The organism is Streptomyces sp. NBC_01669, assembly GCF_026339735.1.
In the GTDB taxonomy this organism is placed as follows: Bacteria; Actinomycetota; Actinomycetes; order Streptomycetales; family Streptomycetaceae; genus Streptomyces; species Streptomyces yanii.
On the sequence record NZ_JAPEQG010000001.1, the window covers coordinates 7,625,001 to 7,850,653 of the forward strand.

Here is a 225,653-nt window from a genome sequence, read left to right on the forward strand (position 1 = left end):
GCGCCGATTGACTAAGGGTTCCTGGGTCAAGCTGATCTGCCCAGGGTAAGTCGGGACCTAAGGCGAGGCCGACAGGCGTAGTCGATGGACAACCGGTTGATATTCCGGTACCCGCTTTGAAACGCCCAATACTGAATCAGGCGATGCTAAGTCCGTGAAGCCGGCCCGATCTCTTCGGAGTTGAGGGTAGTGGTGGAGCCGACGAACCAGACTTGTACTAGGTAAGCGATGGGGTGACGCAGGAAGGTAGTCCAGCCCGGGCGGTGGTAGTCCCGGGGTAAGGGTGTAGGGCGTGTGATAGGCAAATCCGTCACACATTGAGCCTGAGACCTGATGCCGAGCCGATTGTGGTGAAGTGGATGATCCTATGCTGTCGAGAAAAGCCTCTAGCGAGTTTCATGGCGGCCCGTACCCTAAACCGACTCAGGTGGTCAGGTAGAGAATACCGAGGCGTTCGGGTGAACTATGGTTAAGGAACTCGGCAAAATGCCCCCGTAACTTCGGGAGAAGGGGGCCATCACTGGTGATCCGATTTACTCGGTGAGCTGGGGGTGGCCGCAGAGACCAGCGAGAAGCGACTGTTTACTAAAAACACAGGTCCGTGCGAAGCCGTAAGGCGATGTATACGGACTGACGCCTGCCCGGTGCTGGAACGTTAAGGGGACCGGTTAGCTGACTTTCGGGTCGGCGAAGCTGAGAACTTAAGCGCCAGTAAACGGCGGTGGTAACTATAACCATCCTAAGGTAGCGAAATTCCTTGTCGGGTAAGTTCCGACCTGCACGAATGGCGTAACGACTTCTCGACTGTCTCAACCATAGGCCCGGTGAAATTGCACTACGAGTAAAGATGCTCGTTTCGCGCAGCAGGACGGAAAGACCCCGGGACCTTTACTACAGTTTGATATTGGTGTTCGGTTCGGCTTGTGTAGGATAGGTGGGAGACTTTGAAGCAGCCACGCCAGTGGTTGTGGAGTCGCCGTTGAAATACCACTCTGGTCGTGCTGGATGTCTAACCTGGGTCCGTGATCCGGATCAGGGACAGTGTCTGATGGGTAGTTTAACTGGGGCGGTTGCCTCCTAAAGAGTAACGGAGGCGCCCAAAGGTTCCCTCAGCCTGGTTGGCAATCAGGTGTTGAGTGTAAGTGCACAAGGGAGCTTGACTGTGAGACCGACGGGTCGAGCAGGGACGAAAGTCGGGACTAGTGATCCGGCAGTGGCTTGTGGAAGCGCTGTCGCTCAACGGATAAAAGGTACCCCGGGGATAACAGGCTGATCTTCCCCAAGAGTCCATATCGACGGGATGGTTTGGCACCTCGATGTCGGCTCGTCGCATCCTGGGGCTGGAGTCGGTCCCAAGGGTTGGGCTGTTCGCCCATTAAAGCGGTACGCGAGCTGGGTTTAGAACGTCGTGAGACAGTTCGGTCCCTATCCGCTGCGCGCGTAGGAATATTGAGAAGGGCTGTCCCTAGTACGAGAGGACCGGGACGGACGAACCTCTGGTGTGCCAGTTGTCCTGCCAAGGGCATGGCTGGTTGGCTACGTTCGGAAAGGATAACCGCTGAAAGCATCTAAGCGGGAAGCCTGCTTCGAGATGAGTATTCCCACCCCCTTTGAGGGGTTAAGGCTCCCAGTAGACGACTGGGTTGATAGGCCAGATGTGGAAGCCCGGCAACGGGTGGAGCTGACTGGTACTAATAGGCCGAGGGCTTGTCCTCAGTTGCTCGCGTCCACTGTGTTAGTTCTGAAATAACGAACGGCCGTGTTGTTGCCCGGTGTTGGTTAATTTCATAGTGTTTCGGTGGTCATTGCGTTAGGGAAACGCCCGGTTACATTCCGAACCCGGAAGCTAAGCCTTTCAGCGCCGATGGTACTGCAGGGGGGACCCTGTGGGAGAGTAGGACGCCGCCGAACAATTTTCCGGGAAAGCCCCGCACCTCTGGTGCGGGGCTTTTCTGCGTTCACGATGCCCCTTTGTCACCCCCGTGCATGTGCCGGCGAAGGCTGAGGGTAGGGTCAGGGGCATCATCGGCACGTTCACAGGAGGCCCCCGGGTGGAGGTCCAGGAGACTCGGGTTCAGACGGACCGGGTCCTCACCATCCCCAACATCCTCAGCATGGCGCGCCTTGTCGGGGTACCGCTCTTCCTGTGGCTGATTCTTCGCCCGGAGTTCGGCGGGCCCAAGAGTGATGGCTGGGCGCTGCTCGTGCTGATGCTCAGCGGCATCAGCGACTACCTCGACGGTAAACTCGCCCGCCGATGGAACCAGATCAGCAGCCTCGGGCGGCTCCTGGACCCGGCCGCTGATCGCCTCTACATCCTTTCGACCCTTGTCGGACTGACCTGGCGGGAGATCCTTCCACTCTGGCTCACGGCGGCACTCCTGGCCCGTGAACTGATGCTTCTCGTGATGGTCGGAATCCTGCGACGCCACGGCTATCCACCACCCCAGGTGAACTTCCTGGGGAAGGCGGCTACGTTCAACCTGATGTACGCCTTCCCCTTGTTGCTGCTCAGCGATGCAAGTGGTTGGCTTGGATCGCTCGCCGCTGTTTTCGGATGGGCGTTCGCAGGATGGGGTACAACGCTCTATTGGTGGGCAGGGATCCTCTACGTGGTTCAGGTCCGCCGACTCGTCAAGGCGGATGCAGTAGCCGATTGAGCTCGTTTGATGCGGTGCCGCGCAGTGTGGCCGGTCCGCGGCTGAACTCTGAGATGTTGCCCTGACGGGCGAAGTCGGCTAAACCGTCGTCTCTTCAAGGAGGACGTTTCCGACATGAAGGCCGTCGTGATGGCTGGTGGTGAAGGCACACGCCTTCGCCCCATGACTTCCAGCATGCCCAAGCCGCTCCTGCCCGTCGCCAATCGGCCGATCATGGAGCATGTGCTGAGGCTGCTGAAACGGCATGGGCTCAATGAGACCGTCGTGACCGTCCAGTTTCTCGCCTCCCTCGTCAAGAACTATTTCGGCGACGGCGAAGAGCTCGGGATGGAGCTCACCTATGCCAACGAGGAAAAACCTCTCGGGACAGCCGGCAGCGTAAAGAACGCCGAGGAAGCGCTCAAGGACGACACCTTCCTCGTCATTTCCGGTGATGCGCTCACGGACTTCGACCTCACCGACCTCATCGCCTTCCACAAGGAAAAGGGCGGACTGGTCACCGTGTGCCTGACCCGAGTTCCGAATCCACTGGAATTCGGAATCACGATTGTCGACGAGGCGGGCCAGGTCGAGCGATTCCTGGAGAAGCCCACCTGGGGCCAGGTCTTCTCGGACACCGTCAACACGGGCATCTATGTCATGGAACCCGAGGTCTTCGACTATGTCCAAGCCGACGTCTCGGTGGACTGGTCCGGTGATGTCTTCCCGCAGCTCATGAAGGAAGGCAAGCCCATCTACGGCTATGTCGCCGAAGGCTACTGGGAGGACGTGGGCACGCATGAGAGCTATGTGAAGGCTCAGGCCGACGTCCTGGAGCGCAAGGTCGACGTCGAGATCGACGGCTTCGAGATCTCGCCCGGTGTGTGGGTTGCGGAAGGCGCCGACGTCCATCCTGACGCGGTGCTCCGCGGACCCGTCTACATCGGGGACTACGCGAAGGTCGAGGCCGGTGTCGAGATTCGCGAGCACACGGTCGTCGGTTCGAACGTCGTCGTCAAGACCGGGGCGTTCCTGCACAGGGCCGTGATCCACGACAACGTCTACATCGGCCAGCACTGCAATCTGCGCGGCTGCGTGATCGGTAAGAACACCGACATCATGCGGGCTGCCCGCATCGAGGACGGTGCGGTCATCGGGGACGAGTGCCTGGTCGGTGAGGAATCGATCATTCAGGGCAATGTCCGGGTCTACCCGTTCAAGACCATCGAGGCCGGCGCCTTCGTCAACACCTCGGTGATCTGGGAGTCGCGGGGCCAGGCACATCTCTTCGGCGCCCGAGGTGTCTCAGGAATCCTGAACGTGGAGATCACGCCGGAGCTCGCCGTCCGGCTCGCCGGTGCGTACGCCACCACCCTCAAGAAGGGTTCGACCGTCACCACAGCCCGTGACCACTCCCGTGGCGCCCGTGCGCTGAAGAGGGCCGTGATCTCGGCGTTGCAGGCCAGCGCCATCGACGTACGGGACCTGGAGAACGTGCCGCTTCCGGTCGCGCGTCAGCAGACCGCTCGGGGCAGCGCGGGCGGGATCATGATCCGTACGTCGCCCGGGGTGCCTGATTCGGTGGACATCATGTTCATCGACGAGCGGGGGGCAGACCTCTCCCAGGCGGGGCAGCGGAAGCTGGACCGGGTCTACGCCCGCCAGGAGTACCGCCGGGCCTTCCCGGGAGAGATCGGGGATCTGCACTTTCCGTCCAGCGTCTTCGACTCCTACACCGGGGCACTGTTGCGCAATGTGGACACCACAGGGATCTCTGCCGCCGGTCTCAAGGTTGTCGTCGATGCGTCCAACGGCAGTGCCGGGCTTGTTCTGCCCAGTCTGCTCGGGCGGCTCGGCGTGGACGCGCTGACCATCAACCCCGGGCTCGACGAATCACGGCCCACCGAGTCCGCCGATACCCGGCGCTCCGGGCTCGTGCGGCTCGGGGAGATCGTGTCCTCGGCGCGGGCCGCGTTCGGCGTGCGCTTCGACCCGGTCGGGGAGCGGCTCTCCCTGGTCGACGAGCGGGGCCGGATCGTTGAGGACGATCGGGCTCTTCTGGTCCTGCTCGATCTGGTGGCCGCCGAGCGGCGCAGCGGCCGGGTGGCGTTGCCGGTGACCACGACGCGGGTCGCCGAGCAGGTCGCCGCCTACCACGGCACACAGGTGGAATGGACGACGACGTCGCCGGACGACCTGACGCGCGTGGGACGCGAGGAAGGCACCATCTTCGGAGGCGACGGGCGGGGCGGTTTCATCGTTCCCGAATTCAGCAGCGTCTTCGACGGTTCGGCAGCCTTCGTGAGGCTTCTCGGGCTCGTTGCGCGGACGCAGCTCACGCTCAGCCAGATCGATGCCCGGATTCCCCTGGCGCATGTGTTGCGCCGCGACCTGGCCACGCCCTGGGCCGTCAAGGGACTGGTCATGCGTCGCGTGGTGGAAGCCGCCGGGGACCGTGACGTCGACACCACCGATGGCGTGCGGGTCGTCGAGGCGGACGGGCGCTGGGTGATGGTGCTTCCCGACCCGGCCGAGGCCGTCACCCATCTGTGGGCGGAGGGCCCCGACGACGCCTCGGCGCAGGAGCTGCTCGACGAATGGTCGGCGATCGTGGACAGCGCAGGTCAGTGACCTGCCGCCGGTGCGCCGGAAGGTGTCGTGCAGACGCCTCCCGGCGCACGGGTGGGGCCATTCGGCGGTAGGAGTCGCGGCGTGCGACGATGTGCGGCATGTCGCAGCAGCCCCCCGATCGGAGTACCGCCTCGCCGCCCGCGCGCCCTGACGCGTCCATGTCGCTGCTGACCAATGTGATGGACCACAGCCTGGACGACGGCTACGCCGAGGCCACGGCCAAGCGCAAGGCCGACGGGAGTGCGGCCATGCCCCGCACACTGAAGGCGAAACTGGGCCTCGCGGCGGGCCTCGTACTGGCTGCTCTCGTCGTCACCCTGGGCGCCGCGGAGGCGCGTGTATCGGCGCCGGTCCTCGCCAAGGAGCGCGAGGAGCTCATCGAACGTATCGACACGGAGACGTCGGCAGCCGACAAGCTCGAGTCCCAGGTCGACAAAGCCCGTGACGACGTGGGTGAGCGGCAACGTAAAGCGTTGGAAAAGCATGGCGGGGACCAGGGGCAGCTCGTGGCGCTGCTCTCCGGGGCGACCGCCGTCAAGGGACCCGGTGTGAAACTCGTCGTCGACGATGCCAAGGACACCGACCAGGGCGGCGGCGGACCGCGTGAGACCACTGGCTTCACCGACACGGGGCGGGTGCGCGACCGGGACATGCAACGGGTCGTCAACGGCCTCTGGCAGTCCGGCGCGGAGGCCATAGCCATCAACGGCCAGCGGCTGACGGCCCTGTCGGCGATCCGCGCCGCGGGCGACGCCATACTGGTCGACAACAAACCGCTCGTGCCGCCGTACACGGTGCTTGCGGTGGGGGACGGGAAGCGGCTCAGCACCGCTTTCGAGGACAGTGCCGACGGCCAGTACCTGAGGGCGCTGAAGGACACCTTCGACATCCGGACCAGCATGTCCGTCCAGGACGAGGTGCGCCTCCCGGCTGCGCCCAGCCTCATCGTACGAACAGCAGAGCCGAAGGCCGCAGACACCGGCAGTGGTGCGGCAGACACAGGGAAGGGCACATCGTGATCGCCGTACTGGGCCTCGTCGTGGGAGTCGTGGTCGGACTGTTGGTCCGGCCCGAGGTGCCGGCGGTGGTCGAGCCCTATCTCCCGATTGCTGTCGTGGCTGCTCTCGATGCAGTCTTCGGTGGTCTGCGGGCCATGCTCGACGGCATCTTCGTCGACAAGGTCTTCGTGGTGTCGTTCCTCTCGAACGTCGTCGTCGCCGCACTGATCGTGTTTCTGGGCGACAAGCTGGGTGTCGGAGCGCAGCTCTCCACCGGTGTGGTCGTCGTCTTCGGTATCCGCATCTTCTCCAACGCCGCGGCTATCCGCCGGCACGTCTTCCGGGCCTGAGGCCGATGAGTAACGAAGAGCTTCCCCGTGACCAGGAGCGCACCGGCGAGCAGCAGGCCGACATGTCCGAGCAGCTCACGGGGCGCCAGCGGCTGATCGCCGGGCTGTGGCCGCCCCGGGTCACCCGCGCGCAACTCATCGTGGCGCTGCTGCTGTTCGTCCTGGGGCTGGGTCTGGCGATCCAGGTGCGGTCGAACAGTGACAACAGCGCACTGCGCGGTGCCCGCCAGGAGGATCTGGTCCGCATTCTCGATGAACTCGATGACCGTACGCAGCGTCTTGAGGATGAGAAGCAGCGTCTGGACGATCAGCGTACGGAGCTGGAGAACAGCTCGGACCAGGCCGAGGAGGCCCGTAAGCAGACCGTGGAGAAGGAACGGCAACTCGGTGTCCTCGCGGGCACCGTGGCGGCACACGGGCCCGGGATCACGCTCACGATCAACGATCCGGGGGACGCGGTGCAGGCGGACATGCTGCTCGACGCCCTCCAGGAGCTGCGTGCGGCCGGGGCGGAGGCGATCGAGGTCAACGGGGTAAGGGTGGTGGCCAATACGTACTTCTCCGGCGATGCTGGCGCCATCAAGGTCGACGACCGGTCCATCTCCGCGCCGTACGTCTTCAAAGTGATCGGCAAACCGCAGGATCTGGAGCCGGCGCTGAACATCCCCGGTGGTGTCGTGCAGACGCTGGAGAAGGAGCAGGCGACCGTGCATGTGGCGCAGGCCGACGACATCGTCGTGGACGCCTTGCGACCTGCGGAGCAGCCTGACTACGCTCGGTCGTCATCCCAGTGAGGGCGCCGGACACGGGGCTCGAAGGACACGGGCAAGAGGTTGCGGGGGGTCGCCGCATCGTAATGGTGGCGTGTGGTGGAAACTGTCGAGTGGATACGGACGTTGTGAAGATGTCCGGGTCGGCAGGTGTGTTCAGTCAGGGTTCGTCCTGCCCCACGGGCGGGTCTGTTTCGGTCAAGGGGAATCGCCCGTGAAGTTGTTTGCGAAGTTGTTCGGCAAGAGCGCCCGCGATGACGCGGCCCGTCATCGCGCACCGCGCCATGGCCAGGTCGAGGAGCAGGGCACTGATCGCCCGCTCTTCCGTGACGAGGTGTCGGGTCCGGGCGGTGACATTTCGGGTGGAACCGGCGCGTCGTCTGTTGACCCTGCCGGTCCGGGCCGCATAGGTTTCGGGGATCCATCAACCTCAAGTGCGGGTGGAGGGTTTGGGTCCATGCCGGTCTGTACGAGGTGCGGCCATCGCAACGCCGAGGCCAGTCGTTTCTGTTCCAACTGTGGTGCACCGCTGCGTGGAGGCGCGTCTGCGGAGCGTCCTTCGGAGACGACGTCGACCATCTCCATCTCCGGTCTTGAGGCGTACGAGGCGGAGGCGACGGGCCAGACGCCCGTGCCCTCCCTCTCACCGGAGGCCCAGGCCGCCGTCGACGCCCTGCCGCTCGGCTCGGCGCTCCTGGTGGTGCGTCGCGGTCCGAACTCCGGCAGCCGCTTTCTGCTGGACAGCGAGCTGACCACGGCCGGCCGCCACCCGCAGAGCGACATCTTCCTCGATGACGTGACGGTCTCCCGCCGTCACGTGGAGTTCCGCCGGAGCCCCGACGGCAGCTTCACGGTCGGGGATGTCGGCAGCCTCAACGGCACGTACGTCAATCGTGAGCGCATCGACTCCGTCGCGCTGTCCAACGGCGACGAAGTGCAGATCGGGAAGTACCGGCTGGTCTTCTACGCAAGCCAGCGGGGCATCTGACCCGTCAGGGAAGGTCCATGCTGAGAACACCGACGGGCGGTGCCGGTCACGGCACCGCCACCGCCGACGACCGGGCCATGAGCATCGGCACGGTGCTCCTGCAGCTGCGGGACGAATTTCCCGAAGTCACCATCTCCAAGATTCGCTTCCTGGAGACCGAGGGGCTCGTCGAGCCGCAGCGGACCCCCTCCGGCTACCGCAAATTCCGCCCCGAAGACGTCGAGCGGCTGGCGCAGGTGCTGCGGATGCAGCGGGACCACTATCTTCCGCTCAAGGTCATCCGCGAGCACCTGGACGCCCTGGCCCGCGGCGAGCAGGTGTCCCTGCCGGCCCCGGGCGGTCCGCGGGACCTGACCGACGGTTCCTGGGACGGCGAGTCCTGGCGGGCCACCGCGGCCCGGATCGGGCGTGCGGAGCTCCTGGCCGCCGCCGAGGTCACCGAGAGCGAGCTCGAGGAGTGGGAGTCGTACGGGCTCATCGCTCCGACGGCGGAGGGTGGCTACGACGCCGAGACGGTGACCGTTGCCAAACTTGTGGCGGATCTGGGTCGATTCGGTCTGGAACCGCGTCATCTGCGGGCGATGCGCGGGGCTGCGGAACGCGAGGCCGGTCTGATCGAGCAGGTGGTCGCGCCCTTGCGCCGACACCGGAATCCGCAGACCAGAGCCCATGCGGAGGCCAAGGCGAAGGAGCTCGCGGAGCTCTCCGTGCGGCTTCATTCGGCCCTTGTGCAGACCGCTCTGCGGATCCGGCTCCACTGAGTCGCGGGGGAGCCCGACTACCCAAACCTGCCGAGCACGTCCTAGGGTTGCTGTGTGAACGAGCTCGACGTTGTGGGTGTCCGGGTGGAAATGCCCTCCAACCAACCGATCGTTCTCCTGCGTGAAGTGGGAGGCGACCGGTACCTCCCTATTTGGATCGGTCCTGGTGAGGCGACCGCGATCGCCTTTGCCCAGCAGGGCATGGCTCCGGCCAGGCCGCTGACCCATGATCTCTTCAAGGATGTGCTCGAGGCCCTGGGCCAGGAGCTCACCGAGGTCCGCATCACGGACCTCAGGGAAGGGGTCTTCTACGCGGAGCTGGTCTTCGCCGGCGGGGTCGAGGTGAGCGCGCGGCCGTCCGACGCCATAGCGCTCGCGCTGCGCACCGGCACGCCGATCTACGGCAGTGACGGGGTGCTCGACGACGCGGGGATCTCCATCCCCGACGAGCAGGAGGACGAGGTCGAGAAGTTCCGGGAGTTCCTGGACCAGATCTCGCCGGAGGACTTCGGTACCAACAGCCAGTGACCGTCCAGCAGGGTCGCTGTCAGCGCATTCGACAAGCCTTTCCCGGGAACGGGACATGGCAAACCACCCTCAGGGTGATTATCACTCGGCGTGCCGAGTGTGGCGATCGTTGACGCACCCCGAGCGACTGCCTACCTTCGAGATGGCAGGTCAAGGACGGAGGTCGGCGTGAGAAGCAGCGGCGACGGTACGGCAGCGGGTGGGTCGTACCGGCAGCACGGAAGTACAGCCGACCACACCATCAGGCAACCGGTTCAACCGGCGGCGATGGCGGGGAACGGGGCGGCTGCGGTCGGCGACATCGGCTATCGCGGGCCGACGGCGTGCGCGGCGGCGGGGATCACTTATCGGCAGCTCGACTACTGGGCGCGCACCGGGCTCGTCGAGCCGAGCGTGCGGCCGGCCTACGGATCGGGCACGCAGCGCCTCTACAGCTTCAGGGACGTCGTCCTGCTGAAGATCGTGAAGCGCTTCCTCGACACGGGCGTCGCCCTGCAGAACATCCGCACCACGGTCCAGCATCTGCGGGCCCGGGGGTTCCAGGACCTTGAGCGGATGACGCTCATGAGCGACGGCGCGACCGTCTACGAGTGCTCCTCGCCCGACGAGGTCGTGGATCTGCTCCAGGGGGGCCAGGGGGTCTTCGGTATCGCCGTCGGCGTGGTCTGGAGGGATGTCGACGCCGCCCTGTCGCAGCTGCACGGCGAGCGTGTGGACACGGGCGAGACGCTGATCGGCCATAACCCCACCGACGAGCTCGCACGGCGGCGCAACCGCGCCGTCTGACGGGCCGCGGAGCCGGGAGCGGCGATTGTCAGTGCCGTAGGGCAGCATCGGTTGATGTGAGAGCCGCGCCCACCATCCTGCATCTGGACATGGATGCCTTCTACGCCTCGGCCGAGCAGGCGGCGAAACCGAGCCTGCGCGGCAAACCGGTCGTGGTCGGCGGGCTGGGACCCCGCGGGGTCGTCGCCACCGCGTCCTACGAGGCGCGGCGCTTCGGGGTGCACTCGGCGATGCCGACTGCGCAGGCCCGGCGGCTGGCGCCCAATGCCGCCTACCTGGTGCCCCGCTTCACCCTGTACCGGACGGTGAGCGACCAGGTGATGGGGTTGCTGGGGCAGCTGTCACCACTGGTGGAGCCGCTCAGCCTGGACGAGGCGTTCGTCGATCTGGAGGCCGGTGGGACTGCCGACGACACCGCCTCGGCGCGGGCCATCGGCGAGCAGCTGCGCGACGCCATCAGAGCCGTCACCGGACTCACCGGCTCGGTGGGCCTCGCGGGTTCCAAGATGCTGGCCAAGATCGCCTCGGAGGAGGCGAAACCGAACGGGCTGCTGGTCATCGAGCCGGGCACTGAGCGGGATCTGCTCGCCCCGATGTCCGTACGGATCCTCCCCGGCGTGGGCCCCGCCACCGGGGACCATCTGCGGCGGGCCGGGATGACCACGGTCGACGACCTGGCCACGGCCGGCGAGGCGGAGCTCGTACGACTGCTGGGGAAGGCGCACGGCGTCGCGCTGCATCGCATGGCTCTCGGGTACGACGACCGCCCCGTCGTGGCCGAGCGCGACGCCAAGTCGGTGTCGGTCGAGGACACCTTCGACATGGATCTGCACGACCGGATCCGGGTCAGGACGGAGGTCGAGCGCCTGGCGGACCGTTGTGTCCAGCGGCTGCGGGCCGCGGAGCGCTCGGGACGCACCGTGGTGCTGAAGGTGCGCAGATACGACTTCTCGACGCTCACGCGGTCCGAGACGCTCCGGGGGCCGACGGACGACCCCACAGTGGTCAGAGAGGCCGCTGCGCGGCTCCTGGAGGCTGTGGACACCACCGGAGGGGTGCGGCTGCTCGGTGTGGGCGTCACGGGGCTCGCCGACTACACGCAGGAGGATCTCTTCGCCCAGGCAGCCGGTGAGAGGGCCGCGCCCGAGGTCCCGGCCCGTGAGGAACAGGACGCGGGCGGCCACGGGGACGAGCCGGCGGACGGGGCGCAGGAGCAGGAGACCGCCGAACAGCTCGCGGCCCGGCGCTGGCCCGCCGGGCACGACGTATGCCATGACACCTACGGCCACGGCTGGGTGCAGGGCAGTGGGGTGGGCCGGGTGACCGTGCGGTTCGAGGAACCCGAGTCACCGCCCGGCCGGGTGCGGACGTTCCGTGTCGACGATCCGGAGCTGCAGCCGGCCGATCCGCTCCCGCTGGTGCGTGATCCGGTGGATTACTCGTCCTGGCCGGCCAGGCTGCCGAAGTCCCGGTCCGGGCCCGGCTCGTCGGGCGGTGAGTCCAGGCCGTAGTGCCGGTAGAGCTGAAGCTCCTGTTCCGGCGAGAGATGGCGGCCCACGCCGAAGTCGGGTGCGTCCTTGATCAGCGCACGGTCGAAGGGGATCCGAAGCACGTCGTCGACGAATTCGCTGGGCTCAAGCGGCACGAAGGCGTCCCTGCTGAACAGTCCGGTACGCACGGCTGCCCACTCGGGTATGCCGGTCGCGTCGTCGAGATACACCTCGTCCACAGTTCCGATCTTGGTGCCCTTGCGGTCGAATGCCTTGCGCCCGATCAGGTTGCGCGGATCGATGTCGGTCTGCACGGTCCCTCCCATTGGTCGCGGCTACTCCACAGGCTCTACGAAAGTGCAGATTCGGGCTGTCGGCCACTTGAGAATTCGGTCGCGAGGCCCGCTGGTAGGCTGGTGATGGCTGCTGACCCCGTGCGGGAGAGTCTTCCGGAGCACATCCGGCAGGCGCCGAAGGAGCAAATCCTCCCCGGAATCTCTCAGGCCCCCGTACCGCACGGACGAGGTCACTCTGGAAAGCAGGGCGGGTTTCGTGGCGGCAGCAGCCGGGACGGATCCCTCCCTCACCGACGGTGAAAGCTGGTATGCCTCAGGGCGCACCGGTGAAGCTCTCAGGTTGAGATGACAGAGGGGGAGGCCGTCCGGGCACCCGCGCCGTGGTGCCCCTCGCAGGTCGTGACAGACCAGGAGGCCTCCACCATGACCCCCCGTCGCACTCCGCTCTCCCAGCTGGAGCAGGGCATCCCCTTCGAGCAGCGCCACATCGGCCCCGATGCCGAGGCGCAGGCGAAGATGCTCGCCCAGGTCGGATACGGCTCGCTCGACGACCTCACCGCGGCCGCAGTGCCCGATGTGATCAAGAGTGCGGAGGCGCTGCAGCTGCCGTCGGCCCGTACCGAGGCCGAGGTCCTTGCCGAGCTGCGCACCCTTGCCGACCGCAACCAGGTGCTCGCCCCGATGATCGGGCTCGGCTACTACGGCACGTTCACCCCGCCGGTGATCCTCCGCAACGTCATGGAGAATCCCGCCTGGTACACGGCCTACACGCCGTACCAGCCGGAGATCTCGCAGGGCCGCCTGGAGGCGCTCCTCAACTTCCAGACGATGGTCGCCGAGCTGACCGGGCTGCCCACCTCCGGCGCCTCGCTGCTCGACGAGGGCACCGCCGCCGCCGAGGCCATGGCGCTCGCCCGACGTGTCGGCAAGGTCAAGGACGGCGTCTTCCTGGTCGACTCCGACACCCTGCCCCAGACCGTCGCCGTGATCGAGACCCGCGCCGAGCCGACCGGCGTCGAGGTCGTCGTCGCCGATCTCGCCGCGGGCATCCCCGCCGAGATCGCCGAGCGCGGTGTCTTCGGTGTACTGCTCCAGTACCCGGGTGCCTCCGGCGCCGTCCGCGACATCAAGCCCGTCATCGAGCAGGCCCACGAGCTCGGCGCGATCGTCACCGTTGCCGCCGACCTGCTCGCCCTGACCCTGCTGACCTCGCCCGGCGACCTCGGCGCGGACATCGCCGTCGGCACCACGCAGCGCTTCGGTGTGCCGATGGGCTTCGGCGGACCGCACGCCGGCTTCATGGCCGTACGCGAGAAGTTCGCCCGCAGCCTGCCCGGCCGCCTCGTCGGTGTCTCCGTCGACGCGGACGGCAACAAGGCGTACCGCCTCGCCCTGCAGACCCGCGAGCAGCACATCCGTCGCGAGAAGGCCACCAGCAACATCTGTACCGCGCAGGTGCTGCTCGCCGTGATGGCCGGGATGTACGCGGTCTACCACGGCCCCGACGGCTTGCGGACGATCGCGCAGCGCACCCACCGCTACGCCACGATCCTGGCCGAGGGACTGCGCGCGGCCGGGGCCGACGTCGAGACCGGTGCCTACTTCGACACGCTCACCGTGCGTGTCCCCGGCAAGGCGGCGGATGTCGTGGCCGACGCCCGCGACCGCGGGGTCAACCTGCGTCTTGTCGACGCCGACCGGGTCTCCCTCGCCTGCGACGAGACCACCACGCGTGCGCAGCTCGCCGCCGTCTGGGCCGCCTTCGGCGCCGACGGTGACATCGAGGCGCTGGACGCCGCTGCCGCTGACGCACTGCCCGAGTCCCTGCTGCGTACCGATGAGATACTCACCCACCCGGTCTTCCACCAGCACCGCTCCGAGACCGCGATGCTGCGCTACCTGCGCAAGCTCGCCGACCGTGACTACGCGCTGGACCGCGGCATGATCCCGCTCGGCTCCTGCACCATGAAGCTGAACGCGACCACCGAGATGGAGTCGATCACCTGGCCCGAGTTCGGCGCGCTGCACCCGTTCGCGCCGGCCGAACAGGCGGAGGGCTACCTCACGCTGATCCGTGAGCTGGAGGAGCGCCTCGCCGAGGTCACCGGCTACGACGCGGTCTCCATCCAGCCGAACGCGGGCTCGCAGGGCGAGTTCGCGGGCCTGCTGGCCGTGCGTGCGTACCACCGGGCCAACGGCGACGAGCAGCGGACCGTCTGCCTCATTCCGTCCTCCGCGCACGGCACCAACGCCGCGAGCGCTGTGATGGCGGGCATGAAGGTCGTCGTGGTGAAGACTGCCGACGACGGTGAGGTCGACGTCGAGGACCTCCGCGCCAAGATCGAGAAGCACCGCGACGAACTCGCCGTGCTCATGATCACGTACCCGTCGACGCACGGTGTGTTCGAGGAGCACGTCGCCGACATCTGTGCCGAGGTGCACGACGCGGGCGGTCAGGTGTACGTCGACGGCGCCAACCTCAACGCACTGGTCGGACTCGCCAAGCCTGGCCGGTTCGGCGGCGACGTCTCGCACCTGAACCTGCACAAGACCTTCTGCATCCCGCACGGCGGCGGTGGCCCCGGGGTCGGTCCGGTCGGCGTGCGCGCCCATCTGGCGCCGTACCTGCCGAACCACCCGCTGCAGCCCGCCGCGGGCCCCGAGACCGGTGTCGGCCCGATCTCGGCCGCGCCGTGGGGCTCGGCCGGTATTCTCCCGATCTCCTGGGCGTACGTACGCCTGATGGGCGGGGAGGGCCTCAAGCACGCGACGCAGGTCGCCGTACTCGCGGCCAACTACATCGCCAAGCGTCTGGAACCGCACTACCCGATCCTGTACACCGGCCCGGCCGGTCTGGTCGCGCACGAGTGCATCGTCGATCTGCGGCCGATCTCCAAGGCGACCGGGGTCAGTGTCGACGACATCGCCAAGCGTCTGATCGACTACGGCTTCCACTCGCCGACCATGTCGTTCCCGGTGGCGGGCACGCTGATGATCGAGCCGACCGAGAGTGAGAACCTCGCCGAGCTCGACCGGTTCTGCGACACGATGATTGCCATCCGCGGCGAGGTCGAGAAGGTGGCCTCCGGCGAGTGGAGCACGGACGACAACCCGCTGACCAACGCCCCGCACACCGCCGCCATGCTCGGCGGCGGGGAGTGGACGCACGCGTACAGCCGTGAGACGGCCGTTTTCCCGGCCGGAGTCTCGGCCGCCGACAAGTACTGGCCGCCGGTGCGCCGGATCGACGGTGCGTTCGGTGACCGCAACCTCGTCTGCTCCTGCCCGCCGCTGGACGAGTACGACAACTGACTCACCTGTTCGGGTGTGACGCGGACATGCGTCGGGGCCGGTTCGGAGATCTTCTCCGGGCCGGCCCCCGTTTCTTACGGGCCGCGGTCAGGCGGCCTTCATCACCCGGCCGGCGTCCAGCGGCCGGTGCGGAGCGATGATCTGCCCGTCCGGGAGCAGCTCACCGGTGTCCTCGAAGAGCAGGACGCCGTTGCACAGCAGGCTCCAGCCCTGTTCCGGGTGGTGTGCCATCAGGCGTGCGGCTTCCCGGTCGGCTGAGTCGGCGGTCGGGCAGGGTGGCTTGTGCTGGCACATGGCTGGGTTCTTTCGCTGCGTTGTAGTGAGTGTCCTGCGGCTTGATGAGGTGTTCATGGCCGCCCCCCGTATCAATCGGTCCGGTTCCAGTGTTGCCCTACGGGCGCCAATCCGCAGGGATTTCGCGGCAGCGCTGCTCCTACTCTCATGACGCGTCACCCGGCCGGACGGTTCAACACAACTGCACTGTCCCTTCGGGTGGTTCGGGGTGGCCGGACCGGACTAGTCCGGATGGGACCGGGGGCGCCCCCGCGGCCCCGCGCCGCGTGTTCCGCAGCATTGTGCCCCGCCACCGGAAACGGCGACGGGGCACAGTACGGCGTGCCGGAGGCGGGACGGGGTCAGGCCGGTGAACCGAGCAGGGGGCCGGGGCCGGGCGTGATGCGCAGGGTCATCACAGGGAGCAGATCGGCGACCCGGTGCGGGCGGTGTGCCGCGATACCCGGTGGGGCGGGAGCCAGCGGTACCAGAAGATCGGTGGGGGCGAGGGTGCCCCCGGACGGGTCGGCCTCGACGTCCTCGTGCAGCCACAGCGTCAGCATGTAGAGCTCCGGGATCGACAGCAGGCGGGGCTGGTAGTGGGGTGTCACCGTCTCCGTCTGGCGCAGGGCGAGTTCGGTCGAGGCGATGTAGGGACCCTCGAAGAAGTGCGAGAAGGCCCAGCCGTCCGGGGTGAGCATGGTGTCGGCCGCGGCGACGGCCCGCTCCGAGCTGCGGATCAGGAAACGCCATGCGGTCAGCCGGGTGCGTGGCGCGAGCCCGCTCGGGCCGATCCGGTCCAGTACATGGACGGGGAGCGGGAGTTCGGGGCTCAGAGGTCCCTGGACGGACCGGAGAGCCGGGGTGCGGGCCTCGAGGACTGCGGTGGGTGAACCGAGTGCCGTGAGGACGCTGCGCAGGGCAGGCGCGGGAGCCGGGGGAACATGCAGCGGCATAGTGGGTCGCCTCTCACTTCGGAGACACGGTGATGCGTGGGCGGGTGCAGACGGCGCTGTCGGCGTGCGGGGCCAGAGGAGGCCGGTGACTGGGCCGGTGCGTCAACTCTCTGCCTCGTCCGCGGAGTTTATACGACACGTGTTCACGCGGTGTTTCCACTAGCCGTCGCAGGTATTGCCGACAAGGCGGTATCGAGACTTTATTATGCGGAGATTCTGCTGATTCGGGGTGAGCCGCGCAGCTGCCGCCTGGTGTTTTTCCGCGGCCGCGGTAGGCCGAATCGCGTCGGCGTTTTCACCACCCGCCGGACGGCGGAAACTGCACGCTGCTACATGCCGTCGGAATGTGCCCGGGACGACCGCCATCAGATTACTGGGTCCGCGCTGTCCACGGGGGCGTTATGGATCACCTCCCCTGGGCATTATCGATCGTGACGCGAGCGGCCTGGGCCGCGGGCTGCCCACTTGCGGAGGGACTCTTCGATGGGGGAGAAGGTCGTGGCGGGCGCCTTTGACCTGTCCGATCGGCAGAGGTACCGGAGGAAACTCCACCTGTGCCTGGAGGGGCTGGGGAGGCTCCTGGCGGAGGAGAGGTTCGACCGCCCCCGCAACCTCATGGGCATGGAGATCGAACTCAATCTGGCGGGTTCGGACGGCCTGCCCCGGATGATGAATGCGGAGGTGCTCGAGCGGATCGCGAGCCGTGATTTCCAGACCGAACTGGGGATGTTCAATCTGGAAGTGAACATAGTTCCGCATCACCTGGAAGATCGTGTTTTCGATCAGCTGGCCGAGGAGCTCAGGACCGGTCTCGGATATGCGCATCGGAAGGCGGGCGAGGTCGCTGCCGGGATCATGATGATCGGAATGCTGCCGACTCTCGGCCGCGCGGACCTGGTCGCGGCGAACCTCTCGGACGTGGACCGCTACACGCTGCTCAATGATCAGATAGTGGCGGCGCGCGGCGAGGATTTTGCTCTCGATATCGAAGGTGTGGAGCGATTGGTCTGCACCTCCACCTCGATCACACCCGAAGCGGCCTGCACATCGGTCCAGCTGCATCTGCAGGTCACCCCGGCCCGTTTCGCGGACGTGTGGAACGCCGCCCAGGCCGTCGCCGCCGTTCAGATCGCCCTCGGCGCCAACTCGCCCTTTCTGTTCGGCAGGGAGCTGTGGCGGGAGTCGCGGCCCCCGCTCTTCCAGCAGGCCACCGACACCAGGCCGCCCGAACTGCAGAACCAGGGGGTGCGTCCGAGGACGTGGTTCGGCGAGCGATGGATCAGCTCGGCGTACGAGCTCTTCGAGGAGAATCTGCGCTATTTCCCGCCGCTGCTCCCGATCTGCGACGAGGAGGACCCGCTGCGGGTGCTCGACGAGGGCGGGGTGCCGGGGCTCCAGGAGCTCGTGCTGCACAACGGTACGGTCTACCGCTGGAACCGGCCGGTGTACGGCCTGGCCGACGGCGTACCCCATCTCCGTGTCGAGAACCGTGTCCTGCCCGCCGGGCCGACCGTCACCGACGTGATCGCCAACGCCGCGCTCTACTACGGCCTGGTGCGGGCGCTCGCCGAGGAGTCCCGCCCGGTGTGGACCAGGCTGCCGTTCGCCGCGGCGGCCGAGAACTTCGACACCGCCTGCCGCCGAGGCATCGACGCCGAGCTGGTCTGGCCCCGGCCGGGGCGGTCGGGCGGGCTGACGCGGGTGGCGGCCGTCAATCTCGTACGGGACGAACTGCTGCCGCTCGCCGCGGCGGGACTCGACGCCTGGAACATCGAGCCCGCAGACCGCGACCACTACCTCGGGGTCATCGAGGAACGCTGCAAACGGCGGGTGAACGGGGCGTCCTGGCAGGTGGACACGTACCACCGGGGGCTGGACGCCGGGCTCGGCCGGGACGCGGCGCTCGCGGCCACCACCCGCCGGTACGCCGAGTTGATGCACGCCGGCGAACCGGTGCACAGCTGGCCGGTGGGTCTCCCTGTGCCGTAGCCCGGTGGGTGTGCCTCAGCGCGCCCGGTGTCTGCCGTCCCCGGCCGGCGCCCGCCCGGGCACGGCTATTCCTGGGCCGCGCGGCCGGCCTGCCCGGCCGTCATCACCGCCTGCAGAATGACCGCCTGGATCTCGGCAGGGTCGTTGACCTGGTACCCGCCGCCACCGGTCACCTTGGCTATCTCCTCCACCTCCTCGCGGTCGGCATCGGGGCCGACCGCGATGGCGAGGAGCGGTACCGGGCGCTCGGGGTCGGCGATCCGCTTGAGTTCCGCGATCAGCCCGCTGCGGGAAATGGAGTTGTCGTCCTGGTTCGAACCGTCGGTAAGGATCACGACGGCGTTGAACTTGCCCTTCACATACGTCGACTGCGCCTCCTTGTAGGCGGCCAGCGTGGTGTCGTACAGACCCGTCGCACCGTCCGGTACCGGTTGCAGTGCGGCGAACGCCGCGGCGAGCTTCTCGCGGTGGGTGCCGCCGCCCTTCGCCGGGTCGCCGAGGCGGGCGGTCGGCACCAGCCGGCGGTAGTCCTTGGTGCCGTCGAGCGTGGTGGCGAACTCCCAGAGACCGATCTCGTCGTTCGGGGTGAACTGTCCGAGGGCCTGGATCAGCGAGGCCTTGGTGACATCCATCCGCGACTGGTTGCGCCCGGGGACGACGGTGGCCATGGAACCGGAGGCATCGACGACCGTCGTCAGCCGTGCGCTCTGCACCGTGATCGTCCACATGCCGAGCGTCTCCTGAAGCTCGGCGGCCGACGGTGCAGTGGCAGGTGACGTCGCGTACGGCTGCGGCTTCCTGCCGCCCGCCGATGAGACCAGCGATTCACCGGCCGTTCCGTCGGTGGTCCTGAAGCCATGCTTCGCCAGGGTGCGCTGCGCGCTCTCCTCGCCCAGCAGCGTCATGAACCGCAGGGCGGCCCGGCTCTCGCCTGTGCTCAGCTCCTTCTCGTCGACCAGTGTGTACGGGTAGTTGAGCAGCGGGGTGCCGTCCTTCGGGTAGAAGAGTGCGAGCTTTCCGCCGCCGGTCGCGCCCGCGTTGTGGGCAAAAGCGGCCTGCTCGGAGAGCAGCACCGCCTGGTTGCGCTGCGGGTTGCCCTCTTCGGCGCCCGAGCTGTCCTGCGCCAGGGTTTCGAGTACCTGGGCGTCGCCGTCGGACATGCGCTGAGCAAGCAGTTTGGCGGTGGCCGCGACCCTGGTGTCGCTGTCGCCGCCCTGCTTGTCGGACGACGCGGCGATGCTGGTGAGGGCCAGCAGGCCGGTGGCGCTGCGGCCGGGGTCGGCAGCGCCGAGGCGCACTTTGTCCGACTCCATGGATGAGGCCATCAACTCCGCCCAGGAGTACTTCTTCTTCGGCCAGCCGAGGGCCTTCGCCGCCGACGGGACCAGGGCGAGGGTCACCGGGGACGAGGCGATGGAGTCGCCCGGCGTGATCGGGATGCCGTCGCCGGAGCGCTTGGCGCGGTCCAGCCAGAGGTCGGAGTCGGGCAGCCAGATCTGATAGTCCGGGGTACGGGTGCCTGCGGAGAGTGCGTCGGCGACCTTGTAGGAATCACGGGCGACGACCTGGATGTGGAGGCAATGCCCGTCGGACTGTGTTTCGTCCGTGCGTGCCTTGTCGGCGACGGTACGCACGGAGGGGGCGATGTCGGGCGAGGCCATCACCGTGAGCCGTACCGCAGAGTCCTCGCACGACTTCGAGAACGACAGCACGCCATCCTGCACCGCGACTGCCGTACCTGCCGCCACGGCGAGGACGAGCATGGTGGCGATGACCACGGTGCGGCGGCGGCGCGGCGGAGAACCGTCCCCGCTGCCATCCGTCGCGTAGTCGTCGGGCAAGCTGTGACGTCCCATGTCGATGGTGCCCCTCCTTGAGGATGAACAAGGAAAAAGGGGACCACACCATCACCAATGGTGGTCGTCCCCCGGCCGGTCGCGCATGATCTTCGTACCTGCATTCGAGACCCTAGCGGGACGGGGAGCGGGATGAGATGCGAATGCACAACTGAAGGCAGGTGTACAGGTGACGGAGGGGCGCGTGGCTGATTCTTGTCCCCAAGAGGCCGTGTCACGGCGGATTCTGCGGTCCGAAACGGTGCTGGTACTGGCTCTCTCGCTGGGCGCAAGCGGAGTGTCTGCCCTGATCAGTTTTGTCGGATCACTGACGAAACCAGGGGGTTTGAAGGATCAGGCCGCGACGCTCAACAGTTCATACGCCCCAGGGCGGCCATGGCTGGATCTTGCCTGGCAGCTCTTCGGCATCGCCACGGCCCTGGTCCCCGTGGCGCTGGTGGCGCATCTGCTGATCAGGGAGGGCGTGGGCCTCCGGGCCATCGGCTTCGACCGGACCCGACCCGGGTCGGACGTGGGGCGCGGCACCGTGATCGCGGCGGGCATCGGCAGCGCCGGGCTGGCCTTCTATCTGGTGGCGCGGGCCGCCGGTTTCAATCTCACGGTGGTTCCGGAGTCGCTGCCCGATGTGTGGTGGAAGTTCCCGGTGCTAATCCTCTCCGCACTTCAGAACGCCGTGCTGGAGGAAGTGATCGTCGTCGGGTATCTGCTGCGCAGACTCGGGCAGTTGGGGTGGACGCCCATGGCCGCCCTGGTGGCGAGTTCGGTGCTGCGCGGCTCGTACCACCTGTATCAGGGGATCGGCGGGTTCATCGGCAACATGGTGATGGGTGTCGTCTTCGTGCTGCTGTACCGGCGGTGGGGGCGCGTCGGGCCCCTGGTCGCGGCGCATGCGCTGCTCGACATCGGAGCCTTCGTCGGATACGCGCTGCTGGCCGGAAAGGTGGGGTGGCTGCCCACTTTGTGAGGGGGCGGGAGAGGGGCGTACGGATCCCTCGCGTGCGCGGCAGCCCGTACGCCCATCCCGTCTGTCAGAACCTGGTCAGCAGTTCGCCGTCGAGGACCGTCACCGCGTTGCCCGTCAGCAGGGTGCGGTCGCCGCGCAGCGAGGTGTGGACCAGGCCGGTCCGCGCGGAGACCTGCAGCCCGGTCAGTTCATCACGGCCGAGCCGGGCGGACCAGAAGGGGGCCAGTGCCGTGTGGGCGCTGCCGGTGACCGGGTCCTCGTCGATGCCGACCCGGGGGAAGAAGCCGCGGGAGACGAAGTCGTAGCCGCGGGCCGGGTCCTCGGCGGGGGCCGTGGCGATGATGCCGCGCCGCGAGCATGAGGCCAGCGCGGCGAAATCCGGCGTCAGTGTGCGTACGGAGGTCTCGTCGGCCAGTTCCACGAGGAGGTCGCCGATGTGTTCGCCGGTGTCCAGCACGGACAGGGGCTCGGCGCCCAGGGCGGCGGCCAGCCCGGACGGGGCGGTGGCAGGGGTCAGTGGGGCCGTGGGGAAGTCGAGCGTGAGCGAGCCGTCGGGTTGGGCGGTGGCCGTGAGGATCCCGCAGCGCGCCGCGAAGCGCACCGTGCCGCTCGCCGTGCCGGTGGTGTGCAGGACGTGGGCGGTGGCGAGCGTGGCGTGCCCGCACATGTCGACCTCGGTGGCCGGGGTGAACCAGCGCAGCGCCCAGTCGGCCGCACCGCCCGGCGGCAGGGGATGGGCGAAGGCGGTCTCAGAAAGGTTCATCTCCAGGGCGATCTCCTGGAGGCGGTCGGCTTCGGGGAATGCTTCGGAGTCCAGGAGCAGGACGGCTGCGGGGTTGCCGGTGAAGGCGCGGTCGGTGAACGCGTCGACGATGCGAATCCTCATGGGACGACCGTAGAGGTTCTGCAGAGCGGCGGACCAAGGCCAATTCCAGGCCGCCGGCCCGGGATTCCGAGAGCCTCCCCGGGGCGTTACGGCCGGCGTCCCCACGCGGAGACGAGCGGAGCGGTGGCCAGATCGAGGCGTCCGGTGGCGACGTTCTCCAGGTGCCGGTCGATCTCCTCGTCGGTGGCGAGCCCCGACGTCACGAGCCGGTCGCGGATCTGGCGCACGGTGGCGGCCTCGAGGACGGTGCACGCCGGTGAGGTGATCGGGAAGTACGCATCGGCCTGCACATCGTTCAGACCAGCCTCGCGCAGCAGTCGGGGCAAGGTCCGGCCGTAGGCGAGGTCTGCACCGCGGGCCGCCATGAGTTCACGGAAGCCTGACCGGAGGCGATTGGCGAGGCGCTGTTCGGGGCCCGACTCGTCCGGGCACAGCAGCGGCTGCAATTGGGGGTCGGCGTCCTCCAGGAGGAGTGCACCGCCGGGCCGCAGCGCCTGAATCATGCGGCGCAGTGCCTCGGCACGGTCGGTGACGTGCACCAGGACCAGCCGGGCATGGACCAGGTCGAAGCCGCCGGGAGGCGGGGGATCGGCGGCGACATCGTGGCGCAGTACCTCGACGACGTCGTCCGCGGCGCCCTGCGCCCACGACACATCGATGTCCGTCGCGACCACCGCGCCGGTCGGACCGACTCGCGCGGCCAGGCCGGCGGGAACGGAGGGGCCGCCGGCTCCGACCTCCCAGCAACGCATGCCCGTGGTGATGCCGAGCCGGTCGACATGCCGGAAGGTCACCGGGTCGAAGAGTTCGGCGAGGGCGCCGAAGCGGATGCCCGCCTCGGACTGCCGGTTGTCGAGCAGGTAGCCGTGCTCCGGGCCGGGTGCAGTCATGTCGCATCGCCTTCGTCCTGTGCGTCTCGGGGCAAGTATGCAAGCTGACCTGTCTCAACGAAGATTCCGCGAATCTCGGCGAAGGTGAACGGTGCCCGTAGGTCTCACCGAAGGATGAGCGCCTGCTCGGCCTTCGGGCCGGGGACGCAACCCCGCACCGCCTACCTCCAGCGCCAGCGTGGTGGAACCGCCCCCACGGCTTCCAGCACCGATGACGGCCCGGCCGTCCAAGAAGACCGTCGCTGCATAGCCTGTGAGAAACCCCTACCCCCAGGCTCACGCTCGCACCGCCGGACGTGCTCGGCGGCCTACCGACAGGACGCTCGCCGCTGGAGCCGCCTCGCCTCACCAGACCAGTTCCTCCAACCACCTGCTGATACCTGCGAGTTCTGTCAGGGCCCCTTCCCAACAGCCAAGTCCTGGACGGGCTTGCGTCACTGGTGCTCGTATCTCTGCGGGCAACGAGCCCGCCGCGGACTCGACCCAACCCAATACAGGCTCCTGACCTGCGAACACTGCCAGGAACCCATCGAGAGAGCCCTGTCGGGGCAGGCTCGCCGTTGGTGTTCGAGAAGCTGTCGCGAAAAGGCGCAGCGGCGCCGCCGCAAGTCTGCCAACGACACCTCGTCGGGCTGGCCTGCGAACAATGCACGTGTCCCGTCTGATGCGAATTGGCACCTGTCTCAGGTGATCTGGCCCGATTCGCTCGTCGTCTCACAGGATTCAGCGTTCGTCTGCATTGATCCCTCAGGTGTGGGCCCGCGACTGTTCTTCCAGCGCGTTCCCGAAGGCAAGGTCGTCAAGAATCGGCTGCATCTTGACGTGCGGGTCGGCACCGGGCTCGTGGGTGAAGAGCGCCTCGCCGCACTTGAGGCCGAGTGCGCACGACTGGTCGCGCTCGGCGCGGTACGCGTGCGACTACTGCTTGCCGATGGAGTCAACGAGTCGTGCCTCGTGATGCAGGACATCGAGGGCAACGAGTTCTGTCTCGACTGAGAGCCTGTCGGGCCGCGAACGTGTCCTCGTTCTGTCCCCATGGGCCAAGACGAAGAACCGCCCCCGACCTGCCGGGGCGCTGCCCTCTCTGTCAAAGTAGATCGAGTCAGGCATACTGGATGATTCATTGAGTCGAGGGCGGAGAAGGAGTAGTGCCCGGGTGGCCAGCACGAATGACCACGGGACCCCTGATCCGCAGGTAGAAGCCCGTTCGACCGGTCCGCGCCGGTATACCGCGGAGTACAAGGCGAGGATCCTCGCGGAGTACGAGACGTTGGACAAGAAGGGCAAGGGCGCTCTGCTGCGGCGGGAGGGTCTGTACTCGTCGTTGATCACGACGTGGCGGCAGCAGCGGGACAAGGGCGCCCTGGACGGGCTCGCCGCGTCGGCCGGACGGCCGAAGGCGGACCCGAGGGACAAGGAGATCGCGAAGCTGAAGGCGGAGAAGGCCCGCCTGGAAGCCGACCTCGCGAAGGCCCGCACCGTCATCGAGGTCCAGGGAAAACTCTCCGCGCTGCTCGACCAGTTCGCCACGGACAGCGCCCCGAACAGGAACGGCGAGAAGAACCAGTGACCGGGGCCCAGTTCGCGGCCGTGGCGTTCAACACCGCCCGCAACCAGGCCCTTGAAGAGCTCACCGGGCTGGTCGGACGCGTCCAGGCATGCGCCGCGCTCGGCGTGAGCCGTGCCACCTACTACCGCCAACACCGCCGAAGCCCCGCCCCGGCCAAGCCGCGGCGGGAACGGCGCCGACACCCCCGCGCTCTCGCACCCGAGGAGGAGATACGGGTCCTCGATGTGCTCCATTCCCCGGAGTTCGCTGACATGGCGCCCGCCGAGATCTACGCGGTCCTCCTGGACCGGGGTGTCTACCTGTGCTCGGAGTCGACGATGTACCGGCTCCTGCGACGACATGGCGAGGTCCGTGAACGCCGCCGTCAGGCCGTCCACCCACCCCGGACCGTTCCCGAGCTGGTCGCCGAGGGCCCGAACCGGGTCTGGAGCTGGGACATCACGAAGCTGAAGGGGCCGGTCAAGGGCGTCTACTACTGCCTCTACACGATCATCGACATCTTCAGCCGCTACACGGTCGGCTGGATGATCGCCGCCCACGAGAACAAGGACCTCGCCGAGCGGTTCCTGTCCGAGACGATCGCCAAGTACGGCATCGAACCCGGGCAGTTGACGATCCACTCGGACCGCGGGTCCCCGATGGTCGCGCAGAACGTCGCCCAGATGATGGCCGGTCTCGGCGTCACCAAGTCGCATTCGCGGCCGAAGACGTCGAACGACAACCCGTTGCCATCACACTGCGCTCCTTCGGGATTCTGCGGACAGAGCGGCCTGTTGGGCCGCGATGCGGTCGCTGAGCCTGATGCCCTGGGCGACCTCGGGTGCGGGGTGGTCGGGGCCGGGTGGGTGGAAGAGGTAGCAGTTCTTGTCGTTGTAGGCGATGCCGTGGATGAGGCCGGTGCGCCGCCAGATCTTGACGGTGGTTTCGCTGACGCCGATCGCGTCGGCGTACTCGGTGAAGCTGAGCAGGCCGCGTGCCCGCAGACGGTCGTAGCGGTGGGTGAGGTGGTAGACGTCGCGGATGTTGCGGACCAGCAGGGCGGTGAAGGGCTGGCCCTTGCCGCTGGCGTGACCACGCGCGTTGAGAATCGCGGCGATCTCGCGGTGGGTGTGGTCCTCCAGGAGCTGGTCGATCAGGTCGACGGTGGCCGCGGGGTCTTCCAGACCTTCCCGCCGGCCAGCGGCATGGGGAGGTTCAGGGTGTGGTGCTGCCCGGCGGACAGCCGGATCTGCGCGGTGATCTGGTCGGTGCGAGTGAGGGTGACATCGGTGATCAGGAGGCGGGCGATGCGTTTGCGTTCCCGCATCGGGGTGTCGGCATCGGCCCACAGGCGGTGGACGTCGGCGGCCAGGGTGCCCAGCCGGTCGCGGACGGCTGCCTCGAGCGGGGCGGCCTCGCTCTTGGCGCGTTCGTAGGTGTCCTTGGCCTCGGTGACCTCGCGCAGGGCGCGGTTCCAGTCGGCTTCCAGGGCGTCGGCGACCAGGCGGTTGTCGGGGTCGACGGCGAGGTAGCGGCGCCGGGCGAGGTCGGCGTGGTGCTGGGCCCGTTTCACGTGGCTGGCCCTGAGCTGGTCGGCCTCGGCGGCGCGGGCGGTGAGCTGGTCGGTGACTTTCAGGGCGGCGTCGATGGCCAGCGGGGTGAGAGCGCCCAGGACGAGGCGGGCGACGGCGGCGTCCAGGGCCTTGCCGGGCAGGCGTTCGCAGATCCGGGCGCCGTCCTGGATGGCATGGGTCATGCACCGGTAGTCGGGCAGGAGTTCGCCGCGGTGCAAGCGGTAGCCGACCGTCATCCGCCGGCCGCACTTCCCGCAGATCACCAGCCCCTGCAGCAGCGCCGGCCCTTCCCGCGGCGGCCCGGCCTTGCTCCCCTCGCCCCGGCCGGTCGCGTTGGACAGGAGCAGTCGGCCGTTGTCCTCCCACTGCTCGAAGGAGAGGTAGCCCTCGTGGTGGTCCTCGATCAACGCGGTCCACTGCTCGCGCGGGACGTCGGACAGCGTGGTCTTCCCCTCCGGGGTGCGGCCGGAACGTTTCCGTCCGTAGACGAACGCGCCCGCATAGCAGGGGTTGTGCAGCATGTTCAGTACCCGCCAGTGCTTCAGCGGGCCCCAGACCAGCTCACCCTTGTGGGCGCCGGTGCGGATCCGGGCGGGGAAGGACAGCTGGTCGGCGGCGAAGGCGATGACGACCTGGCGGGCCGAGCCACTCGCCGCGAACAGGGTGAAGACCCGCTCGACAGCGCCGCGGACCGCGGCATCAGGGTCCTTGACGATCCGGTCCAGTGGATCATGGACATAGCCGATCGGCAGGCACTGCTTCAGCTCCCCGCGCCGGGCCTTGGACAGCTGACCGCCCCGAAGACGCGCCTTGAGCAGGTGCAACTCCGCTTCGGACATGGTGCCTTTGAGCCCAAGGACGAGACGGTCGTTGAACGAGCGGGGATCGTAGAGACCGTCCTCGTCCAGGATCAGCGTCCCGGTCATCGCGCAGATCTCCAGGAGCCGATGCCAGTCGGTGTTGTTCCGCGCGAGGCGGGACACCTCCAGGCCGAGCACGATCCCGGCCCGCCCGAGCGAGACCTCGGAGACCAGCAGCTGGAAGCCGTCCCGGCCCGCCGCGGAAGCCCCGGACTGTCCCTGATCGGTGTCGATCACGGTGATCTGGCCCTCGCCCCAACCCAGCGCGATGGCCCGGCCCCGCAGCGCGTACTGCCGCTGGGTGGACTCGGTGTTGTTGACGACCTGCTTCAGCGAGGACTGACGGACATAGAGATACGCCCCTCGCCGGAGTTGATCAGCGGTGACCTTCCCCGCTCCGGACGGCTGATCCTGCATGACGGACTCCCTTACGAGCGCAACACTCCCGGTGACGGTGACGGTGACGGTGACGGTGACGGTGACGGTGACGGTGACGGTGACGGTGACGGGATCAGGGTGGCTGGAGGCGTCCCAGGACCAGCGAGGCCAGGGCGTCGACGAGTTCGGCTGCGACATCAGCGGTGACATCGCCCCCGGCCGCCGGGGCCGCAGGCCCCGGCGGCTTGTCACGGACGGCGACCAGAGCGAGGATCGCGCGACTCCAGGCGGCCATGCCCGAGCGGGCCAGCACCGCGAAACCGTGCCGCCATCCACCGCCGTGACCGTGAACGACCGCGGACCGCAGCCGCTCGTACTCCTCCGAGGTCCTTGTCCCGCCGTCCGCCTCAGCGGTCGGCGCCTCGTATGTTCTCCTCCTGGCCGTGGGCCCGGGCCTCGCGCCTGCGGGCCAGGGCCCGCTCGACGGACCGCGGGTGCACGGTGATCCCGAACGACTCGGCCACCACGACCGCCAAGGCCGGCGCCTTCAGCCCGGGGTTGGTCTCCAGCAGGGCCTCGAGGTGTTCCATGACCGGCCCGGTCAGCTTGCTGGGGCCCTTCGGGCCGGGCTTGCCCGGCGCCAGAGCCGCCGGGCCGCCCGCGTCCAGCGCGGCGGCGATCGCATAGAAAGACTGCCGGCAGAACCCGAACGCGGGCGCCGCCCGCGCCACGGGCACCTTGTCCACCCGCACCCGGCGCACCATCTCGTACTTGACCTGCACCAGATCGTACGGATCCAGGAACGGCGAGTTGATGAACGCCTCGTCCACCACCTGCTCGGGCCGCGGGTTGAGCGTCCGGGACTCCTCCAGGGCCCGCACCTTCGCCGGATCGACCACTCTCGTCGCCATGCCCGCCTCCTCTCCCGATGCCTGTCACCAGGATTCCGGCGCCACCGGGCCCGGCCAACCCCCAGGCCGATACCACGAGGAGTGAAAGAAGCAGGCCAGCGCATACCCCGGCGAAGAACGCGCCCCCATCCGGACCGGCGAGCTCCCCGAGCCACGGCACGAACACCACGACGCTCACGACGTGATCTCCCCGACACCCCGCAGCCGGTCGATCAACCCGGCCAGCTCCACCAGATCCTGCGTCCGGAACGGACACGAACCCTCGGCGGCGACCACGAACGCGTCCACCGGCGCCACCGACGTCCACTCCGTCGGGATCTTCGACCGGCCGCCCACCTCGTCGAAGTAGTACACCCGGTCCCCACGCCAGCACTGCCGACGCTCGATGAACTCCAACTCCAGCCCCGCCAGGGGATGGAACGGATGCGTCACCCGCACCCGCCCCTGACCTCCGTCTCCAGAGTCGGGATCACTTGCAGTTGACGGATCACGCCAACCCGTACAGCGAGAGCCAGTACAAGACCCTGAAATACCGGCACGACTTTCCCGAGCGTTTCGGATCTCTCGAGGACGCCCGGGCGTGGTGCACCCAGTTCTTCACCTGGTACAACGAGGAGCATCGGCACTCCGGGATCGGCCTGCACACGCCCTACGACGTGCACTTCGGTCTCGCCGAGCAGCTCCGCGAGATGCGTGCCGACGTCCTCCAGGCGGTCTACGCGAAGCACCCTGAACGCTTCGTCCGCAAGCCACCAGAGCCCCCGAAGGTCCCCGCAGCGGCCTGGATCAACCAGCCGGCACCAGACGGCCCACTGATCCCAGCACAGCGTTAGAACGATCTACCTGCCTTGATCGCTTTGACAGGTTCCGCTGTGGCGCAGATCGCCGGATCAGGCGCTCGGGGCGGGCGAGCCGTCCGGCCGGTTCGACCGGTTACGACAAGCTTGATGAGACGGACCCGGTGGTCTGCGTCTCACCGAATCTGGCGCACCGCAGCCCAGCGGCGACGCTCTGCGCCAGGTCGGATGCGAGAGGACAGTTGTCGGTGAGGGGTGGCAGGCTGCGCCCATGAGCCATGACCCTGCTGGTGTGGGAGGGCAAGCGGCCGGCGGATGACGCCTCTGCGGCCCGGTATTTCACCGATCTGTACGACTGGTACATCGATACAGAGGAGCCTGCGGTTCCTCCGGTGGAGCCAATAGCGGCCTGTGTAGCCGCGCTCTTGGAACGATGGCCGGATCTCACTGAAGACGAAGGCGATAGTTCGCCGTGGTCAACCGGCCCGCTGATCGGGGAAGCCGGCGGCCCGCTGATCTACTTCCCCATGCGCTGGAGCATGGCCGAGGAAGCGTCTGCCTATGCGGCGGAGGTTGCTGCGTCGATGGGCCTCCACTGCTTCGACCCGCAGGCACGGAAGCTCCGGCCCTAACCGGAACAGCAGCGACGGACCAGATCAACTGAGACGGCGCCGGGCAACCGTGCGTCCGGGACCAGATCCACTGAGATTTCCAGCGTCACAGCGTCTCAGTACTTCTGGTCGCTGCAGGTCACAGGCATCACCAGGGACCAGATCACCTGAGACGGGACAGCAGGGATGCCTCCGCCTCTGAGGTCCCTTCATCCCTGGCACAGAACGCCAGGCATCAATCTTCGGTGGCGACAGATCAAGGTTCGCTGTCACAGGTCAGCAAGCAAGTCCCTCCAAAGCGATTGTCGTCAGACCGGTTCCGATATATCGTTGACGCATCGCGACAGATCAACGATGGAAGGAGCGTAGCGATGCGTTCACATGGACACGAGCATGAGCACGGACATGGGCACTGCGGGCCCGGTCATCACGGTCGGGGCGACTTCGAGGGCCGCCGGGCCGCATTCGGACAGTTCGGTCCGCCGTTCGGTGGTGGCCCGTTCGGTGGTGGCCCCTTCGGCGGGGGGCGCGGTCGCGGCGGCGGCCGGGGGAGGGCGCGGCGCGGTGACGTACGCGCTTCGATCCTGGCGCTGCTGAAGGACCGGCCGATGCATGGGTACGAGATGATCCAGGAGATCGGCGAGCGCAGTGGCGGGGCCTGGCGGCCCAGCCCCGGCTCGGTCTACCCGACCCTCCAGCTGCTGGAGGACGAGGGGCTGATCGTCAGCGCGAGCGAGGGCGGCAAGAAGCTGTTCACGCTCACCGACGCCGGCCGTACCGAGGCGGAATCCGGGCCCGACGCGCCCTGGGAAGAGGTCGGCCGCGGGGTCGACTGGGAGAGCGTCAACGAGATCCGGCAGGCCGGCTTCGGTCTGATGGAGGCGTTCGGTCAGGTCTGGAAGACCGGCTCGGCCGATCAGCGACAGAAGGCGCTGTCGGTGATCAATGACGCGCGGAAGAAGCTCTATCTGATCCTTGCCGACGAGCACTGACCCGAGGGGTGGTCCCGACGGGTGTGGTGCGAAGGGCCCTGTGGCTGAGCCGCGGGGCCCTTCGTTCGTCCAGTGGTGGTCAGGCGGCGACCAGGCCGCCCAGTTTGCGCAGCGACTCGACGAGTGCCGCGGTCGCCGAGTCCTTGAGTTTGCCCGCCATCAGAGAGACCGCGGCTCCGGTGAACTCTCCGTCGATCCGGACCGTGGTGGCATCGCCGTCGGGTGTCAGTGAGTAGCGCATCGCCAGATTGACGCCCATCGGCCCCTTGCCCCGGGTGGTCAGCAGCCGGGTGGTCTCCAGTTCCGCCACGGTCCAGGTCACCTCGGCGGGAAAGCCCATGAGCTTCATGTTCTCCTCGTAGGTGGCCGCGAGTTCGAGTGTGGCCGGGCCGCCCTTGGGGAAGCTGGTGTGGGTGGCGTTCCACTGGCCGTACGCGGTGAAGTCCGTCAGCTGGGCCCAGACCTTCTCGGCCGGCGCTTCGATACGCGCTTCGGCACTGACTTCGGCCATGCGACCACCCCTTCTCGTCGGGTTACGGTGTCGCGGAACGTAGCCGCAGTGGCGAGAACATTCAATACTGATGACCCGTCAGATTTGATCGGTCGGTGCTGTGCGCCAGATCGGTGCCGCGTCGAACCGGTCGCAGGCGCGGGGGTGCGGGCCGTCGTCGTGGCAGTGGAACGCCGCCCGGAACAGGTCGGCGGGCAGGGGGCACGGAGAGCGAGGGCCCGGTGGACGTGCTCACGTCCGTCGATCGCCGGCAGGGCGGCCGACCGGCTCACCTCTGCTGCTTCCTTCCGGCCGCCCTGCACGTGGTGTGGCGTGGGGGATGTGTGCGGGACGGCTCGCGGTTCTTCGGGCAGAGCAGGGCAAGGCGGCGCGCGCCGTTTCCGGCAATCGGATCCGCGAATGGCGGGATCTCATCCGTAAGGAGGAGGAACCGCTCTGGTGTCCCCAACTTCGGTGGGATGCGTAAATGGGCCCCTCCGGGGATGCTCGGGCGCCCCGGGACTGATGGGGTGAGAGGTGTGCAAAACCGGACGCCGCGGATTCCTCAGCAGCCCGCACCGAACCGTGCTGAACTCGGAGCCAGACTCACCGATGAGCTGGCCTCGGTGGTGACGGGTGCCCGCAGGCGCGCTCTGCGCGACGGCGACCGGCAGATCGACACGGCTCATCTGCTGCATTCCCTCATCGAGTCGGATCCCGAGGTCCGCACTGCCTTCGAGGGCGGACCGGAGCTCGCGAAGGTGCTCGGCTACCTCGTGCAGCGCTCCATCGGTTACGGGCTTCGCTGGCAGGGCACCGTGGAGGACTCCGGCGCGATTCCGGTGGTCACTGGGGTGGTTGCCGAGGCAGGGGACGCGAGGGTGGAGGGCTGGTCGCCCTCGGCTCTGTCGGCGATGGCCGGTGCCAGGGAGCGCGCGGAGCTGCGCGGGGACGTGCGGGCCGGAGGACTCGATCTGCTCGCGGCACTGGCCGCCGACCCGGAGTGCAGGGCTGTCGAGGTGCTGGAGCGGGCGGGTGTCGACGCGGTGCAGCTCGCCGGTCGGATCATCAATCTGCCGGGCGGGGACTGACGGCTTCTCGTCGCGCGGGCGCCTCGGCGCGGCGGATGCATGACCAGAGCCGGGTCGACGCCCGCCGAAGCCGCCACGGCCCGGATGGTCGTGCGCTCGAAGCCTTTCTCCGCGAACAGCTCCCGGGCGTCGGTGAGGATGCGCGTCTCGATGGCTCGGCGACGGTCGGCACGCGAGGTGCGAGGGGCGGGTCACGGCGGTCAGGGGCCAAGGTGGTATCGGAGTGTTACGTGCGACAGTGGTCACCGGGGTGACGCTCATGACGGCAGCTGTCATGATGTGCCGATGCACGCGTCTCAGGGGAGAAGCGCCGGCCTGGGACTAGCCCTGGCCTCGGCGTTCGCATTCGGTGGTTCCGGGGTGGCGGCCAAGCCGCTGATCGAGGCAGGGCTCGACCCGCTTCATGTGGTGTGGCTACGGGTGACGGGTGCCGCCCTCGTCATGCTTCCCGTGGCGTGGCGCCACCGGGATCTCGTACGCAGCCGTCCCGTGCTGCTCCTGGGCTTCGGGCTGCTCGCCGTCGCGGGCGTCCAGGCCTGCTATTTCGCCGCGATCTCCCGCATCCCTGTCGGTGTCGCGCTGCTCGTCGAATATCTGGCGCCCGCGCTCGTCCTCGGCTGGGTCCGGTTCGTGCAGCGCCGTCCCGTCACCCGGGCCGCCGCGGTCGGCGTCGTTCTCGCGGTCGGCGGTCTCGCCTGCGTGGTCGAGGTGTGGTCCGGGCTGAGCTTCGATGCCGTCGGGCTGCTGCTTGCCCTCGGTGCCGCCTGCTGCCAGGTCGGCTACTTCGTCCTCTCCGACCCGGGGAGCGGGGACACGGCGGGCGTGGAGCCTCCGCATCCGGTCGGCGTCATCGCGTACGGACTGCTGATCGGTGCGGCCGTCCTCACGGTGGTGGCGCGGCCCTGGGGGATGGACTGGTCGGTCCTCGGAGGCCGCACCGGCATGAACGGCACGGAGGTTCCCGCCTGGTTGCTGCTCGGCTGGATCGTGCTGCTCGCCACCGTGATCGCCTATGTCACCGGCGTGATCTCGGTGCGGCTGCTGTCTCCTGCGGTGGCGGGTGTCGTCGCCTGTCTGGAGGCGGTCATCGCCACCGTGCTCGCCTGGGTGCTGCTCGGGGAACATCTCGCAGCGCCGCAGCTCATCGGCGGCGCCATGGTGCTGATCGGTGCGTTCATCGCCCAGTCGTCGACGCCCAAGGCCCCCTCCGGGCCCGTCGCGTCGGGGCTGGGCGGGGGTGGCGGCCGGGATGCCGTCGAGGGCGAGTTGTCCGCCCGCGGCGCGGCCACGTAATGTGCCGATCATGCATCTCACCGTGCTTCCGCCGCCTGCCGCCTAGCGCGGGCGGCCACTCCTGACGAAGGCCGGGCTCGGGAAGTCCCCGAGCGGATCGTCGCTGCCCGCGTGCCGAGCCGAGCGACCACCATCTGTCTTCCTCAGGAGAAGTGCACGTGTCGAATCCTGCTTCCCGCCTGCCCGTCGGGCGGAGCCTGTTCTATCTGATCGTCGCCGGGGTGGCCTGGGGGACCGCAGGGGCTGCCGCCTCGCTGATCTTCCGGGTCAGCGATCTCGGTCCTCTCGCCCTCTCGTTCTGGCGCTGCGTCGGTGGTCTCGTGCTGCTGCTCGCCGCGCTCGTGCTGCGGCCGCGACGCGCAGCCGTCCCCGCCGAGTCGCGGCGGCGCCGCCTGCTGCGCATCCTCGGGACCGGCGTCGGCCTCACCGTGTTCCAGAGCGCGTACTTCGCGGCCGTCGAGGCGACCGGTCTCGCGGTCGGCACCGTCGTCACGCTCGGGGCCGGGCCCGTGCTCATCGCCGTCGGCGCGCGGCTGGCCATGGGGGAGCGCCTCGGCGGCGGAGGGCTCGCCGCGGTGCTGGGCGCGCTCGCCGGGCTCGCCGTGCTGGTGCTCGGTGGCGAGGGCGCCGCGGTGCGTCCTGCCGGGGTCGCGCTGGCGCTGCTCTCCGCCTCCGGATATGCCGCCATCACCCTGCTGACCCGGTGGCTCGGCCGCGACGGCGGCGGCTCGGACCCGCTCGCCACCAGCGCGTGGGCCTTCGGGATCGGGGCGCTCGGGCTGCTGCCGATGGCGGCTGCGGAAGGACTTGTGCCGCACACCGCGGACGCCGCCCAAGTGGTGTGGCTGCTGGTGTACGTGGCGGCCGTCCCCACCGCGCTCGCCTACGCGCTCTACTTCGCGGGCGCCGCGGTGGTGCGGGCCACTACGGTGTCCGTGATCATGCTGCTGGAACCGGTGAGTGCCGCGGTCATCGCCGTCGTCGTGCTCGGGGAGCAGCTCACCACGGCCACGGTGGTCGGCACACTGCTGCTCCTCACGGCGGTGGCGGGGCTCGCCGTCGCCGAGACGCGCAGTGCGGCGAGCACCCGCCGCCGGGCGGCCGTTCCCGCCTGACTGTGCCGGGGGGCGGCCACCGGTGGTGGCCGCCCCCCGGGGGCATCAGAGAACGGTCAGATAGTCGGGCACGGCGATGACCGGATCGAGGTCGTCCGACGGCTGGGGCGCACGGTAGCCGCGGGCCAGCGGAACCACGCCCGCCCAGTGCGGCAGCGCGAGATCGTCCGGATCGTCGTTCGGGCCGCCGGTGCGCACCTTCGCGGAGACCTCGTCGAGGTCCAGCCGGATCACGGCCGTCGCGGCGAGTTCCTTGGCGTTCGCCGGGCGGGAGTCCGCGGTCCGGCCCGGGACGACGTGGTCGACGATCGCGTCGAGCGCGGTACGCCGCTCCTCCGGATCGGTCACCGTGCGGGCGATGCCGTGCACCACCACGGAGCGGTAGTTGATCGAGTGGTGGAAGGCGGAGCGGGCCAGTACCAGCCCGTCGACATGCGTCACCGTGAGGCAGACGGACAGGCCGGGGTCCGTCTCGCCGGCCTGCCGAAGCGGCCGCGAGCCGGTCGAGCCGTGTACGTACAGCCGCTCGCCGATCCGGCCGAAGAGTGTGGGCAGGACGACCGGTGCGCCGTCGCGGACGAAGCCGAGATGGCAGAGGTAGGCCTCGTCGAGTATCGAGTGGACCAGCTCCCGGTCGTACGAGGCCCGCTCCCGGGAGCGGGTCGGGACGGTCCGCTCGGTCGGTTCGTACGGGGCTGCCGCCTCCGGGCCCGTGGTCTGCGGCGGTGCGGTGTCCGGCATGGCCAACTCCATTGCACTAGTGCATAATCATGTTTGTGCTAGAAGAGTATCGGATCGTCGGGCGGCGTGCATCGGAGATTGCCGCGAGTGTCGAGCGAGCGGTCGGGTCGGGCGAGCTCGCGCCCGGGCAAGTGCTGCCGCCCATGCGGGAGTTGGCGGCCCGGCTGGAGGTCAATCCGAATACGGTCGCGGCCGCCTACCGCACCCTTCGCGAGCGCGGGGTGATCGAGACGGCCGGCCGCCGGGGGAGCCGGGTGCGTCCGCGCCCCGCCAGTACGGCGCGTGGCTCGCTCCGGGTCGAGGCGCCGCCCGGGGCGCGTGATCTGGGAGAGGGGAACCCTGATCCGGCGTTGCTGCCACCACTGGACGAGGCGTTCGCGGCGGCCACGCGGGCGTATGCGGAGCGGCCGGGGATGTACGGAGAAGTGCCGGTGGACCCGGAGTTCGCCGCTCTGGCGCGCGCCGCCCTCGACGCAGACGGGGTGCCGGCCGGGCCTGTGGCCGTCGCCTCCGGATCCCTGGACGCGATCGAGCGGGTGCTGGTCGCCCATCTCAAGCCCGGTGACGCGGTCGCCGTCGAGGACCCCGGCTGGGGCTCCCTGCTCGATCTCGTACCGGCGCTGGGTCTGCGTCCCGTGCCGATCCCCGTGGACGACGAGGGGCCACTGCCCGACGCCGTCGACGAGGCGCTGAGCGCCGGTGCCCGTGCGCTTGTGGTGACCGACCGTGCGCAGAACCCGACAGGTGCCGCTGTCGGGGCGGCGCGCGCCGCGGACTTGCGCCGCGTTCTCGCCGGTCACCGCGGAGTGCTGCTGATCGAGGACGATCACGGACACGCCATCGTCGATCTGCCGCTGCACCCGCTGGCGGGTGTCACGGACCGGTGGGCGTTCGTGCGGTCGGTCGCCAAGGCGTACGGGCCCGATCTGCGGGTTGCCGTGCTGACCGGGGACCCGGTCACGGTCGACCGGGTCCTGGGGCGGCAGGGGCTGGGGCCCGGCTGGGTCAGCAGGCTGCTGCAGCGGGCGGTGGCGCACCTGCTGACCTCGGGCGCCGTCGACACCGGCGCGGTCGCCCGGTCGTACGGGGAGCGGCGGGACGCGCTCGTCCGGGCGCTGAAGGAGCGCGGTGTCGAGGCGCACGGCCGCAGCGGTATGAATGTGTGGGTGCCGGTGAGCGACGAGACCGGGACCGTCGCCAGGCTGCTGGGCGCGGGCTGGGCGGTGGCGCCCGGGGCGCGGTTCCGGGTCGCCGCACCCCAGGGGGTCCGGCTCACCGTGTCACCGCTCACCGCGGCCGACATCGAGCCGCTGGCGGATGCGGTGGCGGCAGCGGCCGGACCGCTACGCCCGTTGAATTACGGCTGAGCCGGGTGGCGTTCGGTGGTCCGACGGGACGGGGCGAGCGGTCCGGGCTTGGGCTTACGGGCTCTGCTCTGGGTCAGGGCGGCGCCCGCCAGGACGATCAGGGCGCCGACCGGGGTGTTCCAGGTCAGCTGTTCGCCGAGCAGGGCGACCCCGGCTGCGGTGGCGATGACCGGAATGAAGTACGTGACCATCTGTGCGGTCGTCGGTCCGACCTCCTGGACCAGGCCGTACTGCATCAGCACCGCAAGGCCCGTACCGAGCGCCCCCAGCGCGACGACGGCGAGCGTCGGCAGCAGGGGGAAGCCGTCCGGGGCCGACGTGAACAGAGGGGTGACCAGGGCGATCTGCACGGTGCCGAGGAAGAGCTGGCTGCCGGTCAGGGCGAGGGTGGACGACCCGCTGCCCGACAGGGTCCTGCGGACGTAGATCCAGCCGACCGGGTAGCTGAGGGAGGCGAGGAGCGCCATCGCCGTGCCGCTGAAGTCCAGCCCGGAGAAGCCCTGCCAGGCGCCCAGCACCGTCAGCACACCGAGGAAGCCGAGACCGAGTCCCGCCACGCGGCGACGGGTCGGCCGGTCCTCGGACAGCGCGACGAGGGACAGTGCCATGCCCCACAGCGGCGAGGTGGCGTTGCAGATGCCGGCCAGCGTCGACGGGATGGTCAGTTCGGAGTAGGCGAAGAGCGAGAACGGCAGCGCGTTGAGGAAGAACGCGGCGACGGCGAGATGGCCCCAGGTGCGGGCGGTGCGCGGCAGCCGCTCACGGCGCACCACCATGGCGACGGCCAGCACCGCCGTCCCCGACAGCAGTCGGCCGAGCGTCACCTGGAACGGGGCGTACCCCTCGGTGCCCACCTTGATCAGGAGAAAGCTGAAGCCCCAGATGAGCGAGAGCGCCGCGAAGCGGATCCGCCAGTCCAGTGCGGGGCGGCGTGCGGAGGAGGGAGCGGGGACACCGGTCGCCCGGGTGGGGGCGGCGGTCGCGGTGGGGGCGGTCATGAGGACAACGATGACAACTTCAACCGCGTAGGACAAGTGAGACTTTGTGGGGCCCTTCGCGTAGCATTGCTTACATGTTGAACCTGGAGCGTCTGCGCACCCTGGACGCCCTCGCCCGCTTCGGTTCGGTGAGCGGCGCGGCCGAGGGCCTGCATGTCACCACGTCGGCGGTCTCCCAGCAGCTGGCCAAACTGGAGCGCGAAGTGGGGCAGCAGCTGCTCGCCAGGAACGGCCGCGGGGTCCGGCTCACCGACGCGGGCCGGCTGCTCGCCGATCATGCCGCGAGGATCCTGTCCCAGGTCGAGCTGGCCCAGTCCGACATCGAGGCCCAGCGCGGAGAGGTGGTGGGCGAGGTCCGGCTCGGCGCGTTTCCGACCGCCGCGCGCGGACTGTTCCCGGCGACGCTTGCCGCGCTGCGCGCGGACCACCCCGAACTGAAGGTGCGCACCGCCGAGTTGGAGCCGGAAGACTGCATCCGTGCCGTGATGCGGGGCGATATCGATCTGGCGGTGGTGCTCGACTGGAGCAACAAGAGGCTGCCGGTCCCCGGCGGTCTGGCCATGGCCGAACTGCTCGACGACGCACCGGACATCGCGATGCCGGCCGGTCACCCGCTCGCGGACCGGACGGAGGTGGATCTGGAGGACTTCGCCGACGACGACTGGATCTCCTGGCCGGAGGGCGAGTTCTGTCACGACTGGCTGATGTTCACGCTGCGCTCCAAAGGCATCGAGCCGCGCATCGCTCATCTCGCGGGCGAACACCACACCCAGCTCGCGCTGATCGCCGCCGGCGTGGGCGTCTGCGTGGCGCCCCGGCTGGGGCGGGGGGCGGTGCCGGACGGGGTGCGGCTCGTGCCCGTGCGGCAGAAGATGAGGCGGCACGTCCACGCCGTGTGGCGGGCGGACGCGGACCGCCGCCCGTCGATCAGGGCGGCGGTTGCGGCTCTGCGTGCGGCGGGCCGGGAGTTCGACGCTCCGTTGAACGGGGACGGCGCGGCCTGACCTCGTGACGGTGGGGCGGTGGAATCAGGCCGGGTTTGCCAGTTTCCGGAAGTCCCAGGAGGTGATCGCCTCCGGGGTGAGCCGCAGCCACGCGTGCCGCCCGTCGTGCGGCATCACGTCCATCCCGAAGTACTTCGCCGCGAACAGCCGCTCCGGAAAGTCCAGTTCGGGACAGTCCTCGCCGGTACGAGGGGCCTCGCCGACGAAGGCTGCCTCGCCCGAGAGCTCGACGCCACGCAGTTCTCCGTACTCCACCCCGTCGTCGACGACCACCGCGATCTTCGGGTCCTGGCGCAGCTGTGACCAGCGCAGGGACCGGGTGATCGAGTACAGCCAGAGCGAGGTGCCGTCCCAGGCGAACCAGAGTGCGCCGATGTGCGGGCGGCCGTCGGCGGAGACGGTGGCGACCCGGCAGGTGCGCTGCTCCGTGAGGTACGTGTCGCGTTCCGCGTCCGTCATCATGATCCGACGGCCCCGTCGCTGAATGACGGCCATGGGGCGCCCCTTCCAAGTAGCTGACCAAGTGTCAGAAATCATGGGTCCTCTTCCCTCCCGGCGCAATGGCCGTTAGCCTCGCGCGCCCGGCTGTCGGCAGAAGGGCCGCCGGCAGACACCAGGAGCCACCGAGAGGGGCAGCCGTGCCGTCCAGGGAACAGCTCGCCGAGCAACTCGATCCGGCCACCACCGCTCTCCTGACGGTCGAGTGTCAGCAGGGAGTCGTGGGCCCCGACAGCGCACTGCCCGAACTCGCCGACGCGGCGCGCGGATCCGGCGCCCTCCAGCATGTCGCCCGGCTGGTCGCAGCCGCCCACGAGGCCGGTGTCCAGGTGCTGCACGCGGTCGCCGAACGGCGCCCCGACGGGCGCGGTGCCAACCACAACGCCCGCCTCTTCCGGGCCGCCGGGCGCCTGCCCGTGCAGCAGCACTCCGGCACCACGGCGGTCCGGATTGCCGCGCCCATCGAGGTGGCCGACGAGGACATCGTCGTACGCAGGCTGCACGGCCTCTCGCCCATCGCCGGCACCGATGTGGACGCGCTGCTCCGCAATCTCGGCTGCCGAACCCTCGTCGTCGCCGGTGTCTCGGCCAATGTCGCCATCCCCAACGCCGTCTTCGACGCGGTGAATCTCGGGTACACGGCGGTCGTGCCGTCCGACGCCATCGCGGGGGTGCCCGCCGACTACACCCCCGCGATGATCCGTAACACGCTCGCCCTCGTCGCCACCGTCACCACCACGCAGGACGTGCTGGGCTGCTGGCAGAGCCCCCGGAGGGCCAGGCCCTGACCTACGAGGCGAGCGTGATCGAGTCGCCCTCGACCTTGATCGACGCGGCGGGCAGCGGTTCGGTGGCCGGGCCCGCCGACACACTGCCCGTCGCGGCGTCGAACTTGCTGCCGTGACACGGGCAGTTGATCGTGCCGTCCGAGACGCTCGATACCGCGCACCCCTGATGTGTGCACTTCGACGAGAACGCCTTGAACTCCCCGGCCTTCGGCTGCGTGACGACGACACCCTTGTCGGCGAAGACCTTCCCGCCGCCCTCGGGGATGTCGGTGGTCTTCGCCAGGACGCCCGCAGCACCGCCGGCACCGGCCTGTTCGACGGCAGCCGAGCCGCCCGAGCCCTTCGAGCCGCCGCACGCGGTGAGTACGGCGGCCACTCCGACGGCACCGGCGGCTGCGACGACGGTGCGACGCCCGGGACGGACCTCGTGCTCCTGCGATGCGCTCATGCTGGCATTCCCTTCCGCGGTGTTCATGGCTTCGACCAGGGATACGTGCGGTCGATGTCCCATGTTCAACGACCGAGGGATTTCCTCAGGAAGTCCCGCTCCAGGACCAACGGATGGGCCGCCGTCTCCTCCTGGGTGACTAGGTGGGTCGACCCGGAGAGCGGCAGCACCGTGTGCGGTTCTCCGCCGCCAGCAGCGCGGCGGAGAACCGCAGCATGTGGGCGACGGTCACATGTCTTGCAGGTCCGGACGCGCAACTTGACGCCGAGGAGGGGGACGGCCGAGGGGGCGAGCAGACGGTCCGGGGCGGCGGCGCGGCCGAGGTGGTCGCCCCATCCGGCCTTTTCGGGTGGTGCCGCCGCCCACCGGCCGACGATGCCCTCCTTCGGGCTGCTGCGGTTCCTGGGCGGATGAGGCGATCACGGCGCCTACGCTGGTGGTGGGAGCCCGCCGATGGTTGTGGGGGCGTCTCTCGGCTGACACTCCGCAGATTCTCCCCAGGCCTCCAGTCTGCTGAGTCAGGGGACGGATGCGAGGGTCATGTCCCTTTGATGGCAAGGCTGAATGAACGGATAGCCTGGTAAAATGCTCACCGAAGTCACAGCGACCCGCTATGTCACGCCCCTGCGTGAGGGCGGCTCACTCCCCGGGATCGTCGAGGCCGACGATCTCGGTACCTACGTCATGAAGTCGCCCAGTCAGGGGCGCTGACCTGCGGAGATGCCGACATGGCCGCGGCTGATCTGCAGGGATGCATCTTTCAGGGCGATTCACGTTCGTGCTGGTTTACACAGCCGATTCTCCCCACGCGCTCCCCCGGAGGGGTGGAAACTCCCCAGATCCTCCCCAGCAAAAGGCGACGCTACCAACGGAGACGAGGCGAAAACCCCTGTCTGTTGTCAGCACGGTGGGTGATCGCCAGGCGGATACGACGCCGCCATCCTTGGTTCTCCGGGGCGCGGGTTCCCATGCGGTTGGGAGCTGGATGCCATACACGGATGGTCCGTCCTGAACGAAGCCACCGGCAGCGCGGGCTTATCGAGCGTCCATGGTCCGTTAGCTGACTGGAAGGAAACGGCTGGCCCCGGGCTCTCGCCGAAGGCCCGGCCGACGCTGGGCGGCGAAAAGGGTGGTGTGCGGGGCCGACGGAACCGGGTAACGTCTTTGTCATGTTCTTCCAGACGCCGATTTACGAGTGAGAGCGTGATGGGCCCCTGCTGACGTCCTTCGACGTCGCCGCCCGTCCCCCACCGATGAATCCGTAGATCACTTCACATCATTACCGGGAGAACCCGTGACCGTGAGCAAGAACATCAACAACCCCGTGGGCATGGGCGGCGGCCAGCGCAAGAAGCTGTCCCGTACCGAACGGCAGAACAACGGTCCGCACCGCAACCTCGACCGCCAGGGTGCAGCCGACAAGAAGGCGGAGCTGGTGCGCAAGATGCGCGAGAAGGCAGGCGCAGCTGAGGGCGCCGGGCAGACGGGCGACGACACCGCACAGAGCTGACGCACCGCCGCCGCAGGGCGGCACCGTACGGCAGCAGGGCCCGGACCGCGACGCGCGGTCCGGGCCCTGCTGCCGTACAGGGCGCGGCCGGTACCGCTCAGCTCTCGGCCGAGCATCCGCGTCTCAGCCGACCACCCGCTACCGTCGCCTCAACCAGACAGCTACAGCCAGGACCCCGCTCATAGGGGCCTGCCGATTGTTGTGGCGTCCTCACGATTCTGACCGTTCGACGCGGCCTGGTTCCGGCAACGCGACGCGTCATCGGACCGGAAGGAGGACGGGCATGCCCATATCGACCGTGCCCAGTACGGTGCCTGCTCCGCGCGTCCGCCATCGCCGCCCTGCGGGGGGAGGTGGTTTTGGGAGTGGACACGTACCGCTATGCGCATCTGGCTGCGGTGCTCTCATTGACGGGGGCAGTGCTTGCTACCGCCGGGGACTGGCTCCTACGGGGCGTCCCTGTCGCGCTATCTGCTGGCGCAGGGCGTGGACGTGTTGGACGTGAATCGGATGGGCCGGGCAGATCGTCGTCGGCGCGGTAAATCGGCTCCCCTGGATGCTCAGAACGCGGCGCGATCGGTTTTGAGCGGGCAGGCTCGCGCCGGGCGAAGGCGGGCGACGGGCAGGTGCAGATCGCGAGGGTCTACAAGCTCACGAAGGTGTCGGCCGTCAAGGCCCGCACGCAGGCCATCAATCAGCTGAAGGCTGTTCTGATCACTGCCGATCCCGCTTTGCGAGAGGGGCTGGCCGGACTGGGCAATGCTGAACTCTTCCGTACCTGTGCGCGGTTCGCCGATGGGAGCAGTCGAGGGGATCCCGGATCTGCTCGGACAACTGCCCGATCCGGTGAGCGGGCAGACCCAGGTGGACGCCCGTCTGGTCCGGCTCGTGGAGCGGCATGCTCCGCAGTTGCGTGAAGTGGTGGGGATCGGTGCGGATACAGCTGTCGCTTTACTGGTCGCGGTGGGGGCAACCCGGAACGGCTGGGAAGTGAGGCGTCGTTCGCCGCTTTGTGCGGGGTCGGCCCCGTCGAGCGTTCCTCGGGGCGCCGGCAGTACTGCCGCCTCAACCGCGGCGGCGACCGGCAGGCGCATGCCGCGCTGCACCGCATCGTGTTCACCCGCCTGCGGGTCGACCCGCGTACCCAGGACTACCGAGTGCTGCGTCGGGCGGTGAGTGTCTTCTCCCGGTCGGCGAGCGCGGCGAGATCGCGCTCGGCGTCCAGTGCCGCCGCGCACGCGGAGCCGACGGCGGTGATCGCCTGGCGGTTGGTGTGGTCGACGACGTCGCCCGCACCGAAGACGCCGGGGACGTTCGTACGCGTAGAGGGCGCGTCCACCTTCAGGTGGTCATCGGTGTGTCCCGCAGAACCAGGCTGGAGAGCATGCCGGCCCCCTCCTTGATCTCCGCGATCTCGCTGTCGAACGCTGAAGGAGATCTTGTCGCCGGACAGGCGGGTCAGCCGGCCCTCGCTATTGATCCATCGCCGCTGACATGCTCCTGCAGGAGACCGGTGAACAGGCGCGTCAGCATGAGCGTGAACGCGTCATCCTCCAGTCGGAACTGGTGGTGCGACAGTCGAGTCTCGCCCGCCCTTGAGTTCTCCGGGCGCAGGCGGCGTGCGCAGAAGGAGCCAGCCCGGCCGCGGTCTTGGAGAGCCCGGCATCGAGGATTGCTCGATGCAGGGCATGAACTGCCGTAAATAGATATTTTGACATAGCTATATGCCCGTACCTAGAGTGTGGGTCATGCCCCAGCCGAGCGTGTCCGTTCAGGACATCGAGCACGTAGCCGCCGAGCTCGTGGCGTGTCTGCCTACGCTGGCTCGGGCCGTGGAACGGCAGATCGGCCCGGAGTACAAGCACCCCAAGCCGTCCGAGGCGCAGATCGCGCTGCTCCGTCATGTGGAAGCGAACGACGGGGCGACGGTGCGCAGGGCGGCCGAGGCTCTGCTGATGAAGCCGAACAATGTGAGCGCGCTGGTCACCCAGCTCACCGAGCAGGGTCTGCTGGTCCGCCGGCAGGACCCTGCCGACAAGCGGGTCGCGCATCTGCACCTCACGCCGACCGCGCGGCAGCAGCTCGCCGAGGTCCAGCACCTGATGAGCGGTCTGGTCGCCCGGGAACTCCGGGCCATGACCGAGGGCGAACTGGATGCCCTCGGCTCGGCGCTGGGCGCGCTGAACGCGCTGAACGCGCGCCTTCACTCCGTCACTCGCTGACACGCGTACAAGGCTGTCCTCAGGGCCTTTCCCGGCGTGCGGCGCTCGTCCTTGTGCGAGCCGTACGGACCTTGCCGTGTATGTCGTCGGCGGGATGACGCCTCCTTCCGGCGCTTCCTGCCTCCCTCATGTCCCCGATCCCCGCTTCGTCATGCGCGGACGTGCGCGGACGTGCGCTTCCGTCCGCGCACCTCCACCCGATGCCTTGCAAAGGACAGACACCTTCATGCTCTCCGACGTCTTGAACTCGCCTGCTCCGCCTGCCCCTTCGCGCCGTGCGGAGCAGCCGCGCGGCCGACGCGCCAACCCGTGGCTGACGCTGATCGCCGTCGCCTTCGGCCTCTTCATGGTCGGCCTCGACGGCTCGGTCGTCTCGATCGCCAACCCGGAGATCGGCAGGGACCTGCATGCCTCCACGGCCGACCTCCAATGGGTCACCAACAGCTACTTGCTTGCCCTCGCCGCCGCTCTGATCCTCGGCGGCAAACTCGGTGACCGCTTCGGCCGCCGCACCGTCTACCTGGTGGGCGTCGCAGGTTTCACCCTCTCCTCGGTGGCCATCGGCCTGTGCGGATCCATCGAAGGGGTCATCGCCTTCCGTGCACTCCAGGGTTTCTTCGGTGCGCTGCTGATGCCCAACACGCTGGGCTTGCTCCGTGCTGTCTTCCCGCCGAAGAAGTTCGGCATGGCGGTCGGCATCTGGGCCATGGTGTCCTCCGTGTCCTCCGCGCTCGGTCCGATCGTGGGCGGCCTGCTCGTCGAGCACGTCAACTGGGAATCGGTCTTCTACATCAACGCGCCCATCGGCGTCATCGCGCTCGCCTTCAGCATGGCCGTACTGCCGCAGAGCAAGAACGCCGCTGCCGCACACGAGAAGTTCGATGTCCCCGGCGTCGTGCTGCTCGCGCTCGGCCTCCTCGCCGTTGTCTTCGGTGTCGTCAAGGGCGAGACCTGGGGCTGGACTTCGGGCGGCACGCTGGGCACCATCGCTGCCGGCCTGGTGATTCTGCTGCTGTTCGGCTGGTACGAAACCCGGGTGGCACACCCGCTGCTGCCGATGCGTCTCTTCCGTAACCCGACGCTGACCATAGGCGCCGTCATCACCGCGCTGAACTTCTTCACCCTGCTCGGTGTGATCTTCTTCGTGATGCTGTACCTGCAGAATGTGCACGGCTTCACCCCGGTGCAGGCCGGCGTACGCACCTTGCCGCTGAGCCTTGCTTCGATCGTGGCGTCGCCGCTGGGTGCGGCGCTCACCGAGAGGTTCGGCCCCAGGCTCACGATGCCGCTGGGCATGGTGCTCCAGGCGGTCGCTTGCTTCGCGATGCTCGGGTGGGGCGCGGACTCCTCGTACACCGCGATGTGGCCCCCGTTCATCGCGCTCGGACTGGGGGTCGGCATGGTGATGGCGTCGTCCTCCGACGCGATCGTCGGGAACGCACCGGTCAAGGACGGCGGTGTGGCCGGCGGCCTTCAGGCAACCGCGCTGCAGGTCGGTGGCGCACTGGGCACCTCCGTCCTGGTGTCGCTGATCAGCAGCCGGGTCGGCTCGACTCTGGTGGGTGAGCTGAACTCGGCCGGCGTGCCTGCCGGTGCGACCCACGGGCTGAGCGAGGCGAAGGACGCGGTCGCGATGGGCGTCGCGCCGGTCTCCGACACCATGCCGGCCCAGCTCAGGTCCGCAGTCGTCGAGGGAAGCCACCAGGCATTCATGAACGGAGTACACACCGCCGTGCTCATCTCCGGCGTGCTGTGTGTGCTGGGCGCCCTGCTCGCAGTGGCCGGTATACGGCGCAACCCCGACGCGGCCAGCCACTGAGGGACATGACGGGCATGACAGCGGGTCCCGCGATGCGAACAGGCATCGCGGGACCCGCGTCTCGTACGTCGGGGCAAGGCCGGACGACGCGTGCACCGGCCCGACTTCACCGCCGGCATTGCGGACGATGGCGACGGAATCGCCAAGGTGTTGGACTACAGGGCCGCTGCGAAATTCGGTTCTGCTCAATGGCCGGCACGGCGAATACCTCGCTCATCTCGAACAGGTCGATGTCCCCGATGCCCCCCGGTTCGAAAGGCCATTCCACCGTCATCGACCCGGACAGCGACCGAGCACCGCTCGGTGGGGGCAGTGCCGAGACGTCGGCTTACGGACCTGGGCCTGAGGGTCCGTCAGTTCGCTGCGGGCCCGTGCACGCGGAGCGGCGCTGCCCTCTGGCATCCAATCCAGGCGTTTGACATCGAACCCAGTCGTCCAGGGCGGGCGGAGCCGGCCCGCGTCCGCGGCCTGGTCAGGCCGCGGACGCGGGCCCGGGTGGCAGATGGACGGTCATGATCAGATGGCAGGGCTCGTCGCCCGCCCCGCGATAGGTATGGGGGGCGTCACCGTCGAACGTGGCGGTCTGCCCGGCTTCGACGGAGTGCTCCGTACCGTCGACGACCAGGACCATGCGTCCCGCGGTGACGCTGACGGTCTCCACGACGCCGGCCTGATGAGGGTGGCTGGGGTACTCCTCGCCAGGCTCGAGACGCCATCGCCACACCTCGACCGGAGCGGGGCCCGAGGTCGTCAGCATGAGCCGGGCCTCGCTGCCGCGCTCGCCCGCCCACAGCGGCATCACAGTGCTGGCCGAGACCACACGGACGCGCCCTTCGGTCGGACCGTCCATCAGCGCGGAGACCGAGACACCCAGCGTGTCGGCAAGCCGGACCAGGGTCGCGAAGTTCGGATTTCCCTGCGCCTTCTCCAGCCCGACCAAGGCCCCCTTGCTGACCTTGGCCCGGCGGCCGAGCTCGTCCAGGGAGAGGCCGGCGCGAGTGCGAGCTGAACGGACATTGTGCGCGAGCGTGCGCAGGGCCGCCTCTGTCTCGGTCACTTGGTCACCATCCCCATCGGATCGGTCGGTGGAATGCACCACTCGGTCGTTCGGTTGACAGAGGGCGGTCGTTCTGTTGTACGGTTTAGTCGTTCTGCTGCAATCGTAAGGGATCGTCTCGTGATAGCTCTACTGCTGGCCCTGGGCAGCTCACTGGCCTACGGATGCGCCGACTTCCTCGGCGGTCTGGGCGCCCGCAAGGCCCACGTGCTCCGCACTGTGATGGTCGCCGCGCCGGCCAGCCTGGCGGTCGAGCTGCTGTTGTGGCCCGTGCTTGGGGCCTCATTCAGCCCCGCCGCGCTCGGCTGGGGCGCCGCCTCCGGGGTGGCCTCGGCCGCCGCGTTCGCCCTGCTCTACAAGACCCTCGCCATCGGCCCGATGAACGTGCTGTCCCCGGTCACCGCGCTGGTGTCCGCCGCGCTCCCGGTCGCGGTGGGCCTCCTGCAGGGCGAGCACCTGGGGGCGGCCGGACTTTTGGGTCTGCCGCTGGCGCTGGTCGCGGTCGTGCTGGTCAGTGCCGGGCACGGGACAGGCTCGTCCCGGCCGTCGCGTACGGCGCTGCTGCTGGCCCTCGGCGCGGGCGCGGCCATCGCGCTGCAGCTGATCTTCCTGCACCAGGCGCCGTCCGACAGCGGCGTGGCGCCGTTGATCATCGGCAGAGCGGTCTCCTCGGCCGTCACGCTGACCGCGGCCGGGCTCCTGCACCGCAGGCTCGGCACCGAGAAGCCCGCCTATGCCCTGTCGGCCACCGCCGGTGTGCTGGACTCGCTGGCGAACCTGCTGTTCCTGTTCGCCGCACGCAGCGGCGACCTCACCGTCGTCGCTGTGATCACCGCCCTCTACCCGGCCGGTACGGTCCTGCTCGCCCGCAGCGTGCTCGCCGAACGCATCCACAAGGGACAGGTCGTCGGGCTGGGGGTAGCCGCGGTCGCCGTCAGCCTCCTCGCCCTCACCTGACCGCCCTGCGCACTTCAAGGAGCCCCGCATGTTCATCCAGCCCTGGGACGCCGCCCTGGACGAGGCCGAATGGCAGACCTGGATCGTCGAAGGCCACGACTTCGGACTGCTCAGCGTCAACGGCCTGCCCGGTCGCGCACCCACCACCGTGCCCACCCACTTCGTCCCCGACGGCAGTCAGCTGCTGATCCATCTGGCCCGCCCGAACCCGGTCTGGGAGTCGATCGAGTACGACCCGAACGTCACCTTCACTGTGATCGGCGACTACGCCTTCGTCCCCGGCCCGTGGCGCGCCAAGCCGGGCACGCGTCCCATCGAGGGCGTGCCCACCAGCTACTACGCCGCCGTCCAGTTCATCTGCGGGGCGCACATCGTCGACGAGCCGGTAGCCAAGGCTGAGCTACTGCGCCGACAGATGGCCCACTTCCAGCCCGACGGCGATCACGCCCCCATCGAGGTCGACCAGGCGCCGTACGGGCGGATGCTGCCCGGCATCCGCGGCCTGACGCTGGAAGTGACGGAGGTCCGGGCCAAATTCAAGTACGACGACCACAAGCCCGTAGAGCACCGTGCCACCGTCGCCGACCACCTCACCGACCGCAGCCAGGCCCTTGACGAGCCCACGGCTCGCCAGCAGCGGTGCCGCCTGGACCGCATCGGCCCCTGGAAGCTCTGACCCCGCCCACCCCGCACCACCTCGGAACGGAGCCCTGCCCATGACCGCCTTCCGCATCACCTCCGCCGTCGCCAACGCCTTCCCCGACACTCTCATCGCCGTGGTCACCGCCAGCGGACTGCGCGGCCGCGAACCCTGGCCCGACACCGCCGCCGCCCTCGACGACCTCGAACAGCAGCTGGCCGCCGGCACCTGGACCCCGGCCGACGAGAGCGACCCGCGGATCGAGGCGTGGCACACCGCCTACCGCTCTTTCGGCACCAACCCCCGCCGCATCCGCCCCAGTGTCGACGCCCTGGGACGCCGCATGGCCAAGAAGGGCACCCTGCCGCGCATCAACCCGGCCGTCGACTCCTACAACGCTGTCTCCGTCCACCACGGCCTGCCCGCAGGAGCCTTCGACCTCGACCACGTCACCGGCACCGTCGAGATCCGGTACGCGGACGGCACCGAGGAGTTCACCCCACTCGGCGAACCCGACACCACCGAGAATCCCAAGCCCGGCGAGATCATCTACACCGACGCCACCAGTGTGCTGACCCGGCACTGGAACCACCGCGACGCCCACCGCACTCGCGTCACCGAGGACTCCACCCGCGTCGCCTTCGTCCTCGAAACCCTCCACGCCACCCGCGACGGCCACCTGCTCAAGACCGCCGCCGAGGAGCTGCACGGCCTGCTGATGCTCCACGCCGACCAGACGCGCGTGCACTACCTCAGCCCGGAACGACCGGAAGTCACAGTGTGAGCCCGCTAGCCGACCGAGGTGCCACGGAGCGCGGGGGCTCAGGGCGCAGGAGGTCTACCAGTCTGCTCACCCCTCACGACTAGATTCTCTGACAGAGAATCTAGTCGTGAGGGGTGAGCAGACTGGCGGAGTCGTATGTCGGTATCGGCTGGGTCGGAAGGGGCGGCGCCGTACGTCGAGGTGTCGTGCGTGGTGGGCAGGCGCGGGCGTCGACGGCGTCTTGAACGCGCCAGTCGAGCACGCCCCCGTCCTGCGCATGCCCCGTCTTGCCAGCGCAACGGCCAGCCCTCGTTGGTGCGCTGGGCAACGATTGCCCGTTCGCCGAGCTCTACGAACGCCGGGGCCACGTCTGCCTTCGCAGGCATCGGCCACAACTGGGTCGCGGTGCCGGATGTCGGCGACGCCAATAGGGTCCACTTTCCCCGGGTCGGCGAGGAGGCGTACGCGGCTGGTCTGAACCGCCGCCGCACCATCCGCTCTGCCGTGTGCCGGCTGATGGACGCGCTTCCCTTCGTCGAATTCGCCGCAGCCAGCCCTGGAGGGCAGGGCGAAGGGCAGCTCGGAGGGGGTGCGGCCGCACCTCACCCCGGCCGGTGGCGGCGTTGCGATACCGCACGACGAGCCCAGGCGAGGGAGGGGAGCTATGCGGTGACTGTGTCCGTGGCCGCGGTGTCGTCGTCGAAGGTCATCTCCGGTGCGGGCCGGCGGAAGCCCTTGGTCAGGACGGCCAGGTAAACGACGCCGATCGCCAGCCAGACGCCGCCGATCTGGAGTGCGACGTCACCGAGCTTCGTGAGCAGGTAGAGAGAAACGCCGGCGCCGATGGCCGGCATCACCAGGTACGAGAAGAGGTTGGGGGTGCGGCCGTGTCTGCGCTCTCGGACCAGGTGGGCGATCACGCAGACGTTCACCAGGGTGAAGCCGAGGAAGGCGCCGAAGTTGATGAACGAGGTGGCTGTGGTCAGGTCGAGTTTCATGGCGATGACACCGGCGGCCGCGGTCAGCAGCAGGTTCAGGACGGGCGTGCCGGTCTTCTTCGACAGGTTGCCGAAGACGGCCTTGGGCAGTGCGCCGTCGCGTCCCATGACGTACATGAGGCGGGCGGCGGAGGCTTGCAGGGCGATACAGGATGCAATGGATCCGGCGATGGTGACGAAGTTGATGATCTCGGCGTACGTCTCGCCGCCGACCTGCACCTTCAGGTGGTAGGCGGCCGCGTCGACGTCGGCGAACTTCGCGCCGGGGTGGACCAGTTGCATCACGAAGGACAGCACGATGAAGATCGCTCCGGCGGCGATGACGCAGCCGATGATGCCGCGGCCGATCGTCCTCGCCCCGCCCCTGGCCTCCTCGCCGAGCGTGGAGACGGCGTCGAAGCCGAGGAAGGAGTACGCGGCGATGGCTGCGGCCGCAGTGACCGCGCCGATCGAAGTGCCGGAGTTCCACAGGGCGTCCGTGGCAGGCGCGGAGGAGCCGTGCTTGCCGAGGAAGACGACACACAGGGTGGCGAAGAGGACCAGCGACCCCAGAGCGATGAACATCAGGACCTTGTTGACGCGGTCCGCGAGCTTCATGCCGAAGACGTTGATGGCGGTGGTGATGCCCACCGAGACGATCAGCCAGACCCACTTGGGTATCTCAGGGAACTGGGCGTTGAAGTAGATCGCCGTGATCAGCCAGCCGACCATCGGGATGAAGAAGTAGTCGAGCAGCATCGCCCAGCCGGACAGGAAACCGATGCGGCTGTCGAGCATCTTGCGGGCGTAGGTGTAGACCGATCCCGCGCCGGGCACGGCGCCCGCCATCTTCGCGTAACTCAGCCCGGTGAGCAGCATCGCGAGGGTGGCGATGGCGAACGCGGTCGGGGCCGCGCCGCCGCTGGTGGCGGCGACCACGCCGAAGATCGTGACGACGATGCCGGGGGAGATGTAGGCCAGGCCGAACAGGACGACGGAGAAGAGGCTCAGGTCGCCCTTCAGTCTCATGGTGTTCTCAGTTGTCTCGCTGTTCATCGTGGTGGCTCCTCGGTGGTGTGGGCGGGGTTCCAGGTGGCGGGGTCGATGCGGCCCCCGTACAGCGGGAGGTCGAGGGCTGGGTCGCCGGGGCGGAATTGGTCCCAGATCCGGTTGAGACCGGCGGTGCCGTAGCGGCGGACGTTGCTGACCTCGTCGAGGTCGATCACGTCGGTGAGGGTGGAGTCGCCGGCGTCGACGGTTTCGGCGCGCACCGTGCCCTGTGGATCGATGACGAGGCTGCGGCCGACCCCGGAGGGGGCAGCGGCATTGACGCTGGCGACGAAGACCTGATTGGTGATGGCGTTGGCGCGGCTGAGGACGACTTCCTGCGCGCGGTCGCTCGTCGCCGTGCGGACCACATTGACGATCAGCTCTGCGCCCATCCAGGCCAGATGGCGGGAGATCTCCGGGAACCAGGTGTCGTAGCAGATGGACAGTCCGATGCGGCCGACCCCGGGGAGGTCGACGACCTCGAACCGGTTGCCGGGTGTGGTCGTCTCGTACGGGCGCCACGGGCAGATCTTGCGGTACGCGGCGAGGCGCTCACCCCGTGGTGAATAGACCGGTGCCGTGTTGTGGACGCGGTCGCCGGTGCCTCGCTCGTAGACGCTGCCGGGTACCAGCCAGATGCCCAGATCCCCCGCGAGCTCGGCGAAGGCCGCATCGCGTTTGCCGTCGAGCGGCTCGGCGGCCTCCTCCGGGGCGGCGGGGACGCCGGGGGCGCTCTCGCCGAGGTGCAGTTCGGGGTAGACGACGAGGGCGCCGGGTGCGCGCAGTTTCACGCGCCGCTCCACGTCGGCGGCAAAGCCTGCGAGGTCGTCTGCCGGGCGGCCGGGCGCCTGGGCGAGGATCAGGGGCAGGGGGCGGGCCATGCGGGAACACCAGCCAATCGAAGGAACTATTCGAGGAGAAGTCGACGGAGATTCGGGCGCCGATAACCAGAAATTCCGGTGGGACAAGAATGCGGCTAGTCAGCCATAGCCTCAAATACTTGAGAGGGGTGATTACCATGCCTTTGAGGCATGAAGGTGTCATGCCTCCTCCGTCTCCCGAGGGGCCACCGCCATGGAACTCCGAGTGCTGCGCTACTTCCTGACCATCGTGGAGACCGGTTCGGTCACCAAGGCTGCCGAGGTGGTCCGCGTCGCCCAGCCCTCGCTGTCGCGCCAACTGCGCGGCCTGGAAGGGACCTTGGGGATGACACTCTTCGACCGCGGCGGCAAGCAGATGGTCCTGACGGCGGCCGGCCGGCGCTTCCTTCCTCTGGCCCGCGACCTGGTCGCCCGCGCGGACACCGCCGAGGCCGCAGTCGGTGCGCTGGCTGCCGGTCGTGCCATGCGGATCACCGTGGCGGCGCCGCCCACCACCATCACCGACGTGATCGCGCCGTTCCTGGCCACCTGGGGGCCGGAGGATCCGCTCGTCACCGTGCAGGCGGAGAGTCCGGCACATGCGTACCAGGCCCTTGCGAGGGGCGCCGATGTAGCCATCTCCTCGGCACCTCCGAGGAGCCGTTTCGCCGGGCTCCCGGTGGCCCGCCTGCCGCTGTGGGCCTACGTCCGTGCCGACCACGCCTGGGCGGACCGGGACCGCGTCACCATCAGGGAACTTGCCGCGGAGCCCCTCATCGTCCTCACCCCGGCGCACGGCACCCGCCGCATCCTGGACCATGCCGTGCAGGATGCGGACGCCTCGTACGACATCGTGCTCGAATGCGACACCCCGCACGTCGCACAGGCCATGGCGGCTTCGGGCCATGGTGTCGCGGTGGTCTCCGACGATCCCCGCTTCGACCTGCACCCGCTGCTGATCCTCGACAGCACGGGCGAACCGCTGCAGATCCACCTGCACGCGGCGTGGGACGCCGGCCACTATGCGCTGCGCAGCATCGAGGCATTCGCGGCCGGTTTGTCACGTTTTTGTGTCGAGCGGTACGGGCCACAGGTCGCCGCCCGCCTATGAACTGCAGCGACGACTACAGACCACGGCCCTCACCACGACACGAGGCGTGACCGCACGCCGACCCGACGGCCGACAGGCCAAGGAGAGCTGGAGGTATGCCTGGCGGGCAGCCTGACCAGATCGGGCAGGCATTGGACGGCGGCCCCGGCGCGCCCCACCATGCGGCGATATCCCGCATCAGCTGCCAGCCCGAGAGGACCTCGGACCATGCCGAGACCGTTCCATGCCCGACGGCTACGCCGTGCCGCCGCCACTGCCGCCGTGCTCGCGGGGCTGTTCGCCGTCCCGCCACCGACGATGGCGGCGCCCGCCGCAACCGCACCCGTACCGGGTGATCCGCTCACCGGAAGCGGTGCGGTGAACCGGACCGAACTCACCGCCGGCCAACTCGCCGGGGGGACCGCCGAGGACACCGTGCCCGACAGTGCCTTCGCTCTGCCGGCGCAAGCGGCGCCACCCACCCACAGCTTCGAAGGCACCCTCACTTTCGAGGGCCTCTCCACCGCCGGCGAATTCCGCGCGTTGAAGGACCCGAACGGATACGGAGACGCAGCAGCGACCCGGCACCTGCCGCCGGTCGACATCGCGCTCGTGCAGAACGGCAGCCATCTCGTCCCGGCGAAGCGCGGGTTGCAGTACACGGGGAACCCGGCGTGGAACCTGGCGGTGGGACCCGGCCGCGCGTGGAACGAGGACGGCGACGGCGAACGCACCCGTGCCTCCCTGCCGTTCGCGCTCGTCGAGCGCAACGCCAACTGCGTGCACAACGGCGCCCTGACGTTCCTCTTCGACAACACATCGATCTCCGAAGTCCGCTACCAGATCACCACGGAGACCTGCGAGTACTTCCAGTTCGACATGTGGGGCCAGGTGCCGGCCGACTACCGGCCCGGCCCCGTCGACGGCGCCGAGAACCTGCGCGACGCGTACGCCTCCGAGATCAAGGATCGGCTCCCGACCAAGCCCATCTCGGCGCTGGCCACCGACTACCCGGACAGTGGGGTGGACGTGGCGAAGTTCGGCTCCGGCATCACGCCGTCCGCGCTGAGTACCTTCGGCTTCTACTTCGGCGGAGTCCACTACGTGGGCAACTGTCGGACCCGGCAAGGGGAGTACCCGTTCTGCGGCCAGATGCTGCTGCCCTCGTACTCGACGGCGAAGTCGGCGTTCGCGGGAACAGCCATGCTGCGTCTGGCACAGCGCTACGGCCCGGCCGTGGCCCAGGAGAAACTCTCCGACCGAATCTCCGAGACCGCCGGCAAGACTGCCTGGAGCGGCGTCACCCTCGACCACACCCTCGACATGGCCACCGGGAACTACACCTCGCCCGGCTACGAGACCGACGAATCGGGCCGCACCATGGCGAACTTCTTCGCAGCCGAGCCCTACGCCGACAAGATGCGACTCGCCCTGTCCTTCCCACGTAAGGCCAGCCCCGGCAACAAGTGGGTCTACCACACCTCGGACACCTTCCTCGCCGCCCGCGCGATGAACAACTACCTGCAGGACAAGACCGGTTCGGACGCCGACATCTTCGACATGCTCCGCGACGACGTGCTCGAACCCATCGGTGTCGGGCCCGACTCCCTCGTCTCCTCCCGCACCGACAACAACCCCGGCGGGGTGCCCTTCGGCGGCTACGGCATGTTCTGGACGCAGGATTCCGTCGCCCGGTTCGCGAAATTCCTCAACAACGACCACGGCGCCGTCAACGGCACGCAGATACTCGACCCGACACTGCTCGCGGCCACCATGCAACGCACACCGCAGGACCGGGGCATGACCACCACCGGCACCAAGCCCATGAAGTACCAGAACGGCTTCTGGGGCCGCGAGTTCACCTCCGCTGACAACCCCGCCTACACCAGCCCCTTCTACGTACCATTCATGTCGGGATACGGCGGCATCACCGTCGCGATGATGCCGAACGGCGCCACCTACTACTACTTCAGCGACAACAACGAGTTCAGTTGGAACGCCGCCGTCGCCGAAGCCGACAAGCTAGCGCCCATGCCCGGCGCGGCAGTCACTGCGAGGTAGACCCCATCGAACGCACCCTTATCGGCCTGGGATGCGCTTCGCCTGACTATGACCGTTGCCGGGGTGTCCCACCCGAACCCTTCCAGGTTCGATAGGAGACTCCGGCCAGCCGACAGTCGCTGAGGGGTGGACAGTTCAGCCTCCTTCGTGTGGTCACGCTCCTGCCCGTCGGGTACTACAACCGACGGGCAGGAGCGTGCCTGGGTGCGTCACCGGGGCGGGATCGATCAAGCAATGACGCACCCAGGCTCAACTGACAGCTTCCACGCTAGGGGCCCATCAGAATCTGCGACCGCTGCTGGCGAAGACCTATTCAGCCGCGCCATCCGGTCGACCCATGAGGCGGAAGCCTCGCCTGCTAGCGGAGCCCGTGACCAGCGCTAATTGCCATGCAAGCATCCTCATATACGGCCTTCACTCTCAACCACTGTCGGACATCTCCTGAGTGAATGGCCAGCCTCCCCCTTGACATCCAACTCAGTCGCCCCAGGTCAGCGCACTCCACCCGACTAACTTCGCTGTCAAAGGACAACAGTTCGTGTCCTCTGACGTCCAATCGAGTCGTTTGACAGCGAACCTAGTCGTGCGAGGTGAGCACGGGTCTGCTGCGCGATCGGGCGACATCTGAACTGGCTTGCCCTGTGGGGCGGGTGGGAAGAATGTCGTTGTGCCCAAGCCCGATCCGAAAGAGTTCCGCGAGGACGTCGTGCGGGTTGCGAGGAAGCGCGTGGCGTGCTTGACCAGCAGCAGAGGATGAGGCGGCAGGTCGGTGACCTAGGAACGGGTGACGGCCCTGCTGCGCTCTCTGTCCACGGCTGTCCATGGCGCGGCAGGTGAGCGAGACGCTCCTTGCATGAGCCTCACTGAGAACCTGAGCGACGGGGCCGTGGCCGTGCTTGCAGGCGTTGTCATCGAGCTGATTCTGTGGGGCGGCCGCCAGTTACGCCGCCGCTTGCCGATAGACCCGCCGGAGCTGCCAGGACCAGATACGAAGGAGCACATGCGCATGGGACGCCCCGGTCAGCTCACCAAGCCGAATCTGCCGCCAGGCTCGCACCGGGATCTCATCAGCCTGCTGCATCACCTGCACTTGCTGGCCGGACTGCTGTCCGTACGGACGATCGCCGAGCTCGCCCGGCGGTCGCCCAGCACCGTACACAAGGCCCTCACCGGCACCGAACTCCCTGATCTGCACGTGGTGATGGCCATCGCTCTCGTCCTGGCAGACGCGGCCCGCAGTGACGATCGTGACCGCATCCTCGACGACGTCGACTCCCGCGTCGAAGCTATGTGGCTGGAGGCACAGCGCGAGGGGCGCCCGCCCGCTCCCAAAACCGTGCAGAGCGTCGTCGAGGAGACCTGGGCCGAGTTCTCCCGAGGCGAGAACCCCTGGGCCAACGTGATCCTCAACCCGGTGGATTACTCCCAGCTCGCACGGTGTCCCATCCTGTCCGTGAGCCTGCGTTCCGGTCTCGTCACGGTCCTCGTCTCCACCCCGGACTGGGACGCCTTGGGAACCGTGGAGGACCCCCAGGAATGGCATCTACTGTTCCAGACTGCAGTGATCAAGAAGCTCGACTACTTCCTGCACGTCTGGATCAAGTTGGTTCCCGGGTTCGACACCGTCGCGAATCCGTGTCCCAGGCTGACCCCCGTCGCGCCTCGTACGGCCTGACTGACGCGGCAGATCAACGGCCCTGGATCCGCGTGCGGGTTCGGGGCTTTGCCGCGAGGGCCGTGGTCAGCAGCTGTGTCAGATCCTGGGTGGCGGTGAGGGTGCGGTGCGGTCCTGTTTCTTGATGTGACCTTGCCTCCCCGTACGGCGTGCCGTTGCAGTCCGTGACGTGTGAGTGCCGACCGGTACAGCCACACAACACCCCCAGCCGGCGCACTCCTCACGACTAGGTTCGCTGTCAAAGAAGCCGAAACGACTGGATTGGCTGTCGAACGACTCGATTGGATGGCAAGGGACAGCAGTTGTCCTTCGACAGCGAAGTTAGTCGTGCGCAGCTCGCTGACCTGCGTCGACTAGGTTGGATGTCAACACGGCGGTCGCTAGCGTGGATCATTGGGTCGGAGGGGATGCTGGATGCGGATGGTGCATGACATCTGCCGTGGGTTGGCTCTGGACGCTGCCCACGTGTCCGCGTCAGCCGCTGCGTCGGCGGGCGCGCAGGGCGTTCCAGTGGCGTAGCCGTTCGCTGATCTGGGCTTCGTAGCCGTTGCGGGTGGGCTGGTAGTACGTCTCGTGGTCCATGCCGTCGGGGAGGTAGTCGGCGCCGGAGAAGCCGTCGGCGGTGTCGGGGTCGTACTGGTAATCCTTGCCGTAGCCGAGGTCCTTCATCAGTCGGGTCGGCGCGTTGAGGATGTGGGCGGGCGGCATGAGCGAACCAGTGCGGCGGGCAGCGCGGTGTGCGGCGTTGAAGCCGCGGTAGACGGCGATGGACTTGGGTGCGGTGGCGAGGTAGACGACGGCCTGGGCGATCGCCAACTCGCCCTCGGGGGAGCCGAGTCGCTCGTACACGTCCCAGGCGGCGAGGGCCTGCTGGACGGCGTGCGGGTCGGCCATGCCGATGTCCTCGTTCGCGAAGCGGGCCAGGCGGCGGGCTACGAACAGGGGGTCCTCGCCGCCGTCGAGCATGCGGGCGAGCCAGTACAGGGCCGCGTCCGGGTCGGAGCCGCGCATGGACTTGTGCAGCGCGGAGATCAGGTTGTAGTGGCCCTCCTGCGCCTTGTCGTACAGCGGGGCCCGCTGCTGGATGTGGTGGGCAAGCCCAGCGGTGTCCAGGGGAGTCTCGGTGTCCGGGAGGGCCTGGAGCTGTTCGGCCATGTTGAGGAGGTAGCGGCCGTCGCCGTCCGCCATGGCGATCAGGGCGCGGCGGGTGTCGTCCTCCAGCGGCAGCCGGTGGCCGGTGAGCTGCTCGGCGCGGTCGAGGAGCGTGGACAGTGCGGCTTCGTCGAGGCGTTTGAGGACGAGGACCTGGGTGCGGGAGAGGAGGGCGCCGTTGAGTTCGAAGCTCGGGTTCTCCGTGGTGGCGCCGATCAGGGTGATCGTGCCGTCCTCGACGTAGGGAAGGAAGCTGTCCTGCTGGGCACGGTTGAAGCGGTGGATCTCGTCGACGAACAGCAGGGTCCCCTGGCCGATGCCCCGCCGGCTGCGTGCGGCGGCGAACACTTTCCGCAGCTCGGCCACGCCGGAGAAGGTGGCCGACACCGGTTCGAAGGCCAGGTTGCTGCCGTCGGCGAGGAGCCGGGCGATGGTGGTCTTCCCGACGCCGGGCGGCCCCCACAGGATGGCGGAGCTGAGGCGCTGCTGGGCGACCATGCGGCCCAGTGGAGCGTCCGGGGCAAGGAGGTGGTCCTGCCCGACGACCTCTTCCAGCCGGGTGGGGCGCAGGCGGTAGGCGAGGGGCCGGGCGGGCTCCTCGCCGAAGAGCGGCAGAGTCGCTTCGGTCGGTTCCATCGGTCTCTCGGGTGGTGGGAGGCGGGCGTCTGCGGATGTGACGAGCCTTGCACGGGACACTGACAGGCGGGGCTCAGCCGCTCGCGGGGAAGCTCGCGGCGCTCATCGGGCACCGGGGCGGTCGCGTCGCGGCAGCCGCTTGGTGACCAGGTCGTAGGAGTTCTCGACCGCGTCGGTGACCAGCCGCTCGGTGATGCCGGGACCCGCCCCGAGCGAGATCCAGTGCCGTTTGTCGAGGTAGTGGCCCGGGGTGATCGAGGCGTAGCCGCGTTCTTGCGCGCGGGCGTGTTCGGGTTCGCACTTGACCGTGATGATCTGGTCGTCCGGGTCGTCGGTGACGATCAGGAACACCTTGCCCGCGACCTTGTACACGTCGAGTCCGGGAGTGAAGGGATATCCGTGGCTGACGTCGGGCAGGGTGCGGGCCGCCCGGCGGGCGGTGTCTTGGAGCCGGTCACCGGCCGCGCTCACCAGGACGCCCGCCTTCCGCTGCCGTAGGTGTGCGGGTCGACGGGCTGCTCGGCCTTGGGCAGGTGAGCGACGACGAGCCGGTATGACTCGGTGACGAGCTCCCCGACGAGCTCCTTGTCGACGCCTTCCCCGCCCTCCAGTGTGATCCAGTGCTTCTTGTTCATGTGGTAGCCCGGGGTGATGTGGCTGTACTGCTCCCGCAGGGCTTGGGCCTCACCGGGGTCCGCCTTGAGGATCACGACGGGACGCCCCGGGACCTCGGTCATCAGCATGAACACCTTGCCGCGCACCTTGAAGACCTCCCAGTCGGGGCCGAAGGGATGCTCCAGCGCTGCTCCGGGAAGTCCCTCGGCGCAGTCGACGGCGGTCTTGTGCAGGTCCGTTCCGTTCATGGGGCGGTGCCTTCCTCAAGAGGTGGTCGCGGCGGCACGTCCCATCCTTCCCTCGAACCCGACAAGGAGGGCGGTAGGCTGCGGACACGTGATGGTCGAGAAGCGACACCCCAGCCCGAGCGGCCAGGCCGGGCCGGCCGCGGTTCCGCTGTACGGTTTCCAGCCCCCGGTCGGCACCCCGTACGGCCTTGAGGTGAGTACAGTCGAGGATTTCTTCGTCCAGCACGACGACTGGCCGTGGAACCCGCCCCGTCCGGGCCGCGCCACCTTCCACTACCTCATCGCGGTCACCGAGGGTGAGTTGCGGCACGACGTCGACCACGTCACGCGGACCGTCGCCCCCGGCCAGTGGCTGTGGGTGCGTCCCGGGCATGCGCAGTGCTGGCACCCGCTCGGCGCGGCCCGCGGACCGTTCATCCTGTTCGAACCGGACGTGCTGCGGCCCGACATCGCCCGCCTGCTGGCCCCGCTGACCGCGCACGAGGCCCCTGCCGTGCTGAGCCCGCGCCCCGACGACGCAGCCTGGCTCCAGCAGACGGCACTCCAGCTTCTGGACGAACACCGCGCACTCGGACGCCGACCCCTCGACGTCCACCACGCCCTGCGGCGCAGCCTGCTCGAATCGCTGCTGCTGCGCCTCGCCAACGCCCCCGGGGTCACCCCCGCCGACACGAGTGCCGGGAAAAGCCGTGGTGACTCCTACGGACGGTTTGCGGACGCCCTGGAGCTGCACTTCCGCGAACTGCACCGGGCCGCGGACTACGCCGAGTTGCTCGGCTGTTCGGTCCGTACTCTCAGCCGTGCCGCCCGGGAGGCCACCGGTAAGGGGGTGCGTGAGCTCATCGACGAGCGGCGCCTCCTTGAAGCCCGGCGTCTGCTGGGAGACGCCCGGTGGGACGCCCGGTCCGTGGCCGTCCACCTCGGCTTCACCGATCCCTCGAACTTCGGCCGCTTCTTCCGCGACCGCACCGGTCTCACCCCGGCCGCTTTCGCGGCCCGGGACGCAACGCGCGGGTAGGTCTACCAACTGGGCTGGGGTCAGACCCAGTTGGGGATGTGCTCTTCGGCGTAGCGGGCGCCGAATCCACCGTTCGGGAGGATCTCGTGGATCGCGGCGAGATCGGCCTCGGTGAGGGTGACGTCGGCGGCGCGGGCGTTTTCCTCCATGCGGGCGGCGCTTCGGGTGCCCGGGATCGGGACGATGTGCTCGCCCTGGGCGAGCAGCCAGGCCAGGGCGAGCTGGGAGACGGTGATGCCCTTGGCCGTGGCCAGCCGGCCGAGTCGCTCGACGGCTTCGACGTTCTTCTCGAAGTTGCCGGGCTGCCAGCGCGGGTTGGTGTTGCGGAAGTCGGTGGCGTCGTAATGTCCCGCGGGCTTCGCGGTACCGGTGATGAAGCCGCGGCCGAGGGGCGAATAGGGGACGAAGCCGATGCCGAGCTCTTTAAGGACCGGGAAGAGCTGCTCGACGTCGCGCTCGAAGAGCGAGTACTCGGTCTGCAGGACCGAGACCGGCTGGACGGCGTGCGCCTTGCGGATGGTCTGCGGGCCGGCCTCGCTGAGGCCGAAGTACTTGACCTTGCCCGCGTCGATGAGCTCCTTGACGGTGCCCGCGACATCCTCGATCGGCACGTCCGGGTCGACGCGGTGCTGGTAGAGGACGTCGATCTGGTCGACGCCGAGGTAGCGCAGGCTGTTGTCGGTGACGGTGCGGATGTTGTCCGGGCGGCTGTTGAGGCCCAGGCCCTGCTCGGTCTGTGCGAAGCCGAACTTGGTGGCCAGCACGACCTCGTCGCGGAAGTCGCTTACCGCCTTGCCGAGCAGAACTTCGTTGTTGCCCGTGCCCCAGCCGTAGAGCTCGGCGGTGTCGAAGAAGGTGACGCCCAGGTCGTGGGCGCGGCGGATGGCGGCGATGCCCGCCTCCTCGTCACCGGGGCCGTAGCCCATGGTCAGGCCCATCGAGCCGTAGCCGATCGCCGAGACGGTCAGGCCCTGGGTGCCGAGTGTCCTTTGGTGCATGCCGATCTCCTATGTCAAACCAAACAGTTCGGTTTTAGCCTACGCCGACCGCCGCCCAGCGGCAAACCAAACGGTTTGGTCGGGTAGCGTGGAAGTATGAGTGCCTCAACCCGCGCAGACTCGGTCCGCGACCGCATCGTGAGTGCCGCCAAGGCCGAGTTCTCCCAGCACGGGATCGCCGGGGCGCGGATCGACCGGATCGCCAAGGCCGCCAGGACCAGCAAGGAACGCGTCTACGCCTACTTCTCCAGCAAGGTGGCCCTCTACCGGTTCGTCTCCGCGCAGGAGCTGGCGGCCGTGACCGAAGCGACCCGCATGGACCCCACCGATCTGCCCGGTTACGCCGGCCGCCTCCATGACTACTTCACCGGCCACCCCGACCGCTTCCGGCTCATGAGCTGGGGGCAACTGGAACTCGACGCCGGCGACTCCCTCCCCTACGACTCCTTCCGGGAATCAGTGGCCCGCAAGGTCGAGCAACTCCGCGAGGCCCAGGAAGCCGGCCGGCTGGACGCCCACTGGGACCCGGTCGACATCCTGGTCTTCGTCCACCAGATCGCCACCGCCTGGGCTGCACAGCCTGACCTGCTGCCCCCAAACGACGAGGGTCGCGCCACGTTCCTGGCGGCACGCCGAGCCGCCATCATCACGGCCGTGGAGCGCCTGTTTCCCGCGACCACGAAGCACTGACCGCGCCCCGAGCCCTCGAAGTGGCGCCTTGCTTCATTGGCGCCCGGGAGACTCGGGCGAGCGACCGAGCACTGTCGCATCTCGTGCATATTCGAGCAGCAGGTGACGGTGTCGCCTCCTCGAAGCCCGGCGCCTGCTCGCAGATGCCCGGTGGGACGCGTCGAAGTCACGACTAGGTTCGCTGTCAAAAAAGCCGAAACGACTGGGTTGGCTGTCAAACGAATCGATTGGATGACAAGGGACAAGTTCGTGTCCTTTGACAGCGAAGTTAGTCCGGCTGAAGTCGCTGACCTGCGCGGACTAACTTCGCTGTCAACGCAGTCGAGTGACGCTTCCTTCGGCCCGGGCGCTCTGGCCTGCGTCGGCTGGGTTGGATGGCAAGGAACTCATATGGAAGACCAACCTCTTGCGGTGACCGGCGTCGGCCTCCCGCACCACGGTGTGGGCCTTCGCTCTCGGCCACCGCGCCGGCCCCCTGCTGGCAGCAGCAATCCCGCGCGGCAGAAGGCTCACTCGGCGCTACGAGGTTTACGGCGCCGGTACGGCACCGATCTGCTGCATCACCCCGAGGAGGTCGGGCTGGCCCCGTTCGCCGACGATCCGGCCGTCGGCCAGGTAGTAGAAGTTCATGGCCTGCACCGAGATCTTGTTGCCGCTCGCCGGGATCCCGAAGAATTCACCGTCGTGAGTTCCCCGCATGGTGAACCGCGCGGCCACGGTGTCGCCTTCGGTGACCTTCTCCTCCAGCGTCCACTGGACGTCGGGGAAGGCACTGCGCATCATCCCGATGACTTCCATGTACCCATGGGGCCCCCGCAGTGGTTCCGGGTGGCTTGGCGCGTGGAACACCGCGTCCGGAGAAATGACCTCGCGGGCGAGATCCTCGTTGCCCGTGTTGATGAACTCGACGAAGCGGTTCATCACTGACTCGGTGGACTGCGATGGCATCTTGCTGTGCCTCTCCAGAGACGTTCGGGCGGGTACCTGTGAGCCTAACATCGAATCGATGTTCACATCGATTCGATGTTTGCGTGCGAAGATGGACTCATGCTGGAACTCGCGATACTCGGCTTCCTGGCCGAGGCCCTCTTGCCCGGACATGAGCTGCGCCGCCGCGTCTCACAGCTGACCGGCTATACGCGGCCGGTCAGTGACGGCAGCCTGTATCCGGCGATCAACCGCCTGACCAGGGCGGGCTTGATCGAGCGGCGCGCCGACCCTGCCGCGGGGGCGTCCCGATACGTGCTCAGCCTGACCGCGGCTGGGCGGGCCGACATGCTTCAGCGCCTGCGCGAGCCCGCCGACCACGAGATCACCGACTTCACCCGGTTCTACGTCGTCCTGGCGTTCCTCTCCCACCTGCCCGACGTGGCCGAACAGCACGCGGTGCTGCGCAGACGGCTGGAGTTCCTGGAAGAACCGGCGAGCTTCTTCTACGACAACGAGCGGCCCCTGCGTGCCGAGGAGATCGCCGACCCCTACCGGCGGGGCATGCTGCTCACCGCCCGCGCCACCAGCCGCGCCGAGCGGACCTGGCTGCGCGAGACCCTCGGAGAGAAGCCGCCCGCATTCGACACTGCGTGTACCGACAGCGATCCGCATGCGCCCGCCGCTCCCGCGAGCTGACTGTCCACGGAGGTACCCCCATGCTTGCTTCCTGGTACGACGAACAGGGCCCCGCCGCCGATGTCCTGCACGTCGGCGAACTCCCTGATCCCGTCCCCGGCCCCGGCGAGGTCCGCGTCCGCGTCACCGTCTCGGGCGTCAACCCCGGCGACACCAAGAAGCGGCGCGGCTGGCTCGGCTCGTCCATGCCCTTCCCACGGGTGATCCCGCACAGCGACGCCGCCGGAGTCATCGACGCGGTGGGCGCCGGAGTCGACGCCCACCGCGCCGGACAACGGGTCTGGGTATACGGTGCCCAGTCCTACCGCCCCTTCGGCACCGCCGCCCAGTACACCGTCGTACCCGACCACCAGGCCGCACCCCTGCCCGACCACCTCAGTGACGAGTTGGGCGCGAGCCTCGGCATCCCCGGCATCACCGCCCACCGCACCGTCTTCGCCGACGGCCCGGTCGACGGCCAACTGGTCCTGGTCCACGGCGTCCTCGGCGGCGTCGGCTCCCTGGCGGCCCAGCTCGCCCACTGGGCCGGCGCCACCGTGATCGCCACCGTCCGCCGCACCCCGGACCTCGACCACATCGACCCGGCCGTCGTCTCCCACGCCATCGCCCTGGACACCGGCGACCCCGCCGCTGCCATCCGCTCGTACGCGCCGCGGGGCGTCGACCGGATCATCGAGGTCGCGCTGTCCGACAACGCCGACCTCGACAACGCCGTCGCCGCCAACAACGCCGTCATCGCCGCCTACGCCACCCGCACGGACCGCACCGAGATCCCCTTCTGGCCCCTGCTGTTCAACAACGTCACCCTCCGTCTGCTCGGCAGCGACGACTTCCCCGCCGAGGCCAAGCGTCAGGCCGCCCGCGACCTCACCTCCTCCGCAGCCGTCGGCGCCCTCACCGTCGCCGTCGCCGACCGCTACCCGCTGGATGACATCGCCAAGGCCCACGACCGCGTCGACGCCGGCGGTGGCCACGGCCGCATCCTGCTCACCATCCCCCAATAGCGCGGACTTGGAGCACCGGCCCGTCACCGGTATCCCACCGGCTCTGAGGTCGGGGTGCTGCCGGTATACGTACTCCGCACGCTTCCCGGTCTGGCGGACGTGCCTTGGCCCTGGTGAGACCGGTCATCTGGGCGGCGCCTTCGTGACCTGCCCGGGCTGTTCCCGTTGGGCAGGCAACATGGCGCGTGCACCTGCGTGTGGAGCCCGGCTTGCTTCCTGCTGTTGGGCCAGGCAGGGCAGACGTCCCCTTGGCCTCCCCGGCCCGGCAGCAGGCCAAGGGGCGGCGCAGGACCACGCCTGTTCTTCTCCCGGTCACGCATATCGGAATGAGTTTGGCAAGATGCGCGGTATGCGGCAGTTGCTGACGTGGCCAGCAGCGCAAGACTGGACGGGGTCGGCTGGCGGCTGTTTCCGGCTCGGGGCCAGAGGGGAGGCCACCGACTGAGTTGGACGTCAGCGGGAAGGCCGATCCGTTGGCCTACCGTTCGTCTGCTTGCGCAGTCCTGGTCCGAGGTCGCGTGTAACGGATGTAGTGGCGGATCGAGCCGTATGTTATCGAGCACTCGTGGTGGTCCATGAGCTCTGCCCAGATCTGCCTTCCATCCCTGTTCTTGCGTGGGTATCCCCGGCTTCAGCCGGGGAGGGAAACGCATCCTAAGCCCGGAGGCGCGAAGCGCCGGAGTTCGCTCCGCCTCTGTCGTTGCGGTCAGATAGGCCGCTTCTGGCCTTCGATGTACTGGCGGATTACGGTCAGCGGTGCGCCGCCGCATGATCCTGCGAAGTAGGAGCGGGACCAGAACACTGACCCCATGCCGATCCGGTTGATGCGGCCGGTGTACTCGGCCCGCAGGTACCGGGAGCTTACGCCCTTGAGGGAGTTGATCAGTTTAGACAGGGCGACTTTCGGCGGGTAGTGCACCAACAGGTGCACGTGATCCGCCTCGCCGTTGAACTCGCGTAGCTCTGTCTCGAAGCTGGCGCAGACCTCTCGCATGATCTCCTCGCACCGTTTGAGCATGGCGTCATCGAAGATGTCACGCCGGTACTTGGTGACGAACACCAAGTGTGCGTGGAGGGTGTAGGTGACGTGCCGTCCGGTGCGGATATCGGGGTTTGGCTTCCAGCGTGGTGACATACGCCAAGCGTAGTATGATCAAGCGAGCCAACGTGGAAGGGGGTGGGTCGGATGATGCGTGCGTACAAGTTCCTTATGCGGCCCACCGTGGGCCAGACGATCGCACTGGGCGAGATGCTGCGCGATCACTGCTCCCTCTACAACGGTGCCTTGCAGGAACGCCGTGACGCGTACCGGCACGTATCGAAGACGAGCATCAAGTACGGGATGCAGTCCGCGCAGCTCAAGGAGATCCGGGTGCACGACCCGGAGCGTCAGGGCCGGTGGTCCTTCTCCTCCCAGCAGGCGACGCTTCGCCGTCTCGGCAAGGCATTCGCCGCGTTCTTCCGCCGCGTCAAGGCGGGGAAACGCCGGGCTACCCGCGCTTCCGTGGCGTGAACTGGTTCGACACGGTCGACTTCCCCAAGGACGGGGACGGCTGCCGCTGGGACTCCACTGCGCACGACCCGGTCACCCGCGTCCGCTTCCAAGGTGTCGGGCACGTCAAGGTCAACCAGCACCGGCCGGTGGTCGGCAAGGTCAAGACCGTGTCCCTCAAGCGTGAGGGCAAGCGCTGGTACGTGATCCTGACCGCCGAGCAGACCGCGCCTAAGCCGCTTCCCGCGACCGGCTCTGTGGTCGGCATCGACATGGGCATAGCCAACTTCCTTGCCGACTCGGGCGGCGAGTTCATCGAGAACCCCGGCACGGGCGGAAGGCCGCCGCGAAGCTCGAAGCGGCACAGCAGGCTGTCGCTCGGTGCAAGCGCCGCAGCAACCGGCGTAAGAAGGCCGTCCAGAAGGTTGCGGACCTGCACCGAAAGGTTCGCCGTCAGCGCCTCGATCATGCACACAAGACCGCGTGGGGCCTGGTCCGCGAACACGACTTCATCGCGCACGAAGACCTTAAGATCCGCAACATGGTCAAGGCCCCCGCACCGAGGCCCGACCCCGACCGGCCGGGCAGCTTCCTGCCCAACAGGGCCGCCGCAAAGGCCGGACTCAACCACTCGATCTCGGATGCCGGATGGGGGGTGTTCCTGACGATCCTGCACGCCAAGGCTGAAAGTGCCGGACGAGACGTGATCGCTGTGGACCCCCGCAACACCTCCCGGACCTGCCCCGAATGCGGGCACGTCGCAGCGGAGAACCGGCCCACACAGGAGAAGTTCCACTGCGTCTCGTGCGACCACAGCGCGCACGCGGACACGGTGGGCGCCCTGAACGTTCTACGGGCCGGGCTGGTCCGTCGCGAAGCCGCACCGGCATAGCGAGAAGCCCCCTCGTTCACGAGGGGGAGGAGTCACTGAGACCTCTGCCGATCATGCTCTCGACCGTGTCGGCGAGTACGCCTGTGATGGGTTCGGCCAGCGGACCCGTCTCTGAGGCGGTCAGGCGTGGTGTCTCCAGGGCGAAGCGGACGTCCCAGGAGCGGAGGTTGTAGCGCTTGGCGAGCGTGCGGATGTGTGTGCCCTTGAGGGCATCTTGGGCGATGCTGTGAGCCAAGTCCTGGCGCCGGGCGAAGGGGTTCTTCCTGGGGAGGCGCCGGCGTGGTCTGTTCCTGCCGCCCAGGGCGTTGGCGTCAGCGAGGGCGCGTTCGAGTGCTTCGGGCGAGTGGCCTGCGGTGGTGGCGAGGTTTTCGAGAAGCGGCTTGCCGAACCACTGAGGTGGGCCGCAGAGGTAGCAGTGCAGGAAGCTGGGCTTGAGATGGTTGGCGCGAGCCAGGCGCCGGATGTAGGAGTTGGCGGATTCTCCGAGGCAGGGGCGCAATCGGACCGGCAGGGGCGCAAACCGGGGCGGCAGTTCGTTTTTCATCGGCAGGCAGCGGTCTTTGTGGCCAGCGACGCCGCGGTGTGGGCAGAGTGGTCGAGCGGAATGGCCTGGAGGCTCTTCTTGGTGATCTTCTCGGTGCCGGTGAGGATGGCGTCGACTGCGGCTCCGCGGATGGCGTGGGAGAGAGATCCGATCATGCCGCCGGTGTGGTCGTGCAGGAAGCGGTCCAGGCCGGTGAGGGTGCCAGGGCGGTGTTCGTGCAGCCGCAGGGTGTCTTCCATGGTGGCGACCAGGCCCTTCCACTCAGTGCTGTAGGGGAAGGCGCGGGAGGGGATCAGGGTGAAGCGGCCGGCAATCTGAGCGCCGCGTGTCCCGGACAGCAGCCCGGATTCGTCGATATCGATGCCGGCATAGACGAAGGTGGCGGGCAGGCGTTCGGAGAAGTACTTGAGGGCGTCGGCGACTTCGGCGCCATGGCGGCTGGTGAGCGAGATGTTGTGGAGTTCGTCGACCAGCACCATCCCGGTGCGGGTGTCGGTGCAGACACCGACGACGGCCTCGATGATGTCCGTCATGTTCGAGCGGGCCCGCACCGGCAGGCCCAGGAAGCGGGCGAACTCGGTCGCGATCATGCGGGCGGTCGCGGCGGGCGGGACGGTGACATAGACGACCGGGATCCGGTCTGTGGCATGGGGGTGCCGGGCCCGGTCCAGGAGTTCATGGGAGCGCCCCAACTGCGTGATGGCGATGGTCTTACCAGTTCCCGCCGGGCCGGAAACGATCAGCCCGCGACGGGCGCTGATCGCGTGCCGTTTCAGCAGCACCAGACGGCGGCCGCAGATCACCGTCCGCTCGACGAACGAGGTGGCGACCGTGAGCATCCGAGCGTGATGGTCAAGGCGGGACTCGTCATAGAGATCCCGCTCGGCTGGGTTCATCTGCTGCCAAGCACTGCGCGGCGCCAAGACCGGGGGAGCGGGTGGGCCGTTGATGAACCTGCGCCATCCAGTCAACGTGTTCAGCTGCCGGTCGGTCTCGGCGTCGGTCCCCTGCAGAGCGGTGCGTCGGGCCGCCGGTTTGGAGATGGTCACGTGCGCCTCCAAGGATCAGCCAGCGGGTCAAACAGACCCAGCGGGATGACCTCTGCCAGTGCGGAGTCCGCCGTGTCCTCGTCCATGGGCTCGTTCTCGGCCGGTGGCTCAGGGATCTCCCGGCTTGGGGCGGTCGCTCGGGTACGGGCTGCGACCCGGCGGTCCTTCCTCGACCGTTGGGCCGGAGCGCGCTCCTCGCCGACAGGGCCGTTGTGGGCGCGCGTGAGCAGGGCGGCTGCCGCTTCCGCGATCCGGGTTTCGCTGCCGTTCGGATTCTGCTGGCGGGCGTGGTCCCAGGCCATTTCGCCGAACGGGACGCCGATGCGGTGCAGGTGCCGCCAGAACACGGTGATCCACTGGTCCCTCTCGCCGCGGCGGTCGCGTACCCAGATCCGCGAGATGTCGTAGGGGTCGTAGTGGACCTCCCACAAGCCCTTCCTCTCCGCGATTCCGGAGTGCTGACGGCGCAGCGGGTTCAACTCCGGGCTGTCGTAGGTGCGGTGCTTGATCCGGATGCCGTAGGCATTGATCGCGTGCCACCGCTCCGGCAGCAACTCGACGTAGTCCTCACCGCTCAACGGGGCCGGAACGTAGCCGCGCGACTCCAGCAGCATCGCGTACTTCTCGTTCGGCGAGAACATCCGCTTCGGCGCGCAGGGATCGCGCAGCGCGTCGTGCGGCCGGTTCTGCCAGACCGTGACGATCCACTCGTCCAGCAGGTCCTGCAGCTCGGGCAAGGACCACAGCGGTCCGTCCTCCACATGCCGGCCACGACGGTCGACCGAGCGGCCGGTGTACCCCGCGACGAACTGCGCGAACAGCGTTGCCACCGATCCCAGCGTCTTCTCGATCACGCCCTTCTCGAAGGGTGACGCCTTGTGCGTCGGCTGCAGCGAGACGCCCAAGAAGCGGCAGGAGGCACGGAAGTTGTGCGAGATGAACACCTTTCCGTGATCGCAGACGATCGTCTCTGGAACGATCACCGGCCGCGCCGCCGCCTGCTCCAACCTCTCGTCCAGGGCCAGCAGCCGCCGGTGCGGCAGGACCGACCGGGACATCCGCAGCGCCTGTGGCCAGCCCGGCCGCATCGTCTCCGGTGTGATGCTGCGGGCCAGGAGGGCGGAGGCGTCGGCCGCCTTCGTCGTAGGACGCAGCACTGCCGCCGTGATCGACCTGGACGCGATGTCGACCAGCGCGGTCAACTCGACCTTCTCCGCGATGCCGTCATCCAGCCGTACCAAAACGTCCAACGGAGTGGAGTCGATCTGCATCAGCTCGCCCGGCGCGACAGCCGGAACTTCACCGAACGGGCCGGCCGGACGCGCCTGCAACGAGCGGCGTGCCCTCGCCGAACCGGTCGCGTGCGTGCCGACCGCCAACTTGTCGAACAGCCGATAAAGCGTGCGCTCCGTGGGCAATTCGATGGCGTCGGCGTCCTCGCGGGACGCCAGGATCTCCTTCGTCCGCCAGATGGTGAACCGGACCGTCCTCGAGGAAGCATCGGTTGTCTCGGCGATCGCCCTCCTCATTGCCTCGACCACCAACGGGGAAATCTGGCCGAAGTCCGGCAGCTTCTTGGCCGACCGGCCGACCGGCCGACCGGCCGTCCGCCAGCCCGACCAGCCCCTCGCGCTGATAACGCTGGCGCCGCTGCTTGATTCCACTGGCCGTCATCCGATGGCCCGCTGCTGTCAGCTCGGCGGCCTTCGCCCGCTCCCGCTCGGCCAGGCAACGTTGCCGAGGGTCGAACTCCGGTCGCGGCACTGCCCCGTGGGGAGCATCCGGCGGCAATCCGTGCAGCACCTCCAGGATGTGTCCTTCCCACCAACGGGCCTGTTCAGCAGCCTTCTTAGGGAACTCCGCGATCCGCGCCGTCGGCGGGACCCGACGCTTCTCGCTCGTCATCCGGCAACAGGGCCTGCTGATCGCGCTCCTCGAAGAACGCGACATCGGCAGCAATCTGGCCCAAGCGCAGCCTCCTGCCGGCGGCTTCGTCCAGGCACTGCGCGACCTGGTGCGCCGCAACTCGGCAGACCCCGGCATGGTCCGCCTGTTCGCCACCCTCGCAGCGGAATCCACTGACAGCGATCACCCGGCGCACTCGTTCTTCCAGGAGCGGTACGCCATGGTCCGCAACGCCGCCACGGCCGGAGTGGAGAACGAGCGTCACAGGGGCATCCTGCCCCCCGGCCCGGATCCTGCGCACATCGCAGCCAGCCTGCTCGCCGTCATGGACGGCCTGCAGACACAGTGGCTGCTGGACGACGCCTTCGACATGGTGGCGGCGTTCGACGCTCACCTGCGGGCCATCGGTGCCCGCATCGACGAGCGGTGATCGGAGAAGGATCTTTCACTGCCTGGCACAGCACGCCGAAGAACTCCGCGCCCGAAAGGGTCAGTTATCGCTCAGCAGGTCTCGGGCAACTTCGACGTCTGTGATCAGGATGTTGATCCATCCACCGCGTGCCGCTCCCCGGATCGCAGCCGCCTTGTCCATGCCCCCGGCGACTCCGATGCGGCGATCCACCGCTCGCAGCTGGTCGGGGTCGATGCCGATGAGACGGTCGTTGAAGGGTGCGTCGACGGGGTTGCCCTCCGCGTCGAAATAGCGGGCACAGACGTCACCGACGGCACCGAGCTCCTTGAGCTGTTGCTGATCCTGTGCGGTGATGGCGTTGCCGGAGCGGCGCAGCAGCGGTGAGGGGTCGAGGCTGCCGATGCCCAGAAGCGCCAGCGTGAGATGAGACCACGTCTTTGTGACCTGCAGCATCGCAGGTTCCTGGGACAGCAGGTCGCGTAGCTCACGGCTGCCGACCAGAGCCGCGGACGGTGCGAACACCGGGCGCGCTCCGGTGAGTTCGGCCAGGCGGCTGGTCAGGCGGGTCGCGTGGAGTTGCACCTCCGGGCTGCCGGAGCCGCCGATCAGCTGCACGACTTCCTGTGCGACAGATGACGTCTTGGCCCGCATGACCTTGACGGCTTCGAGCAGGGTGGCACTCCAGGAGGAGACACCGATGACGTCTCCGCCTTTGAGCGTCGCGTCGAGGTACGTGGCGGTCGCTGCCGCGAGCGCAGGAATGACCTCCACGCCGGTGCCCTCCACTTCGACGACGACGGCGTCACGCAAGCCGTAGCGCGCGACCAAGGCGTCTTCGAGCTCGGCATGTACGCCTTCGGGCGAGACGACCACGGTGCGCACCACTCCGCGGTCGACGGCTTCCTTCAGGAGCCGCGACACACGCGCCTGGGACAAGTTGAGATGTGCTGCGATCTCGGGCTGGCGCACTCCGCGCTCGTGATACATGCGGGCCACCTTGACCAGCAGCCGCATGTGGTCATCGCTGGGAGTGGAGGACCCTGCCGCGACCATGGCTCCATCCTCGCTTGTCCGGGCGGCCAGGCCGCCGGCCGGGCTGCGTGTCTACGCCGAGGAACATCCTATCGGCGGGGCTTCATGTATACCGACTGCATCTTCTGCAGAGCCGCAACCGAGGAACTGACCAGCCCGTACTGCTGGTCCCCATCGCCTTCATAGCCGCGGACCATCCAGACCTCACCGCTGTCGATCAGCAGCCAGTACGTGATGACGCCGTCCTCGAACGCACCGAGGAACGCTGGCCGCCCCCGATGGAAGGTCGGGGACATCCAGCTCGCGGCCCGAGTCCCGCACGAACATGCGATTGCGGTCGACCGGCAACCCCGTCACGCAGCCGACCGCGGACGCGGTGGTGTCAGTGGGTGATGACGACCTTGCCGAAGTGAGCGCCGCTGTCTGTGTTCGTCTTGTGTGTTCGCGGCGTACCAGCGCTGCCCGCTCTCGTGTCGTTGCGTGCACGAGAGCGGCGTCGGGTGGCTCAGCGGTGGGCGGCGCGGTTCATCTCGACGACGTCGTCGACAGTGGGGTTGGCCGGGAGGGCGGCGAAGCGTTCCGGGAGGCTGTCGCGGATGGCCGCGTCCTTGACGCGGTCGGCCGCGGCCAGGGCCGCCGGCAGCTCGTCGAGGGTCAACTCGGTGCAGTAGGCGGGGCCGTTGGGCTGCTGACGCCAGGAGTCGGCCAGTGTGCCGGCGTCGTACGGGTCGAAGCCGGTGTCGTCCACCAGGCTCATGGCCACCTTTCGCGCCTCGTCGGAGTCACCGGCGACCGGGATGGCGATACGGCCGGGGGTCCCCGCCGGGACGCCCTTCGTGCGTTGGGTCTCGGCCAGCGCGGCGTTCCACGCCTTGATGACGGGGCGGCCGAGCAGCTCCGCGGTGTACACGCTCTCCACCTGGCCGTTGTCCACCGCCTGGATCGGCTCGCTGAGCATGCCCGGGTAGTAGTTCGAGGTGTCGATGACCACGGTCCTGTCGGGCACCGATGCGAACAGGTCTGCCAGCTGGCCCGCCACGCCGAACGGGATCGACAAGACGACCACGTCCCTGCCCTGGACCGACTCCTCCAGGGCTACTGCGCGGGCCCCGGACTCCAGCACCTCCGCCCGGACGGCCTCGGGGCCGCGGGCATCGGCCACCAGCACCTCGTGACCGGCCGTGCTGAGCTTGGAGGCGAGGTTCCCGCCGATGGCGCCGGCGCCTATAACAGTTATTTTCACGACTTGTCCTTTGCTGGGTTGTGCTGCGCCACCGGTAAAGGTGGCGTCATGTGATGACTGGGCGTGATCGAGCCGCCGGGCGTGGCGGGGCCGGACCGGATTGTGCGGCGGTTACGCCTGGGCGTCTCGCTCGCTGTAGCCGCTCGCGATCAGTGCGCGAAGTCGGCCGAGCGACTCCTCGTCGGTGCCGTTGCCCTTGATCCAGGCAAGGGAACAGGCCGCGAGGAACAGGTCGTACCCCTGCACCGATGCCCGCACGTGCCCCGCGTGCTGCGCCGCTCGCACGTACTGGTCGGTGGCGGTGATGAGGATGTCGCAGGGAATCGTGAGCGGGCTGTCCGGCTCCTGCGCCCGGGCCGCGGCCATGAGCGGTTCCGGAAGGCCGCTGTAGGCGCTGAAGTACTCCTCCATCGCCCGCAGCCACTGCTCCAACGCCTCGGCCGGGTCGCCGAGTTGCTCGATGTCTGCCTGGCGGGCGACGAGTTCCTCGGAGCGGGTCTGCAGCACGGCAGCGAGCAGTGCTTCCCGGGTGGGGAAGTGCCGGTAGAGGGTGCCGGGCCCAACCCCCGCCTCCTTGGCCACCGCTTCCAAGGAGGTGCCGACCCCGTGCCGCAGGAAGTGCCGCTGCGCGGTCTCGAGGAGGGTCGCGCGGTTGCGCTGGACGTCCGCGCGGGGCTTGCGCCCCTGGCGTCCGCTGATGACCATGCGTCCTCCTGTCCACGGTGAGTACGTGCACGCATTAAAACGGATGCTGCCTCCGTATGTCTTCGAGCGTAAAACGGAGACTCCCTCCGGTCAAACCGGAGAGCGGTCCACGGGGCGCTTGCTGCTCGACGGGTCGAGTTCGGTGGCCCTGCGCGGCTCGGTCACTGTTCCCCTTCGGGAACCGGACGGTTGTCCACGTGGCCCCATTCGCTCCCCGGCCGCCCGACACCGGGAAACCGACGCGTTGCCCCGGGTAGAGGAATGCGCATCCTTTGCATCCCCCTGTCTCGGGGCTCGGACGGGTTGCTCCCTGGCTGTAACGCTGATGAAACGGGTGCAGCCGAACCTCAGGCATCGACCACGCCTGAGGAGGTACTGATGGAGGACGGCGACGCCGGGCTGTTGTATGTGACTGCTCCCGATGGGGCGACGATCGCGGCCGAGGTCATCGTTCCCGCGCGGCCGGCGGTGGCGACGCTACTGCTCGTCCCGGGTCTGGGTTACGGGCCGTGGAGTTGGGCACCACAGCGAGCGGAGTTCGCTGTCGGTTACCAGTTGGTGTTGCTCCACAACCGCGGTACCGGGCCATTCGACGCACCGACCGGTCCGTATTCCATCGACCTTGGCTGATGACGCGGCGGCCGTGTTGCGCTCGCTGGGCTCCCCACCAACCCACGTGATGGGTACTTCGATGGGGGATACGTCTCGCTGCAGTTGGCAGCCGCGCATCCTGACCTGGTGGCGTCGGTGGTCGTGATCGCCAGTTCGCCAGGCGGTCCCGGTGCGCTGCCCGTCCCCGAGCAGACGGCCATGCTGTGGCGCGACCACGCGCACCTGCCCAGCGAAGAGTTCGCGCGGCGGACCATGCCGAACTCCTTCGCTCCCGGCTGGACCGAAGCGCATTCCCGGGAGTATGCGGAGTTGCTGGGCGCCCGCATGGCGTCACCCGTGTCGCCGGAAGCCTGGGCGGCGCAGTCGGCGGCGTGCGAGGAGTTCCTCACCCACGGTCTGCGGGGTGTGGGACCTCACCAGCCGGTGACCGGCATTCACGGCACCGCCGATGGCGTCGTGCCGTTCGAGAACCTCGCCGAGCTCGGCCGTCAGCTCCCGCAGGCGCAGAGGATCGCCCTCCGCGGCGCTGGTCATCTGTGCTGGGTGGGTGGTGATCTGGCGGAGCCGGTCGATGTCGGCGCGCCCGCCTTACGTCATGGCGACGACGACCTTGCCGGCCTTCGCCCGGCCCTTTTCGACGTACTCCATGGCCTGGAGGGTTTCGTCGAACGGGAAGACGCGGTCGACGAGGGGGCGGATCTTCCCGGTGTCGATGAGGGGGGTGAGTTCGCGCAGTTGGTCGCCGCTGGCCTTCATGAACAGGAAGGAGTACGTCACGCCAAGGCGCTTGGCCTGGCGTCGGGTCTTGGAACTGAGCGCGGTCATGGCCAGGCGGAGGACCGGGTTCGTGCCGAGTTCGCGGGCGAAGTCGGGGTCGGGCGGGCCCGCGACGCTGATAGCCATGCCGCCGGGCTTGAGCACGCGCAGGGATTTGGCGAGGTTTTCGCCGCCGAGGCTGTCGAGGACGACGTCGTAGCCGTCGAGGATCTCCTCGAAGTCCTGCGTGCGGTAGTCGACGACGACGTCCGCGCCGAGGTCCTTGACCAGGTCGACCTTGGCGGTGCTCACGGTGGTGGCCACGTGCGCGCCCAGCGCCTTGGCCAGCTGGACGGCGATGGAGCCGAGGCCGCCGGCGCCCGCGTGGATGAGGACCTTCTGACCCGGCTGTACGCGCGCCCGCTCGACCAGCGCCTGCCATGCGGTCAGGGCGACCAGGGGCAGGGAGGCGGCCTCGGTCATGGTGAGGATGGCGGGTTTGGGTGCCAGGTCGTCCTGGTGGACGGCGAGGAGTTCGGCGAAGGTGCCGATGCGGTCCTTGTCGGGCCGGGCGTAGACCTCGTCACCCACCGCGAAGCGGGTGACGGAGGACCCGACCTGCAGGACCTCTCCGGCGAGGTCGTTGCCCAGGACGAGGGGGAGACGGTAGGGCATGAACGCCTTGAAGTCCCCGTTGCGGATCCTGAGGTCCAGCGGGTTGACGCCCGCCGCGTGGATCTTCACCAGGACGTCGTCGGCACCTACCTGCGGGTCGGCTACCTCGGCGGTGCGCATGGTGGTCGCGTCACCGTACTTCTCGACCATGAAAGCCCTCATCGTCGTCTCCGTTCCGTGTCCCGTCCATGAGGGCGGGGTCTCCGCTCGCCCCAGGCTTCCGCCAGTACGAGATAGTTTGTGTTGTTTTCCTGGATGCGACGCGGGCGCACTGCGTCCTCAGCCGCGTTCACCCATCAGGCCACCGGCACGACCGGGGCAGTGATCCGGTCGGCGGCGCCTCCCTGGAGGCGGTCCAGGGAGGCGCCGATCCCCTCGTGGGGAACGCCGAGCGGCACCGCGCTGACCTCGGCCAGTCGGGCGTACTGCTCATCGGTCAGCTAGACGTCGAGGGCGCCGAGGTAGCTGTCGAGCTGGGAGAGGCTGCGCGGGCCGATGATCGGGACGAGCGTGGCCACGGAACGGGCGGCGCGCTCGCGCACCCAGGCCACCGCCACCTGGGCGGGCGTCACGCCGGTCTCCTCGGAGATCGCCAGGACGGTGTCGACGACGGCGGTCTTCTGGCCGGTGCTCTCGGTGTGGATGACCATGCCCAGGTCACTCAGGCGCCCCTCGGCGGAGCTGCGGTACTTACCGGTGAGCAGCCCGCCACCGAGCGGGGACCACAGGGCGGCGCCCAGTCCGAGGCTCTCGGCCATGGGCAGGAGTTCGCGGTCGGCGGTGCGCTCGACGAGGCTGTACTCGTCTCGGCGCCGGCGCCCCAGCCGGTGCCGAAGTTCGCGGTGCCGAGCGCGTACTCGGACACGTGCAGTCCGGTCCGGTGTCCGAAGGTGCATGAGATGTCCTTGCATGAGGGGTGGGAAGGCGGCCGCGCCGGGGTGGAGGGTGAGCGTCAGCCCGCGTTCGGCGGGGGTGTCGCAGACAGGCTCTGCTTGACGTACCGGCTGGTCTCGTCGGCGAGGATCTCGGGCAGGCCGGTCTCGATGCCGTCAAGGGCCTGGGCCGCGACGTCGGCGGCGGCGACCTTCTGATCGGCAGGCACGCCTGCGGCCATGTCGGTGTCCATGTAACCGACGTGCAGCGCCGAGACGTTGATCCCGCGCGGTGCCAGCTCCTCACGGGTCGCGTCGCTCAGCGCCCAAGCGGCGGCCTTGGAGGCCGCGTAGGAGCCGAGGCCGGCCGGGTGGAACCAGGACAGGGCGGACAGGACGTTGAGTACGGAGCCGCCGCCGTTGCTCTCGATGACGGGGGCGAAGGCCCGGGTGGCGGCGAGCGGGCCGAAGAAGTTGGTCTCCATCTCGCGACGTACCTCGTCCAGGTCGCCTCCGATCAGCGTCGCGCCGGTGGAGATGCCCGCGTTGTTGATCAGCAGCGTCGCATCGGAAGCGATGCGGGCGGCCTCCCGTATCGACGCCTCGTCCGTGACGTCCAGCCGCAGTGGGATGACACCCGGCACGTCGATCGTCTCGGGGCGTCGAGCCGCGCCGTACACCTTCACCCCGCGCTCCACGAGCTGGGCGGACAAGTGCCGCCCGAGCCCCCGGTTGGCGCCGGTGACCACTGCGACCGCGTTCTTCAGTTCCATGTCTGCTCCTGGTCCTGGCGGGGGCCGTCGGGCCACCCATATAAATTAGATTGCGCAACCAATCTAAACACCGAGTTACGATAGATGCCAGTCGACATCCAAATGGGAGGTGGCCATGGGCCGCGTATCGCAGGCGCATGCGGAGGAAAATCGCAGGCGGGTGGTGGACACCGCCTCCCGGCTGTTCCGCGAGCAGGGCACCCACGTGAGCGTTGTCGACCTCATGAAGGCGGCCGGTCTGACCCACGGCGCCTTCTATAAGCAGTTCGCCTCCAAGGAGGCGCTCGTCGACGAGGCGACCGCCCACGCCTTCGCCGAGCTCGCCCGGCGCCATGCGGCCGGGCTTGAGCGGTACGACGGGCAGAGGGATACCGCTCAGCGGGCCCTGATCGACGCCTACCTCTCCGTCGAGCACCGTGACGACCCGGCGGGCGGCTGCCCGGTCGCAGCCCTCGCCGTCGACGTCGCACGCGGGGGCGAGGGTCGCGAGGCCCGCCGCGCCTACACCGAGGGGGTGGCCGACTTTGCCGCGTTCCTCGCCCCGGTCGGGGCCGCCGGTGGGGGCGAGGACGGCATCGCCCGGCTGTGCACCTTGTTCGGCGCGCTGGTCCTGTCCCGGGCCACCAAGGGCTCCCCGCTCTCCGAGGAGATCCTCACCGCCGCGCACGCGGCCCTGACGGAAGCCCGCTGACCGGGGTCGGGGCCCCGGACACCGCGCGGCGTGTGCGCGCCGGTCGCACCCACCGTCGAACATCGCGGGCACCCCGGCGAGGGGCCGTGATTGCCCCCGGTCGGCCGTAGCGCTGTCGGCCGGGGCGTCGCCGGCGTCAGCGCGGCAGTACGACCGCCGGCTGGTCTCGGAGGCTCCCCGGTTCTCCCTGGCCGCGCGGTCGCCTCCGCGGACCCTCCTTGCTCCGCGCAGGCTCGGTGGCGTAGCCCCTCCACGAGGGCCATGGCCGCCGAGCACGGGTCGGCGCGTCGTCCGCGACGGGCCCAGCTCGGCGGCGTGGTGCGGAAGTGAGCAGCCGTCGAGGCATGGGTGAGCCGGGCCGCTGCGACGTTCAGATCTGGGCGGTGCGGAAGGCGGCGGGCGCGGTTCCGGTGTGCTGCCGGAAGTAGGCGGAGAAGTTCGCGGCGTCGGCGAAGCCGAGGTGGGTGCCGATGCGCCAGGCCGGCAGGTCCGTGTGGGCCAGCAGGCGCTTGGCTTCCAGGATCACCCGCGCGTCGATGAACTCCTTGGCGGTCTGCCCGGTGGCGGTCTTGACGGTGCTTGCGACCGTGCGGCGCGAGTAGCCCAGCGTGTGGGCGTAAGCGCTCACCGAGCGGGTGCGGGTGAAATCACGCTCCACCGCTTTTCGGAACTGGGCGAAGAGCGGCGACACGGGGGAGGGCGGTCTCGAGGCGATCGACGCGCTGCCGATGCGCAGCACGAAGGCGGCCAGGCAGTGGCGCACCAGTGTGACGGCCCGGTCGGGCGGCGTGGTGAGGGCGGCTTCGTACTCGGCCTGTAGATGCGCCAGGGCCAGGTTGACCAGAGGCCGTTCGATGGTGGTGGGGTGCAGGACTGCGAGGGAGTCCCAGACGTCCAGTCCTGCGGCGGAGGCGGTCCTGGGATCGAGGAAGCCGGGCTCGATGATCACGGTGGTGGCGTCACAGCGGGCCGGGTCGGTGACGAAGCGGTGCACCTGGCCGGGGCGGACCCACAGCACGTCGTCCGGGCCAAGGGTGTGGTCGGCGAAGTCGACCATGTGGCGCACCGCGCCCCGGTGGGGGAGGAGGAGCAGGTGGAAGGCGATGCGGTGTGCGCGAGTCACGTCCCGTCGTGTCTCGATGGCGGGGATGTCGCGCACCCGCTCGACGCGGACGCCGTGCACCGGTCCCGGGGCGGCAGGTAGCCGGCGGTGTCGACGGCATGCTGGTCGGGAGGGCTTCCCATTTTCACCACATCCCGTCCCGCGACGACGCGGCTGCGGTCGGCGACCGCAGCGGCGAGCTGCACACCGGCATCCTCACCCCCGAACCCGCCTGACCGCGCTCCACCCCACCCCCCCACTGACCGAAGGAACACCCCCGTATGAGCACCCTCGATTTCACCGTCTTCGACCTCGACTTCCCGGCCGGCTCCAAGAACAAGACCGCCACCCTCGTCACCGGCGAGCGCATCCACGGCCCCGGCCGACGTGGTACGCCGCCAGTACCTGGCCTCAGCAGCAGGCCACCTGGAAGCCCTGCGCGCCACCCTCGCCCCCGACGCGGAGTGGACCGAAATGGCCGGCTTCCCCCTCGCCGGCACCTACCGCACCCCCAAGGGCATCACCTCCAGCGTGATGGAGAAGCTCGGTAAGGACTGGGACGACTGGACCGCCCACGACGACACCTACGTCGTCGACGGCGAGAACATCGTCGTCCTGGCGCGCTACACCGCCACCAACAAGGCCACCGGAAAACCCATCGACGTGCGCGTCGCCCACCACTTCACCGTCCGCGGCGGACTGATCGTGCGCTTCGAGCAGTTCGTCGACACCGCGCTTGTCCGCGAGGCCATGACTGGCCAGGTACGCGAGAACTCGCGGACGTAGCCCGGGCGCCGACCACCGCGCCGCAACCCAGTGCCCGGCCTGCGGTTGCCGGTGGGTCTCGTTGTCTTCGGTCCCGTTCGGTCGAGCACGGAATGCGGCGTGCCATGTGCGGGACTGCCAAATTGCGCCCGAAGGAGCGAGCAGACCCGGAGTCTGTTCGCGCCGGGTGTGAGGGCGGAGCACACTGGCCGCGTCCTTGGAGAGCGGCGTGCAGCTGGAGGGGTACGCGGTGGTGGGCGGAGCGCGTGAGCGGGCTATGCGTGACTGGTCGGGGAATCTGCCGGAGCAGGGCGGCCGGTTCATCGGGCGCAGCGATGAACTCGCCGTACTGGAGCAGATGTTGGCCCCGAAGAAGGCGGCACCGGAGGGTGTGCCACCGCTGGTGACATTGGTGGGGGCGGGCGGGGTCGGCAAGTCACGGCTTGCGCTCGAGGCTGAAGTCGGCGTATCCGGGCGGGGTGCGGCTGGTGGAGCTGTCCCCGCTGCACGCCTGCGGGATGCAGGGGCCGGAGGTGGTGGGCCTGGCCACGATGGCGGCCCTGGGAGTGGCCGATCAGACCACGCGACCGGGCCCCGTGCCGTCCTGATGCCACGGGCGACCTCGGCTGAAACTCCCCAGATTCTCCCCGGGTTCAACCTGGGCCCGCAGCGTGGTCCAGGAGGCTGCGTACACAGGGGGCAGGAAGCCCGAGATTGCACCGTTATGTGAGGGTGATTCCATCGTCTCGATGGCGTCGTGGCAGATGATCTCGGTACCTTCATGTGAAAACTCCCCAGATACTCCCCAGCGTCAACGCCTGGCCACTTGTGAGGTGGCTGGCAACTCCCGGGGCGTACCTCGGGTTTCCGGGCCCTGTCGGCCGTATAGCCTGGGAAAATGCTCACGGAAGTAACTGCGACCCGCTACGTCACACCCCTGCGGGAGGGTGGATCCTTGCCGGGTTTGGTCGAAGCGAGCGATCTGGGCTGCTACGTCATGAAGTTCACCGGCGCCGGACAGGGCCGCAAGACCCTCGTCGCGGAGGTCATCTGCGGGGAACTCGGCCGGCGGCTGGGACTGCGGGTCCCGGAGCTCGTCACCATCCAGCTCGACCCGGTCATCGGGCTCGCGGAGCCGGACCAAGAGGTGCAGGAACTGCTCAAGGCGAGCGGCGGGCTGAATCTCGGAATGGACTATCTGCCCGGTTCGATCGGGTTCGATCCGCTCGCCTATCAGGTGGACCCGGCAGAGGCCGGGAAGATCGTGTGGTTCGATGCGTTGATCAACAATGTCGACCGGTCGTGGCGGAATCCCAACATGCTGGTCTGGCACGGGGACGCCTGGCTCATCGATCACGGTGCCACGATGATCTGGCACCACAACTGGCCGGGTGCGCAGGCCTCCGCGGCCAAGCCGTACAACGCCTCCGACCATGTGCTCGCGCCCTTCGGCCCGGACATCGCCGCCGCAGCCGCCGAGCTCGCCCCGCTCGTCACCGAGCAGCTGCTGACCGAGGTGACCGCCGAGGTGCCCGACGAGTGGCTGGTCGACGAGCCCGGTTTCGACACGACGGATGCGCTGCGCCGCGCCTATGTGGAGCCGCTGCTGGCGCGCGCCGCCACCATCCACGAGCGGATCTCGATGGACGCGCCCACGAGGACGACGCCGTCCCGCGCGCCGGGGTGGCTGACCGAGCGCCTCACTCCGTGGCCGCATCCCACGAAGAAGGACCGTGCCGAGAAGGCGGCGGCGGAGAAGGCGGCGGCCGGGCGTGCCGACGAGGCGCAGAGCAGCAAGGACGACAGTCAGTGAGCAAGCGTGATGTCTTCGAGTACGCGCTGCTGCGCGTCGTTCCCCGGGTCGAGCGCGGTGAGTGCTTCAACGCGGGCGTGCTGGTGTACTGCCGCGCCAAGTCCTTCGTGGCGGCCCGCACCCATCTCGACGAGAGCAAGCTGAGGGCGCTCGACCCGAACGCCGACGTGGTCGGGGTCCGGGCGGCGCTGCGGGCCGTCGAGGGCGTCTGCGGAGGCGGCGACGCGGCAGGCCAGGCCGCCGGTGACGACGCCGGGCGGCGCTTTCGCTGGCTGATCGCCCCACGCTCCACGGTGGTCCAGCCGGGTGCCGTGCACAGCGGCCTCACCGCCGATCCGGAGGCCGAGGTCGAGCGGCTGCTCGACCTGCTGGTGCGCTGATCCGGCCACCGTCGGCGTCGCGCGCGGACCCTGCGGTCGCGGCGCCGTCCGGTGTGACATGTACTGCTGCGCCCGTGGGCCGTTGACACCGAGTGTCAGGGCTTCTAGCGTCTCGTCTGCTGAAGGTACTAAGCGGTTGCTCAGTTATCGGGAACTTCCTGACGTCCGCTGAGCCGTGATCCAAGGGCGAGGAGAACCAAGCATGTCCACCACCGAGCAGCGTGTCGCCATCGTGACGGGAGCGGCGCGAGGCATTGGCGCCGCCACCGCGGTACGCCTGGCGGCCGAGGGCCGCGCCGTCGCCGTACTCGACCTCGACGAGGCGGCCTGCAAGGACACCGTCGAGAAGATCACCGCCGCCGGGGGCACCGCCCTCGCCGTCGGCTGCGACGTGTCGGACAGCGCCCAGGTGGAGGCCGCCGTGGCGCGGGTCGCCGCCGAGCTCGGTGCGCCGACGATCCTCGTCAACAACGCGGGCGTGCTCCGCGACAACCTGCTCTTCAAGATGAGCGAGTCCGACTGGGACACCGTGATGAACGTGCACCTGAAGGGCGCGTTCCTGATGGCCAAGGCCGTCCAGAAGCACATGGTGGACGCCAAGTTCGGCCGTATCGTCTCGCTGTCCTCGTCCTCGGCGCTCGGCAACCGCGGTCAGGCGAACTATTCAGCCGTCAAGGCCGGTCTGCAGGGCTTCACCAAGACCCTCGCCAAGGAGCTCGGCAAGTTCGGCATCACCGCCAACGCCGTCGCCCCCGGCTTCATCGTCACCGAGATGACCGCGCAGACCGCGGCCCGGGTCGGCATGGGCTTCGAGGAGTTCCAGGCCGCCGCCGCCACCCAGATCCCCGTGCAGCGCGTCGGCCGCCCGGAGGACATCGCCAATGCCATCGCCTTCTTCACCGGCGACGACGCGGGCTTCGTCTCCGGCCAGGTCATGTACGTCGCCGGCGGACCGCTCAACTGACCAGAAGGGCAGCAGACATCATGACTGTGCAGGACAGCGGAAAGGTCGCGCTCATCACGGGCGCGAGCCGGGGGATCGGTTACGGAATCGCGGAGGCGCTCGTCGCCCGCGGCGACCGGGTGTGCATCACCGGGCGCGGCGAGGACGCCCTCAAGGAGGCCGTCGAGAAGCTGGGCTCCGACCGGGTCATCGCCGTCGCGGGCAAGGCGCACGACGAGGCGCATCAGGCGGCGGCGGTCGAGCGCACCATGGAGGCGTTCGGCCGCGTGGACTTCCTGGTCAACAACGCCGGTACGAACCCGGTGTTCGGCCCGATCGCCGACCTCGACCTCAATGTCGTGCGCAAGGTCTACGAGACCAATGTGATCTCGGCGCTCGGCTTCGCCCAGCAGACCTGGAAGGCCTGGCAGAAGGAGAACGGCGGGGCGATCGTCAATATCGCCTCGGTCGCCGGTGTCTCCGCCTCGCCCTTCGTCGGCGCGTACGGCATGAGCAAGGCGGCCATGGTCAATCTGACTCTGCAGCTGGCGCACGAGTTCGCCCCGGTCGTCCGGGTCAACTCGATCGCTCCGGCCGTGGTCAAGACCAAGTTCGCCAAGGCGCTGTACGAGGGGCGCGAGGCGGAGGCGGCAGCCGCCTATCCGCTCGGCCGACTCGGTGTCCCCGCGGACATCGGCGGGGCCGCCGCGTTCCTCACGTCGAGCCAGTCCGAGTGGATCACCGGCCAGACGCTGGTGGTCGACGGAGGTATCTTCCTGAATGCGGGCGTGGGCTGAGCACAGCCTGCGCCGGTTTGGCCCCGATTGACTCAAGTGCCCCGTCGGACCTGCGGATTGACCCGACGGGGCGCTGCGGTATGGTCTGCCGACCCATGGCCGATCGAGGAGCGTGCACGTGTTCTACCGGGCCAGACTGCAGGCCGCTGCAGCCCTTGCTTCCCTTTCTCTGCTGGCCGGCTGCGGTCTGCTTTCCGACAGCAGCTCGGAGGCGGAGCAGAAGATAGCCGTCGGTACCACGAGTGAGCCCTCCACCCTCGATCCGGCGGCGGCATGGGACAACTCGTGGGAGCTGATGCGCAACGTCTTCCAGACCCTGGTGAGTTTCCCCACCGGCAGCACGAGCCCGGAGCCCGACGCCGCGGACTCCTGTGTGTTCACGGACCGGACCAGCACGGCCTACCGCTGCACGCTCAAGGAAGGCCTGAAGTTCTCCAACGGGGACAAACTCGACGCGGAGGCTGTGAAGTACTCCATCGACCGGATCACGACCATCAAGGTCAAGGGCGGCCCCCTTGGCATGCTCGGCTCGCTCGACCGGATCGAGACCAAGGGCGACGACACCGTCGTCTTCCACCTGAACAGGCCGGACGCCACGTTCCCGTTCATTCTGGCCACCCCCGCGATGTCCCTCGTGGCGCCCAGCGACTACCCGAAGGACAAGCTCCGCGAGGACGGCAAGGTCACCGGATCGGGCCCCTACCTCCTCGACAAGTACGTGCCGGGGGACCGGGCCGAGCTGGTGAAGAACCAGGGCTACAAGGGCTTTGCCAACCGCAAGAACAACGCCGTGACCATCCGGTACTTCGAGGGGTCCGCCCCCATGGTCGACGCGCTGAAGAAGAACGAGATCGACGCCACCTACCGCGGTCTCACCGCGGAGGAGGTGGTGAGCCTCGAGGACAACAAGGACGAGAACAGCAAGCTGCAGCTGATCGAGACCGTCGGCGCCGACATCCGCTTCCTGGTCTTCAATCCCGAGGACCCGGCTGCGGGGAACCCCGCCGTCCGCCGGGCCGTCGCACAGCTCGTCGACCGTGACGCGCTCGTCGCCAAGGTCTACCAGGGCACCGCCGAGCCGCTGTACTCCATGATCCCCAAGGGTATCGCCGGCCACACCACCAGCTTCTTCGACACCTTCGGCAACCCGAGCCAGCAGAAGGCCAAGCAGATCCTGGTCAAGGCGGGCATCACCAAGCCCGTCGCGATGACGTTCTGGTACACCACCGACCGGTACGGCTCGTCGACGGAACCCGAGTTCGGTGAGCTGAAGCGTCAGCTGGAGGAGTCGGGTCTGTTCAAGATCACGCTCAAGGGCCTGCCGTGGAAGAAGTTCCAGGAGGGCTTCACCAAGGGCCAGTACCCGGTCTTCGGCCGCGGCTGGTTCCCGGACTTCCCGGACCCGGACAACTTCATCGCCCCCTTCGTGGGCAAGGAGAGTGTCACCGGGATGCCGTACGACAAGACCGAGATCACCCAGCACCTGCTGCCGCAGACCCGCCAGGAGAGCGACCGGGGCGCGGTCAGCAAGCAGTTCGAGCAGGCGCAGAACATCCTGGTCGACGATGTCCGGCTGCTGCCTCTGTGGCAGGGCAAGCTCTATGTCGCGGCGGGCGAGGACATCGGTGGCGGCGAGCGCGCGCTGGACCCGCAGACGGTCATGCAGATGTGGGAGCTGTACCGCAAGGCCAGCTGGTAGGACTCGCCCGGCCGGTTGTCAGTGGCCCCCGGTAGGTTCTGTGGTCAAGAACCGATTGCGTACCGGAGGTTGTTGAAGTGACCGACACCGACCTGCTGCCCGAGTCCTGGCGCGGCGTCCTCGGCGAAGAGCTGCAGAAGCCGTACTTCAAGGAGCTCACCGAGTTCGTCGAGGAGGAGCGGGCCAAGGGGCCGGTCTACCCGCCCCGCGAGCAGGTCTTCGCGGCCCTGGAAGCCACTCCGTACGACAAGGTGAAGGTCCTGGTCCTCGGCCAGGACCCGTACCACGGCGAGGGGCAGGGGCACGGGCTTTGCTTCTCCGTGCGGCCCGGCGTCAGGACACCGCCGTCCTTGCGGAACATCTACAAGGAGATGAAGGAGGAGCTCGGCCTGCCGGTCCCGGACAACGGGTATCTGATGCCGTGGGCCGAGCAGGGCGTCCTGCTGCTCAACGCCGTGCTGACGGTCCGCGCCGGCGAGGCCAACTCGCACAAGGGCAAGGGCTGGGAGAAGTTCACGGACGCGGTGATCCACGCGGTGTCCACGCGGCCCGATCCGGCGGTCTTCGTGCTCTGGGGCAACTACGCACAGAAGAAGCTCCCGCTGATCGACGGGGAGCGCCATGCCGTGGTGAAGGGCGCACATCCGTCTCCGCTGTCCGCGAAGAAGTTCTTCGGCTCCCGTCCGTTCACGCAGATCAACGAGGCGGTCGCCGCGCAGGGACACCAGGCCATCGACTGGCGCATCCCCGATCTGGGCTGACCCGCCCGCAGCCGCCCGACAGGCCCCGGGCTCCCGGGGTCTCCGTCGGGTCATGGCGTGGCCGCGCCCGACCCGAAAGCAGCCCTTAGCCCGAGCCTGAGCGGGATTGCCGGTGCCAGCCGCTAGCGTCGCCGTGACCGGAATCGAACGGGCTCCAGCGGGCCCGATCGACGTCGACCGGAGTGAACCGGGAACGGCTGGAACACATGCGAGGGAGACCGCGGTGACGGAGCAGCAGGAGGCGTCGACGGATGCCGTCATGACCAGGATCGGCCAGGCGATCATGCTGCTCCACGGCGGCGACCGGGAAGAGGCCCGTAACCGCTTCGGGGCAATCTGGGCGGAGATCGGTGTGGAGGGCGACGCCCTGCACCGCTGCACCCTCGCGCACTACATGGCCGACACCCAGGACGATCCCGGCGACGAACTGGCATGGGATCTGAGGGCGTTGACCGCTGCCGACGGGCTCTCCGACGGGTGCGTCGCGGAACACGGGGACTCGCTCGCGGTACGGGTCTTCTACCCCTCGCTCCACCTCAACCTTGCGGCGGACTATGTGAAGCTCCAGCGCCCCGACGCGGCCCGGGTCCATCTGGACCGGGCCCGGAAGGCGTCCGAGGTTCTCGCGGACGACGGGTACGGGGGAGGGGTGCGCGCGGCGATCGGTCGGCTGGAGCGGCGGCTTCGGGAGCTGTGAGCCGAGGTCTGTCGCGGATCGTTGCGGTCCGTCCGTTGTCGCGGACCGCAACGATCAGAGTCGGCCGGATCCCGGCGGGATCCGCGACCGACGGGGTTTCAGTGGCCGTAGGTGTCCTCGCAGATCCGGGCCTCGGGGCTGCCCGCGGACCAGCCTCCGTAGCCCCGGCCGAGCGCGCAGACATTCGTCCCGGTGACGGGGGCGGCCGGCGGATTCAGCACCCGCGCGGCTGCGGGCGGGGCATGACGAGGCCGGGGGACCCCGACGTGCTCCCGCTGCTGCGGGGCGCGTGGCGCGGTGCGTCGGGTGTCCGACGGCGCCTTCGCCGGCCGGTCGGAGGCCTTCGGTGACGGCTTCGGGTCGGGGATCGCCCCCAGGCTGTCCCGGACCGGCGGCCCCACGATCTGGGGCGCCAGGTCCTGGACGGGCCTGCTGGTCTCGGGCCGGGGCGCAATGCCCGACCGGGGCTCCACGGACACGCAGCCGGTGACGGCAGTGACTGCCACGCCGACCAGGAGCTTCACGGTGATACTGGTTCGCTGCACCTGGGCAACTCTGCTGTGCGGGCAGGGCGCCGCGCGAGCCGGCCGGTGATGATTGGCCCTCACGAGTGACCCCGGTCAGCGCAACGCCCCGGCTGCCGACCGGGCGCGTGGGATTCGGGTCAGTCGCCGGTCACGCCGTCGATCCGCTCCCGGACCAGGTCGGCGTGGCCGTTGTGCCGCGCGTACTCCTCGATCATGTGGGTGTAGATCCAGCGCAGGTTGAACTGCTCGCCCTTGCGGCTGCGGCCGATCGACAGGTCGTCGAGCCCGTGCTTCGCGGTGATCTCCCGGGCCGCGTCGATCTCCGCCCGCCACGTGGTCCCGGCCTCCTCCCAGGTGTCCGCCTCGGTGGGGTGGAAGTCGCCGTCCTCGTCCTCCGCGGTGCAGTACAGCGACTTCGCTTCCTCGCCGGCCATGACGTTGCGGAACCAGTGGCGCTCCACCTCCGACATGTGCCGTACGAGCCCGAGCAGGCTGAGCTGCGACGGCGGTACGGACGCCTCCCGCAGCTGGGCGTCGGTGAGCCCAGCACATTTCAGCGCGAGCGTGTCGCGGTGATAGGCGAGCCAGCCCTCGAGCATCGGGCGTTCGGCGGCTGCGATGGCGGGTTCGGAGCGTTCGTCTGTGGTCATGCCGGGCATTCTGTCCCAGTGATCAAGACCTGGCCAGATGTTATTCGCAGGGGGGTGTCAGCATGCCGCGCAGCAGTTCGGCGAAGCCGGTGCGCAGCTCTTCCTCGGTCGGTACGGACCGGTGGTACGACCCCGCGGCGCACGAGAACATCAGACCTTCGCACCAGGCCACCAGAGAGAGGGCGTGTCGCTCGGGTTCGGCAGAACCGGCTGCCGTCATCAGCGCCACCAGGGGTTCGCGGAACTGTCCGCCCGTCGCGTCGAAGAACTCCCGAAGCTCCGGGCGCCGGGTGGCCTCCAGGGCCAGTTCGTAGCGGCAGATGAGCAGGTGGGGGTGGCGGGTCAGGTATCGGTGCAGGGCTGAGGCGAGGCTGCCGACGAGCACGGCGACGCCGTGGGGCGGCCCGCCCGCGGGTCCGGCGTCCGGTTCGCCGTCCGGCCTGCCCTCGGCCCGGGCCGCGGGCATCGCAAGTTCGCCCGGGGTCAGGACCTGCGCCTCGCGCTCCGCCAGGCGCCGCACCGTCGCCTCCAGGAGAGCCTGCCGAGTACGCGCGTAGTTGGATGTCGAGCCCTGGGGGAGTCCGGCGCGTTCGTCGACCGCCCGGTGGGTGAGCCCTCGCATCCCGCGCTCGGCGAGAAGTGCCAGGGCGGCATCGGTGATCAGGTCCGCCCGGGAGGCGCCGCCGGTGCGTGTGGTGCTGGTGGCCATGGGATCAACCTACCGCTGCGACTACACCTGTAGTACGTTGGTCTCGTTACTACAGGTGTAGTTTCGAGGAGGAGTCATGGACAAGCCCCATGCGGTCGTCATCGGCAGCGGAGTCGGCGGCCTCACCGCCGCCGTGGCCCTCCACCGGCGCGGCTGGCAGGTCACCGTCCTGGAGCGGGCGGACTCGCTGGAGCCCGTCGGTGCAGGCATCAGCCTGGCCCCCAACGCGCAGCGCGCCCTGGACGTCATCAGCCTCGGCGACCGGGTCCGGTCCCTGGCGGCCTGGCAGGGCGACGGCGGTATGCGCAGTCCTAGCGGCCGCTGGATCTCCCGGACGGACAGCGCAGCGGCGACCGAGCGGTTCGGCGGAGCGATCGTCCTGCTGCACCGTGCGACCCTGATCGAGGCTCTCGTGGCCGAACTGCCCGCATCCGTGATCCGAACCGGAACGACGGCGGAACTCGTGAACCCGGGCACTGCGGGCGGCGCCCGCGCCGTGGTCAGGACGCCCACCGCGGACATCGAGGCCGACCTCGTCATCGCAGCCGACGGCATCAACTCGGCCGTACGCACGCACCTCTTCCCCGATCACCCCGGGCCGTCGTACGCCGGCTTCACCACCTGGCGCGTCGTCGTCCCCGCGCCCGAGCAGCCCTTCGCCCCGCACGAGACCTGGGGCCGCGGCGCCCTCTGGGGCACCCAGCCGCTCAAGGACGGCCGGATCTACGCGTACGCAGCCGCGGTCGCCCCCGCCGGAGGCCGGGCCGCAGACGACGAGAAGGCCGAGCTGCTGCGCCGCTTCGGCGCGTGGCACGATCCGATCCCCGGGATCATCGCCGCCGTCGAACCCGATCAGGTCCTCCGCAACGATGTGCACCATCTGATCGACCCGCTGCCCGCATTCCACCGGGGCCGGACCGTCCTGGTCGGCGACAGCGCCCACGCCATGTCACCCAGCCTCGGACAGGGCGGCAATCAGGCCATCGAGGACGCAATCGTGCTCGCCCACCACGCGGCGCCCGACGCCGACCTCGGGACAGCGCTCGCCGCATACAGTGCGGACCGGCTCCCCCGGACGGGCGCCATCGTCCGCAAGGCTGCCCAGGTGGCCCGTCTGATGTGCCTGACCGGCGCCGCCTCCGTCGCGGTGCGCGACACGCTGATGTCCGCCGTGTCCCGGCTCGGGCCGGCCCTGGTGCTGCGTACCTTCGACGGCATCGCGGACTGGCAGCCGCCGCAGCACACGTATGCTGCCCGGGCGAAGGACATGCATATGACACGGCGTTAGTCAGAGGGAGACCCCAGTGAAGGTCGGCTGCATCGGGCTCGGCGACATCGCGCAGAAGGCTTATCTGCCGGTCCTCACCACCCTGCCCGGGGTCGAACTGCATCTGCAGACCCGCACTCCCGCCACCCTCGCCGCCGTCGCCGCGTCCCACCGGATCCCGCCGGAGCAGTGCCACTCCGAGCTCGACTCGCTGATCGCCCAGGACCTGGACGCCGCTTTCGTCCACGCCCCGACCTCCGTACACCCGGAGATCACCGACCGCCTGCTCCGGGCCGGTGTCCCCACGTACGTGGACAAGCCGCTCGCCTACGAACTCGCCGATTCCGAGCGGCTGGTCAACCTCGCCGAGGAGAGCGGTGTCAGCCTGGCCGTCGGCTTCAACCGGCGGTTCGCCCCCGGCTATGCGCAGTGCATCGAGCACCCGCGCGAGCTGATCCTCATGCAGAAGAACCGGGTGGGCCTGCCCGAGGAACCGCGCGCCATGGTGCTCGACGACTTCATCCATGTCGTCGACACCCTGCGCTTCCTGGTGCCGGGGCCGGTCGAGCACACCGTCGTACGGGCGCGGATCCGGGAAGGTCTGATGCACCATGTCGTGCTGCAGCTGTCCGGAGACGGATTCACCGCCATCGGCGCGATGAACCGGCTGAGCGGCTCGACGGAGGAGCGGCTCGAGGTCTCCGGGCAGGACTCCAAGCGTGAGGTCGTCAACCTTGCCGAGGTGATCGACCACAAGGGACAGCCGAGCCTGCGGCGGCGTGGTGACTGGGTGCCGGTGGCCCGTCAGCGTGGCATCGAGCAGTGCGTGCTGTCCTTCCTGGACGCCGTGCGCGCCGGGAAGCCGCTGAGCGCCCGGGACGCGCTGGAAACGCACGAACTGTGCGAGCGTATTCTGCGGGACCTGGACTGGGCGTAGCGAAACCGCTGGTCAGGGCGGGTCCGGATGCGTCCCGCACGGGCCGGATGCAGGCTGGGGGGATGGACCGCCAGCCCGTGGAGGTGACCTGGTGAAGCCCCACGACGAGCCACAGGGGTGGGGTGCTCTCCAGCCGCCGCCCGGCTACTACTCGGCGGACGGGCGGCCACCCGACGCGATGCAGCGCGCCCTGATCCTGGACTGGGCGGTCAATCAGCGGATCGCGAGCGGCTGGCGGGTGGAGTCGCGCGCCGAGACCCAGGTCGTCATGGTCCGCGGGCAGCCGCTGAACCACGTGCTGCACGCCCTGCTCATGGTGTTCAGCTGCTTCCTGTGGGGCGCCGTGTGGGTGGCGCTGGCCGTGACGAACAAGGTCGAGCGGGTTGCTCTCACCGTCGACGCACAGGGGCGCATCGTCTCCGTGAACGCCCCGTCATAACCGTCCCGCCGGAGCGGCCGCACCGACCGGTTCCACCCGGGTCCGCCGCCGGAGCGACCGCACACCCTCATAGGCGCAGAACGCCGCCAGCACCCCGAGCGCACCCTGCACCGGCCAGTCGCCCAGCCGGACATAGAGCGTGGTGCCGGTGGCCAGCGGTACGTCGAACACGGCGGCCGCGCTGGTGTCCGTACCGAGCGGGGTGCCGATGCGATGCCCCTGCGCGTCGTACACCGTACTGATCCCGGTGAGCGTGGCGTGCACCATCGGGCGGCCGCTCTCCGCCGCCCGGAGGGCGCCCAGCGAGGCGTGCTGGGCCGGCGCCCAGCTGTGCTGGAACGTGGACGTCGACGACTGGGCGATCAGCAACTGGGCCCCGTCGCGGGCAAGCCGCCTGCTCATGTCGGGGAACGCCGACTCGAAGCAGATCAGCGGACCTATGCGGAGCCTCTCCGCTCCGGCCCGGGAGGAATGCACCGGGGACGGCGGCTCGGGAACGGACATCACCACCTGCCGGTTCCCGCGCAGCCGGTCCTCGCCCGCCGCCTTGCCCACCGACGTCACCCAGCCGAGCACCGAACGAGCCGGAATGTACTCGCCGAACGGCACCAGACGCATCTTGTCGTAGCGGTCCCCGGTCGGGCCGTCCGGCCCCACCAGCACCGCACTCTTGAAGATCCCCGTCCGGCCCGAGCCGTCGGTCTGCCGGGCATCCATATTGACCAGCACATCCGTGCCGACCTCGCGTGACAGCTTCGCGATCCTGGCTGCGAGGTCCGGGCGCTGTGACAGGTCCTCGCCGACGCTGCTCTCGCCCCAGACGACCAGGTCGAGCTGCCGGCCCACCAGCGTGCGGGTCAGTTGCTCGCTGCGTGCGAAACGCAGCTCCACGCTGTTCGACCCTTCGACGACACCGGGTTGTACGACAGCGATCCGGACCGCTCCCGCGGGCTCCGGCTGCGGCGCCCACCTCCATATCGCGCCCACTGCCAGCGCGCCCACCACGATGCCGACGGCCGCAGCCGTCCGGGCGGCGGACGTCACGAGCAGCAGGGTGACCGCGGTGTTCACCCCCACCACCAGGAGGCTCACCAGCCACACCCCTCCCACCGATGCCACCCGGAGCGCCATGGGCACCTGCCACTGGCTTGCGCCGAGCAGCCCCCAGGGGCCGCCGAGCGCATCCCAGGAGCGGGCCAGTTCGATCATCAGCCAGCCGGACGGAACCACGATCAGGGCCGCCCCGGCCCTCGCGACGGACGGCGATCCGCCCAGTAGCCGGGAGACCAGCAGCCCCCACGGCGCCCAGAGCAGACCGAGAAGCGCCGCCAGTATCACGAGGAACACATGCAGGCTCGGCAGCAGCCAGTTGTGCACCGCGAGCAGGTAGCCCGTACCGCCGAGCCAGCCGTCGAGCGCGGCCCGTCGGCCCGTACCGGCCGACCGGATCAGCAGCAGCCACGGCACCAGCGCGATATACGCGAACCACCACAGATCCGGGGCAGGAAAGGCGAGCGCGGGCAGTGCACCCGCGAGCAGCGCAGCACCACCGCGCCACCAGGGGGACCGGAGCAGGCGCTCCCCCTGCTCACGCCGAACGGCCGCAATTCGCATGCCGCGCCTCCTCGTCCTGCCCGGTGAGCAGTGTCCCCCTCCTCCTTCCCCAGTGTGGGGGGAGGGGAACGGCCGCGGCCAGAGGGAGGTGGGGCCGTTGGCGGGGATCAGCCGGGGGCGAGCTCCCCGGTGAGGCTGCGCCATTTCTCATGGACGGCCACGGTGCGGATCCGCCAGCCGATCTCCGTGCGCAACAGCCCGAACGCGTACCGGCCGCCCGAGACGAAGTTCGGTGCCGTGGTGGTGTCCGCGGCCCCGGTGGCGCCGTCGTCCGGCGTACCCCGCAGCCGCATCGGGTTGAGGTAGTCGGCCTGCACCTCGGCCCGGTCGCCGGGATAGCCCCCCAGGTCCTGGAGGTCCAGCCGGCGGTTGACGATCAGATGCTGTCGTACGGGGAAGAGGCGCATGGTTTCCGCGAGCCACTGCGCGACCTCGGCTGCGGGTCCCTCGATGCCGCCCGCGCTGCGGTAGTCGGCGCGGCCGTCCGGGGTGAACAGCTCCCCGTAGTCCTGCCAGGCGCTGTCGTCCACCGCCACCGCATAGCCGGTGATCACTGCATCGATGGACAGCTGGTCCATCACGGTTGCGAGAGCCACGCGCTGCGTCATCCGGTCAGTGTGTGCCCGCCGACCGCCGAGGCCAAGGGCCGTGCACGCGCGGCGGCGGTCCGGTCCTGATCCGGACGCCCGGGGTCCGGCACGGTGCATGCCTCAGCAGGGGACGACGGCCACCGGCCCGAGCGCGTGCGTGAGCGTCGTCTGTGCGACCGGGGACAGCCCGAACCCGAGCGCCTCGCCGCCCTTTCGCCGCCCGATCACCGTGAGCGCGGCCGTCGCCGACGCCGTCACCAGGGTGCGCGACGCGGAGCCGTGGGTCGGCTCCAGCACGAGCTCGACCTGCGGGTACTTCTCGCGTCGGCCTGCGGTGAGCTCCGAGAGGGTCCGCTCGGCGGCGCCCGCCGCCGCGTCCCGGTCGAAGACGGGTCCGCCGGAGAGCATCGACGAGAACATCGTCCAGCCGTGCACGATCCGCAGCCGCGCGCCGGGCCGGGCTGCTGCCGCCTCGAACGCGAACTCCAGTACCGCCTCGCTGCTCTCGTCGGCAGCCACTCCCGCGACAATGTCCGGGAATGTTTCCGCCGCGTCCACCGCGTCGTCGTCCCCCCGACCGCTGTGGATGACGACGACCGGGCACGTGGCCATCGAAGCCGTCGCCAGGCTGTTCGAGCCGATCAGCAGGGACCGGAATCCGCCCAGACCGCGGGAGCCCAGCACCAGCAGCGACGCGTTCCCGCCGAGCGAGGTCAGCGCGGCCACGGGGAAGTCGAGCGGGCTGAGCGTCGACGGGTGCAGGTCCGGAGCGATCAGCGACACCCGCCGTACGGACTCCGTGAGCAGCTCCTCGGCCTGTCGCTGCTGCGCCTCCTGGACGGTACGCCGGGAGGGTATCCGGACATGCACGATCGTCAGCGGAAGTCCTCGCCGGACGGCTTCACGCGCGGCCCAGTCGAGGGCTTCGTAGCTGTGCGAAGAGCCGTCGACGGCGGCGATCACGGGAAGCTCGGCGGTGGTCATGGAGTCCTCCAGAGTCCGGCGGTGCATGTCCCGGGCTGGTATGCGAACGCAGCATCCGGCAGGGACTTTCGACCCTTTTCTACCCTGTGCGTCCGAGGGCCGGCCCGGCGGGTGCAGGACCGGCCACTTTCCGGTGCCGGTGGCGGCCGGTCCCGGACCACCGCCGGGACCTGTTCCGTACGCTACGGCCAGTCGCCCTCCGGCGCTCCGGCACGAGCCTGGCGTCCGGTCGCCGGCCGGGCGTGCTCCGTGGCGGCCGGGGCGGGCACGGGCACGACGCGCGGCCGGTTGCGCGTCCGGCCCGCGGGCTCGGCGGCCTCCGAGTGCCGCGGCGAGCCCCTCGATCTACTCGGCGAGGCACGGGTCGGAGTGGGACGCTGCCGTACTCGTCGTCCTCCTCGATCGTCAGCCGCTGTACGGCCGCGCGCAGGGCCGGGCTCGGCACGCACCGGTGGCTCTGTGCGGTGGAGTGACGGATGCTCAGCCGGCCGCGCCACCGGCGGATGGGGGTGACGACCGGTACTCCGAGGGGCGTACGTCGGCTGCCTTCGGACGTACGACGACGCCGGGCGCTTCCCGAGGGATGCTCCGGGCATGCAGAACCAGCCCGCAGGAGCCACGACAGAGCCGGTGCGCGGTAGTGCAGTCGGCTCATTGCCGACCACGCCCGTGTGGCGCAATGTGCGACCGGTGGAGCGCCTCTGCTACGGGACCGGCGCGCTCCTCGTCGTCTCCGGGCTGCTGCATCTGATCGTCTTCGCCGTCGACGGCGGCTCCTGGGACGGCCCGGTGTCCTGGCGCAAGCCCGTCACCTTCGGGGTCTCGTTCGGACTGACGCTCATCTCGCTCTGCTGGGTGGCGTCCTACCTGCGCATACGCCCCCGCACGCGTACCGTGCTGCTCGCGTTGTTCGCCGCCGACTGCGTGCTGGAGGTCGGCGGCATCACGCTCCAGGCGTGGCGCGGCGTACCGTCCCACTTCAACATGGAGACCCCCTTCGACACGGCGGTCTCCATGGCGCTGGCCGTCGGCGGGGGAGCGCTGGTCGTCATCCTCACCACCCTCGCGGTCGCCTCGTTCGTCCGGCGCCCGGACGGACCGACGGCCATGGCGCTCGCGATTCGGGCCGGTTTCACGATCCTCGTCGTCGGGCTGCTGTCCGGCGCGGCGATGATCGCCCGTGGTGTCTATCTGACACGCACCGGCCATCAGTCGGCCGGCTACGACTCCACGGCATCGGTGAAGCCACTGCACGCGGTGAGCCTGCACGCGATCCTGGTGCTGCCCCTGCTGGCCGGGGTGCTGGCCAGAACTTCGTGGACCGCCCGCACCCGTCGTACCGTCGTCCGCGCCGCTGTGGGGTGTTATGCGGCCGCCGTGGGCGGGGCGCTGCTGTGGGCGGTCGTCGCGTACTGACAAAGGCGGTGCAGGCAACCGGGGCGGTGAGGAGGCGGACTCGGAGCACATGATGCAAGCTGCGGAAAAGGCAACGGGCCGGGGTGAACCGCGAAAGGCGATCATGAGCGCGAGGGATGCGAATGTCGGGAATGCAGAGGCCGCGGCCCGGGCCGACGCAGCGGCGGCCATCGGCGCGGCCGAACCGGCCGACGCGGCGCTGTCCGGTTGCGCGGCGCTGGTGACCGGCGCCTCCAGCGGCATCGGGGCGGCCACCGCCCTGGCACTGGCCCGGCAGGGCGCGGCTCTCGCGCTGGTCGCCCGTCGAGCCGACCGGCTGGAGGAACTGACCACCGCGATCCGGGACCGGGGCGGCTCGTGCGTCGCCCTCACCGCCGACCTTCGCGATGCGACTCAGGCCCGTCGTGCCGTGGAGGACGCCGCGGACCGGTTCGCGCGGTTGGACGTACTGGTGAACAACGCCGGATACGTGGCGATCGGAGCCGTGGAGGAAGGCGACCCCGAGGAATGGGACCGGATGGTCGACCTCAACCTCAAGGCCGTTCTGCACATGTCGCAGGCAGCGCTGCCGCACCTGCTGCGCGCGGCTGCTGACGCCCCGCGCCGGGTCGCCGACCTGGTGAACGTCAGCTCGCTCGCGGGCCGGGTGGCCCGTAAGAACAACAGCGTCTATTCGGCGACGAAACACGCGGTCGGAGCATTCAGCGAGGCCCTGCGCCAAGAGGTCACGGGGCGCGGTGTCCGGGTGGGCCTCGTCGAGCCGGGGATGACCACGACGGAGATGTCGACCGGCGCCGGGTTCGCAGCCGCGCATGGTCTGCCGCAGAACACGTGGCTCGACGCCGAGGACATTGCCCGGGCCATCGCCTTCATGGTCACTCAGCCGCGGCACGCGGCGGTCAACGAGATCATGGTGCGCCCGACGGCCCAGGAACGCTGAACCCTGGGACCGTCTGTTGTCTGCCGCTGGACCCGCCGGCGCGAAGGGAGACATCGGCCCACCCGGCGCTGACGCCAAGGATGGTACGGACGGGGAGGACAGCGCCGACGGCCGGACCTGTTCTGAGGGATACTCTCTGCAGGCCCCGCCGGATGATCCGGATGCACTGGTGTGCCGCCGGGACGGCGCGTGTGCACCGACCCCGAGCACCAGCAGTGGCCTCCTCGGCCTCGGCGCCCTCACCGCAACATCCATGTACAGGAGACTTGATGGCTGAAATCCCACCGCGCCAGGTACAGCGGCGCGTGGACGACGATGTTGCGGACACAGGCACACGCGGCACCGCGGGCCGCGTCGAGCCGCCGCGGCCGCAATACGCGGGGCTGTTCGTAGCGCCCCCCGACCTGCCTCCCGCCGACACCGAATGAAGATGCCCCCTCCCGCCGAAGCGAAGCGGGAGGGGGCATCTTCATGTCTACGGGCACGACTCCTCGTACTTCACCGCGGTGAACTCGACCGGCTGCCCCTTCAACGCCACGCCGGGGCTGGGGGACTGGGTGCACACCTTCCAGTTGCTCTCCAGCAGGACCATGCGGTCGTCGGCGCCGGCATCGGTCACGGTGATCGATGTGCCGGAGTCGAGCGCACCGCGAGCGGCCTTCACGGACTTCCCCGCAAAGTTCGGCATGGTGTCGCCGGCCGGGGCAGGCGCCTTCTGATCTGCGGTCGGACAAGTCTCTTCGAGCTTGACCGCCCCGAAGTCCAGCTCGGTGTCCAACGGGATGGTTTTCCCTGCCTTGTAGTTCTGGCTGCACACCTTCCAGTTCCGGTCGAACGCCTGCATACGGTCCCGTCCCGAGCTGTCGTGGGACGTCAGACTGTAGAAGCCCTGCTTCTGCGCCGCGTCCTGGGCCGACTGCAGTCCCATCCCGACGAAGTCGGGCATGGCCTTCGGCTTCTCGGCATCCTGGTCCGCAGACTCCTTGGCGTTCGTCGGCTTGTCGTCCGTCGTGTCGGCCACCGGCTCCTTGGGGTGAGCGGTCACCGTCTTCGTGACCGTGGGCACCGGCTTCTCACGGGCGGCGTTCTCCGTGTTACCGCCGCCTGCTGCGCCGATGACAACGCCGAAGCAGAACAGGCCGAACGCGGAAGGGATGATGATTCGCTTTCGCGCCCATCCCGGCCGTGCGTCGGGCGGCTGCACAGGCTGCTGCTGCGGCTGGTTGTTCCAGGACATTCGTCCCCCCTGGGTAGTTCGTGGAGAGATGACCGTAACTGCCAGTGTTGGTAGGGGTGAATCAGGTCGCCGCCGTGGTCAATGTTGATGAGTTCGGGTGTCACCCATGGCGGTCGGACGCACCGCGCGACTGGTCATACTTTTCGTGTGGAGACGCAAACCATGGAGGACGCGCGGCGTTGGCTCGCGGAGCGAGGCGTTGTCGAGGTCGGTGACAGGTGGGTCGACGCCGAGGGGCCGGAGCGGCCGCTCACCGGCAACGAGATCGCGCTCTCCTGGGCCGGCGAGGTGTTCACCGACGAGTGCCTGGACGTGGCCGAGCAGGTGAGGCTGGCCTTCGGGCTGCTGGATCTCCTCGACGACTACTGGGTGACGTGCGAGATCCGGTTCGCGGACCGAGGTTCGGAGGGGTCCCTGCCCGCCGACGTGCTGTGGGACGGCTATCGCCGACGGCTGGAGGCGGATCGGGACGCCGAGGCCGTCACCTACTCGCTCTGGGTCGACTGGTTCGAGGATCACGACACCGTCGCGACGGCCTTCGCCGAGGTGCTTGGGAACGACATCGACCACGTCGTGGCGGAGGGATCGGATGCTCTGCTCCGCCGTGCCGACCGGGTTCTGGCCTGCTCGGGCTGAACATTCCCTGGCGGAACGGCGCGCGGCGTCGGATGCGGTGCATCGCAAGGCGGAGGAGCATCCTCATACTGGGCGTATTCGGGCGTTCCGACAACGCGGCGAGGTGCCGTAGCTGTCGTCGCGCGCCCGCCAGGGATGACGGGGCAGCCCTCAGCCCGCCGACTCACCCGCGTGCGGGCTCAGCACATCGGTCGCCACCAGCGCGAACAGCACCAGGCCCAGCAGTACGCGGTAGATGACGAACGGCATGAAGCTCTTGGTCGTGATGAACTTCATGAACCAGGCGATGACCGCGTATCCGACACCGAAGGCGATGAACGTCGCGAAGATCGTCGGCCCCCACGACACGTGCCCCTCGCCCGCGTCCTTCAGCTCGAAGACACCCGAGGCGAGCACCGCCGGGATCGCCAGCAGGAACGAGTAGCGGGCCGCAGCCTCGCGGGTGTAGCCCATCAGCAGACCGCCGCTGATCGTGGCGCCCGAGCGGGAGACGCCGGGGATCAGGGCCAGCGCCTGGCAGAATCCGAAGATCAGGCCGTCCTTGACGCCGAGTTCCTTGAGGGACTTGCGCTCCCTGATCGCCCGGTGCTTGCCGCCCACCTCGTCGCGGGCGGCGAGACGGTCGGCGATGCCGAGGACGATGCCCATCACGATCAGGGTGGTGGCGATGAGGCGCAGGTCGCGGAACGGGCCCTCGATCTGGTCCTTGAAGGTCACGCCGAGGACGCCGATCGGGATGGAGCCGACGATGACGAGCCAGCCCATCTGCGCGTCGTGGTCGCTGCGCATCGACCGGTTGGTCAGCGAGCGGAACCAGGCCGAGACGATCCGGACGATGTCCTTCCGGAAGTAGATGAGGACTGCGGCCTCCGTGCCGATCTGGGTGATGGCGGTGAACGCCGCACCCGGGTCGTTCCAGCCGGCGAACGCTGCGGTGAGCCGCAGATGCGCGCTGGAGGAGATCGGCAGGAACTCGGTCAGTCCCTGAACGAGGCCCAGGACGAACGATTCGAACCAGCTCATGGGGCTTTGGCCATCCCGAAAGTGATCGTGCATCGGACGACGGCCTGCAGGGCCGTCGCCAGCGTGCGGATTGCGGTCATATGAGGGACGGGCCACGGCGGGCCCGGTGATCGTCTGCGGTGCGCGGGCAGCGTATCGCCCTTGGATGAACAGGGTGACGCCTGCCCCTGCACCCACCGCCGAACCCCAGTGGTGTCAGGGGGCACCGGACCGCAGACCGGCTCACAGGCTCAGTCCGCGGCGAGGCGGTGCCGCTTGCGCCAGGCGACAACGGCCGCACCGACGCCCGTCAGCACGATGAAACCCATCGCCGCCAGAAACGCGGGCGATGTCGGGGACGAGGCCTCGCTGCCCGCGACGACGTAGGCGGCGGTGTTCGGGATCGAGCCGAGCCCGGTGGCCACCAGGAACGGCGGATACCCCATGCGTGAGACCGCGGCGCAGTAGTTGGCGGCGGCGAACGGAACCCCCGGGAAGAGCCGCAGCGCCAGCATCGAACGGAAGCCGTGCCGACTCAGCTGCCCGTCCGCGGCCTTCAGCCAGCGCCCGCGCACCAGCGTACGGAGCGCGTCCTGCCCCAGTACCCTGCCCAGCCCGAACGAGATGCCCGCGCCGAGCACCGTGCCCGCCAGGGCGGCGGCCAGACCGGTCTGCGACCCGAACAGCGCACCCGCGGCGAGGTTGAGGAGCGGCCGCGGCACGAACGCCACGGTGGACACGCCGTACGCGAGGCCGAACAGCAGGACCGCTGCGCCGCCACCGTTCAGCTGCGCCGGCCAGCCATGGGCCAGGAGGCGCTGGGGATCGAGGAGCAGCGTGGTCGCCGCGGCGGCCAACAGCACGGCCACGAGCAGCGAGAACCGGGACCAGGGCGAGAGCAGCGCCCTCGTACAGCGCACGGCGAGGCCGGGGGCGGGCCGGGCGGCGGGGACGGGGTCGAGCATTCGGGGAGAGTAACCGACACCTGAGTGTGATCGCCGTAATGTGCACCGTATGAGCCCCGCAGCCGAAGCCGCTCCCGGCGTGCCGCCGAGCGAGCTCGCCGACACCGTGCTGGCGCGTCTGACGGTCGTCTACCCCAGGGCCGCCGATCCCGGGAGGGCCGCCTCCGCCGCCGCGTACATGAAGCACGTCGCCCCGTTCCTCGGCATCACCGCGCCGCAGCGCCGAGCCCTGTCACGTACGGTCCTGGACGGCACCGGGCGTCCCGACGAGGTGGACTGCGCGGCCGTCGCGCTGCGCTGCTGGAAGCTGCCCGAGCGGGAGTACCAGTACTTCGCAGCCGACTATCTGCGCCGCCACGCGCCCCGCTGCTCCTCCCGGTTCCTGCCCGTCGTACGGCACCTCGTCTCCACCGTCCCCTGGTGGGACACCGTCGATGTGCTCGCCGCCCATGTCGCAGGACCGCTCGTCGCCGCCGGCCCGGAGCTGAAGGCGGTGATGGACGAGTGGATCGAGGACGACAACCTGTGGATCGCCCGCACCGCCCTGCTGCACCAGCTGCGCTACCGGGACGCCACCGACGCCGAACGGCTCTTCGGCTACTGCCTGCGCCGGGCGGATCACCCCGACTTCTTCATCCGCAAGGCGATCGGCTGGTGTCTGCGCGAGTACGCCAAGACCGATCCGTGGGCTGTGCGGGACTTCGTCGACGGCGCCCGGGACCGGCTCTCGCCGCTGTCCGTACGCGAGGCCATGAAGCACCTCTGAGGTGCGGTCGGCGCCGAACTCCCTTTCCGGGCCCGGCGGAAAACCATTCGACGGCGCCACGGCCGTGGGCCATGATCGGACCCATGTTCCGGTACGCCTTCCTCGCAGCGCAGTCCGCAGTCGCGGACGCGCCGAAGGCTGCCGTCATCCCTTCCTTCCTCGCTGCCACCGCAATCACCGCGGCAGCAGCCGCAGTCGACGCAGCAGCGTTCAGCGCTGCAACAGCGCCCATCGGCGGCGCCCGAAGCTGACCCTCCCCCGACAGTCCGGCGGACCCCGTAAGGGGAGGGTCGGCGGGGCCCTGGGGTCTTCTCTCTCAGCTTCGAGTTTCCAAGGAATGAGCCATGCCCAAAACGGCATACGTGCGCACCAAGCCGCACCTCAACATCGGCACCATGGGCCACGTCGACCACGGCAAGACCACCCTGACAGCCGCCATCACCAAGGTCCTCAGTGACCGCGGCACCGGCACGTTCGTCCCGTTCGACCGCATCGACCGGGCGCCGGAGGAGGCACAGCGCGGCATCACCATCAACATCGCGCACGTCGAGTACGAGACCGACACCCGGCACTACGCGCACGTCGACATGCCCGGTCACGCCGACTACGTCAAGAACATGGTCACCGGCGCCGCGCAGCTCGACGGGGCGATTCTCGTCGTGTCCGCGCTCGACGGGATCATGCCGCAGACCGCCGAGCACGTCCTGCTCGCCCGCCAGGTCGGCGTCGACCACATCGTCGTCGCCCTCAACAAGGCCGACGCGGGCGACCCGGAGCTGACCGACCTGGTCGAACTGGAGGTCCGCGAGCTGCTCTCCGCGCACGGCTACGGCGGCGACACCGTCCCCGTCGTCCGCGTCTCGGGACTGAAGGCGCTGGCAGGCGACCCGCGCTGGACCGCGTCCGTCGAGGCGTTGTTGGACGCCGTCGACACGTACGTACCGATGCCGGTGCGCTACACCGACGCGCCGTTCCTGCTGCCGGTGGAGAACGTCCTGACCATCACCGGCCGGGGCACGGTCGTCACCGGAGCCGTCGAGCGCGGCACCGTACGCGTCGGCGACCGGGTCTCCGTGCTCGGCGCGGACATCGAGACGGTCGTCACCGGCCTGGAGACCTTCGGCAAGCCGATGGAGTCCGCGCAGGCCGGTGACAACGTGGCGCTGCTCGTACGCGGGGTGGAGCGCGACCGGGTCCGCCGCGGCCACGTGGTGGCGGCGCCCGGCAGCGTCACGCCGAGCCGTCGTTTCACCGCGCAGGTGTACGTCCTGTCGGCGCGGGAAGGCGGCCGGACCACGCCGGTCACCACCGGCTACCGGCCGCAATTCTACATCCGTACCGCGGATGTCGTCGGGGACATCGACCTCGGTGAAGCGGCGGTGGCGCGCCCCGGCGACACGGTCACCATGACCGTCGAACTGGGCCGCGACACCCCGCTGGAGTCCGGGCTCGGCTTCGCGATCCGCGAGGGCGGCCGCACAGTCGGCGCGGGCACCGTCACCGGCCTGCTCTGATCCGGGCGCCGGGTCCGTCTCCCGACCCCACGGGAGGCGGACCGGGCGCCATGCGCGAGACTGACGGCATGGCAGACATTGCACTGGTACTCGGAGCAGGCGGCGCCACCGGCGGCGCCTGGGAGACCGGAATCCTGCACGGGCTCGCCGAGGCGGGCGTGGACCTGTCCACCGCGGATCTCGTCATCGGAAGCTCCGCCGGGGCCCTCGTCGGCGCCCAGCTCGCCTCCGGACTGATCGACCTCCCGGAACTGTACGCACGTCAGCTGGCCGATCCTCAGGGCGAGCTCGGCGGGAAACTCGGCACCGCCACCCTCATGCGCTATGCCCGGGCGGTGCTGACCTCCCGAACCCCGGAGGCGTACGGGCAGAAGCTGGCCCGGATGGCGCGGGAGACCCGGACCGCAATCACCGCGGCCGAACGGCAGGAGCTGATCGCGGGACGGCTCCTGTCGCCCGACTGGCCCGAGCGGCAGCTGCGGATCACCGCCGTCCGCGCGGACACGGGTGAACTGCACATTTTCGACAAGGACAGCGGTATCCCGCTCGCCGACGCCGTCACCGCCAGCTGCGCCGTCCCCGCGGTCTGGCCGGTCGCCACCATCGACGGGCAGGGCTGGCTCGATGGCGGGGTGTACTCCCCGGCCAACGCCCATCTGGCCGCAGGGTGTGAGCGCGTCGTCGTCATCGCACCGACGGCCAGTGGCAACAAGGTGATCATCTCCCCCCGGTCCCAGGCCACCGACCTCGAAGCGAAGGGTGCCCGGGTCGCAGTCATCACCCCGGACGCGGCCGCCAGGAAGGCATTCGGCCGCAACTCCCTCGACCCGAGCCGCCGGGCCGCCGCCGCCCGCGCCGGACTCGCGCAGTCCGCGGCGCACACCGAAGCGGTCGCCGCGGTCGTCGGCAGCTGAACCGGCACCCCACAATGGGGGAGTGAACGAGCCGATACCCGTGATCCGAGAAGTGGACCAGGGCACCGCCAGACTCCTTCCCGACGTGGACCGGGACCGGGCCTGGCTGCTCACGGTCGACGGCGCACCCCAGTCGTACGTCGACCTCGACGATCCGGTCCACCTGGAGTTCGAGTACGCCCGACGGCTCGCCCATGTCCTGGACTGTGCGGCGGAACCGGACGCCCCCCTCGACGTACTCCACCTCGGCGGCGGCGCCCTCACCCTGCCCCGCTATGTCACCGCGACCCGGCCGGGCTCCCGGCAGGTCGTCGCCGAGGCCGACCTGGGCCTGCTCGCCCTGGTCGCCGAGCAGTTGCCACTCCCCGACGACAGCGGCATCACCGTGCACGGCACCGACGCCCGCGGGCTGCTGGAACAGACGCCGCCCGGCACCGTCGACGTCCTGATCGCGGACGTGTTCGGCGGATCGCGCGTGCCCGCGCACCTCACCTCCGTCGAGTACGCGCAGGCGGCCGGGCGGGCTCTGCGGGACGACGGCGTCTATGCCGCCAACCTCGCCGACGGCGCACCTTTCGCATTCCTCCGCTCGCAACTGGCCAACTTCGCCACCGTCTTCGAAGAGCTCGCGCTGATCGCCGAACCGGCGGTGCTGCGCGGCCGGCGCTTCGGGAACCACGTCCTGGTCGCCTCCCGCAGCCCCCTCGACACCGCGGCCCTGGCTCGCCGCTGCGCCGCAGACGTCTTCCCCGCCCGGGTCGAGCACGGCGCCGGTCTGGTCCGGCTCATCGGCGCGGCAAGGCCGGTCGGGGACGCCGAAGCGGTCGCCTCACCCGAGCCGCCCGACGGTTCCTTCGGTATCGGCTGACAGCGTCTTCCCTGATGCAACCTCGACGGTTGCGGTCCGGCGGGTGAGGTTGCGTACGTCGGGTACGAACAGCACGGCCCCCGTGCAGAGCACGACCAGCGCCGCGCAGCCCCACAACGCCTGACCGCGTCCGACCAGGTCCTCCACCGGGCCGGCGACCGCGGTGGCCAGCGGCAGCATCGCCACCGATCCGAACCAGTCGTACGCCGATACGCGCGACAACTTCTCCTCCGGGATCTCCTGATGCAGGGCCGTCATCCAGGAGACGCCGAACACCTCGATGGTCACGCCGCTGACGAACATCACCGCACTCAGCCCGGCCACCGGCAGCGGCACCGCCAGCGCTGCCGACGGCAGGGCCAGCGGGAAGACGCAGAGCGTCCCGGCGAGCAGGAGCCGCCGGGGTTTCCAGCGCATCATCAGCAGCGCCCCGCACAGCGTGCCGACCCCGAAGGCGGCGAGCGCGAATCCCCAGGGGCGGGCGCCGCCGAGCTCGTCCCTGGCGACCAGTGGCCCGTACACCGACTCGGCGGCACCGACCACGGCGACCACCACCGAGAATTGCGCCACGATCGACCACAGCCAGGGGCGGCCGATGAACTCCTGCCAGCCCTCTCGCAGATCGGACAGGAGTCCGCCGCCCGGCTCCCGCGCCGGGATGTGGGCGACATCCAGGAAGGCGCGCAGCGCACCGGCCACCGCGAAGGCCGCCGCGTCGACGGCCAGCACCCAGCCCGGATTCATCGCCGCGATCATGGCGCCGCCGAGCGCGGCACCCCCGATGGCGGCCCCGTGCATCGACATCCGGAAGAGCGCGAAGGCGCGGCCGGCCTGTTCGCCACTGACACTGGACATCAGCATGCCCTCGGCCGCCGGGTTGAAGAACGCCTGCCCGGTACCGCACAACGCCGTGAGCAGCATCATCTGCCACAGCTTCGGCTCGCCGGCCAGGACCAGCCAGGCGAACGCGGCCTGCGAGACACAGTTGAGCGCGTTCGCCGCCACCATCACCCGGTGGCGCGGCACCCGGTCCGCGATGGCGCCGCCGATGAGCAGGAACAGTACCAGCGGCGCGGTACGGGCGGCTGCCACCAGGCCGACGTCGCCGCCGTCGCCACCGGACTGCAGAACGGCGAACGCCGCCGCGATCAACGCACCGTGGGTACCCAGGCCGGTGATGATCGCGGCGGCGGTCAGCAGACTGTAGTTGCGGCCGGCCCAGGCAGGGCGGCGTATACGGGGACGGGGGATGCCGGCAGGAGTCACCGAGGCACTATCGCTGCCGGGCCCCCGCCCTGCCAAATGCTTTGCCGGAGCAGGTGGAACAGGTCAGGAGGCAGTGACCTCGGTCAGCCGCACCGTGCTGAGGATCTTCATGATCGTGGCGTCCGGGAGCTCGTCCTTGACGGAGTCGGCACCGTAGAGGACCCAGGAGGAGAAGTCACCGTTCTTGTTCTTGAAGGTGAAGGCGAACGTCTTGCCGTCGGAGTCGCACTTCTTCTTCTTGGTGACGTTGGGGGCGGTGGCCGTCACGAGGCTGCCGGTCAGACCCGACTGGGTGGTGTACTTCTTCGCCTTGGTGAACTTGATGGTCTTCTGCGGCATGTGCTGCGCGTAGGCGGCCCATGCCCAGGTCCCGGCCTCGCTGTGGGCGTTGGCGTCGGCGTCCGTGGCACCCTCGGCGCCGCGGGTGCCCGCACTGGCCAGGCTGTACTCCTCCTTGGTGCCGTCCTTGTCGTCGTCGTCGACGCACCACTTCTGCTGGAAGTACGCCGGCGCGGAGAAGCCGATGAGGGGCGAGCCGTCGCCCTTCTTGTCGTCCTCGAAGTACGAGAACGTCCCGGGCGAACCGACCTCCCAGTCACCGGGTACGTCGAACTGCGTTCCCCACTTGGGGTTGGTGACGACCTTCCAGCCGGCGACGAGAGGCTTTGCGTCCCCGTCGGTGCCCCGCGGGTTCGGCACCGCGGAGGACGTGTCCGCGGACGGCTTCGCGGGGGACGACGACGTCCCGTCGTCGGCGACGTCGGAGCCGCCCTTGTCGTCCTTGTTCATCACCACGACGCCGGTGACCACGGCGGCCACGACCACAGCGGTGGCTGCGACGATCGCGACGACGGTCGTCTTCTTCTTGTTGTCGCCCCCGGGTTGCGGTGCACCGGGCGGGCCCGGGACCGCGTACTGCGGCACGGTGGGCTGCTGGTACGGGTTCGGCTGCGGGTATCCCGGCTGGCCATGCTGCTGATATCCCGGCTGCTGATAGGGATTCGGCTGTTGGTACCCCGGCTGCTGATACGGGTTCTGATTCTGGTTCTGCGGGTTTTGCTCGCCCCCGGGCGGCTGCTGTCCTGGCCACATGGCGAGTAACCATAGAGGGACGGCGGCTGGTCGACTACGCCCGCCCCCGTGAAGGAACGGTCAAGGCGATGGCCACGCGGATGCCGAAAGGGGAACGTGCGGGCGTGATCCAGGGATGGCCAAACACTCCTACCCGTGAGTAACCTTCGATTCATGAGCACTGAACAGATGACAGTCGGAGACATGCTCCTCGCGACGGTTCCGATGGCCAGGACCCTCAACCTCGAGTTCCTCGAGACGACCTCGGAACGCGCGGTCGTCCGGATGCCGGACCAGGCCGACTACCACAACCACGTCGGCGGACCGCACGCCGGAGCGATGTTCACGCTCGCGGAGTCGGCCAGCGGCGCGATTGTCATCGCCGCCTTCGGAGACCAGTTGTCCCGCGCCGTACCACTCGCCGTGAAGGCGGAGATCGGCTACAAGAAACTCGCGATGGGCGTCGTCACCGCGACCGCGACCCTCGGCCGGCCGGTCGCGGAGGTCGTCGCCGAACTCGACGCGGGCAAGCGACCCGAATTCCCCGTCGCCATCGAGATCCAGCGTGCGGACGGCGCGGTCACCGGTGAGATGACCGTCGTGTGGACGCTCCGCCCGAACGCCTGAGAGCCTGCCGGGTGACCTCTGACCGGGCGGCCACGCCCTGGCACGCACGCTTCCCGCGTTGCCGCAGATGGCACGACAGGTAGGCTGCCCGCCGTGCGCCGAGGAGTTGCCCGGCGGGCGACGGCACATCAGCACGGGAGGAACCGGCGTTGCACATCCAGGAGTGGCTGGAGACAGTCCCCGCGGTCAGCGTGTACGTCCTGGTGGGCGTCGTCATCGGTCTGGAGAGCCTGGGCATTCCGCTGCCGGGCGAGATCGTCCTCGTCAGCGCATCGCTGCTGGCCGCCGGACACAGCGGCATCAACCCGGTGATCCTCGGTGCCTGCGCCTCCGCCGGGGCGATCATCGGGGACTCGATCGGATACGCCATCGGCCGCAAGGGCGGCCGGCCGCTCCTCGCCCGGCTCGGCGGGAAGTTCCCCAAGCACTTCGGCGAGGACCAGATCGCCATGGCGGAGCGGTCGTTCCAGAAGTGGGGCATGTGGGCGGTGTTCTTCGGCCGCTTCGTCGCGCTGCTGCGTATCTTCGCCGGACCGCTGGCCGGCGTCCTGCGCATGCCGTACTGGAAGTTCCTGATCGCCAATGTGCTCGGCGGCATCGTCTGGGCGGGCGGCACCACGGCCGTCATCTACTCGGTGGGAGTCGTCGCCGAGGCCTGGCTCAAGCGCTTCTCCTGGCTCGGCCTGGTGGTCGCCGTGCTGATCGGGCTGACCTCGATGCTGGTCCTCAAGAACCGCGCCAAGAAGGCGGCGGCCCAGTCCGCGGAACGTACCGTGGCCGAGCCGGGGACCGTACCGGCAGCGGACTGAGCCCGGGCGGCCCGGCTCACCGGGCCGCCCGCTCGTCCGTCATTCAGCCCTCGTGCGCCTGACGGTGCGCCTTGGCCAGCTCCACATACCCGGCGGCATTGAACGTGATGCCCTCGAGCTCCTCCTCGGTCAGCTCCCGCTTGACCTTGGCGGGCACGCCCGCGACGAGTGAGCCCGGCGGCACCTGCATCCCCTGCGGGACCAGCGCCTGGGCCGCGATCAGTGAACCGGCGCCGATGTGCGCACCGTTGAGGACCGTGGCCCCCATGCCCACGAGAACGTCGTCCTCGACGGTGCAGCCATGCAGCACGGCGTTGTGCCCGACCGAGACGCGCTCGCCGACCGTGACGGGAAACCCGGGGTCGGCATGGACGCTGCAGTTGTCCTGGATGTTGCTGCCGGCGCCGACGGCGATGGGAGCGCAGTCGGCCCGCAGCACCGCCTGGTACCAGACGCTGGAGCCCGCGGCCAGGGTCACCTCGCCGATCACGACCGATGTCGGCGCGGTGAACGCGTCCGCGTCGATGTCCGGCTCGTGGCCGCCCATGCCCGTGATCAACGCCTGCTCTGCCATCGCCCGTTCCTCCGTGTCTCCGACCGTGGTTGTCCGTTCGCGCCAGGGGAACCGTATGCGACAGCCGCGCGGCCACCGGTGAGTGGGGTGAACATCACAAGGGGCCGCGGTGACCGGCCAGGGCGCGCCGACTACGGTGAGCGAGTGCCCAAGAACAGCAACACGTTCTCCTCCCTCACCGCCTGGCGACGGCGCCTGCTGTCCCGGGCCGTCCACCGCGGCTGGCGTGCGGTACGGGAGGCGGGCGCGATCACCGCGGAACACCCGGGCGGGCTGCGGTTCGGCCGTATCGGCGAGGGGACCCGGCTGGCGTTCCCCCAGGGCACGGTCTTCGGGGAGCCGTGGATCGAGCTCGGCGACCACTGCATCATCGGCGAACAGGTCACTCTGACCGCAGGACTCATGCCGGACCTGGACCTCGGCTCGGAACCCATCCTGACTCTGGGGGACGGGGTGGTGCTCGGCCGCGGCAGCCACGTCGTCGCCGACACCACGGTGACCATCGGGTCGAACACGTACTGCGGACCGTACGTCTACATCACGTCGACGAACCACAGCTACGACGATCCGCACGAGCCGGTCGGCCGGCAGTGGCCGCGTATGGAGCCGGTCACCATCGGACCCGGCTGCTGGATAGGCACGGGTGCGGTGGTCCTGCCGGGAGCCAGGCTCGGGCGCAACGTGGTGGTCGCGGCGGGCGCGGTGGTACGTGGCGAGGTGCCCGACCACGCGGTCGTGGCCGGTGCGCCCGCACGCGTCGTCCGCAGCTGGGACCCCGAGAAGGGCTGGCAGCCGCCCCTGCGCACGCCCGCCCCGGTGCCGATCCCGGCGGGCGTGACGCCCGAGCAGCTGCTGGCCGTCGCGGAACTGGAAGACAGCTAGGGCCTCTCTTCGGGGCAGGCCCGGGCGGTGTCCGGCCTGATCCGCCGGACACCCCTGCCGCGAGCCCGCCGACTAACCGGTGGCGAGCAGCACCGTTCCCACCAGAGCCAGACCGGCCCCCGCCGCCTGCACTCTGCGCAGCCGCTCGCCCAGCACCCCGCGCGCGGCCAGGGCCGTGACCACGGGATAGAGCGAGGCGAGGACGGCGGCCACGGTGACCGGGCCGTGCTGCGCGGCGATCGAGTACGTGCCGTTGGCCGCGACGTCGGCGAGGCCGACGAACGCCAGGGCGGGCAGCGAGGCCCGGATCACGGCCGCCCCGCCCACCTCGGGCAGCGCACGTCCGCCGCGGCGCACCGACACATACAGGGCCGTGCCACCGACCGCGATATTGGTGAGGCGCTGCACGAAGAGCGCCAGGAACAGCCCGGAGACCGTCGTGGAAGCCTCCGCGATCAGCGACATCACCGTCCCGAAGCCGAACGCAGCCACCAGGGTCAGCACCACCGCCCGACGCTGGACCGGCGCCCCGCGCAGCTCCGGCCCGCCCGCCAGCACGATGCCCACGACCGCCACGGCGACGCCCGCGAACTGCAGCAGACCGGGACGCTCGCCGACGATCAGCCCGACACTCACCGGCACGGCGACGCCCAGCGATCCGAGCGGGGAGACGACCCCCATCGGACCGAGCGCCAGCGCCTTGTAGAAGCTCAACATCGCGACCGGCCCGACCGCGCCCGCCGCGACGGCGAACCAGAGCTGCGGTCCTGCCTCGCTCCAGCCCCCGGTCGCGACCACGACGACGCCCAGCACGAGGGCTGCCACCGTCTGCGAGACGACGACCACGGTGAGCGCGGGCACTCGTCGCGTGAGCAGTCCGCCGCCGAAGTCGGCCAGCCCCCACAGCAGGCTGGTGGCCAGGGCGAACAGTGCTGTCATGACATGCCTCGCAGTACAGTGCGATGAACGAGTGGGTGCACCACACCGTAGTGCAGTATTTTCGACTCTGTCATCCAGAATATTGGACGGAATGTGTCTGACCTCGACCAGCTCACGCAGTCGCTCGCGCGCAACCTCAAGCGCTGGCGTGGCGAACGCGGCTTCACCCTGGATGCCCTCGCCGCCCGCGCGGGCGTCAGCCGAGGCATGATCATCCAGATCGAACAGGCGCGTACCAACCCGAGCGTCGGCACCACCGTCAAGCTGGCCGATGCGCTGGGCGTCAGCATCACCACCCTGCTCGACTACGAGCAGGGCTCCCATGTGCGGCTGGTGCCCGAGAGCCAGGCGGTGCGCATGTGGTCCACCGATGCGGGCAGCTCCACGACCCTCCTCGTCGGTACGGAGGCCAGGGGTCCCCTCGAACTCTGGTCCTGGCGTCTGATGCCCGGCGAGGGCAGCGCCTCCGACCCGCATCCCGAAGGCACCGTCGAACTCCTTCACGTCACCAGGGGTGTACTCACCCTGGTCGTCGACGGCGAGGAGCACTCCGTACCCGCAGGCACCTCCGCCACCTTCGAGGCGCATCACCCGCACGCCTATCGCAACGACGGCGCCGAGCCCGCCGAGATCACCATGGCGGTCTCCATCCCTCCGGTGCGCTGAGTTCACCGGCTGAGACGGCCAACCGGACCCCGCGCACGCCTTGTTACGTTGCATCCATGCGCGCACCCATCGGTTCCTTCGAGAATGCCGGCCCCGCCGTCGACCGCCTCGGCCTCCTCACCCCGCCGGTCGCCAAGGCGGTGAGCGAAGGGTGGGGCGACGTCCCCGCCGACCGGATCCTCCATGTCGACACGGACCCGGCGATCGCGGACACGGCCGCCTTCGTCGAACACCACGGCGCCGAGCTGCTCGACAACTCGGCCAACTGTGTCGTGGTGGCGGGCAAGCGCGGCGGTGATGTCACCCTGGCTGCCTGCGTCGTCCTCTCGCGCACCCGCGTCGACGTGAACGGGGCGGTCCGCAAGCACCTCGGCGTCCGCAAGGCCTCCTTCGCCTCCATGGACACGGCAGTCGGCGAGACCGGCATGGAGTACGGGGGCATCACCCCGATCGGGCTCCCGGGCGAATGGCCGCTGTTGCTCGATCCAGCGGTGGCCGATCAGGAATGGGTCCTGATCGGCAGCGGCAGCCGCCGCGGCAAGCTGATCGTCCCGGGCAAGGCCCTGGCGTCACTGCCGAACGCGGTGCTTGTCGAGGGGCTCGGCGTCCTGGTGGGCTGAGCCCGACGCTCTTCGGTGATTTGGTTCAACGATTTGGCTCAACCGGCTGACCCGGCCCGCGCTCTGCGGGAGGCTTGGTCGAGTCATGTGCCATGTCCGGGGCCCGGTCCTTGTGGGCTGAACGGTGGCCGACCGCTAGCTCGAAAGGGTGCGATGCGTTCTCGGCCGAAACCCGGGAGTCCAGCGGGGAGTTTGAGTGCCGGAGACATGCGTGCACGCATATCAATGCGCCATTTGCCCGTCTTTAATCATATTTACCCCGGCAATGGGGAATGGAGATCTGCACCCATCGGGGACATGCGTGTCGCCGATTGGTCTCCATCGACATGAGAGGTTTAGATGAACACTACACTCGTCTCGGCGGCCGTCAGGCCGGGACTCACCCCGCGGCTTCCGGCCGCGCCTCGGGTGCCGCTCGCCAAGCGGGCGGCCGTCCAGAGCGGCGGGGCCCTGCCCGCATCGCTCAGTCGGCTGCTGTCGACCGACGCCGGGGCGAGCCCACTGGTGATCGCAGCCTTTCAGTCGTCGGTCTGAGTAGCCGGGACAGAATTTCGCCATGGACCGGCCGTCGCCCTCGCTGAGCCAATTCGTACTGAAGATGCACAGTCGCTGTGATCTCGCGTGCGACCACTGCTATGTGTACGAACATGCGGACACGAGTTGGCGCGGCCGGCCCAAGGTGGTGTCCGAGGACACTCTGGTCAGGGTGGCGGACCGCATTGCTGAGCACGCCCGGGCCCACCGACTGCCGGCCGTCCACGTGGTGCTGCACGGCGGGGAGCCGCTGCTGGCCGGCCCGGACCGACTGCGCCGCGCGGCCGACGAGCTCTCCCGCGCACTGGACGGCGTCAGCGCACTCGATCTGCGCATCCACACCAACGGTGTGCTGCTCGACGAAAGCTTCTGCGAGCTGTTCGCCGAGCTCGGCATCAAGGTCGGCGTGTCGCTGGACGGCGACAAGGCCTCCAACGACCGTCACCGCCGCTACGCCGACGGTCGCAGCAGCCACCCCCAGGTGCTGCGTGCCGTCGAACTGCTCAACCGGCCCGCCCACCGGCGGCTTTTCGCCGGTCTGCTCTGCACCATTGATGTGCGCAACGACCCGATCGCCGTCTACGACGCACTGGTCGCTCTCGACCCGCCACGCATCGACTTCCTTCTGCCGCACGCGACGTGGGACGTGCCGCCGCTCCGCCCCGGGGGCTCGGCAACGCCCTACGCGGACTGGCTGGTCACGGTCTACCGGCGCTGGGACGCAGCAGGCCGGCCGGTCCCCGTACGGATCTTCGACTCCGTTCTGCGCACCCTGCGCGGCGAGAGCAGCCTCACCGAATCCCTGGGCCTGGCACCGGCTGATCTCGTCGTCATCGAGACCGACGGCACGTTCGAGCAGGCGGACAGCCTGAAGACGGCCTACGACGCCGCGCCCGCCACAGGCATGGATGTCGTCGCCAACACGCTCGACGAGGTGCTTCGTCATCCCGGCATGCTCGCCAGGCAACAAGGCCTCCAGCAGCTGAGCAAGGAATGCCGCGCCTGTCCGGTCGTCAACTCCTGTGGCGGCGGCCTCTATGCCCACCGCTATCGGACCGGCAGCGGCTTCGACAACCCGTCCGTGTTCTGCCCCGATCTGATGGAACTGATCATGAGTATCCGCGACCGGGAGACCTCGGCGCCCACTCCGTCGGCGGGGCGTGCCGAGCCCCTTGATGCCGTCCAACTGGACGAACTGGCCTCTGGTTTCGGTGGCGCGGAGACGGTGAGTCGGCTGGCCGCCGCCCAGTTGGAGCTCAACTGGGACCTGCTGGCCGCGGTGAGCGAGCGCGCCCCGCGGACCGACCGGACAGCCACGGCAGCATGGCAGCTGATGGTCGACCTGGACGTCAGAGCGCCCGAGGCGCTGGACGCGGCGGTGGCTCACCCGTACACGCGGCCCTGGGCCCTGCGCATTCTGGAGGGCCGAGCTCCGCAGACCATCGCGTCCGGCCTCGCGGAGATTGCAGCTGTCGGTGCGATGCGGGCGCGCCAGGGCGACACGGTCGCGGTGCCCGTGCGGGGCGGGCTGCTTCGGCTTCCGAGCCTCGGTTCGGTGATTCTTCCCGACGAGGCATCCGTCGCCGAGGTGACGGCGGACCCGGAGGGCTTCACGGTCCGGGCGGTCGGCCGCGAGATGCGCGTCGGCTGGGACGAAGGTCTGGACGGCCTCACCCCGCACTGGCAGCCCGTCCGGATCGTGGAACGGCTCGGCTGGTCCGTTGCTCTGGAGGACACGGACCCCTTGCGCGACAGCCACCAGTGGCCGGTCTCCGATCGGCTCTCCGCGGGCGAGGCGAAGGTGTGGGCGGAGGACCTGGCCGAGGCCTGGTCACTGATCCAGCGCGAACTGCCTGGTTACGCGCCGGGCGTGGCAGCAGGACTCCGGGTCCTCACGCCCCTGCACGCGCCGGACGGCAGCGATGTCAGTGCCGCCTCCAAGGAGGCGTTCGGGGCGGTTGCGGCGGCGCGGCCCGAGACGCCCGATCTGCTGGCCCTGCTGATCGTCCACGAGTTCCAGCACGTCAAGCTGGGAGCGGTCCTGGACAGCTTCGACCTGCATGAGCCCGTTGGCGACCGTCGGTTGTTCTACGCCCCCTGGCGCGACGATCCTCGACCGCTGGACGGTCTGCTCCAGGGGACGTACGCGCATATCGCGGTGACGGACTTCTGGCGCGTAAGGAGACTGACCACGCAGGGGCAGGCGGCGCGCACGGCCGAGGCCCGGTTCGCCCGGTGGCGGGAGCAGACCGTCGGCGCCGTTCAGGTGCTTGTCGGGTCCGGCCTCCTGACACCGCTCGGCGACCGCTTCGTCGCAGGGATGGCTCGCACGGTCGAGAAATGGTCGGCGGAGGACGTCTCGCCCGCCGCGTCGGCTGAGGCGAGACGCTCCGCCGCACGACACCGCGCCGACTGGGAGGCGCGCAATCCGGCACATGCCACGCACCCCTGACCGCACCCGGCTTCAAAAATGACGGATATGGCGGTAATTGATTGATCGACAGCGACATTTGCGTGGCAGGATCAACAATTAGGCGCGTTAGTGCTGTTCCGTCGATGATTCTCTCCTTCCTAGACTGAGGTCCTACACGTGGACCGGGGGAGACGTTGGATCTTGAGGCAGCGGGGGTGCGGGGAGCTGAGCCAAGACCGTACTTCTTTCTCAGTTACGCCCATACGCCAAGGAACGATCCAAAGGACAAGGACCCGAATCTCTGGGTCGAGCGGTTCTACCGGGACCTGTGCGCCCATGTTCTGCAACTGACATCGCTGCCCGCCGGGGTGCCCGCCGGCTTTCTGGATCAACAGATGCAGCCGGGCGAAGGATGGCAGGAGCGGCTCTCCGAATCCCTTGCGTACTGCAGGGTCTTCGTGCCTCTCTACTCGCCACGCTATTTCCTGAGTGAACAGTGCGGACGTGAGTGGTACGCATTCTCCAGCCGTGTGGTCCATAACCAGGCGGCGCGGAGCAACGGAAGTCAGATGTCCGGAATCGTACCGGCGCTCTGGGTTCCCGTACCGCCGCGTCAGCTGCCGCAACCTGCCGAGCGGCTCCAGTTCAACCATGCGACCTTCGGCGACGATTACGCCGACGAGGGGTTCTACGGGCTGATCAAGCTGCGCTATCTGCGCGACCAGTACGAACGCGCCGTCTATCTCCTGGCCAAACGTATAGTCAAGGTGGCGGAACAGACCCGGATGCCCGAGGGCGATCCCCACCAGGACTACGCCTCCGTGCCCAGTGCATTCGGGCCACCGGGGCGGGCGCGGCAGATGGAGATCTCGGTCCTTGCCTGCTCCCATTCCGATCTGCCGGCGGACCGCGCCCCCGACTGCTACGGACCGGCCCAGCGCGACTGGAACCCCTACCATCCCAAGTCGTCCAGGCCGCTGGCCGACCACGCCGTCGACCTCGTCCGCAATCTCGACTACCAGGTAAGGGTGGGGGACTTCGAGACCGAGGCGGAACGGCTGCTGGGGAGCGACCGCCCGACGGCTCCCGGGCTGCTCCTCCTGGACCGCTGGGCCCTCGACGTGCCCCACCGCAGGGAGCTGGTGCGGCGGTTGGGCGAGGTGGGACGCCCCTGGATCAGCGTCATGGTGCCTTGGAACCGTGACGATCCCGACTCCGGCCGTCGAGAGTCCGAACTGCGTGCCGTGACCGAAGGGGCGCTCGAACCGCGTTCCGAACAGGAGAGCGGCCACCGGTCCCACGGAGGAGGCGTTCCCACGCTTGAGGCGTTCAGCCAGGAACTGCCCGACGCGGTGAAGGCCGCCGAACGGCACTACGCGGCCCACGCGGAGACCTTTCCTCCGCGGGGTGAGGGCGGCGGGATCCCCAGACTCCTGCTGGACGGCGTCGGTTATGGCTCAACGAGCGATTCGGTTCCACCTGTTCACGGCAAGGTCCACTACAAGGGCGGCGCCGACGACGGCGAACCCTCCGAGGGGGAGGATCCATCGAATGACCGAGAACCGTGACGGGACCGTCGTCACCTTCTACTCGTACAAGGGCGGTACCGGCCGCACCATGGCGCTTGCCAATACCGCCTGGATCCTCGCGGCGAACGGCTATCGTGTCCTGGCCGTCGACTGGGATCTCGAAGCACCCGGGCTGCACCGGTTCTTCCACCCCTTTCTCGATCTTTCCGATCTGGCCGCCACGCCCGGGCTGATCAATCTGATCACCGAATATCAGGAAGAGGCCCGCAGGCCCGCGCCGCGTGATCCGGACTGGCACCGTGAATACGCCCGGGTCAGACCGCATGCGACCTCGCTCAACTGGGCATTCCAGCACGGCGGAAGTCTCGACTTCCTTTCCGCGGGCCGTCGCAACCGGGACTATTCGTCGACCGTCGGCAGGATGGACTGGGACGATTTCTACGAGCGTTACGGTGGCGGCCAGTTCTTCGACGCCATGCGCGCCGACATGCAGAAGCACTACGACTTCACCTTGATCGACAGTCGGACCGGCCTCAGTGATATCGCCGACATCTGCACCGTTCAGATGCCTCAGGTGCTCGTGGTCTGTTTCACCCTGAGCGACCAGAGCATCGAGGGCGCGTCCGCCGTGGCCCGCGACATCGAGGAACGATTCCACGACAAGCACATCCGCATCCTTCCCGTGCCGATGCGGATCGACGACGGGGAGAAGGAGAAGGCCGACGCCGGACGGGCACTTGCGAAGGACAGTTTTCCCGGCTTCCCCAGCGGACTCGGCAAGGAGGAACTCGCCAACTACTGGGGAACGGTGGAGATCCCCTACCGGCCCTTCTACGCGTACGAGGAGATCCTGGCCACTTTCGGGGACGCCCCCAACATCACCAGCTCCATGCTGACCGCCTGCGAGCGGCTCACCTCGGTGCTCACCGAGGGGCGGGTGAACACATTGCCGCCCATCGACGAGGCGGAACGGCTGGCCTATGTGTCGGCCTACACCCGCCGCAGGCCGGTGCCGCCGTCGAACATCGTCCTCACCTATGCGGCGGAGGACCAGATGTGGGCGGACTGGCTGGAAGCCGTCCTGCTCCGTGCCGGGTTCAATGTCATGCCCGTCGATGTCCGTACCCCCCATACGGCGTGGACCGAGGCGGAGTGGGCGTCGTCCGGCGCCTACCGGATCGTCCCGGTCGTCTCGCAGGCGTACCAGAGTTCGAGCCTTGCCCGAAGCCTGTGGGAGTCGGTCCTGGGCTTCGACCCCTCGGACAGCCGACGCCAGCTCGTCCCGGTCCGGATCAGTGACGTACGGCTGACGCTTCCGCTCAACAGCCGGGGCATCGTCGATGTGGCCCGGCTGGACGAACGCGAAGCGGCCACCGCGGTGCTCACCGCACTGGACCGGACCGAATCCGCCGACGGGTCCCCGGTCGCGCCCGGCGGGCCCCGGTTTCCCGGAGCCGTCCCCGGGGTGTGGAACGTGCGGCCCCGGCACGCCTGGTTCACCGGACGCGGCTCGGTCCTGGAACGGCTGCGCGACCAATTACGCGGCAGCGGCCGCTCGAACCAGCATCTGCCGCAGGTCCTGTACGGGCTCGGCGGCGTCGGCAAGACGCAGGTGGCGCGGGAGTACGCGCACCGGTTCCGGGCCGACTACGACCTGGTGTGGTGGGTCGAGGCCGAGCAGCCCGACCGGGTGGTGTCGTCATTGGCGGAACTGGCCGAGCGGATGGACCTGCGGGCCGGTGAAGTGGTCGCCGAAGCGGCCAGGGCGGCGCTGAACGCTCTGCGCAGTGGAGCGCCGTACGCCCGCTGGCTACTGGTCTTCGACAATGTCGAGGACCTCGACCAGGCGCTCGCACTCTTTCCGGACGAGACCGGTCCGCTCTCCTCGGGTCTCTACGGTCATATTCTCGCCACCTGCCGCAACAAGCCGATATCCAGCCGGGTGGAGGCGGTGGAGGTCGAGGTCTTCACCCGCGCCGAGTCCGTGGAACACCTCTGCCGAAGGGTCCGAAAGCTGCCCCCGCGCGACGCGGACCGGGTGGCCGAAGCAGTCGGCGACCTGCCCCTGGCGGTGGAGGTGGCGGCAGCCTGGCTCGCCGAGACAGCGACCCCGGTCGACGCCTACGTCGAACAGCTCAAGGAACAGAGCACCAAAGTGCTCTCGCTCGGCAGGCCCGAGGACTACGCGCAGAAGATCGGCGCGACCTGGAACATCTCGATCGCCCGGCTGCGCAAGGAGTCCAGAGCGGCGGCCCGCCTGCTGGAACTGTGCTCGTTCTTCTCCGCCGAGCCGATCTCGATGACGCTCATCGGCAGCGACTCGATGTTCCGGTCCTTGCTGCCGTACGACCCGGATCTGCGGGAGCGGTACATGCTCGGCAGGGTCATCCAGGCACTCAACCGCTTCGCCCTGGCCAAGGTCGACCCGGCGGACAGCAGCATCCAGATCCACCGCCTCGTCCAGGCCGCCGTTCGGGCCGGGTTGAGCGCCGAGGAGCGCAACACGGCGGTGCACGAGGTGCACCGCATCCTGGCGGAGGCCCGCCCCGCCCAGGGGGCGGACCAGGACAACCCGGTCAACGATCCGCAGAGCTGGCCGGCCTTCGAGCTGATCTGGCCGCACCTCGGCCCGTCGGGGATCGCCGACTGCGACGAGGCGGAGGCCCGGCAGCTCATGGTCGACCGGATCCGTTACCTCCTCAAGCGAGGGGATCTGGAGAGCGCCCGGGTGCTGGGTACCCAGCTCAACACTGCCTGGACCCAGGAGCTGGGCGAGGACGACCTGCAGACCCTGAATCTCCGCTTCGAACTGGCCAATGCCCTCCGTGCCCAGGGCCGCTACCAGGAAGCGCGGACGATGGACGAGGACACCCTCGCCCGGCAGACCCGGCTGCTGCGCGAGGACCACCCCAGCCTGCTGATCACCACCGGCAGCCTGGCCGCCGACCTCCGGGCACTCGGCCGGTTCGACGAGGCGCTGGCCCGGGACCGGAAGATCCATCACGTCATGGGCGAGACGTTCGGGGACATTCACCCGCGCACCCTCGTCGCCGCCCACAACCTGGCCATCGACTACCGTCTTACCGGCGACAGCGAAGCGGCGCGCAGGCTCGACGAACTCACGGTGGAGCGCCGCAGCACGCTGCTCGGGGTGGACCATCCGTACACCCTGACCACCAAGGGACACCTGGGCCGGGACCTGCGGGAGACCGGGGAGTACGCGTCCTCGGTACAGATCCTGCGCGAGGTCAAAGCCGCATTCGAGCGGGTCCTCAACGCGGATGTGCCGGAGGCGCTGCGTACCGCGAAGAGCCTTGCCGTCTCGCTCCGCAAGGCCGGCCAGCCGCACGAGGCGAAGCGGCTGACGGAGGAGACGTACAACCGCTACCGCGAGCGGTACGGAACGAAGGTTCCGGACGCTCTGGCCTGCGGGCTGAACCTCGCGGCCGACTTCTCCGCCCTCGGTGACAAGCAGGCGGCGCTCGATCTCGCCAACCAGGCGCTCGACGGTTACCGCAACACGCTCGGGGACGAGCACCCGTTCACCCTGGCCTGCCGCAATAACGTCGCCATCTACCTGCGCGGCATGGGCGCGGCCGGGGAGGCGGCGGAATGGGGCGAGGAGGTCCGGGCCGCTCTGGAGGAGAGCCTGGGTGCGCAGCATCCGTTCACCCTCTGCGCCGCGATCAACCTGGCCAACGCCTATGGCGACCTGAACCGGCCCGAACCGGCCGAGAGGTGGGAACGGACGGCCCTCGAAGGGCTGTTGGACCGTTACGGACCGAATCACCCGGACGTGCTGGCCTGCCGCTCCAACCTGGCGAACACCCTGCGCGCGCTGGACAGGGAGAGCGAGGCCGAGCAACTGCGCGCCGAAGTTGTGTCCCTGGCCGTCGAACACCTGGGCGTGGACCATCCCATCGCGGTGGCAGCCCGCAATTGGCGGCGCATCAACCGGGATCTGGAGCCGCAGCCTGTGTGAGCGCGGGACAGGGGACGGGAGCCGCGAGGACGGCCGGTCCGTGCGGTACGGACCGGGTCGTCCCGGGAGCCGGCGCGGCGGCCGGGGTCACCCGGTGGCCCAGCTGAGCACGCGCGTCAGCACCCGCAACGCGCCGAAGTGCGCCGCACCGCGCTCCACCACCAGCTCCGCACCCGGGATGCGCTCCGCCAGCCACCGGGTGTGCTGCACCGGGGCGAAGACATCGTCCTCGCCGTGCCAGAGAAGTACGGGTGAAGTGATGTCCTCAGGACGGAACCCCCAGTCCTTACTGAACGACATGACATCGTCGACCCAGCCGTCGGCGGAGTTGCGCAGACCCTCGGCGAAGTTACGGACCAGCATGGCCCTGATCCCCGTGTCCGACACGATCCCGCGGTCCGAATCGGGCAGCCCGCGGTGCATATCGGCGACCGAACCCATCGGGTCCGCCCGGATCGACGCGGAACGGCGCTCCAGGGCGGCCGTCAGCTGGTGGTGTCCCGCCGCGGCGTTGATGTATTCACGCACGTTGGATTCGGTCATTCCGTCGAACCAGTCGAGGCCCTGGGCGTCACGCGGCGCCAGGCCCACCAGCGCGGCGGTGCGCGCCGTGCGCTCCGGCAGCAGCGCGGCACAGGCGAGCGCGTGCGGTGCCCCACCGGACCGGCCGACCACCGCGAACCGGCCGATGCCCAGGGCGTCCGCGATTGCGGTGACGTCCGCGGCGACATGGGCCACCGACCGCCGAGGTAATCGGTGCGAGGCACCGTATCCGGGACGGTCGTACGTGATGAGATGGATCCCCAGCCGGTACAGGACGGAGCTGCGCGGGGCCGGACCGAGTCTGCTGCCTGGCGTGCCGTGGAGCAGGAAGACCGGCCTGCCGTGCGGATTGCCGTAGTGCTCCACGGCCAAAGCGCGACCGTCCTCCGTGTGGATCAGCTGCTCCATCCGGTGCCTCCCCGTAAGGCCGATACGCGGCAAGTATGAGCGCAGGCTGACGTGTTGGTACATACGCGCACAGGCCTTCTGCCCAGTGGCGGCCGTGCCGACGCGCCGCTACACCCGCTCCTTCCGCAGCGACGGAAGCCGGCGGGCCGCGAAGTCGACCGCGTCGGTGAAGCCGAAGAGGCGGCCGGTCGCCGAGCCCACCGGGCCGCTGCGTACCGCCGCACCGTTGTCCGTGCGGGCGAACTCCGCCCCGAGCGCGGTGAAGTCGCTGTCGTCCAGCGCCACGTCCTCGTACTCCCACCAGTGGCGTCTGCCCCGGGTGGTCACCACACAGCGGTAGGTGCGGCGCGGCGGGGTGGGGACGCGGTACTCGCCGAGGTGGAACGCGGTGCAGGAGTCGAAGCCGGTGCCCAGCAGCAGGACGTGAGCCCGCACGTCGTAGAGGCGGGCCAGCGGCGAGTCCTCGCCGAGGTGGCAGTCGGGGCGGTGGTGTGCGAGCAGCTTGCCGGCGAGGGGGCCGAGGGCGGCGAACGAGGTCTGCGGATGGCTGCTGCGTGCCGCCCCCGGGGTCAGCCGTACGGCCTCCGCGAGCCGGCCCATCGACGGTGCCGCCGTGGTGGCGGGGTCGAACGGCGGCATGCCCGCGCGGACCGCCTCCCGGGCGTGGTCGGGGAGGCCGCGGACCCGGTTGCGGTACTGGGGGGAGGTGTCGGAGTTCTCCGGTGTGAACGACGGGACGATCAGGGTGCCGCCCTCGCCGAGCGCGTCCCGCAGCGCACCGATCACGGCACCGGCCCCGCCGCTGACCGCTCCCACCGCCCGCATCGACGCATGCACCAGGAGGACATCGCTCCGCTCCACGCCGAGCCGGGACAGCTGACCGGCCAGCCGGCTTCGGCGGTGGGCGACGTTCACGGCACTCGGCGCACTGGTGAGACTCACAAGGGGGCATTCTCCCAGCGGAGCGCCATGTGTGATACCCCGCACATTCGGCCGAGGAGTGGCATGTCGCTCATCGGTCCAGAAGGGGTATTTCGATCGCCGGGCAGTGGTCCATCACCATGTCGAGTCCGGCTGCCTGTGTGCGTTCGTACGCTGCGTCGTCGATCACGCCGAGCTGGAACCAGACCGCCTTCGCGCCGATCGTGACGGCCTCGTCCGCGACGGCGCCCGCCAGTCCGCTGTTGACGAAGACGTCCACGACGTCGACCGGGAACGGGATGTCGGCCAGCGACGCGTAGCCCTCCTCTCCGTGCACCCGTTCCGCCTTCGGGTGCACCGGGACCACGCGCTTGCCGAAGCGCTGGAGGACCGCGGCGACGCGGTAGGCCGCGCGCGACTCGTTGTCGGACAGTCCCACCACGGCCCAGGTGTCGCCCGAGTCCCGGAGAATCCTGCGGATCGTCTCAGTCTCGGTCCCTGCTGCGTCTGCGTACATGATGCGGACAACGGACTGCGACCGCGGGCCATTCCCGCTGCTGCGCATAGGGTGGACGGATGCAGGAGCAGTACCGGACAGTCGCCCGAGCGGGCGTGCACGAGACCGAAATCAACCGATCGCGCTTCATCTGCGCGCTCGCCCCCGCCGCCACCGAGCAGGAGGCGCAGGACTTCGTCGCACGCATCCGCAGGGAACACCCGACCGCCACCCACAACTGCTTCGCGTACGTGATCGGCGCCGACGCCTCCGTACAGAAGGCCAGTGACGACGGGGAGCCCGGTGGCACTGCGGGCGTCCCCATGCTGCAGATGCTGATGCGCCGGGAGATGCGGTACGTCGCCGCCGTCGTCACCCGCTACTACGGCGGGGTGAAGCTCGGCGCCGGCGGCCTGATCCGGGCCTACGGAGGAGCGGTCGGCGAGGCGCTCGACGAGCTGGGCACGATCACCCGGCAGCGGTTCCGGCTCGCCACGGTCACCGTCGACCACCAGCGGGCAGGCAGGCTCCAGAACGACCTGCGCGCCACCGGGCGGGCCGTCCGGGAGGTCCGGTACCAGGAAGCGGTGATCATCGAGATCGGGCTGCCGGACGCGGATGTCGAGGACTTCCGGCGCTGGCTGGCCGATACGACGGCGGGTGAGGCGCTGCTGGAGCTGGGCGGCGAGGCGTACGGGGACACCTGAACGCACTCGACGGGGTGGCACGGCCGCGCTGCGGATCCGGAAATCGGTGGGGGAGAGCGAGCCGCGCCCCTCAGCCTCTCGGAGTACTTCCGGCCGACGCCGCCGGTGACACCCTCGGGGACGTGCTGCGCGGCGAGCATCACGGGCGTACCACTGGTTCGGAGCGATCCCCCCGTCGGGCTTCTCCGGCAGGATCTCGCCGTCGCCCGGGCCGCATACCGGCAGGCGGAACGGCTCGGCATCGGAACGCCGATCGATCTTCTTCGCCGAACACGTCGGAGGCGGTGCGTGGCGATGGGAGACTGTGGGCTGTGAGGAAACAGGTTCGTGAGGGATCAGGGGCGCAGCGGCGCTAGCGTGGTCGGTGCCGACCGTGCGCTCCCGCGCCGGTCCGGTGCGGCTCCCGGGCAAGACAGGCGTGGACGCTGGGTGCGAAGGAAGAGAAACATGCAGGTCGGAGCCAGGTCTTGAGGATTCTGCACACATCGGACTGGCACCTGGGGCGGTCGTTCCACCGGGTCTCGCTGCTGGAGGCACAGGCCGCCTACCTCGATCATCTGGTGGCGACCGTCCGAGAGCGCGAGGTCGACGCCGTCGTCGTCGCGGGTGATGTCTACGACAGAGCCGTGCCCCCGCTCTCCGCCGTCGAGCTCTTCGACCGGGCCCTGCACCGGCTCGCCGCCGCGGGCGTACCCACGGTGATGATCTCCGGGAACCACGACTCGGCCCGCAGGCTCGGCGTCGGCGCAGGACTGATCGGGCGGGCCGGCATCCATCTGCGTACCGACCCGGCGGAGTGCGCCACCCCCGTCGTCCTGCACGACGAGCACGGCGATGTGGCGTTCTACGGGCTGCCCTATCTGGAACCGGCCCTCGTCAAGGACGTGTTGAAGGCTGAGCGGGCCGGACACGAAGCGGTGCTGACCGCCGCCATGGACCGGGTCCGCGCCGACCTCGCCACCCGGCCGGAATCCACCCGCTCCGTGGTCCTCGCCCACGCCTTCGTCGCGGGCGGCGAACCCAGCGACAGCGAGCGCGACATCACCATCGGCGGTGTGGCCGCCGTACCCGCCGGCGTCTTCGACGGCATCGACTACACGGCGCTCGGCCATCTGCACGGCTCCCAGGCCGTCACCGACCGGGTGCGCTACTCCGGCTCACCCCTCGCGTACTCCTTCTCCGAGGTCGCCCACCGCAAGACCATGTGGCTGATCGACCTCGGAGCCACCGGAACGATCACCGCCGAGCGGATCGACTGCCCGGTGCCCCGTCCGCTCGCCCGCCTCCGTGGCCGCCTGGACATCCTGCTCGAAGACCCGGCGCTGGCCCGGCACGAGGAGGCATGGGTGGAGGCGACCCTCACCGACCCGGTCCGTCCGGACGAGCCGATGGCCCGCCTCCTGGACAGGTTTCCGCACACCCTGAGCCTGGTCTTCGAACCCGAGCGGGCCCCCGGGGATCCGCTCGCCTCATACGCACAGCGCCTCAGGGGGCGCGACGACCAGCAGATCGCGGAGGACTTCGTGGCGCATGTCCGGGGCGGGAACGGGGCGGACGAGCAGGAGCGCACGGTGCTGCGCGGCGCCTTCGACCACGTACGGGTGGACGACGGCGTGCGCGAGGTGAACCGTTGAGACTCCACCGGCTCACCCTCACCGCCTTCGGCCCGTTCGGCGCCACCCAGGAAGTCGACTTCGACGCGCTCTCCGCCGCCGGACTCTTTCTGCTGCACGGACCCACCGGAGCGGGGAAGACCTCCGTCCTCGACGCCGTCTGCTACGGGCTGTACGGCGCGGTGCCCGGAGCCCGCCAGAGCCCCGGCACCTCACTGCGCAGCGATCACGCCCCGGCCGGCCTCCCCACCGAGGTCCGGCTGGAACTGACCGTCGGCGGACGGCACCTGGAGATCACCCGGCGCCCGGCCCAGCCCCGCCCCAAGAAGAAGGGCGAGGGCTTCACCACCGAGAAGGCGCAGAGCTGGCTGCGCGAGTACGACCCCGAGCACGGCTGGCGGGCGCTCAGCCGCTCGCACCAGGAGATCGGCGAGGAGATCACCCAGCTCGTCGGGATGAGCCGGGACCAGTTCTGCCAGGTGGTGTTGCTGCCGCAGGGCGACTTCGCACGCTTCCTGCGCGCCGATGCCGAAGCCCGCGGCAAACTGCTCGGCAGACTCTTCGACACCCGCCGCTTCGCGGCCGTCGAGGAACGGCTCACCGAACTGCGCCGTACCACCGAGACGCAGGTCAAGGCCGGGGACGAGCAGATCCTCGGGATCGCCCAGCGGATCGCCCAGGCCGCCGGACCTGCTGCCGGTGAACTGCCCCTGCCGGACGCCCGGCCTGGCGATCCGGGACTCGCGGACGGCGTACTGGAGTGGGCTGCAGTGGCCCGCAGCAACGCCCGGGAACGGCTCGACATCGCCGAGTCCGTACTCTCCGCAGCCGAGAGTGGGCAGGCCCTCGCCCGCCGCGAACTCGACACCGCACGCGAACTCGCCAGACTCCAGCAGCGGTACGAGGAAACGCGCCGCCGCGCCCGCGAGCTCGAAGCCCGCCGCCCCGAGCGGGACCGGCAGCGCGAGCGGCTCGAACGAGCGCGCAAGGCTGAACTCGTCGCCCCCGCACTGGAGTTGCGCGACGACGCCGAGCGCGCCCACCGGACTGCCCGAGCGGCCCATGAGCGCGTCCGCGCCCAGCTGCCCGACACCCTTGTCGACGCGGGTGCCGAGCAGTTGGCAACCCTGGAACGCAGGCTCCGGCAGGAGCTCGGCGGTCTCGACGCCGCGCGTCGTGCCGAGCGGCGCAGCGCGGAGATCGACACCGAGCGAGCCGAACTGGAACGCCAGGCCCGCGCCGACGACGAACTGATCCAGGAAGCGGAAGGCTGGCTGGCGGGCTGGGGGTCCACCCGCCACGAGCTCCAGGAACGCATCGAGACGGCACAGGAGTCCGCGACCCGCGCCGAACACCTTGCGGGGCGGCTGGAGCCGGCCCGCCGCCGCCTGGACGCGGCCCGTCGCCGCGACGCGCTCGCGGCCAAGGCGACGGGTGCGGCCGACCGGCTGGCCGCGGCGCGCGAACGCGCCCTGGGTGCACACGAAAGGTGGCTTGAGCTGCGTGAGCAGCGGCTGCGCGACATCGCCGCCGAGCTTGCGGCGGAACTCGTCGACGGCGAGGCCTGCAAGGTCTGCGGGTCGGGCGACCACCCGGAGCCCGCGCGGGCAGCGGAGGGGCATGTCGACCGGGCGGCCGAGGAGGCGGCTCTCGCCGTGTACCGGCGTGCCGAGCAGGCGCGTACAGAGGCGGATCGGGAGCTCGGAGTCGTACGGGAGAAGCACGCGGCGGCGCGTGCCGCGGCGCTGCCCGTCGTGGGGACCACTGCCGACGATGCCTCTGACCGCGGAGCCGCCGGGACTGCCGATGACGGGCCCCATGCTGCTGAACCTGCCGTTGTCGAACTTGAGGCGCTGGTCGCCGAGTTGGCTGCCGAGCACGCCCATGCGCACCGTACCGCCGCCGGAATGCACGCCGCGCGCGAGGCCCTCGCGGTCGCCGAACGGGAGCAGACCGAGAGGCGTGAAGCGCGGCAGCAGGCCGAGCGCCGCTCCGCCGCCCGGACCTCGCGGCGGGAAGGGCTCGATCGGGAACAGGCTGGACTGGAAGCCGAGTTGACGGCCGCGCGCGGCGAATCCGGCAGTGTCGCCGCGCACGCTGCCCTGCTGGAGCGCCGGATGGCTCTGCTCGCCGACGCCGCCGAGGCGGTGCGCGCCGAGGAGTTGGCGGCGCGGCGCAGCAAGGAGGCCGACGGCCGGCTCGCGGACGCCGCGTTCCGGGCCGGGTTCGACACACCTGAGGCTGCCGCTGCGACCCTGCTCACGGACGCCGAGCACCGCGACATCCAGCACCGGATCGATGGCTGGCAGGCCGAGGCCGCAGCCGTCGCCGAACGGCTCGCCGAGCCCGAGACCTGCGCCGCCGCCGAGCACCCGGAGGCCGACCCCGACGCCGCACAGGCCGCGTACGACGCGGCCGAGGGGCGGCTGCGGAACGCCGCCGCCACGCTCGCCGCCGCCCGGGAGCGCTGCGCCGAACTCGGCCGGCTGTCCCGCCGCGCGGCGCAGGACGTGCGCGCACTGGGACCGCTGCGCGACGAGTACGACCGGGTGGCCCGACTGGCCGGGCTCACCGCAGGCACCTCCGCGGACAACGAACGCAAGATGCGGCTGGAGTCGTACGTTCTTGCCGCCCGGCTCGAACAGGTCGCCGCCGCCGCCACCGCACGGCTGCAGCGGATGTCGTCGGGCCGCTACACGCTCGTCCACTCCGACGCCCGCACCGGAGGCCGCCGGTCCGGCCTCGGACTGCATGTCGTCGACTCCTGGACCGGCCGTGAGCGCGACACGGCGACGCTCTCGGGCGGCGAGACGTTCTTCGCCTCCCTGGCTCTGGCGCTCGGTCTCGCCGACGTCGTCACCGACGAGGCGGGAGGGGTCCGGCTGGACACACTCTTCATCGACGAGGGGTTCGGCAGCCTCGACGACCAGACCCTGGACGAGGTCCTCGACGTACTGGACTCGCTGCGCGAGCGGGACCGCAGCGTCGGCATCGTCAGCCACGTCGGCGATCTGCGTCGCCGGATCCCGGCCCAGCTCGAAGTGGTCAAGGAGCGGCACGGATCGGCGGTGTTCCACCGCGCGGCCGGCGGGGTCAGCGGCTGATCGGCCGCCGGGGGAGGGGCGAGGAGTAGACGACGCTGGTGGTGACGGAACCGAGCGTGCCGATCTTCCCCGCGACCTCCTCCAGGTGGCTCATCGAGCGAGCGGTCACCTTGAGGACGAAGCAGTCGTCGCCGGTGACATGGTGGGCTTCCACGATCTCGGGCGTCGCGTCGAGAAGATCGTGGAACGGCTTGTAGTGTCCGTTCGGATAGCGCAGCCGTACGAGGGCGAGAATCGGCAGTCCGAGCGCCTCCGGGTCCACCACGGCGGCGTACCCACTGATGATTCCCGCCTCCTCGAGGCGGCGCACCCGCTCCGTCACCGCGCTCGGGGACATCGCGACGGCGCGGGCCAGCTCGGCGAAGGTCGCCCGTCCCTCGCGCTGCAGGACATCGAGGATGCGCCAGTCGGTGGTGTCCGGGGAATAGTCGGTCATATCTCAGAGACAACAGGGAAATCCCCGGTGGATCAAGACTTGTGCCGGGGATCTCACCTTCCGGCAAAGGATCACTGGTCGTAGATTTTTGGTCATGACTTCACAACTCACCGCCTCCGCAGCCAACCCCGTCCTCCGCGTTCCGCCGGCCGCACCGGCCGAGGCCGCCGCGTACTTCGGCGCCTCGCTCGCCTTCCACGCCGACGTCTCCGATGTCGCCGCCGCTCTCGCGGCCGACGGTGACCCCGGCTTCGTCGTCCTCGACTCCCGGTCCACCGCCTCCTGGGACCAGGGGCACGTCCCCGGTGCGATTCACCTGCCCACCGCGCTCATCGCCGAGCAGGCCCGGGATCTCCTCGACCCGGACGTCCCCGTGGTCACGTACTGCTGGGGCCCCGGCTGCAACGGCGCCACCCGCGCCGCGCTGGCACTCGCCGAACTCGGCTACCAGGTCAAGGAGATGCTCGGCGGTTTCGAGTACTGGGCGCGTGAGGGCTTCGAGTTCGAGACCTGGGAGGGACGCGAGCGGCGCACCGCGGACGCGCTCACCGCGCCGGTCGACTCCGACGACTGCGGCTGCTGAACGGCGAACGCGGCAGGTCCGTCATGCCCGCGTGGCACGTCGGGAACCCGTCCGACAAGCCGGGCGGACACCGCAGGAGGGCCGACCACCGGGCAGGACATCGACGTCGAGCGCGGCTTCAGGCGCTGCGACCGGGACCCTCCCCGATCAGGGCGGTGAACAAAGGCGCGGCGTCGACCCCCGCAGGCAGGCCACTGACCTGGCCGTCACCGACCTCCACCACCCGCCACACCCCGTCGTCGCGCAGCGCGAGATCGGTCGTTACCCAGTGGCAGCCGAGCTGTTTCACCGCGTCGCGTACGGGGTCGAGTGCGGGCGACGGCAACCGGTCCGGGGTGTCCGGGTGGGCGGTGACCAGCACCGGCTCGCCGTCCACCCACCACACCCGAGCCTCACCGCCCGGTACGAACGGTTCGTACGCGCGCAGCACCAGACCCCCGGCGAGCGAGTCCCCCTGCAGCTCGCAGAACCGTCCGGCGACCGAGGCGAGGTGTGCCCGGTCCGTCAACTCCGGTACATAGCAGGCCTCGTGCCACTCGTGCTTGCGGGACTTCACGAAGTCCTTCACGATCCCGGGCCCCGCGCCGAGTGGTTCGGCCAACGCCGCCAAGACCACCGACGCCGTGAGCGCCGCCGGCGCCTCGTCGCCGGAGGCGCTGCCGCTCACCGCCACGGGACGCCACACGCTGCGCGGTGTCAGCCCCGCGAACACCCCGTACCAGCCCGGCAGTTCATGAGCGCGGCGGTACGCGGAAGCATCCGTCATCAGCGAGCAACCACGGGCGGTGAGCGCCCGCTCCAGCTCCTCGTACCGGCTCGCCGGAATCATCCAGCCCCGGTACCAGTACGGTCCGGAGCCGCGCTCCACCCGGGCGAGTGCAGCCCCGAGGTCCCCGGCGAGCAGTGCGTCATGGTCCAGCAGCGCGACCCGGCCGCCGCACTCCCGTACCGTTTCGGCTTCCCCGGCGAACTGTGCGTCGGGGCGCGTGGAACGCAGCGGGTCGCAGCAGAACAGGAACCTTGTCATGATCGTTGCGCCGCTCTCTTCCAGCAGAGGGGAAGTGGCCGGGCCCACCGTACCGAGCGGGGCCCGACCGCCTTCGTGTCGAAAACCGTCCGGATCAGAGCTTCGACAGCTCGTCGACCAGATCGTCCAGACCCAGCGGCCCCTGTGACAGCGCTGCCATGTGCCAGGCCTTCGCGTCGAACGCGTCGCCATGCGCCTTGCGGGCGTTCTCCCGGCCCAGCAGCCAGGCACGCTCGCCCAGCTTGTAACCGATGGCCTGCCCCGGCATGGAAAGGTAGCGGGTCAGCTCGCTCTCCACGAAGTCCGCCGGCCGGCCGCTGTGGTTGCCGAAGAACTCCTGCGCCAGCTCGGGTGTCCACCGCTCACCGGGGTGGAAGGGGGAGTCCGCCGGGATCTCCATCTCCGCGTGCATGCCGATGTCCACGATCACCCGGCAGGCACGCATCATCTGCGCGTCCAGGTAGCCGAGACGGCGCTCGGCGTCGGGCAGGAAGCCCAGCTCGTCCATGAGCCGCTCCGCATACAGCGCCCAGCCCTCGGCATTGGCGCTGACGATGCCGATCGACGCCTGGTAGCGGGAGAGACTGTCGGCGACATGGGCCCACTGGGCGATCTGCAGGTGGTGGCCCGGGACACCCTCGTGGTACCAGGTGGAGACCAGGTCGTACACCGGGAAGCGGGTCTCGCCCATGGTGGGCAGCCAGGTGCGGCCGGGGCGCGAGAAGTCCTCGGACGGACCCGTGTAGTACGGGGCCGCGGCGCCGCCGGGCGGTGCGATCCGGGACTCCACCTTCCGTACCCGCTCGGCGAGTTCGAAGTGCGTGCCGTCGAGGGCTTCGATCGCCTCGTCCATCAGGCCCTGCAGCCAGGCCTGGACCTCGTCGACACCCTCGATGTGCTTGCCGTGCACATCGAGATGGGCCAGCGCCTCCCAGGGACCGGCCCCGGGCAGCACCTTCCCGGCCTCGGCCTTCATCTCGCCGAGCAGCCGGTGATACTCGGACCAGCCGTACGCGTATGCTTCGTCGAGATCCAGATCGGTACCGTTGAAGTAACGCGACCAGCGGGCGTACCGCTCCCGGCCCACCGTGTCGGGCGCACCCTCGACCGCGGGGGCGTACACATCGCGCATCCAGTCGCGCAGCGCCTGCGTGGCCTCCGTGGCCTGGCGGGCGGCGTCGTCCAGATCCGCGCGCAGCGAGTCCGGGCCCGCGGCGACGAAACCCTGGTAGAACCCGGTTCCGTCCTGCCCGACCCACTCGGTCAGCTGGCCGATGAAGGTGGCGGTGGCGCGCGGACCGCCGTACAGCTTCCGCTCCAGGCCGAGCGCGAGCGAGGCGCGGTACCCCTCCAGGGCTCCGGGAACCGCCAGCAGCCGCTCCACGATCGCCGCCCAGTCCTCATCGGTCTCGGTCGGCGTCACCGTCAGCACCTCACGGACGCTGTGCGCCGGCGAGTGCAGGTTGGAGACGGCTCGCAGGCTCTCGTCGGCCTCATGGACAGCGATCTCCGCGGTCAGCCGTTCCCGCAGCAGGCGGCCACAGCGGCGCTCTGCGTCGCTGTCCGCGCCCGGGAGCTGCTCGGCGGCGTCGAGCTTCACCAGGGTGGCGCGGGCGAGCTCGGCAAGGGCTTCCTGCCCGGCGGGGGAGAAGTCGGGAAGACGGCGGGAGCTTTCCACTACACCGAGGTAGGTGCCTGAGATCGGGTCGAGTTCGATGAATGCGTCGACGTAGGCGTCGGCGACCTGGCGGGGCAGCGCGCTGTTCGAAGTGTCTGACATGCGGACATCTTCGTACGGCCAGGGGGCCCGCGTCACTATCGATAGACGTCAGGGACCTGACACAGTTCATTCCGGTTCGACGCCGTGGACGCGGATCACCGACCGCGGTGGCCGGAACCGGTCATTTGGATTCTGGGGTCCTTCCGGGCGCCGTGGCGGCCGGCGGCAACAGCGGCCCGCACTCCCACTGCTGGAATATCAGCCGCGTCTCCACCCGGGCCACTTCGCGCCGCGAGGTGAACTCGTCGAGCACCAGCCGCTGCAGATCCGCGGTGTCGGCAACGGCCACGTGGACCAGATAGTCGTCGGGGCCGGTCAGATGGAAGAGCGCGCGGGACTCCGGCAACGCCCTGATCCGCTCGACGAACGGGCCGATGAGCTCCCTGCGGTGCGGGCGGACCTGCACCGACAGCAGCGCCTCCAGGCCACGGCCGATCCTGGCCGGGTCGAGACGCAGCCGGTGGCCGAGAATCACGCCTGAGCGGCGCAGCCGGGCCACCCGGTCCAGACAGGTCGACGGTGCGACCCCGACCTCGGCGGCGAGCTCGCGGTACGTGGTCCGGGCATCGTTCTGCAGCAGCCGCAGAATGTGCAGGTCCACCGGGTCCAGAACGACGGAATCAGCCATTCGCCGAACGTAGCACGGTGTTTCGACGGCATGGCCCGGCACCTGTTCAGAGTGGTGTCATGGACACCGAAGCCTCGATGCGGCCCTCGACGACACCCCGGTCCAGGGCGCTGGCCACCGAAGCCGTGCACGCCGGACGCGACGACCTCGCTGCACTCGGCCTGCACGCCCCGCCGATCGATCTGTCCACCACCTACCCCTCGTACGACTCCAGGGGAGAGGCGGAACGGATCGACACCTTCGCCACCACCGGCGCCAAGCTCGACGGGCCGCCCGTCTACGCCCGGCTCGACAACCCGACCACGGCCCGGTTCGAAACGGCTCTGGCCCGGCTCGAGGGGACCGAGAGCGCTGTGTCGTTCGCCAGCGGCATGGCGGCGCTCACCGCGGTTCTGCTGGCCCGCGCGAGCATGGGCCTGCGCCATGTGATCGCTGTCCGCCCGCTGTACGGCTGCAGCGACCATCTTCTCGGTGCCGGCCTGCTGGGCACCGAAGTCACCTGGACCGATCCGGCGGGCATCGCGGAGGCGATCCGTCCGGACACCGGTCTGGTCGTGGTCGAGACACCGGCCAACCCGACGCTCGCAGAGGTCGACATCCGGGCGCTCGCGCACTCCTGCGGATCGGTTCCGCTGCTCGTCGACAACACCTTTGCCACCCCGGTCCTCCAGCGGCCCGTCGAGCACGGCGCACGGATCGTTCTGCACAGCGCCACCAAGTACCTGGGCGGGCACGGCGATGTGATGGGCGGCGTCGTCGCCTGCGACGAGGAGTTCGCGGCCCGGCTGCGACAGGTGCGGTTCGCCACCGGCGGGGTACTGCATCCGATGGCCGGATATCTGCTGCTGCGGGGTCTGTCCACCCTGCCGGTACGGGTGCGTGCCGCCTCCGCGAGCGCCGCCGAACTGTCCCGCCGGCTGGCCACCGACCCGCGCATCGCCAGGGTCCACTACCCGGCGGTGGGCGGGGCGATGGTCTCCTTCGAGGTGTACGGGGATCCGCACCGGGTGATCTCCGCCGTACGGCTCATCACTCCTGCGGTGAGTCTCGGCAGTGTGGACACCCTGATCCAGCATCCGGCCTCCATCAGCCACCGCATTGTGGATGAGGGAGACCGGCAGGCTTCCGGGGTCGGGGACCGGCTGCTGCGTATGTCGGTCGGCCTGGAGGACGTCGAGGACCTGTGGGCCGATCTCTGTCAGGCGCTCAGCGACCCGCCTGCTCGTACGACGGCAGGGAGCGTACCGGAGTCGCTTCCAGCCGGGCGGTGATGACGAGCGTGCCCTCCTCGATCTGGTAGTCGAGGGGAAGCTCGAGGGCTCGCATGGCGGCGACCATGCCGGTGTTGGACGCCTGGGTGACGGCGTAGACGCTGTCGCAGCCGGCCTCGACGGCGAGCGTCACCAGGCGGCCGAGGAGCTCCGAGCCGATGCCCCGGCGCTGCCAGTCGTCCTCGACGAGGAGGGCCACCTCGGTCTCGTCACCGTCCCAGAGGAGGTGTCCCAGGGCGACCAGGCGGCCGGAGGCCGTCTGGACGGCCAGGGTGCGGCCGAACCTGGGGCTCAGCAGGTGGTCCAGGTAGCGGTCGGCATCGCGGACCGGACCGTGGTAGCGCAGCCGCAGTGTCTGCTCGGAGCAGCGGTCGTGCATGGCGCGGGCGGCGGCCAGGTCGCTCCGGTCCGCGCGGCGGACGGTGATCTCGTTGCCCTCGGGGAGCGTGAGCACGTGCTCGCTGCGCGGGACGCGGGGGCCGAGCCGGGCGTCGAGCTCCACCAGTGCGCGGGCCCGGGCGAACTCGGTCGGGGTGAACGGCAGATAGGGCCGCTCGATGGTGATCGCACCGCCGGACGGGTCGCGCAGTCGCATCACCGTCTCCTCGAGCATCCCTTCGACCGGTGCGCTCTCCCCGGTCGCACGGCCGGTGACCGAGACGGCAGGCAGCGAGTGGATGGTGCAGCGACCGAGCAACTGGCGCAGCGCGAGCGGGAGTTCAGCGGCGTCCAGGGCGGTGCGGGTGGCGAGTCCCAGGATCCGCGTCGGGGCGTCCACCAGGTCGTGCGCGTCGGCCCGCTCGATCCAGGTGGAGCTGCCGCCCGCGGCGGAGATCGCCCGGCTCAGCTGCCGGACCTGGAGCGAGGCGGGGGCGCGCAGCAGGAACTCGTCGACCGTGCCCTGTGCCAGCGGATGCGTCTGCAGAGTGAGGATGTCGATCCGGTGCTGGGCGAGCGTGATGCAGAGCGCGGCGAGACTGCCGGGGGCGTCCCGGACCGTGGTGCGCATCCGCCACAGCACCGTGTCCTCGTCGGACGGGGCCGGACCGGCGGCGGGCGTGGTCACGAGTGCGGCGGCAGCGGTGGCCGCCGCGTTGTCGGTGACCGTGTGGTGGGACAGGCCCACGCTGTGGTCGCCGGAGGTCGGCGGCGGGGCGTGACTGTGCCGCCGTGCCCACCAGGTGTGGAACGCGGCCGTCGCCACGAGGGCCAGGGCCGAGGCGATCAGCAGATACGGTCCGTCGGGCTGGTGCCCGATCATGTTGGCGATCGCGTCGGCCACCGCGACGGCGGTGAACAGGGCGGCCAGCTCGATCAGGTCCCGCCGCCAGTGGTGTGGGCGGCGGGCGCTCTTCGCGGATGTCACATCAGTCATGAGCTCACTGTGACGGAGCGGTGTTGCCTGATCGCGAACGTCTTGTGACTGATGGGTTAAGTGTGGATCTAGTCCCCTATCACCCGTTTTCGTTGATTGCTGTCGTGGATGATTGCGGCCGCTGCGGAGTTTGCGGCGGGCCTGGGTGCTCCGAAGGCGGGACGGGACGGGTCACGGTGGGGCGTGACCCGTCACTGCTTACGACCTGATCCACTCTCTCTCGTGCACCAGGTCGTTACGGCACGATGTCGTCGGCCGTCGTCTCCGACCCCTTTTCCCAGGCCGCCTGCAGCCGTGCCGCATGACGTACCAGCTGCGACGACCCGCCGCGCGCGGCCAGAGCCGTCAGCCCGGGTATCGGCTCGGTCGCCACCGCGCCGCAGCGTTCCGCGCATTCGGCGGCCACGGACAGCAGATCGCTCAGCCCGCGCGGGGCCTGCTCGTACGCCAGCAGCGGGGGCAGCGCGGCGGTCAGCACGGTGAGCACCGTCCGGTATGCGCCGGTGGCGGCAGCCGTACGGGCGGACTCCGCCACACGGTTGGGTTTCACCAGCTCGCGGTCGACGAGAATCGCCAACTCCCGGCCGAGCAGCACCGCGTCCAGCCTGTCCTGGGCCGCGAGCACCAGCAGGGCGTCGACCGCCGACAACCTGTCCTCCGGATGGCGGGCGCCCAGCCCGTACGCCACGGCCAGATGGATGGCCGCGGCGGCCGGGCCGCCGAGCCCGGCGAGCCGGGGCAGCGGCCAGGCCGCACCCCGTAGCTCCTCGGTCGCGCAGGTGGCGACAGCGGGCAGCATCCAGGCGGCCATCGTCTCGCCGTCCTCGGGCAGGGTGGCGAGCCAGGAGCCGGGCTCCTCGCCCCAGTGGTAGCACCGGTGTCCGTCCGGGACGTGCGGGCGGCCCAGCCAGTGGAAGCAACGCGGGAACTCCTGCTGGATGCCCCGACTTTCCTCGGTGGCCAACAGGACGCGTCGCGTCCCGGCAGCCGATCGCTGCAACCAGCTGCGCGACGGCGGCTGTTCGTTCTCCAGATGGTGCTGCTGCACAGGTGCGACCGGTTCGTCCGCGTGGAGCCAGGCAGCCAGCCGGTCACCCTGCGCGGTGCCGAGCAGGGTGGCCGCATCCGCCGCCTCCGCTGCCTCGCGCCGACCGCTGCGCCGCACGCGCAGCAGCGCCTGGGCGAAATCGGCTTCCCCGGGTTCGACCCCGAGCTGCTGATACGTACGCAGCCGCTCGACCAGCACCGCCGGGTCCAGCGAGCCGGTGTGCCATGTCGGAGTGGCCAGAAGGAACGGCGACCTGCCGATCAGTACCGAGTAGGCGGCCTCCCACAGCCGCGCCCGGAGGATTCCGTCGAGCGCCGCATGGACACAGGTGCCGGTCCCGGTCCAGCCGGCACGCCCGTCGTGAACGGCTCGCACCGAGACCCGTTCGAGCAGTACGGCCACGACGAGTTCGATGCCCGTGTCCAGGCTGAGCGTCCGCTCGACGTGGGACGATGTGTCGTCGAGCCACCACCGATCCGCCAGCGCGTCGCGCAGCGCATCCGCCAGCGCCGGACGGTCCGTGTGGGCATGGCGGACCAGTCCGTCCAGAGCCCGCTCGAAGGTGGCCGGTTCCCGTGATCCGGATCGCACCAGTGCCACCACCTCCTCGACGAGCTCGGCGGTCGTCTCCGGCGCAGGTTCGAGCCGACGCGGAGCAGGAACCGACGGCAGTATCTCCTCGTACGGCTCGGCCGGTGGCCGGGCGTCCAGCAGATCCCCGAACACCTCCGCCGCTGCTGCCCGGTGCACCGGCCCCAACAGCTCCGCGGACATGGCGAGTTCCTCGCGCAAGGGGTCGCCGACAGGGGGTGCGTACCGCGCCACCAACTTCAGCGCCCGCTCCTGGATGCCGATGTCCTCGTGACCGAATGCCTCGGCGACGACCGGCAGCAGTTCTTCGGCCGCCGACGCGTCGCGGCGCAGTGCCTTGCCGAGCAGCACGAGCTGGGCCCGGACGAGCTTCTTCTCCGTCCGGAACAGCACCGAACCCGAGACGTCCGCCAGCTCCCGCACGGACAGACCACCGCGCTCGTCCAGCCGGGCCAGCACATCCTGCGCATGGCCCGCGACGGTCGAGATGCCGTCCGCAGCCATCCCGATCCAGTCGGCGACCCGCTCGGCCTCCTCCTGCTCCGTCAGCGCGAGCCGGCGCAGCACGGTCAGGAAGAACCGCAGATCGCCGGGCTTTCCGCCACGGAGCAACCGGGTCACGCAGCAGTTGACGAGCACGGACCGCCCCAGCAGCCCCTCATCCACCGAAGTGGACAGTGCTGAGGGCCAGTTGTCCGCGGATTCGTGTTCCTGATCGCCGTACCAGATGACCTGCGGGGGCAGCTCCGTCGTCTCGAAGAGCCGTGGCACCATCACCGCGAGATGCGGATCCGCACGCAGTATGTCGATCAACGGCGGCGCGCCCTTCCGCCGCCACTGCAGGGTGGAGACCCTCTCCGCCCAGCCGACGACGAAACCCTCCGTGGTGGGCACGGAGCACTGTGCCCTCTTCACCAGTTCGGAGACGAACTCGTAGTCGATCCGAGTGGCGGTGGGCCGCGCGGCCAGCCGGTGGGCGAGGTCGCCGAGCCAGGCAGGATCACGGTCCGCGAGCACGTCGAGGACCAGCGGGTACGGGGAGCGGGTCCAGTCGCGCAGCTCCCGGCCACCGATCCAGGTGGCGCAGCCGGCGGCTCCGGAGTGACAGCCCGCTCCGGCGATCAGCAGGGCCTTCTGGATCCTGTCCCGTTCGCGCCATTCCCAGCTCCGCGACTCCTTGCGCATCGTCTTCAACTCCGCCAGCGCAGAACGGCGTTCCGCCCGGTCCAGCGGCAGGAGAAGTGCGGGGACGTCTTCCTTGCATCCCTCACGTACCGCGGTGAGCAGCTCCTTCATCGCGCACCCCCGGCAACCGGTGCGTCCCTACGGGCCATCCGGACGGCGAGAGCGTGCTTGCAGGGGCCCCGCCGCCCCCGGTAATCCGCCCACCACTGGCAGGTACAGCTCAGCACTCCGTCTTTCTCCCTCACCTGGTAGCGGCGGTTCCCCGAGGAGACGGCAGCCAGCTCCCCGTCCAGCGCGACCGCGCCCGATCCGGCCAGCTGACGGGCGGCGACCAGACGCGGATTGTGCCGCTCGGCCCGGTCGGCGTCGTACGGCAGTTCACGGTGGAAGTACGCCGCGTCCGCGAGGTCGTACCCCACCCGGCCCGCTGTGCCCAACCGGGTGAGGGCGGCCCGCACCCGCTCCACCGACAGCCCCGACTGCTCGGCGAGGTCCGTCGGTTCGATCCGCGGCTCCCAGGCGAGCAGTACGGACACCAGCTCGGCGTCGGCCGCGGCATCGTCGGTGGCCAGTGCGTCGAGCACGCCGCCCTCACCGGAGAAGCCGCGCGAGGCGTCGGGCGACAGCGTCAGCGTGAGACGCATTCCCGGCAGTACCACCTCCCAGGCGCTCGCGGCCGCGGCGCCGTCGGCCACCGGCCCGTACACCCGCAACGCCGTCGCGTGACGCAGCACCCGCTGGAGCGTCACCAGCCGCTCGGGCCCGGGCAGGCATACTGCGCCGGCCACCGGCCTCGTGGTCGGCCGCAGGGTCTTCCCGGTGGGGACGACCCACTGAGCGCCGCGCGACGCGTTTCCCGACGAGCGCGGCAGCGCGCGCAGGAACCGGACCGCCTCCGGCGCGGACAGCTCCGCCCGCAGGTCGAAACCGGCGGAGACCACCTGCGCCTCGGCGAACCCGCGCAGCCAACGGTCGGGCAGCGGCACCTTCTTCTCGACGACCGGACCGTTCAGCGTGGTGACAGCCATCTCCTCCGGACCGACCCGGAGATGCAGCGGATCGTCTCCCGCTATCCGCGAAAGCGCCTCCCGCAGAGGGTTGTTGACATCCACATTCGTTGTGCCATGCCCTGTCTGCGCGCCGTCCAGACCGTCCTGCAGCACATCGAGGCGCGCATACACCCCGCAGCAGCCGGAGAACGACTCGAAGCGCAGCCGGTCGCCGTTTCCCGTCACCACCGGGTCGAGGGAGGAGGGCAGGGTCCGCTGGTAGTAGCGCGCGGACGCCACGTCCGCCACGGCCAGCAGCCCGCGGGCGGCGACCCGCGGCGAGGCGAGAAAGCCGGCGAAGAACCGGGGATGGGGCTCTGCACCCCGCGGCGTCAGACCGCCCGCGGTCTCCAGGCCGAGCACCTGTCCGGCCTGGGAGGACTCGAGAACGGAAGGGCGGGAGTAGGCCAGGGCCTGTACGGATCGGGTCATGCAAAAACCGTAGAACCCACCACTGACAATCGGCCCCGGACGGCTGTCTGTCCGGGGCCTCGTCCGACGTCGGTTACGGGCGTCCGCTCACTGTCCGACACGCCCCGGCTGCAGCACCGTGGTGAACAGCACCGAACCGCCCTGCGCCCGCAGCCGCACCGTCAACTCGCCGCTGTCCCCGTCGATGTCGACCTCGCCGAAGAACTGCGGCGACTCCATCGGCGACACGTTCGCCCGGTCGGGCGCACGCAGGAAGACCTGGTCGGGGCCGAAGGTGTTGTCGAGTGCGTTGGCGGGGAATCCTCCGGCGGCCAACGGACCCGATACGAACTCCCAGAACGGTGCGAAGTCCTTGAACGCCGCGCGCTCGGGGGCGTAGTGCTGTGCCGATGTGTAGTGCACGTCGGCGGTCAGCCAGACCGTGCCGGTGATCCGGCGGTGCTTGATGAATCGCAGCAGCTCGGCGATCTGCAGCTCACGGCCGAGCGGGGCACCGGGGTCGCCCTGCGCCACCGCCTCGAAGTTCGTCGCACCGTCCGTGACGACCAGTCCCAGTGGCATGTCTGCGGCGATCACCTTCCACACTGCGCGGGACCGCGACAGCTCGCGCTTGAGCCAGCGGAGCTGCTCGGCGCCGAGGATGCCCGTGGTGTCGTCGGGCTGCCGTCCGGGAGAGTTGGCGTTCCGGAACGACCGCATGTCGAGAACGAACACATCGAGCAGCGGCCCGTGGCGCACTACCCGGTGCACCCGGCCGTCGCCGGACGATGCGTGCAGCGTGGACACCGGGAAGTACTCGCGGAATGCCTGCATCGAGCGCGCTGCCAGCACATTCACGTTCTTCTCGGTGTATCGGGCGTCGTCCAGGATCTGCCCGGGATACCAGTTGTTGCGTACCTCGTGGTCGTCCCACTGGATGATCGACGGCACCTGCGCGTTGAACTTCTTCAGGTTGTCGTCAAGGAGGTTGTAGCGGAAGTTCCCGCGGTACTCGGCGAGCGTCTCGGCGACCTTCGCCTTCTCCTCGGTGGTGATGTTCCGCCAGACCCTGCCGTCGGGCAGCGTCACGCTCGGCTCGATCACACCGTCCGCGTAGATGTTGTCGCCGCTGCAGAGGAAGAAGTCCGGGTCGAGGCGGCGCATCTCGTCATAGACCAGGTACCCGCCGATGTCCGGGTTGATGCCCCAGCCCTGTCCCGCGATGTCGCCGGACCACAGGAAGCGCACCCCGTCCCGGCGCCGGGCAGGCGCGGTACGAAACGTTCCGTACACCGGCTCACCGGTCCGGCGCGGATCGTCCGGGTCCGCGAGCGTCACCCGGTAGTGCACCTGCTCGCCCGCCGGAAGCCCGTACAGCGGCGTCGTCCCGGTGAAGTCCGTACCCGGACCGACGAGCGGCCCGTACCAGGTACGGGCCCGCCGGAACGACTCCGTCGCCGACGTCTCCACGATCATCCGGGCCGGCCGGTCCGCACGCACCCACACCAGGGCGGACGACGCCGTGACATCACCCACCTGTACGCCCCAGCCCGCGCGCGGACGGCCGGACAGGGCGAAGGCGGGGGCCGCCGCTCCCGCCAGGGGAAGGGTGAGCGCGGCCGAAGCCGCGAGCGAACCGCGCAGCACGGTGCGGCGGTCGGGCGAAGGGATACGCGGACGGTACGACATCGAGGTGCCTCCGGGGGCAGCGGGACAGAGGTACGGGTGGCCGGTCGACCGGCCCCACCTTTGTGCCCGTCGGCGGCGGGCACACCAACCTCAGATGAACACCGGGTCCCGGCTCCCGTCGATGTCCCGTCCGCGCGTGTCCCGTTGGGCCTGCGCCAGCAGCCGTACGCCGCGCGCGATGTCCGGGGGTGCCAGATGCGCATAGCCGAGAACCAGGTTCACCGTACGGTCCGCACGGCGCGTGGTGTCGCAGTCACTGAGCGGCCGCAGCGCAATGCCGCGACCGGCAGCGCGCTGAAGGAACACCGTCTCGGGACCGTACTGTTCGGGCAGGCGGGCGATGATATGAAGACCGGCGGCGATCCCGCTGACCGCGGTGCCGGGGAAGTGTTCCGCCAGCGCCGCGGTCAGAGCGTCGCGCCGCTCGCGGTAGGCGCGCTGGCAGCGGCGCAGCTGCCGGTCGTACCCGCCCCGGGTGACGAAGTCGGCCAGCACCGCCTGGTCGACGGCCGGATTGCCCAGATCCATCGTGCGTTTACGGGCCACGATGTCGTCCGTCATCGTCGCAGGTGCGAGCAGCCAGCCCAGCCGCAGCCCCGGTGCCAGCGACTTGCTCACCGAGCCGGTGTACGCGACATGCTCTGGGTCCAGACCCTGCAGCGCACCGACCGGCGCCCGGTCGTAGCGGAAGTCACCGTCGTAGTCGTCCTCGACGATCAGCCCGTCCGTGGTTCGCGCCCAGTCGAGCAGTGCGCGGCGACGCGTGGCGGAGTAGGCGATTCCGGTGGGGAACTGGTGCGCGGGCGTGGTCACCACGGCGCGCACGCCGGAGTGCGTGAGCGACGCGGGCGCCAGACCTTCCTCGTCCAGCGGCAGCGGGACGGTTGTCAGCCCCGTCGAAGCGAACAGAGAGGCATGCTCCGGGCTTCCGGGATCCTCGACGCCGACGGTCCGCAAGCCGCGCCCGTGCAGAACAAACCCGAGCAGCGTCGTCGCCTGGGCCACGCCGGAGCACACCACCAGGCGCTCCGGATCGGCGACCACGCCGCGTCGCCTGGCCAGCAGCGAGGCCAAGGCCTCCCGCAGCTCGGGCAGTCCACGCGGATCGGGGTAGCCGAGCGAGCTGTGCGGCAGCCGGCCCAGCACCGCGCGATGGGCGGTGGCCCAGGCGCTGCGCGGAAACAGCGAGAGATCCGGCGTACCGGGCCGGAAGTCCACCGAGGAACCAGGGGCGCGCGGAGCGAGATCGTGCGCCTCGCGCACAGCGCCGCGGACGGCACCGCTCACCCAGGTGCCCGCGCCCCGACCGCTGCGCACATAACCCTCGGCGGTGAGCTGCTCGTACGCCTCGGTCACCAGACCACGGGACACCCGCAGATCCGCGGCCAGTTCGCGGCTGGACGGCAGCCGGGTCCCCGGAACCAGGCGCCCGGAGCGGATCGCCTCGCGCAGCGCCTCCTGAAGCGCACGCCCGCGCCCCCGGGCCGGGGCGGCCGCGGCCGGAAGCAGCAACTCCCAGGCAGCGGATACGGACGCGCTCCGCTGCGCGCCGTCCCACGGCGGATTGGTCCCCGAAGACGTCATGAAAGTGGACCTTAATCCGGACCGCCTCGCTGCCTAGCGTCGGCTCCATGAACGTGACTTCCGCACGCGGGGCGCTGCTCGCGGCCATCGCCTGCGTCCTCGTGGGCGCCTCCTTCACCGCCAATAGTGTTCTCGGCGACTATCCGTACGCGGGCGGTCAGGCGCTGCGCTACAGCCTTGCCGCGCTGTTGCTCCTGCCGCTTCTCGGCGGCGGGGTGCGCTCCGGCCTCGCTCCTCTCCGTACACTCACCCGCCGCCGGTGGACCCGGCTCGCGCTGCTCGCAGCCGTCGGCATGGTCGGCTTCAACCTGGCGGTCCTGGCCGCCGAGCGGTCAGCGGAACCCGCTGTTCCGGGCGTGTTCGTCGGCTGTGCCCCGATCCTTGTCGCCGTCCTCGTCCCGCTGCTGGACGGGCGTCGTCCGACCCGCACCGTCCTGTGCGCGGCCGCGCTGGTCGCCGCCGGGGCGTTCACGGTCCAGGGCTGGGGCCGGACCGACGTGGCGGGCTTCCTCTGCTCGGTCGGCGCGCTCGCGGGCGAGGTCGGCTTCGCTGTCCTGGCCGTACCGGTGCTGCGCCCGCTCGGGCCGAAACTGCTGTCGGCCGTTGTCTGCGCCATCGCTGCCGCCGAGTCGGCACTGCTCGGTGTCCTGCTCGACGGCAGCGGATTTCTGCGGATGCCCACACCCGCGGAGACGGCGGCGCTCCTGTGGCAGGCAGTCGTGGTCACGGTCGTCGGGTTCGTCTGCTGGTACATGGGCATGGAGCGCATCGGCGCCGAACGCGCCACGCTCTTCTCCGGGCTGATCCCGGTCTCGGCGGCACTCACCGCGCCGCTTGTCGGCACCGGTTCGTACGGGATCGCGCAGGCCGGCGGGAGTCTGCTGGTGGGTTGCGGAGTGGCGCTCGGTTCAGGTGTCCTACGGCGCAGCAGGCCGAAGGGATCCTCCGGTTCGAGGGCCGGTGCCGACTCCGCGACCGGTACCCGTTCAGCGACTGGTGTCGAGGATGACGCGCGCCACGAGCGCGGGATCGTCGTTCATCGGCACATGACCGCAGCCGGGCAGACGTACCAGCCTGGCACCGGGTATGGCGTGCTTGGCCCTGACCCCCTGCCGGCGCAGCAGCAGCCGGTCGCGGCTGCCCCAGGCGATGGTCACGGGCAGCCCCGGCACATCCTCGGTGAAGGCGACATTGCGTCCGACCGCGAGAGTCTCGTGGAATCCCGTCGCTTCGCGCAGGGCGACAGTCTCCGAGACGACGGCCTCGGGTGAACGGCGCCCGGGCCTCGCGTAGATGGTGCTCGTCAGCGCCGCACGCCCGGCAGCGCTGCGCGAGAGCCGTTCGATCAACGGCATAGGCAGAGCCAGTGCTCCCTGCCGCATCGCCCGCAGAGTGCCGAAGGCGTAGAGCCGCTCGCTCTCCGTCCAGAAGCCGGCGGGCGACAGCGCCGTCACCGACCGTACGAGCTTCTCGCGTCCCAGCTCCAGGGCCAGCAGTCCACCGAGCGAATTCCCTGCGACATGAGGCCGGTCCAGGCCGAGCGCCTCACAGAAGGAGCCGAGCACCGGGACCACGCTCGCCAGGTCGTACGGAACGCCGTCCGGGAGCGCCGCGGAGACGCCGAAACCGGGCAGGTCAATGGCTATGACATCCCGCTCCGGTGCCAGCACCGGCAGCACCGGATCCCAGGCCTGACGATGGTGGCCGATGCCGTGGAGCAGCAACAACGGCTCCCCGGAACCGGTGCGCTCGTACGCCACGGACACGGTCCGCGGTCCTCCGGGTGAGTCGACGGTGAACGAGACCGAGGTGGCCATGCTGTTGCTCCCGGGGGTGTCCGGCACGAATGCGCCTTGCTGAAGCAGCCCTGCGCAAAGGGACTTAGACGTCCCGTCAATAACAATTACCGTTCAGTAGCCCGCAGTTCAAGGGGTCGGGTGATTTGTGCTGGACACGGCCCGGAGCGTCGGCTGGGATGGGACGGTGACAGCCGACATCGTTACCGACGTCTTCGAAGAACACCGCCCTGTACTGACCGGGGTCGCCTACCGCATGCTCGGCCGGATCGCCGACGCCGAAGACGTGGTGCAGGAGGCGTGGCTGCGTTGGTCGGCCGCGCCACGCGACGACGTACGGGAGCCGCGTGCGTTTCTCATGCGGACCACCACCCGCCTCGCCATCGACCGGCTGCGACAGCTGCAGATCCGGCGCGAGGCCTACGTCGGGCCATGGCTGCCCGAACCGCTTGTCACCGACTTCGGCCCTGCCGTGCCCGACACTGCCGAGCAGGCCGTCCTCGCAGACTCCGTTTCCGTCGCCGTTCTGGTCGTCCTCGAATCGCTCTCCCCGCTGGAGCGCGCCGTCTTCGTCCTGCGTGAGGCCTTCGGCTTCCCGTACGGGGAGATCGCCACGACGCTCGACAGGACCGAGGCCGCGGTGCGCCAGCTTGCCGGGCGTGCGCGGCGGCACGTGGAGGAGCGCAAGCCGCGTTACGACGTCGACCCTGTCCAGCGCCGTGACCTCACCGAACGGTTTCTCGCCGCGGCGGCGGGCGGCGACATCGAGGAGCTGCTGATGCTCCTCGCCCCCGATGTGCGTCTGGTCGGCGACAGCGGCGGAAAGTCCAAGGCGCCGCTGCGGATCATCGAGAGCCAGGACAAGGTCGGTCGCTTCCTCCTGGCCGTCGCGCAGGATCAGCCTGCCGGCTTCGAGATCCGGGTCATGGAGCTCAACGGTGGCCCCGCTCTGGTGGCGCTTTCCGGCGGAAAGCCTGATGCCGTCTTCCAGATCGATGTAAGGGACGGTGTTATCCAATGCGTATATATCGTCCGCAACCCTGACAAGCTTGCCAATCTGGCCGTCGAATAGCCGCCCGTCAGGCGCCCTGTCTGGCCGAAGCCCCACGGACCCTCCGGGCGTGGGGCTTTGTGCTGCGCGCGCCGCACGGCACCACGAACGTCCTGTGAACGCTCTGCGGCAGGGAGTCGATTCGCAGCGTGACGGAACGAGGATTGGTCTTGACCAAGGTGGTGTGCCGCCCTATGGTCTCAACGTTAAGACAGGAACCTTTAATAAATAACGTCGCGGAAAAAGACGCTGGGTGATTGCGGAGGACAGGGTGGGGACCACGCAGCTGGAATCGGTGCAGGAGCCGAAGTACTGGCACCTCAAGACCGTCCTCAGTGAGGCACTCGACTCGGACTTTGCGGTGGGAGAGATCCTGCCCAACGAGCGCGAGCTCGCAGCCAGGTTCGGGGTCGCCCGGGCAACGCTCCGACAGGCTCTGGAGCAGCTCGAACTCGAAGGCAGGCTGCAGCGCCGCCGCGGTGTGGGGACCACTGTCGCCCCGCCGCGCGTGGGCGTCGCCGTCTCGACCGCGCAGCACGACTGGACGGGCGGCGCCGACGAGGCCTGGCAGCCCATTGGCTGCACGACCGCGACGGCGCCCGCCCCGGTCCTCGCCATGCTCGACGTGGAGAGCGACGAGCCGGTGCACATCGTTCGCCGGATCCGGGTCACTCAGGGGCAGCCGGTCGCTGCGGAATTGCTGTACGTGCCGTCGGCTTCCGTGCCCGAACTGTCCGCGATCGAGACCTCGTCGGGTGCCGCCCGCGCCCGCAGCGTCGTGCGGGAACTGCACCGTCTCGGCCTCGACGGCCAGGACCGTTCGGTGGAGCTCGGCTCCGCGCGAGCGGACGACGCCAAGGAACTCGACCGGCTCCCCGGCGCACCGGTCCTCGTCGTCACCACCCGTTACCTCGCGGCAGGCGGCACGGCTGCGGTCTCCGTCGCCACCTACCGGGCCGACACGTGCCGACTCACCTTCGGTGACTCCGGCGATCTGGAGATCAGCCACCCCGGCCAGGAGCGCCACGCGTCGTGAACCCGGCCGGTCCCGCCGGCTTCGAACGAAACGCACGGCCCGTCGCGCTCAGCGGCGGGCCGTCACCGATCCCTCCACGGCGAAGAGCTGCTCCTCGACATGGTCGAGCGCCAGCCGCAGGGCGCCCGTGGCCACGGCCGCCTCGCCCAGCAGCGACAGTGCGACCCGCGGCGGCCGGAGACAGTACCGGGCCAGTTCACCGCGGAGCGGATCCAGCACGCCGTCCAGTCCCGCGGCCCAGCCGCCGATGACCACCAGCTCCGGGTCGAGCGCCAGCACCAGCGCCGCCACATCGTGCACCAGCCGCTGGATGAACCGCTCCACCGCAGCCTGAGCCCGCACATCGCCGTGCCGGGCCTCCGTGAACACCGCGGCGACCGCCTGCTCGTCCAGCGGATCCAGTGGGGTGTCCGTCGTCGACAGCAGCTTCTCCGGTGTGACCTCGCGGCCGAGCAGATGGAGTGCGCCGATCTCGCCCGCTGCACCGCCGTAACCACGATGCAGCCGTCCGCCGATCAGCGAACCGGCCCCCGGGCTCAGCCCCGCCAGGACGAACACGATGTCGTCCGACTCGGTCGCGGCACCCTTCCAGTGCTCGGCCACCGCCGCGGCGTTGGCGTCGTTCTCCACGAGCACCGGACAGCGGAAGGAGCGCCGCAGCCGCTCACCGAGCGCGAGACCGGTCCAGTCCGGCAGCGCGGTGCCCAGGCGTACGGTCCCGTCGGCCTCCACGATCCCCGGACTGCCCACCCCGACCGCACGCAGACTGCTCCGGGCCACCCCCGAGCGCCGCAGCAGATCGGCGACGACGGCCCGCACCCGGTCGAGCCGGTCGTCCGCGGAAGCCGTCTCCGACACCTCGCGCGAACCGGCGCCGATGATCCTTCCGTCAAGCCCCGACAGAAGTGCGGAGACGCGGTGCGGGCCGATCTCGATGCCGAGCAGATGTCCCGCCTCGGCGCGGAACCGGAACCTGCGGGCCGGCCTGCCCTGACGTCGGGCCTCACCCTCGTCGGGCGCCGATTCGACGACCAGACCGGCCTCGAAAAGCCCCTCGACGACGCCCTCGACCGTTGGCCGGGACAGACCCGTGATACGAGTCAGGTCCGTGAGCGTGGGGGAGTGGGCGCCCCTGAGGGCGTGAAGTACCACCGCGGAATTGATCCGACGCAACAGCGACGGGTCCCCACCGGTCAACCGGCCCACGGTGTGTCCTCCCAGCTCGCGAGCATGTCAGGCGGATCGTACTCGCTGCCCGGAAACGGAGCGACCGTGACCCGGAACAGGGATCCGGGCGCCGTCGGCGTCAGCCCGGAGCCACGAACCCCGACTCGTACGCGGCGATCACCGCCTGCGTCCGGTCCCTGGCCCCCAACTTGGCCAGTACGGCGCTGACATGGGTCTTCACCGTCTCGACACCGACCACCAGCTTGGCGGCGATCTCCGCATTGGACAGTCCCCGGGCCATCAGACGGAGCACCGCCCCCTCCCGCTCGGTGAGCGCCGCGCTCTCCATGGCCGCCTTGGCCTTGCTCGTCCCGTACTCGGCGGCAAGCTGCCGGACCGCGGCCGGGAAGAGCAACGACTCGCCCTCGGCGACCAGACGCACCGCATGCACGATCTCCGAGGGCCTGGCCCGCTTGAGCAGAAAACCGTCCGCCCCGGCGCGCAGCGCCTCGTACACGTACTCGTCGTTCTCGAACGTCGTCACCACCAGGATCTTCGGCGGATCCGGCACCGTGCGCAGCACCACCCGGGTTGCCTCGATGCCGTCCATCAAGGGCATGCGCACGTCCATCGCCACCACATCGGGGCGCAGTCGGCGCAGCAGCGGGATCACTGCGGCACCGTCGGCGGCTTCGCCCACCACCTCGATATCGGGCTGGGCCTCAAGCACCGCACGCAGTCCTGCGCGCACGAGGGGTTCGTCGTCGACCAGAAGAACGGTAACCGGCATCCGGTCAGCGTAGGCCGTCCAGCGGGAGGCTCGCGTGCACCCTCCACTCGCCGTCGTACGGACCGGTCTTGGCCTTTCCGCCCAGGAGCGCGGCCCGCTCACGTATGCCCCGCAGTCCGCTGCCGCCGCCCGGCGTACCTATCGACCCGGTGAGCGGATTGGTCACCTCGAGCTCCAGCCAGCCGTCCGCGACGGTGATCCTCACCCGCACGGGGACGGACCCGGAGTGACGCAGCACATTGGTGAGTGACTCCTGCAGGATCCGGTACCCCTCGCGGGACACCGGTCCCGGCACCAGCTCCACCGGACCGGAGACCTCGGTGTCGACCTTCGCCCCCGAACCGCGCGCCGAGTCCAGCAGCCGGTCCGCCTCGGCGAGTGTCGGCCGCTGTCCCACCGGTGCTTCCGACTCCCGCAGGACCCGGAGCACCCGCTCCAGATCGTCCAGTGCCGCCCGACCCGTCTCCTCGATAGCGGCCAGTGCCCGCTCGGTGAACGCCGGATCGTTCGTCGCCCGCGCCGCACCCGCCTGGACGACCGCCACGGTCAGGGCGTGCCCGATCGAGTCGTGCAGCTCGCGCGCAATGCGATTGCGCTCCAGCAACTGCTCGGTGCGCTCCTCCAGCGCGGTCAACCGCTCCACCGGTGACGGACCGAGCAGCCGCCGCGCCGCCGCCGTGATCACCTCGCCGCATATCACGACAACTGCGAGCAGCAGGAGAAGAGGCACGGGTGCAATCAACGCGTACCACCAGTGCGGCTCCACCCCGCGGATCAGCCAGTCGTCGCTCGGGCCCGAACCCGACGCGGTGAGGACGAGGTCAACTGCCGTGGCGGACAACCACACCGTCGCGAACCCCGCCACCACCGAGAGCAGCAGCCGCACCTCCAGCCAGACCACGGTTCGCCAGCGGGCCGCCCAGTTTTCCGCCGGAGCCGCGGAGATCGCTGCGTCGGGTCTGCCGCGGTCCGACGGCATCAGCAACAGCTGGGCCTGAACCCCCTCGGCGAGCCGCATTCCGGGGACCAGCCCCACGGGCACGGCAAAGATCATGAGGGCCCAGGGGGTGTCCATGGAGATGAACAGCCACACGCTGGCGACCGCGCACGGAATGAGCATGTGCAGCCAGCGGGTGTAGGTGATCGGCTCGGTCAGCGGACGGAGAAGGCGGCGCATGCCGCCATCGTGCCAGCCGTCGCGAATGTGACGGCTCCCCCGAGCGAGGGAGATGATCCCCTCCGGCGGGGGAGGACGGGAGCGGGCGCGGCGGCCAGGCTGAGGACATGACCAGCATCGACGTCCATGAGCTCACCAAGGAATACGGCGCGACCCGCGCCGTTGACCACCTCACGTTCAGTGTGCGACCCGGCCGGGTCACCGGCTTCCTCGGTCCTAACGGCGCCGGCAAGTCCACCACCATGCGACTCGTCCTCGGCCTGGACCGCCCGACCAGCGGCTCCGCGACGATCGACGGGAAGAACTACGCCGCACTCGACCATCCGCTGCGCCGGGTCGGCGCGCTGCTCGATGCCCAGGCCGCCCACGGTTCCCGGACCGCGCGGAACCATCTGCTGGCTCTCGCGACGAGCAACGGCCTTGCTGCCGGCAGGGTCGAGGCGGTTCTGGAGGAGGCGGGTCTCGGCCGGGTCGGCGGCGATCGGATCAAGACGTTCTCGCTGGGTATGCGACAGCGCCTCGGCATAGCGGCTGCTCTGCTCGGCGACCCGGACGTCGTCATGCTGGACGAACCGTCGAACGGGCTGGATCCGGAAGGCATCATCTGGATCCGCGAGCTGATGAAACGGCTGGCCCGCGAGGGTCGCACGGTTCTCGTCTCCAGCCACCTGATGAACGAGACGTCGTCGTTCGCCGACCACCTCGTGGTCCTCGGGCGGGGCAGGCTCCTTGTCGACCTGCCGATGCAGGAATTCCTCGACTCCCGCAGCCGCCCGCGCGTGCGCGTACGCACGACGGAGTCGGGGCGGCTCCGCGATGTGCTGACCGGCAAGGGACACGAGCTCGTACAGAGCGACGACGGGCGCTGGATCGTCGAGGGCGCCAGGGCGGAGGAGGTCGGCGCCATCGCCGCCTTCGAGGGCATCCCCATTCTTGAACTCATCGACGAACAGGCCACTTTGGAGCAGGCCTATCTCGATCTCACAGCCGATGCGACGGAATTCGCGTCCGCAGCAGCGTCACCCGCTACCCGTCAGGAGGCCTGACCATGTCGACCACCGACGTGCTCCGTTCCGAGTGGATCAAGATCAGATCGGTACGGTCCGTGTTCGGTTCCTTGATGGCGGTCTTCCTGGTGACACTCGCTGTCACCCTGCTTGCCTTCGCCACCGTTGGTCAGGCCGAGGCGGAGAACGGGGACACCGACCTGGTCTTCGGCGCCTTCTACGCACTGAACTTCGGCCAGATCGCTGCCATCAGCTTCGGCGCCACAGCGCTCTCCTCCGAGTATCTGAATGGTGCCTTGCGGATATCGCTCGCGGCGGTGCCGCGCCGTGACCTCTTCTACGCGGCGAAGATGACCCTCATCGGCGTGCTCGCCCTGGCGGTCGGGCTCGCCACCAGCTTCACCGCGTTCCTGGTGGGCCAGCTGTTCATGGGGAAGTACGCGATCGGTCTGGGCGAACCCGGAGCTCTCCGAGCCGCCTTCGGCGGCGGCATATATCTCGCCCTCATGGCCCTGTTCGCCGCCGGCCTGACGGTGCTGCTGCGCAGCGCGGTCGCCGTCCTCAGCCTGCTCATCCCGTTCGTCCTGATCGTTTCCTTCGTGGTCGGGGACATCGCGAGCGGCGTGGCGCTCTATCTGCCCGACCGGGCCGGACAGTTGGTACTGCACCAGAATCCGGAAGGCAGTGTGGGGCCATGGGCAGGGCTGGCTGTCACGGCCGGCTGGGCAGGCCTCGCGCTGCTCGCCGGCTGGTGGGCGATGAGGCGCAGGGACGCCTGAGTACCGATCTCCCGTGGGTCGGTGGTGGTGGGGCACGTCGGGAGGTGATCGCGGAAGGCGCCGGGAACTGCGCCGGGTATGGGCGAGAGAGGCTGAAATCCCCTCAAGGCTCATGCCGGTACCGTGCGGTTGACCGGCGGCATGACCACCGGCCGTCACCTCCGCCGCATCGACGGGGTGCGCAGCGAGCCTCCGACATGAGGACGCGGGGCCGCCGGCCCTGCAGTCCTTGCCCCCTGACCTCAAATCCCCCGAGCTCTCGCAGACCTCTGGTGCTCGCTTCCGCAGACCGACTCAGTCCGAATGGCTGGGAGCGGTGAAGTCAGCTGCCGCGCGGAGGCGCCCGTACTCCTCGGCCATGCTCTGAGCGGTCCAGTGGGCGTTGAGGCCGCTGGGGTTGGGCAGGGCCCAGACCCGGGCACCGCCGATCCTCCGGTCCTGCGGGCCGATCTGTGCGCGACGCTCGCCGAAGGCGGTGCGGTAGGCGGTGACCCCCACCACCGCCAGCCACTGCGGGCGCAGTTGCTCGACCTTGGCCGTGAGGATCAGTCCGCCCTCGCGGAACTCCTCGGCGGCCAGTTCGTCGGCTCTCGCCGTGGCCCGGGCGACCACATTGGTGATGCCCAGACCGTAGGTCAGCAGCTCGCGCTGTTCCGAGGGCTTCAACTGGCGGGGAGTGAAGCCGGACAGGTGGAGCACCGGCCAGAAGCGGTTGCCGGGGCGGGCGAAATGGTGGCCCGTGGCGCCCGTCATCAGGCTCGGGTTGATTCCGCAGAACAGCACACGCAAACCGCCGGCGACCACATCGGGAACGATGCGGTCGCGGGCGGCCTGGAGCTCTTCGGGGGTCATCCGGCGACGGTTCCGACTGTCAGAGGATCGACCCCGGCGTGTATCCCGCAGCCTCGGGGTGCTGCTTGGTGATCTCCTCGATCCGGGCGACGAGCGCGGTGACCTGGTCGCCGGCCGCTCCCGTGAAGGAGAGCTTGTCGGCCATCAGCGCGTCCAGCTGCTCCCGGTCGAGCGGGATGCGGTCGTCGGCGGCGAGCTTGTCGAGCAGTTCGTTGCGCTCCGTGCCCTGCTCGCGCATGGCCAGAGCGGCGGCAACGGCGTTCTCCTTGATGGCCTCGTGGGCGACCTCGCGGCCGACACCGGCGCGTACCGCACCCATCAGTACCTTGGTCGTGGCGAGGAACGGCAGGTACCGGTCCAGTTCGCGGGCCACGACCGCCGGGAACGCCCCGAACTCGTCGAGCACCGTGAGGAAGGTCTCCAGCAGACCGTCGAACGCGAAGAACGCGTCCGGCAGCGCCACGCGGCGGACCACGGAGCAGGACACGTCGCCCTCGTTCCACTGGTCGCCCGCCAGCTCGCCCGTCATCGAGGCGTAGCCGCGCAGGATCACCATCAGTCCGTTGACGCGTTCGCAGGACCGGGTGTTCATCTTGTGCGGCATCGCGGACGAGCCGACCTGACCCGGCTTGAATCCCTCGGTCACCAGCTCGTGCCCGGCCATCAGCCGGATCGTCTTCGCGACCGACGAGGGCGCGGCGGCCAGCTGAACCAGTGCGGTCACGACGTCGTAGTCGAGCGAGCGGGGGTAGACCTGGCCGACCGAGGTGAACGCCTGTCCGAAGCCGAGGTGGCCGGCGATGCGCTGCTCCAGGTCGGCGAGCTTGGCGGCGTCACCGCCCAGCAGGTCGAGCATGTCCTGCGCCGTGCCGACGGGTCCCTTGATGCCCCGCAGCGGGTAGCGGCCCAGCAGGTCCTCCAGTCGGCCGTACGCCACCAGCAGCTCGTCCGCCGCGGTCGCGAAACGCTTGCCGAGCGTGGTCGCCTGGGCGGCGACATTGTGGGAGCGGCCGGCGATGACCAGCTCGCCGTATTCGCCCGCAAGCCTGCCGAGCCGGGCGAGGACGGCCACGGTGCGGTCGCGCATCAGCTCCAGTGAGAGCCGGATCTGCAGCTGCTCGACGTTCTCGGTGAGGTCCCGGGAGGTCATGCCCTTGTGGACCTGCTCGTGCCCGGCGAGAGCGTTGAACTCTTCGATCCGTGCCTTGACGTCGTGCCGGGTGACCTTCTCGCGTTCCGCGATGGAGGCGAGGTCGACCTGGTCGAGGACACGCTCGTAATCGGCGAGGGCGGCGTCGGGTACCTCGATCCCGAGGTCCTTCTGAGCGCGCAGCACCGCCAGCCAGAGCTGGCGCTCCAGCTTCACCTTCTGCTCGGGGGACCAGAGGACGGCCAGCTCCGTGGAGGCATAGCGGCCGGCCAGGACATTGGGGATGCGAGGCTTCGCAGACACAGCAGTCACGTGTCCAGATTCTACTGGTGGTTTCTGCAGGCCAGCGCCGTGGTCGGGTTTGTGGCTTACGACAAACAGGGCCGTTCGTGCGACAGGGGCGCCTCGCAGCGGTCGGGCCGAGGGGCCGGGGCGGTCGCCGTTCAGCGACTCGGAGGGTGCGGGCGCCTGCCCTTGCGTACGCCATAGGCGGTCGCGCCGACCAGCACCACGCATGCGCCCGACAGAACCGAATGCAGGGGAAGCGTGAATGCCAGGACCAGGCAGCCCACCATGCCGAGGGCCGGAACGGCACGTGGAGGGCGGCCCTCGGACGGCGTGAGGGTCCAGGCGGCCGCGTTGGCGACGGCGTAATACAGCAGGACGCCGAACGAGGAGAACCCGATCGCGCCCCGGACATCGCCGGTGGCGGCCACGAGGGCGGCGACCGCGCCTACGGACAGTTCTGCGCGGTGCGGGACGGCGAACCGAGGGTGGACGGTGGCCAGGGCACGCGGCAGGTGACGGTCGCGCGCCATTGCCAGCGTCGTACGGGAGACGCCGAGGAGGAGGGCGAGCAGGGAACCCAGTGCGGCGAGTGCCGCACCGATGCGGACCACCGGCGCCAGGCCGGGCGCGCCGGCCGCGCGGACCGCGTCCGCCAGCGGAGCCGCGGCGTCGGCGAGCCGGTCAGACCCGAGCACCGACAGCAGCGCCACGGCCACCGCCGTGTACACGATCAAGGTGATGCCCAGAGCAAGAGGGATGGCACGGGGGATCGTGCGGGCCGGATCGCGGACCTCCTCGCCCAGCGTGGCGACGCGGGCGTATCCGGCGAAGGCGAAGAACAGCAGCCCCGCCGCCTGCAACACCCCGCCCGCCGTGGCGTCGGCCCCGGGCACCAGCCGGGACGGCTCGACCGTGTCGCCGGTCAGACACGTGGTGACGGCGGCGGCCAGGACCGCAAGGACCGCCGCCACGATCACCCTGGTCAGCCCTGCGGATTTCTGCACACCCCGGTAGTTCACGGCGGTGAGAGCCACCACGGCGCCGACCGCCACAGCATGGGCCTGGCCCGGCCAGGCGTAGGCGCCGACCGTCAGGGCCATGGCTGCGCAGGAGGCGGTTTTGCCGACGACGAAGCTCCAGCCGGCCAGGTAGCCCCAGAACTCTCCCAGGCGCTCACGCCCGTAGACGTACGTACCGCCAGAGGCCGGATAGCGGGCGGCGAGCCGAGCCGAGGATGTGGCATTGCAGTACGCCACGACCGCAGCCACACCCAGCCCGATCAGGAGCCCCGACCCGGCCGCCGCGGCGGCGGGTGCCGGCGCGGCGAAGACACCGGCCCCGATCATCGACCCCAGTCCGATGACCACCGCGTCGAACACACCCAGTCGCCGTCCGAGTCCGCCGCCGTCGGACGCGTCACCGCCGTCGGACCCGTCAGCGCCGACCGCACCACCGCCGGGCACACCTGCCACGCCACTCACCCTTTGCCTTCACTCGCAGCCGCTGTCCGTAGGGGCGCACCGTACAGACCGAAGGTGACGAGGCGGTGGCCGCGCCCACGTATGACCGGAGCCCCTCGGGTGAGGCCGAGGGGCTCCGGGGTCCGTGTGCGGGAGAGGACGGGAGTTACGGGGCCAGATTCAGCCCGATCCGGATCCCCGTGGGTGAACCGAGCGCCGACACCCCGTAATTGAGGCCGGTGCCGGTGTCGATGCCCGAGGTGCTGGTGTTGTCCAGCTGCAGGATCGTGCCGTTGTTGGCGTCCTCGCCGTCCGCGCCGATCGCGATGTCCGCCCGGGAGTAGCCGGAGAGATCGGTGAGCGACACGGACGAGCCGAGCCGGTCGTTCGGCTCGGTGGAGCCGGGGATGCCGGTGGTGTCCTGGCTGTATCCGACGGCCCCGGTGCCGGTGGGACCAGTGGCGGAGCCGCGGATCAGGAAGACCTGTCCGGCGTTGCTCTGGTTGACGCCGCCGCGGGTGATGTCCTCGCCCGGGGCACCGGTGAGGATGTCGCCGTGCCCGTCGAGGTTGACGTCGCCGATGGAGACGGACGCCCCCATGTCGTCGCCGGTCTCGCCGCCGCCCGGTACGCCGGTGGTGTCCTGGTGGATGGTCTTGCGGCCGGTCGAGGTCAGGCCGGTCGCCGAACCGAAGACCGCAGTGACGGCGCCGCCCTTGGCGGTGTGCCCGGACTCGGTGGCGGAGGGCTGGCCGACCGCGAGGTCGGTCGCACCGTCGCCGTTGATGTCACCGGCGGCCAGCGAACGTCCGCCGCGGGCGTCGAGGATGCCGACCCGCTGGAGACCAGTGGTGGAACCCTTCAGCCACAGCAGGCGCCCGATGCCGCTCGGGTCGCGGTAGCTGACGGCAGTGTCCGCGTAGCCGTCCTTGTTGAAGTCGCCGGTGACCGAGGCCGCGTAGCTGACCGCGGAGGTGTAGGCGGTGGTGTTCAGATATCCGGACTTTGCTGCGCCGGTCTTGCCGTCCCAGGCCCACCAGCGGCCGGGCTTGCCCGGCGCGACGGAGAAGATGTCGGCCTTGCCGTCGGCGTCGAAGTCACCGGTGGTGACGGTCGTACCGAGCTTTTCGCCGCCGATCCGCCCGGACGACGTGACCGAGTAGCCCTTGCCGGTCGTGAGGCCGGGACCGTACATCACGACGACCGTGCCGTTGTCGGCCTGGGTGATGTCCTCGCCGGGCCCGCCGACGACCAGATCGGCGTACCCGTCGCCGTTGACGTCGCCCCAGGCGTTGGACGAGCCGAACTGGTCGCCCGCCTCGGAGCTGCCGGGCACGCCCGCGCTGTTCTGGTTCAGCGTCCGCTTCGCCGCCGAGTTCGGGCCGTCCTCGGTGCCGGGCAGTACGGTGACGCTTCCGTCGCTGCTCGCCGCCTTCGGGAGGCCGACGATCAGGTCGGTGATGCCGTCCCGGTTGAAGTCGGTGGTCGGGATCGCGGCGTTGCGGGTGCCGTTGGTGGCGTGCGTCCGGATGGCACTGAGCCTGGAGTACAGGTACGTGCCGGGGCACTTGGTGGCGTACCCGTCGCGGTGTCCGGCGATGGTGTTGAACGTGACGTCACCGTCGGGCGCGGTGTTGCCGTCGGCATCGGTGACGAGACGGGTCAGCGTCACCTTGGCGGTGGGGCTGACGCCGTACTGACCGAGCTTCCAGGCGGCGATGCGGGCCGCGGACTGCAGCGCGGCCGGAGTCGGCTTGCCCGTCTCGAAGTTGCCGAGCAGCGAAATGCCCGTCGAGTAGGAGTTGAAGCCGTACGTGTGGGCGCCCTTGACCGGCAGGTCGGCGCCGCCGGCGCGGCCCTCGAAGATCTGACCGCACTTGTCGACCAGGAAGTTGTAGCCGATGTCGTTCCAGCCGTCGGTCTTCACGTGGTAGGTCATGATCGCGCGGACCATCGCGGCCGAGTCGCCACAGCTGTAGTTGTTCGTGTCGACGGTGTGGTGGATGAAGACCGCCTGCACCTTGTCGATGTACTCGGGCGGATCCTCGACCAGCGACTCGTCGGCGCCCCACTGGGCACGGCTGATGATCGGCGGCCGATTGACCGTCGACGGCCGTGCTGTGGGTATGGGAGTCGGGGTGCCCGTGTCCGTGGGCGTTGCGGTGATGGACTCCGTCGCGGTGACCGTGGCCGTCTGCGTCGGGGTGACGGCAGCGGTCTCCGTCGGAGAGGCGGCGTCCGTGGCCGACGGTGTTCCGGGACCGGTCGGCGTGGCGGTGTCGGTGGGAGCACCGGCGGTGTCCGACGCCGTGGGCGTCGGGGTCCCCTCCAGTGCGAACGCCGCATTCTCAGGACCGCCGGGCGCGAGGGGCGCCCCCGCAGGGTTCTTGGACTCCGCCTTGCTGACGCCTGGGTCGACCACGTGCAGTTTGAGGCCCTTCGGCAGCGCCTTGCCCTGCCGCCCCGACCCCACCTTCACCTGTACGGCGTCCGACGCTCCGACCCACAGCGGCTCGGTGGCGCGGTGCGCGGCAGCCTGCTCCCGCCCGTCCGGTCCGTCGGGGGACACCTCCAGCTCGCGCCAGGAGGACCACGTGCCCTTGTCGGCCGACCGTGTACGGACCTGAGCGGTGGCGTCCACCTTCGCCGTTCCGTCCCAGCCGATGCCGACCAGTGAGAACGGCGCCGTGCTGGTGGTCGGCAACTGCCGCTCCGTGGCGGTGCCACCGCTGATCGCGAGCGACCGCAGCGTCGCCGGACGCGCCTTTGGGCCCTTGGGACCGGCCGTGCCGTCGGACGGATTCGCGATGGCGACCGTCACCACACCGGCCCCGCCGAGAACGACGGCGCCGACGGTCAGCCAGGCGCGGCGTTTCAGGCTCATCGGTCTGTACGCATGCGACGTGCGCGGGCTCAAATGCCCCACCTCTCAGAGAAGTTTGCTGGCAGCACACCCGTCACACAGGCGGTCTGGGTTACCCAGCGCATGGAGGTGTCGAAACGTCACACAGCTCGGCCTCGCGTGTCGTACATCATGGTTTGGGTGGTGACAGCAGGGGCGGGGATGGGGTGGCTGGACCACCTGTAGCCGAGCCGGTGGTGATTCGTCCGAAATGTTCGCGGGCTCGCGTGTCGATGACGGGCTGATATATAACCGCGTCGCTCTCGCCGTCCCGCCTTCTCCCCGTCTCTCTCGTCGGCGGCCGGGACGCCCACTTCACCTGTCCCCGGAGGAATGCACCGTGCTGCCCTTTTCCCGAAAGATGCCCATCGTCATGGCCGTTACCGGCGTCATGCTCCTGGCGTCGGCCTGCGGTCGGCAGGATCACGGCGCCTCTGCCGCAGATGTCGTGCCGAGTTCCCGGAGCGAGGCTGCGAAGGTGCCGAACGCGTCCCACTCTCCCAGCAGTTCCGTCTCGGCCTCCGCCTCCGCGTCCCCTTCCGGGTCGGCCTCCGCCTCTGCGTCCGCCTCCGTATCCGTGAAGCCGTCCGGCAATCGTTCGCCGTCCGCCGGTGGGACGGGGACGCATGCGGACGGCGGTACGGGGGGCGCCCAGGCACCGACATCGGCGCCCTCCTTCCCCGTGCCCGCTTCCGTGGGTGACGCCACGCAGCTCATCACCGTGAAGGCGAGCGGTTCGTACGCCACCGTCACGGCGTGGGCCAAGGGTTCGGCCGGCTGGAAATCGGTTCTCTCCACGAGCGGCCGGGTCGGGTCGAATGGTGTCGTGGACGGTGCCACCCGCAAGCAGAGCACGTACACCACGCCCTCGGGGACGTACACCATCACCGAAGGCTTCGGTGTCGAGGCCGGGGGCACGGCCATGCCGTACACCCGGGTCAACTCCAGCCACTGGTGGGTGGAGGACCCGGAGTCGAAGTACTACAACTCGATGCACTCCTCCGCCGGTGCGGACTTCCCCCTTGTCGAGACCGGCGACCGGGGGAGTGAACACCTTGTCAACTATCCGACGCAGTACGCCAAGGCACTGGTGATCAACTTCAACCGCTGGCCGGCCACCCCCGGTCGCGGGGCCGGAATCTTCCTTCACGTCAACGGGAGCGGAGCGACCGCGGGGTGCGTCTCGGTGCCGCGCGCCACCATGGACAGCATCATGGCGTGGATCAAGCCCTCCGCCCATCCGCGTATCGCCATCGGCTGATGCGGTGGGGCCCGCCGACGCGTGAGAGGGCGGTGGGTTGTACGACTGGCTGGAATTCGCCGTATGAGAACAGACACGTCCGATACCTGTGATGCTCTCCGGCCGTCCGTCGCTGGGGCAGGCATGGATAGTGATCTTGAGAAGCTTCCTGCGGTGTCGGAGATGCGTGCCTATGTCACGCGATTCGTCGCGCAGCTGACCGAGCGGAACCGACTGCCGCTCGACTACTCCGTGGTCAGCCTGCGGCTCGTCGACCTGATCGTCGACGGGCTGCGGCACAGCCGGCCGGAGCGGGCACAGGTCGAGCCGTTTCTGCGGGGGCTGGGCGCGTACACCGGCGAAGTCATGGTGCGCCGGGCCGGCGGCCGGTGGGTGGACCTCGACGGCGGCCAGCGGGAGCTGTTCGGACAGCCGGCGGGTGTCCGCATGCCCGACGGGCGGGTCTGGAACCCGATCGGGAAGGTGGCGAACCGATTCGAGTCGGCATCGGAGGAGTCGCTCCAGCGCTTCTACATGTTGCTGCACGGGCGCGCCCGTCGCCCCGTCGCCGCCCTGTGACCTGGGCGGATCCGGACTCGCGCAGCAGATTGCCCTCGCATCGCGAACCCCCTGACTGTGACATTTCTGTGTGCTGTCACGCAGAGGAAGTAGAGGGGTGGACGGGCCGAGGAACGAGGGCCCGGTGAGCCGTTTCGGGGCGGTATACGTCGGACGCAGTCGGTACGAAGAGGAAAGTGTGGCCAAAGGCGGGGAACAGCGCCGCGGGCAGATGGACGACGCCGAGCTCGGCGCTGCGGTGGAGCGGGCTCAACAAGGTGACGAGGAAGCTTTCGCCGTGGCGTACCGGCTGGTTCATCCCGGGCTGCTCGGCTATGTACGGGGACTGGTCGGCGAGGACGGCGAGGACGTGGCGTCCGACGCCTGGCTGGAGATATCCCGTGACCTCGGACGGTTCCGTGGGGACGGGGCGGGGTTTCGCGGCTGGACCGCGACGATCGCCCGGCACCGGGCGCTGGACCACTTGCGCAAGCAGCGCCGGCGGCCGCGCACCGCACTTCTGGAGCAGGACATCCTCGAACTGCCGGACAGTCAGGACACTGCCGGATCCGCCCTGGAGACGCTCTCCACCCAGCAGGCGCTCGCGCTCATCCGCGAGTTGCCGCGGGAGCAGGCGGAAGCCGTTCTGCTCCGTGTCGTCGTCGGCCTCGACGGTCCCGCGACGGCGCGGGTGCTCGGCAAACGTGCGGGGGCCGTACGCACCTCCGCCTACCGTGGACTGAAGAGACTGGCCGAGCATCTGGGATCAGGAGGGTCGGGCAGTGTGACGTCTGCGTCGCGCCGCACGCTGAGAGATGAGACATGAGAGATGAATCGCCACAGGCGACCGATGCGCCGGTATCCCCCGAAGTGGGCGCTCTGCTGGCAGCCGTGCAACGTTCCGGTGAGGCCGGCCCCGTAGCCGAGCAGCGAGCGCTTGATGCCTTCCGGTCGGCGCGCGACGAGGGGGCACTCGCACCCGTGTCGCCGCTGCGGCGTCGCAGACGCGATGACTGGCGACCGGTCGAGCGGCTGCGCTTCGTCCGCTCGGCGCGGGCGATGATCGTCGGCTTCGCGGCCGCGGCGACGCTCGGCGGGGTCGCGGTGGCTGCGGGGTCGGGCGCGATGCCGACGCCGTTCGATGACGATGAGCACGACCGGACGCGTCCCGCACACCCCGCGAGGAGTTCCTCCGCCGCATCCGATGCGCCCGGCAGCCCCCAGTCAGGTGCGCCGAATCCCGCCGCAGGCCGTACACAACAAGGGCCGACGGATCTGCCGGGCGCCGGTCGCTCCGCCGGCCACCCGGTCCAGGCACAGGACGACGAGGCGCACTGCCGTGCGTACCGCCTGGTTCAGGGGAAGGGAAAGGCCGCGGATGCCACGGCCTTCGACCGCCTGGAGGCTGCGGCCGGTGGCGCATCGGCGGTGCCGGGCTACTGCGACGGGCTTCTCGGTCCCCAGACATCGAAGGAGAAGGACCGGACGGACAAGGGGAAGTCGGAGGTACCGGACCCTGGACAGACCTCGGAATCGGTGAAGGGCAACCGGAACGGCGCCCAGAGCGACTCCACCGCACGCTGAAACAGGCCCTGGACGGGGAGTTCACCCCCGGTGGGGCACAACCACGCTGTCATGGCTGGGCTCGGTCAGGAGCGCTTCGGGCCGGACGGCTCGGGCCCGGTCTGACGATCCCTCGGACTGTGCTGAGGCGGTCCCTGGGAGGTGGGACGGATTGCCGAATCACCCTTCTGAGGGGCGGGAGTCGGCGTGGAAGAGGGCCCGATCGACCTGGTTCGTCCGGTCGGCAGCGGCAACGGCGTGACTGTCCGGGTGACGGGCCGCGATGCCGTGGGAGACCCGCGCGGCGGTGACTTCGGTGCCCGACTCCGGCGTGCCGCCACCACCTTCCCGGGCAGTTTCCCTAACGTCTCTCGGACCTACTTGCCGGGGATTGGTGTTGCCATGAAGCCGTCCATCTGCCTGTGCATGATCGTCAAGAACGAGGCACGCGTCATCGAGCGCTGCCTCGCTTCCGTCCGCGGTCTGGTGGACACCTGGGTGATCTCCGATACCGGCTCGACCGATGGAACCCAACGGCTGATCCGTGCCGCACTCGACGGCATCCCTGGCGAACTCCACGAGGACCCCTGGGTGGACTTCGGCCACAACCGGAGCCTGAACATCCGGCGTGCGCACGCCAAAGCCGACTACCTGCTTCTCCTGGACGCCGACCTGGTGGTCCGCAGGGCCGGTCCACTGCCCCTGCTGACCGCCGACTCGTACTTGCTGCGGCACGAGGGCGCGACCGAGTGCCGCAGCAAGCGCCTGGTCCGCGGTGACATCGCTTGGCGGTACGAAGGCGTCGCCCACGAGTTCCTCACCGCCGACCAGCGCGACGACCAGGAGCTGCTGGACGCTCTCGTCATCGAGGACCACGACGACGGAGGATCGCGGCACGACAAATTCGAACGTGACGCACGGCTGCTCGGCGCCGAGCTCGAACGCGACCCCGCCAATACCCGCACCGTCTTCTATCTGGCCCAGACCATGCGCGACCTCGGCGAGAGGGAGAAGGCGATCGCGCTGTACGAGCGCCGTGCGCAGATGGGGGGCTGGAGCGAAGAGGTGTACTGCTCGCTGCTGCAGGCCGGGATCCTCAGAGCCGACTCCGACGACTGGCCGTCCGCCATGGATGCCTTCTCGCGCGCCTGGGAGGCCCGCCCGGAACGGCTCGAAGCCTGCTACGAACTCTCCTCGCGGCTGCGCGGCCTCGGCCGCCATCACGCCGCGCACGCCTTCGTCTGCACGGGACTCGACCGGGAAGCGCCGGACGACCTGCTGTTCGTCCAGCCCTGGGTGTACCGGTGGGGGCTGCTCTTCGAGTACTCGGTCACCGCCTGCTGGGTCGGTGACATCGACGGATCGCTCCGGGCCTGCGACCGGCTGCTGTCGATGCCGGATCTCCCCGACGCCTATCGCCGACAGACGCTCACCAACCGGGAGTTCGCGGAGCGGCGGCAGGCCGCGCGGACCGCCTCGTGGGCGTCGCCCCCGGACTGGCGGAGGGGTCCGCACCTCACGGCCGGCAGCTGCAGCAGCTGCCACGCCTGACGCATCGCCCATACGAGCACGCGGCAGCCCGCGACGCCCGGTTGTCAGTGCCGGACGGTTGACTGTCTTTCATGAACCGACGAGAGCTGCTCGCGGCGACCCAGGCCCTCGTCCGGCCGGACACCGGGCACCTTGAGTGCGCCGAGGACGGGCACGCGTCGGGACACGTATGTCTGACAGCCGAGCCGAGAGTGCCCCTGGTCGAGCTGGTGGAGGAAGTCAGCGGTCGGTACCAGGGCTTTTGGCCGACGCGGCGAGCGGGCGTGCCGGGCGGCGCGACAAGGCAAAGCTTGCCGGGAGGGGCACTAGCGGGCGCCGTCCACCCGGCGCCAGGTCGCCACCGGGCCCGGGGCGACGGCGTCCTCGGGGGTGACCCAGAATGCCTTCCCCAGCTCAGCGCTGAACTGGGCGCCGGTCCGTCCGTCCCCGGACGACCGGCCGGTCAGACGCCGCCCTATCCACGGCGCCAGATGCTGCCGCGCGAAGCGGAGGTCGTCGACGCGCCGTATCGCCCACCGCGGGGGCACCGTGGTGGGGAGTGGCGTCCGCCAGTCGTCCTCCGGTGGCAGTCCGAGCGTCTGCCAGACCGCCTCGGCGACCCTGCGGTGTCCCTCGGCCGTCAGATGCAGCCGGTCGACGTCCCACAGCCGGGGATCGCCGAGTGCCGGTGCCCCGTACAGATCGACGACCAGCGCACCGTGGCGGTCCGCCAACTCGTCGACCAGGGAGAACAGCTCCTCCATGCGGGGGCGGAAGCGCTCCATGACCGGTCCGTTGCGTCCCGGGCTGCGCATCAGCACCAGCTTCTTGCACGACGGCGCGAGGCGTTCCACGGCTTCCTCCAGCCGGCCGCGCACCATGCCCATGTCGCACTTGGGCCGCAGGGTGTCGTTGAGACCGCCGACCAGCGTGACGACGTCCGCCTGCATGGCGGCGGCCGCATCGACCTGCTCGGTCACGATCTGGCGGATCAGCTTCCCGCGCACGGCGAGATTCGCGTACCGGAACCCGGGGGTGCGGGCGGCGAGCCGGCCCGCGAGGACATCGGCCCAGCCGCGGTACGAGCCATCGGGCAGCAGGTCCGACATGCCCTCGGTGAAGGAGTCGCCGACCGCGACAAGACTGGTGTAGGAGGCATTCATTTCCATGGCCATGGGATCGTATCGCGGTGGCGCCCGGCACCTTCCGGGCGGAGCCGCGCCCCGCGTCCGGTGGCGCGGGCAGTCGCTGAGGGCCGGCCTCAGCCCGAACCCGCGACGACCGTCCCCGAGCTCCGGGCCGGCCACCGTGCCCGCGGCAGCCGGCCGCACGGGACCTGCGCGAAGGCGATCGGCAGGGCCGACCGGACGAGGCCGGGCGCGGTGTGCAGCCCGGTCGGCAACAGGCGGGAATGAGCATGAGGAGCCCTACGACCAGGGCACATCATTCAGAGTGCGGTGGAGACTGCCATGGTTCCGTCAGCGTGCCTGCGGCCGTCCGACCAGCTCGCGCAGCACATCCTCCATCGTGACCATGCCGGCGAGCCTGTCGTCCTCGTCGAGCACTGCCGCCAGGTGCGTACGGCTCCGGCGCATCGCGGTCAGCACGTCGTCGAGGGGCGTCGCCGCCCGCACCCGGGCGATCGGCCGCATCGCCGTGACCGGGAACGGCACATCGCGTGGCGCGACGTCCAGGGCGTCCTTCACATGGAGGTACCCCAGGATCCGCTGCTCGCTGTCCATTACCGGGAAGCGCGAGAATCCGGTCTCGGCCGAGAGCCGTTCGAGCTCCTCGGGTGTCGTCCCGATCCTGGCGTAGACCACCTGCTCGACCGGTAGCACGACGTCCCGTACCGGGCGACGGCCCAGCTCCAGTGCGTGGTGCAGCCGCTCGGCGGCGCGGTCGTCGACCAGCCCGGCGTCACCGGCGTCCTGCACCAGCCGGGCCAGTTCGTCGTCGGAGAACGTCGAGGACACCTCGTCCTTCGTCTCCACCCGCAGCAGCTTCAGCAGCATGTTGGCGAAGGCGTTGACCGTGAAGATCACCGGACGCAGGGCCCTGGCGAGGGTGACCAGCGGCGGACCGAGCAACAGCACGGTCCGTACCGGCTCGGCCAGTGCGACGTTCTTCGGGACCATCTCGCCGAGCAGCATGTGCAGATACGTCGCCAAGGACAGCGCGATCACGAACGAGATCGGATGGACCAGTCCGTGCGGCACACCCACCACGTCGAAGACCGGCTCCAGCAGATGCGCGATGGCCGGTTCGGCGACGATACCGAGGACCAGCGTGCAGAGCGTGATGCCGAGCTGAGCCGCCGCGAGGAGCGCCGACACATGTTCCAGGCCCCAGATGACGCTCCGCGCACGCCGGTTCCCGGCCTCCGCCTGGGGCTCGATCTGGCTGCGGCGCACGGAGATCAGCGCGAACTCCGCGCCGACGAAGAACGCGTTGACGACCAGGGTCAACAGACCGATGAAGAGCTGGACGGCAGTCACTGTCCGTCCTCCGTCTCGTCGTCGGAGCCGGGCAGCGGTGCGTGCAGCAGCGCCCGTGCGGCGCGGCGCCCGGAGGCGTCCACGACGTCGAGACGCCAGCCGGCCAGCTCGATGGAGTCACCGACGACAGGGATCCGGCCGACTTCCGTGGCGATCAGTCCGGCGAGTGTCTCGTACGGTCCGTCCGGCACCCGCAGTCCGATCGTCCGCAACTGGTCCATGCGGGCGGCGCCGTCGGCCGACCACAGGGTGCGCCCGTCGGCGTCCTCACCTGCCGGTGCGAGGTCCGGCGTCTCGTGCGGGTCGTGCTCGTCGCGCACCTCGCCGACGACCTCCTCGACGATGTCCTCCAGCGTCACGACGCCGGCTGTGCCGCCGTATTCGTCGATGACGACGGCCATCGGGAACTTGCTGGACAACCTGTCGAGCAGCCGGTCCACCGTGAGGCTCTCCGGTACGAGCAGGGGTTCGCGCAAAATCTCCGACACGCGCTTGCGGTACCTCTCCTCGGCCGGGATCGCCAGGACGTCCTTGATGTGCGCGACACCGACGACGGTGTCGAGGCTGCCCCGGTAGACGGGGAAGCGGGACAATCCGGTCGCCCGAGTGGCATTGGCGACGTCCTCGGCGGTCGCCTGCACCTCCAGCGCGGTGACCTGCACCCGCGGGGTCATCACGTTCTCCGCGGTCAGTTCGGCCAGATTGAGGGTACGGACGAACAGCTCCGCCGTGTCCGCCTCCAGCGCGCCCGCCTTGGCCGAGTGACGGGCGAGCGCCACCAGCTCCTGCGGGCTGCGGGCGGAGGCCAGCTCCTCGGCCGGTTCGAGACCGAACCGGCGCACGATGCGGTTGGCCGTGTTGTTGAGGTGGCTGATGAAGGGCCGGAAGATCGCGGTGAAGGCACGCTGCGGGGTGGCCACGGCCTTCGCCACGGCGAGCGGCGAAGAGATCGCCCAGTTCTTCGGGACGAGTTCGCCCACGACCATCAGGAAGACCGTGGACAGCGCTGTTCCGAGTACCAGCGCCAGCGAGGACGAGACGCTCGGGGACAGGCCGGTGGCCTCCACCGGGCCGCGGATCAGCTTCGCGATCGACGGTTCGGAGAGCATGCCGACGACCAGATTGGTGACGGTGATGCCGAGCTGTGCGCCGGAGAGCTGGAAGGTGAGACTGCGCACCGCCTTCATGGCGCTCGCCGCGCCCCGTTCACCCCGCTCCACGGCTCGTTCGAGCTGGCCGCGCTCGACCGTGGTCAGCGAGAACTCGGCGGCGACGAAGGCACCGCAGGCGAGTGAGAGCAGGACCGCCACGAGCAGCAGAAGCACTTCGGTCATCGGTTCACCTCCGTCCCATGATCGGGCAGGGGTAGGAGGCTCGCCTGGCGTCGGCGATGTCGGCTACTGGGAGGCTCGCCCATGGGCGGACGCTCACACCTTTCGGGAAGGGGCGGTCATATGAACATCCATGGTAAAGGACGGGCAAAGTTGTGCCGCGCGCGGGTGATCTCCGCGAGCGTCCCAGCCCTCGGTCTCAGTCCTTGAGGTGCTTCACCCAGCGGCTCCACTGCGGCTCGGGCGCATACCCCGCCGCATGCCAGGCGTGGTGCGCGAGCTCGTTGCGGTTCAGCACCATCGCATCGCCACGCCGTCCGCCCAGCTGTACGAATCGTTCCTCCGCCGCCGTCAGCAGCGCCCGGCCGACGCCCTGCCGCCGCTGGTCCGGATGGACCGCGAGCCGATAGAGGTGGCACCGCCAGCCGTCGAAGCCCGCGATCACCGTTCCGGCGAGCTCGCCGGAACGTTCCGCGAGGATGAGGGCTCCGGGGTCGCGGGCGATTAGCCGTTCGATACCGTCCCGGTCGTCGCTGATGCTGGTGCCTTCCGCCGCCACTTTCCAGAAGGCGAGGACGGCGTCGAGGTCGACCGGTGCCGCTGCGCGGATCGCGAGATCATTCATCCTTTTACCCCATCATCGGGCCCGCCGCACCGTCGAACGAATTCCGCCATGCGGTCAGCTCCCCGCGAGTTCCTGGAGGACCGGGGCGAACGCCTCCATGTTCGGCTCCAGTACCGCCAGGTAGGAGAAGCCGTAGCGCTCCCGCTGCTCTCTGAGCTGTTCGGCCATCTGCCGGACCGTCCCCACCGTGAACAGAGGCAGGGCCAGCGCCTGGTCCTCGTCGAGGTGAGGTGTCTTCGGCAGCACTTCGCGCACGGCCGCACGACGGTCGCGGGTGGCCCGGACGTACTGGATCAGCAGATTCAGTTCGGCTGGGCTCTCCCGTCCCGCGGCGAATCGCCGGTAGGCGGCGACACGCTCGTCGAGCTGCCCGGCGGTGAGGGGTGTGAGTGTGCCGTTCCGGTCGCCGACGGCCCCGGTGAACGCGACGATCTCGGCAAACTGTGCCGCCAGCCGCAGCACCCGGTCCCCGTTCCCGCCGATGAGCAACGGCGGCCGGGGCTTCTGCGCGGACCTCGGCAGTCGGGTGTCGTCGCGCAGCAGGCGGTCCACCTCCTCGACCGTATGTCGCAGATGATCCACCCGGCCGCCGGGGGAGAGGAACTCGATGCCCGCCCGGTCGTGCTCCTCGCGGACGTATCCGGTCCCGATTCCCAGCTCCAGGCGTCCCTCGGTCAGCGCATCCGTACCGGCCGCCTCGCGGGCCAGCAGCGCCGGATTCCAGAAGGCGGCATTCAGTACGAAGGTGCCGACACGGGGCCGCTCCGTGGCCTCCGCGGCGGCCACCAGCGCGGGGAAGGGGGCCGGCATGCCCAGATGGTCGGGGACCAGGATGACGTCGTAGCCGAGTTCCTCCGCGCGGCGGCATCGGGCGCGCCACTCGTGCCCACCGGTCGGCGTCAGCATGTTCACTCCGAATCGGAACGACCTCGCCATGAACTCTCCTTGCGCCGGGCATTCGATGGACGGTCCACCTACTCTGCCAAGGGCGAGCCGCATCCGTACGCCGAACGGCCCCCTTGCCGGTGCTAGCAATCCCGCGCTAGCTTGGTGATGTGCCCAAGACTCAGCTGAACGTACGAGTGGACGAGGCCACCGCCGAGGCCGCGCGGCAGCGCGCGCTGCAGAGGGGGATGAGCGTGAACCGCTACATAGAGGAACTCGTCAAGCAGGATGCGGGCGAAGTCGGACACACCTTTGTCGAAGCCGCTGCCGACTTCATGAAGCAGTACGAGTCGGTGTTCGCCGAGGAGTTCGGCCCGGAGCGCAAAGGCAACCGTTGAACCTCCGGATCGACCTCTCCTGGCTGCTCATGGTCGCCGAGCACAAGACGCCCGGTGACCCGCAGGTCGTCGACTGGGGTGCGCTCGTCGCCGCGGTCGCCCGCCATGAGGCGGAGATCTTCGGCAGCGCCGTCTACAGCGATCCGCACTCCAGGGCTGCCGCGCTCCTGCAGTTGCTCCTGCATGTCCCCGCGCTCGAACACTCCAACGCGTTGTTCGCCTCGGCCGTCGCATACGGCTATCTCGTCGCCTCCGGGCTGAAGGTCATCACTTCGGCCGAGCAGGTGCGAGACCTGGCCCGACTGGTCAAGGAGGGCAAGGCCGACGTCCGGGCCATCGCCGACGAACTGCGGCAGTGGAGTCTGTGAATCCTGTTGTGTGAGTCTCCTGGAATGCCGCCTTCCGTCGTGAAGCATCGTTAACGTCCGGCGCATGACACACATAAGGAACACACGTGCGAAACGGATGACGGTCGCGGTCGTGGGTGCCGCGGCGGCCCTGGTGCTCGGAGTCGGCGGAGCGATCGCCGTCGGCGCGCCGGACGACGGCTCGGCCGATCCGACCCCTGTCCCCACCGCGACGTCCGACCCCGGCACGGGCGAGGTCGGCGGCAGCACCGTCGGCGGCAGCACGGACGGCAGCGGCTCCGATAGCGGCAGCGTGAGCGGTTCGGGCGGTGTCGACCCCAGCCCGAGCGATGCGCCGAGCCCGACCGGAGCCCCGGACCCCACTGTCGGCCCGGATCCCACCGACAGCCCGGATCCCACCGGCAGCCCCGCACCCAGCGAACCGGCGAGCCTCGACGACCTGGAGAAGCGGATCGACGAGCTCGGCAAGAAGATCGACGAGCTGCCCACGAAGAAGGACCTCGCCGACGCGCTGCGGGCGCTCGCGGACCGGCTTGAGCAGGACGACTAGCGCCTGATCCGGAAGACAGGCCGCACGCCTCAGGAGGTGTCCACCACGGTCGTCCGACGGGCCACGCCCAGGACGCACTCAGAAGTAGGGAGCCGGATCCCCCAGTCCGGCATCTTCACCTTGCGGTACGCCTCCACCACGAACCCGGCCTCCTCGATCGCGGTGAGCGTGTCCCGGGCCGTATGACACCCGCCGCCCAGCAGCGGCCACACCGTGCGGTCCAGTGCCCGCTGCACCGTCGCCATGGCGCGGTCATCGGCCCGCACATGCTCGAAGAAGCGCAGCTCCCCGCCGGGACGCAGCACCCGCTCGATCTCCGCGAGCGACCGCTCGACATTCCGTACGGTGCACAGCACCAGTGACGCGACGGCCCCGTCGAACGCCTCGCTCTTCACCGGCAGCGCCTCCGCGGCACCCGGCACGACATCCACCGGAAGGCCGGCACGCAGCGCGGACCGTACCGCCAACTGCCGCAGGGTGCGCTCGGGTTCGATCGCCACCACTTCGGAGACGGCGGGCGGATAGTGGGCGAAGTTCAGGCCGTTGCCCACACCGACCTCGATGATGCGTCCGGACAGTCCGGCGAGCAGTTCCGAGCGAATGGCCGCCATCCCGGCCCTGGTCTCCGCCGCCACACTCATGCGGGCGTAGAACCGGGCGAAGACCGGGTGGTGCACCGCGTCCTTCGGGATCTTCGTGCTCCGCAGATGCATGACGGACCTCCTCGACAGGACCGGCTGCACCGGGCGGCTCGGTCGGGCGGGACCGCCCGACCGGAGCTGCCCGACGTGAGAAACCCGGCCGGCAAAGTACGGCTACTTCGATTCTGCCCCGTCCCGGGCCACTCAGCCGTCAGTCGGCGGTCCGGTTGCCGCCCAACTCCGCGGTCAGCCAACTCGCCGCCCGGGCACGGAATTCGGCGGGCGCGAGGGCGCCCGCGCCCGCCGGTACGGCGCCCAGCAGCGGCGCGCCCGCCGCCACCGGCAGATCGTCGAGATTGCAGCGCGCGGCCAGATCGGGTTCGGCGGGCATGCTGCCCACGACCACGCCCAGGCACTCCAGCCCACGCGTCCGCAGCGCCTCCGAGGTCAGCGCGGTGGAATTGAGCGTGCCGAGCCCTGCGGGTGCCACGACCAGGACCGGAGCGCCGAGCAGCCGCGCCGCGTCCGCGAGCGTGGCGCCTGCGTCGTCGAACCGTACGAGCAGCCCTCCCGCGCCCTCGACCAGCACCAGATCGTGCTCGGTGGCGAGCTTCTCGGCTGCCTCCGCGATCTGTTCCGGGCGCACGGGCGCCAGGCCCGCCCGCCGCGCGGCCGTGTCCGGCGCCAACGGCTCGGGGAACCGGGCCAGTTCGAGGCCGGTCACCGTCTCGCCGGCAAGCCTGCGCACCTCGAAGACATCGCCCGGCTCGCCCGGCGCAACGCCCGTCTGGGCAGGCTTGAGCACGGCCACCGAACGCCCGGAGGCGACCGCCACCGCGGCCACGGCCGCCGTGACGACCGTCTTGCCGATCTCCGTACCCGTACCGCTCACCATCAGTACCGACATCTCAGCCCTCCCGCGCCGCCGCGCACACCGCACGGCAGATTCGCGCCAGATCGTCGTCGCCCGTCACATACGGCGGCATCGTGTAGATCAGGTCCCGGAACGGGCGCAGCCACACGCCCTCACGGACCGCGGCCTCGGTGGCTGCCGCCATGTTCACGTCGTGATCGAGCTGTACGACGCCGATGGCGCCCAGAACGCGTACATCCCGTACACCTGCGATCGCGCGGGCCCCGGCCAGGCCGCCCAGCAACCCCGCTTCCAGGCGCTTGACCTCCTGCTGCCAGTCCTGGCCGAGCAGTAGATCGATCGAGGCGAGGGCCACCGCTGCGGCCAGCGGATTGCCCATGAAGGTCGGCCCGTGCGCAAGCACCGGGACCTTGCCGCTCGAGATACCGTCCGCCACCCGTGAGGTGCAGAGGGTCGCCGCCATCGTCAGATAGCCGCCGGTCAGCGCCTTGCCGACGCACATCACGTCGGGGGAGACCCCGGCATGCCCGGCGGCGAACAGCTTCCCCGTACGCCCGAAACCGGTCGCGATCTCGTCGAACACCAACAGCACGTCATGGGCGTCGCACGCCTCGCGCAGCACCCGCAGATAGCCGGGGGAGTGGAACCGCATCCCGCCCGCACCCTGCACCACCGGCTCCACGATCACCGCGGCCAGCTCATCGGCATGCTGCGCGATCAGCCCCCGCAGATGCTGTACGTACGTCTCATCCGGTTCCTCGTCGAAGCCGCCCGGCGGCTCGTCGGCGAAGACCTGCCGGGGCAGCACGCCCGACCACAGCTCATGCATGCCACCCTCGGGGTCGCAGACGGACATCGGCTGCCAGGTGTCCCCGTGGTAGCCGCCGCGCCAGGTCAGCAGCCGCTGTTTGGCGGGCTTTCCGGTCGAGTTCCAGTACTGCAGACACATCTTCACCGCGACCTCGACCGACACCGAACCCGAGTCGGCGAGGAAGACATGGCGCAGCGGCTCCGGTGTGATCTCGACCAGCCTGGCGGCCAGCCGCACGGCGGGCTCATGGGTGAGCCCGCCGAACATCACATGGCTCATCCGGTCCAGCTGGCCACGCGCCGCCTCGTTGAGCACCGGGTGGTTGTAGCCGTGCACCGCCGACCACCAGGACGACATGCCGTCGACCAACTCGCCCTGCCCGTGGGCCGGTTCGGCGAGCCGCAGACGTACCCCGGACGCGGACTCCACGACCAGCGGCTCCTGCCGGCCAGGCATCGGGCCGTACGGATGCCAGACGTGGTCCCGGTCCAGGGCCCGCAGTTCGGCCGGGGAGAGGGGCTCAGGCATTGGGTGCGAGATCCGTTCCCGCGCCACGACGGCGGACCGCCACCAGATCCGTACGCGCGCCCGGCGTCCCGGCCTCGGCGTCCCCCGGCTCGTCGGTCACGTCACCGCAGGGCGCACAGCCCCCGGCGTGCGAGCCGCAGCCGCCACCGGTCTCCGCCTCGGCCGCCGCGTCCGTACGGTGCCGGGGCAGCGTCGTCGTACCCGCGCCCTCCACCTCGAAACCGGCGTCCGCGATCATGTCCAGATCTGCCTGCCCCGCCTGGCCCTCACTGGTCAGATAGTCGCCCAGGAAGATCGAGTTGACCAGGTGCAGGGCGAGCGGCTGCATCGAGCGCAGATGCACTTCTCGGCCGCCCGCGAGCCGGACCTCGACATCCGGGCAGACGAACCGGACCATTGCCAGAATGCGCAGACAGCGCTGCGGGGTGAGGTTCCACTCCTTGGCGAGAGGGGTCCCCTCGAACGGAATCAGAAAGTTCACCGGAACCGAGTCCGGGTCCAGCTCGCGCAGCGAGAAGACGACGTCGACCAGATCCGCGTCGCTCTCACCCATCCCGGCGATCAGCCCGGAGCACGCCGAGAGTCCCGCGGCCTGCGCCTGCTGGACGGTCTCCACCCGGTCCGCATAGGTGTGGGTGGTGGTGATGTCCCCGTACGTCCCCTCGGACGTATTGAGGTTGTGGTTGTACGCGTCGGCGCCCGCAGAACGCAGCCGGTCGGCCTGCCCGGCGGAGAGCAGACCGAGGCAGGCGCACACCTCGACGCCCTCGTTCTGCTCCTTGATCGCCTCGATCGTCTGCGACACCCGGTCGACGTCCCGGTCCGTCGGACCGCGGCCGCTCGCCACCAGACAGACGCGCTTCGCGCCGCCCGCCACCCCGGCGGCGGCGGCCTTCGACGCCTCGTCCGGTTTCAGCCAGGTGTACTTGAGGATCTCGGCCTTCGAGCCGAGCCGCTGAGAGCAGTACGAGCAGTCCTCCGGGCAGAGCCCGGACTTGAGATTGACCAGATAGTTCAGCTTCACCCGTCGGCCGAACCACTGACGGCGCACCTTCCCGGCCGCGGCCACCACTTCGAGGAGGTCGTCGTCCGAGGTCGCCAGCACGGCGAGCGCTTCTTCGCGGGTCGGCAGCTCGCGCCGCAGCCCCTTGTCCACCAACGTGTTCAGGAGGTCCATGGTCACGATCCTGGCTTACGGCACCGCCCGCAGCCAAGGAGGAACCGGACAACAGAGCCCACAGAGCATGTGTGTATTGCCACACCATGACGGGCCGCGCCCCCGGTTAGGCTCTGTGAGCTGCCTACAAAAGGGACCGCCGCCATGTCCTTCGCCCCGTTCGACTGGATCGATGACGAGGCGCGCCGCCGTGCGGACGCCGGGCTCGTCCGTACTCTGCGCCCCCGGCCCGCCGAGCCGGAACTGCTGGACCTCGCGAGCAACGACTACCTGGGCCTCACCCGGCACCCCGAGGTGACCGCTGCCGCCGCCGAGGCCGCGCACCGGTGGGGTGCGGGCGCCACCGGCTCCCGGCTGGTCACCGGTTCCACCGCGCTGCACGCCGAGCTCGAACGCGAACTCGCCGAATTCTGCGGTTTCGAAGCGGCCCTCGTCCTCTCCTCCGGCTACGCGGCCAATCTCGCCGCCCTCACCGCCCTCACCGGCCGTGGCTCCCTGATCGTCTCCGACGCGGGCAATCACGCCTCCATCGTGGACGGCTGCCGCCTCTCCCGGGCGGACACCGTCGTCGTACCCCACGCCGATCCCGAAGCCGTCGCCAAGGAGCTGCGCGCGCACGGCGGCCGCGCCCTGGCCGTCACCGACTCGGTCTTCTCCGTCGACGGAGACGCCGCGCCGCTGCCGGAACTGGCCGACGTCTGCCGTACGGAGGGCGCCGCGCTGCTCGTCGACGACGCGCACGGTCTGGGTGTGCTCGGGGAGGGCGGGCGCGGCGCCCTCGCCGCCGCCGGTCTCGCGGGTGGTGACGGGATCGTCACCACCCTCACCCTCTCCAAGTCCCTGGGCAGTCAGGGCGGAGCCGTCCTCGGCCCGGCCCGGGTGATCGACCATCTGGTCAACGCGGCCCGCACCTTCATCTTCGACACCGGGCTCGCACCGGCCGCGACGGGCGCGGCTCTCGCGAGCCTGCGCCTGCTGCGCCGCGAGCCGGCACGCGCGGGCAGGGCCCGTACGGTCGCCACCGCACTGTACGAACGGCTGACCGCGGAGGGGCTGACCGCCGTACGCCCCGACGCCGCAGTCGTCTCGGTCAGGGCACCTTCGCCGGACGCGGCGGTGCGCTGGGCGGCCGACTGCCGCGCGGCCGGGATCGCGGTGGGCTGCTTCCGCCCGCCGTCGGTCCCGGACGGCATCTCGCGGCTGCGGCTCACCGCGCGGGCCGACCTCACGGAGGCGCAGATCGCGACCGCGGTGGCGACCGTCCTGCGGACCGCGCCACTGACCTGACGGAGCCGGCCGGTCAGCCGACCGGACCGTCGTTCAGACCGGAGACGAACGAAGTCCAGGCCGCCGCGGAGAACCGCAGCGGGGGCCTGGACACATCTTTGGAATCCCGCACGGCCAGCTGTTCCGCGCCGAACGGAGCTGCTTCCACGCAGTTGTTCATACCCGTGCTGCGGCTACTGCGCCGCCACATTAACTCGTGCTGTGCGAGGCAATCGGACATCGGGCCCCCTCGGGCAGTCTGAGGTTCCTAACCGTCGCGGTCGATCGCGGCGATGAGGTCCAACGAGTGCTCCGGCGACAACGCGTGTGCCTGCATCGTGCGGAAGGCCGAGCTGTACGCCTCAAGGTCTTCTTTCCGCTCCAGGTAGAGGCTACTCGTCAAATGGTCAAGAACGACCACATCCAGATCGGAAGTATTCGGAAATGAGAAGATAACGAACGGTCCAGTGATGCCGATGTATCCGCCGACCGAGAACGGCAGCAACTGCACCTGCACATGGGGAAGTTGGGACAACCGTGCCACATGGCGCAGCTGCTCACGCATCACTCGGCGCCCGCCGACCTCGCGCCGCAGCACCGCCTCGTCGAGCACTGCGGTCAGCCGCAACGGCGGGTCCGTCCGCAGCACCCCCTGCCGCGCGAGCCGCACCTCCACCAGCGAGTCCAGCTGACCGGCGGGCAGCCCGTCCAGGGACGAACGGGTCACCGCCCGCGCGTAGTCGGCGGTCTGCAGCAGTCCGGGAACCACCGAGGTTTCCAGCGTGCGGGCGGTCCGGGCCTGGGACTCCAGACTGATGAAGTCCCGGTACTGGGGCGGGATGAGGCCGCGGTAGGCGTGCCACCAGCCCGTGCCACCACCGCCCGCCGAGCCCGCAAGCATCTCCAGGAGCGCCCGTAACTGTGCGTCGTCCACGCCGTAGGCATCAAGCAGCCGGCCCACATCGGCCGGCTTCACCCCGCTCGCACCGGTCTCGATCCGGCTCACCTTCGACTGGTGCCAGCCGAGGATCCGTGCGGCGTCCCGACTGGTCAGTCCGGACGTGTGGCGCAGACTCCGCAGTTCCTCCCCGAGTTTGCGGCGACGTACTGCGGGGCCGTGCTGCATCGGCGGCCTCCCTCCCTCTCGTACCGAGGGGCCAGTGTGCCGCCACCCACGCCTGTCCGGGCCGGAGTTCACCGCTTCGAGCGACAGATATATGCATATCTCGTCGGATCGCCGTCACAGCGGGCAGCATCAGTGGCAATCTGGCGCGAAGCACATCCCGGACCGGTCGCGGGTCGGTCCGGGCAGGAAAGGGACGGCTCGCCATGGCAGACCATCAAGAAGCACGTGTCACTCTGCCCAGCGAGCCGGTCTCGGTCCCCACAGCCCGGAGATACGTGGCCCGGGTGCTCGCCGACTGGGGACTGCCCGACGACACCGAGACCGCCGACACCATCCGGCTCATCGTCTCGGAACTCGTGACCAACGCCGTCCAGCACACCTTCGGTCAGTCGCCCACCTTCACCGTGGACCTCCGGCTGGAGCGTGAGGAGGAGCTGCATCTCGGGGTGACGGACAGTCACCCCCGCTGGCCCCAGCGCCTGCCCGCCGCCGTGCGGCAGGACAACGGTCGCGGCATGGTGATCATCCGCTGTCTGGCCAAGGAGTGCGGCGGACGTCTCAGGGTCACGCCCACCAGCGAGGGGGGCAAGACCGTCTGGCTCGCGCTCCCGTGGACCGTACCCGACCGGACCTGACTGCCCGAGCGGGCGGCGCACGTCACTGCGCCGACGTCGCCCGCCCGAAGCCGCCGCGCAGCAGTGCGCACAGCGTCGCCGCCGCTCCGCTCGCGCGCTCGCCGTGGTGCACCACCGAGATCGTCCGCCGGAACGCCGCGGGTTCCAGCCGCCGCACGGACAGGGGAGTCGGTGACATCGCGGCGACCATCTCCGGCACCACCGCCATCCCGATCCCCGCGCTGACCAGGGCGCACACCAGGGCATAGCCGGGCGACTCGCAGACCACCGCGGGCGTCGCCCCCACCTCGGCCAGGGCGTTCTCCACCCCGCGGCGGGGCGGATGGGCCGGTGCGCTGCTGATCAGCGGCCGGCCTGCCAGCTCCGTCACCGGCAGCCGTCCCGTGCCCTCGGACAGCACCTGGCCGACCGCAGTGATCAGCACCAGCTCCTCGACCAGCAGCGGCTCCACGCAGACCCCGGACGGCACCGGCGCCGCGGGCCCCGGCTCGTACGCATGGGTCAGCGCCAGATCGACCTCGCCCGAGGCGACGGCGGCGATCCCCCCGGGCGGTTCGTAGTCCGTGACGGACAGCTCCACATCCGGGTGGGCGCGCCGGAACGCGCTCAGTACCGGCGGCAGCAGATGGATACCCGCCGTGGTGAACGTGCCGACCCGGAGGCGTCCGCCGGAGAGCCCGGCCAGTCGGCTCAGTTCGTGGCGCGCACGGTCCATCTCGTCGAGGACCCGTCGGGCGCGTACGACCAGCAACTCGCCCGCGGCCGTCAGCCGGGCGCCACGGTGGTGGCGCACCAGCAGCGCGGCGCCCGCCTCCCGCTCCAGCTTGGCCAGCTGCTGGGAGAGTGCGGGCGCGGTGTAGCCGAGGCGGGCGGCGGCGCGCGTGATCGAACCGGCCTCGGCGACCGCCACCAGCGCCGCGAGCCGCGTCGGGTCGAACATTAAGCGTTCCTTTTGGCAGACCCAGAAGATTGCAAGTACATGCTGAAGGCTACGTCGGTCCATGGTGGACCCATGGACGGACAACTGATCGCCTTCATCGGGGTCGCCGCAGGGATGGTGGCGCTGCCGGGCGCGGACTTCACGGTGGTCGTACGGAACGCACTCGCCTCGCGTGCGGCCGGGGTGGCCACGGCGCTGGGGGTTGCCGGGGGACTGCTCATCCACACGGCGCTCGCCGTCGCCGGGCTCGCGGCGGTCCTGGTCACGATGCCCGTCCTGTTCCGCGCGGTGCAGCTGCTCGGCGGGGCGTACGTCCTCTATCTGGGAATCAGCGGCGTGCACGCGGCACGACGCCGTACCAGGGATGCGGGCGTGGACACGCGAGTGGACGGAGGGCCGACGGCGACGAGCGCGCGGCGCGCCCTGCGCCAGGGCTTTCTGACCAACGCTCTGAACCCCAAGGCGCCCGTGCTCTTCCTGAGCCTGCTGCCGCAATTCGTCCCTGACGGACAGCCGCCCCTCCCCAGGACCCTGCTGCTGGCCACCGTCGTCGTGCTGCTCGCGCTGATCTGGTTCCCGTCCGTGGCGCTCCTGGTGGACCGTCTGGGCCGGTGGCTGCGCCGGCCGCGTACCGCCCGCGCCATCGAGGGCGGCAGCGGCGCGGCGCTCACCGCGCTGGGGCTGGTCCTGGTGACCGGACCCCTGGTGCACTGAACCACGTGGTGAATGGGGGAGCCTGAGGAGAATCGGAGGGGTCAGCGAACTCGTCCGTACCAGACGCTCCTCGTCCAGATCTTCTCCAGCCGCACGACGGAACCGGTCTTCGGAGAGTGCCAGATCTTCCCCCTGCCGGCGTAGATGCCCACGTGATAGACACTTCGCCCCCAGTGGAAGAAGACCAGATCGCCGCGTTTCCGTTTCGATGCCGAGACGTGGCGGGTCTTGTTGTACTGCTGCTGGGCGGTGCGTGGGAGCCTCTTGCCCACCTTTTTGAACGTGTACAGCACCAGGCCGGAACAGTCGAAGCGATGGGGGCCGGTGGCCCCGTACCGGTACGGCGATCCCTTCTTCGACGCGGCGATCTTGAGGACCTTCGTCGAATGCGTCGCGGCCTGGGCGTCGGACACGGCGCCGGGGGCGATCATGGTGCCGCCGACGGCAGCGAGCGTCAGAACCGTGGCCGTACCGGCCCGGGTGATCAGAAACGGGACATGAACCTGCGCAGTCATGCGCAACCCTTCGTCAGCCGCCTGTGAAGGATGACCTGTCGGGTTCGGGCTGGCGAAGTTGCCCGGCCGCGCGATGCGGCTTCACCCCGAGGGACGACCGGATGCCCGGTCGACCCGTTGCGCTCGGGTCCTCCACTCCTGCCGATCCACTTCTGTCGACCAGTCATCCGGGCGGCGGCAGGACTCGGCGTCCGCCCGGACCGCCTCGCCGTGGTGGCGGGGGCTTGTCGTCCCACGGATCTTGACTCACCGACTGCCGGATTTCCGACGTAAGACAGCGATATGGGAAGTTCACCACCAATGGTCTATTCGGGTGGGCGAGGGGTGATTTGGGTACTCGTCAGGCTGCCTCGACCGGTCCCGTACCAGCGGCGGAACGGCATATTTCGCTCACCGTCCACGTCGGCGGCGCAAGTCGAGCTGTCCCTCTCGTGGGGGATTCCTTGCGCCGGACGAGCGAGAAAATTCGATCAGCGTGCCGGGCGTGTCGCCTATGGAGAGATGATCAACTCATCGGGGCCGGGGGCACGGTGACCCGTTCGGCCCGCCGTTCCCCGTCCAACACGCGCAGTGCCCGTGCCAACGTGGCGGCGTGGATCTGTGCTTCACCCCGCTCGTGCATCAAGGTGAGCGCGTCCCGCAGGGCGCCCGACCGCGAGGCGAGTGCCTGGGCCGCGCGCAGCGCGCCGTAGGTGTCGCTGCCGCGGGCGGGGTTGATCCGGCCCAGCTGGTCGAGCACTTCCAGGTAGCAGTCGATGAACTCGGCCTCGGCGCGCGTCAGCGCGGGCAGCGGTGGGAGGTGGGGTGGCTGCATCGGCGGTTCACCTCACGCTGTTCGGCGGGAGCGACGTCTTGCGGTTCTCCAGGACGTGGTCCACCAGCCCGTACGCCTTGGCTCCGGCGGCGTCGAGGATGAGGTCGCGCTCGAAGTCGGCGGCGATTCGCTCGGCGCTGCGGCCGGTGTGGCGGGCCAGCATGCGGGTGAGCAGCTCACGGACGCGGACCAGTTCCCGCGCCTCGATCTCCAGATCGGACGGTTGGCCCTGAACCGGCTCCGGGAGCTCGGGCTGCTGGACGACGACCCTGGCCCCGGGCAGGGCGTGCCGTCGGCCGGGAGCGCCCGCGGCGAGCAGGACCGCCGCGCTGGAACCGGCCTGGCCGAGGCAGAACGTCTCCACCTCGCAGGTGAGGTAGTCCATCGTGTCGTAGATGGCGGACATGGCGCCGAACGAGCCGCCGGGGGAGTTGATGTAGAGGGAGATCGGCCGCTCGGGCGCGGCGTGCTCCAGATACATGAACTGCGCGACCAGGTCGTTGGCGGCGGTGTCGTCGACCGGGGTACCGAGGAAGACGATGCGCTCGGCGAGCAGTTTGGAGTACGGGTCGAGGGTGCGGGTCCCGTCGGTCGTGCGCTCGGTGAACTCGGGCAGGACGTAACGGGCGGCAGGGCGGAACATGGCTGGCCTCTCCTCCGGTGTCTGTACGCGCCTGCAGGGGCATCCGTAAAAAATGTACAGGACGTACAGAAGGTTATGATGGGGACTATGGCCTACGAGATTCCGGTGACGCAAGCGCGAGCTGAACTCGCCGAACTGATCAACCGCGTCGTCTACGGCGGCGAGCGGGTCGTGGTGACGCGGCACGGAAAGCCGCTCGTGGCGCTCGTCTCGGCCGCTGACCTGGAGCGACTGGAGGACGACGCGGCCGTCGCGGAGGAGCAGGTGATCAGCTCGGTCTCCTCGATCGGCCCCGCGGCGTCCGCTCCGGGCGAACGGCGGCGCTTCGGCATCGCCGCGGAACACCGGGGACAGCGCGACGGGGGCAACTGACCGCCTCTGCACGCAAAGGCCGTGCACCCCCGTCCGCTTCGGCAGGGGTGCACGGCGGCCGTGGCGGTGGGACTCAGCCCACCAGAGCCGGCTCCGGCGTGCCGGGTGCCGGGACCGTCGCCAGTGCCCGGCGTCGGCCTCCGGCGAGAACGGCGGTCAGTCCCAGGGCCACCCAGACGGTGAGGGTCAGTGCGGCGCCGCCCGCGGCGCTGCCGTCGAAGAAAGCGACCGACCGCAGCAGTGATCCGCCCGCGCCGGGCGGCAGCAGCTGTCCGATCGTGCCGACCGGCCGGGGCAGCAATTCGGGCGCGCTGGTGACGCCGGAGAACGGGTTGCCCAGCAGCACCATGACCAGGGCGCCGAGCCCGACCCCGGGCGGGCCGATCAGTGCCGCGAACCCGGCCACGGTCGCGCCGATGGCCAGCACGGTGAGCCCGAGCGCCCCGGCCTCGGCCCACCAGTTGCCCGTGACCACCCCGAGCCAGCTGTCCGTGAGGGCTGTGGCGGCGATCCCGACGAGCGCCGCGACACCGATCAGCGCCGCGGCGGCCCGGCCGCCGCGCAGCTTCAGCTCGCGCCGAGCGCGCTGCCGCGCGGATCCCGGGCGGGCGCCGCCACGACATCCGTGACCGGCACCTGACTGCCCGTCGGGGCCTGTGCGGTGACGGCGTCGCGCAGCAGCTGGGCGACCACCGGGCTCGCCGCGGACGCGGTCAGCAGGTGCGGGCCCTCGGGTGCGGTCACGACCGCGCCGTATACGACCCGGTTTTCGATGGCGGTACGGGCCGCGGCCTCGCCGCCGTAACGGTGCACCTCGAAGGCGTCGCCGTGCCGCTCGAACTGTTGCTGGAGCCGGTCGGCGGCGGGCGCGGAGCCCGCGATGCCGACGGGCAGGTGGCGCGGCGCGATCCGGGCGGCGGGCCAGACGAAGGCCCAGAGTGCGATGGTCACCACGACCGGGATCAGGAGGACGACCGCCACCATGCGGCGGCTCGGCGTGGCGGGCATGGGGCCTCGATTCAAAGAGAAGGATCGTTCGTTTTGCGTTTCGCACTCACTGTTCCGCCGGTGCGGGAGCTGTCAAGAAGGAATGTTCGTTTTAGATTGGCCGCATGGCTCGCGTATCCCAGGAACACCTCGATGCCCGCCGCCGCCAGATCCTCGACGGCGCCGCGCGCTGCTTTTCCCGGAACGGATTCCACGGCACGTCGATGCAGGACGTCCTGCAGGAGGTGGGTCTCTCCGCGGGTGCGGTCTACCGATACTTCAGCGGCAAGGACGATCTGATCGCGGCCATTGCCGGGGAGGCGGTCGGCGGCGTCCGGCGGGCGTTCGAGGAGGCTGCCCGGGTCAGCCCGCCGCCCACCCCCGATGTGCTGATCGGCCGGGTGACGCGCACGCTGTTCTGCGGCGACGACCGGGGAATGGACCGGCAGGCCTACGCCGGGCTGATCGTGCAGGTGTGGTCCGAGACGCTGCGCAGCGAGCGGCTGGCCGCCACGCTCAGTGAGGCGTACGGCGGTCTGCGGCTGGCCTGGACGGAGCTGGTCGAGGTGTACCGCGACACCGGCATGCTCGCCGCCGATGTGCCGTCCGACCATGTGGCCCGCACGCTGATCGCCACCGCCCAGGGGTTCATTGCGCAGCTGGCCATGTTCGGGGACGCCGCGCCCGAGGTGCTGGAGGACGGCCTGCGCGGGCTGATGTCCATGGATCTGCAAAAGATCAGTTAACGCGCCGGAAAAACTTGCGCCCTAACCTGCAATACCTCGTCGTGAGACAGCGGTTCTGCGTTCAACAGTCTGTTGAGCACGGTTAATGTCTCGCTGCGCCCAGAACCGGACTGGGCGAAGGACTGTGAGGTGGACACGTTGCAACTGACCCCGCATGAGCAGGAACGCCTGCTCATTCATGTGGCTGCCGATGTGGCGGAGAAGCGCCGGGCACGTGGACTGAGGCTCAACCACCCCGAGGCGGTCGCGCTGATCACTGCGCATCTGCTGGAGGGTGCCCGCGACGGCCGTACGGTCGCGGAGCTGATGGCGTCCGGGCGGAAGGTCCTCACCCGCGACGACGTCATGGACGGGATCCCCGAGATGGTCCACGACGTCCAGGTCGAGGCCACCTTCCCGGACGGCACCAAGCTCGTCACCGTCCATGACCCGATCGTCTGACGGGGCGCCGCCGTGATCCCCGGAGAGATCCTGTACGCGGACGGGCCCGTGCCGCTCAACGCGGGCCGAGCCGTCACCCGCCTCACCGTCCTCAACGCCGCCGACCGGCCCGTCCAGGTCGGCTCGCACTACCACTTCGCCGAGGCCAACCCGGGTCTGGACTTCGACCGTTCGGCCGCGCACGGCCTGCGGCTGAACATCGCCGCCGGAACCGCCGTCCGCTTCGAGCCCGGCATCCCCGTCGACATCGAACTCGTGCCCCTCGCCGGACGGCGCATCGTCCCGGGCCTGCGCGGCGAAACCGGAGGTGCCCTCGATGGCTGAGCTCAACCGCGCCGTGTACGCCGATCTGTTCGGGCCCACCACCGGCGACCGCATCCGGCTCGCCGACACCGATCTGCTCGTCGAGGTCGAGGAGGACCGCTCCGGCGGTCCCGGACTCGCGGGCGACGAGGCGGTGTTCGGCGGCGGCAAGGTGATCCGCGAGTCGATGGGCCAGGCGCGCACCACCCGCGCCGAAGGAGCCCCCGACACCGTCATCACCGGTGCCGTCATCATCGACCACTGGGGCATCGTCAAGGCGGACATCGGCATCCGCGACGGCCGGATCACCGGGATCGGCAAGGCCGGCAACCCGGACACGATGGACGGCGTCCACCCCGACCTCGTCATCGGCCCCGAAACCGAAATCATCGCCGGCAACGGCAAGTTCGTGACGGCCGGCGCCATTGACGCCCATGTCCACTTCATCTCGCCGACCATCGTCGACCAGGCGCTCTCCGCCGGTGTCACCACGCTCGTCGGCGGCGGCACCGGACCGGCCGAAGGCACGAAGGCGACCACGGTCACTCCGGGAGCCTGGCACCTGGCCCGGATGTTCGAGTCGCTGGAGACCTACCCCGTCAACATCGGGCTGCTCGGCAAGGGCAACACGATGTCCGGCGACGCCATGCGGGCCCAACTGCGCGGCGGCGCACTCGGATTCAAAATTCATGAGGACTGGGGGGCCACCCCGGCCGTCATCGACGCCTGCCTGAAGGTGTGCGAGGAGAGCGGCGCGCAGCTCGCCATCCACACGGACACCCTCAATGAGGCCGGATTCGTCGCCGACACCCTCGCCGCGATCGCCGGGCGCTCCATCCACGCGTACCACACCGAAGGCGCCGGCGGCGGGCATGCCCCGGACATCATCACCGTGGTCTCCGAGCCGTACGTCCTGCCGAGCTCCACCAATCCGACCCGGCCGCACACCGTCAACACCATCGAGGAACACCTCGACATGCTGATGGTCTGCCACCATCTCAACCCCGCCGTGCCGGAGGACCTGGCGTTCGCCGAATCGCGGATCCGGCCGTCCACCATCGCGGCCGAGGACATCCTCCACGACCTCGGGGCGATCTCGATCATTTCCTCCGACGCCCAGGCGATGGGCCGCGTGGGCGAGGTCGTCCTGCGCACCTGGCAGACCGCCCATGTGATGAAGAAGCGCCGTGGCCCGCTGCCCGGCGACGGTCGGGCCGACAATCACCGGGTCCGTCGCTATGTCGCCAAATACACCATCAATCCGGCTGTCGCCCAGGGCCTCGACCAGGAGATCGGCTCCGTCGAGACAGGCAAACTCGCCGACCTGGTGCTCTGGGAGCCGGCGTTCTTCGGAGTCAAACCGCAGACCGTCATCAAGGGCGGACAGATCGCGTACGCGCAGATGGGCGACGCCAACGCATCCATCCCCACCCCGCAGCCGGTCATGCCCAGGCCCATGTTCGGCGCACTCGGCCGGGCGCCCGCCGCGAACTCGTTCAACTTCGTCGCGAGCGCGGCCATCGAGGACGGGCTGCCCGAACGCCTCGGACTCGGCAAGAGGTTCGTACCGATCACCAGTACCCGTGGCGTGACCAAGGCGGACATGCGGGAGAACGACGCCCTGCCGCGCGTCCACGTCGACCCGGACAGCTTCGCCGTCACCATCGACGACGAACCGGTCGAACCCGCGCCCGCCGCCGAACTCCCCATGGCCCAACGCTATTTCCTCTTCTGAGACAGGGCATGTGATGAGCCGCGCAGCTCTGCTCGTCCTCGCCGACGGCCGGTTCCCCGCCGGTGGCCACGCCCACTCGGGTGGCGCCGAACCGGCCGTCGAGGCAGGACGCATCCGTAACGCCGAGGACCTGGCCGCCTTCTGCCGGGGCCGCCTGCACACCACCGGACTCACCACCGCGGCACTCGCCGCGGCGGCCGCCCACGGCCTCGACCCGCTCGCCCTCGACGAGGCCGCCGACGCGCGCACCCCGTCGCCCGCCCTGCGGGCGGTCGCGCGCAAGCTCGGCCGTCAGCTGATGCGGGCCGCCCGCGCCACCTGGCCCAGCCCCGAACTCGCCGCGCTCGCCCAGGCCCGCCCGCGCGGCGCCCACCAGCCCGTGGTGCTCGGCCTCACCGCACGTGCGGCGGGGCTCGGGCCCGAGGACGCGGCGCACTGCGTGGCGTACGAGACGGTCAGCGGACCGGCCACCGCGGTGGTCCGGCTGCTCTCCCTGAACCCCTTCGAGGCCACCGCTGTCCTCGCCCGCCTGGCACCCGAACTCGACCGGGTCGCCGAACAGGCCGCCGTCGCAGCACGGAGCGGCATCGACGCGCTGCCCGCCGCATCGGCGCCGCTGCTCGACATCACCGCGGAGGCCCACGCCGCGTGGCCGGTCCGCCTGTTCGCCTCGTAGAACCACACGCACCACACCCCACCAGGAGCCGCACCCCATGCATCTCGACCACTCCCACGACGGCCCGGCCGCGGTGAGCGCCGATGCCGCACGCCCGGACGGCACCCGCCGCGCCCTGCGCATCGGGCTCGGCGGGCCGGTAGGCTCCGGCAAGACGGCGACGGTCGCCGCGCTCTGCCGTGCGCTGCGTGACCAGCTGTCCATCGCCGTCGTCACCAACGACATCTACACCCGCGAGGACGCCGAGTTCCTGCTTCGCAACGCCGTACTCCCGCCCGAGCGCATCCAGGCCGTCGAGACCGGCGCCTGCCCGCACACCGCCATCCGTGACGACATCTCCGCCAACCTCGAAGCCGTCGAGGACCTGGAGGACCGCGTCGGACCTCTCGATCTGATCCTCGTCGAGTCGGGCGGCGACAATCTCACCGCCACCTTCTCCAAGGGCCTCGTCGACGCCCAGATCTTCGTCATCGACGTGGCGGGCGGCGACGACATCCCGCGCAAGGGCGGCCCCGGCGTCACCACCTCCGACCTCCTCGTGATCAACAAGACCGACCTCGCTCCGTACGTCGGCTCCGATCTGGACCGGATGGCCCACGATGCCGCACAGCAGCGCGGCGCACTGCCCGTAGCCTTCACCTCTCTCACCTCCGGCGAAGGGGTCGGCCCCGTGGCGGCCTGGGTGCGCGCACAGCTCGCCGCCTGGACCGCATGAGCGTCCAGGCGGCCGCCCGGATCACCGCCGTCCTCGACGGCCGCGGCGCCACGGCCCTTCCCGTGCTGGAGAGCGACGGGCCGCTCGCCCTGCGCCGGACCAGGGCCACCACCACCCCGTACGCCCGCGTCACCGTCGTCGGTGCGATGAGCGCACCGCTGGGCGGCGACCGGCTCTCCATCGCCGCGCGCGTCGAGGAGGGCGCCCGGCTCACGGTGGACTCCGCAGCGGCCACTGTCGCGCTGCCAGGACCCGGTCGGATACCCCAACCCGCCTCGTACGACGTCGCGTTGACCGTCGGAGAGCGGGGAGTTCTCAACTGGCTTCCGGAGCAGCTCATTTCCGCGTCCGGCAGCGAGCTGCACATGACCACCCGGGTCGAACTCGCCGCCACGGCACGGCTGGTGCTGCGTGAGGAGCAGGTCCTCGGTCGGCACGGCGAGTCCACCGGCACCCTCGGCGCCCGCCTCACCGTCCACCGTGTCGGCCGTCCGCTCCTCGACCAGGAGGTGGCGTACGGTCCCGGGGCGCCCGGCGGCTGGGACGGCGGGGCCGTACTCGGCGGCCATCGCGCGGTCGGCCAACTCCTGGTCGTGGACCCGGGATTCGAGGACAAATGCCCCGATACCCGACTGCTGGGGCCGACCGCCGTACTCACCCGTCTCGCCGGCCCCGGGGTGCTGGTGACCGCGGTGGCCCCCGATGCTCGACTGCTGCGTACCGTCCTGGACGACGCCCTGGGTGAGCTGCTGGACGCCTGACGCGGGTGGGCACCGCTCAGCGGGACACGGGTCTCCGGTTATCGATTCGGTAAAGAAGTGCGTGTACAGCCTGTTCCCAGGAACCCCACAGGCGACAGGATCCGCGGGAGGACCCGATGTGAACTGCGTCGCTTTCTGCGGCGCTTCAAACAATGGGGGAGGTTCCACTTGAGACGCACAGCAGTGCTCGGCTCGGCCGGCACTCTGATCGCGGGCACGCTCATAGTCGGCGCGCTAACCGCACCGACGGCCACAGCCGACGGCCGCCACCACAGCGGTTCGGAGGCGCGCGGCGTCCAGATCGCCGCCGCACGGGCGGCCCACGCCGGCATCGACTGGAAGGACTGCCCGGCCGACTGGGCCCTGGCCACACCCATCCAGTGCGGCTGGGTGACCGTACCGCTCGACTACGCCAAGCCCGACGGCAAGCAGATCAAGCTCGCGGTCGACCGGCACGTCAGCACCGGTACGAAGGAGGAGCGGCAGGGCGCGCTGCTCTACAACCCGGGCGGCCCCGGTGGTTCCGGGCTGCGTTTCCCCACCCGGATCACCAATAAGAACCCGCTGTGGACGAAGGCAGCGAAGGCGTACGACTTCGTCGGCTTCGACCCCCGCGGTGTCGGCCACTCGGCGCCGATCTCCTGCGTCGACCCGCAGGAGTTCGTAAAGGCCCCGAAGGCCGACCCGGTACCCGACAGCGAGGCCGACAAGCGCGCCCAGCGCAAGCTCGCCGCCGAGTACGCGGACGGCTGCGCCGAGCGCAGCGGCGACATGCTGCCGCACATGACCACGCCGAACACCGCACGCGACCTGGATGTCATCCGCGCCGCGCTCGGTGAGAAGAAGCTCAACTTCCTGGGCGTCTCCTACGGCACCTACCTCGGGGCGGTCTACGGCACGCTGTTCCCGGACCACGTCCGGCGCATGATCGTCGACAGCGTGGTCAATCCGGCGAAGGACAACATCTGGTACGAGGCCAACCTCAACCAGGACATCGCCTTCCAGAAGCGCTGGGACGACTGGAAGGCATGGGTCGCCCAGAACGACGCGGCCTTCCACATCGGCACCACCCCTGCCCAGGTAGAGCAGGAGTGGCTGAAGCTGCGTGCCTCGGCCAAGAAGAACCCGATCGGTGGGGTCGTCGGACCCGCCGAGCTCATCGGATTCTTCCAGAACGCGCCGTACTACGACTCCACCTGGGCGCTCGTTGCCCGGACCTGGAGCAACTACCGGGCCGGCGACACCCAGGCGCTGGTCGACGCCGCGGGCCCCGACATGTCGGACCTCGCGGGGAACGCCTCCTCCGAGAACGGCAACGCCGTGTACACGGCCGTCGAGTGTGCGGACGCCAAGTGGCCCACCAACTGGCAGAAGTGGGACCGCGACAACACCCGGCTGCACAAGGACTACCCGTTCATGACCTGGGCGAACGCCTGGATGAACCTGCCCTGTGCGACCTGGTCGGCCAAGCAGCAGACCCCGCTGGAGGTCAAGACCGGCAAGGGTCTGCCGCCCGTGCTGATCGTGCAGTCCACGCGTGACGCCGCCACCCCGTACGAGGGCGCCGTCGAGCTGCACAAGCGGTTCAAGGGTTCGCGTCTGATCACCGAGAAGGACGCCGGTTCGCACGGCGTCACGGGCCTGGTCAACCCCTGCATCAACGAGCGGGTGGACACCTACCTGCTCACCGGGCAGACCGACGGGCAGGATGTGACGTGCACCCCGCACGCCACGCCGAAGCCGTAGGCGACTGAGTGAAAGGGACGGGCGGCCGGAGAACCACCGGCCGCCCGTCCTGCCGTACGAGGACCGTTCACAGTCCCCGGTCGTACCGCTCCAGCCAGGCGTCCTCCGCCGAGTAGTCGAAGAGAACCTCGCCGTACGCCCGCAGCATCGCCGGGAAGGCGTCCCGCCAGTCCCGTCCGTCCAGCCGCGCGGCGAGCCACTCCACGGTCTTTGGCAGCGACTCCGCATAGCCGGTGACCGGCCGGTAGCCGAGCTCCTTCTCGGCGGCCGTCATGTCGTACACGATGGGATGGGCACTGCTCCACGGCGTCTCGCCCACGTGCCCTGCGGGAGGTGGTCCGTCCACCAGCACCGTCTCCGTCTCCAGGCCCAGCACCCCGTCGATCGCCGACGCGATCTCCGCGACCGTGGGCGCCGTCGGATCGCCCGCGTTGAGCACCCGCGATCCGGGCCGCAGGGCGGCGAGCCTGATCAGCTCGGCGATGTTGGACACATGGACCGGATGGAACCGGCTCGCACCGTTGTGCGCGAGCACCCGGCGCCTGCGGCCGTCCAGGAGCCGTTTCACGAAGTACAGTTCGCGCGGGGAGCGGCAGTACGAGCCATGGATCGCACCGGCCCGCAACAGCGTCACCGGCAGAGCGTCACCCGCCGCCAGCAGATCCCGCTCCAGCCGGATCTTCCGGGTCCCGTACGTGGCAGCGCCGGGTGCCACCGTGGCCTGCGTCTCGGGGATCGGCAGCGGGTACTGCGGCGCACCGTCGGGCTCGCCCTGCGTGTCGAAACTGCGGCCGCGGTCGTCCTCGTACACCGCGCCGCTGGAGATGACGACGGCCGAACCGATCCGGTCGGCGAGCCCGATCAGCTGCCGGGCGTGCTGTTCGCCGTACGCCACCATGTCGACCAGCACGTCGCACCCGTCGCCCAGCGCCGCGGCGAGTGCCCCCTCCTCGTCGCGGTCGAGGGCGACTGCCCGTACCTCATCGGCCCATCGCTCGTCCCGCCCGCCCGCCCGCGAGGCTGCCGTCACCTTCCAGCCGTCCTCGGCGAGTGCCCGCACGGCCACCCGCCCGATCTGTCCCGTTGCTCCGAGAACCCATGCGTGTCCCTTGCCCATGAGGTGCACGCTAGGCGGCGGCCGGCCCGTCGGACCACGGGAGTTCGCCCCTCGCGGATTCGCCGTCAGCGTCGCCGTTTCGGGAACTTCTTCGCCTGCTCGGCCTGTTCGGCCTTCACCTTGGCCGCGTACTCGTCGACGTACTCCTGACCGGAGAGCCCGAGGATCGCGTACATGATCTCGTCGGTGACCGCCCTGATCGCCGCCTTCTGGTCCTCCACGCCGGCGTAGCGGGAGAAGTCCAGCGGCTCACCGAAGCGGATGGTGACCTGTTTGATGCGCGGCACGACCCTGCCGGGAGGCTGGATCTCGAACGTACCGACCATCGCGCACGGCACGACGGGCACCCGCGCCTTGAGCGCCATCACCGCGACACCGACCTTGCCCTTGTAGAGCCGGCCGTCGTGCGAACGGGTGCCCTCCGGGTAGATCCCGAGCAGCTCGCCCTTGCTCAGCACCCCGAGCCCTTCACGGATCGCGGCCTGCCCCGCGTCCTTCCCGGACCGGTCCACCGGAATCTGCCCGGCGCTCCGGAAGAACGCGGCAGTCAGCCTTCCCTTCAGGCCCGGGCCGGTGAAGTACTCCGCCTTGGCGAGGAAGGTGATGCGCCGTTTGATGATCGCGGGCATCAGGAAATGGTCGGAGAACGACAGGTGGTTGCCGGCGACGATGGCCGCACCGTCCTCCGGGATGTGCTCCAATCCCTCGATCCTGGGCCGGAACAGCAGGCGCAGCAGTGGCCCCAGAATGACGTACTTGAGCACGTAATAGAACACGGGGCGGCTCCTAGCTCTGCCGGTTCGGCTCCAGGGCTGCATTCTGCCAGGTCAGCGGATATCTCAGGGGAGGACAGCCTATGTGCAGCTGTCGTCCTGCGTAACCGTCTTCGGGCGGGTCGATGCTGACCCTGTGCTGACATTACTGGCAAGGCGTCAGGTTGAGCTCTCTGCGTCGGAGTCGGTTGTCGGGGGCGCTCACGGCCCTTGATTCTTGCGGTCCATGGGGTGCGGTATCCACAAGCTGGCGACTTGACCGCCGAGCGCCAGGAGTTCGGGCCTGTCGGTCGCCCTACGGCGATCGAGGGGCGGCACTTCCGGGAGTTCGGCCGCCATGCTGTCTGAATCACTGGAGCTAAATGGCGGGGGCAGCATGCTTCGATCTCATTCCGATGACGCATCATGTCGAGTGTGTCGCGATCCTTGAACCGGCCGCGAAGGGCTCCTGACCTGCGGCTTTAGCAGTGTGCATTATGTGCGCTATGGGCGTTACGGGCGATATCTTGACGCTGAAATGACGCTCGTGACGCTCATTTGACGCTCGTTCTGATGGGGTGTCATGTGCGATTAGGTGCAGGTCAGACGGGCCTGGAGGTCGCTGCTCCGCAGAGTTCCGGTCAGGAAAGTGCTCGTTTGCTGTCCGGGTTATGGTGATATCGGTGAGCGCGATATGCACGCTCCGGGCTTCGTCCGTGGCGGGGTGCCGGGATGGGACGGCTGGTCTCAGTACGAGGGGCCGTACGGGCTCCAGCCGTGCAGGAAGGGCTTCGAGTCCTCGGCTTGCGGTTTTGGGATCTTTGGGAGGCGGGGCGGGGTGTTCACGCGGTTGAGGTGTTGGAGGTGCGCTTCGGCCCATGTGGTCCATGCTTCTGCGTCGTCTTTGGCCTGTCCGTCGGGGAGCTTCGCCACGTGGAGGCGGACGGTGCTGAGGTACTTGCCGAGGCCCGTCGCGTGACGCCATCTTTCCGCTTGTGCTTCGAGGTGCTTCACGAGGTATGACTCGGCGTACGCGATGCGGACCTGCTGCATCGCGGCTTCCCAGCGCAGGCGCTCATTCAGATCCGCTACGTGGTGATGCAGACCGCCGTGATGGCCGCCCGCGCGCTCCCCAGTACCGAGCATCCACCTGACGCCTCTCTCGGCTCATCGACGCCCACGGCCGCCTCCTTGCTGCCCGTGCCCTGCACCCCTTGCCGTGCCCTGCTGTGCGGCGACGCAGCTTGTCTGCTGACCGAGGGTATTTCGGCGGAAGAGATGGCAGGCGTCCGACTGATCGGGAACGTCGGCGAGTTCAACGACGACGCCCACGACCTCGAACAAGAGCCGCGTTCCGTAATGCGGGCGTTGAAGTCGACCACCTGTAAAGGGAAGTTGACCACGGGCGCGAAAGTCGACGCCGAGATGGACCAGGACCAGTTCTATCTCGCGCTGACCAAGAGCGGTCGCCATGGCGCCTCCGTGCATGGCCGACGGTCGGTCATCATGACCAGCTCAAGGTCCGACACCGAGATCTGGCGTATTGACGGGGATTCTTGAATCTCTCCACCCTGTGCTGAGGATGGCCTCGGAGTTGCTCACCTTGATTCCTCAGGCGGGCGTGCACGTGCTGATCCCGAACTAGAGGGCTGGCCCGGGGGTTGGGCACGGCGGCATGGAACGGCGGTCCGGGGCGAGCGGGCATCTCGTATTAGGCGGCAACGGGTGGCGTGGGAGGGGACTCAGGGTTCGATGACGAGGCGTTCGATGAGGCCGTCGCCGAGTGTGAACTGGTAGCGCAGATCGATGGTTCCGCCGGGGAAGTTGCCCTCGAGGCGGTGGGTGGCGATGTAGCGGGTCGCGTCGGTCTGCTGGGCGTCGGTGAGGTGGATGGTGTAGGTGAATTCGGTGGCGGATCGGTCGAGCCACCCCTCGATCGCCTCGGTGCCCTCGTAGGTGTTGCCGTCGTCGATCACTGTGGCTTCGCCGGTGAACGCCGTCATTGCGGTGGCGGTGTCGTGGGCGCGGTGCGCTTTCAGGTAGCGGGTGATCACCTCGGGCAGGGTGTCCGGGGTGCTGGTTCGGGGCTGGTTGTCGTGCATGACGTTCCTTGGGATGGTGGCGGGTTCAGACGGTGGGGGTGGTGCCGCCGTCGATGACGTGTTCGGCGCCGACGATGGCAGAGGCGCGGTCGGAGACGAGGAAGGCGACGAGTTCGGCGACTTCCTCGGGCCGGTTGGGGCGACCGAGCGGGATGCCGCCCAGGGAGTCCATGAGCCGGCCCAGCGCCGCTTCCTGGGTGATGTCTGCGTCGCGGGCGATCCGGGCGACGAGGTTGTCGGCGGCCGAGGTCTGGATGAAGCCGGGCGAGACGGTGTTGACGCGGACGCCGTGCGGGGCGACCTCGTTGGCCAGGCCCTTGCTGTAGGTGGTCAGGGCGGCCTTGGCGGCGGCGTAGGCCAGGGTTCCGTTCCACAGTGGCATGCGGCGCTGGATCGAGGTGACGTGCACGATCACGCCGTTGCCCTTAGTGATCATGTGAGGGAGGAGTGCTCGGTCCAGGCGGACGGCGGCCAGCAGGTTTGTGTTCAGCTCCCTGGCCCAGTCGTCTTCGCCGAGCGCCGCGAACCCTCCGGCCGGTGCCTCGGACCCGCCGAGGGTGTTGACCAGGATGTCGACGCCTCCCACGCGGGCGTCCACCTCGGCGGCTACGTGGGCTGCGCCCTGGGCGGTGGACAGGTCGGCGGTGATGAACGCCTTCTCCTCGACGTCGTCGGGGCGGCTGCGGGCGGTGACCAGTACGGTTGCGCCAGCCTGGGCGAGACGTCGGGCGATGGCTGCTCCGGTGCCCTTGGTGCCGCCGGTGACCAGAGCGCGTCGGCCTTCGAGGGATTCGCTGATGGATGTGGTCACGGTGTGCTCCGTTCCCGGGTGCAGGCGCAGAAGGCACCGCTCCCGCCATTACTGCTAAAATAGAAGCTACTAACTTCGACTTTAGCAGTAACCGAGGGGATGGTCGCCATGGCAAGCCGGATCAGGCTGGAGGACCGGGAGTGCCCGCTGTCCACGACGGTGGAACACGTAGGCGAGTGGTGGACGCTGCTAATCCTCCACGACGCCTTCGACGGCTACACACGCTTCGACCAGTTCCAGGAGAGCCTGGGAATCTCCTCCAGCATGCTCACCACTCGGCTGAAAACCCTCGTCGCGGACGGGCTACTGGAGCGCCGGCCGTACCAGACCAACCCCGTCCGCCACGAGTACGTTCTCACCGAACTCGGGCACTCCCTGCGACCGGTGATCGTCGCCCTGGCCGCGTGGGGCAACTCCCGCCTCACACCGTCCGAACGCAGCATGATCCTCATCGACGCCCAGAACGGCGAGGAAGTCGAGCCCGTCGTCGTCGACGCCAAGACCGGCCGCCGACTCGACGACAGCGACACCTACGTCTTCACCGCAGGTCCCGCAGCCAGCGACGCCATGCGCCACCGTTACGCGACACGGCCCACCAGCCCCGCGGAGGCGTAAGGCCGCACTGGCCCTCTTGTAGTCCCCCAAGACCGACGCGCGGCCAGTAGGCACTGCGGCCGTCCTATTCGCAGACACCACTGGTGCTGTACCTAGAGCACGGCTCCACCCGCCTCGTTGCGGTTCGCGTCGCGGGGCCTCGCCGTCCCCTGTAGCTCCTGGCCGCCGTCCTTGGCCGCTCAGGCTGCGGCAAGACCACCGTGTCGCGCAGCTTGCCGACTTACTGCGCGCCAACGCGGGCAGCGTATGGCAGGAGCGCCATCTCCCGGGCGTTCTTGATCGCTGCGGCGAGCTGGCGCTGTTGCTGGGCGGTGACGCGGGTGACGCGTCGGCTGCGGATCTTGCCGCGGTCGGAGATGAACTTCCGCAGCAGGTCGGTGTCCTTGTAGTCGATGTACGTGATCCCGGCCGTGTCCAGGGGGTTGGGGCGGGGCTTTTGCGGATTGTGGGGGTCGTGACGGCGGGCTATGGGGTCCTTCTTCGGTGCGGATGTCGGATGTCGGATGCCGGATGAGGGTGTGGTGCCGGGGTTATGAGACGGGTTCGAGGAGGGAGTCGAACGCGGCTGGCAGGTGCTTCCACGCCTCGGGGCCGGCGGCTTACTCGTCGTCGGTGAGCAGGCAGGACTCGAGAAGCTGTGCCAGGCCGTCGCGGTCGAGGCCGGGGGAGGTGAAGACGAGGTGCTGGCAGCAGTCGCCGTGCTCGGGGTGCCAGTCCAGTGCGGCTGCGGCTCGGCGGATCGGGGGCACCATGTCCCAGGCAGCGTCCGCCAGGGAAGCCAGCCACGGGCCGGCGTTCTCCACGCACAGTGCGCCGCCTGCGGCGTCCCAGGCGAGCAGGGTGTCGGGGCGGTCGGCGAGCCAGAACCGGCCGCGGCTGCGAGCGGCTGCGCAGCAGAGGTCTTCCAGTGCCTGGTAGAGGCGTTCGGGGTGGAAGGGGCGGCGGCGGTGCCAGGCGAGGGTGGCGACTCCTGCTTCGTCTGCTTCCTGGGGCAGCAGGGCGCAGGCCGGGTGCTGGGCGGCTGCGGCCGCTTCCACGTCGAAGCCGGCGAAGGCCAGTTGGGCGAGTTCACCGGATCCGGCGGGCACCTGACGGGCGGTCGGGTGGAGCTGGGCAAGGAGCGCGCGGTCTTCGTCGTCGGCGTCTTGGCTGTCGACGAGAGCGAGCACGGGCGCGTACTCCAGCTGGCGGGCCCAGGTGTCGCCGACGGTGCGCTGGTCGGTGGCGGCAGCGGCGAGCCCGACCTCGGCCAGGTCGTCGCCGTTGGCGAGGCAGGGCAGTACGAGCGCGGGGTCGACGGCGGTCACCACATTGGCGAGGCCGGCTGGTTCAGTGCATTGTGATGCCGGGAACGGCCTTGTCGGGGAGTCGTTGACGGCGCATTCTCTACGAATGCTCCGCTGTGTGGTGCATATTTCTCGGCTCTTGCTCTGATCGCTTGCAGATGCAGTTTCATTCGGACGCGATCAGCCGATGTCCGAATCACCCGACTCTTCGAGCAGACGGGCCGCGAGGCCGTCGGCCCACTCCACGGCCCAGGTACGAAGAGCGGTGATGGTGCTCTCGTCCAGGCCGTAGGCGGCGAAGGCTTCGTCGTCGGTCCACTCGGCTCCGGCGAGGTTTGCCTGCAGGTCTTCGCGCTCGAAGCGGCCGCGGGCGTGGCGGCGGCCGAATTCTTCGAGATCGGCAGTGTTCCAGCGGCGGGAGGCTGCGAACACGTCGATCAGGTCACGAGGCGCTCCGCGGTCAGCGAGGGCGCGGACCTTGGTCCCGATCACGTCCTCCTCCGCGAGGACGGGCCCGTACGGGCTCTGGGCGACCGGCCGCCAGAAGATCTCCTTGAGGATGTCGACCTCGCAGTCCTGCCCGGTGGCCGGGTCGGTCACGGTGAAGCGGGCGGACAGCGGGGCGGTCTCCAGCGCGTGCACCTTCCAGCCGCGGGCTTCCAGGCCGGCGCGCAGCGTAGCCGCGATGTCGGCCATGGGCGCCGGGTTCTCGGTGGCGACATCGAGGTCCTGGCTGGGGCGGTTTACGAGGCGGTGCGCCCGGACGGCATAGCCGCCCGTGAGGACCAGGGGGTACGGGGAGCCGAGGGCGATCACATCCGCCAGGAGCCGTGTGTGCAGCTCCGGCATGTCCGTCACGCGGCTGCCTGGGCGCGGGAGGCGAGCTGGGGGAAGGCGTCTTCCCATACCGTGCGCACAGTGCGGCCGACGAGGGTGCGCAGCACCGGCCACAGATGGATGAGCAGGTCCCGGTCGAGGTAGCGGGGCAGGTCCTCGCGCAGCCCCTCGTGCAGGACGGTGCGGTACAGGCCCATACGCTGGCGCGGCTTGCCCAGGTCGTACGAGGTCATCCCGGACCAGGCCATGTGCAGCGGCAGCTCGACGACCCCCTGCGTCGGGCCGTGCAACTCGTCCAGCGACTCCGGCAGACGGCACCGGAACTTCTCCCGGTACAGCGCGAGGTCCTCGGCCTCCGCGCCCGAAAGGTTCTTCGGCGCGGGTGCGGGGTGGTGTGGGCTGGAGGGCATGCCCCCATTATGGCGACCGGATAGGTGGTGCGGGTCATGATGCGGGGTCGGCGTCCGGAGCGAGCGGGGGCGGATCCCTCGGGGGCGAGCTGGGTGCCGCAGTCTGCTCCGCCCTGAGCAGAACGGACTCTCGGCCACCCATGCGCTACGACCTTGTCGAGAGCCTCCCAGGCAGTCATTCCAGGTGGTCCTGTGCCACTCGGCGGGGCCCGTGTCCGGTGGTACGGCTACGATTCGGCCGCCCGTGTGCCGCGTGGAGTCGGAGAGGAGGAGTGGCGGGGCGAATCTCTACGGAATACTCGGTCCCATGCTGTTCCTGGCTTCGGGGGCGGCGGGCGCTCGCGCGGCCCTGGCCCTCGATGACGCTCTCCTGCGTCGCACCCGGTCCCGGCTCCTGCGGCTGGGGCTGCAGCTGGCCTTCGCCGGTGTCACGGCGGCCACACTCGGCGGGATTGTCGTGGTTGCCATCGGGTGGCCGTACCTTCCCCTGACTGCGCTCCCGTGGCTCGTGGCCGCGCCGGCCCCGGGGGATACCGATGGCGTGCCGCGGGGCGTCGGCGAGCGGGCCGTGAGGGGACACGAGCGGCATGCCCAGGTGCGTGAAGAGACCCGAGGCGGGTGTGTCGGTGGGTGGACGCCTCGTCCGTGCGGCGAGGGTGGTCAGGACGGGGGAGAGGCCGTCCAGTGCGCGGGTGCGGTGGTGGGCGTATTCAAGGGTGATGGCGAGGTCCAGCGCGCCGACGCTAGCTTCCACCGGGGAGCGGGCCGTCAAGGATGCCGTCGGCAACGTGCCTCCCGCCGCAGCCGCCCGTAGCGCGAACGGCAGCAGCTGGCACCTGCTGACCCGTGACGCTCGTTTGACGCTCGGGCCTGGAAGCAGCGCACTCGCAGAGCCGGTAAACCGCCTCTGACCAGCAGTTTTCCTGTGATAAGCCCCTGTGACGTGAAAACGATGACGCATCACGTGGAGTGCGTGGCGATTCTTGAGCCCGTCGAAAAGCGGTCCTGACCTGCAGGTACGCGCCGTGTGTGTTATGTGCGTTGTGGGCGTTACGGGCGATAGGCGGAGCTGCCCCTGGCCTGGGAAGTTGTCCGAGGTCAGAAGGAGTGCCCGCGCTCGCTGGTCGAGGCGGTCTGCGCCCGGCATGGCGTGAACCGACAGCCGGTGCCTGGACCGCCCCCAGGCGAGCGGTTGAGGACGTAGTCTTCCGCCGGACACCAGAACTCGTGCACGGGGTCGCTGTCTCCGATCCCCTCATGGCCGGCGCCCTCCGGTCGGCAGGGATCTTCTCCGGCAAGAACAAGCGCTCGGCCGCCCAGAAGCGGCTGTGAAACACGTTGCCCGCCTCGTCCCACGCGCCACCGTGGCGCTCACCCGTCGCCGTTCGACCAGACCTGACGGGCGCCCACCCACGTGGCGCGCACCGGAACGGCCGCGAGGGCGTCGGGGGCGGTGGCGAACAGGTCCCGGCCGAGCACGGTGAAGTCGGCCAGGTATCCGGGAGCGATGCGGCCCTTGAGATGGGACTCGCCTGTGGCGCGCGCGGAGCCGACGGTGTAGACGCCCAGAGCCTCACGGACCGTCAGGGCCCGGTCGGCGCCGAGGACATCACCATCGCTGGTGCGCCGGGTCACCATCGTCTGGAGGGCGAGCAGCGGCTCAAGGGGACCCGCCGGGTGGTCGGACGAGCCCGCGACGACGACGCCGGCGTCCAGAAAGGAGCGGTGGTCACTGACCCGTGCGGCGCGCGCGTCACCGTAGTAGCGGCGCAGCTTGGAGCCGTGCCCGTGGACGAATGCGCCGAACGGCACCGGGGTGACCTCTGCGGCGCGGATCCGGTGGACCAGCTTCTCGTCGACGAGGGAGCAGTGCTCGATGCGGTGGTTGATCCGCTGCTCGGGGTGGGCGGCGCGGGCCGCCTCGATGGCGTCGAGGACCTGGGAGACGGCCAGGTCGCCGTTGGCGTGCACGCCAACGCGCAGGCCCGCCGCGTGCAGGGCGAGAACTGCGTCGGCGAGCTCGGTCTCCTCCAGGAGCTGGATTCCGTTGTCGGACCCGGTCTCGGCCGGGTAGGGGTCGCGGCACAGGCAGGTGCCCCCGGCCAGCGCGCCATCCATGATGATCTTGGCGCCGACGATGCGCAGCCACTCGTCGCCGAATCCGGCGTGCAGGCCCGCGTGGCGCAGGGGGTCCGCGTAGCGATGCCACAGGAGGGCGCCCACCCGCATCGTCAGGCGGCCGCGCTCGCGCATGCGCTGATAGGTGCGCAGTGCGGACGGGGTGGTCACGGCGTCGCAGACGGAGGTGACGCCGGCCGCATGGTAGGCGGTGAAGACGTCGGCCAGCGGTTCGAGCAGGGCCTCGGGCGCTTCCTGCGGCAGCAGGGCGGGTTCGCCGGAGGCACGGTAGAGCTGGTCGAACCAGGTCCGCTCGTAGAGCCAGCCGTCCAGTCGGCCCGTCGTGTCGCGGCCCAGGTCGCCGCCGGTCTGGGGGCCGCTGCCGTCGTGCAGACCAGTCAGCATCAGGGCCGCGGAACCGGCGACCGCCATGTGAAACGAGAAGTGGATCACCAGGACCGGGTGTCGGGTGGTGATCGCGTCGAGCGCGGTGCGGTCGATGCGGCCGTCGGGGTCGGTGGCGGGGTTGTAGCCCTGGGCGACGATCCATCGGCCCGGCTCGGTGGCGGCCACTCGCGCCGCGAGCCGCTCCCGGGGGGTTCCGGTGCCCGCGCCCAGGTCGAGGCGGAGAGCGGCGTTGGCCACCTCCATGGGATGGCAGTGCGCGTCGTGGAAGCCGGGCACCAGGTGGGCGTCGCCCAGATCGACGGTCTCGGCGCCGGGCAGTGCCGTGTACGCCTCGGCTGCCTCGCCGACTGCGGCGATCCGCTCGCCGACGGTGGCGAGGACCCGAGTGTCGGCCTCACCGTCCAGGGTGGTGATGCGGCGGGCCCGGATGATGCGAACAGGCGTGGGAGGGGCGACGGGGCTGTGCTGCCTGTTGGTCGCGGCGGTCATACGTTCGGTCTCCTTCTTGTTCCTCGTTCCCGTGCGGCTGGACATGTCTACGAGGACGGCGGCCGGACGGGAACGAGGGGGCGGTGCGGTGGTGTGGCGACGTCCGGCGGACGGTCGCTGGTGACGGTGCGTCTTCGGGAAGGGACTGCAAGGTCAGCGCGCGGGTGTCGGGGCCGGCGCCGGGGCCTCCCGCTCCTCCTCGGCGGCACGGCTGCTCCGCAGGCGCGAGACCGCCTCGGTCACCACTGCCACCAGGACGTTGACCGCCAGGGAGACGAGACCGTTGCTGACCGGACCGTCGTAGATGCCACCGAAGGTCAGCCAGATGAGGACGGCCTCGCCGGCGACAATGCCCGCCCCCGCCGACGGTGCGCGTAGCAACGGGCGCCTGGTCAGGGCGGCGGCCGTCGCCGGGGCCATCTGGGCGAGCCCGCTGTAGGTGAGCAGGAGCAGGTTGGCGAGAGCATCAGGCCGGGCGACAGCCAGGACGAGGGCGACTCCGACACCGGCCACCACGGTGGCGTGGTTGACGATGAGCGCGCGACGGCGGTCCTGTACGCGCAGCACATTGCGGGCGACCATGGTCGACATGCCGAGCACGATGGCGGCGGCCGGGACCATGGCAGTGGCGGCCGCTCCGACGGCCACGACGCCCACGAGCCAAGCGGGCAGTGTCTGGGAGACCAGGGTGAGCAGGACTCCGTTGTTCCCGTTGACAGGAGCCGAGAGCGCGGTGATCGCGAAAAGGCCTACGATGATCGGGATGGCCTGGGTAGCTCCGTAGACGGGCATCCAGATGCTGTTCTTACGCAGGGCGCGCTCGGAGTCGGCGGCCATGACCGCGGGCCAGCCGTGAGGCATTGTCATGAACAGCACGCTGAACAGACTGGTCAGCATCGCGGTGAAGAACCAGATGGTGCCGTGCGGGCCACTGTGCGGGACGCTGAGCAGCTCACTGTGGTGGGAGCGCAGTTCACCGCCGAGGCTGCCGAGCCCGCCATGAAAGTGGGCGGGGACAGCGACGAGCAGGACGATCAGGACGACCAACATCAGGGCGTCCTTGAAGTACGCGGTCCTGGCGACACCGTGGATGCCGGACCACAACACGAAGGCAACGATGAGCACCGAGGCGAGGATCATCGCGGGGGTGCCGACGTTGTCCTTGCCGGTGGCGAGTTCGACGACCAGGCCGAGTCCCGTGATCTGCAGTTGCAGATAGGGCAGCAGGAAGAGCACGCCGAAGACGGCGGTAACGGTGCCGAGCAGGGGGCTGCGGTAGCGGTCGGCGAAGAAGTCGCCTTGCGTGACATGGCCGCGTTCGCGCCCGATGCGCCACACGATCGGACTGATGACGTAGAGGCCGACGTAGGCGATGGGCAGGTACGGCAGGGCGTAGACGACCGCGACACCGGAGCTGAAGGCGAGGCCCGCGAGGCCCAGGAACGTGAAGGTCGTGTAGATCTCCCCAGCCTGCAGGAACCAGGTGGTCAGGGCGCCGAAGTTACGGCCTCCGACGCTCCACTCCTCAATACTGGTGGCGGGCTTGCGACGGCCCATCATGCCGAGTAGGCCGATGACGACTATGCCGACGACGCAGACGACGAGGACGGTGCTCATCGGCGCTCCTCCTGGAGGTTTTGGGGGCGGGCAGCGAGCGCAGTGTGGCGCCGCTCGACGAAGGCGAGGGCAGGGGTCAGGGCGAGGACCCAGACGACGGACCAGACCAGCAGGGACGGCATGCCGAACCACAAGTGCGGTCCGTTGACGAAAGGCAGCCAGACAGCTGACAGCAGGGCCACTACAGGCACGGCGGTCAGCAACCACGGAAGGCGCATAGCGAACTCCGAGACATGTCGCGAGTCGGTGGTCGGCTGCCGAGAGACGGACAGCCACCGCGGCGGACGGCCGGCGGCCGTTGCCAAATCACGCAAGTAGCTTGAAACTCCTGGAGTGCACCCCATGGATTTCTGCATAATTCATTCAGGAGCGATGCCACAGTGACCGATTCCGCCACCGGCTTGTTGGACGAGCTGGATCTGTCCCTGGTCAATGCGCTCCAGACCGCGCCCCGCGCGTCCTGGGCGCGGGTAGGAAAGGCCATCGAGGTCAGCCCGGTGACGGCGGCGCGGCGCTGGGAGCGGCTGCGCGCCCAGGGCCTGGTCTGGGTGACCGCGTACGGCGGAGCCTTCGTCAACCACCACCACTGTGTCGCCATCGTCGGCGTGGACTGCGAACCCGGCCGCATCCCAGCGATCTCGGCCGCGCTTGCCGAGCAACCGCAGATCGCCAGCATCGAGCACACAGCGGGCCACCACGACCTGTCCCTCAACGTCATGGTGGACTCGCTGGCCGACCTCTCCCGGCTGCACACCGAGGTCCTCGGGAGACTGCCCGGGGTGCGTGCCACACACAGCCGGATCGTCACCCGGTTCTTCACCGAGGGCTCCCGCTGGGACATTCGCGCCATCAGCCGCGACCAGCGCGAGGCAGTCCGCTCCGGGGCGCCCCCCGCGGTGGGTGACGTCGATCCCGCACCGGCCGAGGCCGACCGGGAGCTGCTGCTCGCACTCGGCGCCGACGGGCGCGCCGGATACGGCGAATTGGCCCGGCGTACGGGAATGAGTGAGTCGACGGTGCGGCGCCGGGTGGCGTGGATGGTGCGCACGGGGGCCGCGCTGCCGCGCTGCGAGGTGGCGCACACCTACTCGCCGTATCCGGTGTTCGCCACCTTCCACGCGAACGTGCCCTCCGACGCACTGGCCCGGGTCGGCCCCGCACTGGCGGCGCTGCCGGAGGTGCGGATGTGCGCGGCGACCACCTCGAACCACAACCTGGTGGTCAACAGCTGGGTGCGCTCCACCTCCGATGTGCTGCGCCTGGAGTCGTACATCGCCGAGCGCTTTCCGGAGATCGCCATGACCGAGCGCTCCCTCACGCTCGGCAATCCCAAGCGCATGGGCTGGATCCTCGACGAGGCGGGGCGGGCGGTGCGGCACGTACCCATCGACCTGTGGCGGCGGCCGGGGGCCGGCTGAGCCGCCAGGGGAGTCGCACGCCTGCGATAGAACCTGGTGCGTCCGGCCCTTGAATCGGCCCTAGGTCCGTGTCGTGGTCCGCGTCGGTCGATGCAGGCTGTGGGCACAGCGCAGCGATCACGGTCTCGGCATCAGCGGACGGCAGCCTCACCGTGCCCCGAGCCGTGGTTGCGGCCTGCTGCAGTTCCTGGCGCGCCGCCGGCAGAAGGGTATGTGTTCCTCCCCGATGGCTCCTTGGGAAGGTGCTGCAGCAGCAGTGCGGCCTCCGCCTGGTTGAACCGGACTGGTGCTCCTGGCATCCGCCGGTGGAGATCCGAAGTACCACGTCGCGCAGGCGCGGCGCCGTTTTCCCGGTCGCGGGGCACGCTGTCTCCGCCGGCCCGACGTCGGTGAGCACGGTCTTGCCGCGGGTGCCGTCGGGGGAGTTGCCGCCGTTCTTGCCTGCCGGGTCGTGCTTGTCATGGCCGAAGCGGTCGGTGAACTCGCCTTCAGGGGCGGACTCCAGCAGCCGTTTGGTCAGGGCGGAACTCCTCCGTGGTGCCGGTCGTGGTGTACGTCTGCCCGCACCCCGACCGGGGTGCGGGCAGACGTACACCACGCGGTGTTCTTCAGGCTCGTTCAATGGCCGATGGGACGCGGCGGTGGACTCTCATCAGGACATGGAGCCGATCTCCTTCAACCGGTCGACGTAGTTCTGTGGCAGGCGGCCGGTGCGGTCGGGGCCCACGTTGAGCAGGAAGAGGGCGTTGCCGGCGTTGGCCTTGTGGAGGTTGTCGACGATGTCGCTCGCGGACCGCGGGGCACCGGTCGACGTGGTGTTGAACCATGTGCTGTTCGTGTCCAGCGTGTCGCTGGCGTCGACGGGGCGGGCGTTGGTGGCGGGGGGCATGCCCTGGACCGGGACCTCGTAGACGATGACGTCCGAGGTCTGGAGCGTTCCGAAGTGGTCATTCTTCGCGACCACGGTGTGCGGCGAGACCTGCCGGATCATGTCGCGCACGGGCTGGTAGGGGATCTTGGAGTACGGGACATGCCAGCCCCAGCCGTCGAACCAGAGGTAGTCGATCTGCCCGTACTTGGTGAGCAGTTCGCGCAGCTGGTTCTGGATGAGTTCGGTCGAGTCGCCGTTGTGCCTGTCCCAGATGGAGAAGTAGATCCCGACCTTGAGGCCCTTGGCGTGCATGGCGTCGACGTACTCGCGGACGATATCGCCCTTGCCTCCCTTGTACGGGCTCCTGGCGACGTCGTAGTCGGACTGGGCGGTGTCCCACAGGGAGAAGCCGTCGTGGTGCTTGGCGGTGAGCACGCCGAACTTCATCCCGGCGTCCTTCATGCTCTGCGCCCACTGCTTCGGGGCCAGGGCGGTCGGATTGAAGTCGGCCGGGTTGCCGTTGGGGTCGGCCCACTGGGTGTTCTGATACGTCGACATGTTGAAGTGCAGGAACATGCCGAACGGGCTGTGTTTCACCCACTTCTGCGCGTCCGCGGACGGCGAGACAACCTCGTCACCGAAGGCCTGGACCTCGGCGAGCGAGAGGTAGTCGGTGCCTTCGAGCTGGATACGGAGGTAGCGGGCAGAGCGGGTCATCGCCACCTCCGCCGAGGGGCCGGAGAGCGAGCTGACCTTGGTGGCGGTGACGCCGGCCTGGTTGCGGGCGTCGGTCAGGCTCCGGGCCGTGATGGGGGTGTCGGAGGCGAGGACCCAGAAGTTCGACAGCCGCGCGGTGCAGCAGTCGGTGCGGTTCCAGACGACCACCTTGTCGACCTTCTTCGAGGCCCCCAGGTCGGTCTGCCAGTACGGCTGGGACTCCAGGCCGGTGTGGCTGACGGAACCGGTGCCCCAGTTTCCGTTCGTGCTGCCGTCGGCGGCGCGGTTCGCGGCACCGCCCTCATAGGTGCTGTTCTGGGTCGCCGCCGTGCCGAAGACCAGGTTCCGCGGTTCGCTGCCGGGTGGTGCGCTGTCGGCTGCCGTGGCCCCTTCCGCTGCCGCGGCGGTTTGGGAGACGCCTGTGGCCAGCAGGCCGAGCACCGCGACGGCGCCGGCCAGGCGTGTTCTCAAAGAACGCATCGCTCCTACTTCCCCTAGGCTGCAATGAATTTCCTATATGATTTTGGGTCGACAGTGGTCAGTCAAGGGGCGCGTCCCGACTTGTTCAGATCGTCGCCCTCCGGAGCCGTGGCGTTGTGGGGTGAGTTCGGGCGCCTGGCCTGCGGGGCTGTCGGAAGGCTGCAGTGGGCCGGGTCCAGCTGGCAACTTTTCCTGGCGAACGGCTCCGAATGTGCGGCCGGGGCCATGGTTGCAGTGCATGCCGGCGAGGTCTCCGCACCGCTCGCGGGTCTTGACGAGGTGACTCGACTGACGCATCATCGCCGCATCGATTTCCTATTTGATTTTGGAGGTGAGGGAGATGCGTCTCCGAACCAGATCTCTCCTGCCGGGAGTTGTCGCCGCCGCGGTGCTGGCCGTGGGCTCGACAGCTTGCACGATCAAGAACTCGGATGAACCGGCGGGCGGGCAGGTTCCCACGACCGCGCGGGCGGGCAGCGGCACAGCGGAGCTCGCGGACGGATCGGCCACCAAGGTCGCGCTCGTGCCCGGTGGCGCTCACCCCTACTTCCAGCCCTGGAAGACCGCCGGCGCCGACGCTCGGAAGACCTACCGGCTCGGGGACGTGACGTTCGACGAGACGGCGGAGTGGGACCAGCAGAAGCAGAACAACCTGCTGTCCACCCTGGCCGCGCGCGGCTACAACGCGTTCGGCGTCTTCGGTGTCTCGCCGACGGACATCAACACCACGTTCGCGGACCTGAAGTCCCAGGGCTTCGCTGTGGCCTCACTCGGCTCCTGCCCGGCGGGCACGACGAACGAAGCCGACTTCTGCCTCTCCACGGACGTCGAACTCGCCGCGTACAAGGCGGCCAAGGCCGCCATCGACGCGATGGGCGGCAAGGGCAAGATCGTCCACGTGACGGGCAACAATGTGGACGCCAACACCCAGCTGCGGATCAAGGGCGTCGCCAGGGCCGTGAAGGAGTCGGGCGGCAAGGTGCAGCTGCTGCAGACCGTCACCGACATCGACAAGGACCTGCAGACCGCGCAGAAGGCGGTGTCCGACCTGCTGGCAGCCAAGGGCAAGCAGATCCAGGGCATCGTCTCCACCGCCTACAACCCGGCCGTCGCCGCCGCCGACGCGGTCAGGAGCTCCGGTTCGCAGGCGAAGGTTGTCGCCATCGACGACGACGCCAAGATCCTCAGCTCGATCAAGCAGGGCACGGTCACCGCCACCGTCGTGCAGAACCCGGTGGGACAGGCCGAGGTCGGCGCATGGGCACTCGCGCTGCTGCAGACAAAGCAGTGCACCATGCGGACGCCAGGGCAGTCCGTCGACTCCGGCTCCTTCGTTGTCACCAAGGACAACATCACGACCTACGACAGTGCGAGGCAGACGAAGACCGATCAGCTGAAGAAGCAGTTCGCTGACGAAGTCCTGGCGTGCAGCTGACCCCTGCCGTCCCCGCACTACAGAAAACGGACATCACGAGATGAGCATCATCACAACCGCCACGGCCAAGCTGGCCGACATCGCCGTGGAGACGGACCGCACCGACGCGGTGCAGTCCTTCGTCAAGCAGGAGACGGTACTCGTCGACATCACCACGGCGGACGGCAGCGCGGGGACAGGCTACGCCTACACCATCGGCACCGGCGGAACCTCCGTACTGGCCCTGCTGCGGGACCACCTGCTGCCCGTCCTCATCGGTCAGGACGCGCGCAACGTCGAGGCGCTGTGGCAGCGGCTGTTTGCCCTTACCCGTGCGACCACCACTGGAGCCATCACCTCGCTCGCGCTCGCCGCCGTCGACACCGCGGTGTGGGACGTGCGCTGCAAGCGCGCGGGCGAGCCGCTGTGGCGGCTTGCAGGCGGCCACCGCCAGGAAGTTCCGGTCTACGACACCGAGGGCGGCTGGCTCCACCTGAACACCGAGGAACTCGTGAAGGGCGCGCTCCAGGCCCAGGAGGCCGGGTGGGCCGGCGTCAAGATCAAGGTGGGCAAGCCGCATGCCGCCGAGGACGCGGAGCGCCTGCGCGCCGTACGGGAGGCTGTCGGCTCCTCGCTGCACATCATGACGGACGCCAACCAGTCGCAGACGATGTCCTCGGCCCTCCAGCTGGCAGCCGCGCTGGAGCCCTACGACCCTTACTGGCTCGAGGAGCCCCTGCCGGCGGACGACATCAGTGGCCATGCCCGGTTGGCGAGTGCGACGCGGATTCCCGTCGCTGTCGGCGAGTCCATGTACTCGCCCATGCAATTCCGCAACTACCTCGAGGCGGGCGCCGCTTCCATCGTGCAGGTCGACGTCGCCCGGGTCGGCGGGATCACGCCCTGGCTCAAGGTCGCGCACACGGCGGAGAGCCACAACGTCATGGTGTGTCCGCACTTCCTGATGGAACTGCATGTCAGCCTCGCCGCCGCGGTGCCCAACGGCATGTACGTCGAGTACATCCCGCAGCTGCGGGCCGTCACCCGCAGCGAATTGACGGTCCGCGACGGGCTGGCCGTGGCGCCCGACGTTCCGGGGATCGGCATCGACTGGGACGTGGACGCCATCGACAACCGGAGGGTGTCGTGACAATGCCCGTTGCCCCACCGGACGGTGACACCAACACCGCCGAGGCCACTGCGTCGCGTCCCGTGCACCGGCTGCCGTTCTGGGTCAACCAGCGGCTTGGCCTGCTCGTGCTCATCGTCTCCCTCAGTGCCCTGTTCGGTGTGCTGCGGCCGGCGTTCCTCGACGAGCGGCTCGTGCTGTTCCCGCTGCTGCGGGACATCTCGACGCTGACTGTGGTGGCGCTCGCCCAGATGGTCGTCCTCTCAGTGGGGCACATGAACCTGGCCGTCGGACGGATGGCCGCTTTCGGGGCCCTGTTCGCGGGATTCGGATACGACCGGCTGGGCCTGCCGCTGCCGCTGGGCCTGCTGCTGTGCCTGTTCGCCGGAGCCGCCATCGGCGCGCTGACCGGCTGGATCATCACCCGCACAGGGGTGAGTTCCTTCGTCGTGACCCTGGCGATGGACTTCGCGCTGCTGGGACTCGTCTCCCTGCTCTACTCGGCCCTGACCGAGAACGCCGCCTTCACCACCAAGCCGTCAGGGCTCGCGGAACTGCGCTCGTACTCGCTGGCCGACATCTGCGTCGGGCCCGTGTGCGGATCCCCGGCCGTACCGCAGCTGGCGCAGTTCACCGTCCTGGCACTGCTCGGCCTCGGTTTCCTGTACGCCTGCACCCGCATCGGCCGGGAGCTGCTGCTCACCGGGGCGAACCCCGCAGCGGCGGAGCTGTCCGGCATTCCCACCGGCCGCCGCGTCATCCTGGCGCACACGCTCTCGGGGCTGCTCGCCGCGCTCGCCGGATTCATGGCCGCCGTCAGCACCGGAACGTTCCGCGCCTCCATCGGGGACGACTTCATGCTGCCCTCGTTCCTCGGCGCGGTGCTCGGCGGCACCCTGCTCACCGGCGGCGTCGTCTCGGTGCTGGGAGTTCTGCTGGGCACGTCCCTGGTCGGCGTCATCCGCAAGGGGCTCGACCTGCTCGGTGTCGGTCTCGAAAGCCTGAACATTTACCTCGGATGCGTACTCCTGCTGGCCCTCTCGGCCGACCGCGTGCGTACCGTCCTGTCCTATCGCAAGGTGGTGCGCTCCACATGATCACAATCCGCGATCGGGGAGCCCGGGGCGTCGCGGTCCTGCGCCGCTTCTCCCGCTCCACGACGATGACCCTGCTGTGCGTGGTGCTCGCTGGTTACGTCGCCCTGGGTGTGGCCTCCTCCGGCTCGTTCTTCGAGGGCCCCTCGGTGCGCACCTTCCTGCAATACCTGGCCACCCCTGTCCTCATCGGGCTCGCCCAGATGATCGCGCTGTGCGTCGGACAGCTCAACCTCGCGGTCGGGGCGCTCGGCGGCTTCACTGCCTGCCTGATGGGCGTCCTCATGGCAGACCAGGGCGTGCCCGCCGGGGTCGCGGTGGCAGCCGGTGTGCTGACGGCGACAGCTGTCGGTTTGGTGACGGGCCTGTTCATCGTGGCGACGAAGATCAACGGCTTCATCGTCACACTCGGGACGATGACGATCCTCCTGGGAGCGCAGTACCGGCTGGCCGGTACGCGCACCGTCGACGGCTACTCCGCCGGCCTGAGGGACCTCGGCAGGGCGGCCCCGCTGAACGTCCCGCTGGTGTTCGTCACGGCTCTGGCCGCTGCGGCCCTGCTCGCTGCCTTCCTGTACCGCAGCAGCGCCGGCCGACGGCTCCTGGCGGCAGGCGGCAACCCGCTGGCGGCCAGGCTGTCGGGCATCTCCACCGACCGGCAGATCGTGCTCGCCCACACCCTGTCGGGGCTCTTGATCGGCGTGGCCGCCCTGACCGCAACGGCGTCGCTGCCCGGAGTCAACCGCAGTGTCGGCGGCGACTGGCTGCTGCCCAGCTTCGCGGCTCCCATCATCGGCGGCGTCGCGCTCACCGGAGGCTCGGTCGCTGTGCTCGGCACGGTGCTGGCAGCCTTCGTGATGCGGCTCATCGACGCCGCACGGGCGCAGTTCTCCCTCGACCCGAGCTGGGTGAACTTCCTCATCGGCCTGGTCGTGCTCGGCACGGTGGTCGGCGGCCGTATCCACCAGACCCACCTGGAGAAGAAGGGCAGTTCGCGCGGCCGCACACCGCCCGCGCCACCGGAGAGTGACGCGCAGCCGGCTGTCGTTCTGCCGCACATGGGAGGTGCCCGATGAGCAACGTCCTTCTCGAATGCCAGGCCATCGTCAAGGTCTTTCCCGGGGTACGGGCCCTGGACGGCGTCGGACTGCGCCTCACCGCGGGGTCCGTCCATGCGCTGCTCGGCGAGAACGGCGCGGGAAAGTCCACCCTCATCAAGGTCCTGACCGGGGTGCACACACCCAACAGCGGCCGTCTCACCTGGTGCGGCGACGAGGTCCACCTGCGCTCGCCGCTGGAGGCCACCCGCACCGGCATCGGCGTCGTGCACCAGGAGCGCAATCTGATTCCCGGCTTCTCGGTGGCCGAGAACATCACGTTGCAGAGCCCTCCCTCGCACCGCGGTCTCATCGACCGCGCGGCCATGACCGCCCCCGCTCTGACATGCCTCGGTGAGCTGGGCCTGGACATCGACCCGGACCAGCCGGTCCGTGAACTGTCCGTGGCACAACAGCAGTTGGTGGAGATTGCGAAGGCCCTGTACACCGAGAGCCGGGTGCTGCTCCTCGACGAGCCGACGGCTTCCCTCTCCCCGCAGGAGGCGGAGCGCCTGTTCGAGGTCGTCCGGCGGCTGACAGCCCGAGGGACGTGCGTCGTCTTCGTCAGTCACAAACTGGAGGAGGTGTTCGCCATCTGCGACACCGTCACCGTGCTGCGTGACGGCAGGTCCGTGCTCGAGTCCTCGCCGCTCGCCGACCACACCCAGGACGACGTGGTCAGCCTCATGGTGGGCCGCGCCCACTCGGCGACCGAGATGCGTCCGCGTGAGGTGGACACGTCCGCGGCACCGGTTCTCTCGCTCGACAGGGTCTCCACCGCCGCCGGGCACCGGGACATCAGCCTGGACGTACGGCCCGGCGAGATCGTCGGTCTGTACGGACTGGTCGGAGCCGGGCGCAGCGAACTGGTCAAGGCCGTGCTCGGCCTCGACCGCGTCACCGGCGGCGAGATCCGGCTGCACGGCAAACCGGCGCGTATCGCTTCTCCCCGGCAGGCCTTGCACGTCTTCGGCATCGGTTATCTGACCGAGAACCGCAAGGAGGAAGGGGTCTTCCTGGAGCAGCCCATCGTCCGGAACATCACGGTGACGGTGTGGAAGAGGCTGGCGAAGGCGTTCGGGTTCGTCTCCTCACGCGAGGAACAGGAGGTGTCGCACGACCTCGTCGAACGTCTCGGCATCCGCATCTCCGGGCTCGGTCAGAACGCCGGTGAGCTGTCCGGTGGCAACCAGCAGAAGGTGAGCCTGGCGAAGTGGCTGGCGGCCGACACGCGGCTGCTCATCGTCGATGAGCCGACGGTCGGTGTCGATGTGCGCACCAAACACGCCTTCCACGAACTGATCTGGGAGCTGGCCCGCGACGGTCTGCCCATTCTGCTGATCAGCAGCGACCTCGCGGAGATGATCACGCTCGCGGACCGGGTGGTTGTCATGGCCGACCACCGGATCCGCGGTGAGGTCGACAACGACCGCGACTACGAGCGGATGAGCGGCAGGATCATCCGTATCATCCACGACCGCGCGCTCTCGGCCGTGGGCCCGAAGGCGGTGCGGGCATGAAGCGCGTGGCGCAGGTCATCCGGGTTCGCCCGGAAAAGCTCGACGAGTACCGCGAACTGCACCGCGACGTCCCCCCGCCGGTACTGGAACAACTGCGGCGCTGCCACATCGCCAACTACTCGATCCACCTGCTCGGCGACCGGCTCTTCAGTTACTTCGAGTACCACGGCGACGACCTGGCCGCGGACATCGCCCTGATGGCTGCGGACGAGGCGACGCAGGCATGGTGGAAACTCACCGACCCCTGCCAGCAGCCCGTGGAGGAGGCGGCGCCGGGCGAGTGGTGGGCCTCCACGGAGCAGGTCTTTCTCATGGAATAGGCCGCCCCAGCACCCCAGTTCGGCTGTGCGTGGACGACCGTCCGGCGCCCCGGGCTCCGTACGACCACCCTCGCGATTCGCCCCGCGATCCGCGACCGCAAGGAGGAACACGTGAAACTGCTGCGCCTTGGCGCCCCCGGCGAGGAACGCCCCGCAGTCCTCGACAGCGACGGACGCACCTACGACATCTCCGGGCTGACCCGCGACATCGACGGCCCCTTCCTGGCGGGCGGCGGTGTGGAGAATGAAGAGGCAGACATGAACAGGCACGACGACAGCGACGCCCGGATCGGTGAATGCGCACCGATGAGGGAACTATCCGGACTCAAAGCCCTGGTCACCGGCGGGGCTTCCGGTATAGGACTGGCCACGGCACGGTTGCTCGCGGCCCGCGGCGCGGACGTCGCCGTCCTCGACCTCGACCCGTCGGCGGTGCCGGAGCCACTGCGTGGCTACCGCGCCGACGTGGCAGACGACAACACGGTGAGGACCGCGGTGGATGCGGCAGCCTCGGACCTCGCGGGCATCGACATTGTGGTCAACAACGCGGGCATCGGGGCCGTCGGCACCATCGAGGACGATGACGACGGCCAGTGGCACCGTGTCTTCGACGTGAACGTCATGGGCGTGGTGCGCACGACCCGGGCGGCACTGCCCCACCTCAGAGCCTCCTCTCACGCCGCCCTCGTCAACGTCTGCTCGATCGCCGCCACGGCGGGCCTACCCCAGCGGGCGCTGTACAGCGCGAGCAAGGGCGCGGTCCAGTCGCTGACGCTGGCCATGGCCGCGGACCACGTACGGGAGGGCATCCGGGTCAACTGCGTGAATCCCGGCACGGCGGACACGCCGTGGGTGGGCCGCCTCCTGGACCAGGCCGCGGATCCCGCCGCGGAACGCTCCGCGCTCAACGCCCGCCAGCCCTTGGGCCGCCTCATTTCGGCCGACGAAGTGGCCGCCGCCATCGTCTACTTGGCCTCCCCGGCCGCCGCCTCGGTGACCGGCGCCGCCCTCGCGGTGGACGGCGGGATGCAGGGGCTGCGCCTGCGGCCGGCGGGACAGTGATGGGCATGCACCGCACCGTTCACGAATCGGTACTGCCGCGCCGCACCCTGGGGCGCAGTGAAGTCGCCGTCACCGCCCTGGGGTTCGGCGCCGCCGCCGTCGCCGGCCTCTTCTCCCCCGTTGGCGAGGACGAGGCCGCCGCCGCTGTCGAAGCGGCCTGGGACGCGGGCATCCGGTACTTCGACACCGCCCCGCACTACGGTCTGGGTCTGTCGGAGCAGAGACTGGGCGCCGTACTGCGCGCCAAGCCCCGGGACACGTACACGGTCTCGACCAAGGCCGGGCGGTTACTCGTACCCTGTGAGAAAGGCGGGCGCGAGGGGGACTTCGGGGACGATCTCGCCCACGGTTTCGCCGTACCGGCGACCCACCGCAGGCGGTGGGACTTCAGCGCCGACGGCGTCCGCCGTTCGCTGGAGGAGAGCCTGACCCGGCTCGGACTCGACCGCGTCGACCTCGTGCTGCTGCACGACCCCGACGACCACGAGGAGCAGGCGTTCCGGGAAGCGTATCCCGCCCTGGAGGAACTGCGGTCCCAGGGCGTGGTCGGCGCGATCGGCGCGGGCATGAACCAGAGCCGCATGCTGACCCGCTTCCTCGAGGACACAGATGTCGACGCCGTGCTGTGCGCCGGTCGCTACACCCTGCTGGAGCAGACGGCCCTGGAAGAACTGCTGCCCGTCGCCGCGGCGCGCCGCAAGAGTGTGATCGTCGGAGGCGTGTTCAACTCGGGCCTGCTGGCCGACCCGAAGCCCGGCGCCACGTACGACTACGCCGCCGCTCCGAAATCCCTGGTGAGCCGTGCGCTGCACATGCAGGCCGTCGCCGAGGAGCACGGGGTGCCACTGCGGGCCGCCGCACTGCGCTTCCCCTTCGGGCATCCGGCCATCGCCTCCATCCTCGTCGGCGCGCGCTCGGCGGCTCAGGTCCACGACGCTGCCGCACAGGTGGATCGTGCGATCCCCGACGGGATGTGGGAGGCGCTGCGGAGCGAGGGCCTGCTGCCGCCGCACGTGCCGGTACCGGAGGGGACGTAGTCATGCGCATCGCGCTGTTCATCACCTGCTTCAACGACACGCTGTACCCGCAGACCGACGCCGTACACACCAGCAGGAGGATCGACGAGCAGCAGAGAAAAGGTGCTCGGACGTATGCGGGAGGCGCTGACCGACATACCGGACATCGAAGCGCATGACACCGTGGCCGTGCCCCGTTCGAACCGGAGGGCCAGAACACGGTGACGGCGGCCCCCGTCCTCAGTGAGGCAAAACATGCACATCATCGATGCACACCACCACCTCTGGGACCTGGACGTACGCGACCAGGAGTGGATCACCGGACCCGAACTCGCCCCGCTGCGACGTTCGTTCACCCTGGAGGACTTCGAGGCCGAGGCCCGGTCGGCCGGGATCGCCGCAGGCGTCCTCGTGCAGACGGTGGCCGTGACCGAGGAAACCCCGGAGTTCTTGTCCCTCGCTGCCGGCAGCGATCTCATCGGTGCGGTCGTCGGATGGACGGACCTCACCTCACCCGGCGTCAGCGACGAACTCGCTCGCCTGCGGGGCCTTCCCGGAGGAGAGTACTTGCGGGGCATCCGCCACCAGGTACAGGGCGAGCCCGACCCGCGATGGCTCACCCGGCCGGATGTGCTGCGTGGGCTGCGCGCGGTAGCAGCCGCAGGTCTCGTCTACGACGTCGTGGTGCTCCCCCACCAACTGCCCGCCGCGATCCAGGCAGCCGCCTCCGTGCCGGAACTGACCTTCGTCCTGGACCACTTGGGTAAGCCGCCCATCTCGTCGAAAGCGGTCGAGCCCTGGTTCACCGGACTGCGGCGCCTCGCCGCCCTGCCGAACACCGTGTGCAAAATCTCCGGAATGGTCACCGAGGCCGACTGGGCATCGTGGACCGTCGACGACCTGCGCCCTTACGCGGACTCGGCGCTGGAGGCCTTTGGCCCGCACCGGCTGATGTTCGGGTCCGACTGGCCGGTGTGCACCCTGGCCGCGAGCTGCACCGACGTCGTCGCGTACACGCGGGCTCTCACCACCGCACTCGGCGAAACCGAGCAGTCGGCCCTGTGGTCCGGCACCGCGGCCCGGGTCTACCGAGTGGCGGTCGACGAGCCGGGACTGTGACGCCTGGTTGCCCACCGGCCAGGACTGTCTCGCCTTGGCCGAGCCGACGTCGGAAGTCGCGCGCGGTCAGGGCTCCTCATCCCGGCTGAGCTGGCGCTGGAGGCTGCGGGTGAGGTGCTCCGCCATCGCTTCGGCCGCGCGGTCGGGATTCCGGCGCAGTATCGCGCGGACCACGCGTTCGTGCTCCGCGAGGGTCGGGTCGTCGGCGCCGAGGACGCTGCTGAGCCTGAAGATGTGCAGATGGGAGTGGAGGCGCTCCACCGCGTCCGAGAGCAGTGGCCGTTGGGAGGCCTGCGCGATCGCGTCGTGGAAGCGCTGGTCGAGGGAGGCGAAGTCGCGGTAGGCCGCATAGCGCCCGGCCGGCCCCGGATGGGACTGCATCTCCTCCACGATCCGCTCGATGCCGTCGAGCTGAGCCTCGCTGGCGTTGACCGCGGCCAGAGCGGCTGCCTTCGGTTCCAGCAGCAGCCGCATCTCGAAGAGTTCCTCGAGTCCCTGGCGGGTCAGCAGCTCGGTGGCGCGGTACCCGGAGAGCGCCCTCTTCACCACCAGGCCGTCGGACTCCAGTCTGGCCAGCGCCTCCCTGATCGGGGTCGGTGAGACGCTCAGGGCGCGGGCCAGGGCCTCGATCCCGACGCGCGCGCCAGGAGCGATCTCATGGTCCATGACCATGGCCTTGATGTTCTCGTAGACGCTGTCCGAGAGAGCCTGACGTGCGGGAGGCAGGTCCCGTCCGCTCCCTTCCCGCGGCGCCCCGGCCGCGGACGTGTCGTGCGGCGGCATCCGGCCTCCTGCTGCTGTTCGGGGCTTGTCGGGGCAGCAACAGTTTACCCAGGTGAGGGACGCGGTTCAGGGGCCGAGCCGAGTCTGTCCACCGGAAAGCTCCGGCCCGCCACGGGAGCTGTGCATGTCCGCCGCGTCGCTTCGGTCAGGCGGAGGCCTGTTGGATGTCCGCGGGGACGGGCGCGTGCCCGGGGATGGTCTGCTCGGCCCAGATGGTCTTGCCGCAGTGGCTGTAGCGGCTGCCCCAGCGTTTGGTGAGCTGGGCGACGAGGAACAGGCTCCGGCGGGTCATGTGACTGTCAAGACATCTGGTCCTGACTGCGAACCTGCTGGCCGGTGCACTCCTGGCCGCCCCGCTCGCGGTCGCTCCGAGGGTCGTCGTGGGCGCTGCCGAACCAGCCGCCCGGCCCGCTGCCGCTCCCAACTCCGCGCCGCCGGACGTCGTCCCCGCACTCCAGAACTGGCAGGGCGGCATCGGACAGGTCACCCTGGACCGCCACAGCCGGATCGTCGTTCCCGCCCACGTCCCTCGCCGGACTGCGCAGACTTGCCACCCAAGTAGCCGAAGAAGCAGCCGAGTTGACGCCGGTGCGCCCCCGGGTCGCCACCGGCCCAGCACATCGCGGCGACATCGCCCTTCGACTGGACGGCGACGCGGACCTCGGTGCCGCTCTGGTCCGGAGACGTATCTCCACCACTCCCTTGAGAATCAAATAGGAAATTGATGAGACTGATGGTTGACCGGTGATGGCGTCCAGTCAAGACCCGTGGCGCGCTTCATCTCCCGGGTGAGCCTTGACGTCGATGGTGGGAGGTTGGGGCAAGGGCCCTTCTTCAAGCGGTAAATCTCCGGGTTGGAAGCCGATTCTCTGGAGTGGTTGCGACGTGCGACCGCAGCTCGGTGCCGCCTGTGGGGGCTTGGAAGTCAGGCGCATTGATTGGCTGAGCAGAGGAAAAATCATATAGGAAAATCGGTCGAAGTCATTGACACGACGTGCCAATGCCACTGCACTTCTGCCCAGACGCCGCCCCCGGTCGTCGGACGCCCCAGAACCCGGTACAGCCTGCCCAGAAGGAGCCGCACGCCCATGTCCCGTCGTACACCTTCCCAGCCCCCCGCCGAAGACGAGGGCGGTATGTCGCGTCGCGGCGTACTGCGCACGGCGGCATCGTTGGGTGCGATTTTCGCGCTGTCCTCGCTGCCGGAGTTCACCACGAACGCTGCCGCGGTGACGCGGCCGGCAACACTGTCGCTGGTGCCGAAGCGCGACGCGCTGATGCTCTGGTACACCAAGCCGGGCACGGAGAACCGGATCATCGAGGAGGGGCTGCCGATCGGGAACGGCCGGCTGGGTGCTCTCGTCACCGGCGACCCGTCCCGTGATGTGATGGTCCTGGCGGATGCGACACTGTGGACCGGCCATGCCAACGCCGCGCTCCAGTCGGACGGGCAGTTCCCGTACGACACGGGGGACTTCGGTACGTTCGGGATGCTGGCCAAAGCCTTTCTCGAGATTCCGGCACACACGATCGGCGCCGTCAGCGGCTACCGCCGCACGCTGGACATGAGCAACGGCCTGGTGGCCGCGTCCTACCGGCTCGGCGGTGTGACGTACCGGCGTGAGGTGTTCTCCAGCCATCCGGACGACGTGATCGTCGTGCGGCTGTCGCAGAGCGGCGGCGGCTCCTACACCGGGTCCATGACGCTGTCGGGGACCCGTGGCGAGACCGTGACGGTGAATGCGGGTGCCGCGGAGGCGTCGTTCGCGGCGGCGCTGCCGAACGACCTGAAGTACGCGACGGTCGTGAAGGCTGCCGGCAAGGACGGCACAGTCTCGGCGGCCGGTACGAAGGTGACGTTCAGCAACTGCACCGAGGTGCTGCTGATCATCTCGGGGGGCACCAACTACAGGGCCGACCCGTCCCAGTTGTACAAGGACATCTCGCACGTGCCCCTGGACACGGCGCGGGCCAAGGCCTCGGGGGCGGCGGCGGTCGCCGGTACGTCGTTGCTGGCCACGCATGTATCCGATTTTCAGCGCCTCCAGCAGCGCATGACGGTGAACCTGGGTACGTCGTCCGCCGCGCAGCGAGCGATGGACACGCCCGCTCGGCTTGCCGCCCGTGCGGCGGCCGGTTCCGCACCGGACCCGGAGCTGGAGGCGACCTACCTGCAGTTCAACCGCTATCTGACGATCTGCGGCTCCCGCAGCAGTCTCCCCACCAACCTCCAGGGCTTGTGGATCGACAGCAACACTCCGTCCTGGATGAGCGACTACCACAGCGACATCAATGTCCAGATGAACTACTGGCTGCCGGACCGGGCGGGCCTGCCCGAGTGCTTCGACGCGTTCACCGACTACTGCGTTGCTCAGCTGCCCGGCTGGCAGGCCACTACCAAGAACCTCTTCCAGGACGCCCGCAACCGGTTCCGCAACACCTCCGGCAAGGTGGCCGGCTGGACCCTGGCGATTTCCACGAACATCTGGGGCGGCAACGGCTGGTGGTGGCACCCGGCCGGCAACGCGTGGATGTGCAACTCCCTCTACGAGCACTACGAGTACACCCAGGACACGGCCCACCTGGCCAAGATCTACCCCCTGCTCAAGGGCGCCTGTGAGTTCTGGGAGTCGCGGTTGATCACCATGACCGTGCCCGACCCCGCGACCGGCGGCACGCGACAGGTCCTCGTCGACGACCACGATTGGTCTCCCGAGCACGGACCCCAGAATGCCCGGGGCATCACCTACGCCCAGGAACTGGTCTGGCAGCTGTTCCAGAACTACCGGTCCACCGCGGCTGTGCTGGGCAAGGACTCCGCCTATGCCTCCACCGTCTCCGCGCTTCAGGACCGGCTGTACATGCCCGAGGTCAGCGCCACCAGCGGCTGGCTCGAGGAGTGGATGAGCGACGACAACCTCGGCGAGACCACCCATCGCCACTTGTCACCGCTCATCGGCCTCTTCCCTGGTGACCGCATCGCCGTCGAGCACTCGCCGACGGCCCTCGTTTCGGGCGCCACCAAGCTGCTCGAGGCACGCGGCATGGCCAGCTTCGGCTGGGGCAGTGCCTGGCGGGCCATGTGCTGGGCGAAGCTGAAGCATTCGGACAAGGCATACCAGCTCGTCCTCGACGTGCTGAAGCCGTCGGTGAACTTCAGCCACGGCAGCGCGATCAACATGTTCAACATGTACAGCTTCGGCAGCAGTTCGGTCTTCCAGATCGATGGCAACTACGGCACACCAGTGGCGATGATCCAGATGCTGGTGCAGTCCCGTCCCGGACGGGTGGAGCTGTTGCCGGCCCTGCCGCGGGCCTGGGCCGCCGGGTCCGTCACGGGAATCGGGGTGCGCGGCGGCTTCACGCTCGACATGAAGTGGAAGAACGGCCAGGTCACCCGCGCCACGCTGCGGGGGGCCGCGGGCAGGTCCACCGTGGTCGTCGTCGGCGACTGGAGCAGCCGGGTCACGATCCCCTCCGCCGGATCTGTGGCGGTCGCGCCGCCTGCCCAACACTCCGTCTTCCAGCTGGTCAACCGCAAGACGGGCAAGGCAGTCGACGTCCCGGATGCCTCCACCGTCAACGGCACCGGCCTGATCCAGTACACCCCGAACTCGGCCGTGAACCAGCAGTTCCGATTCATCCCCGTCGGCGGGGGACTGTACGAGATCTACACCACCCACGGCAGCACACCCCTGGTCTGGTCCGTCCGGGGCGACACCACGGCCGCCGACGCAAAGATCGTCCAATGGACGCCCGAACACAGCACCAGTCAGCAGTGGAAGATCACCGACGCCGGCGACGGCTACGTCACCGTCACCTGCTCCCGCAGCGGCCTGGTTCTCGGCGTCACTGGGGATTCCACCGCCGACGGCGCGACGGTCGAGCAGCAGGCGGCCAACGGGGGAAAGGGCCAGCAGTGGCGCCGTATCGGCAGGTGACCCGCAGGGAACGGGGCCGGTGACCACCGTACCGACGTGCCCGGGCGGGGAGAGACGGAGCATCCTGACGGGAGAGCCGACTCCAGTGGGTGACCACGCGTCCCCGGTCCCACCACGGAGGAGCGAGGTGAAACCATCCGCCCGCATTCCGGAGGGCGCCTCCGGCCTGGACGGCGTCGTGGCGGCACTGGTGGCAAGGAGAGCTTGCAGCGCATGCTCGCCGCCATCCCACTGACCGAGGACGAACGCCCGGCGGTCGATGACGGGCGCACCCGCCATCGATGCGCTCCTCGACCGGCTCACCGACATCCCCACGCCCCTCGGCCCCTTACCGCGCGAGCTTGGCCTCCCCACCACCGCCACCATGCTGCCCATCGTGGAGGTTCGCCCACGCAATCAGGCATGAACAGGGCATAGGAAGAGGCCGGACACCGTGTCCCGGCGGACTGTGCGTGAGGCGCTGCACCCCCGCCGCGCCCAGCACCCGGGCACCTGCCGATGCGCTGACGCGGCTCCCGCCGGACGGTCTCAGTCCAGGGTGGACCGCACGGTGGGGGAGCAGGGCGGTCAGTTGGCAGATGTCGTCGAGGGCGTCAATCCGAGGAGGGCATGTTCGGTCGCGGCCTGGCGGACGGCGGAGACAACGCAGCGGGTCAGGCTGCGGCACCTGTCCGCCGGCAACCGGTCACCGGTGCCGCGGGGGTGGGCGACGACCGATTCGTGGGTGCCGGCGTCTTTCAGCGTCAGACGCAACCGGGTGGTGAGCTTGTCATCGACAGGCAAGCGCCGCTGCCTCGTGACATGGGTGGCAAGGTCCTTCAGTGCTTGCAGGCTTTCAAATTCCGTGTCCTGATCTCACGGCCGATGGCCAGTCGGTGCCAGATCGGACGGGGATCTCTCAGCGATAGTTGACCAGCCTGTCCCTGGGGTCTGAGCCTGCTGATACATGGCCCCGCCGGATCATGCCCGGACCAGTTTCAACGGGTTTCGCGCTGCGGGTCGGCGACCTGTCGGAGTGCTGTTTTGAATGCGGTGTATTCCGGTTCGCCCAGTGCTTGCGCGTGGCGTTCTTCAATGGCGCGCATGATGGATGCGGCGGCTTGCATCTGGAGCAAGCCGCGGTCGGTGGGGCAGATGAGTTTGGCCCGACGGTCGGCGGGGTCGGGTCGGCGTTCGACGTAGCCGAGCCGTTCCAGGTCGTCGATGAGTGTCCCGATGATCTGTTTGTGCTGCCCGGAGAGCTGCGACAGCTCGCTGGCGCGGATGCCGTCGGCCCTCAGGTGGGCGAGTACGGCTCCGGTGCGGGGCTGGATATCGTCGAATCCCTGCTCAGCGAGTGAGGCGTACAGTTCTCGCTGGACGGAGAACAGCAGTCGTGCGGCGAGCACGCCGATGTCCGGATCTTTGGCTTCCAGCCCGGTCAACGCCTTCTCCCGTCCCGGCAGTCGCCCGCCGCTCGCCCCTGTGACCGGCGATTTTAGTCGCCCTCCGCCCGGCCTCAGCTTCCGCGACAACGGCCGGGAGGCTCACGCCCCGCCATCGACCCTTGCACTCCGGCACGAAGTCGGCCTAGACTTTAAGAAGTCACGAATCTTGACTATCAAGATTTATGACTACGCTACGTGGGTGCAACAGGACTCAAGGAGCGGAAAGATGAACGAGCGCAGCAAGTTCCTGGACCCGATCACCCGGGAGAACGCAGCCGTGGTGCTGGTCGACCACCAGGTCGGCCTCCTGTCCGGAGTGCGCGACATTCCCGTCGGCGAGCTGAAGCACAACGTGGCGGCCCTTGCACGGGCTGCGACCGCGCTGGACATCCCGCTGGTCGTCACCACCACGGCGGCCGACAGCCTGTGGGGGCCGACCGCACCCGAGCTGGTGGAGGCGCTGCCCGCCGGACAGAAGATCATCGACAGGAGCACGGTCAACGCCTGGCACGACGACCGGGTCCGTGAGGCAATCGTGGCGACCGGCCGTCAGAAGCTGATCTTCGCGGGAGTGTCGCTGGAGGTCTGCGCGGCCCTGCCCGCTTACGCGGCCACGGCCGCCGGGTACGACGCGTATGTGGCCGTGGACGCGTCGGGCACCTTCAGCCAGGCCAAGCGGGAGGCAGGCCTGCTGCGCATACAACAGTCCGGAGTCATCGTCAGCGACTACGCCACACTCATGGTGGAGGCCCTTGCCGACAACGCGGATCCCGCGGCCGATGCGGTCTATGCCGCTCTGGACATGCCGTTCGCCGTTCTGGTCGGCCAGATCTCGGCCGCCCACCAGCACATTTCCGCGAGCACGAAGCGTGACGACCTTCACCAAGGGTGATCACGCGGTAGGCGACGGCCTCGTCCGTGCTCCGATCCTGCGCCACGCCAGGTGCACCAACGCCATGTCGGCCGGTCAGCCGGCCATTGCCCCACATCCACTCGTCCAGCCGAACAAGCCCCCTGCGCTGCCGCACGGCACACCAAGATCGACACCGCAACCAGCAACCCGTAGGCACTGCTCAGGAACGACATGTGGCCCGGACTGTGGCGCCCCGTGGGGGCTCCGGCGGAGTAGCCCGGTGAGCGCCTGATCCTGCCCGCGCTTAGAAAGAGACAGGGAGCTGAGGCGACGGAGGGAGTGGCTTGGGATGCGGATCGTCGTGGACCTCACCCGCTGCCAGACGCATGCGCAGTGTGTGTTCCTTGCGCCGGAGGCGTTCGAGCTTCCTGGGGAGGAGGCGTTGCTGTGCCGCCCGGATTCCCCTGACGAGCAGTTCGACCGCGTGCGCCAGGCCGCGGCGGCGCACCCGGCGCCGCCCTGCTCAGCATGGACGCGCAGGAGCTCATCAACACCGTTGCGCTCGCCATGCGGCGCGGCGTCAAGGTGGCCGAACTCCGCGACACCGTCTACCAGCACCCCACCTCCACCGACGCCTTCAACGACGTACTCGCCACCATCGTGCGAGCCGACTGACCACAAACCGCTCACGTCCCACCCGTTCCTCTTGGATCAGTCGGCGTGGCATCGGGAAGGAAGGGTGCGGCTGTGACTACCGCGTCGATGACAGGGAAAGTCGCGCTGGTGACCGGGGCGACCAGCGGCATCGGGGCAGCCGCTGCGGAAACGCTCGCCGAGTGCGGCGCGTACGTACTGGTGGCGGGCCGGGACCGAGGGCGCGGCGGGGCCGTCGTCGAGGCCATCCGGCAACGCGGCGGCACGGCGGATTTCGTGGCCGCCGATCTGCTGGACGCCGACTCGGCGCGACAGCTGGCTCGGCAAGCCGTCGAACTGGGCGGTGGCCGGGTGGACATCTTGGTCAACGGTGCGGGCATCTACCCGTTCGGGCCCACCGAGCAGACGCCGCAGAGCGAGTTCGACGCCGTCTACGCGCTGAATGTGAAGGCCCCCTTCTACCTGGTGGCGGAACTCGCGCCAGCGATGGCCGAGCGGGGCAGCGGGGCGACCGTCAACGTCAGCACCATGGCGGCCGCGTTCGGCGTCTCGGGAATGGCTCTGTACGGCTCGAGCAAGGCGGCCGTGAACCTGCTGACCAAAGCCTGGGCTGCCGAATACGGCCCGCGTGGGGTCCGGGTCAACGCCGTGCAGCCCGGTCCGACGCAGACCGAAGGCACGGCAGGCATGAGAGAGGACCTCGACACCCTCGCATCCCAGGCGCCCGCCGGACGGCCGGCTACCCCGAGGGAGATCGCCGAGGCGATCGCGTACCTGGCCGGCGACGCCGCGAGTTTCGTGCACGGTGTGGTGCTGCCCGTCGACGGCGGCCGCACAGCCGTGTGACCCGGGCCCGAGACCGAGCCGTCGGCCCGCACCCCCTGAGAGCGATCGGCACAGCATCCGTTGGGAACTTGACAGTTCTGATTCCACATAATCGGCAACGTGTGCGTCACCGCCCCCTCCGGCGTGCCATGCGCGGCCGAGTCCGGCGACGCCATGGGCACCGCCGTCTCGGCAGGCGACTACAACGCCGACGGTTACGCGGACGTCCAGACCGGCGCCCCGAACGAGGACCATCACCCGCAACTCGGTGAACCAGTCCGACGCCGGCACATCGATCCTCCTCAAGGGCACCGCCTCGAACTCGCCTGCAGCATCATCTGCTTGAGACGCCTCCGAACCCCATTCCGAAACGATCAGTATGGCCGCCCGGACGGGCTCATCGGCTGGCGATGGCTGCGTCCGGGCATCGAGTCCAGGTGCTTTCAATTTCTCGGCTTGCGCGCGACGCCGATCACGCATGGAGAGCTGGGGGTGGTGCGACCGTTGACGACAAAATCGAAGTGCCGCGCCTTCTCGACGGTGAAACCGGCATCCTCGATGGCTCGTTCGGTGTCCCGGTCGAGGTTGCAACCGCCGCCGAGCAGAGGCCACACGATATTGATCCGTCGCCTCCGCCGAGACCGGCTCGGACTGGCGCACCTGGCTGTCCAAGGGGCGCGCCGAGACCACCGACGACCATGC

The 225,653-nt window shown here is 69.4% G+C and carries 215 protein-coding genes, 2 rRNA genes, 16 pseudogenes and 2 riboswitches (1 of these 235 only partly in view); of the genes and pseudogenes, 125 read left to right on the forward strand and 108 right to left on the reverse strand.

Annotated features, from left to right (window positions below; all coding sequences use genetic code 11):
- The 12 genes from OG972_RS34090 to OG972_RS34145 form a co-directional block, all read left to right on the forward strand.
- Window positions 1–1,715: ribosomal RNA gene (locus OG972_RS34090) — 23S ribosomal RNA — on the forward strand (it extends 1,410 nt beyond the left edge of the window).
- Window positions 1,716–1,794: 79 nt separating this feature from the next.
- A 5S ribosomal RNA gene (gene rrf, locus OG972_RS34095) occupies window positions 1,795–1,911 on the forward strand.
- A 140-nt stretch (window positions 1,912–2,051) separates the two neighbouring features.
- Entirely contained in the window at window positions 2,052–2,660 is a 609-nt protein-coding gene (locus tag OG972_RS34100) for a CDP-alcohol phosphatidyltransferase family protein (protein WP_266988138.1), read from the forward strand.
- A 114-nt stretch (window positions 2,661–2,774) separates the two neighbouring features.
- Window positions 2,775–5,270, forward strand: coding sequence for a mannose-1-phosphate guanyltransferase (locus OG972_RS34105; RefSeq protein ID WP_266988140.1), 2,496 nt, complete (start codon window positions 2,775–2,777; stop codon window positions 5,268–5,270).
- Between the two features lie 98 nt (window positions 5,271–5,368).
- Window positions 5,369–6,289, forward strand: coding sequence for a DUF881 domain-containing protein (locus tag OG972_RS34110; protein ID WP_266988142.1), 921 nt, complete (start codon window positions 5,369–5,371; stop codon window positions 6,287–6,289).
- The gene (locus tag OG972_RS34115; RefSeq protein ID WP_023543062.1) at window positions 6,286–6,618 is read left to right on the forward strand and encodes a small basic family protein; all 333 of its coding nucleotides are present in this window, start codon (window positions 6,286–6,288) and stop codon (window positions 6,616–6,618) included. The genes OG972_RS34110 and OG972_RS34115 overlap by 4 nt, the downstream gene beginning before the upstream one ends.
- 5 nt (window positions 6,619–6,623) lie before the next feature.
- Complete coding sequence (locus tag OG972_RS34120; protein WP_266988148.1) at window positions 6,624–7,412, forward strand: DUF881 domain-containing protein; 789 nt, start codon at window positions 6,624–6,626, stop codon at window positions 7,410–7,412.
- A 190-nt stretch (window positions 7,413–7,602) separates the two neighbouring features.
- Window positions 7,603–8,376: an FHA domain-containing protein gene (locus OG972_RS34125; protein ID WP_266988150.1), complete on the forward strand. Its 774-nt coding sequence runs from the start codon at window positions 7,603–7,605 to the stop codon at window positions 8,374–8,376.
- A gap of 17 nt (window positions 8,377–8,393) precedes the next feature.
- The gene (locus tag OG972_RS34130; protein WP_266988152.1) at window positions 8,394–9,137 is read left to right on the forward strand and encodes a MerR family transcriptional regulator; all 744 of its coding nucleotides are present in this window, start codon (window positions 8,394–8,396) and stop codon (window positions 9,135–9,137) included.
- Window positions 9,138–9,191: 54 nt separating this feature from the next.
- A complete protein-coding gene (locus OG972_RS34135; RefSeq protein ID WP_037690563.1) occupies window positions 9,192–9,665 on the forward strand; it encodes a bifunctional nuclease family protein in 474 nt (157 codons plus the stop codon).
- A 168-nt stretch (window positions 9,666–9,833) separates the two neighbouring features.
- Window positions 9,834–10,451 (forward strand): MerR family transcriptional regulator, encoded by a 618-nt coding sequence (locus tag OG972_RS34140; RefSeq protein ID WP_266988155.1) that lies wholly within the window; start codon window positions 9,834–9,836, stop codon window positions 10,449–10,451.
- Window positions 10,452–10,507: 56 nt separating this feature from the next.
- Complete coding sequence (locus tag OG972_RS34145) at window positions 10,508–11,962, forward strand: DNA polymerase IV (RefSeq protein WP_266988156.1); 1,455 nt, start codon at window positions 10,508–10,510, stop codon at window positions 11,960–11,962.
- Here the strand turns inward: OG972_RS34145 and OG972_RS34150 are convergent.
- Entirely contained in the window at window positions 11,887–12,267 is a 381-nt protein-coding gene (locus OG972_RS34150; RefSeq protein WP_266988158.1) for a PRC-barrel domain-containing protein, read from the reverse strand. The two genes, OG972_RS34145 and OG972_RS34150, sit on opposite strands and share 76 nt — an antisense overlap.
- 101 nt (window positions 12,268–12,368) lie before the next feature.
- Window positions 12,369–12,466, forward strand: a riboswitch (glycine riboswitch).
- 194 nt (window positions 12,467–12,660) lie between these two features.
- Here OG972_RS34150 and gcvP point away from each other — a divergent pair.
- Window positions 12,661–15,549 (forward strand): aminomethyl-transferring glycine dehydrogenase, encoded by a 2,889-nt coding sequence (gcvP, locus tag OG972_RS34155; RefSeq protein ID WP_266988160.1) that lies wholly within the window; start codon window positions 12,661–12,663, stop codon window positions 15,547–15,549.
- An 87-nt stretch (window positions 15,550–15,636) separates the two neighbouring features.
- On the opposite strand, the gene OG972_RS34160 is transcribed toward gcvP, so the two are convergent.
- Together OG972_RS34160 and OG972_RS34165 are read right to left on the reverse strand one after the other, a co-directional pair.
- Complete coding sequence (locus OG972_RS34160) at window positions 15,637–15,843, reverse strand: DUF5999 family protein (RefSeq protein WP_323135913.1); 207 nt, start codon at window positions 15,841–15,843, stop codon at window positions 15,637–15,639.
- Window positions 15,844–16,184: 341 nt separating this feature from the next.
- Window positions 16,185–16,778 (reverse strand): hypothetical protein, encoded by a 594-nt coding sequence (locus OG972_RS34165; protein ID WP_266988164.1) that lies wholly within the window; start codon window positions 16,776–16,778, stop codon window positions 16,185–16,187.
- A 483-nt stretch (window positions 16,779–17,261) separates the two neighbouring features.
- On the opposite strand from OG972_RS34165, the gene OG972_RS34170 reads away from it, so the two are divergent.
- Complete coding sequence (locus tag OG972_RS34170; protein WP_266988166.1) at window positions 17,262–18,767, forward strand: glutamate-cysteine ligase family protein; 1,506 nt, start codon at window positions 17,262–17,264, stop codon at window positions 18,765–18,767.
- 65 nt (window positions 18,768–18,832) lie between these two features.
- Here OG972_RS34170 and OG972_RS34175 read toward each other — a convergent pair whose 3' ends face one another.
- Entirely contained in the window at window positions 18,833–20,623 is a 1,791-nt protein-coding gene (locus tag OG972_RS34175; protein WP_266988168.1) for a substrate-binding and VWA domain-containing protein, read from the reverse strand.
- Window positions 20,624–20,807: 184 nt separating this feature from the next.
- On the opposite strand from OG972_RS34175, the gene OG972_RS34180 reads away from it, so the two are divergent.
- On the forward strand, window positions 20,808–21,587 hold the full coding sequence (locus tag OG972_RS34180; RefSeq protein WP_266988170.1) for a CPBP family intramembrane glutamic endopeptidase: 780 nt from the start codon (window positions 20,808–20,810) through the stop codon (window positions 21,585–21,587).
- A gap of 64 nt (window positions 21,588–21,651) precedes the next feature.
- Here the strand turns inward: OG972_RS34180 and OG972_RS34185 are convergent, their stop codons facing one another.
- Both OG972_RS34185 and OG972_RS34190 read right to left on the reverse strand, forming a co-directional pair.
- Window positions 21,652–22,473 carry a PhzF family phenazine biosynthesis protein gene (locus OG972_RS34185; RefSeq protein WP_266988172.1) on the reverse strand — a complete coding sequence of 274 codons (822 nt, stop codon included), beginning with the start codon at window positions 22,471–22,473 and terminating at the stop codon, window positions 21,652–21,654.
- Window positions 22,474–22,559: 86 nt separating this feature from the next.
- Entirely contained in the window at window positions 22,560–23,363 is an 804-nt protein-coding gene (locus OG972_RS34190) for a class I SAM-dependent methyltransferase (RefSeq protein WP_266988174.1), read from the reverse strand.
- A gap of 735 nt (window positions 23,364–24,098) precedes the next feature.
- Between OG972_RS34190 and OG972_RS34195 the strand changes: the two are divergent.
- The 3 genes and pseudogenes from OG972_RS34195 to OG972_RS34205 all read left to right on the forward strand — a co-directional run.
- Window positions 24,099–24,359: pseudogene (locus tag OG972_RS34195) on the forward strand (VOC family protein); the annotation flags it as partial.
- A 160-nt stretch (window positions 24,360–24,519) separates the two neighbouring features.
- On the forward strand, window positions 24,520–24,933 hold the full coding sequence (locus OG972_RS34200) for a transposase (protein WP_266977831.1): 414 nt from the start codon (window positions 24,520–24,522) through the stop codon (window positions 24,931–24,933).
- A gap of 86 nt (window positions 24,934–25,019) precedes the next feature.
- Window positions 25,020–25,658, forward strand: a pseudogene (locus OG972_RS34205) (transposase); the annotation flags it as partial.
- A gap of 407 nt (window positions 25,659–26,065) precedes the next feature.
- Here OG972_RS34205 and OG972_RS34210 read toward each other — a convergent pair.
- From OG972_RS34210 to OG972_RS34225, 4 genes are all read right to left on the reverse strand, one after another.
- A complete protein-coding gene (locus OG972_RS34210; RefSeq protein WP_266988176.1) occupies window positions 26,066–27,922 on the reverse strand; it encodes a recombinase family protein in 1,857 nt (618 codons plus the stop codon).
- Window positions 27,858–28,037 carry a hypothetical protein gene (locus tag OG972_RS34215; protein ID WP_266977829.1) on the reverse strand — a complete coding sequence of 60 codons (180 nt, stop codon included), beginning with the start codon at window positions 28,035–28,037 and terminating at the stop codon, window positions 27,858–27,860. Before OG972_RS34215 ends, OG972_RS34210 begins: the two co-directional genes overlap by 65 nt.
- A 94-nt stretch (window positions 28,038–28,131) precedes the next feature.
- Window positions 28,132–28,635, reverse strand: coding sequence for a helix-turn-helix domain-containing protein (locus OG972_RS34220; protein WP_266977828.1), 504 nt, complete (start codon window positions 28,633–28,635; stop codon window positions 28,132–28,134).
- A 174-nt stretch (window positions 28,636–28,809) separates the two neighbouring features.
- The gene (locus OG972_RS34225; protein WP_266977827.1) at window positions 28,810–29,067 is read right to left on the reverse strand and encodes a DUF5372 family protein; all 258 of its coding nucleotides are present in this window, start codon (window positions 29,065–29,067) and stop codon (window positions 28,810–28,812) included.
- Window positions 29,068–29,129: 62 nt separating this feature from the next.
- Here OG972_RS34225 and OG972_RS34230 point away from each other — a divergent pair.
- From OG972_RS34230 to OG972_RS34240, 3 genes and pseudogenes are all read left to right on the forward strand, one after another.
- Window positions 29,130–29,468: pseudogene (locus OG972_RS34230) on the forward strand (integrase core domain-containing protein); the annotation flags it as partial.
- Window positions 29,469–29,710: 242 nt separating this feature from the next.
- On the forward strand, window positions 29,711–30,064 hold the full coding sequence (locus tag OG972_RS34235) for a hypothetical protein (protein WP_266988178.1): 354 nt from the start codon (window positions 29,711–29,713) through the stop codon (window positions 30,062–30,064).
- A 350-nt stretch (window positions 30,065–30,414) separates the two neighbouring features.
- Window positions 30,415–31,035, forward strand: a complete 621-nt coding sequence (locus OG972_RS34240; protein ID WP_266988180.1) for a PadR family transcriptional regulator — start codon at window positions 30,415–30,417, stop codon at window positions 31,033–31,035.
- A 79-nt stretch (window positions 31,036–31,114) separates the two neighbouring features.
- On the opposite strand, the gene OG972_RS34245 is transcribed toward OG972_RS34240, so the two are convergent.
- Window positions 31,115–31,546 carry an SRPBCC family protein gene (locus tag OG972_RS34245; protein WP_266988182.1) on the reverse strand — a complete coding sequence of 144 codons (432 nt, stop codon included), beginning with the start codon at window positions 31,544–31,546 and terminating at the stop codon, window positions 31,115–31,117.
- 61 nt (window positions 31,547–31,607) lie between these two features.
- Window positions 31,608–31,818, reverse strand: a pseudogene (locus OG972_RS34250) (hypothetical protein).
- A 246-nt stretch (window positions 31,819–32,064) separates the two neighbouring features.
- Here OG972_RS34250 and OG972_RS34255 point away from each other — a divergent pair.
- Window positions 32,065–32,616, forward strand: a complete 552-nt coding sequence (locus OG972_RS34255; protein ID WP_266990883.1) for a Clp protease N-terminal domain-containing protein — start codon at window positions 32,065–32,067, stop codon at window positions 32,614–32,616.
- Window positions 32,617–32,654: 38 nt separating this feature from the next.
- Here OG972_RS34255 and OG972_RS34260 read toward each other — a convergent pair.
- Window positions 32,655–32,768, reverse strand: a pseudogene (locus tag OG972_RS34260) (helix-turn-helix domain-containing protein); the annotation flags it as partial.
- A gap of 133 nt (window positions 32,769–32,901) precedes the next feature.
- On the opposite strand from OG972_RS34260, the gene OG972_RS34265 reads away from it, so the two are divergent.
- Together OG972_RS34265 and OG972_RS34270 are read left to right on the forward strand one after the other, a co-directional pair.
- The gene (locus OG972_RS34265) at window positions 32,902–33,909 is read left to right on the forward strand and encodes a DMT family transporter (RefSeq protein ID WP_266988184.1); all 1,008 of its coding nucleotides are present in this window, start codon (window positions 32,902–32,904) and stop codon (window positions 33,907–33,909) included.
- A 158-nt stretch (window positions 33,910–34,067) separates the two neighbouring features.
- A complete protein-coding gene (locus OG972_RS34270) occupies window positions 34,068–35,024 on the forward strand; it encodes a DMT family transporter (protein ID WP_266988186.1) in 957 nt (318 codons plus the stop codon).
- A 45-nt stretch (window positions 35,025–35,069) separates the two neighbouring features.
- Here OG972_RS34270 and OG972_RS34275 read toward each other — a convergent pair whose 3' ends face one another.
- Window positions 35,070–35,765, reverse strand: coding sequence for a pyridoxamine 5'-phosphate oxidase family protein (locus OG972_RS34275; protein WP_266988188.1), 696 nt, complete (start codon window positions 35,763–35,765; stop codon window positions 35,070–35,072).
- 35 nt (window positions 35,766–35,800) lie between these two features.
- On the opposite strand from OG972_RS34275, the gene OG972_RS34280 reads away from it, so the two are divergent.
- On the forward strand, window positions 35,801–37,132 hold the full coding sequence (locus tag OG972_RS34280) for an aminotransferase class I/II-fold pyridoxal phosphate-dependent enzyme (protein WP_266988190.1): 1,332 nt from the start codon (window positions 35,801–35,803) through the stop codon (window positions 37,130–37,132).
- Here OG972_RS34280 and OG972_RS34285 read toward each other — a convergent pair.
- On the reverse strand, window positions 37,123–38,130 hold the full coding sequence (locus OG972_RS34285) for a DMT family transporter (RefSeq protein ID WP_266988192.1): 1,008 nt from the start codon (window positions 38,128–38,130) through the stop codon (window positions 37,123–37,125). The genes OG972_RS34280 and OG972_RS34285 overlap by 10 nt on opposite strands.
- Before the next feature lie 74 nt (window positions 38,131–38,204).
- On the opposite strand from OG972_RS34285, the gene OG972_RS34290 reads away from it, so the two are divergent.
- The gene (locus tag OG972_RS34290) at window positions 38,205–39,134 is read left to right on the forward strand and encodes a LysR family transcriptional regulator (protein ID WP_266988194.1); all 930 of its coding nucleotides are present in this window, start codon (window positions 38,205–38,207) and stop codon (window positions 39,132–39,134) included.
- 24 nt (window positions 39,135–39,158) lie between these two features.
- On the opposite strand, the gene OG972_RS34295 is transcribed toward OG972_RS34290, so the two are convergent.
- Entirely contained in the window at window positions 39,159–39,629 is a 471-nt protein-coding gene (locus OG972_RS34295; RefSeq protein WP_266988196.1) for a pyridoxamine 5'-phosphate oxidase family protein, read from the reverse strand.
- Window positions 39,630–39,772: 143 nt separating this feature from the next.
- On the opposite strand from OG972_RS34295, the gene OG972_RS34300 reads away from it, so the two are divergent.
- Window positions 39,773–40,420, forward strand: coding sequence for a cysteine hydrolase (locus tag OG972_RS34300; protein WP_266988198.1), 648 nt, complete (start codon window positions 39,773–39,775; stop codon window positions 40,418–40,420).
- A gap of 1 nt (window position 40,421) precedes the next feature.
- Here OG972_RS34300 and OG972_RS34305 read toward each other — a convergent pair whose 3' ends face one another.
- Entirely contained in the window at window positions 40,422–40,868 is a 447-nt protein-coding gene (locus OG972_RS34305) for a Rieske (2Fe-2S) protein (RefSeq protein ID WP_266988200.1), read from the reverse strand.
- A gap of 585 nt (window positions 40,869–41,453) precedes the next feature.
- Here OG972_RS34305 and OG972_RS34310 point away from each other — a divergent pair.
- The 3 genes and pseudogenes from OG972_RS34310 to OG972_RS34320 all read left to right on the forward strand — a co-directional run.
- The gene (locus OG972_RS34310; protein WP_266991062.1) at window positions 41,454–41,579 is read left to right on the forward strand and encodes a hypothetical protein; all 126 of its coding nucleotides are present in this window, start codon (window positions 41,454–41,456) and stop codon (window positions 41,577–41,579) included.
- A 583-nt stretch (window positions 41,580–42,162) separates the two neighbouring features.
- On the forward strand, window positions 42,163–42,378 hold the full coding sequence (locus OG972_RS34315; protein WP_266988202.1) for a DUF6243 family protein: 216 nt from the start codon (window positions 42,163–42,165) through the stop codon (window positions 42,376–42,378).
- Between the two features lie 1,010 nt (window positions 42,379–43,388).
- A pseudogene (locus tag OG972_RS34320) lies at window positions 43,389–43,472 on the forward strand (hypothetical protein); the annotation flags it as partial.
- A gap of 56 nt (window positions 43,473–43,528) precedes the next feature.
- Here the strand turns inward: OG972_RS34320 and OG972_RS34325 are convergent.
- Window positions 43,529–43,726 (reverse strand): annotated as a pseudogene (locus OG972_RS34325) (thioredoxin-disulfide reductase); the annotation flags it as partial.
- Window positions 43,727–44,126: 400 nt separating this feature from the next.
- Here OG972_RS34325 and OG972_RS34330 point away from each other — a divergent pair.
- Together OG972_RS34330 and OG972_RS34335 are read left to right on the forward strand one after the other, a co-directional pair.
- On the forward strand, window positions 44,127–44,600 hold the full coding sequence (locus OG972_RS34330) for a MarR family winged helix-turn-helix transcriptional regulator (RefSeq protein WP_266988204.1): 474 nt from the start codon (window positions 44,127–44,129) through the stop codon (window positions 44,598–44,600).
- Window positions 44,601–44,826: 226 nt separating this feature from the next.
- The gene (locus OG972_RS34335; protein ID WP_266988205.1) at window positions 44,827–46,419 is read left to right on the forward strand and encodes an MFS transporter; all 1,593 of its coding nucleotides are present in this window, start codon (window positions 44,827–44,829) and stop codon (window positions 46,417–46,419) included.
- Window positions 46,420–46,891: 472 nt separating this feature from the next.
- Here the strand turns inward: OG972_RS34335 and OG972_RS34340 are convergent, their stop codons facing one another.
- The gene (locus tag OG972_RS34340) at window positions 46,892–47,476 is read right to left on the reverse strand and encodes an XRE family transcriptional regulator (RefSeq protein ID WP_266988206.1); all 585 of its coding nucleotides are present in this window, start codon (window positions 47,474–47,476) and stop codon (window positions 46,892–46,894) included.
- A gap of 120 nt (window positions 47,477–47,596) precedes the next feature.
- Here OG972_RS34340 and OG972_RS34345 point away from each other — a divergent pair, with 120 nt between their 5' ends.
- From OG972_RS34345 to OG972_RS34355, 3 genes are read left to right on the forward strand one after another with little or no spacing between them, the layout of a single operon-like run.
- Window positions 47,597–48,433, forward strand: a complete 837-nt coding sequence (locus tag OG972_RS34345; protein WP_266988208.1) for an EamA family transporter — start codon at window positions 47,597–47,599, stop codon at window positions 48,431–48,433.
- Window positions 48,434–48,461: 28 nt separating this feature from the next.
- Complete coding sequence (locus OG972_RS34350; protein ID WP_266988210.1) at window positions 48,462–49,109, forward strand: FMN-binding negative transcriptional regulator; 648 nt, start codon at window positions 48,462–48,464, stop codon at window positions 49,107–49,109.
- Window positions 49,110–49,149: 40 nt separating this feature from the next.
- A complete protein-coding gene (locus tag OG972_RS34355; protein WP_266988212.1) occupies window positions 49,150–49,857 on the forward strand; it encodes a B3/4 domain-containing protein in 708 nt (235 codons plus the stop codon).
- A 641-nt stretch (window positions 49,858–50,498) separates the two neighbouring features.
- Here the strand turns inward: OG972_RS34355 and OG972_RS34360 are convergent.
- Together OG972_RS34360 and OG972_RS34365 are read right to left on the reverse strand one after the other, a co-directional pair.
- Complete coding sequence (locus OG972_RS34360; RefSeq protein ID WP_266988214.1) at window positions 50,499–51,869, reverse strand: APC family permease; 1,371 nt, start codon at window positions 51,867–51,869, stop codon at window positions 50,499–50,501.
- Window positions 51,866–52,744, reverse strand: a complete 879-nt coding sequence (locus OG972_RS34365) for a carbon-nitrogen hydrolase family protein (protein ID WP_266988216.1) — start codon at window positions 52,742–52,744, stop codon at window positions 51,866–51,868. Before OG972_RS34365 ends, OG972_RS34360 begins: the two co-directional genes overlap by 4 nt.
- 193 nt (window positions 52,745–52,937) lie before the next feature.
- On the opposite strand from OG972_RS34365, the gene OG972_RS34370 reads away from it, so the two are divergent.
- The 3 genes from OG972_RS34370 (at window position 52,938) to OG972_RS34380 (ending at window position 57,549) form a co-directional block, all read left to right on the forward strand.
- Window positions 52,938–53,834 carry a LysR family transcriptional regulator gene (locus OG972_RS34370; RefSeq protein WP_266988218.1) on the forward strand — a complete coding sequence of 299 codons (897 nt, stop codon included), beginning with the start codon at window positions 52,938–52,940 and terminating at the stop codon, window positions 53,832–53,834.
- Between the two features lie 207 nt (window positions 53,835–54,041).
- Window positions 54,042–55,874, forward strand: a complete 1,833-nt coding sequence (locus tag OG972_RS34375) for a hypothetical protein (RefSeq protein ID WP_266988220.1) — start codon at window positions 54,042–54,044, stop codon at window positions 55,872–55,874.
- 853 nt (window positions 55,875–56,727) lie between these two features.
- Window positions 56,728–57,549: a hypothetical protein gene (locus tag OG972_RS34380; RefSeq protein ID WP_266988222.1), complete on the forward strand. Its 822-nt coding sequence runs from the start codon at window positions 56,728–56,730 to the stop codon at window positions 57,547–57,549.
- A gap of 474 nt (window positions 57,550–58,023) precedes the next feature.
- On the opposite strand, the gene OG972_RS34385 is transcribed toward OG972_RS34380, so the two are convergent.
- The 3 genes from OG972_RS34385 to OG972_RS34395 form a co-directional block, all read right to left on the reverse strand.
- Window positions 58,024–59,337: a replication-associated recombination protein A gene (locus tag OG972_RS34385; protein ID WP_266988223.1), complete on the reverse strand. Its 1,314-nt coding sequence runs from the start codon at window positions 59,335–59,337 to the stop codon at window positions 58,024–58,026.
- Window positions 59,338–59,439: 102 nt separating this feature from the next.
- On the reverse strand, window positions 59,440–59,808 hold the full coding sequence (locus tag OG972_RS34390; RefSeq protein ID WP_266988224.1) for an MmcQ/YjbR family DNA-binding protein: 369 nt from the start codon (window positions 59,806–59,808) through the stop codon (window positions 59,440–59,442).
- A complete protein-coding gene (locus OG972_RS34395; protein WP_266988226.1) occupies window positions 59,805–60,200 on the reverse strand; it encodes an MmcQ/YjbR family DNA-binding protein in 396 nt (131 codons plus the stop codon). Before OG972_RS34395 ends, OG972_RS34390 begins: the two co-directional genes overlap by 4 nt.
- 88 nt (window positions 60,201–60,288) lie before the next feature.
- Here OG972_RS34395 and OG972_RS34400 point away from each other — a divergent pair, with 88 nt between their 5' ends.
- On the forward strand, window positions 60,289–61,218 hold the full coding sequence (locus OG972_RS34400; RefSeq protein WP_266988228.1) for an AraC family transcriptional regulator: 930 nt from the start codon (window positions 60,289–60,291) through the stop codon (window positions 61,216–61,218).
- Window positions 61,219–61,238: 20 nt separating this feature from the next.
- On the opposite strand, the gene OG972_RS34405 is transcribed toward OG972_RS34400, so the two are convergent.
- Window positions 61,239–62,216, reverse strand: coding sequence for an aldo/keto reductase (locus OG972_RS34405; protein ID WP_266988230.1), 978 nt, complete (start codon window positions 62,214–62,216; stop codon window positions 61,239–61,241).
- A 96-nt stretch (window positions 62,217–62,312) separates the two neighbouring features.
- Between OG972_RS34405 and OG972_RS34410 the strand changes: the two genes are divergently transcribed.
- Window positions 62,313–62,906, forward strand: a complete 594-nt coding sequence (locus OG972_RS34410; protein ID WP_266988232.1) for a TetR family transcriptional regulator — start codon at window positions 62,313–62,315, stop codon at window positions 62,904–62,906.
- 528 nt (window positions 62,907–63,434) lie between these two features.
- Here the strand turns inward: OG972_RS34410 and OG972_RS34415 are convergent.
- A complete protein-coding gene (locus tag OG972_RS34415; protein ID WP_266988234.1) occupies window positions 63,435–63,854 on the reverse strand; it encodes an ester cyclase in 420 nt (139 codons plus the stop codon).
- A gap of 99 nt (window positions 63,855–63,953) precedes the next feature.
- On the opposite strand from OG972_RS34415, the gene OG972_RS34420 reads away from it, so the two are divergent.
- Window positions 63,954–64,532, forward strand: coding sequence for a PadR family transcriptional regulator (locus OG972_RS34420; RefSeq protein WP_266988236.1), 579 nt, complete (start codon window positions 63,954–63,956; stop codon window positions 64,530–64,532).
- Between the two features lie 20 nt (window positions 64,533–64,552).
- Window positions 64,553–65,536 carry an NADPH:quinone reductase gene (locus OG972_RS34425; RefSeq protein ID WP_266988238.1) on the forward strand — a complete coding sequence of 328 codons (984 nt, stop codon included), beginning with the start codon at window positions 64,553–64,555 and terminating at the stop codon, window positions 65,534–65,536.
- Between the two features lie 706 nt (window positions 65,537–66,242).
- Here OG972_RS34425 and tnpA read toward each other — a convergent pair.
- On the reverse strand, window positions 66,243–66,671 hold the full coding sequence (gene tnpA, locus OG972_RS34430) for an IS200/IS605 family transposase (RefSeq protein ID WP_266988239.1): 429 nt from the start codon (window positions 66,669–66,671) through the stop codon (window positions 66,243–66,245).
- Between the two features lie 51 nt (window positions 66,672–66,722).
- Between tnpA and OG972_RS34435 the strand changes: the two are divergent.
- Window positions 66,723–67,920: pseudogene (locus OG972_RS34435) on the forward strand (RNA-guided endonuclease InsQ/TnpB family protein).
- A gap of 16 nt (window positions 67,921–67,936) precedes the next feature.
- Here the strand turns inward: OG972_RS34435 and OG972_RS34440 are convergent.
- From OG972_RS34440 to OG972_RS34450, 3 genes are read right to left on the reverse strand one after another with little or no spacing between them, the layout of a single operon-like run.
- Window positions 67,937–68,464: a TniQ family protein gene (locus tag OG972_RS34440; protein ID WP_266988241.1), complete on the reverse strand. Its 528-nt coding sequence runs from the start codon at window positions 68,462–68,464 to the stop codon at window positions 67,937–67,939.
- The gene (locus tag OG972_RS34445) at window positions 68,461–69,513 is read right to left on the reverse strand and encodes a TniB family NTP-binding protein (protein ID WP_266988243.1); all 1,053 of its coding nucleotides are present in this window, start codon (window positions 69,511–69,513) and stop codon (window positions 68,461–68,463) included. The genes OG972_RS34440 and OG972_RS34445 overlap by 4 nt, the downstream gene beginning before the upstream one ends.
- The gene (locus OG972_RS34450) at window positions 69,510–71,177 is read right to left on the reverse strand and encodes a Mu transposase C-terminal domain-containing protein (protein ID WP_266988245.1); all 1,668 of its coding nucleotides are present in this window, start codon (window positions 71,175–71,177) and stop codon (window positions 69,510–69,512) included. Before OG972_RS34450 ends, OG972_RS34445 begins: the two co-directional genes overlap by 4 nt.
- Before the next feature lie 146 nt (window positions 71,178–71,323).
- Between OG972_RS34450 and OG972_RS34455 the strand changes: the two genes are divergently transcribed.
- Window positions 71,324–71,848 (forward strand): TetR family transcriptional regulator C-terminal domain-containing protein, encoded by a 525-nt coding sequence (locus tag OG972_RS34455; protein ID WP_266988247.1) that lies wholly within the window; start codon window positions 71,324–71,326, stop codon window positions 71,846–71,848.
- Window positions 71,849–71,908: 60 nt separating this feature from the next.
- Here OG972_RS34455 and OG972_RS34460 read toward each other — a convergent pair whose 3' ends face one another.
- From OG972_RS34460 to OG972_RS34475, 4 genes and pseudogenes are all read right to left on the reverse strand, one after another.
- A complete protein-coding gene (locus OG972_RS34460; protein ID WP_266988248.1) occupies window positions 71,909–72,883 on the reverse strand; it encodes a sugar-binding transcriptional regulator in 975 nt (324 codons plus the stop codon).
- A gap of 68 nt (window positions 72,884–72,951) precedes the next feature.
- The gene (locus OG972_RS34465) at window positions 72,952–73,158 is read right to left on the reverse strand and encodes a hypothetical protein (protein WP_266988250.1); all 207 of its coding nucleotides are present in this window, start codon (window positions 73,156–73,158) and stop codon (window positions 72,952–72,954) included.
- Between the two features lie 209 nt (window positions 73,159–73,367).
- Window positions 73,368–74,165 (reverse strand): annotated as a pseudogene (locus OG972_RS34470) (NADPH-dependent F420 reductase); the annotation flags it as partial.
- 51 nt (window positions 74,166–74,216) lie between these two features.
- Window positions 74,217–74,810 carry a TetR/AcrR family transcriptional regulator gene (locus tag OG972_RS34475; protein WP_266988252.1) on the reverse strand — a complete coding sequence of 198 codons (594 nt, stop codon included), beginning with the start codon at window positions 74,808–74,810 and terminating at the stop codon, window positions 74,217–74,219.
- 378 nt (window positions 74,811–75,188) lie between these two features.
- Here OG972_RS34475 and OG972_RS34480 point away from each other — a divergent pair, with 378 nt between their 5' ends.
- Window positions 75,189–75,440 carry an alpha/beta fold hydrolase gene (locus OG972_RS34480; protein ID WP_266988254.1) on the forward strand — a complete coding sequence of 84 codons (252 nt, stop codon included), beginning with the start codon at window positions 75,189–75,191 and terminating at the stop codon, window positions 75,438–75,440.
- Window positions 75,441–75,752: 312 nt separating this feature from the next.
- On the opposite strand, the gene OG972_RS34485 is transcribed toward OG972_RS34480, so the two are convergent.
- The 4 genes from OG972_RS34485 to OG972_RS34500 all read right to left on the reverse strand — a co-directional run bounded on the left by OG972_RS34485 (window position 75,753) and on the right by OG972_RS34500 (window position 78,498).
- Window positions 75,753–75,956, reverse strand: coding sequence for a hypothetical protein (locus OG972_RS34485; RefSeq protein WP_266988256.1), 204 nt, complete (start codon window positions 75,954–75,956; stop codon window positions 75,753–75,755).
- A 54-nt stretch (window positions 75,957–76,010) separates the two neighbouring features.
- Window positions 76,011–77,015 (reverse strand): NADP-dependent oxidoreductase, encoded by a 1,005-nt coding sequence (locus OG972_RS34490; RefSeq protein WP_266988258.1) that lies wholly within the window; start codon window positions 77,013–77,015, stop codon window positions 76,011–76,013.
- Between the two features lie 278 nt (window positions 77,016–77,293).
- Complete coding sequence (locus OG972_RS34495; protein ID WP_266988260.1) at window positions 77,294–77,749, reverse strand: aldo/keto reductase; 456 nt, start codon at window positions 77,747–77,749, stop codon at window positions 77,294–77,296.
- A 56-nt stretch (window positions 77,750–77,805) separates the two neighbouring features.
- Window positions 77,806–78,498 carry an SDR family oxidoreductase gene (locus OG972_RS34500; protein WP_266988262.1) on the reverse strand — a complete coding sequence of 231 codons (693 nt, stop codon included), beginning with the start codon at window positions 78,496–78,498 and terminating at the stop codon, window positions 77,806–77,808.
- A gap of 115 nt (window positions 78,499–78,613) precedes the next feature.
- Between OG972_RS34500 and OG972_RS34505 the strand changes: the two genes are divergently transcribed.
- Window positions 78,614–79,189 carry a TetR/AcrR family transcriptional regulator gene (locus OG972_RS34505; protein ID WP_266988264.1) on the forward strand — a complete coding sequence of 192 codons (576 nt, stop codon included), beginning with the start codon at window positions 78,614–78,616 and terminating at the stop codon, window positions 79,187–79,189.
- A gap of 370 nt (window positions 79,190–79,559) precedes the next feature.
- Here the strand turns inward: OG972_RS34505 and OG972_RS34510 are convergent, their stop codons facing one another.
- Window positions 79,560–80,372 (reverse strand): AraC family transcriptional regulator, encoded by an 813-nt coding sequence (locus tag OG972_RS34510; RefSeq protein ID WP_266988265.1) that lies wholly within the window; start codon window positions 80,370–80,372, stop codon window positions 79,560–79,562.
- A gap of 200 nt (window positions 80,373–80,572) precedes the next feature.
- Between OG972_RS34510 and OG972_RS49305 the strand changes: the two are divergent.
- The 10 genes and pseudogenes from OG972_RS49305 to OG972_RS34555 form a co-directional block, all read left to right on the forward strand.
- Window positions 80,573–80,656: pseudogene (locus tag OG972_RS49305) on the forward strand (MBL fold metallo-hydrolase); the annotation flags it as partial.
- Between the two features lie 22 nt (window positions 80,657–80,678).
- Window positions 80,679–81,077 carry a nuclear transport factor 2 family protein gene (locus tag OG972_RS34515; RefSeq protein ID WP_266988266.1) on the forward strand — a complete coding sequence of 133 codons (399 nt, stop codon included), beginning with the start codon at window positions 80,679–80,681 and terminating at the stop codon, window positions 81,075–81,077.
- Window positions 81,078–81,499: 422 nt separating this feature from the next.
- Window positions 81,500–81,664, forward strand: a complete 165-nt coding sequence (locus OG972_RS34520; RefSeq protein ID WP_266988268.1) for a hypothetical protein — start codon at window positions 81,500–81,502, stop codon at window positions 81,662–81,664.
- A 290-nt stretch (window positions 81,665–81,954) separates the two neighbouring features.
- The gene (locus OG972_RS34525; RefSeq protein ID WP_266988270.1) at window positions 81,955–82,869 is read left to right on the forward strand and encodes a HipA family kinase; all 915 of its coding nucleotides are present in this window, start codon (window positions 81,955–81,957) and stop codon (window positions 82,867–82,869) included.
- Window positions 82,866–83,249 carry a DUF3037 domain-containing protein gene (locus tag OG972_RS34530; RefSeq protein WP_266988272.1) on the forward strand — a complete coding sequence of 128 codons (384 nt, stop codon included), beginning with the start codon at window positions 82,866–82,868 and terminating at the stop codon, window positions 83,247–83,249. Before OG972_RS34525 ends, OG972_RS34530 begins: the two co-directional genes overlap by 4 nt.
- A 202-nt stretch (window positions 83,250–83,451) precedes the next feature.
- Window positions 83,452–84,213, forward strand: coding sequence for a 3-oxoacyl-ACP reductase FabG (gene fabG, locus OG972_RS34535; protein WP_266988273.1), 762 nt, complete (start codon window positions 83,452–83,454; stop codon window positions 84,211–84,213).
- A gap of 20 nt (window positions 84,214–84,233) precedes the next feature.
- Complete coding sequence (locus OG972_RS34540; protein ID WP_266988274.1) at window positions 84,234–84,989, forward strand: SDR family oxidoreductase; 756 nt, start codon at window positions 84,234–84,236, stop codon at window positions 84,987–84,989.
- Between the two features lie 118 nt (window positions 84,990–85,107).
- Window positions 85,108–86,688: an ABC transporter substrate-binding protein gene (locus tag OG972_RS34545; RefSeq protein WP_266988276.1), complete on the forward strand. Its 1,581-nt coding sequence runs from the start codon at window positions 85,108–85,110 to the stop codon at window positions 86,686–86,688.
- 77 nt (window positions 86,689–86,765) lie between these two features.
- A complete protein-coding gene (locus OG972_RS34550) occupies window positions 86,766–87,449 on the forward strand; it encodes a uracil-DNA glycosylase (RefSeq protein ID WP_266988278.1) in 684 nt (227 codons plus the stop codon).
- Window positions 87,450–87,672: 223 nt separating this feature from the next.
- The gene (locus OG972_RS34555) at window positions 87,673–88,146 is read left to right on the forward strand and encodes a hypothetical protein (protein ID WP_266988280.1); all 474 of its coding nucleotides are present in this window, start codon (window positions 87,673–87,675) and stop codon (window positions 88,144–88,146) included.
- Between the two features lie 98 nt (window positions 88,147–88,244).
- On the opposite strand, the gene OG972_RS34560 is transcribed toward OG972_RS34555, so the two are convergent.
- The 3 genes from OG972_RS34560 to OG972_RS34570 all read right to left on the reverse strand — a co-directional run bounded on the left by OG972_RS34560 (window position 88,245) and on the right by OG972_RS34570 (window position 90,032).
- Window positions 88,245–88,691 (reverse strand): hypothetical protein, encoded by a 447-nt coding sequence (locus tag OG972_RS34560; protein ID WP_266988282.1) that lies wholly within the window; start codon window positions 88,689–88,691, stop codon window positions 88,245–88,247.
- 119 nt (window positions 88,692–88,810) lie between these two features.
- On the reverse strand, window positions 88,811–89,323 hold the full coding sequence (locus OG972_RS34565) for a DinB family protein (protein ID WP_266988284.1): 513 nt from the start codon (window positions 89,321–89,323) through the stop codon (window positions 88,811–88,813).
- 40 nt (window positions 89,324–89,363) lie between these two features.
- Window positions 89,364–90,032, reverse strand: coding sequence for a TetR/AcrR family transcriptional regulator (locus OG972_RS34570; protein WP_266988286.1), 669 nt, complete (start codon window positions 90,030–90,032; stop codon window positions 89,364–89,366).
- 76 nt (window positions 90,033–90,108) lie between these two features.
- On the opposite strand from OG972_RS34570, the gene OG972_RS34575 reads away from it, so the two are divergent.
- The 3 genes from OG972_RS34575 to OG972_RS34585 all read left to right on the forward strand — a co-directional run bounded on the left by OG972_RS34575 (window position 90,109) and on the right by OG972_RS34585 (window position 92,675).
- Window positions 90,109–91,320 carry an FAD-dependent monooxygenase gene (locus OG972_RS34575; protein WP_266988288.1) on the forward strand — a complete coding sequence of 404 codons (1,212 nt, stop codon included), beginning with the start codon at window positions 90,109–90,111 and terminating at the stop codon, window positions 91,318–91,320.
- 16 nt (window positions 91,321–91,336) lie between these two features.
- The gene (locus tag OG972_RS34580) at window positions 91,337–92,236 is read left to right on the forward strand and encodes a Gfo/Idh/MocA family protein (protein WP_266988290.1); all 900 of its coding nucleotides are present in this window, start codon (window positions 91,337–91,339) and stop codon (window positions 92,234–92,236) included.
- A gap of 91 nt (window positions 92,237–92,327) precedes the next feature.
- Window positions 92,328–92,675 (forward strand): hypothetical protein, encoded by a 348-nt coding sequence (locus OG972_RS34585; RefSeq protein ID WP_266988292.1) that lies wholly within the window; start codon window positions 92,328–92,330, stop codon window positions 92,673–92,675.
- Here OG972_RS34585 and lnt read toward each other — a convergent pair.
- The 3 genes from lnt to OG972_RS34600 all read right to left on the reverse strand — a co-directional run bounded on the left by lnt (window position 92,670) and on the right by OG972_RS34600 (window position 95,863).
- Window positions 92,670–94,289, reverse strand: coding sequence for an apolipoprotein N-acyltransferase (gene lnt / locus OG972_RS34590; RefSeq protein WP_266988294.1), 1,620 nt, complete (start codon window positions 94,287–94,289; stop codon window positions 92,670–92,672). The genes OG972_RS34585 and lnt overlap by 6 nt on opposite strands.
- Window positions 94,290–94,396: 107 nt before the next feature.
- Entirely contained in the window at window positions 94,397–94,897 is a 501-nt protein-coding gene (locus tag OG972_RS34595; protein WP_266988296.1) for a nuclear transport factor 2 family protein, read from the reverse strand.
- Between the two features lie 102 nt (window positions 94,898–94,999).
- Window positions 95,000–95,863 (reverse strand): universal stress protein, encoded by an 864-nt coding sequence (locus OG972_RS34600; RefSeq protein WP_266988297.1) that lies wholly within the window; start codon window positions 95,861–95,863, stop codon window positions 95,000–95,002.
- Window positions 95,864–96,517: 654 nt separating this feature from the next.
- Here OG972_RS34600 and OG972_RS34605 point away from each other — a divergent pair.
- Both OG972_RS34605 and OG972_RS34610 read left to right on the forward strand, forming a co-directional pair.
- On the forward strand, window positions 96,518–97,279 hold the full coding sequence (locus tag OG972_RS34605; protein ID WP_266988298.1) for a hypothetical protein: 762 nt from the start codon (window positions 96,518–96,520) through the stop codon (window positions 97,277–97,279).
- A gap of 103 nt (window positions 97,280–97,382) precedes the next feature.
- Window positions 97,383–98,219, forward strand: a complete 837-nt coding sequence (locus OG972_RS34610; RefSeq protein WP_266988300.1) for an SDR family oxidoreductase — start codon at window positions 97,383–97,385, stop codon at window positions 98,217–98,219.
- Between the two features lie 475 nt (window positions 98,220–98,694).
- Here OG972_RS34610 and OG972_RS34615 read toward each other — a convergent pair whose 3' ends face one another.
- Window positions 98,695–99,456, reverse strand: a complete 762-nt coding sequence (locus tag OG972_RS34615) for a hypothetical protein (protein WP_266988302.1) — start codon at window positions 99,454–99,456, stop codon at window positions 98,695–98,697.
- Between the two features lie 147 nt (window positions 99,457–99,603).
- Here OG972_RS34615 and OG972_RS34620 point away from each other — a divergent pair, with 147 nt between their 5' ends.
- Window positions 99,604–100,092: a hypothetical protein gene (locus OG972_RS34620; protein WP_266988304.1), complete on the forward strand. Its 489-nt coding sequence runs from the start codon at window positions 99,604–99,606 to the stop codon at window positions 100,090–100,092.
- Window positions 100,093–100,242: 150 nt separating this feature from the next.
- On the opposite strand, the gene OG972_RS34625 is transcribed toward OG972_RS34620, so the two are convergent.
- Entirely contained in the window at window positions 100,243–101,115 is an 873-nt protein-coding gene (locus tag OG972_RS34625; RefSeq protein WP_266988306.1) for an undecaprenyl-diphosphate phosphatase, read from the reverse strand.
- A 230-nt stretch (window positions 101,116–101,345) separates the two neighbouring features.
- The gene (locus OG972_RS34630) at window positions 101,346–102,059 is read right to left on the reverse strand and encodes a TVP38/TMEM64 family protein (RefSeq protein WP_266988308.1); all 714 of its coding nucleotides are present in this window, start codon (window positions 102,057–102,059) and stop codon (window positions 101,346–101,348) included.
- A 49-nt stretch (window positions 102,060–102,108) separates the two neighbouring features.
- Between OG972_RS34630 and OG972_RS34635 the strand changes: the two genes are divergently transcribed.
- From OG972_RS34635 to OG972_RS34655, 5 genes are all read left to right on the forward strand, one after another.
- The gene (locus OG972_RS34635; RefSeq protein ID WP_266988310.1) at window positions 102,109–102,825 is read left to right on the forward strand and encodes a DNA alkylation repair protein; all 717 of its coding nucleotides are present in this window, start codon (window positions 102,109–102,111) and stop codon (window positions 102,823–102,825) included.
- Between the two features lie 83 nt (window positions 102,826–102,908).
- Window positions 102,909–103,076: a hypothetical protein gene (locus tag OG972_RS34640; RefSeq protein WP_266988312.1), complete on the forward strand. Its 168-nt coding sequence runs from the start codon at window positions 102,909–102,911 to the stop codon at window positions 103,074–103,076.
- Window positions 103,077–103,169: 93 nt separating this feature from the next.
- Window positions 103,170–104,339 (forward strand): elongation factor Tu, encoded by a 1,170-nt coding sequence (gene tuf, locus OG972_RS34645; protein WP_037690479.1) that lies wholly within the window; start codon window positions 103,170–103,172, stop codon window positions 104,337–104,339.
- Window positions 104,340–104,407: 68 nt separating this feature from the next.
- Window positions 104,408–105,253: a patatin-like phospholipase family protein gene (locus tag OG972_RS34650; protein WP_266988315.1), complete on the forward strand. Its 846-nt coding sequence runs from the start codon at window positions 104,408–104,410 to the stop codon at window positions 105,251–105,253.
- 22 nt (window positions 105,254–105,275) lie between these two features.
- A complete protein-coding gene (locus OG972_RS34655; protein ID WP_266988317.1) occupies window positions 105,276–106,121 on the forward strand; it encodes a spermidine synthase in 846 nt (281 codons plus the stop codon).
- On the opposite strand, the gene OG972_RS34660 is transcribed toward OG972_RS34655, so the two are convergent.
- Together OG972_RS34660 and OG972_RS34665 are read right to left on the reverse strand one after the other, a co-directional pair.
- A complete protein-coding gene (locus OG972_RS34660; protein WP_266988319.1) occupies window positions 106,083–107,387 on the reverse strand; it encodes an MFS transporter in 1,305 nt (434 codons plus the stop codon). The genes OG972_RS34655 and OG972_RS34660 overlap by 39 nt on opposite strands.
- A 63-nt stretch (window positions 107,388–107,450) precedes the next feature.
- Window positions 107,451–108,479, reverse strand: a complete 1,029-nt coding sequence (locus tag OG972_RS34665) for a hypothetical protein (protein ID WP_266988321.1) — start codon at window positions 108,477–108,479, stop codon at window positions 107,451–107,453.
- 168 nt (window positions 108,480–108,647) lie between these two features.
- On the opposite strand from OG972_RS34665, the gene OG972_RS34670 reads away from it, so the two are divergent.
- Window positions 108,648–109,085, forward strand: a complete 438-nt coding sequence (locus tag OG972_RS34670; RefSeq protein ID WP_266990885.1) for a DUF4442 domain-containing protein — start codon at window positions 108,648–108,650, stop codon at window positions 109,083–109,085.
- Window positions 109,086–109,234: 149 nt separating this feature from the next.
- Complete coding sequence (locus tag OG972_RS34675) at window positions 109,235–109,894, forward strand: DedA family protein (protein ID WP_266988323.1); 660 nt, start codon at window positions 109,235–109,237, stop codon at window positions 109,892–109,894.
- Between the two features lie 43 nt (window positions 109,895–109,937).
- Here the strand turns inward: OG972_RS34675 and OG972_RS34680 are convergent, their stop codons facing one another.
- Window positions 109,938–110,468, reverse strand: a complete 531-nt coding sequence (locus tag OG972_RS34680) for a gamma carbonic anhydrase family protein (protein WP_266988325.1) — start codon at window positions 110,466–110,468, stop codon at window positions 109,938–109,940.
- 144 nt (window positions 110,469–110,612) lie between these two features.
- Between OG972_RS34680 and OG972_RS34685 the strand changes: the two genes are divergently transcribed.
- Window positions 110,613–111,350: a DapH/DapD/GlmU-related protein gene (locus OG972_RS34685; protein WP_266988327.1), complete on the forward strand. Its 738-nt coding sequence runs from the start codon at window positions 110,613–110,615 to the stop codon at window positions 111,348–111,350.
- 72 nt (window positions 111,351–111,422) lie between these two features.
- Here the strand turns inward: OG972_RS34685 and OG972_RS34690 are convergent, their stop codons facing one another.
- Window positions 111,423–112,289 (reverse strand): DMT family transporter, encoded by an 867-nt coding sequence (locus tag OG972_RS34690; RefSeq protein WP_266988329.1) that lies wholly within the window; start codon window positions 112,287–112,289, stop codon window positions 111,423–111,425.
- A 93-nt stretch (window positions 112,290–112,382) separates the two neighbouring features.
- Between OG972_RS34690 and OG972_RS34695 the strand changes: the two genes are divergently transcribed.
- From OG972_RS34695 to fxsT, 6 genes are all read left to right on the forward strand, one after another.
- Complete coding sequence (locus tag OG972_RS34695) at window positions 112,383–112,955, forward strand: helix-turn-helix domain-containing protein (RefSeq protein ID WP_266988330.1); 573 nt, start codon at window positions 112,383–112,385, stop codon at window positions 112,953–112,955.
- 56 nt (window positions 112,956–113,011) lie between these two features.
- Entirely contained in the window at window positions 113,012–113,575 is a 564-nt protein-coding gene (locus OG972_RS34700) for a YbaK/EbsC family protein (protein ID WP_266988332.1), read from the forward strand.
- A 339-nt stretch (window positions 113,576–113,914) separates the two neighbouring features.
- Window positions 113,915–114,109, forward strand: coding sequence for a hypothetical protein (locus OG972_RS34705; protein ID WP_037690465.1), 195 nt, complete (start codon window positions 113,915–113,917; stop codon window positions 114,107–114,109).
- Between the two features lie 22 nt (window positions 114,110–114,131).
- Window positions 114,132–116,561: an FxsB family cyclophane-forming radical SAM/SPASM peptide maturase gene (locus tag OG972_RS34710; protein WP_266988336.1), complete on the forward strand. Its 2,430-nt coding sequence runs from the start codon at window positions 114,132–114,134 to the stop codon at window positions 116,559–116,561.
- A 176-nt stretch (window positions 116,562–116,737) separates the two neighbouring features.
- Window positions 116,738–118,090: a TIR-like protein FxsC gene (locus tag OG972_RS34715; protein WP_266990887.1), complete on the forward strand. Its 1,353-nt coding sequence runs from the start codon at window positions 116,738–116,740 to the stop codon at window positions 118,088–118,090.
- Complete coding sequence (fxsT, locus tag OG972_RS34720) at window positions 118,074–122,033, forward strand: FxSxx-COOH system tetratricopeptide repeat protein (RefSeq protein ID WP_266988337.1); 3,960 nt, start codon at window positions 118,074–118,076, stop codon at window positions 122,031–122,033. The genes OG972_RS34715 and fxsT overlap by 17 nt, the downstream gene beginning before the upstream one ends.
- Before the next feature lie 87 nt (window positions 122,034–122,120).
- On the opposite strand, the gene OG972_RS34725 is transcribed toward fxsT, so the two are convergent.
- From OG972_RS34725 to OG972_RS34735, 3 genes are all read right to left on the reverse strand, one after another.
- Window positions 122,121–122,984 carry an alpha/beta fold hydrolase gene (locus OG972_RS34725; protein ID WP_266988339.1) on the reverse strand — a complete coding sequence of 288 codons (864 nt, stop codon included), beginning with the start codon at window positions 122,982–122,984 and terminating at the stop codon, window positions 122,121–122,123.
- Between the two features lie 108 nt (window positions 122,985–123,092).
- On the reverse strand, window positions 123,093–123,899 hold the full coding sequence (locus tag OG972_RS34730) for an aminoglycoside N(3)-acetyltransferase (protein WP_266990889.1): 807 nt from the start codon (window positions 123,897–123,899) through the stop codon (window positions 123,093–123,095).
- Window positions 123,900–123,996: 97 nt separating this feature from the next.
- On the reverse strand, window positions 123,997–124,422 hold the full coding sequence (locus OG972_RS34735; protein ID WP_266988341.1) for a CoA-binding protein: 426 nt from the start codon (window positions 124,420–124,422) through the stop codon (window positions 123,997–123,999).
- Window positions 124,423–124,481: 59 nt separating this feature from the next.
- On the opposite strand from OG972_RS34735, the gene OG972_RS34740 reads away from it, so the two are divergent.
- From OG972_RS34740 to OG972_RS34750, 3 genes are all read left to right on the forward strand, one after another.
- Window positions 124,482–125,108 carry a YigZ family protein gene (locus tag OG972_RS34740; protein ID WP_266988343.1) on the forward strand — a complete coding sequence of 209 codons (627 nt, stop codon included), beginning with the start codon at window positions 124,482–124,484 and terminating at the stop codon, window positions 125,106–125,108.
- A gap of 467 nt (window positions 125,109–125,575) precedes the next feature.
- A complete protein-coding gene (locus OG972_RS34745) occupies window positions 125,576–126,742 on the forward strand; it encodes an exonuclease SbcCD subunit D (RefSeq protein WP_266988345.1) in 1,167 nt (388 codons plus the stop codon).
- The gene (locus tag OG972_RS34750) at window positions 126,739–129,825 is read left to right on the forward strand and encodes an SMC family ATPase (protein WP_266988347.1); all 3,087 of its coding nucleotides are present in this window, start codon (window positions 126,739–126,741) and stop codon (window positions 129,823–129,825) included. Before OG972_RS34745 ends, OG972_RS34750 begins: the two co-directional genes overlap by 4 nt.
- Here OG972_RS34750 and OG972_RS34755 read toward each other — a convergent pair.
- Entirely contained in the window at window positions 129,815–130,261 is a 447-nt protein-coding gene (locus OG972_RS34755) for an Lrp/AsnC family transcriptional regulator (protein WP_266988349.1), read from the reverse strand. The genes OG972_RS34750 and OG972_RS34755 overlap by 11 nt on opposite strands.
- A gap of 88 nt (window positions 130,262–130,349) precedes the next feature.
- On the opposite strand from OG972_RS34755, the gene OG972_RS34760 reads away from it, so the two are divergent.
- Window positions 130,350–130,844, forward strand: a complete 495-nt coding sequence (locus OG972_RS34760) for a rhodanese-like domain-containing protein (RefSeq protein WP_266988351.1) — start codon at window positions 130,350–130,352, stop codon at window positions 130,842–130,844.
- Window positions 130,845–130,962: 118 nt separating this feature from the next.
- On the opposite strand, the gene OG972_RS34765 is transcribed toward OG972_RS34760, so the two are convergent.
- From OG972_RS34765 to OG972_RS34775, 3 genes are all read right to left on the reverse strand, one after another.
- A complete protein-coding gene (locus OG972_RS34765; RefSeq protein ID WP_266988353.1) occupies window positions 130,963–131,871 on the reverse strand; it encodes an ATP-grasp domain-containing protein in 909 nt (302 codons plus the stop codon).
- 94 nt (window positions 131,872–131,965) lie between these two features.
- Entirely contained in the window at window positions 131,966–133,651 is a 1,686-nt protein-coding gene (locus tag OG972_RS34770; RefSeq protein WP_266988355.1) for a DUF885 domain-containing protein, read from the reverse strand.
- A gap of 121 nt (window positions 133,652–133,772) precedes the next feature.
- The gene (locus OG972_RS34775) at window positions 133,773–134,279 is read right to left on the reverse strand and encodes an Lrp/AsnC family transcriptional regulator (protein WP_266988357.1); all 507 of its coding nucleotides are present in this window, start codon (window positions 134,277–134,279) and stop codon (window positions 133,773–133,775) included.
- A 59-nt stretch (window positions 134,280–134,338) separates the two neighbouring features.
- Here OG972_RS34775 and OG972_RS34780 point away from each other — a divergent pair, with 59 nt between their 5' ends.
- Complete coding sequence (locus tag OG972_RS34780; RefSeq protein ID WP_266988359.1) at window positions 134,339–135,550, forward strand: PLP-dependent aspartate aminotransferase family protein; 1,212 nt, start codon at window positions 134,339–134,341, stop codon at window positions 135,548–135,550.
- On the opposite strand, the gene OG972_RS34785 is transcribed toward OG972_RS34780, so the two are convergent.
- The 5 genes from OG972_RS34785 to OG972_RS34805 form a co-directional block, all read right to left on the reverse strand.
- Window positions 135,486–136,916, reverse strand: a complete 1,431-nt coding sequence (locus OG972_RS34785) for a GNAT family N-acetyltransferase (RefSeq protein ID WP_266990891.1) — start codon at window positions 136,914–136,916, stop codon at window positions 135,486–135,488. The genes OG972_RS34780 and OG972_RS34785 overlap by 65 nt on opposite strands.
- A gap of 244 nt (window positions 136,917–137,160) precedes the next feature.
- Complete coding sequence (locus tag OG972_RS34790) at window positions 137,161–139,860, reverse strand: DUF6493 family protein (protein WP_266988361.1); 2,700 nt, start codon at window positions 139,858–139,860, stop codon at window positions 137,161–137,163.
- The gene (locus tag OG972_RS34795; RefSeq protein WP_266988363.1) at window positions 139,857–141,230 is read right to left on the reverse strand and encodes an SWIM zinc finger family protein; all 1,374 of its coding nucleotides are present in this window, start codon (window positions 141,228–141,230) and stop codon (window positions 139,857–139,859) included. Before OG972_RS34795 ends, OG972_RS34790 begins: the two co-directional genes overlap by 4 nt.
- Window positions 141,231–141,317: 87 nt before the next feature.
- Window positions 141,318–142,898 carry an alkaline phosphatase gene (locus OG972_RS34800; RefSeq protein ID WP_266988365.1) on the reverse strand — a complete coding sequence of 527 codons (1,581 nt, stop codon included), beginning with the start codon at window positions 142,896–142,898 and terminating at the stop codon, window positions 141,318–141,320.
- 90 nt (window positions 142,899–142,988) lie between these two features.
- Complete coding sequence (locus OG972_RS34805) at window positions 142,989–144,482, reverse strand: PLP-dependent aminotransferase family protein (protein ID WP_266988366.1); 1,494 nt, start codon at window positions 144,480–144,482, stop codon at window positions 142,989–142,991.
- Between the two features lie 47 nt (window positions 144,483–144,529).
- Here OG972_RS34805 and OG972_RS34810 point away from each other — a divergent pair.
- Window positions 144,530–145,375 (forward strand): annotated as a pseudogene (locus OG972_RS34810) (EamA family transporter); the annotation flags it as partial.
- 93 nt (window positions 145,376–145,468) lie between these two features.
- On the opposite strand, the gene OG972_RS34815 reads toward OG972_RS34810, so the two are convergent.
- Entirely contained in the window at window positions 145,469–146,299 is an 831-nt protein-coding gene (locus tag OG972_RS34815) for an alpha/beta fold hydrolase (RefSeq protein ID WP_266990892.1), read from the reverse strand.
- A gap of 166 nt (window positions 146,300–146,465) precedes the next feature.
- Here OG972_RS34815 and OG972_RS34820 point away from each other — a divergent pair, with 166 nt between their 5' ends.
- Window positions 146,466–147,350 (forward strand): RNA polymerase sigma-70 factor, encoded by an 885-nt coding sequence (locus OG972_RS34820; RefSeq protein WP_266988368.1) that lies wholly within the window; start codon window positions 146,466–146,468, stop codon window positions 147,348–147,350.
- A 250-nt stretch (window positions 147,351–147,600) separates the two neighbouring features.
- Window positions 147,601–148,365, forward strand: coding sequence for a GntR family transcriptional regulator (locus OG972_RS34825; protein WP_266988370.1), 765 nt, complete (start codon window positions 147,601–147,603; stop codon window positions 148,363–148,365).
- A 48-nt stretch (window positions 148,366–148,413) separates the two neighbouring features.
- Here OG972_RS34825 and OG972_RS34830 read toward each other — a convergent pair whose 3' ends face one another.
- The 3 genes from OG972_RS34830 to OG972_RS34840 form a co-directional block, all read right to left on the reverse strand.
- Window positions 148,414–149,571: an ROK family protein gene (locus OG972_RS34830; protein ID WP_266988372.1), complete on the reverse strand. Its 1,158-nt coding sequence runs from the start codon at window positions 149,569–149,571 to the stop codon at window positions 148,414–148,416.
- A 100-nt stretch (window positions 149,572–149,671) separates the two neighbouring features.
- On the reverse strand, window positions 149,672–150,322 hold the full coding sequence (locus tag OG972_RS34835) for a response regulator transcription factor (protein WP_266988374.1): 651 nt from the start codon (window positions 150,320–150,322) through the stop codon (window positions 149,672–149,674).
- A gap of 4 nt (window positions 150,323–150,326) precedes the next feature.
- The gene (locus OG972_RS34840; RefSeq protein WP_266988376.1) at window positions 150,327–151,499 is read right to left on the reverse strand and encodes a sensor histidine kinase; all 1,173 of its coding nucleotides are present in this window, start codon (window positions 151,497–151,499) and stop codon (window positions 150,327–150,329) included.
- A 107-nt stretch (window positions 151,500–151,606) separates the two neighbouring features.
- Between OG972_RS34840 and OG972_RS34845 the strand changes: the two genes are divergently transcribed.
- Window positions 151,607–152,545: an ABC transporter ATP-binding protein gene (locus tag OG972_RS34845; RefSeq protein ID WP_266988378.1), complete on the forward strand. Its 939-nt coding sequence runs from the start codon at window positions 151,607–151,609 to the stop codon at window positions 152,543–152,545.
- 2 nt (window positions 152,546–152,547) lie between these two features.
- Window positions 152,548–153,285 carry an ABC transporter permease gene (locus tag OG972_RS34850; protein WP_266988380.1) on the forward strand — a complete coding sequence of 246 codons (738 nt, stop codon included), beginning with the start codon at window positions 152,548–152,550 and terminating at the stop codon, window positions 153,283–153,285.
- Window positions 153,286–153,579: 294 nt separating this feature from the next.
- Here OG972_RS34850 and mug read toward each other — a convergent pair whose 3' ends face one another.
- The 5 genes from mug to OG972_RS34875 form a co-directional block, all read right to left on the reverse strand.
- Entirely contained in the window at window positions 153,580–154,137 is a 558-nt protein-coding gene (gene mug / locus OG972_RS34855; RefSeq protein ID WP_266988382.1) for a G/U mismatch-specific DNA glycosylase, read from the reverse strand.
- 19 nt (window positions 154,138–154,156) lie between these two features.
- Entirely contained in the window at window positions 154,157–155,599 is a 1,443-nt protein-coding gene (gene purB / locus OG972_RS34860; protein WP_266988384.1) for an adenylosuccinate lyase, read from the reverse strand.
- Between the two features lie 131 nt (window positions 155,600–155,730).
- Complete coding sequence (locus OG972_RS34865) at window positions 155,731–156,960, reverse strand: APC family permease (protein ID WP_323135959.1); 1,230 nt, start codon at window positions 156,958–156,960, stop codon at window positions 155,731–155,733.
- Between the two features lie 241 nt (window positions 156,961–157,201).
- Window positions 157,202–159,919 carry an FG-GAP-like repeat-containing protein gene (locus tag OG972_RS34870; RefSeq protein ID WP_266988386.1) on the reverse strand — a complete coding sequence of 906 codons (2,718 nt, stop codon included), beginning with the start codon at window positions 159,917–159,919 and terminating at the stop codon, window positions 157,202–157,204.
- 441 nt (window positions 159,920–160,360) lie between these two features.
- The gene (locus OG972_RS34875; RefSeq protein ID WP_266988388.1) at window positions 160,361–160,645 is read right to left on the reverse strand and encodes a hypothetical protein; all 285 of its coding nucleotides are present in this window, start codon (window positions 160,643–160,645) and stop codon (window positions 160,361–160,363) included.
- On the opposite strand from OG972_RS34875, the gene OG972_RS34880 reads away from it, so the two are divergent.
- The 5 genes from OG972_RS34880 (at window position 160,632) to OG972_RS34900 (ending at window position 164,849) form a co-directional block, all read left to right on the forward strand.
- The gene (locus OG972_RS34880; RefSeq protein WP_266988390.1) at window positions 160,632–161,198 is read left to right on the forward strand and encodes a L,D-transpeptidase family protein; all 567 of its coding nucleotides are present in this window, start codon (window positions 160,632–160,634) and stop codon (window positions 161,196–161,198) included. The genes OG972_RS34875 and OG972_RS34880 overlap by 14 nt on opposite strands.
- A gap of 123 nt (window positions 161,199–161,321) precedes the next feature.
- Window positions 161,322–161,756 (forward strand): hypothetical protein, encoded by a 435-nt coding sequence (locus tag OG972_RS34885; RefSeq protein ID WP_266988392.1) that lies wholly within the window; start codon window positions 161,322–161,324, stop codon window positions 161,754–161,756.
- A gap of 178 nt (window positions 161,757–161,934) precedes the next feature.
- Window positions 161,935–162,561, forward strand: coding sequence for an RNA polymerase sigma factor (locus OG972_RS34890; protein WP_266988394.1), 627 nt, complete (start codon window positions 161,935–161,937; stop codon window positions 162,559–162,561).
- Complete coding sequence (locus OG972_RS34895) at window positions 162,558–163,319, forward strand: hypothetical protein (protein WP_266988396.1); 762 nt, start codon at window positions 162,558–162,560, stop codon at window positions 163,317–163,319. The genes OG972_RS34890 and OG972_RS34895 overlap by 4 nt, the downstream gene beginning before the upstream one ends.
- A gap of 381 nt (window positions 163,320–163,700) precedes the next feature.
- Complete coding sequence (locus OG972_RS34900) at window positions 163,701–164,849, forward strand: glycosyltransferase (RefSeq protein WP_266988398.1); 1,149 nt, start codon at window positions 163,701–163,703, stop codon at window positions 164,847–164,849.
- Window positions 164,850–165,154: 305 nt separating this feature from the next.
- On the opposite strand, the gene OG972_RS34905 is transcribed toward OG972_RS34900, so the two are convergent.
- The 5 genes from OG972_RS34905 to OG972_RS34925 all read right to left on the reverse strand — a co-directional run bounded on the left by OG972_RS34905 (window position 165,155) and on the right by OG972_RS34925 (window position 170,218).
- Window positions 165,155–165,997, reverse strand: coding sequence for an SGNH/GDSL hydrolase family protein (locus OG972_RS34905; RefSeq protein WP_266988400.1), 843 nt, complete (start codon window positions 165,995–165,997; stop codon window positions 165,155–165,157).
- Between the two features lie 309 nt (window positions 165,998–166,306).
- Window positions 166,307–167,326: a hemolysin family protein gene (locus OG972_RS34910; RefSeq protein WP_266988402.1), complete on the reverse strand. Its 1,020-nt coding sequence runs from the start codon at window positions 167,324–167,326 to the stop codon at window positions 166,307–166,309.
- Entirely contained in the window at window positions 167,323–168,660 is a 1,338-nt protein-coding gene (locus OG972_RS34915) for a hemolysin family protein (RefSeq protein ID WP_266988404.1), read from the reverse strand. Before OG972_RS34915 ends, OG972_RS34910 begins: the two co-directional genes overlap by 4 nt.
- Before the next feature lie 196 nt (window positions 168,661–168,856).
- A complete protein-coding gene (locus OG972_RS34920; RefSeq protein WP_266988406.1) occupies window positions 168,857–169,282 on the reverse strand; it encodes a GNAT family N-acetyltransferase in 426 nt (141 codons plus the stop codon).
- 54 nt (window positions 169,283–169,336) lie between these two features.
- Complete coding sequence (locus OG972_RS34925; protein ID WP_266988408.1) at window positions 169,337–170,218, reverse strand: LLM class F420-dependent oxidoreductase; 882 nt, start codon at window positions 170,216–170,218, stop codon at window positions 169,337–169,339.
- A 119-nt stretch (window positions 170,219–170,337) separates the two neighbouring features.
- Between OG972_RS34925 and OG972_RS34930 the strand changes: the two genes are divergently transcribed.
- The 3 genes from OG972_RS34930 (at window position 170,338) to OG972_RS34940 (ending at window position 171,483) form a co-directional block, all read left to right on the forward strand.
- Window positions 170,338–170,565, forward strand: coding sequence for a hypothetical protein (locus OG972_RS34930; protein WP_024493431.1), 228 nt, complete (start codon window positions 170,338–170,340; stop codon window positions 170,563–170,565).
- On the forward strand, window positions 170,562–170,933 hold the full coding sequence (locus OG972_RS34935) for a fic family toxin-antitoxin system, toxin component (RefSeq protein ID WP_266988410.1): 372 nt from the start codon (window positions 170,562–170,564) through the stop codon (window positions 170,931–170,933). Before OG972_RS34930 ends, OG972_RS34935 begins: the two co-directional genes overlap by 4 nt.
- A 64-nt stretch (window positions 170,934–170,997) precedes the next feature.
- Window positions 170,998–171,483 (forward strand): hypothetical protein, encoded by a 486-nt coding sequence (locus OG972_RS34940; protein WP_266988412.1) that lies wholly within the window; start codon window positions 170,998–171,000, stop codon window positions 171,481–171,483.
- 29 nt (window positions 171,484–171,512) lie between these two features.
- On the opposite strand, the gene OG972_RS34945 is transcribed toward OG972_RS34940, so the two are convergent.
- From OG972_RS34945 to bioB, 4 genes are all read right to left on the reverse strand, one after another.
- Complete coding sequence (locus tag OG972_RS34945) at window positions 171,513–172,196, reverse strand: class I SAM-dependent methyltransferase (RefSeq protein WP_266988414.1); 684 nt, start codon at window positions 172,194–172,196, stop codon at window positions 171,513–171,515.
- A 139-nt stretch (window positions 172,197–172,335) separates the two neighbouring features.
- Window positions 172,336–173,031 carry a dethiobiotin synthase gene (gene bioD, locus OG972_RS34950; RefSeq protein WP_266988416.1) on the reverse strand — a complete coding sequence of 232 codons (696 nt, stop codon included), beginning with the start codon at window positions 173,029–173,031 and terminating at the stop codon, window positions 172,336–172,338.
- A 1-nt stretch (window position 173,032) separates the two neighbouring features.
- On the reverse strand, window positions 173,033–174,337 hold the full coding sequence (locus OG972_RS34955; protein ID WP_266988418.1) for an adenosylmethionine--8-amino-7-oxononanoate transaminase: 1,305 nt from the start codon (window positions 174,335–174,337) through the stop codon (window positions 173,033–173,035).
- Entirely contained in the window at window positions 174,330–175,514 is a 1,185-nt protein-coding gene (bioB, locus tag OG972_RS34960; protein ID WP_266988420.1) for a biotin synthase BioB, read from the reverse strand. The genes OG972_RS34955 and bioB overlap by 8 nt, the downstream gene beginning before the upstream one ends.
- Window positions 175,515–175,658: 144 nt before the next feature.
- On the opposite strand from bioB, the gene OG972_RS34965 reads away from it, so the two are divergent.
- Window positions 175,659–176,801, forward strand: coding sequence for an 8-amino-7-oxononanoate synthase (locus OG972_RS34965; protein WP_266988422.1), 1,143 nt, complete (start codon window positions 175,659–175,661; stop codon window positions 176,799–176,801).
- A gap of 13 nt (window positions 176,802–176,814) precedes the next feature.
- Here the strand turns inward: OG972_RS34965 and OG972_RS34970 are convergent, their stop codons facing one another.
- Window positions 176,815–177,021, reverse strand: coding sequence for a DUF397 domain-containing protein (locus OG972_RS34970; protein ID WP_266988424.1), 207 nt, complete (start codon window positions 177,019–177,021; stop codon window positions 176,815–176,817).
- Window positions 177,022–177,048: 27 nt separating this feature from the next.
- Window positions 177,049–177,906, reverse strand: a complete 858-nt coding sequence (locus OG972_RS34975; protein WP_266988425.1) for a helix-turn-helix transcriptional regulator — start codon at window positions 177,904–177,906, stop codon at window positions 177,049–177,051.
- 203 nt (window positions 177,907–178,109) lie between these two features.
- Between OG972_RS34975 and OG972_RS34980 the strand changes: the two genes are divergently transcribed.
- Window positions 178,110–178,541: an ATP-binding protein gene (locus OG972_RS34980; protein WP_266988427.1), complete on the forward strand. Its 432-nt coding sequence runs from the start codon at window positions 178,110–178,112 to the stop codon at window positions 178,539–178,541.
- A 22-nt stretch (window positions 178,542–178,563) separates the two neighbouring features.
- Here OG972_RS34980 and OG972_RS34985 read toward each other — a convergent pair whose 3' ends face one another.
- Window positions 178,564–179,481, reverse strand: coding sequence for a LysR family transcriptional regulator (locus tag OG972_RS34985; protein WP_266988429.1), 918 nt, complete (start codon window positions 179,479–179,481; stop codon window positions 178,564–178,566).
- A gap of 72 nt (window positions 179,482–179,553) precedes the next feature.
- Between OG972_RS34985 and OG972_RS34990 the strand changes: the two genes are divergently transcribed.
- The gene (locus tag OG972_RS34990; protein ID WP_266988431.1) at window positions 179,554–180,195 is read left to right on the forward strand and encodes a LysE family translocator; all 642 of its coding nucleotides are present in this window, start codon (window positions 179,554–179,556) and stop codon (window positions 180,193–180,195) included.
- A gap of 41 nt (window positions 180,196–180,236) precedes the next feature.
- Here OG972_RS34990 and OG972_RS34995 read toward each other — a convergent pair whose 3' ends face one another.
- The 3 genes from OG972_RS34995 to OG972_RS35005 form a co-directional block, all read right to left on the reverse strand.
- Window positions 180,237–180,710: a C40 family peptidase gene (locus tag OG972_RS34995; protein WP_266988433.1), complete on the reverse strand. Its 474-nt coding sequence runs from the start codon at window positions 180,708–180,710 to the stop codon at window positions 180,237–180,239.
- A gap of 3 nt (window positions 180,711–180,713) precedes the next feature.
- Window positions 180,714–180,900, reverse strand: a riboswitch (cyclic di-AMP (ydaO/yuaA leader).
- Between the two features lie 315 nt (window positions 180,901–181,215).
- Entirely contained in the window at window positions 181,216–181,524 is a 309-nt protein-coding gene (locus OG972_RS35000) for a hypothetical protein (protein WP_266988435.1), read from the reverse strand.
- Between the two features lie 7 nt (window positions 181,525–181,531).
- The gene (locus tag OG972_RS35005) at window positions 181,532–182,167 is read right to left on the reverse strand and encodes an ATP-dependent Clp protease proteolytic subunit (RefSeq protein ID WP_266988437.1); all 636 of its coding nucleotides are present in this window, start codon (window positions 182,165–182,167) and stop codon (window positions 181,532–181,534) included.
- Between the two features lie 87 nt (window positions 182,168–182,254).
- On the opposite strand from OG972_RS35005, the gene OG972_RS35010 reads away from it, so the two are divergent.
- Window positions 182,255–182,539 (forward strand): type II toxin-antitoxin system Phd/YefM family antitoxin, encoded by a 285-nt coding sequence (locus tag OG972_RS35010; RefSeq protein WP_266988439.1) that lies wholly within the window; start codon window positions 182,255–182,257, stop codon window positions 182,537–182,539.
- A 73-nt stretch (window positions 182,540–182,612) separates the two neighbouring features.
- On the opposite strand, the pseudogene OG972_RS35015 reads toward OG972_RS35010, so the two are convergent.
- Window positions 182,613–183,547, reverse strand: a pseudogene (locus OG972_RS35015) (ABC transporter permease).
- 104 nt (window positions 183,548–183,651) lie between these two features.
- Here OG972_RS35015 and OG972_RS35020 point away from each other — a divergent pair.
- The 8 genes from OG972_RS35020 (at window position 183,652) to OG972_RS35055 (ending at window position 190,649) form a co-directional block, all read left to right on the forward strand.
- Entirely contained in the window at window positions 183,652–184,272 is a 621-nt protein-coding gene (locus OG972_RS35020) for a TetR/AcrR family transcriptional regulator (RefSeq protein WP_266988441.1), read from the forward strand.
- A 138-nt stretch (window positions 184,273–184,410) separates the two neighbouring features.
- Window positions 184,411–184,713 (forward strand): urease subunit gamma, encoded by a 303-nt coding sequence (locus OG972_RS35025; protein WP_266990894.1) that lies wholly within the window; start codon window positions 184,411–184,413, stop codon window positions 184,711–184,713.
- 12 nt (window positions 184,714–184,725) lie between these two features.
- Window positions 184,726–185,037 carry an urease subunit beta gene (locus OG972_RS35030; protein WP_266988443.1) on the forward strand — a complete coding sequence of 104 codons (312 nt, stop codon included), beginning with the start codon at window positions 184,726–184,728 and terminating at the stop codon, window positions 185,035–185,037.
- Window positions 185,030–186,751, forward strand: a complete 1,722-nt coding sequence (locus OG972_RS35035) for an urease subunit alpha (RefSeq protein ID WP_266988445.1) — start codon at window positions 185,030–185,032, stop codon at window positions 186,749–186,751. The genes OG972_RS35030 and OG972_RS35035 overlap by 8 nt, the downstream gene beginning before the upstream one ends.
- 13 nt (window positions 186,752–186,764) lie before the next feature.
- Window positions 186,765–187,427, forward strand: a complete 663-nt coding sequence (locus OG972_RS35040) for an urease accessory protein UreF (RefSeq protein WP_266988447.1) — start codon at window positions 186,765–186,767, stop codon at window positions 187,425–187,427.
- 37 nt (window positions 187,428–187,464) lie between these two features.
- The gene (ureG, locus tag OG972_RS35045) at window positions 187,465–188,142 is read left to right on the forward strand and encodes an urease accessory protein UreG (RefSeq protein ID WP_266988449.1); all 678 of its coding nucleotides are present in this window, start codon (window positions 187,465–187,467) and stop codon (window positions 188,140–188,142) included.
- Window positions 188,139–188,903 (forward strand): urease accessory protein UreD, encoded by a 765-nt coding sequence (locus OG972_RS35050; protein ID WP_266988451.1) that lies wholly within the window; start codon window positions 188,139–188,141, stop codon window positions 188,901–188,903. The genes ureG and OG972_RS35050 overlap by 4 nt, the downstream gene beginning before the upstream one ends.
- A 168-nt stretch (window positions 188,904–189,071) precedes the next feature.
- Window positions 189,072–190,649, forward strand: coding sequence for an alpha/beta hydrolase (locus OG972_RS35055; protein WP_266988453.1), 1,578 nt, complete (start codon window positions 189,072–189,074; stop codon window positions 190,647–190,649).
- Between the two features lie 67 nt (window positions 190,650–190,716).
- Here the strand turns inward: OG972_RS35055 and OG972_RS35060 are convergent, their stop codons facing one another.
- The 3 genes from OG972_RS35060 to OG972_RS35070 form a co-directional block, all read right to left on the reverse strand.
- Window positions 190,717–191,766: an NAD(P)-dependent oxidoreductase gene (locus OG972_RS35060; protein ID WP_266988455.1), complete on the reverse strand. Its 1,050-nt coding sequence runs from the start codon at window positions 191,764–191,766 to the stop codon at window positions 190,717–190,719.
- Window positions 191,767–191,831: 65 nt separating this feature from the next.
- Window positions 191,832–192,542 carry a 1-acyl-sn-glycerol-3-phosphate acyltransferase gene (locus OG972_RS35065; protein WP_266988457.1) on the reverse strand — a complete coding sequence of 237 codons (711 nt, stop codon included), beginning with the start codon at window positions 192,540–192,542 and terminating at the stop codon, window positions 191,832–191,834.
- A gap of 723 nt (window positions 192,543–193,265) precedes the next feature.
- Entirely contained in the window at window positions 193,266–193,571 is a 306-nt protein-coding gene (locus OG972_RS35070) for a hypothetical protein (protein ID WP_266988459.1), read from the reverse strand.
- 39 nt (window positions 193,572–193,610) lie between these two features.
- Here OG972_RS35070 and OG972_RS35075 point away from each other — a divergent pair, with 39 nt between their 5' ends.
- Complete coding sequence (locus tag OG972_RS35075) at window positions 193,611–194,078, forward strand: hypothetical protein (protein ID WP_266988461.1); 468 nt, start codon at window positions 193,611–193,613, stop codon at window positions 194,076–194,078.
- 182 nt (window positions 194,079–194,260) lie between these two features.
- Here the strand turns inward: OG972_RS35075 and OG972_RS35080 are convergent, their stop codons facing one another.
- Both OG972_RS35080 and OG972_RS35085 read right to left on the reverse strand, forming a co-directional pair.
- Window positions 194,261–194,620, reverse strand: coding sequence for a nuclear transport factor 2 family protein (locus OG972_RS35080; protein ID WP_266988463.1), 360 nt, complete (start codon window positions 194,618–194,620; stop codon window positions 194,261–194,263).
- Between the two features lie 25 nt (window positions 194,621–194,645).
- On the reverse strand, window positions 194,646–195,431 hold the full coding sequence (locus tag OG972_RS35085) for an SDR family oxidoreductase (protein WP_266988465.1): 786 nt from the start codon (window positions 195,429–195,431) through the stop codon (window positions 194,646–194,648).
- Between the two features lie 108 nt (window positions 195,432–195,539).
- On the opposite strand from OG972_RS35085, the gene OG972_RS35090 reads away from it, so the two are divergent.
- Window positions 195,540–196,046: a helix-turn-helix domain-containing protein gene (locus tag OG972_RS35090; RefSeq protein ID WP_266988467.1), complete on the forward strand. Its 507-nt coding sequence runs from the start codon at window positions 195,540–195,542 to the stop codon at window positions 196,044–196,046.
- Between the two features lie 220 nt (window positions 196,047–196,266).
- Here OG972_RS35090 and rpsR read toward each other — a convergent pair whose 3' ends face one another.
- The 7 genes and pseudogenes from rpsR to OG972_RS35125 form a co-directional block, all read right to left on the reverse strand.
- On the reverse strand, window positions 196,267–196,515 hold the full coding sequence (rpsR, locus tag OG972_RS35095) for a 30S ribosomal protein S18 (protein ID WP_266990896.1): 249 nt from the start codon (window positions 196,513–196,515) through the stop codon (window positions 196,267–196,269).
- Between the two features lie 61 nt (window positions 196,516–196,576).
- Window positions 196,577–197,359, reverse strand: a pseudogene (locus OG972_RS35100) (GTP-binding protein); the annotation flags it as partial.
- A gap of 153 nt (window positions 197,360–197,512) precedes the next feature.
- Window positions 197,513–198,181: a nucleotidyl transferase AbiEii/AbiGii toxin family protein gene (locus tag OG972_RS35105; protein ID WP_266990898.1), complete on the reverse strand. Its 669-nt coding sequence runs from the start codon at window positions 198,179–198,181 to the stop codon at window positions 197,513–197,515.
- Between the two features lie 5 nt (window positions 198,182–198,186).
- Window positions 198,187–198,579: a hypothetical protein gene (locus OG972_RS35110; protein WP_266988469.1), complete on the reverse strand. Its 393-nt coding sequence runs from the start codon at window positions 198,577–198,579 to the stop codon at window positions 198,187–198,189.
- Window positions 198,580–199,950: 1,371 nt separating this feature from the next.
- Complete coding sequence (locus OG972_RS35115) at window positions 199,951–201,594, reverse strand: amidohydrolase (RefSeq protein WP_266988471.1); 1,644 nt, start codon at window positions 201,592–201,594, stop codon at window positions 199,951–199,953.
- A 153-nt stretch (window positions 201,595–201,747) separates the two neighbouring features.
- On the reverse strand, window positions 201,748–203,211 hold the full coding sequence (locus OG972_RS35120; protein WP_266988473.1) for a sodium:solute symporter: 1,464 nt from the start codon (window positions 203,209–203,211) through the stop codon (window positions 201,748–201,750).
- The gene (locus tag OG972_RS35125; protein WP_266988475.1) at window positions 203,208–203,429 is read right to left on the reverse strand and encodes a hypothetical protein; all 222 of its coding nucleotides are present in this window, start codon (window positions 203,427–203,429) and stop codon (window positions 203,208–203,210) included. The genes OG972_RS35120 and OG972_RS35125 overlap by 4 nt, the downstream gene beginning before the upstream one ends.
- A 162-nt stretch (window positions 203,430–203,591) precedes the next feature.
- On the opposite strand from OG972_RS35125, the gene OG972_RS35130 reads away from it, so the two are divergent.
- Complete coding sequence (locus tag OG972_RS35130; protein ID WP_266988477.1) at window positions 203,592–204,629, forward strand: Lrp/AsnC family transcriptional regulator; 1,038 nt, start codon at window positions 203,592–203,594, stop codon at window positions 204,627–204,629.
- 370 nt (window positions 204,630–204,999) lie between these two features.
- Here the strand turns inward: OG972_RS35130 and OG972_RS35135 are convergent.
- Both OG972_RS35135 and OG972_RS35140 read right to left on the reverse strand, forming a co-directional pair.
- Window positions 205,000–205,149, reverse strand: a pseudogene (locus OG972_RS35135) (IS256 family transposase); the annotation flags it as partial.
- Window positions 205,150–205,281: 132 nt separating this feature from the next.
- Entirely contained in the window at window positions 205,282–206,697 is a 1,416-nt protein-coding gene (locus tag OG972_RS35140) for an alpha-L-fucosidase (RefSeq protein WP_266988479.1), read from the reverse strand.
- Between the two features lie 340 nt (window positions 206,698–207,037).
- Here OG972_RS35140 and OG972_RS35145 point away from each other — a divergent pair, with 340 nt between their 5' ends.
- From OG972_RS35145 to OG972_RS35185, 9 genes are all read left to right on the forward strand, one after another.
- Window positions 207,038–208,132 (forward strand): substrate-binding domain-containing protein, encoded by a 1,095-nt coding sequence (locus OG972_RS35145; RefSeq protein WP_266988481.1) that lies wholly within the window; start codon window positions 207,038–207,040, stop codon window positions 208,130–208,132.
- A gap of 40 nt (window positions 208,133–208,172) precedes the next feature.
- Window positions 208,173–209,261: a mandelate racemase/muconate lactonizing enzyme family protein gene (locus OG972_RS35150; protein ID WP_266988483.1), complete on the forward strand. Its 1,089-nt coding sequence runs from the start codon at window positions 208,173–208,175 to the stop codon at window positions 209,259–209,261.
- On the forward strand, window positions 209,258–210,337 hold the full coding sequence (locus tag OG972_RS35155; RefSeq protein ID WP_266988485.1) for an ABC transporter permease: 1,080 nt from the start codon (window positions 209,258–209,260) through the stop codon (window positions 210,335–210,337). The genes OG972_RS35150 and OG972_RS35155 overlap by 4 nt, the downstream gene beginning before the upstream one ends.
- A complete protein-coding gene (locus OG972_RS35160; protein ID WP_266988487.1) occupies window positions 210,334–211,410 on the forward strand; it encodes an ABC transporter permease in 1,077 nt (358 codons plus the stop codon). Before OG972_RS35155 ends, OG972_RS35160 begins: the two co-directional genes overlap by 4 nt.
- Complete coding sequence (locus OG972_RS35165) at window positions 211,407–212,951, forward strand: sugar ABC transporter ATP-binding protein (protein ID WP_266988489.1); 1,545 nt, start codon at window positions 211,407–211,409, stop codon at window positions 212,949–212,951. The genes OG972_RS35160 and OG972_RS35165 overlap by 4 nt, the downstream gene beginning before the upstream one ends.
- Window positions 212,948–213,271, forward strand: a complete 324-nt coding sequence (locus OG972_RS35170; RefSeq protein WP_266988491.1) for an L-rhamnose mutarotase — start codon at window positions 212,948–212,950, stop codon at window positions 213,269–213,271. Before OG972_RS35165 ends, OG972_RS35170 begins: the two co-directional genes overlap by 4 nt.
- 306 nt (window positions 213,272–213,577) lie before the next feature.
- On the forward strand, window positions 213,578–214,333 hold the full coding sequence (locus OG972_RS35175; protein ID WP_266990900.1) for an SDR family NAD(P)-dependent oxidoreductase: 756 nt from the start codon (window positions 213,578–213,580) through the stop codon (window positions 214,331–214,333).
- A gap of 5 nt (window positions 214,334–214,338) precedes the next feature.
- A complete protein-coding gene (locus OG972_RS35180) occupies window positions 214,339–215,370 on the forward strand; it encodes an aldo/keto reductase (protein ID WP_266988493.1) in 1,032 nt (343 codons plus the stop codon).
- A gap of 234 nt (window positions 215,371–215,604) precedes the next feature.
- Window positions 215,605–216,468, forward strand: coding sequence for an amidohydrolase (locus OG972_RS35185; protein WP_266988495.1), 864 nt, complete (start codon window positions 215,605–215,607; stop codon window positions 216,466–216,468).
- A 66-nt stretch (window positions 216,469–216,534) separates the two neighbouring features.
- Here the strand turns inward: OG972_RS35185 and OG972_RS35190 are convergent, their stop codons facing one another.
- The 3 genes from OG972_RS35190 to OG972_RS35200 all read right to left on the reverse strand — a co-directional run bounded on the left by OG972_RS35190 (window position 216,535) and on the right by OG972_RS35200 (window position 217,751).
- Window positions 216,535–217,251 (reverse strand): GntR family transcriptional regulator, encoded by a 717-nt coding sequence (locus OG972_RS35190; RefSeq protein WP_266988497.1) that lies wholly within the window; start codon window positions 217,249–217,251, stop codon window positions 216,535–216,537.
- A gap of 145 nt (window positions 217,252–217,396) precedes the next feature.
- Window positions 217,397–217,543, reverse strand: coding sequence for a hypothetical protein (locus tag OG972_RS35195; protein ID WP_266988499.1), 147 nt, complete (start codon window positions 217,541–217,543; stop codon window positions 217,397–217,399).
- 7 nt (window positions 217,544–217,550) lie between these two features.
- Entirely contained in the window at window positions 217,551–217,751 is a 201-nt protein-coding gene (locus tag OG972_RS35200) for a hypothetical protein (protein ID WP_266988501.1), read from the reverse strand.
- A 588-nt stretch (window positions 217,752–218,339) separates the two neighbouring features.
- Between OG972_RS35200 and OG972_RS35205 the strand changes: the two genes are divergently transcribed.
- Complete coding sequence (locus OG972_RS35205) at window positions 218,340–221,192, forward strand: glycoside hydrolase N-terminal domain-containing protein (protein WP_266988503.1); 2,853 nt, start codon at window positions 218,340–218,342, stop codon at window positions 221,190–221,192.
- 259 nt (window positions 221,193–221,451) lie between these two features.
- Window positions 221,452–221,598, forward strand: coding sequence for a hypothetical protein (locus OG972_RS35210; protein ID WP_266988505.1), 147 nt, complete (start codon window positions 221,452–221,454; stop codon window positions 221,596–221,598).
- Window positions 221,599–222,169: 571 nt separating this feature from the next.
- Here OG972_RS35210 and OG972_RS35215 read toward each other — a convergent pair.
- Window positions 222,170–222,616, reverse strand: a complete 447-nt coding sequence (locus OG972_RS35215) for a MarR family winged helix-turn-helix transcriptional regulator (RefSeq protein WP_266988506.1) — start codon at window positions 222,614–222,616, stop codon at window positions 222,170–222,172.
- Between the two features lie 229 nt (window positions 222,617–222,845).
- Between OG972_RS35215 and OG972_RS35220 the strand changes: the two genes are divergently transcribed.
- The 5 genes and pseudogenes from OG972_RS35220 to OG972_RS49310 form a co-directional block, all read left to right on the forward strand.
- Window positions 222,846–223,511, forward strand: coding sequence for an isochorismatase family protein (locus OG972_RS35220; RefSeq protein WP_266988508.1), 666 nt, complete (start codon window positions 222,846–222,848; stop codon window positions 223,509–223,511).
- 310 nt (window positions 223,512–223,821) lie between these two features.
- Window positions 223,822–223,983: pseudogene (locus tag OG972_RS35225) on the forward strand (ferredoxin); the annotation flags it as partial.
- Window positions 223,984–224,000: 17 nt separating this feature from the next.
- Complete coding sequence (locus OG972_RS35230; RefSeq protein ID WP_266988510.1) at window positions 224,001–224,147, forward strand: hypothetical protein; 147 nt, start codon at window positions 224,001–224,003, stop codon at window positions 224,145–224,147.
- 87 nt (window positions 224,148–224,234) lie between these two features.
- Window positions 224,235–224,972 (forward strand): SDR family NAD(P)-dependent oxidoreductase, encoded by a 738-nt coding sequence (locus OG972_RS35235; RefSeq protein ID WP_266990902.1) that lies wholly within the window; start codon window positions 224,235–224,237, stop codon window positions 224,970–224,972.
- 153 nt (window positions 224,973–225,125) lie between these two features.
- Window positions 225,126–225,170 (forward strand): annotated as a pseudogene (locus tag OG972_RS49310) (hypothetical protein); the annotation flags it as partial.
- Window positions 225,171–225,394: 224 nt separating this feature from the next.
- Here OG972_RS49310 and OG972_RS35240 read toward each other — a convergent pair.
- A complete protein-coding gene (locus OG972_RS35240) occupies window positions 225,395–225,565 on the reverse strand; it encodes a hypothetical protein (protein ID WP_266991064.1) in 171 nt (56 codons plus the stop codon).
- Window positions 225,566–225,653: the final 88 nt, after the last annotated feature.

Coding starts and splice junctions, on each gene's coding strand:
- OG972_RS34105 (WP_266988140.1), top strand. CDS start 2,775: ATGAAGGCCGTCGTGATGGCTGGTGGTGAAGGCACACGCCTTCGCCCC.
- OG972_RS34110 (WP_266988142.1), top strand. CDS start 5,369: ATGTCGCAGCAGCCCCCCGATCGGAGTACCGCCTCGCCGCCCGCGCGC.
- OG972_RS34120 (WP_266988148.1), top strand. CDS start 6,624: ATGAGTAACGAAGAGCTTCCCCGTGACCAGGAGCGCACCGGCGAGCAG.
- OG972_RS34130 (WP_266988152.1), top strand. CDS start 8,394: ATGCTGAGAACACCGACGGGCGGTGCCGGTCACGGCACCGCCACCGCC.
- OG972_RS34150 (WP_266988158.1), bottom strand. CDS start 12,267: ATGGGAGGGACCGTGCAGACCGACATCGATCCGCGCAACCTGATCGGG.
- gcvP (WP_266988160.1), top strand. CDS start 12,661: ATGACCCCCCGTCGCACTCCGCTCTCCCAGCTGGAGCAGGGCATCCCC.
- OG972_RS34160 (WP_323135913.1), bottom strand. CDS start 15,843: ATGTGCCAGCACAAGCCACCCTGCCCGACCGCCGACTCAGCCGACCGG.
- OG972_RS34165 (WP_266988164.1), bottom strand. CDS start 16,778: ATGCCGCTGCATGTTCCCCCGGCTCCCGCGCCTGCCCTGCGCAGCGTC.
- OG972_RS34170 (WP_266988166.1), top strand. CDS start 17,262: ATGGGGGAGAAGGTCGTGGCGGGCGCCTTTGACCTGTCCGATCGGCAG.
- OG972_RS34175 (WP_266988168.1), bottom strand. CDS start 20,623: ATGGGACGTCACAGCTTGCCCGACGACTACGCGACGGATGGCAGCGGG.
- OG972_RS34185 (WP_266988172.1), bottom strand. CDS start 22,473: ATGAGGATTCGCATCGTCGACGCGTTCACCGACCGCGCCTTCACCGGC.
- OG972_RS34190 (WP_266988174.1), bottom strand. CDS start 23,363: ATGACTGCACCCGGCCCGGAGCACGGCTACCTGCTCGACAACCGGCAG.
- OG972_RS34210 (WP_266988176.1), bottom strand. CDS start 27,922: ATGTCGCAGCCGAACTCGTCGACGCCCTGGCCTCGCTGGTCCTGGGAC.
- OG972_RS34220 (WP_266977828.1), bottom strand. CDS start 28,635: ATGGCGACGAGAGTGGTCGATCCGGCGAAGGTGCGGGCCCTGGAGGAG.
- OG972_RS34235 (WP_266988178.1), top strand. CDS start 29,711: ATGACCCTGCTGGTGTGGGAGGGCAAGCGGCCGGCGGATGACGCCTCT.
- OG972_RS34240 (WP_266988180.1), top strand. CDS start 30,415: ATGCGTTCACATGGACACGAGCATGAGCACGGACATGGGCACTGCGGG.
- OG972_RS34245 (WP_266988182.1), bottom strand. CDS start 31,546: ATGGCCGAAGTCAGTGCCGAAGCGCGTATCGAAGCGCCGGCCGAGAAG.
- OG972_RS34265 (WP_266988184.1), top strand. CDS start 32,902: ATGCACGCGTCTCAGGGGAGAAGCGCCGGCCTGGGACTAGCCCTGGCC.
- OG972_RS34275 (WP_266988188.1), bottom strand. CDS start 35,765: ATGCCGGACACCGCACCGCCGCAGACCACGGGCCCGGAGGCGGCAGCC.
- OG972_RS34285 (WP_266988192.1), bottom strand. CDS start 38,130: ATGACCGCCCCCACCGCGACCGCCGCCCCCACCCGGGCGACCGGTGTC.
- OG972_RS34290 (WP_266988194.1), top strand. CDS start 38,205: ATGTTGAACCTGGAGCGTCTGCGCACCCTGGACGCCCTCGCCCGCTTC.
- OG972_RS34295 (WP_266988196.1), bottom strand. CDS start 39,629: ATGGCCGTCATTCAGCGACGGGGCCGTCGGATCATGATGACGGACGCG.
- OG972_RS34305 (WP_266988200.1), bottom strand. CDS start 40,868: ATGAGCGCATCGCAGGAGCACGAGGTCCGTCCCGGGCGTCGCACCGTC.
- OG972_RS34310 (WP_266991062.1), top strand. CDS start 41,454: ATGCTCACCGAAGTCACAGCGACCCGCTATGTCACGCCCCTGCGTGAG.
- OG972_RS34330 (WP_266988204.1), top strand. CDS start 44,127: ATGCCCCAGCCGAGCGTGTCCGTTCAGGACATCGAGCACGTAGCCGCC.
- OG972_RS34335 (WP_266988205.1), top strand. CDS start 44,827: ATGCTCTCCGACGTCTTGAACTCGCCTGCTCCGCCTGCCCCTTCGCGC.
- OG972_RS34350 (WP_266988210.1), top strand. CDS start 48,462: ATGTTCATCCAGCCCTGGGACGCCGCCCTGGACGAGGCCGAATGGCAG.
- OG972_RS34355 (WP_266988212.1), top strand. CDS start 49,150: ATGACCGCCTTCCGCATCACCTCCGCCGTCGCCAACGCCTTCCCCGAC.
- OG972_RS34360 (WP_266988214.1), bottom strand. CDS start 51,869: ATGAACAGCGAGACAACTGAGAACACCATGAGACTGAAGGGCGACCTG.
- OG972_RS34365 (WP_266988216.1), bottom strand. CDS start 52,744: ATGGCCCGCCCCCTGCCCCTGATCCTCGCCCAGGCGCCCGGCCGCCCG.
- OG972_RS34370 (WP_266988218.1), top strand. CDS start 52,938: ATGGAACTCCGAGTGCTGCGCTACTTCCTGACCATCGTGGAGACCGGT.
- OG972_RS34375 (WP_266988220.1), top strand. CDS start 54,042: ATGCCGAGACCGTTCCATGCCCGACGGCTACGCCGTGCCGCCGCCACT.
- OG972_RS34380 (WP_266988222.1), top strand. CDS start 56,728: ATGAGCCTCACTGAGAACCTGAGCGACGGGGCCGTGGCCGTGCTTGCA.
- OG972_RS34385 (WP_266988223.1), bottom strand. CDS start 59,337: ATGGAACCGACCGAAGCGACTCTGCCGCTCTTCGGCGAGGAGCCCGCC.
- OG972_RS34395 (WP_266988226.1), bottom strand. CDS start 60,200: ATGAACGGAACGGACCTGCACAAGACCGCCGTCGACTGCGCCGAGGGA.
- OG972_RS34405 (WP_266988230.1), bottom strand. CDS start 62,216: ATGCACCAAAGGACACTCGGCACCCAGGGCCTGACCGTCTCGGCGATC.
- OG972_RS34410 (WP_266988232.1), top strand. CDS start 62,313: ATGAGTGCCTCAACCCGCGCAGACTCGGTCCGCGACCGCATCGTGAGT.
- OG972_RS34415 (WP_266988234.1), bottom strand. CDS start 63,854: ATGCCATCGCAGTCCACCGAGTCAGTGATGAACCGCTTCGTCGAGTTC.
- OG972_RS34420 (WP_266988236.1), top strand. CDS start 63,954: ATGCTGGAACTCGCGATACTCGGCTTCCTGGCCGAGGCCCTCTTGCCC.
- OG972_RS34425 (WP_266988238.1), top strand. CDS start 64,553: ATGCTTGCTTCCTGGTACGACGAACAGGGCCCCGCCGCCGATGTCCTG.
- tnpA (WP_266988239.1), bottom strand. CDS start 66,671: ATGTCACCACGCTGGAAGCCAAACCCCGATATCCGCACCGGACGGCAC.
- OG972_RS34440 (WP_266988241.1), bottom strand. CDS start 68,464: ATGAAAAACGAACTGCCGCCCCGGTTTGCGCCCCTGCCGGTCCGATTG.
- OG972_RS34455 (WP_266988247.1), top strand. CDS start 71,324: ATGTGTCCTTCCCACCAACGGGCCTGTTCAGCAGCCTTCTTAGGGAAC.
- OG972_RS34460 (WP_266988248.1), bottom strand. CDS start 72,883: ATGGTCGCGGCAGGGTCCTCCACTCCCAGCGATGACCACATGCGGCTG.
- OG972_RS34465 (WP_266988250.1), bottom strand. CDS start 73,158: ATGTCCCCGACCTTCCATCGGGGGCGGCCAGCGTTCCTCGGTGCGTTC.
- OG972_RS34475 (WP_266988252.1), bottom strand. CDS start 74,810: ATGGTCATCAGCGGACGCCAGGGGCGCAAGCCCCGCGCGGACGTCCAG.
- OG972_RS34480 (WP_266988254.1), top strand. CDS start 75,189: ATGGAGGACGGCGACGCCGGGCTGTTGTATGTGACTGCTCCCGATGGG.
- OG972_RS34485 (WP_266988256.1), bottom strand. CDS start 75,956: ATGACCAGCGCCGCGGAGGGCGATCCTCTGCGCCTGCGGGAGCTGACG.
- OG972_RS34490 (WP_266988258.1), bottom strand. CDS start 77,015: ATGAGGGCTTTCATGGTCGAGAAGTACGGTGACGCGACCACCATGCGC.
- OG972_RS34495 (WP_266988260.1), bottom strand. CDS start 77,749: ATGCACCTTCGGACACCGGACCGGACTGCACGTGTCCGAGTACGCGCT.
- OG972_RS34500 (WP_266988262.1), bottom strand. CDS start 78,498: ATGGAACTGAAGAACGCGGTCGCAGTGGTCACCGGCGCCAACCGGGGG.
- OG972_RS34505 (WP_266988264.1), top strand. CDS start 78,614: ATGGGCCGCGTATCGCAGGCGCATGCGGAGGAAAATCGCAGGCGGGTG.
- OG972_RS34525 (WP_266988270.1), top strand. CDS start 81,955: ATGCTCACGGAAGTAACTGCGACCCGCTACGTCACACCCCTGCGGGAG.
- fabG (WP_266988273.1), top strand. CDS start 83,452: ATGTCCACCACCGAGCAGCGTGTCGCCATCGTGACGGGAGCGGCGCGA.
- OG972_RS34540 (WP_266988274.1), top strand. CDS start 84,234: ATGACTGTGCAGGACAGCGGAAAGGTCGCGCTCATCACGGGCGCGAGC.
- OG972_RS34565 (WP_266988284.1), bottom strand. CDS start 89,323: ATGACCACAGACGAACGCTCCGAACCCGCCATCGCAGCCGCCGAACGC.
- OG972_RS34570 (WP_266988286.1), bottom strand. CDS start 90,032: ATGGCCACCAGCACCACACGCACCGGCGGCGCCTCCCGGGCGGACCTG.
- OG972_RS34575 (WP_266988288.1), top strand. CDS start 90,109: ATGGACAAGCCCCATGCGGTCGTCATCGGCAGCGGAGTCGGCGGCCTC.
- lnt (WP_266988294.1), bottom strand. CDS start 94,289: ATGCGAATTGCGGCCGTTCGGCGTGAGCAGGGGGAGCGCCTGCTCCGG.
- OG972_RS34595 (WP_266988296.1), bottom strand. CDS start 94,897: ATGACGCAGCGCGTGGCTCTCGCAACCGTGATGGACCAGCTGTCCATC.
- OG972_RS34600 (WP_266988297.1), bottom strand. CDS start 95,863: ATGACCACCGCCGAGCTTCCCGTGATCGCCGCCGTCGACGGCTCTTCG.
- OG972_RS34610 (WP_266988300.1), top strand. CDS start 97,383: ATGAGCGCGAGGGATGCGAATGTCGGGAATGCAGAGGCCGCGGCCCGG.
- OG972_RS34615 (WP_266988302.1), bottom strand. CDS start 99,456: ATGTCCTGGAACAACCAGCCGCAGCAGCAGCCTGTGCAGCCGCCCGAC.
- OG972_RS34625 (WP_266988306.1), bottom strand. CDS start 101,115: ATGAGCTGGTTCGAATCGTTCGTCCTGGGCCTCGTTCAGGGACTGACC.
- OG972_RS34630 (WP_266988308.1), bottom strand. CDS start 102,059: ATGCTCGACCCCGTCCCCGCCGCCCGGCCCGCCCCCGGCCTCGCCGTG.
- OG972_RS34635 (WP_266988310.1), top strand. CDS start 102,109: ATGAGCCCCGCAGCCGAAGCCGCTCCCGGCGTGCCGCCGAGCGAGCTC.
- OG972_RS34640 (WP_266988312.1), top strand. CDS start 102,909: ATGTTCCGGTACGCCTTCCTCGCAGCGCAGTCCGCAGTCGCGGACGCG.
- tuf (WP_037690479.1), top strand. CDS start 103,170: ATGCCCAAAACGGCATACGTGCGCACCAAGCCGCACCTCAACATCGGC.
- OG972_RS34650 (WP_266988315.1), top strand. CDS start 104,408: ATGGCAGACATTGCACTGGTACTCGGAGCAGGCGGCGCCACCGGCGGC.
- OG972_RS34665 (WP_266988321.1), bottom strand. CDS start 108,479: ATGTGGCCAGGACAGCAGCCGCCCGGGGGCGAGCAAAACCCGCAGAAC.
- OG972_RS34670 (WP_266990885.1), top strand. CDS start 108,648: ATGACAGTCGGAGACATGCTCCTCGCGACGGTTCCGATGGCCAGGACC.
- OG972_RS34680 (WP_266988325.1), bottom strand. CDS start 110,468: ATGGCAGAGCAGGCGTTGATCACGGGCATGGGCGGCCACGAGCCGGAC.
- OG972_RS34690 (WP_266988329.1), bottom strand. CDS start 112,289: ATGACAGCACTGTTCGCCCTGGCCACCAGCCTGCTGTGGGGGCTGGCC.
- OG972_RS34700 (WP_266988332.1), top strand. CDS start 113,012: ATGCGCGCACCCATCGGTTCCTTCGAGAATGCCGGCCCCGCCGTCGAC.
- OG972_RS34705 (WP_037690465.1), top strand. CDS start 113,915: ATGAACACTACACTCGTCTCGGCGGCCGTCAGGCCGGGACTCACCCCG.
- OG972_RS34710 (WP_266988336.1), top strand. CDS start 114,132: ATGGACCGGCCGTCGCCCTCGCTGAGCCAATTCGTACTGAAGATGCAC.
- fxsT (WP_266988337.1), top strand. CDS start 118,074: ATGACCGAGAACCGTGACGGGACCGTCGTCACCTTCTACTCGTACAAG.
- OG972_RS34725 (WP_266988339.1), bottom strand. CDS start 122,984: ATGGAGCAGCTGATCCACACGGAGGACGGTCGCGCTTTGGCCGTGGAG.
- OG972_RS34735 (WP_266988341.1), bottom strand. CDS start 124,422: ATGTACGCAGACGCAGCAGGGACCGAGACTGAGACGATCCGCAGGATT.
- OG972_RS34740 (WP_266988343.1), top strand. CDS start 124,482: ATGCAGGAGCAGTACCGGACAGTCGCCCGAGCGGGCGTGCACGAGACC.
- OG972_RS34755 (WP_266988349.1), bottom strand. CDS start 130,261: ATGACCGACTATTCCCCGGACACCACCGACTGGCGCATCCTCGATGTC.
- OG972_RS34765 (WP_266988353.1), bottom strand. CDS start 131,871: ATGACAAGGTTCCTGTTCTGCTGCGACCCGCTGCGTTCCACGCGCCCC.
- OG972_RS34770 (WP_266988355.1), bottom strand. CDS start 133,651: ATGTCAGACACTTCGAACAGCGCGCTGCCCCGCCAGGTCGCCGACGCC.
- OG972_RS34775 (WP_266988357.1), bottom strand. CDS start 134,279: ATGGCTGATTCCGTCGTTCTGGACCCGGTGGACCTGCACATTCTGCGG.
- OG972_RS34780 (WP_266988359.1), top strand. CDS start 134,339: ATGGACACCGAAGCCTCGATGCGGCCCTCGACGACACCCCGGTCCAGG.
- OG972_RS34790 (WP_266988361.1), bottom strand. CDS start 139,860: ATGAAGGAGCTGCTCACCGCGGTACGTGAGGGATGCAAGGAAGACGTC.
- OG972_RS34795 (WP_266988363.1), bottom strand. CDS start 141,230: ATGACCCGATCCGTACAGGCCCTGGCCTACTCCCGCCCTTCCGTTCTC.
- OG972_RS34800 (WP_266988365.1), bottom strand. CDS start 142,898: ATGTCGTACCGTCCGCGTATCCCTTCGCCCGACCGCCGCACCGTGCTG.
- OG972_RS34805 (WP_266988366.1), bottom strand. CDS start 144,482: ATGACGTCTTCGGGGACCAATCCGCCGTGGGACGGCGCGCAGCGGAGC.
- OG972_RS34815 (WP_266990892.1), bottom strand. CDS start 146,299: ATGGCCACCTCGGTCTCGTTCACCGTCGACTCACCCGGAGGACCGCGG.
- OG972_RS34835 (WP_266988374.1), bottom strand. CDS start 150,322: ATGCCGGTTACCGTTCTTCTGGTCGACGACGAACCCCTCGTGCGCGCA.
- OG972_RS34840 (WP_266988376.1), bottom strand. CDS start 151,499: ATGCGCCGCCTTCTCCGTCCGCTGACCGAGCCGATCACCTACACCCGC.
- OG972_RS34845 (WP_266988378.1), top strand. CDS start 151,607: ATGACCAGCATCGACGTCCATGAGCTCACCAAGGAATACGGCGCGACC.
- OG972_RS34850 (WP_266988380.1), top strand. CDS start 152,548: ATGTCGACCACCGACGTGCTCCGTTCCGAGTGGATCAAGATCAGATCG.
- mug (WP_266988382.1), bottom strand. CDS start 154,137: ATGACCCCCGAAGAGCTCCAGGCCGCCCGCGACCGCATCGTTCCCGAT.
- OG972_RS34870 (WP_266988386.1), bottom strand. CDS start 159,919: ATGAGCCTGAAACGCCGCGCCTGGCTGACCGTCGGCGCCGTCGTTCTC.
- OG972_RS34885 (WP_266988392.1), top strand. CDS start 161,322: ATGGATAGTGATCTTGAGAAGCTTCCTGCGGTGTCGGAGATGCGTGCC.
- OG972_RS34895 (WP_266988396.1), top strand. CDS start 162,558: ATGAGAGATGAATCGCCACAGGCGACCGATGCGCCGGTATCCCCCGAA.
- OG972_RS34900 (WP_266988398.1), top strand. CDS start 163,701: ATGAAGCCGTCCATCTGCCTGTGCATGATCGTCAAGAACGAGGCACGC.
- OG972_RS34905 (WP_266988400.1), bottom strand. CDS start 165,997: ATGGAAATGAATGCCTCCTACACCAGTCTTGTCGCGGTCGGCGACTCC.
- OG972_RS34915 (WP_266988404.1), bottom strand. CDS start 168,660: ATGACCGAAGTGCTTCTGCTGCTCGTGGCGGTCCTGCTCTCACTCGCC.
- OG972_RS34920 (WP_266988406.1), bottom strand. CDS start 169,282: ATGAATGATCTCGCGATCCGCGCAGCGGCACCGGTCGACCTCGACGCC.
- OG972_RS34925 (WP_266988408.1), bottom strand. CDS start 170,218: ATGGCGAGGTCGTTCCGATTCGGAGTGAACATGCTGACGCCGACCGGT.
- OG972_RS34940 (WP_266988412.1), top strand. CDS start 170,998: ATGACACACATAAGGAACACACGTGCGAAACGGATGACGGTCGCGGTC.
- OG972_RS34945 (WP_266988414.1), bottom strand. CDS start 172,196: ATGCATCTGCGGAGCACGAAGATCCCGAAGGACGCGGTGCACCACCCG.
- bioD (WP_266988416.1), bottom strand. CDS start 173,031: ATGTCGGTACTGATGGTGAGCGGTACGGGTACGGAGATCGGCAAGACG.
- OG972_RS34955 (WP_266988418.1), bottom strand. CDS start 174,337: ATGCCTGAGCCCCTCTCCCCGGCCGAACTGCGGGCCCTGGACCGGGAC.
- bioB (WP_266988420.1), bottom strand. CDS start 175,514: ATGGACCTCCTGAACACGTTGGTGGACAAGGGGCTGCGGCGCGAGCTG.
- OG972_RS34965 (WP_266988422.1), top strand. CDS start 175,659: ATGTCCTTCGCCCCGTTCGACTGGATCGATGACGAGGCGCGCCGCCGT.
- OG972_RS34970 (WP_266988424.1), bottom strand. CDS start 177,021: ATGTCCGATTGCCTCGCACAGCACGAGTTAATGTGGCGGCGCAGTAGC.
- OG972_RS34975 (WP_266988425.1), bottom strand. CDS start 177,906: ATGCAGCACGGCCCCGCAGTACGTCGCCGCAAACTCGGGGAGGAACTG.
- OG972_RS34980 (WP_266988427.1), top strand. CDS start 178,110: ATGGCAGACCATCAAGAAGCACGTGTCACTCTGCCCAGCGAGCCGGTC.
- OG972_RS34985 (WP_266988429.1), bottom strand. CDS start 179,481: ATGTTCGACCCGACGCGGCTCGCGGCGCTGGTGGCGGTCGCCGAGGCC.
- OG972_RS34990 (WP_266988431.1), top strand. CDS start 179,554: ATGGACGGACAACTGATCGCCTTCATCGGGGTCGCCGCAGGGATGGTG.
- OG972_RS34995 (WP_266988433.1), bottom strand. CDS start 180,710: ATGACTGCGCAGGTTCATGTCCCGTTTCTGATCACCCGGGCCGGTACG.
- OG972_RS35000 (WP_266988435.1), bottom strand. CDS start 181,524: ATGCAGCCACCCCACCTCCCACCGCTGCCCGCGCTGACGCGCGCCGAG.
- OG972_RS35005 (WP_266988437.1), bottom strand. CDS start 182,167: ATGTTCCGCCCTGCCGCCCGTTACGTCCTGCCCGAGTTCACCGAGCGC.
- OG972_RS35010 (WP_266988439.1), top strand. CDS start 182,255: ATGGCCTACGAGATTCCGGTGACGCAAGCGCGAGCTGAACTCGCCGAA.
- OG972_RS35020 (WP_266988441.1), top strand. CDS start 183,652: ATGGCTCGCGTATCCCAGGAACACCTCGATGCCCGCCGCCGCCAGATC.
- OG972_RS35035 (WP_266988445.1), top strand. CDS start 185,030: ATGGCTGAGCTCAACCGCGCCGTGTACGCCGATCTGTTCGGGCCCACC.
- OG972_RS35040 (WP_266988447.1), top strand. CDS start 186,765: ATGAGCCGCGCAGCTCTGCTCGTCCTCGCCGACGGCCGGTTCCCCGCC.
- ureG (WP_266988449.1), top strand. CDS start 187,465: ATGCATCTCGACCACTCCCACGACGGCCCGGCCGCGGTGAGCGCCGAT.
- OG972_RS35050 (WP_266988451.1), top strand. CDS start 188,139: ATGAGCGTCCAGGCGGCCGCCCGGATCACCGCCGTCCTCGACGGCCGC.
- OG972_RS35060 (WP_266988455.1), bottom strand. CDS start 191,766: ATGGGCAAGGGACACGCATGGGTTCTCGGAGCAACGGGACAGATCGGG.
- OG972_RS35070 (WP_266988459.1), bottom strand. CDS start 193,571: ATGCAGCAGGTCCGCATCGCGTACGCCGAGTCATACCTCGTGAAGCAC.
- OG972_RS35080 (WP_266988463.1), bottom strand. CDS start 194,620: ATGCACGACAACCAGCCCCGAACCAGCACCCCGGACACCCTGCCCGAG.
- OG972_RS35090 (WP_266988467.1), top strand. CDS start 195,540: ATGGCAAGCCGGATCAGGCTGGAGGACCGGGAGTGCCCGCTGTCCACG.
- OG972_RS35105 (WP_266990898.1), bottom strand. CDS start 198,181: ATGCCGGAGCTGCACACACGGCTCCTGGCGGATGTGATCGCCCTCGGC.
- OG972_RS35110 (WP_266988469.1), bottom strand. CDS start 198,579: ATGCCCTCCAGCCCACACCACCCCGCACCCGCGCCGAAGAACCTTTCG.
- OG972_RS35115 (WP_266988471.1), bottom strand. CDS start 201,594: ATGACCGCCGCGACCAACAGGCAGCACAGCCCCGTCGCCCCTCCCACG.
- OG972_RS35120 (WP_266988473.1), bottom strand. CDS start 203,211: ATGAGCACCGTCCTCGTCGTCTGCGTCGTCGGCATAGTCGTCATCGGC.
- OG972_RS35125 (WP_266988475.1), bottom strand. CDS start 203,429: ATGCGCCTTCCGTGGTTGCTGACCGCCGTGCCTGTAGTGGCCCTGCTG.
- OG972_RS35140 (WP_266988479.1), bottom strand. CDS start 206,697: ATGCGTTCTTTGAGAACACGCCTGGCCGGCGCCGTCGCGGTGCTCGGC.
- OG972_RS35145 (WP_266988481.1), top strand. CDS start 207,038: ATGCGTCTCCGAACCAGATCTCTCCTGCCGGGAGTTGTCGCCGCCGCG.
- OG972_RS35150 (WP_266988483.1), top strand. CDS start 208,173: ATGAGCATCATCACAACCGCCACGGCCAAGCTGGCCGACATCGCCGTG.
- OG972_RS35160 (WP_266988487.1), top strand. CDS start 210,334: ATGATCACAATCCGCGATCGGGGAGCCCGGGGCGTCGCGGTCCTGCGC.
- OG972_RS35165 (WP_266988489.1), top strand. CDS start 211,407: ATGAGCAACGTCCTTCTCGAATGCCAGGCCATCGTCAAGGTCTTTCCC.
- OG972_RS35170 (WP_266988491.1), top strand. CDS start 212,948: ATGAAGCGCGTGGCGCAGGTCATCCGGGTTCGCCCGGAAAAGCTCGAC.
- OG972_RS35175 (WP_266990900.1), top strand. CDS start 213,578: ATGAGGGAACTATCCGGACTCAAAGCCCTGGTCACCGGCGGGGCTTCC.
- OG972_RS35180 (WP_266988493.1), top strand. CDS start 214,339: ATGCACCGCACCGTTCACGAATCGGTACTGCCGCGCCGCACCCTGGGG.
- OG972_RS35185 (WP_266988495.1), top strand. CDS start 215,605: ATGCACATCATCGATGCACACCACCACCTCTGGGACCTGGACGTACGC.
- OG972_RS35190 (WP_266988497.1), bottom strand. CDS start 217,251: ATGCCGCCGCACGACACGTCCGCGGCCGGGGCGCCGCGGGAAGGGAGC.
- OG972_RS35195 (WP_266988499.1), bottom strand. CDS start 217,543: ATGACCCGCCGGAGCCTGTTCCTCGTCGCCCAGCTCACCAAACGCTGG.
- OG972_RS35205 (WP_266988503.1), top strand. CDS start 218,340: ATGTCCCGTCGTACACCTTCCCAGCCCCCCGCCGAAGACGAGGGCGGT.
- OG972_RS35210 (WP_266988505.1), top strand. CDS start 221,452: ATGACGGGCGCACCCGCCATCGATGCGCTCCTCGACCGGCTCACCGAC.
- OG972_RS35220 (WP_266988508.1), top strand. CDS start 222,846: ATGAACGAGCGCAGCAAGTTCCTGGACCCGATCACCCGGGAGAACGCA.
- OG972_RS35230 (WP_266988510.1), top strand. CDS start 224,001: ATGGACGCGCAGGAGCTCATCAACACCGTTGCGCTCGCCATGCGGCGC.
- OG972_RS35235 (WP_266990902.1), top strand. CDS start 224,235: ATGACAGGGAAAGTCGCGCTGGTGACCGGGGCGACCAGCGGCATCGGG.